Genomic DNA, 163,993 nt, shown 5'->3' on the forward strand with positions numbered 1-163,993 from the left:
GCATCTTCCCAAACGCCGAAAGCTGCCTGCGCCTCGTTAGGGCGCTCGCCGTCGAGACCAACGAAAACTGGATGGAGGCCAACCGATACATCAACATGGACGACCTGCGCGAGCACAAGAAGCTCGCTCTACGCCAAGCCGCATGACCAGCTTCATGATCGCCCATTTTGCAGAACTTGACGCACACAACCGGAACAGGCAAGTGCCGTTCCGATACAATTGCCCAGTACTCGTTTCACAACCCCTACCCCTACTGTTACGCCACGCCCAGTTTATGAGAACGCTTGAGATGATTTCAGGTGAATCCTGAAATCTGAATCCGCCACTAAATCAAAGAGATGGAGCATGATGCCTGGACAGATGGTGCCCCGTTTGTCCGAAAAGCCGCTTTCTCACTTTTTCAGTATCATGCTCTAGGGCAAGACATGCTGGGTCACCCTCCAGTCGGGCAGACCATAGCCGCCCAGCCACGGCCACACTTCCTTCTGGTTGAAGTAGACGACCGAAGTCAGAGCCGGGAACTCCGCGTAGGATTTGCGGGAATCTTCCTGCCATTTCGAGACATAGTCCTGCTTTCCGACATAGCCGAGTTCCGCAACGACGATCGGCTTGTTGAACACCGCAACGCGGTCATAGCCGGGCTTCAGCAGTTCAGCGAAGGTGCGGTCACGACCGGTCTCGTCACCGTCTTTTTTCTGCAGACCGAACACCGACAGGCCGATGACGTCGACATAGTCGTCGCCGGGGTAGTATTTTTCCAAACCCTCTTCGCCTTTGGGCGACCACATGTACTTGGCGGCGGGGGCAGCCTTGCGGCAGATGTCGACTTCGCGCTTGTAAGCGGAGATCCAGTCCTTGGGAGCCCAGTTGGCCCAGGTGAAGCGGCCGTTCTTGTCTTCCATTTCCTGAGCCCAGCGAATGGTCACCGGGCTCTTCATCTGTCCCACCAGGCCGCAGATTGCCTGCATGTTGGCATCATATTTGCCGCTCAAAATGCCGTCGCGCAATTCGGGCGGGGTGATGCGCCAGTCCTTGGACCATGTCCACGGCTCAATCGTGATCAGAAGCGAACGGCCGCGCTGCAGCGCATAAGCGTCGGCAAGCGGCAGCGTCGACAGATCGACGTCTTCCCAGGGCAGGAACAGCTCTTCGATGCTGGCGCTCTTGTCGGTGCTGAAGTCCCCGTAGGGATCATAGGAACCGAACGCCGACGCAGCGCTGCTCGTCTGAACGGGGTCGGTCGCGGTTACGGAGCCGGCCCCTCCTGCAGTAGGGAAGGCGGCGCTTCCGCCCAATACCAGCGCGATTGCAAGTGCCTTTGCCGCGGAGTGTGTCATCATAGATTCTCCCATGGCCTCGACTTCTCGCGGAAGTTAAGGCTTCGCCCGTGCGCATCGATGCCTGATCGATACGGCTACCCAAAAAACCTATCGGCTCCATTGGCGGAATCTGCGGGATTTCGGAGCGATCATTGGCGGTTGTGCGAACCTTCGCACGAAGCCCACCCAAAATTACTTCTCAAGGCGCCAACACAGAAGGAGCCGTCGAGAGAGTTTCGCCGCGATACTCACAAATTCGCGTCAATATTCCGATATATCATCCCTGTCTAATTTAAGAGCCGGGCGGACCAAAGAGTCAAGCGCAATTAATGGTTGCTTAACCATGATGTTCGCAACATGGTTAACGCTGCCTTGGGCGCTTCTTCCTGCGGACAGCCTCGGCCCCTTCGACGGATTCTCCGACGCTGAAACTTTTGCCGGCTGTGATTGCAGTGCTGGTCGGGGGAGGCGTCCACGGAATTACCCTCCCGATTCAAGATGTTAAGTTAACCAATTCGCAAGAAGTATAGTTAACCAACACTTAATTTAGTTGACTCTAAGACACCCAAGTGGATTCTAAGGGCGGGTTTTCAAGGCGCGTCTGCCGTCGTTCGGCTGATGCTCGGGTGGCGGCGGTACGTGTATGAGTGTTTCCGCGGACGTGGGGATCATCAGCGGCAAGACCATGCCGAAACGGGGGCGTGGGGCGGCTCCGGGGAAGGCGGCGGAGAAGCCTCCTTTTCTGGTGCCGGTGCTGTCGGCCACCCAGCGGCGGATCTGGAGGCTGGGACTTGCCTGCTGGTCGGTAACGTTCGGATTTTTCTGGTTCTGGTGGCTGCAGCCCGGGCACATCGAACATGTCATTCCATACATGCTGGCGACATTGACGCTCGTATGGCTGACGTTCATGCCGATGTATTTTCTCTTGAACGTGCATGCGATGAAAAAGCCGTCCAGTCTTCACACGATCCCGGAACGTTCGCGGGTCGCGATGGTGGTGACCAAGGCTCCGTCCGAACCGTTTTCGGTGGTTGCGCGAACGCTCGAAGCGATGCTGGCGCAGGACTGTCCGCATGATACCTGGCTGGCCGACGAGGACCCGTCAGAGGAAACGATTGCCTGGTGCGATGCCCATAACGTCATGATTTCGACGCGGCGCGGGCGGGAAGATTATCACCGCAAGGTGTGGCCCCGCCGGACGCGCTGCAAAGAGGGAAACCTGGCGTTCTTCTACGACCACTATGGTTATGAGCGCTACCACTTCGTCGCTCAGATGGATGCGGACCACGTCCCGACACCAACCTATCTCAGGGAAATCCTGGTCGCCTTTGCCGACCCGGCGGTTGGCTATGTATCGGCGCCGAGCATATGCGACAACAATGCCGCTGAAAGCTGGTCGGCACGCGGCCGACTGTTCCCGGAAGGGATGTTCCACGGACCCTTGCAGTCCGGCCATACGGGCGACGGAACGCCGCTCTGCATCGGCTCGCACTATGCCGTGAGAACCGCAGCGCTCAAGCAGGTCGGCGGCCTTGGCCCGGAACTGGCCGAAGATCACTCGACGTCCATGCTGTTCATTGCGGCTGGTTGGCGCGGTGTGCATGCCATAGACGCTATTGCCCATGGCGATGGCCCGCAGACCTTTGCCGATCTTGTCACGCAGGAGTTCCAGTGGTCGCGGAGCCTGATGACGATCATGCTCGAATACTCGCCGATATACCTTTCCAAGCTATCGCCACGGCTGAAATTCCAGTTCCTGTTTCGCCAGCTCTGGTATCCGCTTTTCGCCGTGTTTTCGCTTGTCATGTACGTCATGCCTATGTACGCGCTTCTGACGGGGAAGAGCTTCGCCAATGTGACGTATGTTGATTTCCTTTTATACTATGCTCCGAACTCTATTTCCCTGATTATGCTGGTGATGTTGCTGAAGGCATTCGACCTGTCGCGCCCGCTCACTGCCAGGACGATCAGTTGGGAGGGAATGTTGTTCTCATTCTTCGCGCGTTGGCCGTGGGTGCTGGCGGGCACGCTGTCGTCGATCCGTGATTATGTGACCAAGTCGTTCGTGGATTTTCGTGTTACCCCCAAGGGCAGTGGCCCGAAAAATCTGCTGCCTGCCCGCGTCATCGTTCCGTATGTGGCACTTGCAATCGGAGCTTCGCTGCCGGTCCTTCTAGTGGACCGCGCGTCGGATGCCACCGGCTTCTACTGGTTCGCTGCCTTCAATGCGTTCGTCTACGGGTTGCTTGTGGTCGTAATCATCACCAGGCACCTGGCGGAGAACAGAATTTCGTTGCGGCGCAATGTTGCGAAACTCGCCTTGCAGGCCTCGCTCGCTGGCATTGCGCTCTTCGTCCCGGGCGCTGCGTTTTATGACCGCGGCCTGGAAGGCATATATGGGCTCCAGCAGGGAGCAGGCGGTGTGCGCATCGTCAGCGTGGCCTACCCGGTTTCCGGAGCCGGGCGTGGTGGGAGCGGAACCCGCACATTCCATCTTGATCCCGCCTGGGATCGGCCAATCGTCAGATAGTCTGGAAGAGCCTGGCGCCCGCCAACTCAGGAATTGCCATGACAAAACACCCAAGGCACGGGCATTTCTCGACCCCAGGGGTGGAAGCGGTGGCTAATTCGAGATCTGTCGGTTCGCCGGGCGAGTGAACCTGGCACTTGGAAAATGGCAGCGGCTTTGAGATTGCAACGTAGCATCAGGCCCTTTGCTCTTTCGGTTGTCATCGCGGTTATGCACGGAACGGTCAGATGGAATTGAAGACACAGCCCGGTTCACAAGGTTCCAAGCGCTTCCTCCGCGCAGGCCTGCTGATCGCTTGCACCGGGTTTTTCTCCTGGGTGCTTCTGGGTGTCTACCGCGGCTTCATCATCGATCCCCAATCGACGCTCCAGGGTCGCTTGGCCTCTATCCCCAGCGGGATAGCGTCAAGCTACCACGATCTGATTTTCATTTCGTCGCTGACCGCAGCAGCCCTGCTCCTGCTTTTCCTGGCAAAGGCCAGCCGCCTCTTCGGCGTCGTCGTGGTCATCACTTTCTATCTCGCCATCCTGATTTCGCTATGTTGGGGGTTTGCCAACATCAATCTCGTCAAAATGCTGAGCGAGCCGTTTACTTTCCAGTGGTTGATCTATGGCGACTTCCTGCAGAATGCCGACGCCAAGAACGCCATAGGTGACGCGCTCAACCCAAGGGATTTCGCATTCTCGTCGTTGTCCATAGTTCTGGCGCTGGTCTTGGGTTATGCGACAGCAGGGCTGTGCGTGCGGCTGGCGGGAACTGCTCGAGCGGTATTGCTGGGGACGCTTTTCCTGTGCGTCGGTGCTGGACTGGTCGGCACCGGGTACCATGTTCGGGCGACGGCCTTGCCAGAGGCAAAGGTTGCCAACCCTATCGTGTACTTTGTTGAATCGGCTCTGTTCAGTCCGACCCCCGTCGTTTTCGCCGTGAATACCGGGGTGGACGTTGACGTCGCCAGCGTTGGGGAACGTCCGGCGGAGACGTCCAGCTTCAAGGTGCAATCACCAAATCCGATAAAGAACGTGCTGGTTTTCATGATGGAATCGGTGCCATCCCGATACGTCGAGACGTTTGGTGGAAAGTATCCTGTTACACCAAACATAAAGAGCTACTCAAGTGACTCGATACGCTTCGACAATATATATGCGCACACTCCCTCTACAAACTATTCGATATTTTCGTTGTTCAGCTCGATGTACAATGACATATCTTACTATGGAATGACCGCGAGCCATCCGGATCTGCCGCTGAGTTCAATATCCAACACTCTGACCGCAAGCGGCTTTCGCACCGGATTTTTCTGGAGTGCGGATTCACGGTTCCAGCGCGTGGATGAGTTTCTGCTCAACAAGGGGCTTGATGTCATTCAGGACTACCGCGGGCAGAAATGCGATATTCCCACATTCAAGCTCAGTTCCAAGGAATGGAAGAATTTCGACTACAACAGCGATCTCTGTACCGCTCAATCCGTCATCAACTGGGTGAATGAGGATGCCGAAAATCCCTTCTTCGCGGTGATGTTTACGGCGATGACCCATTACCCGTATCTCATCGACAGCCCGCTGTTTACGGCGATGAAAGAGACCCCCGACCTCTCTGACGGCTCGAAAGTTCACTATTCCGATGACGAGAAGTTCAACGCCTACCTCAACGCGCTGAAGGTCGGCGACCAGGCGCTGGGACAGATACTCGATTCACTCAAGCAGTCCGGCAAACTCGATTCGACGCTTGTGGTCATACTCGGCGACCACGGTGAAGCGTTTGGAGAGCATGGGAACTACGTTCATGCCAGTGCTCTCTACGAAGAAAATATCCATATCCCGCTTATCATGATCAACAAGCAGCTTTTCCATGATGACGTCGCACATGCTGTCGGTGGGATTATCGACATAGCCCCGACCATCCTGGATATACTCGGCCTTCCGCTTCCAAGATCCTGGCAGGGTCACAGCTTGTTCAGCGAGCAGCGGCCGAACAAGACATTCTTCTTCATTCCCTGGAGCGGTTTCCAATTCGGCTACCGCGAAGATGATCGAAAGGTCATCTTCAACGCGACCACCGGCGGCATCGAGGCGTATGATCTCAAGACGGATCCTGCGGAAAAGGCCAACCTCATCAAGGCCGGCACCGGCGATCGCACCGCCATCCTGCAGCCGATCGCGGGATGGGTACAGTCGCAGAAGCGCCGCGTTGCCGATATGATCGCCGACGCGGCGAAAGATGCGGCACGTTGCCGGATCGCCAGCCTTGAGATCGACGCGGCCGGCACCAGCTTCGAAGGTTCCCCTCGGCTCGACGTGCTCGTCGACGGAAAGCCGGTTGGACAGGCGGACGTCCTGGGGACGGAAAGCACGGCGATCACAGCAGAATCGATCGTCGCGGAGTTGAAGGCAGCGTCCGCTCATACCGTACCATTTCGCTTCAATCTAAGCGCCGTGCCCAATCCGCGGAAAATCGAACTCCGCTATGCCAACGACCTGTGGGCGGGGCAGGGCAAGGCTGGCGATCGCAACCTGTTCGTCAAGAATATCAAGATAGACGGCCGAGTGGTGCCGAAGAGCAAGCTGCATGTCGACAACAAGACTGTAGGGTTCATCGATGACAGCGGGACCAGCATGTTCAACAGCGGCTCGCTGTGGGTCAGCGGTCCATTTGTCGAGGGGTGCATATAGCGGCATAGGCACTCTGGAGCGGGCCGCCGCATCCAGCCACTTCCGGCGATAAGGATCGCCAGCCCTTTTTTTCGGCTGGAGAGAGCCTGGGGCAGTCGGCCCTGCCGGCGCCGGTTGCGGCGCTGAGCGTTTTATACATCGCAACATCCCTGACAGCCCGAGCGCCGCTTCTGTTTGCCGCAGGCGCGAGTGGGTCGCGTATGCCGGTGTGCCGTTTGGCAAGGCTCCGTCTGCCAGCCGATCCGACAATCGAATTTCCTTCAAATTCGAGCGAAGAGTGAAAGGCTGCGTTCATTATGACGTTTGCACGAATTTTAATAAGTCTCTTCTAATATGACGGAACGATGTGAATGGAAAACGACCCCTCACGAGCGATTAGAAAACGACGGATTCGAAGTATATTCTTTGCTTTCAATCACGTTGCATTACAGGGCAGGGAGCAGATGATGAGACAATTTATGGAAAATCTGACCGGCAGAAAATATGCCTATGCTGTTGCTGCAATCGCATTGGCCTCGATGGTGTCAGGCTGCCAGACGACGGACACGACCAAGACCAGCTCAATCAACGGACGGATCGTTGATCAAGGTTTTGGCAAGAAGGTCCAGCACGTCAAGAAGCTCGATCGCGTCGGAAAGAAGGTTCTCTACCGCAAGCCGCTCGCCCAGACGACCATGGTGACGCGTACGAGGGAGGAGGCCTATGCGGCCTTCGTGCGGCCGCAGCGGGTCGGCAGGCCGGCGACGGTGAAGGTTTCCTACAGTCCGGGCAATGGTGGCCCCTTCCTGGGTCATTCGCCTTGGATTTGTGGCCCGAGCGGTTTCGGCCAGCGCGCCAGCTGCCGTTCGCGCTACTAGACCATCGGACCTAAAAGTGGCGGCGCGATTTGACTGAAGAGTCCGCCGCTCTTGTCTTCGCTGGGGGCGCGAGTCGAGGGCGAGAGGTTGCCGCAGACGTTGCGTTTACCTCTTGCCCTCCGACCGCTATTCGGAAGCCGCTGGCAGACGTGGTCAGATCATGATGGCCGGCCCGGGCGGAGCCAGCCGTCATTGTCACCGGGCGCCGGGCGCGGCCGCGCGACATAGGCCGATGCTCCATTCGCTTCGTGATAGACCCGTGCCAGCATTTCAGCCAGCACGCCCGATGTCACCATCTGCACCCCGGCGATGAGCAGGAAGAAGCCGGTGAACAGCATCGGGCGTGTTCCGATGTCTTCCGCGAAAAACAGCTTCAGGCAAAGCAGGTAGGCAAGGATCAGCGAACCCAGCGCGCCAAGCACGATGCCGATGCCGCCGAAGAAGTGCCCAGGTCGTGTGCGATAGCGCATGAAGAAATACATGAACACCAGATCGAGCACGACCCTGAAGGTGCGCGAAATGCCGTATTTGGACTGGCCGTGGATGCGGGCATGGTGCGTCACCACCTCCTGCGCGATGCGTCTGGGGGTCGTCACCGTGGCCAGCCATGCCGGGATGAAGCGGTGCATCTCGCCATAGAGCTTGACGCTGCGGATGACGTTGCCGCGATAGACCTTGAGGCTGCAGCCATAGTCCTTGAGGCGCACCCCGGTGACGCGCGCGATCAGCGCGTTGGCAATGCGCGAGGGCAGCCTGCGCATGAAAAACCCTTCCTGGCGATCCTTGCGCCAGCCGACCACCAGGTCGAGATCCTCGCTCAACAGGCGGTAGACCATACGCGGAATGTCGTAGGGATCATTTTGCAGGTCGCCGTCGATCGTGGCGATGACGTCGCCGCGCGCTGCGTCGATACCAGCCTGCATCGCGGCGGTTTGCTTGTAGTTGCGCACCAGCTCGACCGCATGCACATGCGGGCCGTAATGCGCCGCCAGGCGCCTGATCTCGCTCACCGTCGCGTCGGTACTGCCGTCATCGACCAGCACGACCTCCCACGGCTGGCCGTAGCGTTCCATCGCCTGATGAACCCGTGCCAGCAGCGGTTCGACGTTTTCAGCCTCGTTGTACATGGGCACGACGATGGACAGTGTATGCTCCGGCATCACCGCGCCGTCAGGCAGTCCCGAAGCAGGGATGGGCAATACGCTCATAGGGATGGTTTCCTTGCAGGGCCGACGGCCGGGTTCCCCGGCAGCGTCGATTTCGAGGGAAACAGCCAGGCGATCGCACCCGTGGCGATTGCCGAGCAGAAGATGAACAGATGCAGTGCCAGCGCTGCCTGAAGGCCGCTCTTCATGGCAATGCCGGAGGTGAGCAGCGCCGCCGCTGCACCCGCCTCGTAGGTGCCGAAGCCGGCAACGCCTTGCACCGGCAGTATGGCGGCGCCTTCGGCCCCGACGACGCCTGGAAAGGCGGTCGAAAAGGATGTCCCCAGCAGCATTGCCAGCAACCATCCCTGTACAGTGAGCTTCAGCGACCAATTGGCGATCGTCCACCACCAGCCATAGCGCGATCGGCCGGTCGCCTCGGTGAAGACATCGCGCAGCCTGCCGAGTTTCGCCACGATCTTGCCGCGGCCTGCCCAGTCATGCGGCGCCCGCGCCCAGCGCGGCAGATACCAGGCGGCAGCGACCACCGCCGCCACGCCCGCGATCCTTGTCGCCGGATGCAGGCCCGGCCACACCACCAGGGCCAGCACGCCGACGACGAAGGCATCCTGCAGTCTGAACCACAGAAGCGAGGCGCTGGCGCGCATGATCGGTATGCCGAAGACCTGGCGCAGGAGCAGGGGAAAGGCCGTCTCGCCGCCGCGAAAGGGCACGACGTTGATCATTGCATTGTGGATCAGGATGATCCGCAGGCAGGCACCGAAACGGCCATGCACCTCGTCGCGGAACTCGTCGCAGACGCGCAGCGCGCGCAGCACGTAGGTGACGAACAGCGCAAGCGCCACGGCCGCGAAAGCGCCGGGCGTGATGCTCGCGAAAGCATCGCCCACCATCTTCCAGCGCGAGTCGCTGACGACCCACGCCAGCAGGGCCAGGCTCACGATTATTGAGGCAGCTCGTTTCAACAATTCAACAATTCCTGCGCAGGCTTGCGCTATCGGATTCCGTCGGCCGCGGCGTGCTGTATCTCAAAATCCACAGCATTGGTAGCGGCCCAAGCCTTTCCGATCGATCGCATTGCCTGGCTTGCGAGCGCGCATCCGCGCAACTTCAGGCGGCCGCGGAACCTCCGGCATTGGCCTGCTTTCCAACCCGACTATGGCCTCGGTTTCATCGATGGCTGCTGATTTAGGTCGGCCGGCTGTCCGGATCCATAAGCCCGATGCGCAATCGCGATGTTGCCGTCTTGATGGACAATGCGCGTGTCGCGAATAGTTGTTGCCCGCATGCTTTGCGGCGGTTGACACCGCCTTTCTCACGACTGTTAAATGGTTCGCGTGGCCGTCAAAGTGCTGACGCAGCCGCCTTGGACCGAATAGACATGCGAGTGCCAACTATGCCGACAGCTTTGATCAGATCGCTGCCGCTTGATGTCGGCCGTCGGCATCGCAAGGGGCCTCGGCGGTGTGCAAGTCTCAAGCAACTTGTGCTGCTCCTAGCTCTTTGCGGTCAGGTGGCTGTTTCGGGAGCGGCGCACGCGGCCGCCGCCAACGACAAAAGCACGGCGGAAGCCGGTACCGCCGCTGTTCCGACTGCTTACGAACTACAGCTTCTGTATGCCGGCCGCACATGGATATGGAAGGACGGAGCAGCTTATTTCGCGCGGGACAATCGACACCTCAGGGCCTGGACGTCCGGGCAGGGCACGGCAACCGTCGCGGAGGGCAGATGGCTGGTGACCAAGGACGGCAAGATGTGCATGGAGCTCGCCTGGCGATCGAAGAGCTACACCGGCGAGCCGCACCGCACCTGCTACAGCCATCGCATTCAGGGCCGGAACATCGAGCAACGCAAGGATCCGGACGGGGAATGGTACGGTTTCAAGCGATCTCCCGAGGATCCTTCCGACGAATACAAGAAATTCGAAGCAGGCGACACCAAGGGCGCGCAGTTCGAAGAGACCCGCAAGCTGGTCGATGCCAAGAAGTAGGCCATGCTTCCAGCCACGCTGAGCCAGTGGCCTGGCTGTTCTTGCCGTGCGCCTGTCGCGGAACCCGCGAATCGCCTATGGTTAAGCCTTAAGCGGCTCGGCAGGCGCGGTCGGCGCGCTGATCGCATCTAGTCGCATTCAATTGCATCAGCCAGACGACGAGACGATGGCCTGCCATACGGTTTTGATGAAATTTAATAATTAGTGATATCTAATATAACGTGTGATGTGCGAGTGGTCACTCATGCGGCGTGAAAGCGGCCCAAGTATAGTATGTCGCAACGCGCCCTTGGCTTATACTTGATAGCAAGGGACAGAGGATGAGAAATTCCGCGAGCGTATTTTGCTCAAGCAAAAATGTCGTATCTATTGCCGCGGCCGTAGCGTTGAGCTCTATGGTTGCAGGTTGTCAAGGTATGGACGCAACTGAAACCGGTTCGGTCCTTATCAGGCCCATAGTCCACCCGGTCCGCAGTCAGCCCGCGGTCCAGCCCGTGCAGGCCACATTTCTCGTGCGCTCGCTCCGTGCCGACCATCCGATCCAGATGACAAGCACAATAGCAACTGAAAGTGCCTACGCCTTTGCACCACCGCAACGGATCAAAGCCAGCACGCCGGCGCCGGTGAAAATCTCGTTCAATCCGGGCGATGGCAGCACGTTCTCGGGCGGCTCGCCTTATATCTGCAGCCCTAGCGGATTTGGCCAGCGCGCGAGCTGTCACCCCCGCTATCTCTGACTCGTCGAGCGACGACCGACGCTGCCACCCTGGCTGGCGGCAGTTTCATTGGCTTGGTCTTCAGTCCGAAAAAGGGAGCGGCCGTCCTGACAATGGTGTCGATGTCTGAAAGCTCCGGCACAAAGCCAAGATGTTCGCGTGCGCTTCCCGGATCGGCGTAGAGCTCCGCCGGATCCCCAGGGCGTCGGCTCCTGAGCACTGCCGGAACCGGCCTCGACGTCATTCGGCCGACCGCCTTGACGATCTCCTTGATGGAGATGCCCCGCCCGGTGCCGAGATTGACCGCAAGACTTCGCCCGCCACCCTCGAGATAGATGAGCGCTTTCAGGTGAGCGCGGGCCAGATCGGTGACGTGGATATAATCCCTTACGCAGGTGCCGTCCGACGTGTCGTAGTCGGTGCCGAAAACCTCGATCGCGTCGATGATGCCCGATGCGGCCATGAGCACTCTGGGAACCAGATGGGTTTCCGGCGAATGCCACTCGCCAAGCTCGCCGTCGGGATCGGCGCCACAAGCGTTGAAATAGCGCAGAATCGCAAATTTCATTCCATACGCCGACGCATAGTCGCCGATGATCTGTTCACCCATCAGCTTGGAGCGCCCGTAGGGGCTGATCGGATTTTGCGAGGAGGTCTCGCGAACCGGCAACGCTTCCGGCACGCCGTAGGTCGCACAACTGCTGGAGAAGATGATGTTTTCGATCGAACTCGCGCGTGCGGCATCGAGCACCGCGATGGTGCCTGTCACATTGGTCGAATAATATTCGGCCGGCTCGCGAACGGACTCTCCGACATAGGCCAGCGCCGCAAAATGGATCACGGCCGTCGGCCGGTACGTTTCCATAGCCCGCCGCAGTGCATCCTGATCCCGGATATCGCCGACGACAAGCGGACCCCAGCCGACGGATCTCTCATTGCCGCGGCTCAGATTGTCGAAAACCACCGGCATGTAGCCGGCGGCGGCCAGCTGCTTGCAGGTGTGACTGCCGATGAAACCGGCTCCACCCGTCACCAGGACTGCCGGCCGGCTCATGAAGCGGCAGCTCCTCTGGCGATGTGGCTTCCGTAAAGCAGGGCATCAAAATACTCGACGGTACGCGCGAGCCCCTGGCTCAAGCTGATTTTCGGCTCCCAGCCGAGATTGGCCTTGGCAAAGGAGATGTCCGGCTTGCGCTGCCTGGGATCGTCGACGGGCAGCGGCCGATGCACGATCTTCGATCGGGCGTTGGTGTAATCGACGACCAGCGTCGCCAGTTCCATGATGGTGAATTCGGCAGGGTTGCCGAGATTGACCGGGTGAGCGGGCGCGCTCGGCGCGTTCATCAGTCGGATAAAGCCCTCGATCAGATCGTCGGCATAGCAGAAAGAGCGCGTCTGTTGGCCGCTGCCATAGACGGTCAGGTCCTCGCCGCGCAGCGCCTGGACGATGAAGTTCGAAACCACACGCCCATCGTCGGGCTGCATGCGGCGACCATAGGTGTTGAAAATGCGGGCGACACGGATATCGAGGCCATAGGTTCTCGAATAATCGAAGAACAGGGTTTCGGCCGAGCGCTTGCCTTCATCGTAGCAGGAACGCGGTCCGTGCGTGTTGACGTTGCCGAAGTAGCTCTCGGGCTGTGGATGCACGAAGGGATCGCCATAGACTTCGGATGTAGAGGCCTGGAATATCTTGGCCTTGTTCTGTCGCGCGAGTTCCAGAAGGTTCAGCGATCCAAGCACGCTTGTCTTGAAGGTGTGGATCGGGTCTGCCTGGTAGTGCGGCGGAGAGGCGGGGCAGGCGAGATTGTAGATCTCGTCGCATTGAAGATCCGAAGGCAATGCATCGACGATGTCTTGCTCGATGCAGCTGAAGCGCGGATTATGCAGGAGGGTATTGAGATTGTATCTTTTGCCGGTGTGGAAATTGTCCAGCGCGACAACCTCGTATCCGTCCCGCAAAAGACGTTCGCACAGATGCGATCCTAAAAATCCCGCTCCTCCGGCGACAAGGGCGCGCCGTCGGCTTTGGTTGGCGCCCCTTTGGCTGCCGGATTCCAGTTTCAGAACCTTGACAAGCTTACTCATGCTTTCCTCATACGCACCGCACACGCTACCGCCGGGCCGGGACAAAGCATCGCCCGGCCACGTTACTCAGAACGTGGCAAACCTCCGCATCTGCGGAACGCCATCACTGATGTGCGTCAATTGTTCTTTGGCTTTCGCGAAGCTGGTGCGACTACACAACCTCCGTGCTGCCGCTCAGCATTCTCTGCGCCCCGAAATCGCGATCACACGCTCGGTGTCACCATCGTCGATTGCTCGCCCAAATTGCACATCCCAACGCATCGAAAATATACCTGTGGAAATCATAGTCAACTAAATTAGATATTTCTTAACCATATCTGTTTGCGAATGGTTAATCACGGGCCGGCATCGGCCTCGAAGCTGAACCGGGAGATGTCCAGAGCAGTTCCTCATTTCGAATCAGCGTATTGGGTCGGTCGCTGGCCGTCGGCGCCACACGCTGTTCGTTATGTCGAATCAGCGCTTGGCAGCCAAGATCGCCATGGAGGAGGGGTTGCGCAATTCAGGGCGAGGTCGGGATGGATCCAGCCGAAAGTGGATTTAACGACCCAAGCGACGGGAAAATTTCAGATAGCAACGAGATTGCTGCCCGAAACCGCTCGGAGTGCAAATATAAATTCCAGGGCGCGAATATTTATACCATAGGGCTTGACCTATCGTAGGCACGCCGCAGCTGGCTATAGTTGGAAGAAGGGCAAGGGCTAAAGCTTTGTAAGCAAATTCATTCACAGGGACGAATTTTGACTTTATCCTCTTTTGGTGCCGCTGTTCATGATCTTTGCGCATCAAGGCCTCTGGTTCGCAAGGCGCACCGATGGCCCATTTCGCCGAAAAGCGCATGCGCGTGTTCATTTCATAGTGGAGGAGCGGTCATTTCGGCAACGAATTTTAAGCGCATAGGTAGAACTCCGCATTGGCGCCCGGCCACGCCGCCACCGGGTTGTTGCTTGCGCACGTCTAGCTCGATCGCCTGGGGTGGCGACTCGGCTGGCCATCGCCTTTTGATCGTTGGGGCGCTATTGGCAAGGTCACGATGGAATGTGGTGATGTGAATGCGCTTTCTGTTTGTCCTGATCCTGCTCGTCGGCGCCGGCATTGGTGTCGTCTATCCCTGGGCGATGAGCAATTTCTCCGGCCATCAGATCGGCACCTGGCGGGTCTATGAGCAGGGCCGCTTCAAGCCGCTGACGGTGCCGCTCTCCGGCCGCGACGCGCCGGTGCGGGTGCTGGTCGACCTGACCGCAAGAGCAGAGCGCATCGTCTCGCAGCAGCGCACCGTGCTGACGCTGACCGCTGCAAGCAATGGCCGCACGGTGCTCGCCTCGACGCTGCAGTTCAACCATTCCGACAATCCTCGCCAGGCCAGCCCGCAACTGCCCGACAAGATCTTTCGCGACGAGGCCGGCGTGATCGCGACCGTCAGCCCGGGTCCCTACATCTTCACCGTCGGACCGGGTGATGCCGACGACATACCGATGCGGGCGGTCGATCTCATCCTGCGCTCCGGCGCCGGCGAGATCGACAGCCGTGCACGGCCGGTCGGCTTCGCGCTGATGGCGATCGGCCTGATCGGGTTCTTGCTGACTTTGCGCACTCGTGGCGGCCGGCCGGAAAATCCCAACTCGCAGCCGCCACCGCCGCGCTGGGGCAGGGGCTGATGCATGTCGCCCAAAAGTGTGCAGCGGTTTGGGACAACGACGTGCATAACGGTACAAAACCATGAACTACCGCCACGCCTATCATGCCGGGAATTTCGCTGACGTCGTCAAGCATGTCGTGCTGACACGCTTGCTCGAGTATCTGAAGCAGAAGGACAAGGCGTTTCGGGTCGTCGACACCCATGCCGGTATTGGCCGCTACGACCTGTCGTCCGTCGAAGCGCAGAAGACGGGTGAATGGCAAGGCGGCATCGGCAGGCTGATCGATGCCTCGTTTGCCGCGCCGGTGGCGGTGCTGCTCGCGCCTTATCTGGAGACAATACGGTCGCTCAACCCCGAGGGTGGCATCCAGAAGTACCCGGGCTCGCCGTTGATTGCGCGCCATCTCATGCGCAAGCAGGATCGGCTGACGGCGATCGAGCTGCACCCCAAGGATGCCGCGAGGCTGAGGACGTTCTTTGCCGGCGATTTCCAGGCCCGGATCATCGAGCTCGATGGCTGGCTGGCGCTCGGCGCCCATCTGCCGCCGAAGGAAAAGCGCGGCCTTGTCCTCATCGATCCGCCATTCGAGGAAGCGGGTGAGTTCGAACGCCTTGTCGACGGGCTTATAAGGGCGCACAAGCGGTGGCCCGGCGGCATCTACGCGCTCTGGTATCCGATCAAGGACCGCAAGGCGATCATCGCCTTCCGCAAGGCGCTGAAGCAATCCGGCATTCCGAAGCTGCTCGACATCGAATTCGAGATCAGGCCGGCCTCTTCGGAACCCAGCCTCGACGGCAGCGGTCTGCTGGTGGTCAACCCGCCGTTCACGCTGGAGGGCGAGCTGCGGACGCTGCTGCCGGCCCTGCACAGGCTGCTTGCGGTGGGGCGGCCGGCGCACTGGTCGTTGGAATGGCTGGCCGGCGAGCAGGCTTGAGGCGGGCTCATCGATGACCCAGGGACCGTGCTCTCTTGGGTCTGGATATGAACGTGCCAGAGCCATTCCGGTGCGTGCAAACTCGGCTTTGGTCAAAAAGCGGTTTCAAACTGGGAAACCATTGTCAACGCAACCGCTTGACCGCCGCCGAGCGAATCCGCACAGTGCGCGCAATCGACCTTGAGAGGCTGCCATGACTCGCTTCACCAAATCCGCCCTTGCCGCCCTGATTTCGCTCTGCACCCCGCTTGCCGCGCCTCTCGGTATCACCCAGACCGTGCAGGCCGCCGATCTTACGGTCTATTCCGATGAAGACAGCGGGGTCTGCGGTCAGCCCTGGGTACTGAACAAGATCACCAGCCGCTTTTCCTATCAGGTGCATCACGTGCCGCATCTGCCTGACGTGCAGATCACCGATTTCCGGCGCATCCACCAGCATCGCTATCTGGCGGCCAACGATACCTGGCCGATCGGTCGCCGTTATTGCGGCGCCACCGTCAGTCTGTCCGACGGCCGCGATCGCACCATCTGGTACCTGATCGAGGAAGGCCAGGGCTTTGCCTCGATCGGCGACAATGTCGAATTTTGCGTCTCGGGCTTCGACCGCTGGATGGTCTACAACGGCCGCTGCCGCATTCTGCGCTAAACCCGGTCTCCCCTTCCAATCTCTTTCGCGCCTGTGGCTTGATCGGCTGCAGGCGTTTTTTGTGCCGCGTTGACAGCAGACGCGATCCGTCGCATAGCTATGAGACAGACCTGTCTCACCACTCGGTAAACGCATGACACCATCGCCCGTTTCCGATAAGCGCCAGCACGTCGTTGAAACGGCCTACGTGCTGTTCAAGCGCGCCGGCTTCCATGCGACCGGTATCGACCGGATCATCGCCGAAGCCGATGTGGCCAAGATGACGATGTATCGCCACTTTCCCAGCAAGGACGAACTGATCGTCGAGGTGCTTGGCTATCGCGCTATGCGTTTCGACCGCCAGCTCGACCGGCTCGCCCAAGAGGGCATTCCGCCGGAACAGAAAATCGGAAGAATCTTCGACTGGCATGCACGCTGGTTCCGCAGCCCGGATTTCCATGGCTGTCTGTTCGCACATGCGCTGGCCGAGTTCGGCGATCCCAGGCATCCGGTTTTCAAGGCCGTTGTCAGGCAGAAGAACGGCCTCAAGCGGCGCATGCGGTCTATCCTCGAAGAGGTGATGCCGCGCGGCCGCGCCGAGAGCGTGGCGGCGACGCTGCTTATGCTGATCGAAGGTGCGACCTTGCTGGCGCAGATGGGGCAGGCCGACGCCGCCATTCGCGACGCCCGCAAGGCGGCCATGGGCATCGTCGCTGCTTCGCGCAGGCCGCAATGAGCCCGCTGGTCATCGGGCTCGCATTGTTTGCGGCGATCCTGCACGCAAGCTGGAACGCGTTCCTGCGCACGGGGGCCGACAGGCTGTGGACCGTCACCGTCATGAGCTTTTCAAGCACGGCGCTCGCCATCCCCTTCGCCTTCTTCCACGCCCTTCCGGCCGCGCCGGCCTGGTCCTACATCGTGCTCTCGGCCTGCCTGCAGGTTGGCTACAGTTTGTTTCTGGTGGCCGCCTACAGATATGGCGAACTGGGACAGGTCTATCCGATCGTTCGCGGCAGCGTGCCGCTGCTTGTCACGCTCGGCGGGTTCTTCCTGGCCAACCAGCAGCTCACTCTGCCGCAGACCATTGGTGTCGCGCTGGTTGCGGGCGGCATCATGGGCCTTTCTCTCGGAAGGGGCAGGGCCGCCACGACATCGATATTCTATGCGTTGGCAACGGGAGCTATCATCGCCGCCTATGCGACGGTCGATGCGCTCGGCGTTCGGGCGGCGGGAAACGCCGGCGCCTACACCGCATGGGTCCTGCTGATCTACGGCGCGTTGCTGCCGGCGGCCTTCGTCGCCTGCCGTGGCCGGCTCATTGTCGACCTGCGCGCGTCTGAAACCTGGAAGGCGCTGGGCGGGGGCCTGTTTGCACTTCTGGCCTACGGTGTCGTGGTCGCGGCCTTCGCGCTCGGGCCGGCCGGGCCGATTACCGCGATCCGCGAAACCAGCGTCGTCTTCGCGGCCTTCATCGGACGCCTGTTCCTCGGCGAGGTGCTGACGCCGCGGCGGGTCGGCGCCTGCGCCATCGTCGCGCTCGGCGCCATCTGCCTCGGTTATCAGCCGTGACGGAACTGCGGATCGCGCAGGATTGCCCGGTCACCATGCTATTTCCTGCGCGGCGCCGCCTCGGCCTGATCGAGGATTTTGCGCAGGAATGCGGCGTGGCCGCGGAACGCGCGCCGTCCACTCGTCGTCGCCTTGACGCGCGTCTGCGGCCGGCGGCCGACGAACAGCTTTTCGATGTCGACATAACCCGCCCTGGCCAGCGTATCGAGGTGCGCGCCGAGATTGCCGTCGGTGACGTCCACGATGGCCTTCAGCCCGGTGAAGTCCAGTGTTTGACGCCTTTCCAGCATGCTCAGCGCGGCCATGATCCTGAGCCGAGTGCTCTGGTGGATGATTTCGTCGGCACTCATCGATTGGCTCCGGCGCAGCCAAGCCGGAGGCCACGGACAACCATGCTGCCGCCGTGGCGGACCGTCTTGGCAATCTGGAACGGCGGCAGCGCCGCTTGCTCCTGTGCGATCGACATTGAAGTGCTCCCGCATGCTGTACAGAATACTCTGTCATGTAGAGTTATCTGTCAATTCACGAGCAAGCCGATCTGCGATCGTGCTTGACAAGACGATGCATCGACCGGCTGTCGCATTGCAGTATAGATCGTGCGCCTGCACGAGATGATCGCACCGATGAGGCGGCGGTCATGATATCGGCGACCGACGATCGACATGCAAAGCTGTTCACTGATCTTGGGAGCTTCACGAGAGGAGCGGTCCCGCGGAGTGTGGAGAATGTCGGCGACACATTCTAGCCATTGGTCGAAGATCAGCAGTGAATTTCTGCGACGGTCAGCACGACCATGTGCCGATCGTAACCGAAATTTAAGCTGCGAAAATCAGTCTATTGCTTCGCTGGCTAGCAAGCCGCGAGTCAGATATGCATGAGCGTGCCGGGTCATTACGGCCGTCGGCACAAAGGAAGGGGCATCGCATGGCTAAGCAGTCATCCAAAGCGCCGGCGTCCAAGGCACCGGCAAAGAAAGCACCCGCAAAAGCAGCGACGGCAAAGGTCGCAGCTGCAGTGAAGAAAGCAGCACCCGCTGCCAAGCCGAAGGCCGCGGCGGCCAAGGCAAAAGCAGCACCGGCCAAGAAGCCGGCAGCGAAAGCTGCTGCGAAACCGGCAGTGAAGAAGGCAGCACCTGCCAAGGCAGCGGCAAAGCCGGCTGCGAAGGCGGCACCGGCCAAGAAGCCTGCAGCGAAAGCCGCTGCGAAACCCGCAGCGAAGAAGGCAGCACCTGCCAAAAAACCGGCTGCCAAGGCTGCACCTGCCAAGAAGCCGGCTGCGAAGGCTGCTCCGGCAAAGAAGGCTGCGGCAGCGAAATCTTCAGCACCGGTGAAGAAAGCGGCACCTGCGGCCAAGCCGAAGGCAGCGCCCGCGAAGGCCGGCAAGAAGTAGTCGCGTCTTCCCTCGCCGGGGCGGTGCCGAAACAGTCAAGGGCGGGTGCCTGACAGGCGCCCCGCTCGCTGTTTAGGCAGTCGGAAGGCGAGAACAGAGGCGGACGGAGATATCTTTTCGCAGCTCCCAGGACTTCGCCACAGGGCGAAGTCCGGTGGGGCTTTTTTTGTGTCATTCATGCGGGGGATGAAATATCGGCGCGAGGCTCTTCGGTCTGCCTGTCGGCTGGCTGATCCATGCGATCCCGGCAACTCGGCGACCATGGTGATGAAGCGCCGTTTTCATGGAGCGCTCGCTAAACGGCCCTGGCCGATGCGTCGCTCGCTGGCGGCTGGGTTTTCCGCTTCTGGCCATTGCTCGATCGCGCCTGATCGGTCAACAGTGCCGGCCTGCAAAACAGGAAACCGATCATGCCCAGACTGCTCTATGCGTCGTCTTCTCCCTACAGTTCCAAGGTGCGAATGGCAGCAGCCTATGCCAGCATCGCTGTCGATCTGGTGCCGATCAAGACCGAGGAGAAGCCGGCCGACTTGATGACCGCCAACCCGCTCGGCAAGATCCCGGTTCTGGTGCTCGACGACGGTCGCTCCATCCATGACAGTCGCGCCATCACCCAGCATCTCAACCGTTTGTCGAAGAACGCGCTTTTTCCACGCAATCCCGACAAGCGGCTCGAGGCGGAAGTGCTGGAGGCATTGGCCGACGGCATTTGCGACTGCGCGCTGTCGATGGTCTATGAACGGCGCACGCGGCCCGAGGAGATGGTCTATCAGCCTTGGCTCGATCGCCAGTGGGCGAAGATCACGGCGGCACTCGACCTGCTCAACGCCAACCCGCCGAAGCTGCCGAAGAAGATCACCGCCGGCCAGATGGCGCTGCGCGCCTGCCTTGGCTATCTCTCGCTGCGCTTTGCCGGAAAATGGGAGAAGGGTCGTGCCCGGCTGACACGGTGGGCTGCGCGCTTCGATGAGAAGTTTCCAGAGCTGAGGCCCTGCATTCCCGGTTGATAGCCGATTACCCGGAATTGATTTGCCGGTGATCAGTCGATCACCGGGGAAAATCACTCAGACACAAAAAAGCCGGGCGCGAGGCCCGGCTTTTCGTGTCGTGGCTTGAACGACTTAGAACTTCATACCGACGCCGAAGGTGACGCGGTTGTCGGTGGCCTTGACCTTGCCGATACCGTCGAAGCTCTTGCTGCCGAAGTCGGTGTAACGATACTCGACGCGGCCGAAGACATTGTCGGTCAACTTGATGTCGGTGCCAACACCGGCGGTCCAGCCGAGCATCGTTGCGCGATCGCTGGCCCCAAGGACGGTGTCTTCCACCTTCAGGCTTCTGCCGGCGAGACCGCCGGTGCCATAGAGCAGGATTTCTGGGCTGACCGCGTAGCCGAGACGGGCACGCAGCGAACCTTCAAAGCCGGCCTTGGAGTCGATGCCGTTGTCGTCGCCCTTGACGCCGTTGTAGCCGAGTTCGGCTTCAGCGCCGTAGACGAAGTTCTCCTGCTGCCACTGATAGCCGCCGAAGACACTGCCGACGAAACCCTTGGTATCGGTTTCAACGTCGAAATCCTTTTCCTTGGTCCGGCCGCTGAAGCCATAGCCGACGTTGAGACCGGCGTAGGGGCCGGCCCACGAAGCGACCGGAAGTTCAGCGATCGGCGCAGGTGCCGGCGGCTCTTCCGAAACCACGTCAGCAGCATAGGCAGTTCCGCTGAGGGCGAAGAGGCCGAGCGCAACGGCCAGCGGCCGTGCGAATTTGAGATTGGCTTGCATTGTTCTTTACTCCTTAAGCCACAGGACACAGGCTTGTTTCTCACGATCGCCATCTACCCGTCCGGGGGGTGAAACGGATCTGGCGTTCGTCGGTTCCAAATGTCGTGTCAAAATGCGGCTGAAGCGAACCTGAACTTGGGTCATTCCCCGGCACGAATGAGGCAGAACCTTGACGTTGCATCTTCGCAACAGCGAAATGGCAGGAACCATCCCGTGCTGCGCTGCACACCGCTTGGTGCAAGGACTCCAGCACCCTATATTGCGGTCGGGCGCGCCCGAGTCCAGGGCGGGCCGGGATGTCGAAACGGCCGTTTCGCCACAATGCTGCCCAAGGTGCGAACACCATTTAACGCATGCCGGGCCATATTTCGCCGGCACCGCTTTTTCGGGCCGAAATTGAGGATTGACACCATATGAGCAAAGCCACTGTCACGGCGCTGGTGACGGGCGGGGCCAGGCGGATCGGCAGGGCGATCGTCGAGGATCTCGCCGCGCATGGTTTTGCCGTCGCCATCCATTGCAACCGCTCGCGCACCGAGGCCGATGTGTTGGCTGCCAAAATCATCGCCGGAGGTGGCCGTGCCGCCGTGGTCGCCGCCGATCTGACCGATATGGACGCCGTTGGCGATCTCGTCGGCCAGGCGCAAGCAGCGCTCGGACCGATCCCGCTGCTGGTCAACAATGCGTCTCTGTTCGAGGACGATTCGGTTCTGGATTTCGACTGGCGGGCCTGGGACCGGCACTTTGCCGTCCATGTGAAAGCGCCCGCGCTCCTGGCGCAGAATTTCGCCCGGGCGTTGCCGGCAGGGCAGGAGGGCCTGATCGTCAACATGATCGATCAGCGCGTCTGGCGGCCGACGCCGCGCTACTTCTCCTATGCGCTGTCCAAGTCGACGCTGTGGACGGCCACGCAGATGATGGCGCAAGCGCTCGGCCCCAGCATCCGCGTCAATGCCATCGGCCCGGGGCCGACCCTGAAGAACGCGCGTCAGGATGACAGCGATTTTGCAGCCCAAGTCGATGGCTTGGTCCTGAAGCGCGGCCCGGATTTGCCGGAATTCGGCGCCACGATCCGCTATCTCTGGGAAGCGCGCTCGGTCACCGGCCAGATGATCGCGCTTGATGGCGGCCAGCATCTTGCGTGGCAGACGCCCGATGTGACAGGCATGACGGAATGAGTCCCGTAGACCACAAAAGCAAGCCGCGCGGCGGCGCCGACGATCTGCCCCCCGATATCGACGTCGAGGACGAGGCAGTCGAGGAGATCGTTGAAACCGTCGGTCCCGATGTCGCCTTCACCGCCATCGACTGGACGCCGCATGCCGGCGACGCGGAAGGCATGATCGGCGCCGAGGTGATCCAGACGCTGGTCAAGCGGCTGCCCAACGCGCCCGGCGTCTACCGCATGATGAACGCTGCCGGCGATGTGCTCTATGTCGGCAAGGCGCGCAGCCTGAAGAAGCGCGTCACCAACTACGCGCAAGGCCGCTTCCACACCACCCGCATCGGCCGCATGGTGCGCGAAACGTCGACGATGGAGTTCGTCGTCACCCGCACCGAGATCGAAGCGCTGCTGCTCGAAGCCAACCTTATCAAGCGCTTGCGGCCGCGCTTCAACGTCCTGATGCGCGACGACAAGTCGTTTCCCTATATCCTCTTGACCGGCGACCATGTCTCGCCCGGCATCTACAAGCATCGCGGCGCGCGCTCGCGCAAAGGCGATTATTTCGGGCCCTTCGCCTCGGCCGGTGCCGTTGGCCGCACCATCAACTCCCTGCAGCGCGCCTTCCTGCTCAGGAGTTGCACCAACTCGTTCTACGAGAACCGCACGCGGCCATGCCTGCTTTATCAGATCAAGCGCTGCGCCGGCCCCTGCACCGGCGAGGTCTCGCATCAGGACTATGCGGAACTGGTCGGCGAGGCGAAGGACTTCTTGTCCGGCCGCAGCCAGAAGGTGAAGACGGAAATCTCGGCCGCCATGCAGCAGGCGTCGGAAGCTCTCGATTTCGAGCGCGCCGCGATCTATCGCGATCGACTTGCGGCCCTGTCGCATGTGCAGAGCCATCAGGGCATCAATCCGGCGACCGTCGACGAAGCCGATGTCTTCGCCATCCATCAGGAAGGCGGCCAGGTCTGCATCCAGGTGTTCTTCTTCCGCACCGGCCAGAACTGGGGCAACCGCGCCTATTTCCCCAAGGCCGATCCGGCGTTGGAAGCAGCCGAGGTGTTGGGTTCGTTCCTGGCGCAGTTCTATGACGACAAGCCGACGCCGCGGAACATTCTTCTGTCGCACGGCGTCGAGGATCAGGAACTATTGGCCGAGGCGCTCTCCACCCGCGCCGGCCGCAAGGTCGCGATCTCCGTGCCGCAGCGTGGCGAGAAGAAGGACCTGACCGACAACGCCCTGCAGAATGCCCGCGAGGCGCTCGGACGCCGGCTGGCTGAAACCTCCACCCAGGGACGCCTGCTTGCGGGTTTCGCCGAGACATTCGGCCTGCCGAAGCCGCCGGTGCGCATCGAGGTCTACGACAATTCGCACATCATGGGCACCAATGCCGTTGGCGCCATGGTCGTCGCCGGGCCGGAAGGTTTTGTGAAGAACCAGTACCGGAAATTCAACATCCGCTCGACCGAGATCACGCCTGGTGACGATTTCGGCATGATGCGCGAGGTGATGGAGCGACGGTTTTCGCGGTTGCTCAAGGAGCATGGCGATGTCCCGGCTGGCGATGCAGTTGATGGTTCGGCCGACGATATGGAGGACGATATCTCCGGCAGCTTCCCGGCCTGGCCCGATGTCATCCTGATTGACGGTGGCCAGGGCCAGATGACCGCGGTGCGCAAGATCCTTTCGGATCTCGGCATCGAGGACCGCGTGGTTGCCATCGGCATCGCCAAGGGCCAGGACCGCGACGCCGGCCGCGAACGGTTCTTCGTCAAAGGCAGGGACTCGTTTTCGCTGCCGGTTCGCGATCCCGTGCTCTATTTCGTCCAGCGGCTGCGCGATGAGGTCCATCGTTTCGCGATCGGTTCGCATCGGGCGCGCCGCAAGAAGGAGATGGTCAAGAGCCCGCTCGACGAGATCAGCGGTATCGGTCCAGGCCGCAAACGCGCCTTGTTGTTGGCCTTCGGCACCGCCAAGGCGGTCAGCCGCGCCGCCATCGAGGATTTGAGGAAAGTCGACGGTATTTCCGAGCAGGTGGCGAAACTGGTCTACAATCATTTCCATGAGAGCTGACAGCAAGGATGCTATTTTCGTCTGGTCAATCGATTCTCGCCTGTTGACCCCCTACATTCGCTTCTGATTTGAGTAGGCAGGCAGAAAGAGTTTCCCAGATATGGCCAAGCGCGCGTTCAACCTGCCCAATATGCTCACCTACGCCCGCATCGTCGCGGTGCCGCTGGTGGTGCTATGCTTTTTTCTCGAAGGACATCTGAAGTCGAGCGACTTTGCCCGCTGGTCGGCGCTGATCATCTTCCTGCTCGCCTCGATCACCGATTATCTGGATGGCTATTTGGCGCGCGCCTGGCAGCAGACCTCCAACATCGGCAAGATGCTCGACCCGATCGCCGACAAGCTGCTGGTCGCCACCTGCCTGCTGCTGCTGGCCGCCGACACCGATCGCCATGCGGGCATTGCCGGCTGGTCGTTGTGGGCCGCGATCATCATCCTGTGCCGCGAAATCCTCGTCTCGGGCCTGCGCGAATATTTGGCGGCGCTGAAAGTTTCGGTGCCGGTGACGCAGCTGGCAAAATGGAAGACCGCCATCCAGATGGTCGCCATAGCGTTCCTCTTGGCCGGACCGGCCGGCGACAAGATTTTTCCGCTGACCACCCAGACCGGGCTGGTGCTGCTGTGGATCGCGGCGCTGGTTACGCTCTATACGGGCTACGACTATTTCCGCGCCGGCCTCAAGCACATCATGGACGAGTGAGATGACGACCCGGCTCATTTATTTTGCCTGGGTGCGCGAACGCATCGGCCTGCCTGAGGAGGATGTCGACCTGCCTGCCGGCATCGAGACGGTCGCCGATCTCCTGCGCTGGCTGAAATCGCGCGGCGAGGGCTACGAGCACGCGCTGCGATATCCCGACGTGATCCGCGTCGCCATCAACCAGGAACATGTCGAGCACCGCGAGAAGATCGCGGGCGCCCGCGAAATCGCGCTGTTCCCGCCGATGACCGGGGGCTGACATGAGCGGCGGGGTCTTACCTGTCGTGCGCATTCAGCGCCAGGATTTTGACGTCGCCGCCGAGATCGCCAGACTGACGCAAGGCCGCGCCGATATCGGCGCCGTGGTGACCTTCTCAGGCCTTTGCCGCGACGAGCAGGGCGCGCTCTCAGCGCTCGAGCTCGAACACTATCCCGGCATGGCCGAAGCGGAAATCGCCCGCATCGCTGCTGAAGCGGTCGAGCGTTGGCCATTGCAGGGGCTCACCGCCATCCACCGCCACGGGAAGATCGCGCCCGGCGAGAACATCGTGCTGGTCGTGGCAGCCTCGGCGCATCGCCATGCGGCGTTCGAGGCGGCGAATTTTCTGATGGACTATTTGAAATCGCGCGCGCCCTTCTGGAAGAAGGAGCATCGGGCTGACGGCTCGGAGGGTGGCTGGGTCGAGGCCAAGGAGGCCGATGCAACGGCCGCGCAACGCTGGTCTCAGTCCGAATAAGATCCGCCGCAGCCATGCATTGACCGCAATCCTTTGGCCAATTGGCAGGATTGGTCAGCCTGGGGCATTGGCAGCCCGGGGCATTGGCAGCCAGGGGTGAGGGAGATGGTCATGCTGGACAGGATCGCGGAGTTCTTCATCTTCGGTTTCGTGCCTCTGGTCGTCGGCATATTGGCCGTTCCGGACCAGTCTGTTGCCGCCGAACAGGCCGTGAGGGGCGAGGTCATCTATCGCGAGCGCATTGCCTTGCCGCCCAGTGCCGTGCTGTCCGTACAACTTGCCGATGTGTCGCTGGCCGATGCGCCTGCCACCATCATCGGCGAGCAGAAAGTGCAGCCGGCCGGCCAGGTGCCGATCAGCTTCGAGATCAAATTCGACCCTTCCGTCATCCGGTCGCAGATGACCTACGCGTTGCAAGCCCGCATCACCGTCGATGACAAGCTGCTGTTCATCTCCGATATGCGCCATCAGGTCGATCCGCTGGCCGACGTGCCGCAGACCATCATGCTGAAGATGGTCACCCCGAGCGCCGAGCCCATGGTTTCGGTCTTCGATCAGCTCTGGCTGGTCGACTATGTCGACGGCATCGGCGCCATTGCTGCCCCGCAAGCGACATTCAGGGTCAGCGAGGCCGGCAAGGCGGGCGGCAGCGGCCCCTGCAACACCTATTTCGCCACTGCCAAACTCGATGGCCAAACGATCGTGATCAGAGACATCGGTTCTACCTACAAGGCCTGTGCGCCCGAGGTGATGGCCGAGGAAAAGGCGCTGTTCGATGCGCTGGCCAAGGCGGCGTCATACCGTGTCGATGCCGGCAAGCTCATCATATCGGACAAGGACGGCCGCGAGATCCTGCGCTTTAGCGCGGCGAGCTGACCCCCAACGAAGAAGGCCGGCGAAACGCCGGCCTTCTTTTTACGGGATCCAAGGTCTTGACTATCGGCTCAGCCGACGATCTCGGTGTCCGAGAACCAGTACTTGATCTCTTCTGCCGCGGTCTCCGGTGCGTCGGAGCCGTGCACGGAGTTTTCGCCGATCGACAGCGCATGAACCTTGCGGATGGTGCCTTCGGCGGCGTTGGCCGGGTTCGTGGCGCCCATCACTTCGCGGTTCCTGGCAATGGCGTTCTCGCCTTCCAGCACCTGGACGACCGTCGGTGCCGACGACATGAATTCCACCAATTCGCCGAAGAAAGGGCGGTCCTTGTGGACGGCATAGAAGCCTTCCGCTTCGCGGCGGCTCATCCAGACCCGGCGCGAGGCGATGACGCGCAGGCCTGCCTCTTCCAGCATCCTGGTGATGGCGCCGGTGAGGTTGCGCCGGGTCGCGTCCGGCTTGATCATGGAAAATGTGCGTTCGAGCGCCATGGGTCGTCCTTGTCTGAGAATGGAATTGAGAGTGGCGGGCTCTATACAAGCCGCCCGGCCCATTGCCAAGGGGTGAGGAACGGTCCGCGCGGCGGACGGAAAGCCAACTGCTTGGCTTTCCGAGTGACGAACGGTGAAAGCCCGGTCCGCCTTCGGGCGGATTGAAAGGTCCAGTGGACCTTTCAAAGGGTTTGAACGCCCGAAGGGCAGGGAGCGAGAGCGAAGGGCCGGACGGCTGCGCGTTTCTGCGGCAAGCCGGCCCCGTTCAGACGGCTGCACAGCAACGCTTTGCTTGCTATAGTCGCGTGTCGGCGCCGCGCTGAGGTCGGGCCGTATGGAGACAACATGACCATGACAGACGATCGTCAGGAACGCATTCGCAACCGTGCGCACCAGATCTGGCTGCAGGAGGGCCAGCCGGCTGGCCATCATGAGCGCCATTGGCATCAGGCGGCCACCGATGTCGACCAGGAGGACGCCGCGGGCAAGTCGGCAGCCAAAAAGCCAACCAGGAAGGCAGCTGGCGCAGGCAAGGCAAAGGCAGCCCCCAAGGAAGCAAAGGCTGCCACGAAGGCCGGCAAGCCAAAGAAGGTGGCCAAGTAAGTTACTGCTTTACGGCGTCAAGCCGCGGCGGCGACCTTTCGTCCCAGCCCGTCATGCAGGTCGAGGCAGCGAGCGAACCACTGCGCCACCACGTCGCCGTCGTCGAGCAGTTGGTAGGGAGAGGCTATGCGCGCCCATTGCAAGGCGCCGAAGACGATATAGTCGCCAAACAGCGGCGACGCGCCGCCGATGAATGGCTGATAGCCGAGCATTGAACGCAGCGGCTCCAGCGCGGCGCGGAATGTCGCCAGCCCGGCGTCGCGCGCGGTGACGACGTCCTCCAGCGTCTTGCCAAAGCGTTGCTCGCGGCTCCGGCGGAAATAAGCGGCGTTCTCCTCGTCCTGCATGGTGTGGAGGTCGATGATCGCGGCGGTGGTCACGTAGGGATGGATGGTCAGTTGCGACCAGCGCTCGATGAAACGAGCCATCGCCTTGCCGCCTTCACCGCCAAACAGCGTCGGCCGGTCCGGATAGGCTTCATCGAGATAGAGCGCGATGGCGAAGGAATCCCCGACGACCGTCTCGCCGTCCCGGATCACCGGAACGGTTTTCGAAACGCCGCCCTCGACGGCGGGCACATCGAGAAAGCGCGTCGGCACGGTCGAGATGTCGAGCCCCTTGTGGGCAAGCGCCATCGCCACCTTCCAGCAATGCGGACTGAACGGACGTGTGGTGTCGCGTCCGACGAGGTCATAGAGCAGAATGGTCATTGGCGGCAGGCCCTTCAAGCGTTAGGTAGGCCCCGCATCGACGCGAGCCGAGGGGAAGCCATGAGACAGCATTTCATGATGTTTGCGGCCTACAATCAATGGGCCAATGGCCGCATCTATGAGGCCGCCGCCGAGCTCGATGATGAGGAATTCAACCGCGATGTCGGTGCCTTCTTCGGCTCGATGATGGGCACGCTCAATCACCTTTTGACTGCCGACCGCATCTGGATGAAGCGCTTCACCGGCGAGGGCGACGCGCCGACGACACTGGATGCCATCCTGCATCGGGGGTTGGCCGGCCTGCGGGCGGCGCGTGAAGCCGAGGACAGGAGGATCATCGATTGGGTCGGCGGCCTCAATGACAAGGCGTTGACGGGCCGCTTCACCTATATGACCGTCTCGGATATGCGCACCGTCTCGCAAAGGCTGGCGCCGGCGCTGGACCATGTCTTCAACCACCAGACCCACCATCGCGGCCAGGCGCATACGATCCTGACCATCCTGGGACGGCCAAGCCTGGGGTTGGACCTGATGCTTTTCCAGCGGACCGAGGAGGGCAGGGCTTTCGCCTGATCCGGTGGCGTTTTGCATAGTCAGTCCGAGGTTGAAGAGCCCCGCGCTCATCTCTGCATTTTGTGCTGCAGCATTGTCTTTACATCAGAAATTAACGGGCACACCGGATGCTTGCCCGAGATTCAGGCAGCCGTCGAAGCTTCGCCCCTGATTTCGCTGTCCAGCTGGCACTGCGTCAGAGCCGCTTCCGCCATCACCCACTGCTTGAACAACTGGACCTTGCGTGCGGCAAGGCCTTTCTGCGGAGAGACAAAATACCAGCCAGCCGTGTTCGGATGGTGGACGGCGAAGGGAGCCACCAGCCTTTCGGCGCGGATGTCGCTGGCCATATAGGCACGGTTGGCCACCGCAAATCCCATCCCGGAATTGGCTGCCTCGTAGGACATCATGCACGAGTCGAAATAGATGCTCTTGGTCTCGCTGAGCACGAAGCTGGCGCCGGCGAAACCAAGCCAGGATTGCCAATTCTGGGTGCAGGTGTCGGAATGCAGCAGGGTGAAGTGCTTGAGGTCGTTCGGTGTCACCTTCGACAGCCGCTTGTCGCCGAGGACTTCGTGGAACAGCTTGCGGCTGCACACCGGTGTCAGGTCTTCGCGAAACAGCAGATCGGATTGCAGCCCGTGAAAGTGACCGTCGCCATAACGGATTTCGAGATCGAATTCCGAGGTCGTGAACTCATGCGTCGCGTAGGAGGTCGAGACCCGCATCACGATATCGGGATATTGCTGCTGGAACAGCGGCAGGCGCGGAAACAGCCAGCGTGCGGCAAAGGTCGGCAGCACCGATATTTTTAGCACATGCTCCTGCGATTGCCCGGTCGCTTCCATGCTGGCGGCGACGATTCGCTCCAGCGCCTCGCGAACGCGCGAGACATAGGTCTCGCCCTCCGGCGTCAACGAGACCGCATTGCCGCCGCGCTGGAAAATCTTGAAACGAAGCTGATCCTCCAGGCTTTTCACGCGCTGGCTGACCGCCGAGGCGGTAATGAACTGTTCTTCGCCGGCACGCGTGAAATTACCGTGCCTTGCAGCACTCTCCACGATTTTAAGCGAATTGAGGTTGACCTGACTGAGCAGACGCACGGTTTCGACCTTAAGCTTGGCTTACACTAGCACCAGCATTCCTAATTTTACAGGGGTGGGTGAATTAATCGACTGTTTACCAAGTGTTGCCCCCATCCTGGAGAAGTACAATGAACGCCCATACCATTCCCGAACTGCGTTATGCGATGAGCCGCGAAGCCATTATCGGCCATGAAACCGCCTGGAAAGTGTCGAGTTTCGGTGTCGCGCAATATCTGCACGGCTATGACCCGGCACTGCTTGCCGCGATCGAGGAGGCTGCCCTGAAGCTCAAGGCCAGCCATGCCGTGCACAAGCACCTCGATCTGACCTTCATCACCGGGGCCGACCGTTTCATCCCCGAGATCAAGGAATTGCTGCATGACAAGCTGCGCCTGGAGCGGCTGTCCGACATGATGGGCACCAAGCTGGAGCCCTATCCGCTGTCGATCGTCGGCTCGACGGTCACCTTCATGAATCCCAAGGACGGCGCCGTGGAGTGGCATTGCGATGGCGTTCCGGTCACCGAGCTCATTCCATTGTCGATCAGCAATCCGCTGGTCGGCGGCCACCTCGAAATCTACTGCGACGACTCCGAAACCGGCCGCGCCATTCTCGAAGCCGGCCGCGAGATCCCGCGCAACAGTGTCATGCGCATCGATCACAAGATGAACTACGCGACGCTCGGGCAATTCCTGGGCGTCCTGCATCGCACCGCTCCGATCCGGTTCGGCGAGCGCGTCACGCTGGTGCTCAACCAGCGCTCGGTGGCCAAGCCCTATGTCGACGACAACAGAATGTTCTATCTCGCCGCCGACAATGACCACGACCGTGAGTGGGTCAGCGAACTGGCCGAAGATGTCTGGACCAACCAGTTGCCGGCCTATCGTCGGTTCGAGGCAGAGCATCCCGTGCCCGCGGCCGTCGATGCACCGGTTCCGGGCGGCGCCAGGGAATCATGGTAATGAACCAAGATCCCGAAAAGTCGGAACCGGTTTTCGGACAGGATCATGGTCGAACAGCAAAATAGAATCCCATGCCGATTGTTTCGGCTGGGATCCGGCTCGATATCCGCGTTGGTCTTCGCTGCCGGTGCGGTGGCGTTGTGGTCCACCAATGCGCTGGTCGGCAAATCCCTGCTGGCCAGCCACCCGGTGTCGCAGGTCCAGTTCCTGCAATTTGCAGGCGCTGCACTCGTCTTCGCCGCCATCCGATTGATGAGCCGGGAAAGAGTAGCACCGGTCACGGCCGGGGCGGCGCTCATCTCTGTCGCGGTCGGATTCATCGGTCTGGTCGGCACCATGGTGCTGCAATACATCGCCTTCGCTTCGATGCCGGTCATCGAGGCCAATCTGATGGCCTACACCTGGCCGTTGATGGTCGCGGTGGCAGTCATCGCCTTGGAAAATCCGCGGCATCCGGCCCTGTTGGGTCTCGCCACGGTGGTAGGCTTCATCGGCGTCGCACTGGTGATTTCGGGAGGGCGCAGCCAATCCTGGTTCCAGGGCGATCTGGTCGGCTATCTCGCCGCATTCGGGTCGGCGCTGTGCATGGCCTTCTACTCGATCATGGTGGGACGGGTCGCCACCCCAGCGGATCGCCTGTTGCTGCCATCGTCTTTGATTGGCGTCGCTTTGACGTTTCTGTGGTGCGCTCGCGACGGTTTCACCTGGCCCGTCGGCGCGGACCTGGCTCTCGGCCTTTATCTCGGCGCCGGTCCGATGGGCTTGGGCTACTATTTCTGGTCGCGCGCCTTGAAGCTTGAAGGCAGCGGCAGGGTCGCGGTGGTCGCCTATCTCACGCCGATCGCCTCGACCCTGCTTTTGACCTTGTCCGGCGAGCGGCTGACGGTGACGGCCATTGTCGGAGCTATCCTCGTCATCGGCAGTTGTGTCGCGGTCGGTGTGGAACGTTCGGAGGCCGAAAACCATGTTTGACGAGAATGAGCGTCTGGCTATTCAGGAAGCGAATTGGCTGATCGATGAATTCGGCGCCGAGGCACCGCTTTACGCCGCGATGAGGGCCGAAAAGGCGATAGAACAAAAGGATTTCGCGCGTTGCGCCCGGTGGAAGCGTATTCTGGAGATATTGGACGAAAGTCCTGCCGCTAAGTCTGCTGGTTCCAAGTATTAGATTTTCTAATTTGCACAGCGTCGATTTTGCATGAATGCTATTTTTGCCGATTCTTGATTCTTTTATGAGGCTTGGCGGTCCGTTGGGGGACGCGGTTAAAGAGATACATCGACACAAGTCTTCGCTGGGGTGGATGATTTTGTCGCAAATAAGGTGAAAGAATTGTCAAATATCGATGATAAGACCGTTATCGAGCTGACGGCCGATATTGTCTCGGCCTATGTAGGCAACAATCCGCTTCCGGCTGCCGGCCTGCCCGAGCTGATTGCCAGCGTCAGCGCCTCGGTTCGCAAGCTCGCCGGTGCGGCTGTCGCGGAAGTCCCAAACCTGGTTCCGGCCGTCAATCCGAAGAAGTCGGTGTTTCCCGACTACATCATCTGCCTTGAGGATGGAAAGAAGTTCAAGTCGCTCAAGCGGCACCTGCGGACCGACTACGGCCTGAGCCCGGACGACTACCGGGCCAAATGGAGCTTGCCGCCGGACTATCCGATGGTAGCGCCAAACTATTCGGCGACGCGATCGGCGCTGGCAAAGTCGACGGGACTTGGCCGCAAGCCGGCAGCAGCGCCGGCCGCTGTCGCCAAGGCAACGAAGCGCAAGGCGACTGCCTGAGAGCAGGCAAGTCACTGTTCGGCTGGTTTGACGACGCCCTCGCGGGCGTCGTTTCGAGGCCTTGTGCGGCCAAGTGGCCCGCAAGGCCTTGCGAAGCGTTGATGTCCGGTGCAAAAGCGCGGCCATGCTGATCATCAACGACCTATCGCTCCGCATGGCCGGACGCTTGCTTCTCGACCATGCCTCGCTGACGTTGCCGGCCGGCACCAAGGCCGGGCTTGTCGGCCGCAACGGCACCGGCAAGACGACGCTGTTCAAGGCCATCACCGGCGATTTCCCGTCCGAGACAGGATCGATCAGCCTGCCGAAGAGCACCCGCATCGGCCAGGTGGCGCAGGAAGCGCCGGGCACCGAGGATGCGCTGATCGAGATCGTGCTCAAGGCCGATCTCGAACGCACGGCGCTGCTCGAAGAAGAAAAGACGGCGACCGATCCGCACCGCATCGCCGACATCCATATGCGGCTGGCCGATATCGACGCGCACTCAGCCGAGTCCCGCGCCGCCACCATTCTCGCCGGCCTCGGCTTCGACGACGCTGCGCAGAGGCGTCCGGCCTCGTCCTTCTCCGGCGGCTGGCGCATGCGCGTGGCGCTCGCTGCGGTGCTGTTTGCCGAGCCCGACCTGCTGCTGCTCGACGAGCCGACCAACTATCTCGATCTCGAAGGCACGCTGTGGCTGGAAAACTATGTATCGAAATACCCGCACACGGTGCTCTTGATCTCGCATGATCGCGACCTGCTCAATCGCGCCGTCAACTCGATCGTTCACCTCGACCAGAAAAAGCTGACCTTCTGGCGCGGCGGCTACGATCAGTTCGAGCGTCAATATACAGAGCAGAAGGAATTGCAGGAGAAGGGCCGGGTCAAGCAGGAAGCAGCCCGCAAGCATATGGAATCCTTCGTCGAACGCTTCCGCGCCAAGGCCTCCAAGGCGAGACAGGCACAGTCGCGCATCAAGGCGTTGGAAAAGATGAAGCCGATCGCGGCCCTCGTGAACGATTCGGTGCGGCCGTTCTCCTTCCCCGAGCCAGTGAAGACGGTGGCCTCGCCGATCGTGGCGCTGAACAACGTCAATGTCGGCTACACCGAGGGTCAGCCGATCCTCAAGAAGATGACGCTGCGCATCGACGCCGACGACCGCATCGCGCTGCTCGGCGCCAACGGCAACGGCAAGTCGACCTTCGCCAAATTGCTGTCCGGCCGGCTGAAGCAGGAGAGTGGCACCATGACGGTGGCGCCCGGGTTGAAGGTGGCGATCTTCGCCCAGCATCAGCTCGACGATCTCCGGCCGGACGAAAACGCCTACGAGCATGTCCGCCGGCTGATGCCGGAGGCGCCGGAATCGAAGGTGCGCGGCCGCGTCGCCCAGTTCGGCCTCACCACCGAGAAGATGAACACCGCCGCCAAGGATCTGTCGGGCGGCGAGAAGGCGCGGCTGCTGATGGGGCTGTCGGCCTTCGAGGGCCCAAACCTGTTCATCCTCGACGAACCGACAAACCATCTCGACATCGATAGCCGCGAATCGCTGATCCATGCGCTGAACGAGTTTCCCGGCGCCGTCATCCTGATCTCGCATGATCGCCATTTGCTCGAGGCGACGGCCGACCGGCTGTGGCTGGTCAAGGACGGCGCGGTCAACCCCTATGATGGCGACTTGGAAGACTACAAGACGCTGGTCACCGGCGTCTCCGGCGACCGCCGCGGCAAGCGCGAGGCCGACAAGGCGTCAAAAGCCGACCGCCGCCGCGATGCAGCGGCACGCCGCGCCGCCTTCGAGCCGCTCGCCAAGGAGATCCGCGCCACCGAAGCGCTGATGGACCGCATTCGCAAGCGAATCGACGGCATCGAGGACGAACTGTCCAATCCGGCGGTGTACGAAAAGGATCCCTCGACGGCGACACGGCTGGCCAAGGAGCGCTCGCAACTGGCCCAGACGCTGGCCGGCCACGAGGAAAAGTGGCTGTCCATGTCGGCAGAGTATGAGGAAGGCACGGCGGAGTGAGCAGCCGGCTATGCAAGCGAATTCATCGTGCCAGCCGCACGATGAATTGCCTGTGAACGCCGGGACGGTGTAGAGTAGCGGCGGATCCGGCAGATGGCTGAAAGGCCTGTGGCACAGATGCACTTGCTGCGGCTATCTTGCTCAACCGGACGACGCTGCCCGGCATCTATTGCCGCCTTTGGCGTTTAGAAGCGGACCGCGGATCACAAACTCTTCCGCGACCATGCACGAGTTCCTGCTTTTTTCAGGCGGCTTTCCGCTCGTCTTTCCATGTCTCGTGCCGCTTTCCCCATGCCGACATAGCGGTGACCGCATCGTTCAGACTCATGCCCAGGGTCGTGACCGAGTATTCCACGCGTGGCGGTACCTCGTCATAGGCGCGCCGGCTGACGAGTCCGTCGGCCTCCATCTGTCGCAATTGTTGCGCGAGCATCTTCTCACTGATTCCAGGCAACCGCCGGTGCAGTTCGGCGAAGCGGTGCGGCCGCAGGTGCAATTCCCACAATAGCGAGGTTTTCCACTTTCCGCCGATTGCCTGCATCGCGGCGGCAAAGCCGCAACTGTCGGGCTCCTTGCTCCTCATGTGACAACTCCTGACATGATTCCAATAGCTTACCTCAAGGTGCGTACTTCTCAACACAGCAAGAATATATATCTTTGGATCAGCGCGCCAAACACAAACCAATCCCTCGTCGAGAGGGCTATCGGAGAAGTCACCATGAAATCCAATGTCTGCGTGCTCGGCGCGGGCCGCATGGGCTCGTCCATCGTTCGAACGTTGCTCGACCGAAATTATCCAACATCCGTGTGGAATCGCACTGCGGCCAAGTGCCAGCCCCTGGCTGCTCTTGGCGCGAGGTTGGCCTCTTCAGTAGAGGACGGAATCCGGTCGGCCGATGTCTTGATCATAAACGTTCTGGATTATGCCGCCAGCGATGCACTGCTCAAGCAGGGCAACGTCGCTTCGGCGCTGGCCGGCAAAGCCGTCATACAACTCACCTCCGGCTCAGCGCGTTTGGCGCGGGAGGAGGCGCGCTGGATCGAAGCGCATGGCGCCGGCTATCTGGACGGCGCGATCCTGGCGACTCCGGATTTTATTGGCAAACCGGACACCGCATTGCTGTATTCAGGATCCCACGCCGTCTACGAAGCGAACAAGACCCTGCTTTTTGCCCTTGGTGGCGGCACGAGTTATGTCGGCGAGGTGCCTGGCCAAGCCTCCGCGCTTGACACCGCGCTGCTCACCCAGATGTGGGGCGGGCTGTTCGGCGCGCTCCAGGGCATGGCTGTCGCCGAGGCCGAAGGTCTCGATCTGGATACGTTCAGGAGCCATCTGTCCGCATTCAAGCCGGTTGTCGATGCCGCTTTGTTCGATATGGTTGACCGGACAAAGGCGCGCCTCTTTGCCGGCGACGACGCAACGCTCGCGTCATTGGGCGCCCACTACAGCGCCTTCCGGCATCTTCTCGAAGCATGCCAGGAGCGAGGTCTTGACGCGGCCATGCCGCGCGCAATGGACGGGATTTTTCAGCAGGCGCTTTCGCGCGGGCGCGCGGATGATGATTTTGCATCTCTCTCACCCCTGTTTGGAAATGGCTCGCCCCGTCCGGGCAGGGAGCCCGCGAATGCGTGATGGCAAGACGGAGCGAAGGGCGACCTGCTCGTGTCGCGGCGCGGAACTGGTTCTCGCCGGAGAGCCTCGGCGCGTCTATGCCTGCAGTTGCCTGGAATGCCAGAGATGCACCGGGGCAGCGTTCTCATACCGAGCCATCTATGCCGACTCCGCCATAGTCGCCCAGAAAGGCGAGACGAAATCCTGGCGACGAACCGGTTCGTCGGGGCAATGGCTGGAGCAGACATTTTGCACCACATGCGGATCGATCGTCTTCATGCGTGCAGAAGGCCTGACGGAAGCGCTGTCGGTATCTGTCGGCTGTCTGGAGGACCTGGAATTTCCGGCTCCGGCAATTCTCCATTGGCCCAACAGGAAGCACAAATGGCTCTTTCTGGAAGGCGTGCCCCTGGCGGAAGTCTCCTGAAGCAATGACTGCCCCAGCATTGAGTGACCGATCGGCTTTGCAGTACCCCTGCCTTCTTCCAAAGAGGAGAAGGCAGGGGGCTTGCTCGCCGAGGCAAAACCGTGCGCCGCATCTGGCCCTACACGCGGCGTTCTGAACCCGTTAGTCTTGCAGAATGAACCAGCACGCGCACCTCCGCATCGGCCATTCGGCCTGTCCGCATGATTGCCCCTCGACCTGTGCGCTCGAGGTCGAGCTGCTCGACGGCAATCGCATCGGCCGCGTCCATGGCGCCAAGTCCAACAGCTACACGGCCGGGGTCGTCTGCGCCAAGGTCGCGCGTTATGCCGACCGCGTCCACCACCCCGACCGTTTGCTGAAGCCGCTGATCCGCGCCGGCGCCAAGGGCGACGGCGCCTGGAAGGAAGCAAGCTGGGAGGCGGCGCTCGACCTCGTCGCCGAAAAATTCATCGCGGCCGAGGCGAGATACGGCTCGGAGACGGTCTGGCCCTATTATTATGCCGGCACGATGGGACTGGTGCAGCGTGACGGCATCGACCGGCTGCGCCACGCCAAGAAATATTCGGGCTTCTTTGGTTCGATCTGCACCAATCTCGCCTGGACCGGCTGGATGATGGGCGCCGGCGCCTTGCGCGGGCCGGACCCGCGCGAGATGGCGAAATCCGACTGCGTGGTGATCTGGGGCACCAATGCGGTGGTGACGCAGGTCAACGTCATGACCCACGCCATCAAGGCGCGCAAGGAGCGCGGCGCGAAGATCGTCGTCATCGACGTCTATGAGAATGCGACGATGAAGCAGGCCGATCTCGGCCTGGTGCTGAAGCCGGGCACCGATGGCGCGCTGGCCTGCGCGGTCATGCATGTCCTGTTCAGGGAAGGCATGGCCGATCGCGCCTATCTCTCGAAATACACCGACGACCCGAAGGGGCTGGAAGCGCATCTCGAGACGCGCACGCCGGAATGGGCGGCTGAGATCACCGGCTTGACGGTCGCCGAGATCGAGGCCTTCGCCCGCCTCGTCGGCACGACGAAAAAGACCTATTTCCGCCTCGGCTACGGCTTCGCGCGCCAGCGCAATGGCGCCGTCAACATGCATGCAGCGTCCTGCATCGCGGCTGTCACCGGCAGCTGGCAATATGAGGGCGGCGGCGCCTTCCATTCCAACTCCGGCATCTTCAAGCTCAACCAGGAAGTGCTGGAAGGCACCAGGATGCGCGATCCCTCGATCCGCTATCTCGACCATTCGCGCATCGGCCCCGTGCTGACCGGAGCCAGCGACGCGCTTTATGGCGGCCCGCCCGTGACGGCGATGCTGATCCAGAACACCAACCCGGTAAATGTCGCGCCGGAGCAGCGGCTGGTGAAACAGGGTTTTATGCGCGAGGACCTGTTCTCTTGCGTGCACGAGCAGTTCATGACCGACACGGCCAAGCTTGCCGATGTCGTGCTGCCGGCGACGATGTTCCTCGAGCACGACGACGTCTACAAGGGCGGCGGCAACCAGCACATCACGCTCGGCCCGAAGCTGATCGAGCCGCCGGAGGGGCCGCGCACCAACCATTTCGTCATCGAGCAATTGGCTGATCGCCTCGGCGTCGCCGATCGCCCGGGCTTCGGCCTGACCGAGCAGCAGCATATCGACATCATCCTGGGCAAGCGTGGGCTGGGCAGCTTCGACAGCTTGAAGGAAGACAAGTGGATCGACCTGCAGCCGGATTTCGAGGCAGCACACTTCATCAATGGATTTGGCCACGCGGATGGAAAGTTCCGTTTCCGCGCCGATTGGACGGGACAGGCAGCGCCCAATCGGCCGCCGAAAAGCATGGGCCTGTTCGGCCCGGTGGCGCGGCTGCCGGAGTTTCCTGATCATGTCGATCTGATCGAGGTTGCCGACGAGGCGCACCCGTTCCGGCTGACGACGTCGCCGGCGCGCAATTTTCTCAACTCGACCTTTTCGGAAACGCCGGTGTCGAAGGCCAAGGAGGGCCGCCCGGAACTCCTGCTGCATCCCGACGATGCCGCAGCCCTTGGGCTGGCCGACGGCGATCGCGTCGAGGTCGGCAACACGCGCGGCGAAGTCGTGCTGCACGCGAAACTGTTTGACGGTATCAAGCGCGGCGTGGTGATCGCCGAAGGCATCTGGCCAAACAGCGCCCATGAGCGCGGCGAGGGGATCAATGTGCTGACCGGTGCCGACGCGCCGGCACCCTATGGCGGTGCTGCCTTCCATGACAACAAGGTCTGGCTGCGCGCGGCGGGGTGAGGGCGGCATAGCCGGTCAGGGATTTCCTGGTCGTGCATGTGGCGATGCGGCAACAATAGCAAAAGTATTGGCCGCGCGCCGTGCATAGCTGCGACGTTAATATTGTTGAGATTTCAGCGGGGCTATGTATCGCGGAAGTTAGGAAGGATTCGAAATAATTTCGCTTTGGGATGGATGCACGTGAAGTTCATTTTCAAGAAACATTAGAATATTTTTTATATGGTTGTTGAATGAAATCGAAATTAGTAGGTGGAAAACCGCAAAAAATATGAGGTAGAAAAACATATCGCTCCCATTTTCATTGGTTACTAAGAAATATACCCATCCAAAAAAGGCTAAAATTAAAATAGGGTATGATATCAATGTCCCACTATTCGTAAATGAGCCACGTATAAAATTACCATTTTTGCCTTCAATAAACTGTGCCTTAAATGTTGTTATGTTTCTGTATACTCCAGATTCAATCCAGAATTTCTTGTTAACTTTGTCTAAAAGCACACTGCTTACCAGGTTGCCGTATTTTTCATTCGAATCAGAAATTTTAAAGAATAGATCTTTTTCTAGTGTCTCATATTTAAAGTCCCCAACCATTCTAGGGAGGGCTAAAATTCTTAGGAAATTGCTATACCTGGGAGATTTCATGAAGCGCCGCTTGCTCTCTTTTACCAAATACGAGGTTTCGCATAAACTCCCAATTTAAAGCTACGATTTTGTACCAGAGCTTTGCAACACCCTTTAGCGGGCTTTGCGTCATCTCACCACCATCACCCAATATTCTGGCTCTTCCGGCCGTGGCTGGCGTTTTCCCATTCGACCGTAAATCCGGCTCCAGCTAGGGCCGCCCCCCGCCCCAAACCAGGATCTCTAAAACACGATGGAGCTTGTCGCCGCCAAGCTGACGAAGGAGATTGCCAGCATGATGCTGACGACTGCGCTGGGATAGGCAGACCGCAGATCAAACCGGCAGGATTTCAGCCGCCTTCTTTCGGTCTCGCTGAAGACGGATGTCGTCGGCGATCGCATGAGCCTCGATCGAGATTTCGCGCAGCAATCCGGTGACCGGATTGTGAAACCCAATCGGATAAAGACCGAGGTCCGAAGCCCTCGCATTGACGCCGCTACCGCCTGGCTGGACGCCGGGCTCCAGCAATCTGGCATAGCCCGGCCGGAAACCGGTGGCGAAGATGATCGCATCGAACGCGCCATGCTTGCCATCGACAAAACGGGTGCCTTGTTCGGTGATCTCGGCAATATCGGGTGTGACCTTGATCGCGCCTTCGCGGATCTTGCCGACCGTACCGATATCGATCGTCGGGATGCGCGACGAGAGCGCGATCTGCTGCAGCATTCCTTGCCGCGGCCGCTTCAGCCCATATTTCCCCAGCCTGCCCAACGCCAGATCGAGAATGATGGGGAACAAGGCATCGTTGATGCGTTGCGGCATCAGGCGAGCCGCCATGCCGATCATCTGGATGGGCACGCCGAGCAGCTCGCGCGGCACGATATGGACGCCGCCGCGCACCGAAATCGTCGGTCGCGCACCGCCTTCCACCAGATCGAGCGCAATCTCGGCGCCGGTGTTGCCCATGCCGACGATCAGAACCGACTGGCCGGCAAAAGGCATGGCGTTGAGATAGTCGGCGCTATGCAGCCTTTTGCCCCTGAAGGCATCGGCGCCGGCAAATCCGGGCATCAGCGGCTCCGCGTTGTTGCCCGACGCGATCACCACGTTTGAAGCGTGCAGGGGGGCCGGTTGTCGTGTCCACGAGCCAGCTTCTGCCTCGCCGGCTGATCGCCCGCACCGTTTCTCCAAATCTGGGCCGCAGATCGAAGCGTTGCGCGTAGGCATCGAGATATGAAGCGAACAGATCGCGCGGCACATAGCGCGGATACTCCCTGGGAAAGGGCACGAAGGGCAGCGACGAATAGCGTTTGGTCGTGTGCAAATGGACGCGCTCATAGTGGCGTCGCCACGCGGGTGCGGCCTGCTCCTCTTTTTCGAGCAGGACGAAATCCTGCCCTGCCTGCCGCAGGCACGCGGCAATGGCTAGGCCCGCCGGCCCGGCACCGATAATCGCAACTGGTGTGGTGTCGTCCAAGCGCGCCTCCCCCGACAAATTCGCTTCCGGAGAATGGCAAAAGCATGGCAGCCGGAGCCTGCCATGCCTGCAACGCTCAGCCGGGCAATGGCACCGTCAACCCGACCTTGACCCTGTCCATCGCAACAAAAGTTCGGAACTTGCGGACATTGTTGCTGTCGAAGAACAGTTTTCGCGTCAGCGTTTCATAGGCGGCCATGTCGGCCACGGTGATGACCAGGATGAAATCGGCCTCGCCGGTGACGTAGTAGCATTGCTGAACCTCGGGGGTTGCCGAGAATTGCCGCTTGGCCGCGTCGATCAGTTCGGCGCGTTCGCTCTCGAGTTCCACCTCGACGAAGATGGTGATCGGCTGGCCGACCGCCGCCGGCTCGATCACCGCGACATTGCCGGCGATGACGCCGGTCTGCTCCATGCGCTTGATGCGGCGCTGCACCGCCGGCGCCGACAGGTTCACAGCTTCGCCGATCAGCCGCTGCGGCGTCGTGTTGTCGCGCTGCAGGATGGCAAGGATGGCGAGATCGAAACTGTCGAGCGAGGGCGGGATTGCAGGCAATGAGATATTCCTGACGAAACAAATTTGCATTCGGGAGGCCATATTACAGCGCTCCTTGCGCCGATCCTGCAATATATTTTCGCTGAATGCCAAGGAGGCCGCCAGTGTTCGTGCTCAACCGCAATACTCTGCATCGCCTGCCACTCGATCCGGCCGATGCCGAAACCCTTGGCGTGGCCGGCGCCGACACGATCGAGCGTTTTCTCAGCCATCGCGACAATCACCTGATGACGCCGCTGCATGCGCTGCCGGCGCTCGCCGCCGAATTCGGACTTGGCGCCGTCCACATCAAGGATGAGGGCTTTCGCCTCGGCCTTGGCAGCTTCAAGGCGCTTGGCGGCGCCTATGCCGTCTTCCGGCTGGTGCTGGAGGAGGCAGGCAGCCGGCTTGGTCGCCCCGTCGACGTGGCCGATCTCGATCGCTCTGATGTGCGGGCCGTCGCCGCGGCGATGACATTTGCCTGTGCGACCGACGGCAACCATGGCCGCTCCGTCGCGCAAGGCGCGCAACTCGTCGGCGCGCGGGCGGCGATCTTCGTCCACGCCGGCGTCAGCGAGGAGCGCATAGCGGCAATCGCCCGCTATGGCGCCGAGATGATCCGCGTCGACGGCAACTATGATGATTCGGTCAGGCAAGCCGCTCAGGTTTCGGCCGAGAAGGGCTGGACCGTTGTGTCCGACACCTCGTGGCCCGGTTATGAACGGATTCCTGGCCTGGTCATGCAGGGCTATACGGCGATCGTGCGCGAAGCCTTGCGTCAGCTCTCTCGGACGCCAACCCACGTCTTCGTGCAGGCTGGTGTCGGTGGCATTGCCGCCGCGGTCGCCGGTCATCTCGCCATCGTGCTCGGTGACGCCAAACCGACCTTCATCGTGGTCGAGCCGGCGCGTGCCGCCTGTGTTTTTGCAGCCGCCCAGGCCGGGCGCCCGGTCAAGGTCGCGCATGGCCGGCCGACGGTGATGGCCATGCTCGAATGCTACGAGGCCTCTCCGGTCGCCTGGCGGGTGCTGGCGCGCGCCGCCGATGCCTTCATGACGGTGGATGAGGCCGACGCCGTCGCGGTGATGCGGCGGCTGGCCCGGCCGGACGCCGGGGATCCGGTGATCGTCGCCGGCGAAAGCGGCGGTGTTGGTCTTGCCGGGCTGATCCGGGCGATGGCCGATAACCCGACCGAGCTTGGACTGGACGGCAAATCGCGGGTGCTGGTGATCAACACCGAAGGTGCCACCGACCCGCATCGCTATGCCGAGCTGGTTGGCATGAGCCCGGCCGATGTGCTGGAAGGCAAGATGAAAGCCGAGGCAACGGCATGACCGCGATCGATGCACAGCGCCTGCTTGGCCGTATCCGCGAACTCGGTGCCGTCGGTCGCGACGGCGAGGGCAGGCTGATCCGGCTGGCCGCCTCCGACACCGACAAGCAGGGCCGCGATCTCTTCGTCGGCTGGCTGCGGCAGGTGGGGCTCGATGTCGCCATCGACCGGGTCGGCAATATTTTCGGCATCTGGCAAAGCCCGGACAACAGGGAGCAGGCGCCGCTGCTCATCGGCTCCCACATCGACACTGTCATCGATGCGGGCATCTATGACGGCTGTTATGGCGTGCTTGCCGGGCTGGAGGTGATCGAGACGCTCAAGGCATCAGGCTTTTCGCCGTCGCGTCCGGTCGCGGTCGCCGCTTTCACCAATGAAGAGGGCGTGCGCTACACTCCCGACATGATGGGCTCGCTGGTCCATGCCGGCGGCATCGATGCCGAAACGGTGCTGGCGGCTGTCGGCACCGACGGCAGCGTGCTGGGCCAGGAGCTCGCCCGCATCGGCTATGCCGGCGACCGGGAACCCGGGTTCCTCAAACCGCATGCTTATCTCGAACTGCATATCGAACAGGGGCCGGTGCTGGAGCGTGAAAGCGTGCCGATCGGCGCGGTGGAGAATCTGCAAGGCATCTCCTGGCAGCGTATCACCATAGACGGCGTCGCCAATCATGCCGGCACCACGCCGATGTCGATGCGCAACGATGCCGGCCATGCCGCCGCCCGGACCATCACCTTCCTGCTCGACCGGATCAAAGCCTCGAACGCGCCGACGGTGGCGACCGTGGGTACGATCCGCTTCGAGCCGAATGCCATCAACGTCATTCCCTCACGCGCCGTCTTCACCATCGATCTGCGCGATCCCGACGAACAACGCCTGCAGGCGGAGGAGGCGGCGCTTGCCGCCTATCTCGATCAGCTTGCCACCGAGAACCTGACGGTTTCGGTCGAGCAGCTGGCCCGCTTCGAGCCGGTGATCTTCGACCTTCGCATCGTCGAGCTGATCGAGGCCGCCGCGAAGAACCGTGGCCTCGGCGTCCGGCGCATGACGTCCGGCGCCGGCCACGATGCACAGATGCTGGCGCGCATCGCACCCGCAGCGATGATCTTCGTGCCGAGCACCGGCGGCATCAGCCACAGTCCGCGCGAGCACACCGATGACGCCGAGCTTGTTGCCGGTGCCAACATCCTGCTTGATGTGGCCGCGCAACTTGTGAAGTAACAGGGCGAAAAATGTCTGAACTCGATCGCGACGCGCTGAGGCGCGAGATGATTTTCTGGCGGCGCGATTTGCACGCGCACCCCGAATTCGGCTTCGAGGAGAAGCGCACCGCAGCCTTCGTCGCCGCCAAACTGCGTGAGTTCGGCCTCGACGACGTCAGCGAAGGCGTCGGCGGCACCGGCGTCGTCGGCACGTTGAAGCGCGGCAGCGGCAACCGGGCGATTGCGCTCAGGGCCGACATGGATGCGCTGCGCATATCAGAGCGGTCGGACGCATCCTACCGTTCCTGCAATCCCGGCATCATGCATGCCTGCGGCCATGACGGCCACACCACCATGCTGCTGGGCGCGGCAAAGCTGCTGGCGGAGCAAGGCGGTTTCGACGGCACCGTGCGATTCGTCTTCCAGCCAGCCGAGGAATGGGGCAGGGGCGCGCTCGCCATGCTCGACGATGGGCTGATGCAGCGCTTTCCCTTCGACGAGATCTTCGGCCTGCACAATATGCCCGGCCTGCCGATCGGGCATTTCGAGACCCGTGCCGGCCCCATCATGTCGGCCGAGGATATCTTCGAGATCGTGCTCACAGGGCTCGGCGGCCATGCCGCGCGGCCGCATGCGGGCAACGAGACGCTGGTCGCCGCCTGCGCGCTGGTCACCAATCTGCAGACCATCGTCTCGCGCCGGCTGAGCCCGGCCGACATATCGGTGGTTTCGGTGACCGAGCTGATCACCGACGGCACCCGCAACGCTCTGCCCGGCCTTGCCCGCATCCTCGGCGATGCGCGCAGCTTCCGCCCCGAGGTCAGCGCCGAGATCGAGCGGCAGATGCGCATCATTACGCAGGGCACCGCCGCCGCCTACAATGTCGCGGCCGAGGTCAATTACAGCAGGGAGTTCGTGCCGCTGCGCAACGATGCCGAACTGGTCGATGCGGCATTTGCCGCCGCAAGGCACGTCTTCGAACCCGGCAAGATCGCCGTCGCCCGCGAGCCGATGACCGCCTCCGAGGATTTCGCCCGCTTCCTCGACCATGTGCCGGGTTGCTTCGTCTTCCTCGGCAATGGCGAGGCTTCCGCGCCGTTGCACAATTCCAGCTACGACTTCAACGATGAGGGGCTGTTGTTCGGCACGAATTTCCATGTCGCCGTGGTCAGGCAAAGGCTGGGTGGCGAGGCGGGAAGATGATCGAGTTTTGATCCCCAGGCCGCGCTCGCCGCTAGCCCAAACACCACCGCTATTGCCAACCAGCTCCGGAGTTTATTGAGATTGCCGGGATGATGGTCAACACAAGCTTGTGACGGCCGGCGACCGATAGGGCCGTGCGCATCGGTACGTTTTTAACAAAGATAATCCCCCAATGACGCAGGGGAAAGACTCAGCTAGCCTCACCTGTGCGGCGGACCTAATTATCCGCTTGGCCGGCGCTTCATTCCTCCTCCCAAGCGGCGCCGGCCTTCTTCCCCAAAAGCCTGTCCGGGACGCCACAGCGGCATGCGGCAGGACACGAGCCCCGCAAACGCCAAGTTCCGCCTCCGGTGCCCCGAGAATGCATCGGGAAAGCGCTGGCGAAACCCATAGCCGTCCTCCATCTTCGACTGCGCGCGTGGACGATTGGCAAGGGAACCAAAGGCGGTTTCCCCGGTTGGTTCTGCTCCAAAGGAGTGTTGCACCATGTTCCGTCTGCTCGTCGTCGGCGCCTTCGCCTATGTCACCTATCGTATCGCCAGGAAGATGGTCGAAAACGTGCCCGATACGGTCGACCCGCTGCTGTTGCCGCCGTCGCAATATGACCGCGAGACCTTGCGGCGGCAGTCGGCCGACATGGGTGTCGATCCGCAACGCTAAAGACACGGACGTCACGCTTCGGCCTGTCGAGCACGAGGCCAGCCTGGCATCGACGTTGCGAACAAAGCAGAAACGATGCTTGATGGGCGATGAACCTCGCCACTGCTGATTCGACCTTTCGGGACCCGACCGTCCAGCCGGCCTATCTCGCCCGGCTCAACGATGCCCAGCGCCAGGCAGTCGAGCACGGCGACGGCCAAATAGCCGGTCCGCTGCTGGTCATTGCCGGCGCGGGTTCGGGCAAGACCAACACGCTGGCTCACCGCGTCGCCCATTTGGTCGTCAAGGGGGCCGACCCGCGCCGCATCCTGCTGATGACTTTCTCGCGCCGCGCCGCGTCCGAAATGGCCAGGCGCGTCGAGCGTATCGCCGGCGAAGTGCTCGGCCGCGATGCAGCTGTCCTCACCGATGCGCTGACCTGGGCGGGAACCTTTCACGGCATCGGCGCGCGGCTGCTTCGCGACTATGCGCTGGAGATCGGCCTCGACCCTGCCTTCACCATCCATGATCGCGAGGATTCCGCCGACCTGATGAACCTGGTCCGCCACGAACTCGGCTTCTCGAAGACGGAAGCGCGCTTCCCCACCAAGGGAACCTGCCTTGCCATCTATTCGCGCGCCGTCAACGCACAGGCGCCCCTCAACGAGGTCTTGGGTTCTGCCTTTCCCTGGTGCGCCGGCTGGGCGGAGCAACTGAAAGAACTGTTCGCCGGTTATGTCGAGGCCAAGCAGGCACAGAACGTGCTCGATTACGACGATTTGCTGCTCTACTGGGCGCAGATGGCGGCGGAGCCCGAGATAGCAGCGCATCTGGGCAGGCGTTTCGACCATGTGCTGGTCGATGAATACCAGGACACCAACCGCTTGCAGGCTTCGATCCTGATGGCACTGAAACCCGACGGCGCCGGGCTGACGGTGGTGGGCGACGATGCACAGTCGATCTATTCGTTCCGTGCCGCCGAGGTGCGCAACATCCTCGACTTCCCCAACCAGTTCGCGCAAGCCGCCGACGTCGTGATGCTGGAGCGCAATTACCGCTCCACCGAAACCATCCTGGCGGCCGCCAATGCGGTGATCGGCGAAGCCTCGGAGCGCTTCACCAAAAACCTGTGGTCGGAGCGCAAGTCGACCGACAGGCCAAAACTGGTGAGCGTGCGCGACGAGGTCGAGCAGGCCAATTTCGTCTGCGATACCATCCTGGCCGAGCGCGAGGCCGGCACGGCACTGAAATCGCAGGCGGTGCTGTTTCGCGCCTCGCACCACAGCGGCCCGCTGGAGATCGAGCTGACGCGGCGCAATATTCCCTTCGTCAAGTTCGGCGGGCTGAAATTCCTCGATGCAGCCCATGTCAAGGACGTGCTGGCGGTGCTGCGCTTCGCCGAGAACCCGCGCGACCGCGTCGCCGGCTTCCGCGTGCTGCAGCTGATGCCAGGCATCGGCCCTTCGGCTGCCGCGCAGATCGTCGAGACCATGACGACGGCGCTGGACGAGGCCATGGGGCTGGCCGGCTGGCGTCCGCCGCAACGCGCGGCGGATGACTGGCCGGGCTTTGTCTCGCTCTATTCCGGCCTGCGCGCCGGCGCCAAATGGCCGGCCGACCTCGAACAGGTCAGGCTGTGGTATGAGCCGCATCTGGAGCGCATCCACGAAGATGCGACGACGCGGCGCGCCGATCTCTTGCAACTTGAGCAGATCGGTTCGGGCTATGCTTCGCGCCAACGCTTCCTGACAGAATTGACGCTCGATCCGCCCGACGCCACCAGTGACCAGGCCGGGCCGCCGCATCGCGACGAGGACTATCTGATCCTGTCGACCATCCATTCGGCCAAGGGCCAGGAATGGAAGAACGTCTTCGTGCTCAACACGGTCGACGGCTGTATCCCGGCCGATCTCGGCGTCGGCACCAAGGAAGACATCGAGGAGGAGCGCCGGCTGCTCTACGTGGCGATGACGCGGGCCAAGGACAATCTCAACCTGGTCATGCCGCAACGCTTCTTTCCGCACGGCCAGGCGGCGCGCGGCGACCGCCATCTCTATGCCTCGCGCACCCGCTTCATCCCGGCTTCGATCCTGGCGGCGTTCCAGCAGGTGTCATGGCCGAGCGCACAGGTGGCACAGGGCAGGGCGGCCCGGCCGGAGGTGCGCGTCGACATCGGCGCGCGCATGCGCGGCATGTGGAAATAAATAGCCGCGGGATAGCGCCATGTCGAAACCACCGGTCAGGGTCGCCATCGCGGGTGCGCTGGGCCGCATGGGCCGCGAGATGGCGGCGGCCGTGCAGGACGACGCGCGGCTGGCGCTCGCCGCCCGCTTCCACCGGCCGGGCAGTATCGGCGAAGGGCTGGTGAGCCGCGACGAGGCGCTTGCCGTGGCCGACGTGGTCATCGACTTTACCACGCCGGCTGCCTCGGCTGATCTGGCCAGCATTTGCGCCGAACGCGGCGGGCCGGCCCTGGTCATCGGCTCAACGGGCTTCGATGCTGATGATTCGGCTGCGATCGCCGACGCCGCGAAAACAATTGCCATCGTGCGCTCCGGCAGCTTTTCGCTCGGGCTCAACATGTTGATCGGACTGGTCGAGCAGGCCGCGCGGGCACTTGATCCCGATGACTGGGACGTGGAGATTGTCGAGGCGCATCATCGCCACAAGGTCGATGCGCCATCGGGAACGGCGTTGATGCTGGGGCATGCCGCAGCCGGCGGACGCGGCATTGATCTGGACACGGTCGCAAGGCGTGTACGCGATGGCGTCATCGGCTCGCGGCCGACCGGCGAGATCGGCTTTGCGGTGCTGCGTGGCGGCAGCATCGTCGGCGAACACAGCGTCAGCTTCTGCGCCGAGGGCGAGACCTTGACCTTGTCGCATGCAGCCGGCGACCGCATCATGTTCGCCCGCGGCGCGATCGCCGCCGCACTCTGGGTGGCTGGACGTCCGCCCGGCGAATATGACATGCGCGACGTGCTGGGCATGACCGGCCTGTAGCGGCCGGTTTGTCGTCCCGGTTGGACGTACGCACCCATATCTCGTCCGCCTCCGCACCGTAAAAAAGAATGCTGGAGGAGTCAGGTCTCTTCAAACCGAACCGTTCGGTTCGATTTCTGTTGACGGACTGTATAGCAGATGGTGAACGCTGGCTTGGTTGTCGGCCTCGTATGGTGGGAGAAGAATCTCACTAACGATTTGATTTCGAACAGTAAAATTATGACCGCCGAGGCCCTGTGCCAAATTTCAAGGTCCGAATTCGAGCCGCGGGGGAACATCTTCGTGATTGGAATCCGCGGCAGGGCAAGCCCATCTCGGGGTGGTCCGAGTGACGCGAAATTCCTCCCAAGGGCACGCCACTAGACGGACAGAACAAAGAAATACTGGAGTAAATAAAATGACCAAGATCGCTCTTACCGCCGCCGCCATCCTCGTTGCCACGGGCACTGCTTTTGCCGGCAGCGACAACTATGGCTCGGCCAACGCCAATCAGCCTGCCGTCACTGTCGACCATTCGGTCACCGCTTCGACCTCGAAGGTGACACAGACCGTCCAGGCCCCCGCTTCGCAGGGCGCTGACCGCAATCTCTTCGGCCGCTAATCGCGACTGCCGATATCAACCCAATCTTGAATTCAGGAGTAAATAAAATGACCAAGATCGCTCTTACCGCCGCCGCCATCCTCGTCGCCACGGGCACTGCTTTTGCCGGCAGCGACAACTATGGCTCGGCCAACGCCAATCAGCCTGCCGTCACTGTCGACCATTCAGTCACCGCTTCGGTCTCGAAGTCGACGCAGACCGTCCAGGCCCCCGCTTCGCAGGGCGCTGACCGCAATCTCTTCGGTCGCTAATCGCGACTGCCGCTATCAACCCAATCTTGAATTCAGGAGTAAATAAAATGACCAAGATCGCACTCACCGCCGCCGCCATCCTCGTTGCCACGGGCACCGCTTTTGCCGGCAGCGACAATTACGGCTCTTACAATGCCAACCAGCCGGTTGCGAACCAGTCCGTGTCCAACATCGACACCACGCACACCGGCTCGATCCCGAAGTCCGTGAAGACGCAGGGTGATGCCAATGCCAACGTGCCGGCTCAGTCGGGCCAGGGCATCTGGGGTCGTTGATTTTCTGAAGTCTGCGACCACAAAGAGCGGTGGGCTTTGCCCGCCGCTCTTGTTTTTTATGCATGAGCAGGACTTCGGCCGACGGCGCCAGTGTCGGGCGCCGATCGTAAATCGAACCAATTGGTTCAATTTATGTTGACGAATCGTGAACGGATGGCGAGCGCTGGCTCGACGAACCGCCGCACCATGCGTCAGGTATTCCCCCTTATAAGTGTTTGAGATCAATTGATAAAACAGGGTGAGCTCAACACCTTGGCCCACGTTCGAGGTCCGGATTTCGCGCGTGAGGGAACGTCTTCGTGATTGGAAGCCGGCGCACGAAAAACCCAGATCGAGGCTGTCCGAGCGACGCGAAATTCCTCCCAAGGGCACGCCACTAGACGGACAGGAACAGGAAATACCGGAGTAAATAAAATGACCAGGATCGCTCTTACCGCCGCCGCCATCCTCGTTGCCACTGGCACCGCTTATGCCGGCAGCGACAACTATGGTTCGGACAATGTCAATCAGCCGGCCGTCACCTCGCACGCGCTCAATGTCGACCACAGTTACACGGCTTCGACCCACAGGCTGGTCAAGCACCGCGACCTCACGCTGAGGCCCGATTCTGTCCAGCCGGAATCCGGCCAGGGCAACTGGGGAAACTGACGGCTCAAGCGGGCGTGCGGTGGGCTTTGCCTGCCGCACCTGCCATGGACGCTAGCCAAGGTCCTTCGGCCGCAGGCAATGTGTCAACCGGGCGGGGGACACGACGGACCAATCGCCTTCGAAGACCACCCGGGCCAGGGCTGCCGTCGGGAATTTCTCCTCAAGTCTCTTGAGCGCCTTGGCGTCTGACCCCGGCCCGGCAAGCTGTCTGGCCAAATGTTCCAGGCCCGGATTGTGGCCAATTACCAGCAAGCTGCCGCTTGAAGCGTCGGTTTGACCAATCTGGCTCAGAATGTCCGCCGCTGAAGCATCGTACAGCGCCTTGAATGCGATCCGGGGTGGCACGGGCAGCTCCGCCGCCACAAGCCGCCAGGTGTCGCGGCTGCGCAGTGCCGGCGACACCAGCGCCAGGTCCGGCAGCCAGCCGCGCGCTGCAAGCTCGCGTCCCATCAAGCACGCCGCCTTAACCCCGCGTTCGGCCAAAGGCCGGTCGAAATCATCGAGATCAGGGTCGTCCCAGCTCGATTTGGCGTGACGGAGAAGAAGTAGTTGTCTCATCGATGTTGGTCAGGACCAGCGAGACTGGTCAGACGAGTGCGGGCCTTTTGTTTGATCGCTTCAATGTCGAAGGGATCTAACGGGCCGCTTTCCAATCCTTCCAGCCAAGCTCTGCGCAGCCGGTCCGTTTCGGCCTGGCACCGAGTCTGATTTGGCGGTTCCAGGCTAAGTGCCGTTGTCATTCCCGATCTAGGCTCAAGGCGTAATGCGCGCCAGATGCTCGAGGTCGGTTTCTTCGCGCAGCGGGTCGGGGGCCATCACCACCGAAATGCCGTTGTCGGCATCGTCGGCAAAGTGGGCAAGCACGGTGCGGCCGGCCTCCATGCGCGCCTTGCCCTCGGCGACCAGCCCCAATGCCAGCGGATAAAGCCGGTGCTCGGCCTTCAGCACGCGGGCTGCCAAAGTATCGGCGGTGTCGCCGACCATCACCGGTACGGCTGCCTGCGCGATGATCGGGCCGTCATCCATCTCTGAGGTGACGAAGTGCACGGTGCAGCCATGGATGCGAATGCCGGCGGCCAGTGCGCGCGCATGGGTGTCGAGCCCCTTGAAAGCGGGCAGCAGGGCAGGGTGGATGTTGATCATGCGGCCCTGCCATCTCTGGACGAAGCCGGGGGTGAGGATGCGCATGTAGCCGGCCAGCGCCACGATCTCGGCGTTGAAGGCCGCGAGCGCCGCGTCTATTGCCGCGTCATGCGCCTGCTTGCTGCCATGGTCGGCACGCGAGACGATCTGCGTGGCGATGCCGCGCGCCCTGGCGATGCCGAGCCCGGCGGCATCCGCCTTGTCGGAAATGACACCGACGATCTCGGCCGGGAACGCCGGGTCGCTGGCCGCGGCAATCAGCGCGGTCATGTTGGAGCCGCGTCCCGAGATCAGGACAATTGTGCGTTTCCTCTGCGCGTTCATAGGCCGATCGAGCCCCGATAGATGACGCCGGCATCGCGGCGCGGCACGATGCGGCCGATCGGCGTCACCGTCTCGCCGGCCTCCTGCAGCACGGCGGCGACCTGTGCTGCCTGGCCGGAGGCGACTGCCAGAATCATGCCGATGCCGCAATTGAAGGTGCGCATCATCTCTTCCGGCGCCACGCCGCCGGTCTTGGCCAGCCACGAAAACACGGCAGGAACGTCGATCGCTTCGAGGTCGAGTTCGGCCGAAAAATCCTTGGGCAGCACGCGCGGGATGTTTTCCGGGAAGCCGCCGCCGGTGATGTGGGCGAGCGCCTTGATACCATGCGTGTTGCGGATCGCCTTGAGAATCGACTTGACGTAGATGCGGGTCGGCTCGAGCAGCGCCTCGCCCAGCGTGGCCTCGTCGTTGAACGGCGCCGGATCGCTCCACGACAGACCGCTGACGGCGACGATGCGGCGCACCAGCGAATATCCGTTCGAGTGCAAGCCAGAGGAAGCCAGGCCCAGCAGCACGTCGCCTTCGACAATATCGTCGGTGGGCAGCAATTGGCCGCGTTCGGCGGCGCCCACCGCAAAGCCGGCCAGGTCGTAATCATTGCCGTGATACATGCCGGGCATCTCGGCCGTCTCGCCGCCGATCAGCGCGCAGCCGGCCTGGCGGCAGCCCTCGGCAATGCCGCCGACGATCGCGGCACCCTGGTCGGGATCGAGCTTGCCGGTGGCGAAATAGTCGAGGAAGAACAGCGGTTCGGCACCTTGCACGACGATGTCGTTGACGCACATGGCGACGAGGTCGATGCCGATTGTGTCGTGCTTGCCGGCATCGATGGCGATCTTGAGCTTGGTGCCGACGCCGTCATTGGCCGCCACCAGCACCGGGTCGGTAAAGCCCGCGGCCTTGAGGTCGAACAGGCCTCCGAAACCGCCGATCTCACCATCGGCGCCCGGCCGGCGCGTCGCGCGCACCAGCGGCTTGATCTTCTCGACCATGAGATTGCCGGCATCGATATCGACACCGGCCTCGGCATAGGTGAGCCCGTTCTTGCGCTTGTTCACGTCGCGCTTGCTCATTTCTGGTGCCCGTTCAACAATTTTCCTTGTCGCGGGCTCTTCGCATGAACGGTTTCTGTCCGCAAGGATAACGGCCATCTCGACCTACAAAACCGTGGACAGGGCGCGCGTAGGGGCTCGTGATTGGCGAAAGCCGGGCTGAAAGCCGCTCTCCCGTGCGGGAGATCGGCAGCTTCTCCCTTGTTGCCACCCGCCATCTTCATCATCTATCTCCGACCAAGAGGAGGCGCCAAGCATTTGACCATCCCCAACCTGATCACCATCCTGCGCCTTATCCTGGTGCCGGCGGTGGTGCTGGCGATGCTGCAGGCGCGCTGGGACTGGGCTTTTGCCGGGTTCCTCGTCGCCGGTATTTCCGACGGCGTCGACGGGTTCATCGCCCGCCGTTTCAACCAGCAATCCACCCTCGGCGCCTATCTCGACCCGGTGGCCGACAAGCTGCTGCTGGTTTCGGTGTTCGTTGTCATGAGCTTCATCGGGCAATTGCCCCTGTGGCTTGTCGTCATCATGGTGTCGCGCGACGCGTTGATCGTCTGCGCGGTGGTGTTGTCCGCCGTCATGACCCATCCGGTCGAGATGAAACCGTTGTTCGTGTCGAAGGCCAACACCGCGATCCAGATCGTGCTGGCCGCGCTTGTGCTGGGAGAACTTGCCCTTGCCGTTCATCTCGACCCGCTGAGGTCAGTTCTCATATTGCTGTCCGGGGTCTTGACCGTGGCTTCGGCCGCAGCCTATCTCGTGACTTGGCTGAGGCACATGAGCGGCTATGGCGAAGGCTCCACTCCGGACATCTGAGACAGAAGCGGCAGCGATCGAGGCCGCGGCCGCCGACACCGCCGCGTCCGCGACCTTTCGCCGCCAGATCTTCTTCTGGCTGGCCGGCGCCGCGCTGCTGGCGCTTTTCCTCTATGTTTTCAGCGCCATCCTGCTGCCCTTCGTCGCCGGCATGGTGCTTGCCTATTTCCTCGATCCCGTTGCCGACCGGCTGCAGCGGCTCGGCCTGTCCCGTTTCATGGCGACGGTGGTCATCCTCATCTCCTTCCTCATCGTGCTGGTCCTGGCCTTCGTCATCCTCATTCCGGTTCTGGCCACGCAGATGGCGGATTTCGCCGGCAAATTGCCGGAATATCTGACCCGGCTGCAAAGCCTGATCACCTCGTTCGATCCGAAATGGCTGGAACAGAAGTTCGGCGTCAACGCCAATAGCTTGCGCGACGGGCTGAATTCGCTGCTGACCTCGGGCTTCGGCCTGATCACCACCGTCTTCACCTCGCTGTGGAGTTCCGGCATGGCGCTGGTCTCGGTGGTCAGCCTGTTCGTGGTGACGCCGGTGGTCGCCTTCTACATGCTTCTCGACTGGGACCGCATGGTGGCGGTCATCGACGGTTGGGTGCCGCGCGACAACGTCGCGACCGTGCGCGCCATCGCGCGTGACATCAACACCGCAACCGCCGGCTTCGTGCGCGGCCAAGGCACGCTGTGCCTGGTGCTGGGCGCCATGTATGCCACCGGGCTGACGCTGACCGGGCTGAATTTCGGCATCCTCATCGGCCTGTTCGCCGGGCTGATTTCCTTCATCCCTTATGTCGGCTCGCTGACCGGGCTGGTGCTGGCCGTCGGCGTCGCCTTCGTCCAGTTCTGGCCGGACTGGACGATGATCGTCGCCGCCGCGGTCGTGTTCTTCATCGGTCAGTTCATCGAGGGCAACATCCTGCAGCCGCGGCTGGTCGGCAAAAGCGTCGGCCTGCACCCGGTATGGCTGATGTTTTCGCTTTTTGCCTTCGGTGCGCTGTTCGGCTTCGTCGGCTTGTTGATCGCGGTGCCGGCTTCTGCGGCCGTCGCCGTGCTGGTGCGGTTCGCCATTGCCCGCTATCTCGAATCGCCGCTCTACAAGGGCCGCGGCGCGGCACCTGTGCCGCAGCTTCCAGCCGATCGCGGCGGCGGCCACCGCACGCAACCGCGTCGCTGAAGTGACTGCCCAGCCAACCGACCCGCCACGCCAGTTGCCGCTCGATCTCGGCCATGGCACCGGCTATTCGCGCGACGAACTCGTCGTCTCCGGCACCAACAACCAGGCGGTGGCGCTGGTCGACCGCTGGCCGGACTGGCCATCGCCGGTGGTGGTGCTGGCCGGTCCCGCGGGTTCGGGCAAGACGCATCTGGCCTCGATCTGGCGCGCGCGTGCCGATGCGGTGGCGGTCGACGCCAGGCGCATCGGCGACAGCATTGCCAATCTCGGCGCGCGGCCGACACTGATCGACGATGTCGATACCGGCGCGGTCGATGAACAGGGCCTGTTCCATCTGATCAATGCGGTGCGTGGTGCCGGGTCGACGCTGCTCCTGACGGCGCGCCGCTTCCCGTCCGCCTGGGGCGTCACGCTGCCTGATCTCGCCTCACGGCTGAAAGCGGCGGCGACAGTGGAAATTCATGAGCCCGACGATCTCCTGCTCGCCGGCGTCATCACAAAACTGTTCGCCGACCGTCAGATCGAGGTCGAACCGCATGTCGTGCAGTATCTGGTCCGCCGTATCGAGCGCTCGCTGGCGACAGCGATGCGCGTGGTGGAGCGGCTCGACCGGACCGCGCTCGAACGCAAGACGCCGATCACCAGGGCGCTGGCAGCCGAAACCGTCAACGCCATGGACGAAGGGCAGGGCGAATTCGAGATTTAGCCTGAGAGGCCAGTGTCAGAGCCACATTCTGGCGAAATGACGGACCGCGAGGTAGACGGCAGAGTGAGCGGCGATATAGCCGGCGGCGACCAGCACAAACATTCCGATACTGATACGCCAGGAGCGGGAGACGACAGCGCCTGGGGCCTGCCTCGCCTGTCTGCGGCTTTCACGGTTGTTCCACATCGCCAGCGCGGCGCAGGCAATTGCCCACGTCACCATGAACGGAACGGTGATGCCGGCATAGGCAAAGTAGGCCGGTCCGAAAAGCGACACCCAGGCATCGATTCCAAGCATCTGAACCCCCTGTTGCCGAACCGGCCCGCGGCTGCCGGATGCACGACCGGAGCCGGAGCAAGTGACCATATGGCTGCGCCGGGCATTGGGCTGTGAGGGGATGGTCGGAGTGGAGAGATTCGAACTCCCGACCCTCTGGTCCCAAACCAGATGCGCTACCAGGCTGCGCTACACTCCGAACGGTCTGTTGCCTATTCATTTCGGTGGTGCATGGCAAGTGCAAAAACCCGCGAGAGCAAAAACCTTGCCGCCGTGCGCATTGCGCAGTAATGACGGGCGAAGGGTGGCGATGCCGCCTTGCACAAGAACGAGGTGGCCATGTCCGCGCGCATTTTCAGCCCAGCCAAAACCGCGATGCAGTCCGGCAAGGCCAAGACCGGCCACTGGGTGCTGGAATTCGATCCCGAGACGCGCAAGAAGATCGATCCGCTGATGGGCTATACGACGTCGGCAGACATGAGAAGCCAGATCAGGCTTAGCTTCGACACGCGGGAAGAGGCGGTGGCCTACGCCGAAAAGCAAGGGCTCGCTTTCCGCGTCGAAGAGCCGAAAGAGACCAAGCGCCGCCAGATTTCCTATGCGGAGAATTTCCGCTATGACCGCAGGACGCCCTGGACGCATTGAACGGCGCCCAGCGCCAGAATATCCAGCCGGTCCAAAGGCCGGCCAGCGGTCCCGTAGCTCAGCTGGATAGAGCACCGGCCTTCTAAGCCGATGGTCACAGGTTCGAATCCTGTCGGGATCGCCAGCATTTCCAAGGGTTTTGAGAGTTTGTGGTAGCTCATTTTCAAGACCTTTTACAATCGTTTTACAATTTTTGTTCTCTAGGGGTTCTTCTGCATGCGATCGATAACCGCATCGGAGAGCCCCTGATCGGTAGCCAGATAGTGCTTTTCGAGCACCGATTTGATCTCGGCCATCGAGTGGCCAGATATGCGTGAAATGTCCTCGATCGAGGATCCTTCCCTGGCTCGCTCGCAGATGAACGTGCCGCGCAGATCGTGATAGGTGACGCCCTTGATGTTGATCTCCTCGGAGGCCATCGCCTTGCCCCAGGACGTCTTGAAGCCATCCTTGGTCCATGGCCGGCTGCGAGAATTCAGGCAGACCCGCATCTTGTCCTTATTGGTGACGGCCAGCGGATCCAGCAGAGCCTTGAGCCGAGGGTTGGCCTTGACCTTGAGCTGCTTGCCAGTCTTCGACTGCTTGAACATCAGGTAGATGCCGTCCCACTGCTTCCAGGTCATCGACAGGATGTCACCCTGGCGCTGACCGGTGGCGAGAGCGATCTCGAATGGCAGCAACAGGTGCGCCTCAAGCTTCTCGCGCAGGATGGCTATCTGCTCGGCGGTCCACAGGAAATCCTTTCTGGATCCCTTGTAGAGTCGGGTGATGCCGGTGCAGGGGTTCTTGTCTATCCCGTCATATTCATTCTCGATGGCGTAAGAGAACACCTTCGAGAGGGAGAAAAGCGCCTTGTCGGCCTTTCTTGGATTGGCCCGCATGCGGCGATGCCATTTACGAATGTCGCCCTTGAAGCCCTTCGCTTGCGTGAAGGAGAGGGGCAGCCCCGGCCATTCCTTGAGGATCAGCTTGTGGGCATATTGGTGATCGACACGAGTGCTTTCAGCCAGAGCCAGGAAGTCGGGATTGAGCTCGGCTTCCGGCCCGGTGAAATATTCGATCAGGGTATCCAGGGTCGGAATGACCTTGGAGATCTCGGCCGCCTTGTCCTTGAGACGGGCATGCTCGCGAGCAAACGCCTCGGTGTGCGGCGCCGACTTCATACGGGGGCCGCCACGCCAGGCGTAGTAGTAGATCTCCTTCGATCCATCAGCCAGCGTCATCTTGACCTTGTGGATACCCTTAATCTTCACGATCACGGTTCCTCTCCCTCCAAGCCCTGTATTCATCCAGGTTCTTAAAGGCGGACGGAGAGGGACTCTCGTCAAGAGCCGGTGCGGCGATATCGGCGAGAGATTTGGGGATAAGTCGGTAAACAGCGTTTCCGATCTTGACTTCCACGATAGCTTTTTCGGCATCAGCCGCCCGAATCAGCGACTGAGCTTGGCGTTGGGAAATGGCGAGGGAGCGTGTCACGAACGTTCTTCCAGGTAGGTTGCCCAGGCACGGAGCCAGGTGACTACCTCTTTGGTTGTGTGGTCGGTGAGCATGAGCTCGATGCAAGCCTGGGAAGCTGCCTCGGAGTTGTTCCGGTGCATCTCCTTCGTGGCCTGCAGAGCATGCTCGTTGATGTCGATTTTCGACATTATGCGGCTGCCTTTTCTTGATAATCAGGAAGAGATAATCCCCGATAATAGCCCTCGGCTTGGAGGTGCTGCATGATCCTGCGGACCTGCTTGCGAGCTGAGCGATTGAGGTGTTCGTAGTCCTGGATCTCCTTCTCGGTGGATCCTTCCCAGGGCGACAGCGCCGGCAGCATGTGCTCGAGAGCCTTGCCGAAAGAGCTGTCCTCGGGGACGATCAGCGTACCGGTGTCGACCAGGTGCTGGAGCAGGTAGAAGGCGATGATGCCTATCTTCCTTGGATCGGGATTGTCGTCCTTTACGTAAGGCTCGACCATGTCCATGTGGACCCGCTCAATGCGCCGCAGCAGGGACATCTGCTTCTTCTCCGGGTAAACGCCGGCGATCGCCTCGTTACACGCCTTGATCAGCAGGAGCTTGGTCCGCTGGAAGGTCTTGTGGGATTCGGCGAACTTCTGGTCAGTGGCCAGACGCTCATTGAAGGCGTCCCAGGCGGCTTTATCCTGCACCCTTGGCTCGGCGCAGTTGGCGCCACAGATGAGCACGCTCAGCATGACGTGAACGGGCAGCGAGAGTTCAACTCGCTGGGTATCATTCATATAGGACATGGGGTTTTCCTAGATAATGTGGAATTGCTTATTGCCTATCCGCAACCAGAAAAAAAGCCCACGGTTATTAAAACCGCGGGCCTGTGGATAACTAAAAATACCCCACATTTTATTGTGGGGTATTATCTTAATAATCAGCTGAGCGCATAATTCGCGTTGCGGATGTCGTGCGCCAGGCTGGGATCGAGCTTGTTGACGACGATCTGATGGCCAACCATCTGCGAGACGATGAAGCCGAGCAGATCCGATTCGGCGATCTCGGCCAGCAGATTGTTGTATTGCCAGCGGAGGTCGTTGCCGTAGTTGGCCAGACACCTGAAGCAGTCATGCACCGAGATCAGCTCGAAAGGCTTCTTGGGCAGGCTGCGGATCAGGTTCTCGATATGCGTGTGGCTGACCAGACCGATGTTGTCGATGTCGAGCAGCTGGAGAATACGAGCCGATAGGAAGCCCGAATCCTTGAAGTGGCCCCACAGGGTCTGAACGAGCTTGTCCTGCGGCCTGCGGGTGCTGCGGCCCGCTGCGCCGGCATCCAGCAGCTTTACCAGCTCCTGGATCTTCTCCGGCTTGTAGTTGCAGCGCCATCCCATCTCCCGGACGATCATGCCGTCGACTGAGTGAGTCATGTTGGCGTTCAGCGAGCGGCCGTTCTTGATCGGCATGTTGGCCTTATACGAGATGTCGAACGGCTCGTTGAGGAACTGCACGGTCTCGGTGACCGAGCCCATGACTTTGATGACGACATGGAAGTTGTCCGGCAGCACCCACTCGTTGGTGAGGGCCGTCGGATCCCAGATCGCCAGCATGGTCTCGTTGATGTTCCAGGCGCCAGGAGCACGCTCCTCCATGGTCTCGTAGAAGGTGCTGAGCAGCTCGCCTTCGCCGAAGACCTGTTTCGGCTGTGCCGTGGAACCATAGAAGGCAGTCATGATCGCTTTTTTGGTCAGCTTCCGGTCGATCTTGGCGCTCTCCCCGAGCTTGTCGACCATGTCCTGGTAGACTGAAACATAGGCGTCTTCACGCTTGCCGGTGTCGACGACGTTGCAGATCTCGGCTGCCTTACGATCGCCGGCCAATACCGACAGGATCTGGATCCCGGAGCAGGTGGCATCGAGAGAGATCGGATAGCCGGTTGGCCTGCCAGCAGTGACGGCTTCCCAGGCCAGGATGCCGGCATAGAAGAGGGCCGGTTCGTCGGCCTGGGAGACCAGGGCATGGAGCTGATGCTCGTTCTGGTCGAACCAGCTGATACGATCATCCCAGTCCTGCTTGTCGAAGCCGAAATTGTTGGCGATGTCGATCTTGAGGTATTCCTTCGGAGTGAAAGTCTGGAACATGTGGTAGCGCTCCTGTTGAATGGTTAAGCGATTGATGCGTCGGCGAGCTTCATGAGATTGTGCTTGGCACGCTCTATGTCCCATAGGACTGAGCCACCGTCGGCGATCGACGATGCGAAATACTCCGCACCCGCCTTGTCTATGCCGATGATGAGCACACGGTCGAGCTGACCGATTGCCTTGCTCAACAGCCGGTCGGGGTTGAGATCCAGGGTGGTGATTACGTTTAAATCCACGACATTGTCAGTCATGTAGTTTTCCTTCGTGGGCTTTGGTTCAGTAGACGTAGAGCAGCCCGCGAAACAGTTCGGCCTGTTCGTGTTCCTGGAAGAAGACGAAGCTGTGCCTCAACATGAATGGATACATCATGTTGTGGTCTGGTTCGAAATGATCTTTGAGGATCTCGAGCGTCTTGACTTGATTTTTATTGAATTTGGGTAGGCCAGTTAGCTCGACATACGGGTAGTTGTTCCGAAGATATTGGTTGTCGAGCTTCCCGTTGGGGTTCCTGCCGTACCGCCAGATGTCGATGTCTATGTCGACATAGACCATTATTTGCGTTCTCCGTAGCTTGACGGGACCGAGACGATTGCTGGGCCAGGCAGTATGGCGATAGCCACCCCGCCTATGCCGATCTTGGTGATGCAGGGTCGGAGATCCGTGTGCGCAAGTGGGGGGCCAATGTCATCTCGACCATTTTTCCAGTTTTTCATGGGATTATCTCCAAAATAGAAACAGCCCCGGAATGGGGCTGCTCTAGGGCTTGGCGTAGTCGGTCAGGCTGGGGTCAGCTAACCATAAGGAGGAGGGACTTCGATCCTACTTCGAGGGATCTGAAAGTGCGTGAAGCGGACCATCGTTTCCGTCTCCTGATTATCAACGAGATAATGCTAGGCGATTATCTCTTGATTTGCTAGGGGGTTTTCATGCCCATTTCCACAGAAAATTCTTATAAGTCCGTGGCAGATAGATGTTCCCTTTCCCGCTTTTAAGCGGCTTGCCCTCGGCAACGCTACGAATGCCGAATGGCCGCCCATTAACGTGCCGAGCAGCCTCTTCAATCGAGACGAAAGTCTGATAGAAGGAGCCATCTAGACGATATGCGGTCACGGCCCTTTGATTATCAAATCGTTTGCCGAGTTTAGCCTCGTCTGCCCCCTTTAATTGGTTCTTTTGCCACGTCATTAACTGGATATTGCTAAGAGAATACGGCTTGTTGCAGTCTTTCCGATCAACGCTAGGTTTTTGGTTTTTATCAAACTTGGATTTAACCCAGTTACTCCAAAGTGTTGGGAGCTCAGGTTGAGCATCCAACCATGTGAGAAACTGCTCCAGAGAATAGCTAGGCGCAGGATGTCCTCGTTTGATTGATGACTGAAGTTGGTCGTTGTACAGGTTCCGAAAAACGCGGATTGGATCACTTCTCCGATATTTCGTGCGGAAACATTCACGACAGATTGTATTTCGCCCGTCCCTATTACTTTTTCTTAGATGAAACTCGGTAATAGGGATAGTCCTTTGACAGTCCTTACATTGTTTCATTCGTCTGTGATAATCTCCTGATTGCTAAATTCGATCATAGCCTTCTGCCAAGCATTACCTTGGTAGTTACACACGTATCCCTGACAGTATGTGCGGCCTCTTTTGTCGAATTTATGGGTAAAATAAAATTCTCCTTCTGAGGCTAGACCGAGATGGTCCATGACATCGAAAGCACTGCGATTAAACTTTTCGAATGCCTTCACACGTTTTTGGTAATCCCCCGCCTCTTCGTCTGGTTTTGGCTTATCCAAACTTTTCCATTTGTTTTTAATAGTCTCAACGGCCTGTCGATTCAATTTGAACTTGGTCTGGTTGACCGCGTTCAGGTGGTCCAGGCAGACGTCGAACTCGTGATGGTTGTTGCGCAGGATGACCGAGTCCTTGCTGGTGTAGTAGCCGCTGGACTTGTTGCTGGTGAGTTCCTTGGGCGGTACAACCATAGGTAGGGGATACTGGTAGCGATCCAGATCCTCTTGCACGTCGGCCGAGATGCCGAACTTGATGACGAACTGCCTGGTGAAGGGGTTCCAGTCGACCAGGTCAGCCTCACTGGCTTTGACCAATTCGTCGGCAGTCCGCTGGCAGTCGTCGCCGAAATGCTTGCGCAGGGTGCCGACCAGAATCGGCAGCTCGGCCCGCTTGTGCAAGACCATCTGAACCAGGAGATCGAAGCCGAACTCGACGTTGATCTCGTGGTCGATCATATAGTGCTCGAAATCGAATTCCTTGCACTGGACGAACTCGCCTCGGATCCTGGGAAACAGCTGGTTCTTGTGGAACAGCTTCTCGATCTCGATCTGGAATTCCATCATGCCTTTCGTCTCCTTTTCTGGCTCCAGATCCAAAAGGAACGGGAAGCGTGTGGTAGCAGGTGGAGCATGCAAAAAAGGCCGCTCATTGCTGAGCGACCTTGCTTTTTGAATCACCAATAATGATGTGGTGATTATCTGGATAATCAATCTGATCCAGGGCATCTGCTTAGGCTTTCAGCCCCACCAGGCGGAACACCTTATTGTTGGCATCGTCTTCCGGGATAAAGATCCGGCTGAGTGCGAAGCTTCGGCGAGCAGCTCGTGAATCATCCCATCCCGAGATGAACCAGCCTGGCTGGTAACCGAATGCTGGATTGCGATGAAATTCAACTGAGTCGACCTCGATCGTACGATCTGAAGATTCGCCACGGTGGTTGAGATAGATGAAGGTGATCTTCATGTTCATGGTATCTCCAGCATGTTTTTGATTGTGGTGAGCTTGTCTCGTTTGCCCCGCTCATAAGCCTGCTGGAGAAGCGCTACGAGAGCGTTTCTCTGGTAGGCAGCGTGACCACCCTTTCCGTTGATAAAGCGCTGTTCACCGTAGGGTGAATAGGTGCTGACTGGGCCGACAACGCATTCGTCCCAGTCCGTTGATGTGGATGAGGTTAGGTGCCCTTCACTGCTGCGCTTCCAGTAGCTGATACGGCAGAAACGATGATGATCGTCGCTCATGCGCCACCATGGCCATTTTTGCAGGATCTGCCTGATGGCGTGTCGAACTGGGATTCCCCGCATACAGGGCATTTCGGCCTGCTGCTGGCGTCGATGATGGCTCGCTTGGTGAGCTCGCCCTCGATATGCCGGTCGGTGTTGAGGTTAAAGATCGCCTTCTGCAGGGTCTCGACTGAGATGGCCAGGTTGGGCCACTCGATGCTGATCCGCCCTTCAGCGAGTTCATCGTCGACGGCAATGAATGGCCCGAATTGCTCAGGAAAGGTTTGCTTTCGTTCCTGCATGCTCTCGATGTCGCTGATCAGGCTTTTCATGGCATCCAGCGTGGCCGCTGTGTTTGCCATCATCGCGAGGAAGACTTCCTCATGAGCGACGGTGATCTCGCCGTTGAACTGGATCTTGGCGAACCAGTTTCCGTCCTTGTAGACGCCGTAGAAGCTGGGCTCGCCATCGGCGACGAAGGTGTATTTGGGCATGGTTCAGTCCTTTGAAAGGCCGACGAAGAAGGCGCGATCTTCGATGCGCCGCGGCGTGTTGTTGGCGTAGATGATGGTGTCGCCGTCCAGGAATTCCTGGTGGGCTCTTACGTCCCATCTCTCGTGGATGTAGCCGGGATCCCCGAAGACGCAGCGCCATTTGCGGAGCTGCTCTTCGGTGAAGGCTACGAAGTGAACTATGTTGACCATAGCTCACTCCGCGGATGGCTCTTCGGCTTTTGCGGGTGTGCTGGCATGCATGAAGCCAGCGAACAGGGCGACTGCGATTATCAAGATAATCACACCTGGGATGAAGCCGAACGTCTCGAACATCCAGATCTCGAGGGCCACGATTGCCAGGCATACGCCGGCGAGCAGTATCGTGCCTAGAAAGCCGACTATGAATTTCTCAGTTTTCGGGCTCATGAACGATTGCTCCTACGGCTCTGCCTGAGATCACGATCTCAGCGCACTTGATGCATATGTCGTGTCTAGACCCGCCCATACCGGTGGCGATGCCTCCGCATAGCTGGCAGGTGCCAACAGATGCGTTGACAAACGAACCAGGTTTCAAAGGATAGACTGGCGTCAGAATGTAATATTCAGGCTTCTCCACTGACTAGTTCCTTCTTGAATTGCTCCTCCAGGGCGGCCATTTCGGAGACCAAAGCTTCTTGCTTCTGGATCTCCTGGGGTGTCATTTTTCCGATCTCAATCGGATCCGCATATTTGGGATCCATCAGATCAGGTTTCGGCCAGCCGAGCAGAACGTGCTTCCACTCGGCAACCTCGTATTCCGCCCGATTCAGAAAAGGACCAGAGTATCTGTGAGGTGTGATCTCTCGGCCGCCGCGGTTGACGAACACAAAGTGTTCTTCGCGATTGTCGCTGAGCTTCATGGTCTTGATACCGATAGTGATTGGTTCGCTCATTTTGATTCTCTTGCTTTGGCTCGATCGAGCCTTTCGATTTCAGCAACTATGAGGGCACCTGCCTTGACCAGGTCTCGACGACGGTTGGTAGGCTTCCACCAAGAGCGGTCGAATGGCCAATAGTGGTCGAGCACAGTCCGCAGATAGTCATTCATGCTGTAACCACCGATGGCATTGCGATAATCGGTGGCATTTGCGCCGGCTACGAGCGCATAGATCCCCCCTGCTCGTGCGAGCTGGCCTTCGGTGTATTGATCGTCTTTCTCTACGTTCCAGCCGTAGCCTTCGATCTGGCGCTTCCGCTCGGCCACGATGCTTTCGATAGCGTTCATCATTTCTGGTTCTCCTGGTAGGCCAGCTCGCGCAGGGCACGGACGATGGTGTTGCCGATCTTGGTGCTGCTTGGGTAACAGCGGACCCACGAGCCAGGCATGTTGCAGACCACCTCGTAGTTGGGCTTCATGCCAGTGAGGTAGATGCGCTTCTTGATCTCGCGCTTGTTCATTTGGCTTGCTCGACCAGCTTGGCCAGGCCGTCCATGGCAGGGTTGATCAGCGTGTTGTAGCGTTCGAGCTCATGGGGTTTGAGCCCTCCTCTTGCAGCGTAGGAGGCATAGGTAATTGCTGGGCCGAGGCATTGTTGCTGGATCCATTCGAGCTGAGCTCTGGTTAGATCGGTCATGGTTATTTCCTCGATTTGGCTCGGGCTTTGCCCTGGGCCTTGCGTTGAGCTTTCTTCTTGGGATCGGCATGAGCCTTGATCGGCTTGCCGGTGCTGAATCGACGCCGCGGTGCGATCGAGTATTGATCGAGCGGCTCATAGTTGAGGGGGCCTATTGAAGCGAAGGCAGCCAGGGCTCCAAGCGCTGCAATGCTTCTAAAATTAGAGTCCATGGGTTTTAGGCGCTCCTACGCCGATTTTCTCGAAAATGGGAATTTGGTATTTAGTAGGTCGAAATCGAGTCGGATTTCCATCCTACTTTTTCGACTTTTCCACAGGCATTTTCCTGATTATTTTTAAAGATTATCGATCACGATAATCCATGATAATCCGGCCAAGATGGTTCAGGCCCATGCCTGAGCCCCCGACACGAAGATCGACGCCCCAGAATGTGTCGCCCCAGTGGTTGCCTTCGACCAGCATCACGCCCTTGGTGGCCATGAGCTTGGCCTTCAGATCGGGGTTCTGGTCGTATTTGGCCGCGGTCAGCTCAGCCATGACGGCGAGCTTGATGTCGTTCCAATCCTCGCGGATCGTTACCTTGGACCCGTAGACCTTGGCATAGCTGGCCGATCGCTGGTTCTGGATCAGCTGCCAGTCCTTTGGATCGAGGGATTTGGCGGCCTGGTAGGCATGCTCATTGGATTCCCAGGTCCATCCGCCGATGACTATCGGTGCATGCCAAAAGTTTGACAGCCAGCGATAGTCTCCCTGAAACGCATTGATTTCCTTCATGGTTCTCTCCTGGTCTATCGACGTTCAAAAAGGAGGAGGCGCTCCCGGTCAGATGGGAACGCCTCCTCAAGGTACGAGGTAGTGGGTGCTGCACTCCGTAGCAGCGGCACGCACGGTTTGAGCCTCTGGGGCTGCCATATTTAAGGTCCAATGGGCAGGACCCGCATTCAGCGGATAGATTGATCACGATACCTTACACGTACGGCGGCCCGACTGGAGGAAGAGCCCGTACTTACTTTGTCGGCGTGCGATCGAGATGATTTAGTTGATAATCGGTGCGCCAGGTGTGCCCGAATGAGCGGTCGATATGAGGGCGCTATGTCTTGATCCTATGGATCCCGGTAGACAGGTAGGCGATGCAGTTAAAGCTTCATGCTAGTCCCCTGTGTTGGTGGCTGTTTTTTCCACTTGGGTATCGTGCGGCCGAAGCCGGATTCAGATGCTGTTCAGCGCCTCGTAGCAGTGCCAGGCTGAGGCCATTGCACGCTTGGAGCCGGTGAGTTCGAATGTGCCAAGACCCTGGATGTAGATGTCGCGGGAATTGGCGAGAGCCTTGATGGTCTCCTGGTTGACGTCCATGAACGCCACGCTCTGAGCATCGCCGGCGAAGGCTTCCATGACGCCAGCAGCACCAGTCGAAGCCGTAACGACGGCTTTGTAGGTCTGGCCTGGGTTCACCTGCAGGCCCATGATCATGAAGCTCGTCATGTCCTTGGAGAAGGCGATCATCAGGGTGCGGCCGCTGTGATACTCGACAGTGGCATAGCAGCTGTTGCTGTTCGTGCTGCCGAACACGGACCAGTTGCCAACCTGTTCCCAGGTGGCGACCTTGGCCTGAACAGGGAATGAGAACGAGGTGAGAATGGCCAGCATAGCCAGCGAAAAGGTGAGATACTTCAGCATGTTCTTGGTCCCCTATCAGGAGTGAAATTTGAGAGGGAGAGCCGACGGATTTCTCCTTCGCTCTCCCTCGTTAACCCAGTCCCGATTGAGGGGACATACGGGCTTGGGTCGGTGTTACTCGGCCGCGTCGGCGAGCTCCGGACGCTTCAGGAGCAGCGCCGGATTGAAGGCGAACTCGTTCTGGCCCTGGGCGATCGCAACCGGCTTGTTGACGCGACGGATCTTGACGACGAGGTTCAGCGTCTGCTCTTCGCCGGGTTCCAGCGGCAGCTGCTGAAGCATTTCGAGCAGCTGGTTCTGGGCCGAGATCTTCTTGACGAACTCGACGTTCTGGCCACGGATCTTGGCCGCGTCCATGGTGTCGATGGGCTGGCCGAGAGGCAGCGAGATGAACTCGACGCCTTCGGCAGTGGTAACCTCGTAGCCGACGTTCAGCCAACGATCAGCCTTCGGCTTCTCGTTCGGATCGGTCTGGTTGCCGAAAGGCATCGAGCGGCCGACAGCCTGGGGATTACGGTTGTTGCGGATTTCGTTGAAGTCGATAGCCATGAGTGGTAGCTCCTTGATCTGGCGGTTGATGATGAAAGTCCGAGAACGCGCGAAGCGCGAACCGAAGAAAGCAATGGAAGATCAGCTAGATGAGATCTTCCATGCCCCGTGAGAGGCGATAGTCGTTCTCGACGACACGATAGAACATGCCGTAGAAATCACTGCAGCCGAAGCTGTTTGCCCAGTCACAGAACTCCTGTGCCTTGGCTTGGTGTTCGCTGGCGTTAGGAATACCGCCGAGAATGTGCTTGTCAGCGATATACTCACGATTGAGATTATCGACGGCGATTATCTTCATTTGCAGTCTGCCTTCCGACCGTAGAGGTTGTTGAAGCCACGCTCGATCAGGCCGATTGTACATTGTGCGTAGCCTTTACGAAGCAGGTTGAATGCGATGCACCGTTGGCCTAGCCAGCGCTGCTCGTAGTAGTCAGCGATGTGCTGACAGGGGACCGGTGTGATCTGCTTCATTGGTTCAGCGGATGACGTGGTCATAGATCCACGTCCCGCCAAAGGCGGCGATGAAGGCAAGTGATGCCATCAGAACGATCTCAGCGAGCTCCCAGGACGGATGAGGCCCGAATGGGAGATCCATTGGCTCACTCCATCGTTCGCTACGCTCACTCAGTCGTGGTCCTGCGGACTCATCGTGAGAATCCGCAATGCGGATGTTCCTGCGAGCTCGAGCGACTGCTTCTTCGCATTCGAAGTCGAGATCGAGACTGAAGTCGAGCGGAGCACGATCCTTAAAAGGCATTGGTCATCTCCCAGATGGGAGCGAGCCTGCCGTCATGGCCGATGAACTGGTCATCATCCATGAAGTGGTCGAACTGATCGTCGACAATGGCATGAGAGCCATATGCCTGGTGGTTGAGCTGAGCGATAGGATCGCTCGAATAGACGGTGACGACATAGTCGTGTGGCATCGATTGGGCAACATGGTTGGCCATTGGAAGTCTCCAGCGATGTGAGGATTGATAGGATAATGGAGCATGGTCTGCTCCACATTATCTTGTGGGATTAACAGGATAATTAGATAATACTATCCTGAAAATAGGTAGGACCTGGGCCGTAGCCCAGATCCAGTTAGGCTTTAGGCTCCCTGCGGAGCCAGAAGCTGAGCGTATTCAGCATGATTTTGCTGATACAGTTTTGCGAGTTCAGCATCCTGCTTCAGTTCCCTGACCAGGGTAGCTTCACGCTTGGACTTGGCGAATGCAGCCTCATGGATGAGGTTGTCGTCGTAGTCCTTCATTGCGAACAGATGCGCTTTGCGCTGCTCTTCCTTGGCCTTGGTGATGAAGGCAGTAAGCATGTCGACGCTGTCAGATCCTGCCTCGATGACCTTGGCAATGGACTGAGCTGATGCGTTAACGGTGCCGAGCACCGAGATGATTGAGGACGATGCAGATCCACGAACAGTAGCCATGATGATGTCTCCACGTTGATGAGTGATGATGATGGGATGAACGCCATGAACCCGCGAAGCGGGGGTGTGCAGTGTGATGAGACACAAAGACACCGGGGGGTAGTTTAATCACCGGGCAGGTGTGCCCGTGTGAATAGCACACCAGGACGTAGCTATCAGATTTCCCCTAACCCGATTATATAAATAATATTATCTGCATAATGTGCCAGATAATGAGCGATAATGGAACCAAAGATAATCACGCTTATAATCTGGTAATGGGTTATCAAAAAATATAGCGCAGAAAATCCCTTAATGATTTTCAAATCACTGAGGTAATTATTAACTTTAATATTGATTGAATGGGCTTTAGCCCTAAGCCCGGGTGAATCCCTTGGGATTTACCAATAGCTTCGCCCGTCCGTCGTTTCCTTATCTTCATTCTTCCAAAGGGAAGGGGATAGGGAACTAGACAGGGGGAGGGTGGGTCACACCGAATCGGAATATGCCACTAGGGTAGGAAGATAATCCTAGCTTGTCAAATCGCCAGGATTACCAAGGGTTCTGGGACTGGTTCCCTGGAGAGTTGCCTATCGTGACTATCGCTAGTGAAAGGTGGGCGAGAGCCAGGAGCCCTCGGCGACGTCCACTTCGTACCAGCCAAGCTCGGCCGAGCCGGCGAGCAGGGTGACTGCATCGAAGGGGATCTCGGTCGGGTTGCCATCCTTGTCGAGCATCATGGCGACCGGCAGCACGAGACCGTTGTCCAGGCCGATGGTCATCTCTTCCATTGGTTCCCTGTCCCCGACGATGTCGGCCACCTCTTGATCGGACAGGTCGAGCAGTTTGATCTCGGCCATTACCAGCGGCTCCCAGGGAACACGATCATGTAGGCGAGCAGCCCGAATAGGGCGTATCCGCCATATACCATAAAATCAGCCATTTAAAATCTCCTTGCATTATCTAACTAATGGTGGTCTAAATCCTAACGGGATTATCTTATAAACCCCATTTGATAATGCAAGGAAATAATCATGAATGAAGCATGCAAGCCGAAGGTCGGCCCCAAGGTCCTCGAACTGAAGCGCAAGACCGTCTTCAAGTCAGGCAACCATCTGAACCTACGCAACGTCACCGAATGGGACGCCAAGGGCACCTACGTCCGCCTGAAGTGCGACGAGGGCTACGTCCTGATCCGCGAGAAGAGCGTTGACTACCACATCATCGCCCCCGCCCCTGACGGCATCACGGGCTGAGGCTGAAGTCATGAGCAGCAACAGCGCATACGAAGCCGCCAAGGAAAAGATCAACGAAGCAAGCCGGGCGATCCGCGAGCTGGAGAACAGCCGGGAAAAGAGCCTGGCGCTGACCAAGCTCGACGAGGCCCGGCACTGGGTCGAAGACGATCGTCTCCGGGCGCACTACGCCGCCGGCGGCCACTGATCCCTCAGCCATCCCCTATTCAATCAAGGAACATCTCTATGAATAAGCACGTCACCGAGCAGGAACTGGTTGACAGCGCCAAGGGCGAACGCATCACCCTCGAAGCCCTGAACCAGAATATCGTCGACGAGTTCTACTTCACTGCGGCGCAGGGCATTTTCGGCCAGGGCGTCGACTCGGGCGCCTATCATCCAATCCCGGCCGGCAGCACTGACATGCCCGAGGCATGCAAGCTGCTGACCATTTGTGTCCTGGTTCTCCGGAACGGTTTCACCGTCACCGGTCACAGCGCATGCGCCGACCCGAAGAACTTCAACGAGGAGATCGGCCGCCGCTTGGCACGCACTGACGCTGCCAACAAGATCTGGGCGTTCATGGGTTACGAGCTGAAGAGCCGCATGGCCCGCGACCAGCGCCTGGTTGGGGGATCCCCGGTCGAGGCGGCTGAAGGCTTCACCACCTATATTGGCACCAAGGTTGTTCACGCGATCCCCATGGATCGGATCGGCTACAATGAGTTGCGCGGTTGGGAGATGCCCACCGACGAGAACAACGACGAAGGCTACCTGGTCGAATACGCCGACCGGGTTGAACGCAACCCCGCCGTCCCCGGCATGCAGGGCTATGCCAGCTGGTCCCCCAAGGAAGTGTTCGAGCGAGCCTACCGGCCCGTGCGCGCGGCAGAGGCGCAGCCGGCAGCCGCAAGCGCGGAAGGGACCGGCGAGGCGAGCACCACGATCGACGCAAGTAAGATCATCGCCTCTGGACACACCTCGCTGCTCCCCGACTGGAAGACAGAGACCAAACAGGTCTATGTCCAGGAGTACGACGCCATCTTCAGCGTCCCTGTCAAGGAAGAGACCTGGCTCGATCGTGCCAAGGCTGAGCTCGCCGAGCTGACCGCCCGCTACGAGAAGCTCGAAGTCTTCCTCCGGACCGATGCCTTCTCACGACTGCCGAACGCCGACCGCAAGGACATCTACGTCCAGGTCAACCACATGGAAGGCTACAAGCATGCGCTCGCCAAGCGTGTGGCCCGAGCCAACTCCATTGCGGCCGCAGCTGACGGGCGGGTTCTGCAACAGCAGGCTCAGCAGTTCCAAAACAGGGACGCCGGCTGATCATGAGCGACGTCGCGCAGCACCCGATCCAGGTCAACGCCAAAGGCCGAAGCGGCAAGGCACCCCAAGCCGTAACCCTCAAGGCATACGAGGTTTATCGGCACGTCTATGGCGAGCAGAAGGCCCTGGTTGAGGGCGGCTGCCGCGGCGGTTTTGGTGTCGGGGAGCTGATCGCTTTCCTCTACGCCTCGTCGTTTCCCAAGGCGGAGTGGGCTGCACGAGTGCAGGAAGCATTCCGGGGCTTGGTGATCTGAAACGAAAAGGGCCGAGAGACGCCGGAAAGGAGAACAGCGAAACTCTCGGCCCTTGAACCCTCGCGCGGAAACCCACAAAACGCGGCGAGGGGATTTTAAAAGATAATACTCAAACGATTTTAAAAATGCGATTCGACTAACAATGTGATAATCATTATCATAAAAATAATTTCAGGCAAGAGATAATATGACCAAATCCCTTTTTGACAATCCGCCGCTGCAACAGCCCCAGGTCACAGCCGCCCCCATTGTCCAGCAGCCGCAACCTGCTCCGGCCCCGGCTCCCTCTTCCCTGGTTCCGCTTACGCAGGACGAGGTCAAGCGTGCATTGCCGCAGCATCTCCGGGCATCTGTCACTCAGGGGATCGTCGACACGCTGAACCAGATCTCGACCGATCCGATCGTAGCCGAGAACATCCGCGACAACTTCATCGGCTACTCGGCCATCCTGAAGGAAGGCAAGTTCAAGACCGAGGACTACATCAACGCCGTCGCCTATGTGTCCTACAAGCTGATGGGGCACAGCAACGAGGACGCTTACGCTCGGACGTTCCCGACCCGGTACTCGTTGCTGCTCTCCAAGGGAGCCAGCAAGAAGGACATCTCGGCCTACGTGTCGGCCTTCCACCGCGGCAAGCTGGTGAACCTGGTCATGGAGCAATCCCTGGTTCCGACCTGGGTGCTCAACCAGGACCTGGCCCAGAAGGCGATCAACCAGCTGGCCACGCTCATGGTCAGCGCCAACTCGGAGAAGGTCCAGGCCGACGCTGCCATCGGACTGCTCAACCACCTGAAGAAACCAGAGCCCAAGGGTGACTTCCAGATCAACCTGAATCAGGCCGAGAGTTCGGGCATGAAGGAGATGCGTGACATGCTGGGCAGGCTTGCCTCCCAGCAGCGCGACCTGATCGAGCAAGGCACGATGAAGACCATCGACGTCGCGGCTTCTCGCCTCATCAACAAGGTCGAGGCGACCGATGTCGAATAGGCTGGAGCTCTCCGATCGCGTCATCATCAAGAAGAAGCTCGATGAGTGGTTGGATGAAGTCGACTATGGCCACCTCAACGACGGCTCCTATGTGCCGTCGGAGTTCAGCCTCGTCTTTATGAACTTCATCAAGCTGGTGAATGGCGCCGAGGGCGAGAGCCACAAAACGCCTGCCGTGCATCTGAAGATGCTCGACAAACTGGCCAGCGGAACGGCGAAACAAATCGCCAACCTGTGCTTCCGTGGCGCGGCCAAGACCACGCTGTTCTTCGAATACCTGGCTCCGTTCATCGCTGTGTTCGGCTACCTCCCTGGGTTCGGTGAACTCGACAGCATGATCTACGTGTCCGACTCCATGGACAACGGCGTCAAGTCGGCCAGGAAGAATCTGGAGTTCCGCTACGAAAACAGTGACTTCCTCAAGGAGTGGCTGCCCGAGGCGACTTTCACCGACCAGTATATCGAGTTCACCAACAAGGAAGGCAAACGCTTCGGCATCAAGATGTTTGGTGCCAAGACCGGTATCCGCGGCACCAAGATTTTTGGTAAGCGGCCGAAGCTGGCGGTGCTCGATGACCTGGTGTCCGACGACGATGCCAAGTCGAAAGCCTCGATGCAGTCGATCAAGGACACGGTTCACAAGGGCATCAACTACGCGCTCGATCCAGTCCGCCGGCTGACCATCTTCAACGGCACGCCCTTCAACCTGGAAGACATCCTGATCGAGGCGGTCGAATCCGGAGCCTGGGACGTCAACGTCTGGCCCGTGTGCGAGCGATTCCCTTGCACCAAGGAAGAGTTCGTCGGCGCCTGGGAAGACCGCTTCACCTACGAGTTCATCGTCGAGCAATACGAGAACGCCGTCCTCAACGGCAAGGTCGAAGGCTTCATGCAGGAGCTGATGCTGCGCATCTCCTCCGACGAGGAGCGCCTGGTCCAGGACAAGGAGATCCGGGAATACTCGCGCGTGCAGCTGCTCGATCGACAGAGCCTGTTCAACTTCTATATCACCACCGACTTCGCCACCTCCGACAAGCAGACGGCCGACTTCTCGGTCATCTCGGTGTGGGCGCACAACCACAACGGGGATTGGTTCTGGGTCGACGGCTTCTGCGAACGCACGACCATGGACGTGTCGATCGATGAGCTCTTCAAACTGGTTCAGAAATACAAGCCCCAGTCGGTCGGCGTCGAAGTGTCCGGCCAGCAGAAGGCATTCATCAAATGGCTGCAGGGCGAGATGCTGATCCGGAACATCTGGTTCAGCTTTGCCTCATCCGAGAAGTCCGGTGATCCCGGCATCCGTCCTCTGATCAACAAGCTCGCCAGGTTCAACCTGGTCGTGCCTCTGTTCAAGGCCGGCAAGATGTATTTCCCCACCGAGTGGAAAACTTCGAAAATCCTTGGGCATTTTTATCAGCAAATAAAAATGGCCACCAAAAATGGTTTGAAGGGGAAAGACGACTGCATCGATACGATTTCCATGTTAATGTACATGAACGCATGGAAGCCAAGCGAACAGGCGCCGATGATGGGACACAGCGGCGGACCGTCTTGGGACCACGACGAAGAGCGTGGGGAGGAACCAAGCGCCCTTGCCTCTTACGTCGTCTGATAATATTATCTGATTTTCTTAGGTGATTATTAATGAAAATCGTTGACCTGTTCCGCCGGCTGGCGTTTGGCGAACTCTCGAATCTCGCGATCAACAAGGGCAATGGCGTCCTTGCCGAGGAGAAGCATCCGCAGATGATCCAGTATGCCAACGAGGCATTGCTCAGGATCTTTTCCCGGTTTGTGCTCAAGGAGCGCAGTCTGATCCTCGAACAGACCACGCATGTCATGGATTATCATCTGATCCGTGAATACGCCGTGACTTCGGACAGCGGCAGTGTTCGTCATCGATACATCATCGACACTCCCGAGGAGCCGTTCAAGGAAGACGTGATCCGGATCCTGGCGGTCTACGAAGACGTGACCGGCTGCCAGTTCCCGCTCAACGACATCGACAATCCGCAGTCGCTGTTCACGCCCAAGCCGTCCGTCCTGCAGATCGGGAACCCGAAAGACGGTGTGCGGGTTGCCATTGTCTACCAGGCCCGGCACCCGGTGCTGGACGATCGGGTTGGGCAGATCCTGGATCAGGAAATCGACGTTCCATTTTATTTGGAAAGCGCGCTTCAAAATTACGTCGGTTATAAAACATATTGCCATATGAACGGCCAAGAAAATATTATAAAAGGACAGGAGTACCTGTCGGCCTACGAAGCGATTTGCCTCGACATTGAGCAGCGCGATCTGGCGAACCAATCCGTCCACACATCGCACAACAAGCTCGAACAGCGAGGATTCGTCTAATGGTCTCTCTGCCCTCCTTCACGCCCTGCACCGGCATCGAGCCGTTCCTCGAAGGCAAGCCCAAGGCTTTGCTGACGATGTACCCGGCCGAGGTTACGTTCGGCAACACGGTCCTCAACACCGACTCCAACCAGAGCACCATCCTGCTCAAGAACGATGGCACCGATGACGTCGCCGTCACCGACATCACTGTCGTCGGTGATTTCGAACTGGCCTCGGTCCCGTTCGTCGAAGTCCTCGCCGGCGAGACGCTTGCGCTCCAGGTGAGCTTCCACCCGACCAAGGCAGGCGACCTCACCGGTGGCATCCACATCGGCGCCGAGAGTTCCGAGGGCCACAAGTTCGTCAAGCTCGTGGGCGCTGGTGTTCTGGCTCCTGCTTCGCTCCCGCAGTTCCACCAGCTGATCGGTGTCGAGAACCAGGCCATCGCCGCGGTGAATATCGTTGCCGGCACCTATGCGCTGGTTGCCTCGGGCACGTTCGACGGTGCAAGCATCCAGCTGCAGTGGCGTCCGGACGCTGTCACGCCTTGGACCGATATCGCAGGTGCAGTGGTCTCGTCTGCCAGTGAGTCGGTCTATGGCATTCCGCTGACGTCCGGCCAGGTCCGGGTTCTCATCGCCGGCGGTGGCACGTCCACCTCGCTGGATGCTCAGCTCACCTGGTAATCATCGGTAGTCCTCATGGTTCGCTATTACCCCGCAGACCGGGTCGGCCTCGATTCCAAGGCACCGACCCAGAACCCGATCTTTGAAGGCAACCCGCAGGCTCCGACGCCTACGGCGGGCGACAGCGACCAGTCGGTCGCAACGACCGGGTTCGTTCAGACCTTGATCGACAATGCGGTTGCCACCATTCCGGTGCAGCCGGATCTGTTCAAGCAGAGCTGCTATGTCGCCACGGTCGAGAACATCACGCTCTCCGGTGAGCAGCTCATCGACGGCAAGGTCACTTCGAACAGCCGCGTCCTCGTCAAGGACCAGATCGACGGAACCAAGAACGGACTGTGGCAGTCGGCGGTAGGAGCCTGGTCTCGCGTCTCCGATGCGGACGAGAGCCCCGAAGTCATGTCGGGCATGCTGGTCTTCGTCGAGAACGGCAACCTGAATGGCGGGCTCCTGTTCGTCTGCGCCAACAAGGGCGCCATCACCATCGGGGCGTCGAACCTGGCGTTCGTCAGGGTCATCCCACAGCAGATCCTGTTCACCGGCAAGACGATCGCTGACCCTCTTCACACGCTCACCGGTTCCGACATCAACCGTCGTCTCGACTTCACCTACGAGAGCGAGAAGACGCTCATGGTGATGCCGAACGACATCGCCGAGATCCCGATCGACTCGACCATCAAGCTGCTCAACATGGGCCTAGGCAAGCTGATCATCACGGCCGGCGCCGACGTCATCGTCAAGACCTATCGGGATGCCCTGGTCCTTCGGCAGTATGAGACCGCCACCCTGGAGAAGGTGGGTTACCCGAACACCTGGGTTCTGTCTGGTTCTTATGCCGAGATCACAGGCAATCCGAACGATCCTGCCTACCCGAGCTACCCCGGTGATCCGATCTCTGGGGCAGTCGACGACGAACCGCCGGCCACTCCCACGGGCCTGGTTGTCGACTCCGTGGTCGAGCAGCTGGAGAATGGCCAGCAGCAGGTACGTTTGATCGCATCCTGCGACATCAACATTGCGCCTGACCTGGCGAGCTACACGTTCGAGATCAAGCAGGCTGCCGGCGCCTATGTGGGGTTCCTGACCAACACCAACCGCTACGAGTGGGTGATCAAGCCTGGCGTGTCCTATACGGTCCGGGCAAGGGCCTCCGACAAGAACGGCAACCACAGCGGCTATACCGATCCGATCGAGCATGTCGCCGCCAAGGATACGATCCCGCCAGCAATCCCGACCGATCTGGAGGTCACGGCCGGTCTCAGCTCTCTCTGGGTCAGCTGGAGCAATCCGAATGACAGCGATCTCAGTCACATCGAGGTCTACGAGAACGCGGTCAACGACTCGACCACGGCTACCCTGGTCGACAAGGTGTTTGGCGAGAAGCTGGCCCGCACCGGCCTCGACACAGGCGCCACTCGTTTCTACTGGCTCCAGGCCGTGGACACGTCCGGCAATCTCAGCGGGCTCTCCCCGGTTGTGTCCGGCACCACAGGTGCCGTCCCGGAGGAAGCAAAGTTCGTCTTCGACGGTGTCAACTTCACGCCCAATGACGGCGCCCCTGATCGGCTGACCTGGTCTGCCGGCAACATCTCTTATGGCCAGCCTGGTGGCGAGCCGGTCACCAATGCGATCTCGGCGGGGTTTCTGAATTGGACCGACGGGACGATGTTCATCTACTACGTCAAGGGCGATACGGCGCTGCGGTTCGCCGACACCCTGGTGACTGTGTTCACCGACCACGGCACCGTCATGGCGGTCTACAAGGGCGATGAAAACCTGACGATCACCGAGGGCAACGCCTATGTCAGCGGGTCCAGTGGTCCGATCGATGGCAGCCTGATCATTGCCCAGACGATCGGCGCCAACCAGCTCGTGGCTGATGAAGCAGTCATCACCGGTTCGATCCAGATTGCTGACGCGGTCATCACCGATGCCAAGATCGTAGACCTCGATGCGACCAAGATCACGACCGGCTTCCTCGATGCAGACCGCATCGAAGCCGGCTCCCTCACGGCCGACAAGGTAACGGTTTCTGGATCCACAACCCTGGCCGACTGGCGTAAGGGTGGTGACGAGACGAGGATCGATGGCCAGGAGATCTCGGCCGGAACGGTCTCAGCTGAGAAGCTGGTCATCGGCAATCGCAACGTCAAATGGGAAGGGCTGCAGTTCGAACACAACAGCCCGGCTGCGAACCAGGTTTCCTGGACGGCTGGCAAGATCTCCTACATCGGGGATGATGGGAACATCTTCACCCGTACCGTCACCGCCGGCAATGCGACCTGGTCGACCGGGACGCTCTACCTCTACTGGGTCAAGGACGGCACGACGATCCAGAGCTCGACGTCGATCGTCACAGCGATGGCGCCCAACGCCATTGTGCTGGCCGCCTACAAGGGCGGCACGGACCTAGTGACCGAATACGGCCGGACGATTATCGACGGTTCGGGCATCAAGACCGGAACGGTCGACGCGGCTCAGATAAAGGCCGGCGCAGTCAACGCAGCGCATGTTGCGGCCGGCGTGATCAACGCCAGTCACCTCGTCCTGTCTGATGCTACCAACATGATCCCGGATGCGCAGTTTCAGGCTGCGGCTGCGTGGTCTGGTGCCGGCTGGACCATCGTCCCCTCGCCAGTGGGCAGCACCTTCAGTTCGAAGGGTTACGCTAAATACGCCTATGGCGGGACGCCGTTGACCGCCTACACGGCATCTCTTGAGTCCATCAAGCTTCCGGTCGAGGTTGGCCGTGAGTACCTAGTGCAGGGGCAAGCCTTGTCGGCTTCCCCGAGCGGCAGTGTCATCGTCCGCGCGACCTGGTATGATGCCGCTAACGCGGCATTGTCCATCAACGACATTTCCGCCGCTCTGGTAGCCAACACCTTGCTCAACCTGTCGGGCACCGTCACGGCTCCGGCGAACGCAAGAACTTGTACGGTACGGGCCTACATACTGCGCGATGGCATGACCCAAGATGCCTTCGTCGGCGGGCTGTCTTTCCGGGCTAAGGTAAACGCCAGCTTGATCGTCGATGGTGCCATCACGGCTACGAAAATAGCTGCTGGCTCTGTCACCGCTGACAAGATCACTGTTGGCAACGCCGCCAACATGCTGGAGAACACCGATCACGCCGCTGGCACTACCGGCTGGTCTATGTCCAGCGGTGGCGACCATGATCCGCTTACAATCCGAGCAACCGATATTTACACGCCATACGGCGGGGCGATTCAGCTTCATCAGAATGGGGCCAACCAGACTTACTATGCCGATCTGAACATGGTCGATGTGGCAAACGCCATTAAGTGGCTCTCCTGTTTTCCAGGGCAACGCTTCGAATTGTCTGCCTATGCGGCAGCCCATCGCTGCACGATGCAGATGTATTACCAGTTCCTGGACGGGACCGGCACCCATATCAGTTACGTGGGCACTGGTCAGATGACCGTACTCACAAGCGGTCAATCTAGCCTGGCGGGCTACACCCGTCTGCTGTTGTTCGCCACAGCCCCGGCAAACGCAGCCCGGTTCCGGGTGTTTTTCCGAAAGCAACCCACACAGGTGGGTCAAACTGATAGCTATGGCTGGTGGACGCACATGTTTCTGGGTGAAGCACGGCCCAACCAGACGGAGGCAACTCCGTGGAGTGCCGGCGCTATCACCAAGATCGGTGCCGGCAACATCTCCACGACCTCGCTCTCGGCCCTGAGTGCCAACATGGGCACAGTCACAGCCGGTCTACTTCAGAATGCTGCCGGGACGATGATCATCGATCTCACCAACGGTTTCATCTCGATCAAGGTGCCATGATGCCAACACTTGGAATAGGGCGAATAGGCAGCACTGGTGTTGTCAAAATAATGAAGAACAACACCGACGATCCTCGCACGACACCTAATACAGACACAGGCAAGTTCGCTTTTAACTCTGAGCAGCCTGGTAACAAGGTCGGTTTCATTCTCGACATCATCACAGTCGAGCCCAATTTCGTCGCTTATCCTGACGGGAGCACGACGTTTCCTTCCCCGGACAGGTTCTTCCTGCCCGCTGGAACCAATGAAAACACCTGCGAGAGGATGATTGAAAGTTGGCATAGCGGGGGGGCAAAATTCCAACGCTGGTACTTCTTTCCGTCCTACTTCGCCAATAAATACGGGCTGCCTTACATGCCATTGTGTGAGGGCCGTAGTGTGACGGACTTTGTGAACAAGAACACGTTCATAGGTCCTCGTCTTGACACGACGACAGGCCAGGTTTCTGGTTCAGGACAGATATATTCTAGGAGTGGTGGGGATAACAACACCACCATCAGCAACAGCTGGATGAAGGCATATAATACCGGCTCCAACATCAGTGTTGACAACAGACCCGCGTTCTCAGTGTATGTCACGGATTCCGCCGCAACTGTGCCATGTTCACGGGTTCTGGTTACAGTCTTTGCTCTGCCGGCTATGAGCGATGGCATCCCAGATTATTCCGGTACACCTGTTTCAGGACAAGAAATAGTTAGGATAGACGGGGATTTCAGCGGCATCGGCGATGGGATGGCTCGTATTGCATTGCCTGGATACACCGTGACCAACCCCGATCCGAAGCGCTTTCTTCTGCACGAAGACCGCATCCCTGCCAAAATCCTGGCGGCGGGGGAGATCGCCGTTTCGTCTAAAGGAACGGCTACCATAACGACGCGCTTTCAGCTGCCGTCAACTACTTATATGGACCATATCGTCAGACGCGCTGGCTCGACGGCGACCGAGAAGTTTCAATACTGGAGCCCGCCATACATCGACAGCCTTAATCTAAATCAGCAGATGGGCTTCACCTACGTCGTGTCCGGTAACACGATCACGATCACCAGCACTGCCGACATGGATATCGTTATCCGTTACATGGTTTGCGCCAATGCGGGACAGCTCCCAACCACTGGGGGGAAGAAAATCCTATTGACGGGTACTGATGGTGTGGGGAGTTACATCCAAATTAAACGACCAGGGTCTTCCGACGTGTCCCCGAACTTGGACGACATCATGGTCGACACAAGGTTGACCTACATACCTCTTCTGGCGGAAGGTTTTTTAAACTACAACGCGACTGATATGCCAGACACTATGTCGACGCCCAAATTCAAAGGCGAACGCAAGCGTAGTTTAGTCATCCCGAACCCAAATGGTATGTTGCTTTTCCCTAAGATGGGGGCGATTTACGCCGACACGTCTGTAAACAGTGATTATAACGAACCCCTTGCTGTATGGGGCATGCACGGTGTTGGTATCAACGCCGGTTCTAATTCAGGCAGGGCTCTTGGTTACTCAACGTGGGCCAACATCATCGACGAGACTCATCTCGATCTGTGGTCAGGCGGCAATAATCCGTACACCTTCAACGGCGGTTCATCCAGTTTCGATCATCAGATCGTGGGCGTTCGCTATTATGTTTTCGGTATCCCCACCAGCCTCTGAGAAGAAATTATTATGACCAAAATCAATCTTTTTCCCCTGACCATTTCCCCTAATGAGATCACTTTGCAGAATGACCAGGCTGTAGATCTCCTGCTCAAGGGCAGACTTGTCCAGGTTCCGGCAGGCACTACCGTCTATTTGCCGGATACCGGCACCTATGATTTCCGGGTCGTGGAGAATGACTATTACACGAACGGATCCTTCCAATTTGTGGTCTCCGACCGAGTCCCCGACGACGGCACCGCCGGCAGGGTTGTGGTCGATCGATCAGCCGAGATCTCGTCTCAGCAGGCTACCCTATGCCAGATCATCGACGAGGAGGCCGAAGCTTTCCGCTCCAGATTCATCACCCCCGGTTCAGGACAGTCGATGACCTACGAGGAGAAATACGAGGAAGCGCTCCTGGTTCAGGGGAATCTCGACATCGCTGATGAGCAGGTGCCTCATATCATGGCGGAGATCGGCATCACTGGTTCCGATAAGGCATCGGTCGCGGCCCGGATCATCACCGTCCGGAACCAATGGAGGGGTATCTCGGCCGGCATTGAGAAGCTGCGTCTCGGATCCAAGAGGACAGTCAACGCCAATTTCGATGCGGACTCGCTCCTGGGTCCTCCAATGGTCGACTGGCAGTCGGTCCTCAGCTGATAATAATTTGCCATTATCTTCATAATCAGATAAAAACGACTATACGCATTTTAAGGAAAATAGGTTATGGTCGAGCGGTGGCAGCGAATTTTGCTCCATGCCTGGAGCGCAAGGCTGATTTATCTGGCTTTTGCCTTTCAGGTTCTGGAACAGCTGCTGCCCTTTTTCGATGAGAACTCATTCGGGATTTCTCCCGAAGCATTCCGGCTCATCACCATGTTCATCCTCGTCGGCGCCGTTTGGGCACGGGTTAGACCCCAGCCGTATCTGCATTTGGAAAAAACTCATGGTAATGAAAAACATAAAGGCGAGCAGGCGCGGAAAATACGCCATCGCCGCAGCCTTGCTCAGCGCTGCCGTGACTTTTTGGACCGCATCTTCGGCACCGGAAAAGGTCACAACCGTCACCGTTCATGAGATGATTCAGGCGGGTAAATTCCCGCCTGCTGTCAAGCTCGCAGTCGACACGCTGATCATCCCCTGGGAGGGCCTGGTTCTCTCCTCGCACTGGGATCGCTACGCAAAGATCTGGGACATCTGCCACGGCGAGACCCGGATCAACGGAAAGCCCGTTCAGCCGGGCATGCGCTTCACCAGGGAGCAGTGCTACGACATCCTCCTGGTTCGCGTTTACAACGATTACTACCAGCCCCTCGTTAAGTGCATTGCCGACTTCGACAAGAAGCCGGTGTCCCTGCAGGGGATGCTGATCTCGGGCGCCTACAACTTCGGACCGACGGGCACTCCAAAGAAGCCCGGCGCCTGTTTGTCGACGGCAGCCAAGCTGACCCGTCAAGGCAAGTACCAGGAAGCCTGCATTGCCATGACCGTCTACGTTAAATCCAATGGTCAGTTCGTCCAAGGCTTAGCCAATCGTCGCGGCAATGGCGATGCCCGGCGTATCGGGGAAGCTGAGCTGTGCAGGAGCGGTCTCTGATGGAGATCGCTCTCGCCATCTTCTGGGGACGGGTCTGGCCCGTCCTCAAGATCTCGATCCCGATTCCCCTGTTCCTGGTTCTGATCCTGCTCGCCTGGTGGCAGCTGGACAAGAGTTCCTCGATCAGGGCGGCCGTCGATAAGGCGGTCGACAGCTACACCCACATCACCGAGCTCGCAGCCGCCAATGCACAGATCGAGGAGCTGAAGCGTCAGAAGCTGGCCGGGGATGCTGCACAAGCCTGGCTCCAGATCCAGATCAATGCCCGCAATGTCGCTGATGCAGCGGCCGAGAAATTGAACGAACAGGAAGACGCCAAATATGCGCAAGCTCTCGAAGCTGCTGGTCGCCGTTGCACTCTTGACGATGCCGACATTGACAGCATGCCAGACTAAAGCCCGCCTCAACAAGGCAGGCACGACGATCGGCAGGATCCAGGCCGGGGTCAATCTGGCTCCCTGGCCGGCATGGTGTGAGGAGACGATCGAGCACGCCAAGCTCGACACGGTCACGGACACCAGGATCCTCCTTCGTCGGGAGCGTCGGGTGACAAGCAAACTCAATGCAAAGCTCATCGTCTGTGCTGAGTATTTCAAGAAATATGCAGAGCTCCTGACGGTCAATCAGAACGCAAAGGCGCCTTTGATTATTAAGTAAATATTATTAAGATAATAGCCAGCGGTGCTTTCCAATTTCCGCAATCGCTGGTCGAAAATGATTTGCAATTATCTACATAATCCGGCAACGATTATGTGGATTTGTTTTTAGGAAATTGGAACCATGAACGAAATTGAAATCCGCCGCATCGTCGCGGAGACGGTAGCTGAAACCCTCATCAAGCTAGGCATCGACGCCAAGGAGCCCCTGGAGCTTCAGGCTGACATGCAGCACCTGCGCCGCCAGCGGGGTGCAGTCGAGAAGATCAAGAGTCAGTCCCTGATGGCTGCCGTCGGCGTCATCACCTTGGGCGGGCTCGGCCTGCTCTGGACAGCAATCAAGGGCCACTAATCATGGCCCAGCCGAACAGCAAGTCGCCCGAGATCTATGCACAGATCCGGGCGCTCTCCGAGACCGTGCGCAAGAAAGACGGCACTCCCAACATGTCCGAGATCGGCAGGTTGATGGGCTGCTCTAAGGAGACAGTCGGCCGGGCGCTGAACAAGATCCTCGACTACCACCATCCTGAGATCCTGGAAGCGGCAATGGCCGGCGGGATCGAGGATCCACGGAACCTCTCCCACTTCTGGAAGATCGTCAAAGACGGGGAGGGCAACGGCTACTCGCTGTTCGTGAAGAATCCCCAGTCCGGCAAGGACATGTCGGTCTTCGATCTGATGCGTGAGGCCGTCGCCGAAGCGCCTCGTCCCAAGCTCCTGCTGCCTCCGCGGATCAGCCCGCCCTATGGCGAGCACCTGATGGTGATCGACCTGGCTGACGCCCACTTCCTGAAGCTATGCGTCCAGTCTGAGACCGGCCACGTCTATAATCGTGAGGTCGCTCGGCACCGGGTTATCGAGGGCACCAGGGCTCTCATTCGCATGGCTCAACCCATGGGCGTCGGCAAAATCCTGTTCGTGCTGGGCAACGACATCCTGCACGTCGACAACTCCCGAACGACCACGACAAGCGGCACTTATCAGGACTCTGACGGCACGATCTTCCAGGGCTTCAAGGATGCCGCCTCGGCGCTCGAGATCGCCATTCGGGAAGCTTCCCAGGTGGCAGACGTCGATCTGATCCACTGCATGTCGAACCATGACTGGCTGCTCGGCTGGACGCTCTCCCAGACGGTTGCGGCCCGCCTGCGGGACAATCCCAATGTCAGGGGAACCGAATACAACCTCTCGGAAGCGCACCGCAAATACTACCGGTTCGAGCGCAACCTGTTCGGTGTCACCCACGGTGACGGCGCCAAGGAAGAGAAGCTCTACGGCCTGATGGTCAAGGAAGCCCGGCAGCACATCTCCGAGTGCCTCAACCTCTACTGGCTCCTGCATCACATTCACCACAAGGACCGGAAGACCAGGGGCGAATATCACTTCCTGCGCGAGAAAGATCACAACGGCATGACGGCCCATATCACCGGTCACACCATGACCGAGGGCCACAACCTGAACATCGAATATGTCCGGTCCCCTCGGCGCCGGATGGCTGGCACGATCGCAATGGCTACGTCAACCGCCAGGCAGTTGAGTGCTTCATCCATCACCCCACGCTGGGGCAGCGGGCTCGGTTCACCGAATGGTTCTGATCAACCGGCTGATCATCGCTTTCATCTGGTTCCGCCTACAGCGCTATGATGAGAGAAAATCGGGCGTGACATTTCGAAGAAAATAGCCCAATTATATTTAACCCGATTTTTAAACGATTTTAGACGGATTATTAAATATGGCTGACGAGCCCGAAGACTTCGTTCCACGCATGCAGGAGATGGCTCCGAAGCTGACCGAATGGTCAAACGAGCCAACGATCCGGATTCTGCAATCGGATCTCGAAGCCGCCAAGCCGGCCCACGACACCTTTGTTCAGAAGGTGCAGAAGTGGCGCCGTCTCAACGATGGCGGTGACAAGCCCCCGAAGATCAAGGGCCGCTCCCAGGTTCAGCCGAAGCTGATCCGCCGGCAAGCTGAGTGGCGCTATTCGGCGCTGACCGAGCCGTTCAACTCGTCCGACAAGCTGTTCGACGTCAAGCCGGTCACCTTCGAGGATGGTCCGTCCGCCAACCAGAACGAGCTGCTGCTCAACTGGCAGTTCCGCACCAAGCTCAACCGGGTCAACTTCATAGACGACTACGTCCGGGCCAATGTCGACGAAGGCACGGCGATTGTCCGTGTCGGCTGGTGCCGCAACACGGTCGAGGTTGAGGAAGAGGTCCCGGTCTGGTCCTACATGACCATCACCACTCAGCAGGAAGCTGATCTGCTCCAGCAGGCGATTGCCGCCAAGCAGGATGATCCTCGCTCATTCGATGAGCAGGCGCCTGAAGAAATGAAGGAATCGGTCCGGTTCTACGAGGAGCAGGGTCAGCCGGCCATGGCTCAGAAGACCGGCACCGAGAAGGTCAAGGTCGAAAAGATCATAGAGAACCGGCCCACCTTGGGCATGATCAATCCGGAGAATTTCTACTGGGATCCCTCCTGTGGGGGCGAGTTGGATAAGGCCGGTTTCGTCGTTCTCTCATTCGAGACCTCGCAGGCCGAGCTCAAGAAAGAGCCGAAGCGCTATAAGAACCTGGAATTCGTCAACTGGGAGGCAGCTACGCCCCTGGTCGATTCCGACCATGCCAATCAGTCGATCGACACCAATTTCAATTTCAAGGACACGCTGCGCAAACGCATCGTGGCCTACGAGTATTGGGGCCTCTACGACATCGATGGCACCGGTGAGCTGAAGCCCATTGTCGCCACCTGGATCGGTGACGTGTGCGTTCGGATGGAAGAGAACCCCTTCCCGGACGGCAAGCCTCCGTTCGTCCTGGCTCCCTATATGCCGATCAAGCGGCAGCTCATGGGTGAGCCGGATGCCGAGCTGCTGGAAGACAACCAGAAGATCCTGGGCGCTGTTTCTCGTGGCATGATCGATCTCCTGGGTCGATCGGCCAACGGACAGCAGGGTTTCGCCAAGGGCATGCTCGACGTGCTCAATCGCCGTCGTTTCGAGAACGGCCAGGATTACGAGTTCAACCCTGGCGTCAATCCGGCAGGCGGCGGCCATATCGAGCACAAATACCCGGAGATCCCTCAGTCAGCTCTGGCCATGCTGCAGATGCAGAACCAGGAAGCCGAAGCACTCACGGGTGTGAAGGCGTTCTCGGGCGGCCTCTCCGGCAACGCCTATGGTGACGTCGCAGCCGGTGTCCGGGGTATTCTCGATGCTGCGGCAAAGCGTGAGATGTCGATCCTCCGGCGCCTGGCTGCCGGCCTTGTCCTGGTCGGCAAGAAGGTCATCGCCATGAACGCGGTGTTCCTGTCCGACGAGGAGATTGTCCGGGTCACCAACGAGAAGCCCGTGGGTATCGGCTACAACGGCGGGCCTCCGCTCGATGACAAGAAAGACTTCGTCTCGATCAAGCGTGATGAGCTGCACAGCCAAGCTGGGGAGTTCGACCTCAAGGTCGATATCTCCACGGCCGAGATCGACAACAACCAGGCTCAGGACCTGGCGTTCATGTTGCAGACCATGGGCAACAACATGGATTTCAACGTCACCAAGATGATCCTGGTGAAGATCGCCAAGCTCAAGCGCATGCCCGACCTGGCCAAACAGATCGAGCGGTTCGAGCCTAAGCCCGATCCCAAGCAGCAGCAGCTGCTCGATCTGCAGATCCAGAAAGAGCAGATGGAGATCCAGAAGCTCCAGTCGGAGATCCAGCTCAACCAGGCCAAGGCCCAGGCGGAAGCGATCAAAGCAGAGCAGGGCGCACTCGACACCGTCGAACAGGAGTCCGGAACCAAGCACGCTCGCGAGATGGAAAAGCAGCGTGGACAGGCCGAGGGCAACCAGGACCTGGAGGTGACCAAGGCGCTCCTGAAGTCGAAGAAGCCGGAAGAGTCGGATCCGGACGTCGAGGCGGCAGTAGGCTGGAACACCATCAGCAAGACCAAGAGCGATCCTCTTCGTTCTGGTTCGAACCTGGCAGGGGCACCGATTATCTAGATAATCACAAGATAATAGAGAATTTGGTTACTTTTAAAATGCGGGGCCTTGACCCCGCATTATTTTTTCCGATAAACATATAATCGTTAAAATCCAGCCACACAAAATAAGGAACGATTATGTCGGATATCAAAGCCCTCGAGCAGCAGATTGTTGCCGCCAAGGCCGTCCAGGAACAAAGGGACCGTATGGTCCGTCTTGCCAACAACTCGGATTTCCGGGCTCTCATCATCGAGGGTTTCTGTAAGGACGAATGCGCCCGCTATACGCATGTGTCGACCGAGCCCGGCCTCAGCAAGGACGATCGGGCTGATGCTCTCGCCGCGGCACAGTCCGCCGGCCACCTCAAGCGCTGGATCAACGCCATCATCATGATGGGCAACCGTGCCGCCGAAGACATCTCGCAAATGGATGAGGCGCTCGCTGAGCTGCGCGCCGAAGCGTCGGAGGGCTAAGTAGATGACCGCCGAGGCTCAGAAGGATTATCTCGGGATGTCCGACGAGGACTTCCTGAAAGCTCCAATGCCCGTCGCTGCTGCCGAACCGGCAGCCGAAGCACGGACTGAGACCCCGGCTGCTGAGACTGTTGAGAACCAGGAGGAGACTCCTGGTTCCGACGTTCAGGCGGCTGCGGAGACTGTGGAGACCGACGAAAACAAGGAAAAGGACGAAGCCACCGATGCGCCTGAAGTTGATGCCGACGGCAACCCAGTTGCAAAATCCGGCGACGAGGCTCCTGTTCCTGGTTCCGCTGCAGCTGCTGGTGACGCACAGGATCCCAAGGTCAAGGTAGACGACGCCGGCAAGCCAAAGGCCGCTGCCGCCGACGACAAGGACAAGAAGGCCGAGCCGAAAGCCGAAGAAAAGGCGGTCGACTATGAGTCGTTCTACAAGCAGATCCTGACGCCGTTCAAAGCGAACGGCCGGACCATCGAACTGAAGACACCCGAAGAGGCAATTCGCCTCATGCAGATGGGCGCCGGCTACGGCCGCAAGATCCAGGACATGCAGCCGCATCTCAAAGTGCTGCGCATGCTGGAGAAGAACGATCTGCTCGACGAGGGCAAGCTTTCGTTCCTGATTGACATTAACTCCAAAAATCCGGATGCGATTAAGAAGATAATCAAGGAAGCGGGCATTGACCCCCTTGACTTGAATATCAATGATAATGCATCTTATATTCCACAAAATCACTCTGTCAGTGATGACGAGATGCGGTTCCAGGACGCGCTTGGGGAGATTCAGTCTCACCCCACCGGCCAGGATACCCTTCGCGAGATCAACCAGAAGTGGGACCAGGAGAGTAAGACCCTCCTGTGGAAAGAGCCGCAGCTGCTCAGTGTCATCCAATCTCAGCGCGATGCTGGTGTCTACGACCAGATCACCGCCGAGATCGACCGCCAGAAGCTCCTTGGCCAAATCCCGAATTCAACGCCGTTCCTCCAAGCCTACAAGCTCGCCGGGGATCACTTGACAGCCAGCAACGGCTTCAAGGCTCCGCAGATCCAGACCCAGCCTGGGGTGACCCAGCAGCCACAAGTGATCGCGACCCGGACTGCAGCCCCCAAGGCTCAGGTAGCGAACGGTGACAAGGCAGCCGCAGCATCGATCACCAAGACGACGCCGCGGAAAGCCGCCACCGCCGTCAACCCGCTCGAAATGGCGGATGACGAGTTTCTAAAGCAGTTCAACGGCCGGCTCTAAGCAAGACTTTTCTGGGTCGGACGTGTTTTTTCGAAATGGATTTTTGAAATGTTGAATTACAACGCTCCCACCCAGACCGCGTCGGGTACGGCGTCCGGCATCGAAGGCGCCGGCTCCAGCCAGATGAATACCTTCTTCTGGCTGAAGAAGGCTTTGATCGAGGCTCGCAAAGAGCAGTATTTCATGCCGCTGGCTTCGACGGTCAACATGCCGAAGAACTACGGCAAGACCATCAAGGTCTACGAATACGTCCCGCTGCTCGACGATCGCAACGTCAACGACCAGGGCATCAACGCTGCCGGCGTCACCATCGCCAACGGCAACCTCTACGGTTCGTCCAAGGACATCGGCTCGATCTCTTCGAAGCTGCCTGTGCTCGGCGAGAACGGCGGCCGTGTGAACCGTGTCGGCTTCACCCGTCTGCAGCGTGAAGGCTCCATCGCCAAGTTCGGCTTCTTCACCGAGTTCACCCAGGAATCCCTGGACTTCGACTCGGATGACGGCCTGAAGGACCACCTGAGCCGCGAGCTCATGAACGGTGCCGTTCAGCTGACCGAAGCCGTGCTCCAGAAGGATCTTCTGGCTGCTGCTGGTGTCATCGTCTACGCCGGCGCTGCGACCTCGAACGCCACTGTCACCGGTGAAGGCGCCACGCCTTCGGTGGTCGAGTATGCGGACCTGATGCGTCTGGACCAGATCCTGACGGACAACCGCACGCCGAAGCAGACCAAGGTCATCACCGGCTCGCGCCTGGTCGATACCAAGACCCTGCCGTCGGCTCGCGTCATGTTCGTTGGCTCGGAATTGGTTCCCCTGCTCAAGGGCATGAAGGACCAGTTCAACGAGAAGGCGTTCATCGCGGTCCAGCACTACGGCGATGCAGGCACGATCCTGAACGGCGAGATCGGCACCATCGATGCATTCCGCATCGTCCAGGTTCCGGAAATGCTGCACTGGGCGGATGCTGGTGCGGCTGAAGTTGCCAACCCCGGCTACCGTGCCACGGGCGGTAACTACGACGTCTTCCCGATGCTCTGCGTCGGCGACGACTCGTTCACCACGATCGGTTTCCAGACCGATGGCAAGACCGTGAAGTTCTCGGTCCTGACCAAGATGCCTGGCGCCGAAACCGCCGACCGGAACGACCCGTATGGTGAGACCGGCTTCAGCTCGATCAAGTGGTACTACGGTGTCCTGGTCAAGCGTCCGGAGCGCATCGGTCTCATCAAGACGGTTGCCCCGATCTAATCGGGAAAGCCTCTGAACCAACCCACGTCATGGGATGTGGAAGTTGTTTTCAAGCACCCGCCAACCCAGGGGGGAGAGATTAGCTTCTCTCCCCCATTTTTGTAAATGAAATCAAAGCCTGAACCAGAAAGAAAGCAAATCCCAATGACCGATCCCAAGTCTTCCGACAATCTCTTCGCCGGCGTGCTGAAGACAGCCACCACTGAAACCGCCGCTGCTCCGGCAACTCCTGCTGCAACTCCGGCCCCGGCTCCCGAAGCTGAAGTGGAGGAGCCTGCTGCTCCCCAGATCTCCCAGCTCGACATGCTCAAGTCCCGTGCCCGCCTGATGGGCGTCACCTTCTCGAACAACATCAGCGTCGAGGCGCTGAAGAAGAAGATCGATTCCAAGCTCGCCGGCGAAGCCGAGAGCCAGGAAGAGACCAAGGACGAAGAGCCGGCAGTGGAAACCAAGGCTGCGCCGACCACGGCACCGGTGAAGTCGCTGCGGGCCATCCAGCTGGAAGAGCAGATGAAGCTCGTCCGTCTGCGCATCACCAATCTGGATCCCAAGAAGAAGGATCTTCCTGGCGAGATCCTCACCGTCGCCAACCGCTTCATCGGCACGGTGCGCAAGTACGTCCCCTACGGCGAGGTGACCGAGAACGGTTGGCACGTTCCTCAGTGCATCTACCAGATGCTCAAGGATCGCGAGTTCCTGAACATCCGCGTCCGCAAGGGCAGCAAGGGTCAGGAGATCATCGAGACCACCTGGGCTCGTGAGTTCGCTCTCGAGGTCCTCGAGCCGCTGACCCAGGTCGAGCTGGCCCGTCTCGCCGCGGCTCAGGCAGCCGGCAACAACATCGATTAACCAGATAATATTATCTGGATAATCAACGGTATTAACGGAGAGATTCTATGCCTGCCATTCCTTCAGGAGCTGGTGACCTAGCCAATACCCTGCTGCCGTCTCTGACCGCCGGCAAGGATTTCTCCGTTCCCACCATCAACATCAACAGCGACATCTTCAACCAGCCGGGCAATGCCGGTGCTCTCGCTGAACAGGTCGAGAAGATCTCCATCGAGGACCTGACCACCGGCGCTGTCGGTGGCTCGGGTTCTTTCGACAAGCTGATGGTGAGCTTGGTCAATCACCTGAAAGTCGAATTCGAAGCCAACCGCATCTCCGGCGCCGAGTACACGAAAGCCTATATCGGCGTCGTCGGTGCTGCTCTGTCGTCGGCAACCCAGTTCCTCCTGTCCAAGGACCAATCGTTCTGGTCTGCTCTCCTGGTTCAACAGCAGGCTCGCACCGCGGAAGTTCAGATCGCCAATGCCCGTGTGCTGCTCGAGACGGCCAAGATCCAGCTGAGCCAGGCGCAATACGAGGCGGCAATCGCCGAAGCCAACTACGCCCTTACCAAGCTGAAGCTGTCGACCGAGGATGCGATGTATGCCGGCCAGGTGGCCCAGACTGCCTTGACCACTCAGCAGACCGAACACGCTGTGGCCGAGACGGCGCAAACTGTCGCCCAGACCGTCGGTATCTCCTACACGAACACAGACATCCTGCCGGTCCAGAAGGCGCAGGCCGAAGCTTCGACCGAGATGACGATCGCTCAGACGGTCGGCGTGACCTACACCAATGCGAACATCCTGACCGGCCAGAAGGTCGGCCTCGACTTCACCAACGCCAACATCCTGCCCAAGCAGGCTACGTTGCTGGGTGAGCAGATCGAGGTCCAGCGTGCGCAAACTCTCAACGAGCGCACTGACCTGGCGACGATCACCGGCCTGATCGGCAAGCAGAAGGATCTCTACTCGCAGCAGATCACGTCCTATCAGCGTGATGCTGAAACCAAGGCGGTCAAGATCTTCACCGACTCCTGGATCACCCAGAAGACGATCGACGAGGGCCTGACGCCGCCGGATCAGTTCACCAACACGAACATCAACGAGATGCTCCTGGCTCTGCGAGCCAACCTCATGATGGGTTCGTAATGGGGCTCTTCAGCTCCAAGACAGTCATCAGCGTCACCTCCGTCGTATACAACATGGCGGGGGAGGAGAAGAATCGTCCCAACTATCTGAAGAGCCTGGTCGTTCGAAACGTCCTGTCGGGAACCAAGGAGTCGTTGGGAACGACTCTCACGAATGGCTACCTCAACGGTCCTGCGCTCAAATACCGGAGCTTCTTCAGCTGGACCCAGAGGCCAGGCAACTACGATCAGATCGGAACTCCCTCGGGTGAGATCGTCGCTGGCGCCGAGCTCAGCGGCTCCCAGGTCGAGCCGCACATTGCACGGGATCCTGGTGAGGAGATCTGGGTCCAGAAAGCAGAGATCAACTCTGCCGACATTTCCTTCTGGGCAGACCAGTGGATCCTGGCGAACCGTCCGGCCGACATCGATACGGCCTACACGACCGACTATGACGAAACGACTTTCGAGATCGTCATCCAGTTCCCGGATGCCTCGACGGTCAGCTTCGTGCCGGCCAACTTCGACACCACGGCAACCTACATCTTTGCTTATTACAACGTCACGACTGACGCTGGAACCGGGGTCGATTACGGCCCGATGAAGGTGTTCATCTACCGTCTTGGTTCAGGGAATCCGGCACTCGATGCGTTGATCAATGGGGCGAATTACAACGAGTTCTACCCGTTCATCCCGGTCCGCTATAACAACAAGTTCCTGTCGTCGACCTACCTGCCAGCTGCCTATGCGCAGACCGAGAAGGCGTATTCAAAGATCACCGGCGGATCCAAGATCGCCGATCTCATCGCCCAGCTCGAGGACAATGAAAGTCTCGACGACATCGACAACGCCTACATCGTGTTCGGCGCGTCACTCAACACGCGCGACAAGGCGTGCGTTCGATACATCTACCGATTCTTCAACAAGCTCCGGGCGTCCCAGATCGGCGGCCCAACGGCCTATGCCGACTGGAAGAACGGGACGAACGTCGAGCGGTCCATCGCCGACTTGTGGAACCGCTGGCGCACCAATGACGGAGCCAAGGTGAATGAACCTACTCGGCCGAGCTTTGGAGCCCTGCCGGCCAATCAGATCCGGATCACTGGTTCCGGCTCCACCGACGTCAAATACGATGTGCGTCTCTCCTGGACCTTCGTCAATGAAGGATCAGGCACTGGCAGGGGCAAGCCAGGCGCAACTCCTGGCGATACCTGGATCCAGTATATCGGTGATGAATCCGTTCAGCGGACCTTCTTCAACACGGCCCAGGTGAAGCTGAGCGGTGACAAATTCACGATCGAGAAGTTCCGGATCTACTGGCAGAGGACCGAGAGCACCTACACCTATCTCGACGTCTACGGTGCCGTTCACAAGAACTACGTCTACGGGGGCAAGGCGGTCACCATCAAGGCCAAGGACGCCCTGAAAGACGACGACGAGTCGGGCTTCATCATTCCCCTGCATGACGAGACCTGGAAAGAGACATCGATCGTCGATGCGTCCCAGATGGCCACGACGTGCATGTACATCGTGTTCAACTGCTATGTGGTGAAAAAGCAGAAGTGGTATCAGTCCGGGATCTTCAAGATCCTGTTCGCGATCGTCATTGCCATCGTCAGCGTGGTTTTCACCGGCGGTGCGGGACTAGGTCTTTTGGGAACTCACCTTGGTGTTGGCATGGCGCTGGGCTTCTCCGGCCTGACGGCCGCTATTGTCGGCTCCATCGTCAATGCGCTGGCGGCCATCATCCTGTCGACTCTCGTCGAGAAGTTAGCGACCAGCATAGGCCCGATCGGTCAGCTCCTCGGTTCCATCTTCATGTTCTTCGTCGGCAACATTGCCAGCGCCTTCCAGAGCGGGTCGTTCAACTTCGCCTCGTTCTTCAAGATCGACAACCTCATCGCCCTGACCAACTCAGTCGGCGGCGGTGTCGCCAACATGATGCACGCCCAGACGGCAGAGATCGGTCAGGAGATGGTCGATTTTGCAGAAAAAGCCGCTGAAGAAACTAAGAAAATACAGCAAGCATTTTTCGATGAATTCGGTTATGGTGCTGGGGTGATCGACCCATTCATGTTCGTGGATGGACCCAAGCCGGTCGCCGAGAGCTCCGACACCTTCCTCACCCGGACCCTGATGACCGGAAGTGAACTTGCGGAAATGTCCAGGGAACTCCTTTACGGCTTCTCCGATTATTCCTTAAAATTGCCCGACGCATTTACTTAATAATAGGTTTGAAAATGGCAAGTTATTCAGACAGCATCTTTGGGTACGGGACCCAGACTCCCTACCTGACCGGTGGAAGCAATGGCGGTGTTGGCGCATCCGACGCTGTGGGTTCCTATTTGCAGGCCCAGCCGACGAGTGGGATCTCAGGCACTGGTTCGACCACGGATCTTTCGAGCATCCTCGGACTTGGTGCTAATCCGAATAGTATTTACCCGAATGCACCAACGGCAACCCAGTCGAAAGGTTTCCTCGGCGGCATGGGTGGGCTGGACGGCCTCAATATGGCGCTCGGTGGTCTGAAGACCATTGGGTCCCTGTGGCAAGCCTGGGAAGCCAACAAGCTGGCCAAGCAGCAGTTCAGCATGCAGAAGAACGTTGCCCAGACCAACCTGACGAACCAGATCTCGAGCTACAACACCGCGCTCGAAGACAAGATCAATTCTCGCTACGTCACCGAAGGCAAGTCCGGCGATCAGGCAGCAGCCTACATCGCTTCGCACAAGCTGGCTGACGCCAGGATCTAAGGGATACGAACATGGCACCTCTGACTTGGCGAGAAGTATCGGCGCCGAATTTCTCCGGCGTCTCGGAATCCCAGCGCCTGGCCGCCACGCTTTTGAACAACGGTTTCGACAGCCTTACCGGTGCAATCTCCGGCTATAAGCAGTCCCAGAAGGACGCTGACACCGGCAAGTTCCTTGCTGGCATTGCGCAGTATACGACCCCGGATCAGCTCGATGCTGCTCTCAAGTCGGGCACCGCATTCGCCGGCGTCGATCCGTCGAGGATCACTCCGGATGCGATTCGATTTGCTACCCAACAGCAGGGCACGCTTCTGAACAACCAGAACCAGCAGATGGCAAATCAGCAGACGCAGTTCGTCAACGATCGGACCCGTGCGTTTGAAGCTGCCCGTCCGGCAGCTGATGCGGCTATCAACGACATCCGTGCAGCCTACGCTCTGGGTACTCCGGAAGGCAGGGCACAGGGCGATGCGCTGATGAAGCAGCACACCTCGTCTCTTGCCGCGGCGGGATATCGTCCCGAGCAGATCTCCGGACTGGTTGACACCAATGCGGCCACAGCTGCTTCGGGCCTGGCTCTCAACGACGCCATGACCAAGTCCAAGGATGCCGCCACGGAGCGGGATCAAACCCTGGCGGCCAAGGATCTTTTGGCTGCCGTGTTGCCACAGTCGACGAATGCGGCCGATGCGCAGCAGAGGATCCAGTCGATGGATATCCGCCCGGAAGTGATGTCGAGAACGCTGGGTCTCCTGAAGGACCAGGGCGAAGCTCTCTTCCAGACAGTCGATCCGCAGCGGGCAATCCTGGATCAGACGGTTCGGGAAGCTCAGGCGTCCGGTAATCCGATCGAGAGCGTGACCAACAAGATCATCGGCGTCGAAAGCAGCGGTCGAGCCGATGCTCAGAACCCGAACTCGTCGGCCGGCGGTCTCGGCCAGTTTACCGATCGGACCTGGCTTAACACGGTCAAGCGGTATCGTCCGGACGTTGCCGGCACCATGACCGATGACCAGATCCTGGCCATGAAGAAGAACACGACTCCGGAAGGCAAAGCTTTCCAGAAGGATATGACGTCGGCCCTGACCACGGAGAATGCAGGTTTCCTGCAGTCTCGTGGACTCCCGGTGACGGAAGGCAACATCTACCTGGCCCACTTCGCCGGGCAGGGTGGTGCTGAGAAGCTCCTGAAGGCAGATCCGAATGCTTCGGTAGAGTCGATCCTCGATGCAAAAGCCATCGAAGCGAACCCGTTCCTCAAGGGAATGACGGCCGCTGATGTTCAGAACTGGGCTGCCGGCAAGATGGGTGGCAAGGGTGATCGAGTCGCTGCATCTTCCGATGCTCCGGCTTCGGCCGGTCAGCAGGCCACGGATGCGATCTCCAAGGCTCTCAGTGTCACTGCCCAGAATGCATCGGCGGCCGACAACCAGTCGCTGATCGATGCGGGCACGATGTTGCAGAACGACGCCCAGCGGATCGCCGAGGACTCGAAAGCAGACGCCGGCTTCGACCAGATGCTGCCGGTGCTGACGGATCTCATGGATGGATCCAAGAAGACCTCGACGATCGAGGAAGTCGCTGCTCAGCTCAACAAGGACAGCCCCGATATCCCACTCGATACGCTGACCACTGCCGTCAATGACGTCATGAAGCGCACGGGTGTTTCGGCGGATGTGGCTGCAGCTGCAATCAAACAGGGTGGTATCTACGAGAACAACTACTTCACCGATCTGGACTTCAGCGGCAATGCCCGTGCTGTCGACGTCAACAAGGCCGTGGAGAACGTCGGCAAGTTCTTCGATCCGAAGACCGGCAAGCCGCTCAAGGGAACCCAGCAGCAGCTGGAAGTCCTGCGGGCAAAGCGCAGCAGCGAAGCCATGCTCCAGAACCTGGCGGGCCAGGTCGAGGCGGCCAAGACGGAATACTTCCAGGCCAAAAGCCGCAAGGGTGCCAACTCGGAAGCAGCCCTCCTGCGCTACCAGGCTCTGCTCGGTCAGCTGAACAAGACGGTGAAGGACTACCAGGGCAGCAAGATCCTGACGGCCAACACGAATGCGTTGACCGGGAGATAATATTTTCTCTGGCATTAATTCTGATTTTCAATAATATGGGGACCAATTCGGTCCCCATATTTTTTAAGAAAATCCGAGAGAGATTATGGCCAATATCCTCGACCTCCCGTCGCTCATTGCTTCCTACCTGGATCCAGCAGCTGAGCCGGCGGTCTCTCCGGTCGATACAGGTGTGGCCACGACTGCAAAGACCGATCGGATCCCTGGTGCGGATCCTCTGGTTCAGACCACGGACAAGACCGATCGCCTGCCGACCGAAGCTGACAAGCTGATGTTTGACGCTCGCCAGATCAAGAGCGCCCTGAGCAATCCGGATGCGGCCGCACTTTACACGCTGTCCCGTGAACGGGGCAACGGACTGACGGCAGGCAACCAGATCGCCAACGATTACGACAAGCTGCAACCGAACGAATTCATCGCCAAGTATGGCGACAAGCAATACCAGGACATGGTCGCTCTGGGTGTCGGCGGCAACGAGGTTCGTCGTCTCGCCAATGCAAAGCGCACTGCTCCCCAGCACCTGGCCGATGTCGGCCGGGATGTCATTGCGGGTGTTGCCCAGACTGGCTTGGGACTTGCTCAGATGGGTGCTCAGGCTATTCCCGGTGAGGCGGGGGACTATGTTTCGGCCAAGATCGCCGAAGCCTCCTCGTCGGCTCAGGAGAGCATGAACGAAGTCCAGACGCCTGAATACCAGCAGAGGCTGTTCGTCAATTCGCTGCGCCGTGAGCTCGATGCTCAGGATGCGAAAGCCGCCTCAGATCGTGATCCGAGCACCGGCTTCGTCAAGACCCTGCGCGATATCGGCCGTGAAGCGTTCATGGCCAACAACCGAACCTGGGAAGATCCCTTTGCTCTGGAGTCGGGTATCGCTCAGGGCGTTGGTTCGCTGATCACCGGTGGGCCGACAGCCAAGGTTCTCGAGCGGGCCTCCGCGGCAGCAGGCCGGCTGATTGCTCCTGAAGTCGCGGCAGTCGGCGGTGTCGTTGCCAGGGCCGGACAGGAAGCAGTCGAACAGGTTTCCTTCCCTCTGGCAGTCGGCGCCATGGAAGGCGGTTCCAATGCGAACCAGGCGATCGAGGCTGTTCTGGGTCAAGACGATCTCGCAGCCCAGCCTGAATATCAGCGCCTGGTCGCTTCCGGCATGTCGCCGGATGCAGCTCGCTTGAAGTTGGCGGCCAATGCGGGCTCGATTGCAGCCGCCGTCTCTGCGCCTCTGGCAGCAGTTACCGGCAAGCTCGTGGAGCCGATCGAGCGGGCTCCCTTTGCTCATGGTTCCGTTGGCGGCCTGCTTACGGATGCCGGCAAGGAGTTCGTCGAGGAATCGGTGCAGTCGGGTGTTGGCCAGTTCGCCAGCAATCTGGGAGAGAAGGTCTCCGGCGCCAACCCGAACCAGGTCCTGTCGCAGGGTGTCGGTGATGCTGCCTTCGAAGGTGGTATCGCTGGTGCTGGTACGCCTGTGGCCACCAAAGGTCCGGGCCTCGTCCTGAGCAAGACGGCCCAGGCTGCCGGCGCTGCGCTGATGTACCCGATCAACAAGGTGCTCGATGCCGGCGATCAGCGGATCGCTGCCAATGAAGCCCAGTCGAGTGTCTCTTCCGAGAACCTGGCTCCTGCCATGCAGGCTGCAGCCGAACAGGCTCCCCAGGTCGCTGAAGGTCTCCAGACCCTGGCTCAGGAAACTGGAGCCAACCAGGAAGACACGGACGCTCTGATTGAACGGGTTGTTCAGGCTTCGCAGCTCACCCAGGAGGAGATGCAGGGCGTTCCCCTGTCTCTGGTCCAGGACCTGGTCGACTTCGGCAAAGCGAACAATCTGCCGGAGAACAAGTTCACGGCTCTCCACTTCATGGCCGAGGTTGCCGCCAACGACGAGAACACGGACGAGGAGCGGATTGCCGCCGGCACGTATGTCGCTCGCAACATCGAGGACAACAAGAAGCTCTTCCAGGAAGATCTGCCGACGCTGCTCCAGGATCTGCCTCACGATCGCGAGGAATACCAGCAGCTCAACGGCTATGCCTCGATCGTCAATGCGATCCAGCAGAACCCGGAGATCCAGAATGCTCTCTCCTGGGTCCAGGAAAAGATGCGTATGCCGGAACAGGATATGTCCGGTGTCGATTTCAACACGCCCAAGGGCCAGCAGATCGTCGAACAGGCGGTCAACGTCGCTGCCGTGGCGCCGCATGCTGTCGACTTCAATACCGTCAACACGATCCTGAGCCAGGCCGATAGCGGGCTGATCAGCCTGTCGGGCGATAGGTTGCGGGCTCTTCGCAGTGCGTCCGCTCTCCAGAACGCCGGCCGTCTCCGTGCAGCCCTGAACAGGGTTCCGGAAGCTGGTCTCATCGAGCAGGAAGCCGGCTCCCTTCAGCAGGAGATCGAAGCAACTCCCGATCCTGATCAGGCGCTGAAGTTCGTCTCCCAGCAGATCAAGGAGACCGGTGGCCGCAAAGCTGATCACCTGTCGCTGTCGCAGCACATCGCCGGCATTTCTCAGGCGGTGACCCAGGGAGATCTGAAGACGGCACGGACCAAGGCCCAGCGGCTCTATGGTTTCGCCCAGTCCCGCATCAACAAGTTGGGTGCGGTGAACCAGTCGATCGCCAATGGCGACGGCAAGGATGTCTCCTACCAGAACTGGTCCGGAACGGAATTCTACACCGACAAGAAGGGTGTGGGCGTCAAGGCTGGATCCTCCGGCGGCCAGAGCTTCGCTCGCTCGGTCTATGCCGATGCCCGTGCTGTCGCCCAGCTGTCCAATGACATTGCCGGGATCTACCCGGCATTCGGTCTGGCAGAGCTGTCGGTTCCCGACCTGGCTCCCGTCGCCAATACCGATGTGGATAAGAATAGGGGAAGCTCGACAACCGCAGCTCCTCAAACGTCTCAGGCTACCACGACCAAGACATCTGAAAAGAAGCAGGTGGAGCTTCCCCTTCCGCCAACCCAGCCCGCCAGGGATTTCGGGGGCGAAACCTCGGCGGTCGAGGCTGACGTCCCGGAATCTACCGGCAAGGCTGAGAAGCCGTCAAGCGAACAGGACGATATTCCTGTCGCTGAAATTTCGAATGATGTGCCGGCTCCTGCCCAGACTGAGCAGGTTGCCAGAACCGAAGAAAGCGTTGCCACTCAGGACAGCACTCCTGAGCAGGCTCCTCCGGCCATTGTCGACAACGGCAAGATCGACCTTGAGACCAAGGCCCCGAACCAGGAAGAGACCAAGTCGGTCGAACCGACATTGGCTGATCGTTTCCCGCACCTGGTTCAGTCGGCCGGCAAGAACATGTTCCACCAGGCTTTCCGTCTTCCCAAGACGGTGAAGTCCCGTCTGCTCGGTCTCCAGGATCCACTGCGAGCAATCTGGAAGATGCTCGGCTCGGAGCAGGAGCTGAAGGCGTTCATCGGCAAGGACATCGACGCCTATGATCTCGTTGAGAGTGACGCGGAGAATTTCCGCAAGCTTCTGAAGCTGGGCAATGCTGCGCTCAACATCATGACGGACTCGCTGGCGTCCAAGCTCGACAAAAAGACGCTGGCCAAGATCAAGGACGGCACACTCTCGATCCGATCCAGGGATCTGCGTATCCTCAATCTCCTGGAGCTCGATGGGAACGACAATTTCCAGTACAATCAGGAGCTTATCCAGTCGGCCATGATTGCCGGCCTGGATTGGGCTCTCAACATCGCAGAGCGTTCCGCTCCTCTCAAGGCTGATGAAGTCGCTTCCATCCTGGGTATCGACGTGGGTGAGGCAGCTCGCTACCTCGACGAGTTCAACCGTGGTTTGTCGCTGACCACGGCCAAGCGTTCGCTGGCTGAGCGGATCGAGAAGTTCTGGGGCGTACAGGCCAACCGTGATGCCCGCAAGGCGTTCACCGTCGGTATCCCGGAAGCAGTCGCGGCCGAGATGCTCGAAGCCTTCCATGAGATCGGCCTCATCGAGCTCGGCGTTGCCAAGTTCCCGGAGATCGGTCCCGACAAGAACTTCAACCGGGTCTGGCTCGACACCCGCAATCCGAAGCTCCAGGAGTTCATCAACAATTTCGACAAGACGTCGACGTTCTTCACGGACCTGGCTCTGACCGATCGTGAAGGTGAGGGCGCTTCGATCGGTTCACCGATTACGGACGTTGCCCAGACCCAGCATCGCAATCCGATGGTGCGGCTGACGAAGCAGAACAAGAGGGCGCTGGCCAATGCACAGCAGGCGCCGTATCGGCCGAACACGATCGTCCACGACTTCTTCCAGGCTCTGGGCGAGGATCGTTACGTCTCGATGCTGGTCGGTCATCCCTACAAGTCGGGCGATCTCGACAAGACCCACAAGCAGATGGGCCTGAACAAGGGTCACTGGAAATCGCTCCAGGGCCAGATGCGCAGCTACGTTTCCTCCTACAGGAACGTCACCAGGCAGATGGCCAAGGTCAAGGCATATGCCGACAAGCAGGGCATCCCTCTCGAGGAAGCGGCGATCTACTACGGCCATGACATCAACAAGCTCGGCCGCCCGCAGATGCGTGGCCTGAGCAATCCCCAGACCGACAAGGGCGCTCGTGAAGTGTTCATGTCCACTGGATCGACCTTGGATCTGGCTGGCAACACCGATGACATGGACTTCTTCCTGCAGACGGTTGGCCAGGGCATCGGCCTGAAGACCGAACAGGACACCCGTTCGACGATCGTCGCCAAGGTTCTGGAGAAGGTCTTCACCGAGGGCGGTTCGTTCTATCCCCTGGTTCAGGAACTGAAAGCCTGGGTCGTTGCTCGGGAAGCCGGTGAGGATACCTCGATCCCCGCTTCGGTCGACGCACAGATGCAAAAGCTGGGGCTCTCCCAGCACGGCATCCATTCGCTGATCTCGGTTGCCCGGTATCTGCACGCCGAGGAAACGAACCAGGATCTGAGCAAGTTCCAGACGTCCAACTACCTGGAAGCCGACGGCAAGACCAACGGCCCGATCAATGCGCTGATGCTCTTCACCAGCGGGTTGTTCACCTCTGGCTGGCTCAAGGCAGTCGGCAAGGGCGGCGCTTTCGTTGGTCGGCTCGGTCAGACGTTAAACAGCTGGGGCGACAGGGTCGACCTCTACAAGGATGGCGCCAACGTCACCCAGGTCAAGCTCGAAGAGCTCGGCCAGGATATCCGATCCAATGGTTCGCCGGAAGCAGTTGAGCATTTCCGGACGTTCCTCCGGCTCTTCAAAGGCTTGAACGCCAATGTGAAGGTCAACGCCAGCGGCGAAGTCACCATCGAGCGCAACCTCACCAAGAACCCGCTAACCATCACCATCTATGGTTCGGGTCCCCGTGGCATTGCCGGCAATATCGCCGGTGAGCTGGTGACCGAGTTCTACAAGAAACTGTCGGATGCGATGGACGGGGGCGAACAGCCGGCGGCCGAGCTCCTTCAGGATCTCAGCACACTCACCTCGCAGTCGATCCGCAAGAGCAGGAAGACCCAGAAGTTCTTCATCGCAGGCAATGTCGAGCAGGTTGGCGGTGACGCCGGCACGTTCGAGTTCAGCCCGGAGCAGTTCAACACGCTGCGGGACAATGTCCACGCCATGCTGGTCACGCCGATGGTCTCGGCGATCAATGAGCAGGTGACCCAGCATGTCGCTCCGGTGAAGGAGGCCCTCCTCCAGGCAACGCAGCTGCAGTCGATCATCCTGAAGAACCTGTTCGTCACGGAAGTGGCCAAGCGGATCGCCCAGATGAAGGCTGATCCGGACAAGTATGACTACCGTGACGGCGAGTTTCTCTCCCAGGGAGAGCTCGATAATATCACGGATAATCTCAAGCGATTTTCTCCGATAATCGACACGGGCACCCAGTCCTACATGCTCTCCGGTGGAGAGACCGGGGATCTGTTCGACACGACCACGGTCGATGTCGACGGCAAGGCGATCAAGGTCTCGGCTCCGGAAGACTACGCCCGCACGCTCAAGAGCAGGCTCTCGACGCCGGCCTTCGTCACCGGTCCCACGACTGTTGGTGTCGGCGGCGTTCCCACCCTCACCATTGGCTCGGGCGATGCCCAGATGATGATGAACTTCCTGTCGGAGAACCAGGATGCGGCCAAGCGGGTTCTGCATGTCTTCGACGGTCTGAACGTTCCGGCCGACCAGATCGAGAATTACTCGAACCTGATCAACCAGGCGGTCTTCCAGACCTGGACCGGCAACACCAACCCGGTGCGTGCGGTCTATGACAGCTTCAAGGCTTTCATGGATGCCAAGCCGATCGAGTCCCTGTTCACTGGTTCGGACAACCAGCAGCAGCTCGCTGCCCTGAACGAGATGACCGCGGTGGATCTGGTCCGCTCGAAGTTCAAGGACGAAGAGCGCATCGATGTGGCAGGCGCCCAGGAGCTCATGAACCGGGTGCTCAACAAGCTGAGCAACCTGGCCGACGATACGGACATCCGCCGCCAGGTGCTTTCCGAGATGCCGTTCTCCATCGACCAGATGGCCGGCGGCGAAACGCCTTATCAGAACCAGGGCAAGATCCAGGTCCCGGCGAACGCCAGCGACGAGCAGATCCTCGACGTCATGAACAAGCGCTACCGGGAAATCCAGGCAGAGAAGACTGCCAGGGCAAAGCGTCAGCCTGTCATCGAGAGCCAGGCCGCCAACAACTCCGGCGCCACTGAGCTTCGGATCTCGGACATTGCTGGTCTGCCGGCGGTCAAGGGGATCTCCGACGTCCAGAAAGAGATGCTGGATGCGTCGATCGAGAGCCTCAAGGACAGCGGCTACAAGATCGTCTACGGCAATGCCGACCAGCTCGATGCCTGGGAACGGGAGTACAACGCCGATCTCTTTGTTCCTGGTTCGAACAACCAGGACTTCGGCCGCACCTATGTCGCCAAGAAGCTGATCGTGATCCGCAACATGACCGCTGAAACAGTGGTGCATGAGCTGATCCACGCCTCGACCATCGAGAAGATGACCAATCCCTCGTCGAGGGAAGAGCGTGAGGCCGTCACCAGGATCATGGGGCTGATGGGTGAGTGGGTCGACACTGTCGACACGGATATCGATCTCGATCCGACTGCCGCCATGGCTTATGACGTGGTCACCGGCCTCATCGACAGGAACCGGACGGTTCCGGCCATGAATGAGTTCTTGGCCTATGTCCTGGCGAACCAGGAGCTGACGAAGCAGGCTGCCAATGTCAAAATCACCAACCCGGTTCTCCGGATTATCGGCGATGCTCTGAATGCGCTCAAGGCGCTGATCTTCGGCAAGACCAAGGTGACCACGCCGGCGGAAGATCTCCTGTCGAACCTGCGCTTCAACGCCCGCATCCTCATGGGTCCACAGACCCAGGTGGAGGGATTGAAGCAGGATTTCGCCGACACGGTGCTGCACCAGTCGGCTACCTTTGGTTCGGACGATCGCCTGAGCGGGCTCCGTGAGGCGTTCAACCAGAAGATCGTCTCCTGGATCAATGACGCCGAGATTGGTCAGCGCAATGCGGCAACCCGTAAGGCTGCTCGTGATCTGCGCCAGGATGATGCCGATGACGCCAAGCAGTCGGCGCATGACGTTGCATCCGAGTTCGCTCTGCACTTCCCAGACCTGGGAAACATGCAGGCGTTCTCGACCTTCCAGATGATCCAGCAGGCGCTGATGACGGAAGCCCGTCTCAACACCAACTCTCTGGCTCGCACGGAAGAGCTCTACCGGCACGTCATCGACAAGCTGGTTGTGGAAGACTTCATGGCCGATCCAGACCTGAACGATCCGAACGATCGTCTCCAGGCCCAGGACAAGCTCAATTCGCTGAACGGCACGTTCATCAAGCGAACCGACAAGTTCGGCCGCTCCTCGCTGATGTCTTCGTTCCTGTCCCTGGCTCTCACCAGCGACGAGTTCCGCAAGATCCTCTCTGAGATGGATGTCCCCGCCTCGGACAAGAACGCGGACGGCACGATGGATGCTCGCCTGGAGAACTGGGCCAATGCCGGCATCGACCGCATGTCGCTGTATCTCGCCGGCGAGAAGGGCACCAACGTTCGTGATGCTCTCGACAGCCTGACGGCCGCGATGATCGAGAATGTCGGCGACCAGCGCAGCTACATCGAGCAGCAGTCGGAGGGTCGCTTCGACAAGATCGAGCGGGCCGTTGCTGACAAGATCCAGGATGTCAGCGACAAGGTCGTGAAGAAAGCAACTGACCTGAAGGCGGCCAGCAAGAGCAAAGCTGTTCGGGCTGCAGCCAATGTCGCTATCGTCGCGGCGACGATCGTCAACGAGTCGAGCGCAACCGAAGCTGCCCTGGGTGCAACCGCCGCCCTCAACAAGCATGGCGGCTTCCGTGAGATCCGGGCTCTGCTCAACGAGGTGAACGGCCGGACCCGTGAGAACGGTCCGATCTACGACATGATCGCCAAGGTCCGTGCCTGGGTGCAGCAGACCCGTCAGCAGTATCGTGACGAGCTGCCGATCAAGCTGGCCAAGGCTTTCACCCGGCCGGTGAGCCAGGATCAATGGACGGCGATGTTCAAGGCCCTGGGCAAGACGGATATCGCTTCCCTGGTTCAGTATCACGGCATTCCGACTGCCCTCGAACTGGCGACCAAGCCGCAGCGTCTGGCCTATGAGATCCAGCAGCTGGAGCGCTCGATCAAGGCTCTCGATGCCAACCGCTTCGACAAGCTCAAGGCAAAGTCCCAGCAGCTCGGTCATTTCCTGATGACTGGCGAGCATGGTCCGAAACTTCTGCGCAATGCAGAAGCGATTGCCCGTCTGCTCTGTGAGCGGGGCCAACAGATCATGGCGCCGTCGGCTCAACTGGTTGACAGCATCGATCGCCTGGTCAGCCTCTACGCGCTCCAGGAGCTGGACGAGAAGACCATCGACGCAATGACGAACCTGGTCGACGGCGAGATGAACGGCCTCGACTTCGTGACCAACTACCTGGTTGGTCAGCGTAAGGAGGAGATGCTCAAGGCCGGGAACACGAGTGAGGGTTTGCTCAACCACTACAAGGGCCACATCCCGTCCGAAGCTCAGCAGGGCGGTTCCCTGATCATCGCTTCCGACAGCGAACATGGGCGCCTGGTCAGCCGGGGCTACAAGCAGATCGCCGCCTACACTGGTTCCTCGGCCGACAGGTCGCTGGGAAGGCGGTCCTATTATTTCGCACCGGTGTCGGGAACGGCGATCTTCAACCAGGGTGTCCTGCAGACTGTCCACCAGACAGTTTCGGGTGTGGATCCGGAGACGGGCTACACGACTGGCGAGCTCATGGCCGGACGCATCGACGATGCCCAGACCGTGCAGCTGATCAATCGCCAGCTCTCCAACCAGGTCGAAACAGCTGAGAACCTGCTGCCGGTCTACGATGGCACCGGAAAGGTGATCGCATTCGAGCGTGCAGCCAATCCTGCAATGCTTCAGAAGCTGAACCGCTCAACGGACCTGGCCAAGATGATCGGCGTCTGGCGGGGCCGCCAGGTCGAAGAGCTGCTGGCTCAGGAGAGCAACAAGCAGCTGGTCGACAATCTGCATGCCATCTGGGAGTCCGACAGCAAGGCTGGCAGGGCGAACGAATACGTCAACATCGCCAAGCTGGGCTCGAGCCAGAAGGACGATCCCATCCTGGCCGAGGCAGCTCGGCTCATTCCGGACGGAACCAGGGATTACATCAAGCAGGTGTTTGGTCGTGACGAGTTCTGGGTCCGTCGTGACATGCTGCTCGACACATTCGGCGCCCGCCAGGCTTCGATCGGAGATCTCTTTGGTGGCAAGACGCGGTGGAACCCGTCGGTCTCTGGTCGCTTCGAGAAGCTCGCCATGGGGGCATTTGGCAACAAGGCGTATCCGACGTTCGTCTCGATCGAGAAGAACATCCAGGAATTCGTCTCGACGGCCAAGACCCGGATCGTGGTGAAGTCGGTGATCGTGCCGGCGGCAAACGCCGTCTCGAATATGTTCCAGCTGATCGGCCGCGGCGTTCCGATCCGTCATGTCATCCATGGCTTCGGAGCCAAGACGACAGAGATCAACGCTTACATCAAGAGCCGGGCTCGTGAGGTCGACCTGGAGGCGGATCTGCGAGCAGCCGAGGGCAAGAACAACCTGGTCGAGATCCGCAAGATCTCGAACAAGATCCAGTCGCTGAAAGACGGCTACAAGCGCATGTCGATCTGGCCTCTGATCGAAGCCGGCGAGTTCTCGGCGATCTCGAATGGCAATGTCACGGCCGAAGACCTGGCGCTTGCCGATGGCAGGTGGTCGGACTGGATCGAGCAGAAGGCTCGGGAACTGCCGGCCGGCTTCAACACCGTGGCACGATATGCGCTGGTGACCAAAGACACGGCACTGTTCCAGGGCCTGGCTCGATCAGTCCAGTATGGTGACTTCGTAGCCAAGGCGATCCTCTATGACGACATGATCGGCCGCCAGAAGCTTTCGAAGAAGGATGCCCTGGTCCGGGTGGGTGAGCCGTTCGTCAACTACGATCGTCTCTCGGGCCGCACCATGCAGTATCTGGATAGCATCGGGTTGATGTGGTTCTACAAGTACAAGATCCGCATCATGAAGGAAGCGGCCTACCTGCTTCGCCACAACCCGCTGCGCTCGCTGCTGATGACCGTGGCGCCGGCACTGCCCCTGATCGGGGACATCGGTTCGCCGGTCTCGGACAACGTGCTGGCGATTGCCAGTGACGGCAAACTCGGCTGGTCGATCGGGCCAAACATGGGCCTGCACAGCTTCGGGCTTAACCCCTGGATCAATCTTGCAAGGTAATGGCATCTACTTTACTGGTTCGAAAAACGAACAACGAACCAGGGGATGGCCGTAATGAAGTGGATAACGCGGCTGATCGCGGGATGTGTCGCGATCATTGTGCTGCAGGTCACATTCGCTTTCATTGAGGGATCCAAGGGACAGCTTCCGGATCCCCAACATTTTGATCGCATAATCTCGCTTATTTACTTATTAATCCTGCTGCTAATTTTATACATAATCGGCTGGATTATACGCGAAATCAGAGAGCGCTGATTATGCAGGACGGCTCAAAGCCTTCCTACGCACTTTAATACGGTATGCTGGTTTGTGGGGGAGTGCTCTATCTCTAGGAGCCTCCTTCACGACTTGCGGCCCGTCGACGCTTTGGTATATGTCGAATGCGATTTCGGATTGAAGGTTGAGTTTCACCTTCATAAGGAGGTCATACTTGAATAGACATAGTTCCTGATTCATGATCATTCTCCGCAGGAGGGGCGTTCTTTGAAAAAATTTATCGTTGTGGGGATTGTATTTCTGGCGGGATGCCAAAGTGACCCAATGCCGAATTTTAGAGACGGCTACTATTACATGGCGGGTGATTTGAACTGCGCCTACATGCGCACTGTCGCCCCAGGCCAAGCTGAATGCTTCAATAAAGATAAGCAATCTACCGGCTTGCGGCGTGCTATGTCCCCCCAAGAGTTGGTGGCCTGGAACCAGATCCAAGCTCAGAACCGGGCTGTCGCGGGGGACTATACACCCCCACCAATGCAACCCGCGCAATATCCAACAATGCAGACGCCCCAGGTGACGCCTCTTGGCCGTCCTGGCGGGAGCCAGACGAGATGCATCGGGGTAGGGATCTACGCCAACTGCCGGACTTACTAGTCAGCAGCGCCATGGGCGACTAGCAGCCGGACGATATCCGCTGCTTTCCCGGTCACCGGGCGACGTTTGCCATTCGGCAGGACAAGGTAGATTTTCTGCCAATTATCGAATGAGACGAACACACGGCCGTCCACCATCTCGATACGTTGTTCAGGCATCAGCGCCCTCTCCAACAATGAACGATAATGGAACCTTATCGTTCGTTTTAGTCTATCGACAACCGGTGCGGTTTGGGCCTTTTTCAAACGGTTAAAGCGCCGTCAGTGATCACTCCAGGATGGCATATCGTAGGCGTCGTAGCTCCCAACGCCATAGCCGTTTTCATCGTTCCCGAATTCGTAGTAGTGGGCATCCTCATCAGGTTGGCATTCCTTCCGGTCGGCATCGAGCCAGCGGAGGATCGGCAGTTGCAGACCGTTGTCGAACACGACATAGCTCTTTGGCACACAGATGCTGGCCACTCCGATTCTGATATCCTTCATGGCGCCGATTCGGCAACTGTTGGCGCTCACTCGGATCCCCTGATGAAGATGACGGCCGACTCGATTAGATCTGGTTTTGCGACCAGATCCACACGGAGGAGGAGATGGAAATCGTCGTAGCTGTCCTGCCACATCTCAGCATCGAGCGTGCCGTCCGCGGCGAACCACCAGGAGCGATGATCCTTGAGCCAGACACCGACATGGACGAAAGCCTTTTGCCGCGCTTCGTCGACCGACTCGGCCATGACAATGATGTCGCCGCACGAATATTCCTTCAGGCAGCCGGCGGCCGCCCAGTGATACAGGTTCATCCTGGTTCCTCTGAATTCGATGGGTGCCTGGTCTCTCAACCAGGCTGGGCCAGATGCTTGCCTTTAGCGCCGTCCTCATACCCAGGTTGAGATAGCCGACGTGTAGAACGCCCTTGTGTCTCGTGCCGGGTTCTGTTGGACCTCGGAGCCCTTACGGGCGAATTCAGCGGCAGAGTTTTTGTACAGACGTGCAGCCGATTGGTCTGTCGCACTTGCCCGAAGGGGGGCCGCTAGATGACGCGGAAGTTTTGGCGGTAAACGATGGTGAGACCATCTCCCGCTCGGGTGCTTTCTTCACCCGCCACCTTTACCAGCTTTCAGCGCCTGCCCAGGTGGCTTGGAGTCGCTCTCTCTAAGGCCCCCGACGGGGGGACCTATTGTCTCGTGCGTCTTCCTTGAAGATTGCGTATGCGATGACTGCTACCACGACGAAGATAATCGCGAAAGTCATTATGGGGATTATCCAAAAGATTATAAAGATAATCCCCAAAGTGACCAGCGCCGCCAGGAGAAGCGCTTTGAAGAGCGCCATGAGCTTACTGGGTCGGCTTCGTCAGGTTGGCGAACAGCGACTTGGCTGCCACTGCCGGATCAACGGCCGGCTTAGGAGTAGCCGGTGCTGCGGATGACGTCAGATCCGGGAAGATCTTCATCGCCACCGGTGCCGGCACTTCGTTGGGCTGGGTGGTCTCGGGTTCGTCGACGTCGAACGGAGGCTTGGTGTCGACGACAGCTGCCGTCTGCTCGCTGACAGTCCCAAGGGACTCAGCGGTCTCGACCACCTCTTCCGTGGTCTCCTCGGTGCTGTCGGCCGCCTGTGAGGCTGCAGGAGCCTCTGCAGCAACTGCTGGCTTCTTGGTCCGGGTTCCCTTCGGCTTGGCCGTGTCGGTGCCCTTGGTTCCGCCACCGGTGCCGCTGCTGGGTTCGTCACCAGCCTTGAGAACGTCGATCACGGCAATGTGGCCATTGTCGTCGGTCTCTTCGATCCGGATATGGATCTTCTGGTCTTCACGGATGGTGATCTGGCTGAGAATCGTTTCGCGCAAAGCGCTCTCGATCTCGGAATTGGTCAGGATGATCTGCATGTCTGGTTATACCTCGTTGAAAAGTCGGAGTAGATTCTGGAACATGGGCGTTCGAACGCCCGAGTGGATGGAGGCAACAGCGTCGGCGATATGCTCCGATTTATCACCGGGTTTTCCACCCTTTCCAGGCGGAAGGATTATCTCAGGATAATAAACGATCAATTGATCGATCATCTCCCTTTTAGTGGCAGTTCGTTTTCCGGTAAATACCTTCTTATTTTCGGTGGCTGTCACCTCGATAAGCGGGATCCCCATGGCTCGGATCATGCCCAAGATCCCCATCTGGACACCATACGCAGCCATAGTTCGGGCTGACTGGCTTCCAACGGGGCATTCGACGAAGATGATCTTGGCCTTCTTGACGGCCAGGAACACAGGCGTTGACAGCTGCTCGGCCAGCCATAGATCGTTGGAGTTCACTCTGACCTGTTTACCCTCCAGATCCTTCGGCTCGATGATCGAACCAATGGGGGTGGAGAGCACACCGGCCGTGAGGTCAAGATTGCCCTCGGCAAGACCCCAGTGCCGAAGACTGGGATCCATGCCGAGGACGGGGATGAGCATCTCAGATCGCTCCTAGACGCTCTTAGCCGAACAGCGAGTTGGTCTTGGCGCCGCTCGACTCGCCTGCCTTGGGGGGCATGCCGGGACGTCCGGTACGACCAGCCTGGCCGCCGGCACCGTCCTTGATCGTGCGACGGTCCTGGGTGCGGCCCTTGTTGGCTTCGACCCAGGCGCCGTAGAAAGCAGCAGTGGTGACGCCACGCTTGGCTTCGACGACGGTGAGGTTCGACGGGACATGGAAGACCTTGTCGACCGAGTTCTCCTCACGGCTGTCGGCCGTGTCCTGGTAGTTGTTGTTGGCGTCCTTCACCTGCTTGTTGACGACCTTCTTGATGATACCAAGCGTGACCTTCTTGCCGAGGGTCTCGATCAGCATCGGAACCGCCTTTGGCACTTCCTTCTTCTGGTCCGGGTCATAGACGTTGAGGACCTTCTCCTCGGCCAGCTGCTGGGCCAGGCCCTTGCCGGTGACCATCTGGCAGATGTCGTCGACGGCGGTGAAGCCCGGCAGATAGTGCTTCTTGCCTTCCTTGGTGTAGAAGTTCTCGTCGTTCTTGTTGGTGACCCAGAAGGTCTCGCGATATTCGGAGCCGCCCTCGTCGGGAGCGAACATGATCGTCACGCTGCGGGACTTCGAGTTGGCCGACTGGCCGGCGTACATGGCCTTGATCGTGCCGGTGTAAGGGGCCGATTCGAGCACACGGAAGCCGCCGAGACGGTCCTGGGCTTCTTCCACGCCGTCGGTGGTCAGGTTTCCAAAGAGATTGGACATTCGATATTTCCTTTTGGTGGTAGTGAAGGTGGAGGGTGGTTTCTCGCCGGGGTCAGCCGGCGTAGAACTTGGTCAGGTGGTCCAGGAGGAGCTGGCAGTCGTTGTCGATGAAGGTCTGTTCCTTGGTGAACATCCCCATCGGCGACCGGATGCGTTCGCCAACTGTTTCCTTGGTGATCCGGGTCTGGAAGACGTGCTTGAATCCCAGGTCCCGATCCTCGTCGGTGATGGTGAGCAGATCGGACTGGTACTTCTCCAGTTCGAGCAGTGTGATCTTCTTGGTCGACACAACAGTCGAGAAATAGGCTTCGATGCCGTTGTTCTTGAGAGCGCCCTTGATGGGCACCTCGGTCTTCATCTCGTGCTTCACCGTGTCGAGTTTATCGAGCAGGTGGGCAGTGAAGATCGTCGGCTTGCCCCAACGGACAACACGATCCTGCATCAGCTCCTTGAAGAACTGGGCAAAGTTGCCCCATGCCTTCTGGGTGTCGTTGGAACCGAGCACGTAGACGGACTCGTACATTTCCATCAGGAACGTGATCGAGTCGGTGATGATGCCGTCCAGCTTGTCCTTGTTCTCGATCGCCTGGTCGAAGAACCCGAGCACCTCATAAGGATCAGAGATGCGTTTGTTCAGGAACTTGTTCTGGAATGGCAGGCGCTTGCCGGCCTCGGTGTTGTTGTAGAGCCAGCGTTCCTGGTTCCGGATGTTGCGCAGACTGGCGCTTTTACCGGTGCCGGAGAAACCCGACACCAACACCAGCTGGTCATTTGTTTCAGACATTATTACCTCGATTTAGTTTTGGATTATTAGAGATAATCGAACCAGAGAAAGGAGCCCCGATTTCTCAGGGCTTCTGGTATCGTTTGGCGACCGTCACCATGATGGTGCTGTCGATCTCCTGCTCGGTCATGCTGTCCGACAGTTTCTTGTTGAACGCATGCACCTGGTCTTTAACCGCGGTGAGCTCCCAACCGGAGTCGACCAGGCACAGGGCGTACTTGATCATCTGGTTGTTGCGGTTGCCGGAGGCGATGCGGCCGGCGAACCAGCGTTCCAGGTTGTCGAGTGATCCGAGTTCCTGGTTCGACTTCTTGTAGAGCTCATTGCGGCTGGTCTTCGGGATGAACTTCAGCACATCGAGCGTTTCGCCTTCCAGATTGTAATGGAAGGCGCCGCCGGCAAAGCTTTCCCACTTCTTGGCCCGCTGATTGGCGGACTCGTCGGTGGCAAAGGGCAGCCAGTCCATGATGTTGTTCATGAACTCTTTGTATTCATCCTGATCGAGATCCAGCCGATAGTTGATCGGCAGCATCAGCCGGAAGCGGTTCTCTTCATCCGAGTGCCGCTTCGTCGTGTAGGTCAGGAACTTGTATTCCTTCATCAGCTCGTGAGCCTGATGCAGGGAAGCCCCGCCGTCCACGTCGATGACAATCATGTTGAAGCCGGCGATCACGTTCTCCTCGGCCCGGTGGCCGCTCTTGAAGTGATGGTTGGCCCAGTGATAGTCGGCCGTCTGGGTGAGCAGGTGCAGCTTGTCGAACGGCACCAGCTCGGGAAGGTAGTTGTAGGCCCAATGGTTCGAGTAGGAGACGACGATCCTTTCGAGATCCGTCGCTTCAAGGGTCTCGCCCTTGAAGAACTCGATGCCGTCCCTGAACGACTTCTTGACGATGACGTTGTTCACGTAACCCCAGGAGGTTGCGAGCATCATCATGTCGTTGCGGGGACTCGAAGATTTCGGGTAGAACGGCATCTTCTCGTGGATGTCGGCATGAGTGACCTCATGACCGACGCTGGCAACGAATTTCGCCAGCTTCACATAGTTCTTCTCGCGGGTCAGGATCTTCTGGAAAGCCTGGCCGGACTCCTCGACCAGCTTGATGGCTGCCAGCAGGTGTTCCAGCATCACTTCCGTCGATCCATCGACGAAGGCATAGGCGCCGGCAAGCTTGAGGGCTTTCGAATAGCGGTGTGAGATTTCCGCCTTCTGGATCTCCTCGTGCTCCGGCATGTCTTCCGCCAGCCGCTCGCAGGTGAGCTTGTAGTCGAGCAAGGTGATCGACACGCTTTCGGAGACTTCCATCTTCCAGTCGTACAGCGACGGGTCGGCGAGCGTGTAGAAGTGGTGCTGCCACTTGGTCACGGCCTGGTCCGTCGATTTCTGGGTCAGCTTGGCGTACACCTCGGCCGCCGTCAGCTCCTTCATGATCTTGGCTCGATGACCGTAGCCAAAGATGCAGCGACGGGCATAACCAGTTTCGAGGAACGAGTAGAACTGGTCTTCCGTGGCCCCACCGTCGAACAGCTTGGACGGTGTACCGAACAGCAGCATGTTGGCCGGCGTCTTGCCGTCGAGTTCCTCGACCCGCTGGTTGTCGCTGCTGTTTTTGATCAGCTTCTGCTTGACGATGCCCTGGTCATAGAGTTCCAGGAACAGGGTCAGCAGATCGACCGAGCCAACCAGGTTGGAGCCGATCTCGTCGATCTGCAGGTTGATGGACCCGCAGGCCGACCGGAGAAGCTTCTGCCGGGTCTGCTTGACGCCTTCAGGGGAGCCAGAGTCGAACGTGAACAGGAACGCCCCGCACTGTTTGAACTCCTTGGCCGTCTTGTCGTATTCCTCCTGCTGGTCGGTGCCGTTGCGGGCGGCACGATTGTTGGCGATCGTCCAGAGCTGCTGCTCGGCGAGCACCGGAAAGGTCTCTTCCATGAACCGGGACTTGAAGCCCTTCAGGAATTCGTCCTCGACGACGTGGACCGAGTGCCCCTTGCCGAAGCCGGAGGTGGCTAGAGCCAGGGCATAGATGTTCACCGGGATCTCGCCACGGTCCTTGGTGATGACGGTTGCCCGCATCATCGAAGCCATCTTGCCCAGGAAGTAGGCTACCTCGGCCTGGAAGAATCCCCGGTCCAGGTTCTGGGTCTTGGTGCAGAGCACGTCGACGATCTCCTGGACCGCCGGGTGATGGTCAATAGTGGAAAGATCAGGGAGCGACAAAGTACAAGTCCTTTTGTTTGCAGACGTTGAAAGCCGGGCAGTAACCGCAAGCTTTCACCTCTCCGGGGAAAGCCACGACAACGCCCTTGCCGCCTTTCGACGCCATGTAATTGTGTGCTTCAGCCTTATCGCCCTCGAAGTTCCGGGTGGCACGGCCACTGGTCTTGTTGGGATCGGAGTAATATTTGTAGACCGTCTCGCCTTTCCACAGCTCCTTGTCGGTGCAGTGGGGGATCTGCTCATCCGGCAGATTGCCGTAGCGGATCAGTTCCCGGACTTTGCCGCGGATGTATTCCTCGGTATCCTCGATCGATGGCATCTCGACCGGGTGTTCCTGGGTCTTGGTTTGCGGATAATTCGGATCGCCCTTGGCTCTCGCTTTCTGCCAATCCGTGAAAACGAACTGGATGAAAACATGCTCGTCCTTGACCAGGTCCGGATTGAGCCAACGATAGATGCCGCCCTGATAGGCGTAATCATTGTCCTTCCGGCCGAGCAGGTAGGAGTAGACCGACGTGGTCTTGGTATCGAAGAGACGGCCGTCGATCACCTGGTCGAACTTGCCGCCGATCTTGTAGGTGACACCGTCAACCGTGATCTCGCGGAATGCACGGCGCTCGATCCAGATCGGGATGATGTTCGGGTTGGCGGCGATCTCTTCCTCGGTCGGGTTGATCGCGATGTTGCTCCAGACGTGCTCGGGGTAGCCGAGCTTCTGCATGGCCCGTTGGCCATTCTCACGCCAGGCTTTCTCCTGGGAATCGTGGATCGCCGCTCCCATGCGGGAAGCGAGCAGATCCGAGAGATCCATCTCCCTGTCTTCCTGGATCACCCGGCGGGAAAGAACCAACTGGCGGGTGCTCTTGAGCAGGCTTGTGGCCGATATGTAATTCGGCTCGTTGATGTAGTCGTATTCGTCGTTGAGCAGCCAGACTGCCAACGGCAAGCTAATGCCATGATTGTTCGTCAGTCGCATCTTGTCCTCGTAGGGGATTATCTCGGGATTTTGGGCGCATTTCGCCGAGGGGATTAAAGAATATCCCCTTCGGCATTATTTGCAATGATTATCTGAAAATCAGAGACCCTTTATGAAGGCGTCCGTTTTCAACCGCTCACGGTCGACCTGGCATTGTTTCAACCGGGCCATCCACTCCTCGCCGGCATAAAGCAGATCCGCTTCAACCTGCGACTTAGGACGGTTGTCGATCAGCGTCCCATGAGCCGCGGAATCTATAATGATCCCGCAGCAGGCCCTGACGGCGCCGAGGTTCTTGACCAGGGTATCCCTGGTGAGTTCCTCGCCAACCTTGTAGAGCTGGAGGTGCCGGAAGGCAGCCTCGATGTAGGTCATGGCTTCGACCGGGTTTGTCCGCCAGTTGAGCGGACCGTACTTGAACATCCCATCGACAAACGCCTCCAGCTCTGCCAGCTGCGCTGACATCGGAATGTAAGCCAGGGGCGGCTTCTTATCCCCGTAGATCTGCTTGGGGTTGGTTGGAGGAGTGACCGGGGCGTTCATGTCAGTTCGCCGCGGCTTCCGCAAAGCCTTCGTGGAACTGCGCCTGGCTCTGCAAGCCGAGAGGGCTGATGCCGAGTAGGAACACGTCCGAAAGCGTATGGCCTTTCAGCTGCTCGAAGGTTGGAGCGAACCGCTGCATGGCAGCTTCCTGGGCCTTGGCCAGGTCCTTGCGGGCGACAACGCCGGCCTTGGTGTTGAGCAGCACGTTCATGCCGAAGCGGTGCTGCTGGTTTGTTTCATCGACCGTGACGATCTGCGCGGCGATGAGCCAGAAATGGGACTTGAGGGACATATTGGGATTATCTCCGGATATTTTGAACATAATGAACCTAGACCGGCTTTATAATAAAAGCCAGACCAAATCGGCAGCGGTGGGGGTGTTGGGGTCGAGGTCCGTTCGAGAGAGTCGTTTGTTGGATCGACTCATAAACCTTGGCGGTTTTTATGAAAGACGGTTATCCCGATTTTCAGCCACATTTTAATGTGGGTATTATCTTTATAATGGAGCCGGGAAGTTTCCCTCCCGGCCCCAAAGCCTTATGCGGCAAGCTTTTCAGCCTGCTTTTCATTCAGCTTGGTGATGTGCTTTTCGAAGGTGGCGTAGATCTCCGACGGTGTCGCATCGTTGGGGATAACCACCTCCTGGCTCCAGTCCGGGTAGAAGATACCGAACTCACCGCCCAGCTTGACGTCGTCATGCCAGATGTCGGGATGATTCTGCCACTTGCATGCCTCGACGACGTTGTCGTTGGCGTACTTGACGGCGTCGATGTTGTCCCGAACCAAGAAATACTGGGCGTCATGGATCTGGGCACACGGCTTGATGTCGTGTCGGAAGGCGCTCTTGCGCGCCTTGCCCATGAACTCGGAGCCGGCTCGGGAGTTGAGCAGGCACCAGGACTGTCCCATGGCATTGCCAGCTGTACGGCCCTCTGCTTCGGCCTGGAAGGGCGTCTTGGAGGTCCCACGAACGACCTGGTGCAGCAGAGGTGTCCTCAACCGCAGACCGAACGCTACGATGACGTAGCCGTCCTTGGTGGCCTGGTCCAGCTTCGCTGCTTTCCACAGGTCGGAGACCTTGTAGAGCTCGTGATACTGGGCTTCGACCTTCTTGGCCTTGGCTTCGGACATACCTGCCTGGGCCATGATCGCCATGTAGGTGCCGTCGTAGGTGAGGGCGAAGGTCGGAACCTTGCTGTCCTGCCGAAAGTGACCATACTTTTTGTAATTGGCATGGGCCTTGTCGGCGATCGAGTTGACGCTCTGAACGTCATCTGGATCGATCTCAGGCATCTCGTCGCCCCAGTAGGCAACTGCCCGCATGGCGTGGCCGTCATAGCCGTCGGTGTAGACCTTGAGCTTGTTCGGATCCTTCGTGGTGAGTGCCGAGATCCGGTCCTCAAGGGACGAGAAATCGATGCCGCAGAAGAACCAGCCTGGTGGGGCTTTGAAGCAGCTCTTGATGAGTTTGGCGTATTTCGAGTTGGCCGGCAGGTTCTGGAGATTGGGCTTGCTCGATGAGAGCCGGCCCGAGACCGTACCGCCAAGGTTGAAATAGCCGAACAGGTAATACCAGCCGTCGTTGCCCATCTGGGCCTGCTCCATCGCTGGGATGAAGCTGGTCAGGATCTTGGAGACGGCGTTGTAGTCGATCAGCGCCTCGAGGAAAGCGAGGACGTTGGGATCTTTGGTGTGGTTCTTGAGGGATGCAAGTGTGTCCCCGTCCGTAGACGGCTGCTTGTTCTTGGTCTGAGAGATGACCGGCAAGCCGAGTTGTTCGTACAGGAAGTGCTGGAGCTGTGGATCCGAATCCGGGTTGAACACCACCTTGTCGCACTCAGGGTCGCTGAGCGAGATCCTCTTGGTTTTGAGCTTCTCGTTCCGCTTGCGGACGTGCTCTTCCTTGAGGTGATATTCGAGTGCTCCCAGCAGCGGATTGCTCCGCATCCTGGCGACGGCCGAATCGTTGTCGGCCTGAAGGAGCCCCTTGACTACTCGGACACGTTCCATGTCGAGGGGCATGCCGGTCAGTTGCATCTGGACAATGTCCACGATCGCCGGCTTGAAGATGGTCTCGTAGATGTCGAGCTGTTGATCAGCGATCATCTTTGGCTGGTTCTTCTCATGAACGAACCAGGTGCCAAGAGCGTCGACCAGGTTGTACTGGAGAAGCTGTGGCAGGGGTATTTTCGCGATGTCCTTGATGTCTTCCTGGGCGTAGTCGCCAGCGTACTCCTGGGCCTGGTCCTTGAGGCTTAGCCGGTTGCCGGCGCAGCTGTTGGTTGCCAGGTAGGAGATGAGCTTGGTGTCATCCCAGTTGCGGAGCATGATCTCCAGCCCATTGAGGAGCCCCTCGTTGTCGAGCAGGTGATCCATGAACAGCTGATAGACCAGGACGTAAACGTCAAAGGCGATGTTGTGATAGACCGCCTTGCGCAGATATTTGCGGAAGAAGTTCGCCAGCAGTGCCCTGAGAGGCTCGTTGCGGACCTTGCGGCCGAACGGTGCCTCGGTGGCGCCAGGAATGGGCTCGTAGTCGACGGCGAAGGCAATGCCCTCGGTCTTCGACCAGGCGAACGAGATCGTGCCGATACCACAATCGTAGTGCTTCAGGGAGAAGCCCTCGATGTCGATCGCGAGATCCTTGTCCATCTCCAGGAGCCGGTCGAGCCAATCGCCTATCTCCTCGATGGTCTGGGGATAGGCGGCGAACTTGATGATGTCGACGCCTGGATCCCGATAGGTGCCGTTCCGATAGCTCTTCAGCGCATTGATGCCCTGGGCGATCTTTGGCGGGACCTTGATCGGGTCGAAGAAGACCGTGCGATAGTTGGGCACATAGGTGACCTTCCAGTCGCCGTACTCGGTGTCGAGCACGTAGCCCAGCGCCTTGTCGACGGTGGACTTCTTGGTCAGCGTCTTGAAATATTCGCCGTCGGCAACCAGCAGGTAACCGACGTTGAGATCGTCCAGGACGGGCTTGAGTTCCTCGGTGATGTACGCCTTCATTTCGGCCGCCGGCGTCTTCTTCTTGCCGGGCGCCTGATGCAAGTCGATCACGATCACCTCGTTCTCGCTGAGACCGTAGGGACGGATGTAGTGCTTGAGGATTTCTTCCTTGTGAATGTCGTTGACGAGAATGCAAATTCGATAGGTGGCCCGTTCCTCGGAGCCAAAGGTCAGATACCGCATCGTTTCTCTATTCCTGAATCGACCGGCCACGAGGGGCAGGCAGCCCGTCCGGACAGGCTTTGTCCTAACCGCATACGGCTCAAGCTCGCCTGCCGCGGGAAGTAGCCTGACCCTCGAAACCGGTCGATTATCCTTGGGGATTATCTTAATAAAGCAGCCGAGACGCGACGTAAAACTCTATTTTTTCACGAAGCTGCATATACTGTGTATATGATCTCGGATTATCTGCCAAGGTGAACGCCTCTTCCCTGGTTCGATCCAGGTGCCTGCATTCGGGGATGAGGTCCTTGACGCAATTGGGCAGCGCATCGCGCATATCCTGGAACGTCCGGCAGTCCCGGAGCACCAGGGTGAACGCCTGGCGGATCCGGTCTTTCTCGTAGTCCATGGCCTTTCGCTCGGCGACGATGGCATCCATCTCGCCGGCCAGGCTCCGGTGTATGGGCATGTATTTGCCCTGCTTACGCATTCCCCCGGAGAGCTCGGAATAGATCACGCCCATGTGCCGGAAGCCGTCCGTCGAGCCGCCGAGAGCAATGTTCCGGGGGATCATCTTCAGCGCACGACGGGTGAGCTGCTCTTCCTCCCGCTCGAACAGAAGGTTCAAGATGGTCATGACGGTGTTGAACAGACGGTCATTCGCGGCCATGGGGTGATCCTTTCCTTATGAGAGGTCGAGACCCCCGTACTTTTGAGCCAGGTCCCCAAATAAGATGACCCTGTTGCGAGCCCGAGAGAAAGCAACATAGAGCATTCTTGCCACCTGGCTCGGAACGTTGCAGGTGCTGATGTTACCCAGGTCCACGAAGACTGTCTCATAGGTGCTACCCTGAGACTTGTGGACGGTAGCGGAATCATGCTGGCGCAAATCGGCGAAGTTGTTCTTCAGGAACGTCTTCTTCATCCAGTTCTTGGACCGGTTATAGTATTTGACCAGCTCGTTGAAGTGCTCCCGGTCCGTTGGAAACTGCACCGAACGGATCACGTCACCAAACTGGTTCTGTAGATCCAGAACATCAACATCAAGCCATACGCTATGCTCGTCGTCGATCATCACCTTGGTGGGACCGTGGTTCCGAAGAACTTCGAGCTCTGCCTCGACGGAGATATTTCCCTGCTTGGTGTGAAGCACGGTGTTGTTGACCAGGAGTTCACCGGCCTGGAATGAGGCAGGCAACTGTCGGTAGGTCCGGATGTAGTCGTTGTACTCGATCACCCGCCTGTTGGTGAATGCCAGGATTCGAGCTTCGTGTGTCTGCTGAGCAAACACCCGATTGATCTCGGACTGCATCTGGGGACCATTGAGCAGATCGATGACGCCGGGTACAGGCTTGATTGGCTTGAAAACGCCAGTGGCTACTGTGTCCCTGAGCTGCTGGCAGATAGCCATCAGAGCCGGCTGTCCAGCGTTCCTCACTGGTTCGAGTAGCTCGATCATCGGGGCGCCATGCTTGTAGACCGGAGACAAATCCTCATGCACTGGGGCCAGCTGATTGTGATCCCCGACATAGACCAGCTTGCAGTCCATAGTCCCCTCGTGGAACATTTTCCACTGCTGGGTATCGATCATGGAAGCCTCATCGATGAAGATGATCTGCTTCTGATGGACTCGCCATTTGGCGGTCTGTTTGAGGACGGCCTGGCCCGTTTTGAAGTCGTCGTAAACGACCAGATTAAAATGGTTGCAGGCTGTCGAGGTCGGGCGCTTGGTGCTCTTGGACAGAACCTCGGCGGCCTTGTTGGTGGTCGCCGTCATCACGACTTCGGTGTATTCCGGTTTGACGCCCAGGAGCTTGCACATCTCCAGGTAGCGCGGCATCGTGTTATCGATGATGTAGTTCATCAGATAGGTCTTCCCGACGCCGGCGGGACCGGAGATGATGAACTCCTTGTCCGGGCTGAACAGGAACTCGAGGAATTTCTCCGCAGCCTTCATCTGGCCTGCGTTGAGGTTGTAAAGACTGCTGGGTGGGATCGCGAGGGTCATTGAAATCTCATGCTGAAATTGAGCCAGGCAAAGAAAACCCCGGTCAACATCCCTGCTGCCGGGGCTTCTCTATACGCCTAGAAGGCGGGGTCGCTATTCGATCTACCTGATCAGGAAGGGCTTTCGATCCTTGCCCTTGATCCAGGCGGGCTCCTTGCCTCGGCCGGTCCAGATGGCTCCGGAAACCGGATCCTTGTACTTCGGCGTGGCCTTGACGCCCTTGCGCTTGATCTTCAGGCCACCAAGTTTCTCGACCAGCTCATCGATGGGGATCTTGTAGGTGTTTACCACCTGAACGATCTGCTCGATGACCGACTGCTTCTCGGCTTCCCGCTTCTCCTGGATCTTGCGATCGATCTCCTGCTGCTGACGCTGAAGGTCTTCGATCGACAAATCATTCAGATCGTCCGGGCCGGAATGGGAACCGGGATCTTCGTCCCGTGTCACCACTTCCTCCAATTCCTGGGTCGGTGCTTCGACCGTCACGGCGGCTTCCTCGGGAAGCTCAAAGCTCTCGTCGATCGGATCGCCAATCGGTGGGGTAGCCACTGTTTCGGGCTCTACGATGGCCCTGTTGCCCGCATGGTCTTCGACCGCATCCTTGATCTTCTTGCGCTCGTGATCCTTCAGCAGGAATGTCGGGATCTCGGTATCATCGAAGACCAATCGCGGAGTGAGCGCGGCGGGCGCCTCACTTGCATGATCACTCATTGTTAACTCCTGTTGTTTCTCTGCCGGGATTACCCCTATCACTATTCGGCAGAATCATTCATATGTGGTTTCGAGAACGTTGGGTATTTTCATTATTTTGTCAACTTAGAATCTCGAAAATAGGAAGATAATCCCTTAATAATCCCTTAATCGTGGACCGGCGCCGCCCGGCCCATGAACTCCTTGATCAGGAGGGATCTCACAAAGTCTTTGATCGAATGGCCAGGACCGAGTTGGTCCATCAACCACTCCTGCTGCTGCGAGGGCAACGTCCGAAAGACGTCATCCATGAAAGCTCGCCGAGTGTCGGCCGGTTGAATGCCCAGAGCACCAAGTCGGTATTTGACCGTCGTGTGATGCACGCCGAGCCGTTCCCCGATGCCGCAGAGCGACATTCCGATGCTGTTGAGCCTCACGATTTCTGCGTCGTCTGCTTTTCTTTTGTAACCGGAAGCCATTTTAAGTTTCTCATTTCCTTGATTATGTCTGGGTATTATCCAGATAATAACTCAAGAAAACAAGAATGCCACTCCTTAAGAGACAAATCCCCCGTCCACCGGTTTGGCCTAAACCATGTGGACGAGGGATCCAATTCCTCCTCGAAGAGGGTAGCTCGATGAGTTGTGCCGTGTCGTAGTGGGTTTCAACGATACGCCGCAAAACACCTTAAGTTTGAAGGACTTATGGGTGCCTCGCTCTGACTGGCTCACCAGAACTGGAGAGATTAAGCTCCATTTCCGGTTCGTTTACAATCCCTTTATCCACAAAATCCCACAATTTCTTGTGGGATTCCGTTATTAAGGTTGACAGAAACAGCGAATCATTTTCTCCAGATTTTCTTCAAGAGAATCAACGATTTTCAAAGGCACTCGTTGGGCAACATCTTGCGATACTGGCGGAAGCCGACGAAGTTCCCGTGCTGGTCACTACGAGTCCAAGGAGAGCCGTACGCACCCATTTCCCAGCTATCAGCCTGGGCGACGTGCTCCGCCGGCGAAGCATGCAGAGGTGCAGCTCCGACTAGCTTGTCATGCAGCTCGATCGCCTTCTCCAAGGTCATGTCGAAACCGTCGACCGTCTTGTAGGAGGTCGATGCGCAGCGGGACACTGACAGCTTGATCGCATCTTCCAATGCGTCAGGCATTATCCTGCTTGTGACGAGTTCGGTAGCATCCTCCCCAGTCACGAACGGTAGATGCCATGATCCTGGTTCCAGGGTCTGGATGTTGTCTTCCCGATCGAGCTCCTTGCCGATCTCCTGAGCCAGGATCTGGATATGCGGCTCGGCATCCTTGTGCTCACGGAGTGCACGGAAGTTCGACCATTCGGTTGCCGAGACCAGCACGGTGATGTGCGCAAAGGGCTCCAGCAGCCGATTGACGATCTGCTTGTGGGCGCTAAGGCTGTTGATGGCTTTCGCCCTTCCGACGGCATCTTCCATGGCTGATAACCAAATGTATTCGGCCGTCTCTCTGTCGCTTCCGGTCAGCTCCTCGTTGGCCTGCATCCCCTTCTGGTTCTTGCCCCAGTGCAGCGGCACATAGGGATCATCCATCACGTCCTGGATCAGCTTGGCAACGGGGATCGCCCTGGAGCTGGCAGCATTACGGCTGAGCTGACGATGGGTCATCAGCTCAGCATGGATCGGACGGGGATACCGCAGCAGCAAGGTCGAGAGGATCTTGTCAGGTCTCTGAGCGTGCCTACTGCGTAGGATGGTCTTGGCCGAGATGGTTGTCATTCTTCAGTTCCTTCAGGATTTCATGATGCTTGTCGCACACCTTCTTCTTGTGCAGGCGTTTGGCAATATCGGCGGACCACGGGCAGTCTTCGCACTGCTTAAAGCGAGACTGCTTGACCCTTCTGATCGTAGCCGCCGTCGTGGCAATGAGTGCCATTTCTGCGGCTATTAGCTGAATCGTCTGGGACATTTTGGGTAGTTCCTTCGGGGGGGCGGGGGGTTTTGGGGGATGCTGGCCATAAACCCCGAAATCCTCTGATTTTCAATCACCCGAATATTACACTTTGTTACTAAATCCGGAGTTATCCACAGTTGATAAATTAGCAATCTCTAATGGTGGTTTTCAGCTGTTAATCATCTCCAAAATCGGATATATATTTTAGCTGATTTATGGAGATAATCGCATGGGTAATACGTCCTACCGCCTCGGCGCTACCGAAAAGCTGCCGATCACCAATGCCGCTGCGGCTTCGCAGGTCCATGGGGACTCGGAAGTGAATACGACTAACGGGGACCATGTGGTTCGGATCCAGGCGGATGTGGACTGTTTCGTGTTGGTCGGAAAGACGCCTGTTGCCTCAGTCTCGAATGGCTTTCCGGTGGCTGCCGGCGCCTACGAATACATCGATGTACCAGACGGCCATAAACTGTCGGCGATCACGGCTAGCGGTGCCGGCAACCTCTACATCACGGATGTGAGCAAGATCTGATGCTGGGGCGTCCTGGCCGACTTTCTGGAGCCCGTATACGGCGCGGTATCAAGGTGCCATCGCTCTACCTGGGGCAGGTGGCGACCCGCTGCCGTATCCCTACGAATTTGTCGACAACCAACAAGCAAGCCAATGCGCGCACCATGCATATTGCGCGCGACGACATAACGTCGCTCAAGATCGAGCTTCCTGCTTGGTTCTGGTATCGCACGAGCACCAAGCTCGAGACGAGCGTCACCGGGAGCATCACCTATAAGGCTTCGATCGAATATCCGGCCGGCACTTTCACACAGGTCTTGTTCGCCAGCGCCACCTCCGGAATAGCCACTGGCGCGGTCCCGCTGCTCTCGGACTGGGTGAACGTCAACATTCCCAAGGGCGCGAAATTCTGGGTCCGCAGCTTCGCGGTTGCTACCCACTCCATCGTGTTCGCCGACGCCACCGCGGGCTCCAACTTCTGGGTCTGCGACTTCGCCAATGGGGAAGCCTACGAGTATGCGGCTTCGGGCATCACTGATAAGACCATGGGTGGGACTCTTGTCCCGAACAAGACCACGAACGATGCCCCGATCTGTCACCCGACCGCGATCATCGGCATGACGCGCAATGCCTCCGTTCTGTTGATTGGCGACAGCCGTGTTGCCGGTTTCGGGGATCTCTTCAACGCTGTCGGTGATACCGGGGAGCTTGCCCGGTCCATCGGCCCGTCTCTGGCTTACATCAACGCCGGCTCGGCCGGAGATACACTCTCCGAGTTCATTGCCTCGCATACGCGCAGGGCAGCGCTGCAAAGTTATTGCTCGCATGTTGTGGTGCAGACAGCCATCAACGCGCTGCGCTCTGGCACTGGCCAGAACAAGACCGCCGCTACGGTGCTGGGCGAGCAGCAGACCATTCTCGGCTATTTCCCGACCAAGCGCTGCTACACGTCCACGTCCTCGCCGGCCTCGACCAGCAGCAATAGCTGGATCAACGACGCCGGCCAGACCGTCAACACGAACCTTGCGCAGATCAACGCCTACAACGACGCTATCCGCGCCGGAGTCGCCAACTCGCTGGGGTTCTTTGAAATCGCCGATCAGGTCTCCACCGCACGTAACAGCGGCAAGTGGAAGTTTGACGGTACGGCCGGCAAGTGGACCGCTGACGGTCTCCATGCAAGCGCTTACGGCTACCAGGCTATCCAGGATAGTGGCGTGGTGGATCCAACCCGCTTCTCGCGGGCAGGACTATAAGATCCGATCTCCTGACCATCCACGCCCCGATTCAGGTGCGTGATCGAGCCAACATGCGTTGCCGTTAAGTGGATGGTCAGGGTTTGGGGGCGAGGTCAGGCACCTGAATTAGAAGTCGCCGATGCCGGTGTCTGGCTCGTTGTTGTCGATGACAAACTTCGACCCGCAGCAATAAGCGGCGAACACCATCTTCTGGTAGTCGGGTAGGTAGCCCATGCGGACGGTGGTCTTGGCGTCCTTCCTGTCGATCGACAGAGAATAAATTTCACCTGTCGACGTCACGCCCATCTGGAGGGCGCACTCGTATTTTTGCACGTTCTCCTCTGGATCAAGAGCGATATGCATGTAGTCGGTGGCGTACTCGCTCTCCTCGATCAGGCAGGTGGCATAGGTGCCGTAGCGATCGGCGACTTCGATGCCGCTCATCATTGCCTTGACGACGTCGGTGAGCTTCAGCTTCTTGGGAGCCAGGCAAAGGATGTCATTCATCTCCTGGGCGAGCTTCTCGGTCACCAGCGGCTGCAGGACCTCGTCCATCTTGGATCGCAGCACGGCCATGACCATGTTGCCATAGGCCGGCACGTCGAGCCGCTCGCCGATGTCGAGGGCATTGGCAACGACCTTGTGAATCTGCTTGCCGACATCACCATAGCTCTCCATCGAGCGCTTGACGGCATCTGCCACGGTCTCGGCGATCTTCTTCTCGACCAGTGCCTGGATCGCCGGCTCGCTGGTCTGCTTGTGGACCTCGGCGACGATGAAGTCGTTGAGGTTGGCTGCGGGGTTGTCCATGTCAGTTTCTTTCTGTTTCGCAGGTCGCCAGCGACATGCAGGCGGGTTTGTCGAAGCCGATGCCGCGGATCAGGTGGAAGCCCGAATCCTGCAGCTTGATGACGCGGCCATAGCGGTCATAGGGGCCGTCGATGATGACGTGCTGGCCAGGCAGGGCGGCGGTGCGCAGCTGATAGAGGTTGCCGCTCATCACCGTGCCCTCATGGGCAGATGCCGGAACGACTTGATCCAGCCTTCACCGGGAAAATGATCCTCGTGCTGGTATGGATAGAAATTGCCGTGGATGTTGTCCTTGACCTGGGCAATCGCATGGGCTGCGGTACAGGGCTTGTCGAACCGGACCCGAATGACGAACTCATGTATTTTCTTCTTCGCCATCGTCGTCTTCCTCTTCAGCCTTGTCGGCGCAGCTTGGGCAGAGACCGTCATAACCGTCGCCTACGGTGCCGTAGGTCTCGGAGCCGGGGTGATCACCACATTCGGTGCAGATGTCGGCCTCGTCATTGCTGACCCATTGCCAGGCCAGGACGTAGGCGCCGTCGTCCTCGGAGATGGAGACCATGGCGGTCTCGTCTCCCTGACGGTCGATTTCCAGGTTTCCTTCGTCTTCGTAATTCTCGAAGGCAATCTCGTTGAAATGCTTGTGCAGCGGAGAGCGGGAATCCTTTTCCCATTCGACCAGTTTGTCGATCAGGTTGGTGAAAGCGGGATGGTTGCCGCCTTGCTTGAGCGTGACCTTGATCAGCTCAAGCTCTTGGGGATCCAGGTTGATCCACATTAGATGAGCCTCCAGATGACGATGCCCCAGGCGATGATCGCCAGGGCAAGGATGGCCCATGGAGCGACCTTGTCGAACCAGGCAAAAGGAACCGGGATCGGGTCCTCGGCGAAGCCCGGCTTATAGTTGGGGCGGTGACTAGGCACGTTTTCTCTCCTCAATTGGTTCGAGAGCCAGTCGGTAGCCAAGCCTTCGGCAGATGGCCTCGACGGTCATCACTCCTGGCTCGACCTTGCCCTGGCTCCATTCGCTCACTCGTGATTGGGTGCTGTTCAGGCATTCCGCGATGGCGTTCTGGGTGACGCCTTGCAGGTGCATCTCCATGAACACCTGCTTCAGAACCGGGGATGCTGTTCGGATCTGAGGCTTACGCATCAACTCGCCTCTGTGTGCTCGACAAGCAGTACGCTGGCCTCTTCCAGCATGACCTTGGCGGCCCAGAATTCGTCCGCTGGCATGCTGGTCTTGCCTGGGCCGTAAAAGACACTGGTGATGCCGGCCTGGATGAGAGTTCGGGAGCACGCACTGCAGGGCATATGCGTGACATAGACCGTGCATCCCTTGGTTCGGATGCCTTCCCGCGCCGCGAAGGCGATCAGGTTGGCTTCGGCGTGTGAGGCGAAGAGATACTTCGCCGGCCGCTGTCGGCGCTCGGTGCTGTCCCAGACGCCGCGGGGAGGGCCATTGAAGCCGGTGAGACGGACTTCGCCATCAGGTCCGATTAGAACAGCGCCAACCTGGGTCGAATCTTTCGACTTGGTGGCGGCATGTTTGGCAAAGCCATAGAAATAGTCCTTCCAGTCCATCTGGAGGTCTCCTTGTTTTCGATGAAAAGGTCAGGGCCTTCCACCCTGTCGCCGGGTTTGCCGACACCGCTATGAATAGTGCTCCAGGTAACCGATCGCCTTTCGTAGACGATCAATGTCGTCGTTGAGGGCTCCGATACCAGTGTTGCAGGAGTGACAAAGAATGCCTCGGATCTTCCCTGTGGTGTGACAGTGATCAACTGACCATCTATCCCACCGGCCACCCGGAGTATCCGTCTCGCAAATGGCACAAAGACCATTTTGAGAAGCCACCATTTCATCAAACTTTTCTAGGGTGATGCCGTAGCGTTGTTTGATGACCTCTCGGCGCTGTCTTTCGGGATCTTCGCGGTATTTAAGCCGCTTGTTCTCCCGATATTCAGCAACCTTGTGGGGATTTTTGGCGAGGTATCTTGCACTCTTATTCATAACGATTTTAACCACTCAGTCGTCTAGCGATTAAGGCGATTGGGTACGCCACCCTCACGGGCAAGGTGCCACCGGACTATTGGACCGTCGTCTTGACCATCAAGGGATTCGGGCGACGATCCTCATTCTCGTAGGTGGACGAGCTGTCCTTCGTTCACCTTGGCCGACTTGTTGTTCAAGGCCACCCAGATAACAGGGACCTTGGCATTGATCGGCAGCGGCTCCATCACGTCGCAGCAGAGATCCGAGAACACGACGACGGCTGTCGGCTTGTTGTCGATGATCCACTGCCGAACGGGAGAGAGCGATGTGCCGCCTCGGCCGATGACATGCGTCTCTTCGAATGGATCCTCTTTCAGGAAGACCTCTTCCTTCTGGATGATCGTGTCGAATTGCAGCATCGTCATTTTCTCAGGCTCGAAGTGCTCCTTGACGTATTTGAACTCCGAGTGGAAACGGATGATGTCGCCATCGGAGATCGAGCCGGAGACGTCCAGGAAATAGGCGATGTGGTCGAGACCACCATTCTCCTCCTGGAGCGAGGGCAGATAGACCTCCTGATAGCGCCTGTTCGGACGTGCCCAGGAATAGTCCTGCTTGGCCAGCTCGTTGAAGAAGTGGAACAGGATCGTTTCCCACGGCAGCTTGGGCTGCAGGAACCGCTTCAACGTGAGCTCGACGTCACCCGGCATCAGTTCGCCGGCCAACGTCGCCTGGTGGCTGGCCGCCACGACTTTGTTGACGATCGAATGGGCCAAGGCACCATTGATGTCAGTCTCGTCTGGTTCCACCAGGTCGGATTCATCGGCCCGGTTGGTCAGCGGATTGACCAGCCACGGGGCCGGAATGCCGCTCGGAAGAACTATTCCCGGAACGGCTGGTCCCATTGCCTGTATCAGGGCTTCGCGCTTCTGGTAGAGGTCATCGTAGATGTCCTCGGTGACCCAGTTTTCGTAGTCGAAGTTGAACCAGGGCTTGAAGCCCTTGAAGCTGTAGCCTTCCCGGATCAGCTCGTTGTTGATCCGGATGTCGGCCGCATAGTTCCAGAGCTTTGGCTCCCTCATGCCGCGACGAAGCATGTCGAGGTGAGCCGGGTGTTTCAGCTCATGAACCAGGATGGTGATCCGGGTCTCCGGTGGCAGAGCCAGGAAGAAATGGGGATTCCACCAAAGGTTGATGCCGTCCGTGCATGCCGTCTCGATGTCGTTGACCCAGGAAAAGTTCATCGAGCACATGATGGAGCCCAGGAAAGCTGCGCTCTTCCCCAGGAACACCTTCGTTTTGGTTCGATCGAATTCTCGATCGAGCATCTGATAGTCGAGCTCAGGCCGGTCTTCCATCACCGGAGATCCTTTAAGAGGAGCTCGAAGACGTGCGTTTCGTTGTAACGCCCGGCTTCCGTCATTGAGATGGTTTTCACCTCGAACTCGGTGAGGAGACCCTTTACGGCCTGCTCCACAGACCGAGACTTGCCCGCTCCAGGAAGAGCCTCAACGTGGATGGTCATGCGGATCTTGCCGCCGGTTTCAGGCTGCGATTGCTGCGACGTCGTCATGGAGATACCTCGAGAGTTCGACCATGGCCTTGCGGAAAGCCTGGTGCTTTTTCAGTTCTGGCTTCTGGATGATCAGGCCGCGGTAGAAGAGCACCCGATATTCCGAGGGCAGCCGGTTCATGTATTCGGCGATCGGGTTGAAGTCGTCGTCGTTGGCATGCTCGATCAGGTGAGTGACCGTGGCATACCGGGTTGCCGAGTCGGCCGGCAGCTGGGCACCAAGCGGATCCGAGAGGATGACGCCGATCTTGGGCAGGTCGTTGAAGACCTTGGTGAAGGTGATGAACTCGACGGCCGTGCCGGATGTGATGGTGCCGGCATAGAGAGCAGCGTCTTCCTCCCGCACTTCCTCGCCCCGGATGAGATCGTTCATGAACTCCCAGGTGCGGGGCGAGCAGAAGGTCTCGTCATTGTGATCGGGGCGGAAGTCGTGCAGGGCCGACTTTTTGTAGTTGAGGAAGGCGATGATCCGGCCGTCCCAGCCATATTTGAAGGCCACGTCTTCCATGAACTCGTCATGGTCGAGGACCATCTTGAGATGGACCAGGCGGCTCTGCATGGCCGTGCCGATCGGATTGACGATCGCCCTGTCGGTCGACAGGTTGCCGGCGCAGACGATGACAACGCGAGGATGCAGCTTCTTGAGGCCGACCATACGGTCGAGAACCAGTTTGTAGGCCGCTGCCTGGACTGCCTTGGAGGCCGAGTTGAATTCGTCCAGGAAGAGCAGCCAACCCTGCTTGCCTTCCGGCAGCGGGGTGTCTTCGGTCGGGAAGGTGTCGAACGGCGCGAATTTGGCGATGCCGTTCTCGAAATGGGGCAGGCCGGACAGATCTTCCGGCGCCGAAGTCGACAGGCGATGGTCGATCAGAGCCAGGCCATATTCATCGGCGACCGAGGCGACGATCGCACTCTTGCCCATGGCCGGCGAGGACTTGATGAAGGGCACCCGACGGGCCTTCATGCAGCGAATGATGAATCTGCGGATATTCCGCGGTGTGCAGGTATAGGCGCTCAAGCCAGACATTTCAGACTAGTTCCCTGTCTTCGGCCAGCCATTGCGGCATGGTCACGGTGATGATCGGTAGGCCAGCTTCCTTGCGGCCGGTGTCGTAGATTTCGATCTCCCGCTTGGGCAGGAAGATCGGTTCGTTCTTGAGATCGTCGCCGTCCCTGGCGAAGGCGAGGGACTTGGCGCCAGGCTTCGGCATGAAGCGCAGCAGCAGTTGAACGTCAGCGAGTTCCTTGCTCATCAGATCGCCCTCAACTTGCGGCGACGGCTCTGGGACTGCTCGGCCGGCTCGGGGATGATCTCCCTCGGACCGAACGGCGTCTTGACGAAGGGAAACCCCTCGATCGCCTTCCAACGGATTCCGGGGACGGTGGTGAGATCGTCGGCCAGCAGACGGCCAAAGCCGGTCTTCAGGCTTGCGAACAGCTCTTCGCCTCGGCGATAGAGATCGGCTTCCTGGTAGACACCGCGGTTGGTCAGGAGGACGTGGCCGCCCTCGATGCGCGAAAACATGGTCATGGTAGCTTTCCCTGGTTCGTAGTGATGGGTCGGATGCAGAGTTCGAGACCCAGAACAGCGAGCGCAGCCTCCATATTCGGAACGCTCGCGGATGCCTTCCCGGTCTTCCAACCGTAGAAGGTGTTGACATGGCAGCCGCTCTTCTTGGCGACTGTCGCTTGGGGGACTCCGGCGTCTTCCAGAGCGGAGAAAAAAGCTCGGGTGACGGCCGACGCTGTGCGCGGCTGTGACGATTGGTCAGACATGATTTTGGGGCTGGTTTTGTTTTACAAAAGGGCGGGATTACACTGTAGACCGGTAGGTCTCTTTTACAGGCAGATATCGCCCAAACCCGCGGAATTCCGGGGTTTGCCTATGGCCTTCTAAGCCGATGGTCACAGGTTCGAATCCTGTCGGGATCGCCAAAGCCTTTCGGGTCCATTCCGGACACATAGGTCGCGGTTATACCAGAGACATGGGCTTTCAGAGAGCGTCACCAGGCCTCGTGCGCTCAAACCGCCGCCGCCAGAAGCAGCGTTACCCCCAGGACCGTCGACGCATAGATCGTGGCTAGAAGCACGATCGGGCGAGGATATTCGGCGGGTGTCGCGAGGCCGGCAAAGTGGGGATTTCGAAATGTTTCGGTGCCGGGCGACGGGCCGTCGGCGGCAGCGGGAGTGTTGTCATTGCAAGCGAGTAGAGAAAGACGCTGGGCAATATCGGCGGCGATCAGAGGATCGTCCGCCACCAATTTCGACCAGTCCGAAACAATGCCGATTTCACCTTTGAACATCGCGCGCCTCCCGTTTGGGATCTAACAGCGATATCTAAATTATGTTCCGCCGATAGTTTGACGAGGCGGACCGCTCTTGGTCCTTGCAACCTTCTGATCGATGAAAACCACGCCCGCTGCCTCCAACCCTCGACGGATGGCAGCCAGCTTGGCCGAACTCGGAATCCTTCGTCCGCTCTCGAAACTGCCAATCGTTCCTTCGCTAAGGCCGCACTTCGCGGCGAGTCGCACCTGCGACCATTTCAGCATCGCTCGTGCGGCTCTGCACTGCTGGGACGTAAGGGGCTGGATCCCTGAGACGGTGGAGCTTCCCTTGTTCACATCCTCAGATCCCTTCGCTTCGGCGGGAGGTAGCTTTGCACCAGGTGCACCTTGTCCAGATCCACCGTGACCATTGTCCCGAACGACACCGTGACCTTGTCGCCATCGATCCGCGTAACGTCGCCGGATAATTCCATCGGCTGGCCCTTGGCCAGCCTGACCGAATGCGAAAAATCGTAACCAGGGATCGACACGCTGACGCGGTCTTCCGTGACGCGCTTCAGCACCGTCGCCATGACCGCCACTTCGTCGCCCACCTTTATTGCCATGCTTCTGATTCTGGGGCGGCATCCGGCTGGCGTCAAGGATTAGCTATGTCTGATATAGCAAGTTACGGAATTACCTCATTCCATCCAGGACGCCACGACAGCGGTAAATACCGCAAGCTGTTCAGCACTGTCATGGTGATGAGGGATTTAGCGTGGCCGGGCAGTCGGCTGGGGCCAGCGTATTATTTCGTTACTCTGCCTTTTCGGAACCTTCCCGCGCACGGCGCGTTCGGCCCGCTGTATTCGCGGACCCTCATATAAAAGTGGACAGGCGGGAGGCAAACAAGGGTGGGGAGGAGTGTTGCCATGTCGAAGCGAGAAATAGGCATATCTTCGGCTCTGGATCGGCGCATCGCCGATCTCAAGGCCAGGATGCAGGACGCCCGGATCACGGAATATGAAATGAAGACCTTTCAGAAAGTGGCTTCAGCCATGGGAGGCGACGGAGGCTCCCTACGCCTCGATGCCGACGACCTGATCGCGGCATCCTTTGTCGTCGATGCGCTGAATGAGCCGACGCTCAACTGACGACGAGCGGTCTGGCTTCGCGCGCCGTTTCGCCCTTGCTCGGCCGGCAATTGGCCCACGCCTTCAAGCTCTGAAACAGGATGGCTGCTTTCCAGCGGCCGTCTTGTGGCGTCTGTCGCAAGTCATCGACAGGGCCGGCGGGTTGGTTCCGCCGCCCGATATCGAATTGGAGGGAAAGTCTTATCAATTTGTTGGGGTTGGTGCGTCATAGTAGCGACGGCTAACGGAGTTGAACGCGATGAAGCTCGATCTGTCGCCGACGAGCTGGGGCAGGGTGATCGCTGTCACGGCAGTCGGTACGGCATTCTTCATTGCCGTGGCGTTCTTCGTCGATTCCTTCAATTTTCCCTATCTTTCGCCCGAGGCCGTGTGGCGGGCGCAGATGACCGACCTGATGCTGCCTTTGGTGCTGGGCGGCTCCTTTTTGTTTTTCCTGATGTGGAAGATTCGCCAGCTGGCCATCGCGCAGCGCGACCTCAGCGTCATTGCCGCGACCGACAGCCTGACGGCGGTGCTGAACCGTGGCGCCTTCTCGATGCTGGTCGAAGCCTATCTCGAGCAGACCCGAAAGCAGGAACAGACCCGTTCGGGCGCGCTACTGATCATCGACGCCGACCACTTCAAGTCGATCAATGACCGCCTGGGTCATGATTGCGGCGATCAGGCGCTCAAACTGATAGCGCAGGCGATCAAAGGGCAACTTCGTGGGGGCGATATCGTCGGCCGCATCGGCGGCGAAGAATTCGGCGTGTTTTTGCCCGGCGTGGATCCCTCGCAATCCTGGGTGGTTGCCGAAAGCATCCGCCGGCGTATCAGGGAGATGGAATTCTCACCCGGCGGCAGGCCTTGTCCGCTTTCCGTCAGCATCGGCGGCACAAGCTTCACCGGCCCGATCACCTATGAGGAAATCTTCTCCGCTGCCGACAAAAGGCTTTACACGGCCAAGTCGAACGGACGCGATCAAGTCAGCTTCGATCCGGCCGGAACGTCTCCGGCGCCTGCGCCCGGGGTCGCCACCGTGCATTGATGGCATAAACTTGCGGACGGCTGATCGGGAAGCTCTCGAAATCGACGCAGGCCGCTTTCTCTACGCTTCAATGCTTACAGTCATATGCCGGGATTCCCATCTTTATGGATAGCATGCCGGCTCGATAGGCCATGGACTGCAACCGCTTACCGGTATACTCCCCCCGCGTTGGCGATGTTTCGTTGTCGGCAGAAACGGTTCTCACTCCTGAGTTTCCAAGGGTTACGGCCGACGTGCGATCATGATTTTTGACGCCGGCGAACAATGCCGGAAACGGTCAGGTAAGCACAGCTATTATGATCCATTTGTTCAACGGCTTTCAGGATCCCTTCGGTGGCAGTGACCTCAAGACTTTGGAACTCTATCGGCTGTTGAGCGCCGATTCGGAGGTGCGCCTTTGGGCTGCGTCATCGCGGGCTTCAGGTGAATTAATGCGGCAATTCCCGATACGTCGTATTTCCCCGCTTACGCGAAAAGTTCCGGATGGCGGCACTTACGTTTTTCTCGGAGCGCATTGGCGCAACAAGGTGTGGCCTTACCTGATCCCGCGGCCGCGCCGGCTGATTTACGACTTCAACACCCTTCATCCGAAGGTTCTCAACCTCACCACGCGCATGCCTCGGAGCTTGGGATGGCCCGCCGCCGAGATAGTGCTTGTTTCCGACTTTCAGAAGCGATTGCTCCAAATCGACGGCACGGTGCACCCCTCTCCGATCGAGATCGAACGTTTTTCACCACGGCGTCTGGATTCGGATCGCCCGTTCATCGTCGGACGCTTGAGCCGCGATGGGCCGGGCAAACATCATCCCGATGACATACCCCTTTACGAGACATTGCTGGCCGAAGGTACAGCCTTGCGGATTCAGGGAGGGACAGGGCTCAAGGGCAGCCTCATGCCGCATCCGCAACTCGAGCTGTTGCCACCCGGCCAATTTTCCGCCGAAGAGTTTCTGCAGACGCTCGACGTGTTTTATTATCGCACCGGTTGGCATGTGGAAACCTTCGGTCGCGTCGTGTTCGAGGCGATGGCCTGCGGGTTGCCCGTGGTCTGCCATTCATATGGAGGCTATTCCGACCATATCAGGCATGGCGAAAACGGCTTCTTGTTCGAAACGACGCAGCAGGCGGCGCGGATCCTGGCCGATCTCAAAGCCGATCCGGCGCTGCGGGCGGCAGTGGGCCTCAAGGCCCGGCAGACCGTCGAGCAGCTGTTTTCGCCGCAGGCACTGCGACAAAGGCTGGATTTCTATCTGCGTTAGCGGCACGTCATCCCTTGGGCGGTGCTTGACGCAACAACATGCCTGGCTGTCTGTCATCGATCTCGACATCGCGCTAAAGCAGGCACGCAAATCAGACCATTGGGGCTGACAGGCAGCGGCACGCTACAGGGCAGGACTTCTTATCGATGACATTGATGGGCGCGGCGGCACTGCTGATCCTGATCTTGACTTACGCCGGTGTCGCCATCGGCCGCATCCCCGGCCTGCGGCTCGACCGGGCAGGGATCGCGCTGCTCGGCGGGGCCGCGATGATCGCCATCGGCGCGCTCAGCATGGAGGATGCCTACCGGGCGATCAATTTCGACACCATCACGCTTCTGCTCGGCATGATGATCGTGGTGGCGCATCTGAAAGTGTCGGGCGCCTTTCGCGGCCTTGGCGCCATCGCCATCGAGCACGCGCACGCGCCCTTCATGCTTTTGGTGATGGTGACGCTGCTGACCGGCGTGTTGTCCGCCTTCCTGGTCAACGACGCCATCTGCCTCGTCATGGCGCCGATCGTCGTCCACGTCACCCGTGTGATCAAGCGCAACCCGATCCCTTATCTGATCGCCACCGCCACCGCGTCGAATTGCGGCAGCGTCGCCACCATCACCGGCAATCCGCAAAACATGGTCATCGGTGCGCTGTCGGGCATTTCCTATCCGGCCTTTTCGGCAGCGCTGGCTCCGGTCGCCCTTTTCGGCCTCGTCGCGGCCGTTGTCATCATCCGCATCGTCTACCGGGCCGAATTTGCCCGCACGGTCCAACTGACGCCCGAAGTCTCGCGTGGCCGCATGCACAAGGGGCAGGTGCTGAAGGCGGTGGTGGTCTGCATCGGACTGGCAATCGCCTTCTTCGCCGGCGTGCCTGTCGCGAAGGCCGCACTCATCGGCGGCGCCATCCTCTTGCTCACCCGCGCCATCAAGCCGGAACGCATCTACCGCGAGATCGATGGTCCGCTGCTGTTCATGTTCGCCGGCCTGTTCGTTGTGGTCGCCGGCGCCGAAAAGACGCTTCTTTCGCCCGACATGATCGCTTCGGCCAAGAACCTCGGGCTGGGCGACGTCTGGCGCCTGTCCGGTTTCACCGCGGTGCTTTCCAACATCATGAGCAATGTCCCGGCCGTGCTGGCGCTTCGGCCCTTCATACCGGGCCTCGAAAACCCCGAGCGCGCCTGGCTGGTCGTCGCCATGAGCTCGACACTGGCCGGCAATTTCACGCTGCTGGGTTCGGTCGCCAATCTGATCGTCGCCGAACAGGCACGCGCCGCCGGCACGACGCTGTCGTTCGGCGCTTTTTTCAAGGTCGGCTTGCCGTTGACGCTGATAACGCTGGCCGCCGGCACCGCATGGCTGGCTTTCGGGTTCTAGACCGGGCTGCCTGAAATTCGCGCCCGCACCAGCGTCGCCGCGGCGCGGCCGGCGGCCTCGATGTAATCGGGGTTGCGGTGGATCAGCATGATCGAAAAGCAGCCGTCGATCAAAAGCACGATCTCGCGTGCCAAGGCGGGCGGCTCGCCGACGCCATGGTCCGACAAGGCGCCGGCCAGCCATGTTTCGAAATTCAGCTTGTGCCGCGCGCCGACCTTGACCGCCGGATGTCCGGGCATCGAGGCGAGTTCGGCGGCCGTGCGCAGGAAGCCGCATCCTTTCCATTTCGGGTGACGAGCGGACCTCGCCAGATTGGTGAAGATCGCCTCGACCTTGCGATCCGCGCCGCCTTCGGCAGCATCGAACCAGCCAGCCATCCGCTTCAGATTGGGTTGGTCGCGGCCATCGAGATAGGCGGCGATGAGGTCGTCCTTGCTCTTGAAATGGTAGTAGAGCGTGCGCTTGGTGAGACCCGCTTCCTCTGCGACGGCATCGACGCTGACGCGACCGATTCCTTCGGCATAGAAGAGCCTGGTCGCGGCATCGACAATGCGTTTGCGGGTAGGACTTTGCGTGTCAGGCATGAGCTTAGGTATACCGACTAGTGAATATACACAAGCGGAAAGAGGCATAGTCTTCCGGTCATCAGCATGATGAAGAAGGAAGAGCCAATGACCGATCTTGTCCTTAGCGAAACCCGGGATGGGATTGCCATCCTCACCCTCAACCGGCCGGAGAAGCTCAACGCGCTGAACTATGCCCTGATCGATCGCCTGCTTGCGATCCTCGACGACATTGAAGTCGATGACAGCGTCCGCGCAATCATTCTGACCGGAGCAGGGGAGCGGGCGTTTTCGGCCGGCGGCGACATTCATGAGTTCTCGGCAAGCGTGGCGGTCGGCGTCGATGTCGCGATGCGGGACTTCGTCATGCGCGGGCAACGGCTGACGGCGAGGCTGGAAGCGTTTCGCAAACCCGTCATCGCTGCCGTCAACGGCATTGCCTTTGGTGGCGGTTGCGAAATCACCGAGGCGGTGCCGCTGGCCATCGCCAGCGACCGCGCTTTGTTCGCCAAGCCGGAAATCAGCCTTGCAATGCCGCCGACCTTTGGCGGAACCCAACGCCTGCCCAGGCTCGCCGGGCGCAAGCGGGCGCTCGAACTGCTGTTGACCGGCGACTGGTTTGCGCCGCCGCGGGCGCTTGAGCTGGGTCTCGTCAACGAGGTTGTGCCGCATGCCGAGTTGATGCCGGCCGCGATCGGCCTGGCCAGGCGTATCCTGCGGCACTCCGATCTGGCGATCGCCAGCATCCTCACGGCAGTGACGCGCGGCCTCAACCAGAGCATCGCCGAAGGCTTGGCTGTCGAGGCCGAGCAGTTCGCCCGCATGGCCCCGACCGCTGATCTGCGCGAAGGGCTGGATGCCTGGATCGCACGCCGCGAGCCGGGCTATGACGACTCGTGGACGCACATCACCCGGCCGGATGAAGCCAGGCGAGCGTCGCTGGAGCAGGACCGGCTTGCGGAACAGGACCAAGGCGCTGTCGTCGCCGGCACATGGCCTTCGATGTCTGGATGGAAGCGACCCTCAAAATAGGGGCGGGGAGGGTAGACCTAGTTTTTCTAAGCCTAGGCGCTAGAACTACTCGCTTGCGCCATGCCGACCGACGGCTCCACCTTAGGCTCCATTCACAGCCGTATTGTCCGCCGGTTGGCAAAGGAGGCATCGATGGTCGCTCTCGCTCGCAGGCCCTGGGTTCCATCGCATTGCGACGAGTTTGCCCAGCAGTTGGCGCAGAAGACGAGCGCTCAGAAGACCGATGCCGTCATGGCGGCAGTCAAAAGGGGCATCGAGCTGAACCGTTCGATCCACGAGGCCGACTGCATCAACCTCAACCCGGCGACCAATGTGATGAACCCGAAGGCCGAAGCCGCACTCGCTTCCGGCCTGGGGTCGCGCCCGTCGCTTGGCTACCCCGGCGACAAATATGAGATGGGATTGGAGGGTGTCGAGCAGATCGAGGTGATCGCGGCCGAGCTGGCAGCCGACGTTTTCGGCGCCAGCTATGCCGAGATCCGGGTACCTTCCGGCGCGATCGCCAATCTCTATGCGTTCATGGTTGCAGCCAGGCCGGGCGACAGCGTCATTGTCCCGTCGCCGGCGATCGGAGGCCATGTAACCCATCATATGGCCGGCTGCGCCGGGCTCTACGGGCTCGATATCCACACCGCTCCAGTCGATGCCGACAGCTACACCGTTGACGTCGGCAAATTGCGCGACCTGGCCAGATCAATAAGGCCGAAGATGATAACGATCGGCAGCAGCCTCAACCTGCTGCCCCATCCCATTCGTGAGATACGGGAGATCGCCGACGAGGTCGGTGCGCTTGTTCTCTTCGATGCGGCCCATCTGTGCGGCATGATTGCCGGAGACGCGTGGCAACAGCCCTTGCAGGAAGGGGCTCATCTGATGACGATGAGCACCTACAAAAGTCTCGGCGGTCCGGCGTCCGGGCTGATCGTCACCAACGATGCGGTCGTTGCCGAAAAGCTCGACAGGATCGCATTTCCAGGCATGACCGCCAACTTCGATGCCGCCAAGTCGGCTGCCTTGGCGATCACACTTCTAGACTGGAAAGACCACGGCAAGGCCTACGCCGCGACGATGGCGCGGACCGCAAAGGCGTTGGCCGAAAGCCTTGCCGATCGCGGCCTGCCGGTTTTTTCGACCGGCAAGGGCTACACGACATCGCATCAGTTCGCCATCGAGGCAGCCGAGTTTGGCGGCGGCCAGGCGGCGGCAAGGAAATTGCGGCTGGCCAACATCCTGACCTGCGGCATCGGCTTGCCCATAGACGCTGTCGACGGCGACATGAACGGGTTGCGCCTGGGTACGCCCGAGATCGTCCGCTGGGGCATGACCGAAGACGACATGCCGGCACTCGCGGCTCTCATCGCCAGAGGACTGCGCGGCAATGACGCCAGCGAACAAGTCGCGGCAGATGTCACGGCATTCCGGCGCCGGTTCAACAAGCTTCACTTTGTGAACTGACGCCTGAAGCGGCGGGAAAAGCCCGCCTTTCTCTAAAAAACAGGGGAATAAAATGCGCATGATCGTGCAGATGATGACTGCTGCCCTTATGACTGCGGCTGTTGGTGCGGCCAGGGCTGATATTGTGTTCGGCGTCGCCGGCCCGATGTCGGGGCCGAACGCCGCCTATGGAGAACAGTACCGCGTCGGTGTCGAGATCGCCGTTGAACGCATCAACGCCAATGGCGGCGTTCTTGGACAAAAGCTTGCCGTGTCGATCGGTGACGATGTCTCCGACCCGAAGCAGGGCGTTTCGGTCGCCAACAAATTCGTCGCTGATGGCGTTCACTACGTTGTCGGGCACTATAATTCCGGCGTCACCATTCCCGCTTCCGAGGTCTATGCCGAGAATGGCGTTCTGTTCGTGACGCCGACTGCCACCAACCCGATGGTGACGGAGCGCGGCCTGTGGAATGCCTTCAGGGCGTGCGGGCGCGATGATCAGCAAGGCTCCATCGCCGCCAAATTCGTTCTCGACCGTTTCAAGGACAAGAAGATAGCGATTGTCGACGACAAGTCGACGGCGGGCAAAGGCCTCGCCGACGAAATGGCCAAGGCCTATAACGCCGGCGGCGGCAAGGAGGTTCTCCATGAGGAGGTCAACCCGGGCGAGAAGGACTACAGCCCTCTCGTCACAAGGATCAAGCAATCGGGCGCCGACCTCGTCTACTATGGCGGTCAGCACACGGAGGCTGGACTGATTGTGCGCCAGATGCACGATCAGGGCGTCACCGCGATCCTGATGGGCGGTGACGGCATCTCCAACAGCGAATTCGGCGCCATCGGCGGTGATGGTGCTGTTGGAACCCTGATGACGTCGTTCCCCGACCCGGCAACGTTTGCAGAAGCCAAGGATGCCGTCGCCGATCTGAGGGCCAAAAACGTGCCCACCGAAGCAGTGACCCTTTACGCCTACGCGGCAACGCAGATTCTTGCCGAGGCTATCGCCAAAGCCAAGGCCGACGATCCAAAGGCCGTTTCCGATTATCTTCATTCCGGCGCCGGTATCTCGACGGTGCTCGGTTCGATCTCCTATGACGACAAGGGGGATATCAAGCAGCCCGGGTTCGTCGTATTTGAGTGGCAGAAGGTCGACGGCAAGCTGACCCCGGTCGCCCTCAAGTAGAAACACCGCGCCGGCGGCCGGTCACCGGCCGCCGACGCCATCCGGAGACGTCGGACGATGGCCGTAAATCCGCCGCGACCTCGAATGCCGCCTCTCAACACCTTGCGCGCCTTTGAAGCTGCCGCTCGCCAGGAGAGCTTTGCCAAGGCCGCCGATGAACTTGGCGTTACCCCGGCGGCCGTATCGCATCAGGTCAAGGCGCTGGAGGCGTGGCTGGGCTCGTCGCTGTTCGTGCGCCATGCCCAGGGGCTGCATCTGACCGAGGCTGGGCGCGCGGCGCTGCCGGCCTTCTCCACGGCGTTCGACTCCATGGGCCTTGCCGTCCAGGAACTGCGCATCTGGGCGCCAAGGCCGCAGGTGAGCATTGCCGCGCTGCCGTCGATTGCCCAGCTGTGGCTGGCTCCGTGTCTGCCGGCGCTTCGCGCTGCGCTTCCCGCCCTTCGCCCGTCCATCCATGCGCTGGAGGAGCCGCCGGATTTCAGGCGTGAACCCTTTGACCTCGCAATCTTCTTGACCAGGCACGCACCAGGGGGCAGCCGCGCGTTCAAGCTCTGCGACGACGTGATCTTTCCGGTCTGCGCGCCGGCGCTCGCCAGGCAGCTGAAAACGCCGGCTGATCTGTCATCGCAGCTTCTGCTTTGGGACACGACCTGGACCGGCGACTGGAGCCTGTGGTTCGAGGCTGCCGGGCTGAAAGGTCCGTCGATCGAGTCCGGTTCCGAATTCTCGCTCTACAGCATGGCGCTGCAGGCGGCCGTCGACGGCGCCGGCGTTCTGATGGGGCATGAGGCTCTGGTCGCGCGCGCTATCGCCGCCGGTTCGCTCGTGGCGCCGTTCCCGCAGCGCGTTCCGACCGGCCTCAGCCTCTCTATCCTGGCGCCGGACCGCCCGCCCGCCCAGGCAGCGCAGATGATCGAGTGGCTGCTTGCACAGGGCTGAGCGATCCGGGACTGACGCTTGGAACAACCGGCGGCAAAGCGATCGCTTCGCCGCCGGTTCCAAACCATCATGGCGTCACGTCGAGACGGCCTTTCATGTTGGGGTGAAAGCGGCAGAAATAGTCGACCGGTCCCGCGGCCTTCAATGTCAGGCTTGCGGATTTCTTCGGCGGGATCATCACCTCCCAGCCGCCTTTCACGGTGGCCGTGTGGGCGAACACATCCTTGTTCACCCACTCGATCGTGTCGCCGACCTTGGCCTCGACGGTGGCTGGCGAGAACACCAGCCTGTCGATGATGACCTGGATGGTTTCTGCTCGCGCCGGAACGGTACCGACGGCCAGCGCCAACGCAATCCACAGATGGCGTTTCTGCATGCTCCGGGTCCTTACTTGAGCATGCCGGCGACGTGCTCGGCGTGCTGCTCATGGCCCTGGAAAATCTTCAGGCCGGTTTCCAGCAGGCTCTTCAGTTCGGCATTCTGCGCCGACGGGATCAAAAGGGTTTCGAGCGCGCCGTTGACCTGCTTGTGGTAGGCGACCTCATTGTCGACATAGGCCTTGTCGAAGGCAGCGCCGTCGAGTTTGGCGAGCTTGGCCCGCTCCTCCGCCGCAGCTTTGGTCAGCGCCTGGCTGGTGGCGTTGTCTTCCGGCGTGACCTTGAGCTTCTTCACCAGGTCGAGCGCCTGAACATTTACAGCCTCGTGATCCCGGACCATGTCCTTGGCGAAATCGACAACCTCCTTGTTCTTCGATTTCTCGATCGCCAGCTTGGCCGCTTCGACGTCGATGACCCCGGCCGTGTAGGCGATGTGGGCGATCTGCGGATCGGTTGGCTTGTCGGCGGCTTGTGCGAATGGGGCAGTGCCAAGCAGCAACAGGGCGGCGAGCGCGGCAGTGTGTCGGATAGACATGGCATCTCCTTCGTCCGGACGCTGAAATCGCGCCGGACTGTGTTTTTCGGTTGACGTTCATTGGATGCTGGTCAGCGGCAAACGTTCCCGCTGAAATGAACTGAAATCCGGTGAGGGTCAGCTTTCCAGCCCGAGCCGCCGCATCACGGCGCTGGTCAGTCGTTCGCAACGCCGGCCGGCGAAGGGGAAGGCATCGAGCAGCACCGGTCCGATCTGGTCGTCCAGCGCCTTGCGCACGAGGGCGCGCGCGCGGTGCAGCCTCGTCTTGACGGTTTGCGGCCGCACGCCGAGGAGATCGGCGGTCTCCTCGATGCTCAGCCCCTCGATCACCCGCGCCACGAACACCGTCCGGTAGACGTCGGGAAGGCTGTCGGTGGCCTGTTCGACCAGTTGGAGGATCTGCCTTTGCGCCATCGTCCGTTCCGGATCGTCGCTGGGGTTGAGAGGGAACCGGATGATCTCGGCTTGCGGATTTTCCGGCAGTGCCACCGTTCTGCGCCTTTTGCGCAGGCGGCCAAGCGCCTCGTTGATGACGATGCGCGACAGCCATGTGGCGAGCGAGGAGTCGCCGCGAAACGCATCGAGATGGGCGAAAGCCTTGACGTAGGCCTCCTGCACGATGTCCTCGGCCTCGCTGTCATTGCGCACGACGCCGCGCGCGATCCGGTAGAGCCGCTGATTGTGTGTCTTGATGATGGTGCGGAAGGCATCGCCGTCGCGCGCCAAGGCGCGGCGCACAAGCTGCATCTCGCCTGGCACAGCGGAAGGCACGGCCGTCAAGACAGCAGGCATGGCCAGTTTCCTCAACCCAATCTCCGGACCGAACCTCGATTGAGAGATTGGACGCTGTCGCCGGCAAAAGGTTCCCGAAGGCTTTTCGCGGGGCCCGGCGGCGGTACCCTACCGCGCGAGTGAAGGCTTGTCAGGCAGCCTGCAGGCGCGCCGTGGCCGCCAACAGATCGGTCTGGGTGATCAGCCCGAGAATCCGCTTGTCGTCGTCGACGATGATGACCGCATGGCTGCGGCCGTCGGTGAGCACCGGCAGCAGACTCATGGCGGCAAAACCTGCGGCGGCTGTTGCCGCGGGCGATATGACGGATCCGACCGTCCCGGAGGCCTGGGTGAGTTCGCGCAACCCCACGGTGCCTGCCAGCCTGGCCTCCGCATTGACGACCGGCAGGGTCCGGATGTTGTGGTCAAGCAGCAATTGGCGCGCCGCCTCGGTCGAGGTGTGAGTATCGACCGAGATCACATCGCGCGACATGATGTCCGCGCACAGAAGGGTCTTGTGCGCGCGCACCATCGCCTGCAATTCGACCTGCCGCAGCAGCCGGTCGAGATCGTTGCGATCGATATCGAACGTCTCGTCAAGTGCGCCAAGCGCGGCATCGATGTCTTCGGACCGGAAGCCCACGCGCAGCTGCGCCGGCGGATCGCCGGTGCCGTGGCTGTTCGCCGGCGCTGCAGCCGGCACATGCGGATAATTGCGCCGGGCCAGCCTGTGGAAGCCGTAGCCGAGCGCCACCAGCAGGATCGAGTTCAGCGCCACCGGCACGAATGGAAACAGGAAGCCAGCGCTGATGACGGCAGGCCCTCCCAGCACCGCGGTCAGCGCGGCCGCTCCGCCCGGCGGATGCAGGCAGCGCGTGAACGACATGGCAGCGATGGCCAGTGCCACCGCGATGCCGCTGGCAAGGGCGGTTTCGTGGATGAAATGCGCCACGATCACGCCGACAAGTGCCGATATCGTGTTGCCGCCGATGATCGACCATGGCTGTGCCAGCGGACTGGCGGGCACGGCGAACAGGAGCACCGCCGACGCCCCCATCGGCGCCACCAGCAGTGGCACATGCGGACCATTGCCGAGCACAAGGCTGGCGATCACGCCGGTGAGTGCAATGCCGATCGTTGCGCCGATACAGGCGACGAGACGCTCGCGCAGCGTCGCGCCGGCAAGAATGGGAACAAAAAGGCGGAAAGCCATGGGGTCGAAAACTCTGCCGGTATTCCAGGGGAAGTCGGAAATGTGCTGATCGCACCGCAATGACGCGGCATCGTTGAATTTGAAAGCCAAACTGATCCGCGAAATCGCAATTTTAGGGAATAGAATTCCGCTAGTGCATGTCGCCCAAAAGTGACCTCGGTTTTGGGAGAACAACATGCACAAAAACAAAACCTGAAGCGGGTCGCCTGAAAATCTTCAGGCGCGACACGCTTTAGGCCGCTGCTGCGGCGGTCAGGCCGCGCGAAATATCGGCCTTCAGGTCGTCGACATCCTCGAGGCCGATCTGCAGGCGGATCAACGGACCCTCATAGGGGGCTTTTGCAACGACACGGTCGCCAAGCCAGACCGGCACGGCAAGGCTCTCATAGCCGCCCCAGGAATAGCCGAGGCCGAAGATCCGCAGCGCGTCGAGGAAGGCGTGCTGCTGCTTCTGGCCGCCACCGGCAAGAACGATGGAAAAGATGCCGCTCGAGCCGGAAAAGTCGCGCTTCCACAGAGCGTGATCCGGATGGCTGGGCAGGGCCGGGTGGAGCACGCGCGCCACGCCCTTCTGGCCCTCGAGCCAGGAGGCGATGGCAAGCGTACTGCGCTGATGGTGTTCGAGGCGCACGCCCATGCTGCGCAGGCCACGCAGCACCTGGTAGACGTCGTCGGGCCCGGCGCAACAGCCAAGCGTGCAGAAGCTTTCGTAGAGGTGCGTCCAGCAACTCTCATTGGCCGACACCGTGCCAAGCAGCACGTCGGAATGGCCGGCCGGGTATTTGGTCGCGGCATGGATAGATATGTCGACACCGTGGTCGAGCGGGCGGAAATAGAGTGGCGTCGCCCAGGTGTTGTCCATCATGACGATGGCGCCCGCGGCGTGCGCCGCCTTGACGATGGCCGGGATGTCCTGCACCTCGAACGTGTTGGAGGCCGGCGATTCCGTGAACACCACCTTGGTGTTGGGCTTGATCAACGCCGCGATGCCGGCGCCGACATCGGGGGCGTAATACTCGACCTCGACGCCCAGCCGCTTCAGCATCGTGTCGGCGAAATTGCGGGTCGGATGATAGACGGTATCGACGATCAGCAGATGGTCGCCGGCCGAGACGAAGGCGAGCAGCGGCACCGTCACCGCCGCAAGGCCCGACGGCACCAGGATCGTGCCTGCCGAGCCTTCCAGCGCGTCTATGGCATGGGCAAGCGCATCGGTCGTCGGTGTGCCGCGCGTGCCGTAAGTGTATTTCTGGGCTCGCGCCGCCATCGAAGCCGCGTCGCGGAAAAGCACTGTCGAAGCATGCACCACCGGCGGATTGACGAAGCCGAAATAGTCGTGCGGATTGTTGCCCGAATGGGCAAGCCGCGTGTTGATGCCCATCCCGCCGTGCTCGCTGCCGTCTTTCGCCATTCTGCGTCGCCTTGTTTGATAAGCCGCTAGCCATAGTGCGGCGCTATGGACCGTGCAACAGCCACCGCCCGCCAGGAGGCGGACTTCGAATATGCCAATTCGTCGCGGCAAAAACAGCGATGCGGGGACGGAGTATTAAACGAAAAAACCGCTGTGCGGCGGGTTATCGGCGCAAATCAGCACCATGGACGAATATGTACCATAGCTGAGGGCAGGGAGTCAAGAAAAAATTCCTATCAAGAAAAGCGACAGGCACAAAAGCTACCGGCACAAAAAGCTGCTGCCGCCGCCGAACTGGTTGTCGTCAGGTCTTTTGTTGACCTGCGTTCGGAGCCCTTGTCCCCGCCGATCGGTCTATTGTGGGCGGCGGTGAATGGTATATGATCGTCGGCTAATATTAATCGCCGGATTGCTTCGATCAGATGCTGCCGGATGGTTGCTGCCGGTTGACTTCTGGTCCTCCACGATCCGGATCGCGCTCACGAAGCGTGAGCGCGGCAAGGGAGGAATGCCATGCCGGACGTCAAATGGGCCATGAAGGCGAGCGAATTCATCAACTGCAACTGCGCCTATGGCTGCCCGTGCCAGTTCAACGCCATGCCGACATACGGATTCTGCCAGGCGGTCGCCGGCATGGAAATCGAGAGCGGCCATCACGGCGACACCAAGCTCGACGGGTTGCGGTTCGTCGGGATTTTCAGCTGGCCCGGCGCCATACACCAGGGCGGGGGCGAAGCCGCGGTGGTCATCGACGAGAGGGCGACGGAAGCCCAACGTGGCGCGCTGCTTCGCATATTGGGCGGTCTGGACACCGAGCCAGGTGCAACGATATTCCAGGTCTTTTCGACCACGCTGGAGAAATTCCACGATCCGATCTTCGCGCCGATCGAATTCAAGATCGACGTCGACGCGCGAACCAGTCGGCTGCATGTCGAGGGTATAACCGACGGTCGCGGCGAGCCGATCCGGAATCCGGTCACCGGCGCCGCGCACCAGGCGCGCATCGACTTGCCGCACGGCTTCGAATACGCGATCGCCGAGGTCGGGCGCGGCTGGACCAAGGCGACGGGGCCGATCAAGTTCGAACTGGCCGATACGCACAGCCATTTCGCCAATCTGCATCTCACGCAGAGCGGCATCGTGCATTGACCTGATCCAATGGACGATACGGCCCTCGAGGCGGTGCTGAGGCGCGATCGCGCGGTCGTGACGGCCGCGCTCGTCGTGATCGCCGTGCTCGCCTGGGCCTATGTGCTGTGGCTCGCCGCCACCATGGTCTTGCCCGGCTCCCCTTTGCCGGATGGCGAAGGCGGCGACATGGCCGGCATGGATATGGGCGGCATGGATATGGGCGCCGCCATGGCGCCCGGCTTCCGGGCCTGGGCGATGGGCGATTTCGCTTTCACCTTCACGATGTGGGCAGTGATGATGGTTGGCATGATGACGCCTTCGGTCGCGCCGATGTTGCTGCTCTATGCCGGTGTCGGCCGCAAGGCGCGGGCGGATGGCCGGCCCATCGCTTCGACGGGATGGTTTTTTGCCGGCTATCTCGCCGTCTGGGTCGTCTTCAGCCTCCTGGCGACCGGTGCGCAATGGCTTCTCGCCCGTCTAGCCTTGCTCGATCCCTCAATGGCGACCGTCAGCGCGATCCTCGGCGGCCTCGTCCTGATCGCCGCCGGTCTCTATCAATGGACGCCGATGAAGGGCGTCTGCCTGCGCCAATGTCAGGCACCGATCGCGTTCCTGGCCAGCCATGGCGGATTCCGTTCCGCTCCGCTCGGCGCGCTTCGGCTCGGCATGGATCACGGCGCTTATTGCCTGGGGTGTTGCTGGGCGCTGATGGCTCTGTTATTCGTCGGTGGCGTCATGAACGTGCTGTGGATCGCCGGCATCGCCATCCTTGTTCTGCTGGAGAAGACGGTGCCGACCGGCCAGCTGATTCCGCGCGTTTTAGGCGCGTTGATGGCCGCCATCGGGACCTGGATCGTCTTTCAAGCCTTTTGAGAGCAGTCTTCGTCGGCGGTCTGTATTGGTATGCAGCCGTCAGTAAATCGTCAGATGACAATCTTGGAACCTGGTAGTTCGTCGCACGGGGAGGTCAACAACGACGAGGTATTGCCCGGGATGGATTTCGCTGCCGCGGCCCGTATTGGCCCGGCGTTGGCGTTGCATGAGATTTGCCGCCTTTATTAGCCCTGCTGGCTAAATCGCGGGCGTGTTTGTCTGTAAATCGGGCATTTGCGGCAATCGATTTTCAAACTCTTTGGGTTTCGGTCATTTCCCTTGACCTCACAGGAATTATCGCCTTCGATGACATTTGTGAACGGGAGGCGGCGCGTCGGTTACGATGCGGGGTTCCGGGATGGGCCGGGATGGGAGCCGCGTTCACACGGGAGAAAAAATCAGGATTTACTCCTGAAAAACAGAGAAAAGGGTCTGTGGGTCATGAAACATATTGCTATCGGCATTCTAGGCGCCGCCACGCTTGGATTGATGGCGTCCGCCGCGTCGGCGGCCACGCTCGACACCGTCAAGGCGAAGGGCTTCATCCAGTGCGGCGTCTCCACCGGCCTGGCCGGCTTTTCGGCGCCGGACGACAAGGGTGACTGGCAAGGCGTCGATGCGGATTTCTGCCGCGCTGTCGCGGCCGCCGTCTTTGGTGACGGCTCCAAGGTCAAGTTCACGCCGCTCAGCGCCAAGGAGCGGTTCACCGCGCTGCAGTCGGGCGAGATCGACATCCTCTCGCGCAACACCACCTGGACCATCAACCGCGATACGGCGCTTGGCCTGAATTTCATCGGCGTCACCTACTATGACGGCCAGGGTTTCATGATCAACGCCAAGAAGCTGCCGGGCGTCAATTCGGCATTGCAGCTTTCGGGCGCCGCCGTCTGCGTGCAGAGCGGCACCACCACCGAGCTGAACCTCGCCGACTACTTCAAGGCCAACAAGATGGAGTACAATCCCGTCGTCTTCGAAAAGCTGGAAGAGGTCAACGCCGCCTATGATGCCGGCCGCTGCGACGTCTACACCACCGATCAGTCGGGCCTCTATGGCATCCGCCTGACGCTGGGAGCGCCGGCCGACCATGTCGTGCTGCCCGAGATCATCTCCAAGGAGCCGCTCGGACCGGCCGTTCGCCAGGGTGACGACCAGTGGTACCACATCGTCAAGTGGACCTATTTCGCGCTGCTGCAGGCTGAAGAGCTCGGCATCACCAAGGCCAATGTCGATGAGATGAAGAACTCGGCCAGCCCCGAGATCAAGCGCGTGCTCGGCCAGGAAGCCGATACCAAGATCGGTACCGATCTCGGCGTCTCCAATGACTGGGTGGTCAACATCGTCAAGGCCGTCGGCAATTATGGCGAAATGTTCGAGCGCAATGTCGGCTCGGGCAGCCCGCTGAAGATCGCGCGCGGCATCAACGCGCTGTGGACCAAGGGCGGCCTGCAATACGCGCCGCCGATCCGCTGATCGAAATGTGATCCGGGAGGCAGATCATCTGCCTCCCGGTTTCTCTTTCCAGGGGACGGTCGAATGGCATCGCAGGACGTACTTCGCGAGGAGCCCAGCCGCGGTTCCTTCATCAACGATCCGAAAATCCGGGGCATATTCTTCCAGGTGCTGGTCGTCGTGCTGCTGGTGGCGGGCGTCTGGTGGATTGCCCACAACGTCATCGACAACCTGACGCGGCTGCGCATCGCTTCAGGCTTCGGCTTCCTCAAGGGCCGCGCCGGCTTCGACATCAGCGAGAGCGCGATCGCCTATTCGTCGGATTCGACCTATGGCCGCGCGATTCTGGTCGGCCTCATCAACACCTTGATCGTCGCCATCGTCGGCATCATCACCGCAACGATCATCGGCTTCGTCATCGGCATCGGCCGGCTCTCGCAGAACTGGCTGATCAGGAAGATCTGCACCGTCTATGTCGAGGTCTTCCGCAACATCCCGCCGCTGCTGGTCATCTTCTTCTGGTATTCCGGCGTGCTGGCCGTTCTGCCGGCGCCGCGCGACAGCATCGGTTTGCCGTTCGGCTCCTTCCTCAATCAGCGCGGTTTCTATTTTCCACGCGCCGTGTGGGGCGACGGCTCATGGCTGATCTTCGTCGCCCTGCTCGTCGGCATCGCCATGGCGTGGTTCGTCGCGCGCAGGGCGCGGCAACGGCAGATGGCGACCGGCCAGCAATTTCCGGTGTTTTGGACGTCCGCGGCGCTGATCGTCGGGCTGCCGCTGCTCGCCTATGCGCTGAGCGGCTTTCCCCTGAGCTTCGACTACCCGAAGCAGTCGACTTTCAACCTGACCGGCGGCTTCCAGGTCCGGCCGGAGTTCCTGTCGCTTTACCTGGCGCTGTCCTGCTATACCGCCGCCTTCATCGCCGAGATCGTGCGCGCCGGCATCAGGGGTGTCAGCGCGGGCCAGACGGAAGCTGCCGGTGCGTTGGGGTTGCGGTCCGGATCGATCCTGCGGCTGGTCGTCGTGCCGCAGGCCATGCGCATCGTCATTCCGCCGCTGACCAGCCAGTATCTCAACCTGACCAAGAACTCGTCGCTGGCTATCGCCATAGGCTATCCGGACCTGACGGCGACCGCCGGGACGGTGCTGAACCAGACCGGCCAGGCCGTCGAAGGCGTGGTGATCATGATGGTGATCTATCTGGCCATCAGCCTCCTGACCTCGCTTGTGATGAACTGGTTCAACGCCAAGATGGCGCTGGTGGAGAGGTGAGGTAAGGACATGCAAGAACATGATATGTCCTGGGTGCGAACCGAAATGGTGCTGGCGCAGCCGGCGCCCGCCAGCGTCACCGGCCTCGGCGCATGGGTGCGCAAGAACCTGATCGCTTCTGCCGGCGACACCATTTTGACCATCGTCGGCATCGTCCTGGTGGCGATGATCCTGCCGCAAATCATCAATTGGGCGTTCATCAACGCCGTGTGGACGGGACCGGACCGGACCGTATGCGCCACGGTGGCGCAAGGCGGCATCCAGCCGGATGGCTGGACCGGCGCCTGCTGGGCTTTCGTCAACGCCAAGTTCGGCCAGTTCATGCTCGGCCGCTATCCCATCGAGGAGCGCTGGCGGCCGATCCTGGTCGCCATCCTGTTCGTGGCGCTGCTGGTGCCGATGCTGATCCCGAAGGTACCGCGCAAAGGGCTGAATGCGGTTCTGCTGTTTTTCGTGCTGCCGATCGTCGCCTTCGTCCTGCTGGTCGGCGGCATGTTCGGCCTGCCGCATGTCGAGACCTCGCTTTGGGGCGGGCTCTTGGTGACGCTCAGCCTGTCCTTCGTCGGCATTGCCGTGTCGCTGCCGCTCGGCATCGTGCTGGCGCTCGGCCGCCGTTCCAAGATGCCGATCATCAAGACGCTGTGCGTCGTCTTTATCGAGACGGTGCGCGGCATCCCGCTGATCACCGTGCTGTTCTTTGCCAGCGTCATGCTGCCGCTGTTCCTGCCGGAGGGTGTCTCGTTCGACAAGTTCCTGCGCGCGCTGATCGGTGTGTCGCTGTTTGCCGCGGCCTATATGGCCGAAGTGGTGCGCGGCGGCCTGCAGGCGATTCCCAAGGGCCAGTATGAAGGTGCCGATTCGCTCGGTCTCGGCTATTGGCAGAAAATGTATTTCATCGTCATGCCGCAGGCGCTGAAACTGGTCATCCCGGGCATCGTCAACACCTTCATCGGCATGTTCAAGGACACCAGCCTGGTCATCATCATCTCGATGTTCGACCTGCTCGGCATCGTCAAACAGAATTTTTCCGATGCAAACTGGGCAACCGCGCAGACGGCGAGGTCCGGCCTGATCTTCGCGGCCTTCGTCTTCTGGCTGTTCTGCTTCGGCATGTCGCGCTATTCAATGTACACCGAACGCCGGCTCGACACCGGCCACAAACGCTAAACAAAAGAACAAGGGGATCCCACTGCCATGGCCACCGAAAATGCCGTCAGCGCCGAAGAGATCAAGGTCAACGCCGCAAAGATGCAGATTTCCACCACCGATGTCGCCATCGACATCATCGCCATGCACAAATGGTATGGCGAGTTCCATGTGCTGAAGGACATCAACCTGAAAGTGATGCGCGGCGAGCGCATCGTCATCTGCGGCCCCTCCGGCTCCGGCAAATCGACGATGATCCGCTGCATCAATCGCCTGGAGGAGCACCAGAAGGGCAAGATCATCGTCGACGGCAAGGAATTGACCAACGATCTCAAGAAGATCGACGAGGTGCGCCGCGAGGTCGGCATGGTGTTCCAGCACTTCAACCTGTTCCCGCATCTGACCATCCTGGAGAACTGCACGCTGGCGCCGATCTGGGTGCGCAAGACGCCGAAGAAGCAGGCCGAGGAAATCGCCATGCATTTCCTCAAGCGCGTCAAGATCCCGGAACAGGCCAACAAATATCCCGGCCAGCTTTCCGGCGGCCAGCAGCAGCGCGTGGCGATCGCCCGCTCGCTGTGCATGAACCCGCGCATCATGCTGTTCGACGAGCCGACCTCGGCGCTCGATCCGGAGATGATCAAGGAAGTGCTGGAGACCATGGTTGGCCTTGCCGAAGAAGGCATGACCATGCTGTGCGTCACCCACGAGATGGGCTTCGCCCGCAAGGTCGCCAACCGGGTGATCTTCATGGACCAGGGCCAGATCGTCGAGCAGAACACGCCGGCCGAGTTCTTCGACCACCCGCGCCACGAGCGCACGAAGCTGTTCCTGTCGCAGATCCTGCACTAGGCCTCGACGGCCACGAAGAGCCCGGCTGAAACACTGCCGGGCTCTTTTGCGTATGGGATAACAGGCGGGCGTTCGTGTCGCGCCGAGCGCGTTTGCAGGGCCGCCTTGCATGAAAAGACTGGGACGTTTTCTAGGTCTTCTGTTGGTTGTCGTCGTACTCGCCGTGGCGACGGGCACCTTCGTGCCGCGGCCGCTGTGGCCGGCGGCCGCCGCCATGCCCGCCGCGACGCGCCACATCCTGGTGCTGAACAATCCGATCCACACCGATATCGCCATCCCGGTCGACGACGCCGTGCGCCGACGTTTCCACTTCCTGGTCGACGCCGGCATACCGGCCGACAGGCCGGAGGTCCGCTACATCGTCTTCGGCTGGGGCGGCCGCGCCTTCTACCTGGAGACGCCGACATGGTCCGAGCTGAAGGCGGTGCCGGTGATGAAGGCACTGACCCTCGACGCGTCGGTCATGCATGTCGACGTCGCCGGTGACATCGTCGAACCGCGCCCTGATATCGCGGGGTTCGACATCACTGAGGATCGGTTCACGGCGTTGCTCGATTTCATCGATGCGAGTTTCCAGCGGGGACCGGAAGGCCCGATCCTCGTTCCGGACGCAGCCTATTCGAGGTTCGACGGCTTCTACGAAGCCAATGGCCATTTCAACGCACTGGTCGGCTGCAACACCTGGACGGCGGCGGCCTTGCGCATCGCCGGCCTGCGCACCGGCTGGTGGAACCCGCTGCCTGTATCGCTCGGGCTGTCGATGAGCTTGTATAATTAGCGTGAGCATTCCGCGAATTGGCGTCGCGTTCCTTCACACCCCCCTCTGTCCTGCCGGACAGTCCGGCAGGACAGAGGGGGTGCTGTCCCACCAACCGATTGTGCTTGTACGCTCAGCGTCGAATGATCTTCTGAGCTTGCCACCCATAGAGCCAGTCCAGATCCGCCGCGAGTTTTTCCGACGAGCGCACCTTCAGGAACACATTGCGCGCAATCGCCACTGGACCCACGGCATGCCAGGCCAGCCGGTTGACAGCGCCGCGTCGGGCGACCTGCGCGACACGCGGCCGCCGTGACTGCTCCCAGACGGCAAGCGCGGCCAGAGGATCGGGGGGGAAGTCGGCAATGATATCGGCAAGCGTCGCCGCATCCTCGATCGCCATCGCCGCACCTTGCGCCGCGAACGGGGTCATTGCATGCGCGGCGTCGCCGATCAGCGCAATGCCGTTCGGTATTGTCCAGGGCTGTTGCGGGTCGACCGTGTGGATCGGCCACGCCGTCCACGGGCCGGCCTGCTCGACCAGACGGGCAAGTTCTGCCGCGGTGCCGCGCAGGGCGCTGCTCAGGATCCCGGCGTCGGCGTTGCCGGACCAGCCCTCGGCAATGCGGTCGCCCTTGGTGAAGGCCGCGAGATTGAAGGCCGCACCCTTGCTGACGGGATAGGCGACCATATGGAAGCCGGGATGCAGGAAGGTGGTGACGCAGTCCTTGGCGCCGATGGCTGCAAAGGTTTGCCCGGCGGCGCTGTCGGCCGCGACGGTGGCGCGCCAGGCCAGTTCGCCGGAGAAATGGTTTCTTCGCGAAGCCGACCCCTTGGCCGAATCGACAAGTGCGCGCACCGACGACCAGACGCCATCGGCCCCAACCAGCAGGAAGCCCTCCGCCTCGACGGTTTTGCCACCGATCTCGGCCGTCGCGGTGATGCCGTGCGGGCCGGTGTCAACGCCGCCCATGCGGGCGCCGGTGGTGAGATGGATATCCGGTATCTCGGCAGCGCGCGCGGTCAGTGCGCGCTGCAGATCGGCCCTGTGCGCGACGAGATAAGGTGCCTGCCAGCGCGTTTCGGCGGCTTGCCCCAGCGGCACGCGCGCCAGTTCGCGCAAGGTCGCGGCCTCCTTCAGCACCACGGCTTCCGGCCGCACCGCCGCCGGCAGCAGCCGGTCGAGTACGCCAAGCTGGCGAAGGATGCGGGTCGCGTTGGGAGAAAGCTGAATGCCGGCGCCTGCCGCTTCCAGGCGCTGCGCCTGTTCGAACACCCGTACCGAGTAGCCGCGTTCGGCGAACGCCAGCGCTGCGGTCAATCCGGCGACACCCGCCCCGGCGATGACAATTTGCCGGGAGCGCGTGTCGTTCATCGGGCTGGTCGCGAAAGACTCAGGCGGCCTGTTCTATGTAGATGCAGCCGGCCGGCAGCGTTTCGGTTGCCTTCAGCTTCGGCGAATAGCGGTAGAGCGTCGAGCAATAGGGACAGACTTTTTCGTTGTCGTCGCCCATGTCCAGAAACACATGCGGGTGGTCGAAAGGCGGATTGGCGCCCGTGCACATGAATTCCTTCACGCCGATGTCGATTGCCTGATAGCCCGCATCGTTCTGAAAATGGGGAATGGAACCGCCTGCCATCGTCGTCTCCTTAACGCAGTCTCGTCTGCATCTGGATCATATCAGGCCTCTTTGCAAGTTCGATGAAATCAAACTGTCGCAAAAGCCTGTCAGAGGATAAGTTAAGCCGGTTAACGCATGGCCCCGAAGACCGACACCGGTTTTCGGCAAGGACCATGCGTCGCCTTGGAGTGGTAGAGCGTCCTTTGCGCGTCCTGAATGACGCGCGGCGCTTTAGCTGGCTGACGGTGTGGAAGAGCGGGAATCATGAACGAACTGAAGCCGGTGCAGAACGAATTCGTGGATGTCGAGGTGGCTCGTCCGGAGGGCGGCAACCCGGACCGGTTTGTCAACCGCGAGTTCTCCTGGCTGCAGTTCAACCGGCGCGTTCTCGAGGAGTCGCTGAACCTCAATCATCCGCTGCTGGAGCGCGTCCGCTTCCTGTCGATCTCGGCCGCCAATCTCGACGAGTTCTTCATGGTGCGCGTCGCCGGCCTCGCCGGCCAGGTGCGCGAGGGCATCACGCTGAAGAGCCCTGACGGCCGCACCCCCGAACAGCAGCTCGAACAGCTGCTGCGTGAGGTCGAGCGGCTGCAGGAAGACCAGCAGAAGAGCCTTTCGGCGCTCACCGTGCTGCTCAACAAGGAAGGCATCGAGAGCATCACCCGCGATGCGCTGACCAAGGACGAGAAAATCTGGCTGGAAGACCATTTCCAGGGGCAGGTGTTCCCGGTGCTGACCCCGCTGTCGATCGACCCGGCGCATCCGTTCCCGTTCATTCCCAATCTCGGCTTCTCGATGGCGCTGCAATTGCGCCATCGCAAGAACGGCGAAGAGATGAGCGCGCTGCTGCGCCTGCCGGTAGCGCTGAAGCGCTTCATCCGTCTGCCGGACCGCAAGCATCACGTCCGCTTCATCCCGCTGGAAGAGGCGGTCGGCCTCTATATCGGCAAGCTCTTCCCCGGCTATGAGGTCAAGGGCTCCGGCACGTTCCGCATCATTCGCGACAGCGATATCGAGGTCGAGGAGGAGTCCGAGGATTTGGTTCGCCTATTCGAAACGGCGCTGAAGCGGCGGCGGCGGGGTTCGGTGATCCGCATCGAATTCGACAGGCTGATGCCTGATGAATTGCGCGACTTCGTCGCCGGCGAGCTTGGCGTGTCGTCCAGCCGCATCAGCGTCTTGACCGGTCCGTTGGCGCTCAGCCAGATTTCCGAGATCGTCGCCGTTCCCCGCGACGACCTGAAATTCACGCCCTACAATCCGCGTTTTCCCGAGCGCATCCGCGAGCATGGCGGCGATTGTTTTGCCGCCATCCGCGAGAAGGACATCGTCGTCCATCACCCCTACGAATCGTTTGACGTCGTGGTGCAGTTCCTGCGCCAGGCGATGGCCGATCCGGAAGTGGTGGCGATCAAGCAGACGCTTTACCGCACCTCCAACGACAGCCCGATCGTGCGTGCGCTGGTCGACGCGGCCGAGGCCGGCAAGTCGGTCACCGCGCTGGTCGAGCTCAAGGCGCGCTTCGACGAAGAAGCCAACATCCGCTGGGCGCGCGATCTGGAGCGTGCCGGCGTGCAGGTCGTGTTCGGCTTTCTCGAGCTGAAAACCCATTCGAAAATGTCGCTGGTGGTGCGGCGCGAGGACGGCAAGCTGCGCAACTACGTGCACCTCGGCACCGGCAACTACCATCCGGTCACGGCGCGCATCTACACCGACCTGTCCTTCTTCACCACCGATCCGACGATCGCCCGCGATGTCGCCCAGCTCTTCAATTTCATCACCGGCTATGCCGAGCCGACGGACGAAATGCGGTTGGCGATCTCGCCGTTCACGCTGAGAAGCCGCATCCTGAAGCACATTGCCGACGAGATTGCCTACGCGGTGCAGGGGAAACCGGCGCGCATCTGGATGAAGATGAACGCACTCGTCGATCCGATCATTATCGACGCGCTCTACGATGCCAGCCGCGCCGGCGTCGAGGTCGACCTGGTCGTGCGCGGCATCTGCTGCCTGAGGCCGCAGGTTCCGGGCCTGTCGGAAAACATCCGCGTAAAATCGATCGTCGGCCGTTTTCTCGAGCACAGCCGCATCTATTGCTTCGGCAACGGTCATGGCCTGCCATCGGACGAGGCGATCGTCTACATCTCCTCGGCCGATCTGATGCCGCGCAATCTCGACCGCCGCGTCGAAACCATGGTGCCGATCACCAATCCAACTGTGCACGAACAGATCCTTGGCCAGATCATGCTGGGCAACATCATGGACAATCAGCAAAGTTTCGACGTATTGGCTGATGGAACCTCCCGGCGCGTCGTGCTGGAGGAGGGCGAGGAACCGTTCAACGCGCAGGAATATTTCATGACCAATCCGAGCCTGTCGGGACGGGGTGACGCGCTGAAGTCGCATGCGCCCAAGCGCATCGCGCAGTTCAAGCGCCGCAAGAAGAACGCAGCAGCGTCCGGCTGATGCTGTCTGATTCCCAGGGCCGGCTGCAGGACCGCCGACCGCTGTCCATCATCGACATCGGATCGAACTCGATCCGCCTCGTCGTCTATGAGGGGCTGGCGCGTTCGCCGACCATGCTGTTCAACGAAAAGATGCTGGCCGGTCTCGGCCGCGGCATCGTGTCGACCGGCAAGCTCGACCCCGAGGCGGTGACGCGCTCGATGGAGGAGTTCCGCCGCTTTCGCGCGCTCTCCGACCAGGCCGGCGCCGAGCATATGTATGTGCTGGCCACCGCCGCCGCCCGTGAGGCTATCAACGGTCCCGATTTCATTCACCGCGCCGAGGACGTGCTGAAGACCGAGATTCGTGTCATCAGCGGCCGTCAGGAAGCCTATTATTCCGCGCTCGGCGTCATTTCCGGCTTCCACCCGGCCAATGGCATCGCCGGCGATCTGGGCGGCGGCAGCCTCGAGCTGGTAGACGTCAGCGGCGAAGCGATCGGTGACGGCATCACGCTGCCGCTGGGCGGCCTGCGCCTGCAGGACATGGCGAAGAACTCGCTGGCTCAGGCGGCGAAGATCGCGCGTGACGAACTGGCGAAGGCCAAGCTGTTGAAAGGCGGGCAGGGCAGGCCCTTCTACGCCGTCGGCGGCACCTGGCGAAATCTTGCCCGGCTGCACATGGAAATGACCAACTATCCGCTTGGTGTCATGCACCATTACGAGATCTCGGCCGAAAGCGCGGCGAATTTCCTCAAGCAGGTGGCCAAGGCCGAGATCGAGAAGGTCAAGGGCATCGAAGGCGTTTCCAAGAACCGCCGTTCGCTGCTGCCTTATGGCGCCGTCGTGCTGCAGGAGATCATGGCGGCGATGCAGCCGTCGAAGATCATCGTTTCGGCTCTGGGTGTACGCGAAGGCTTTCTCTATTCGCTGCTCGATGAGGCGGAGCAGAAGGCCGATCCGCTGATTTCGGCCTCGGAGGAACTCGCCCGCCTGCGCTCACGCTCCGTCGCCCATGCGCATGAACTCGTCGACTGGACCGCCAAAACCTTTGCCGCTTTCGGCATCGAGGAGACCGAAGACGAGGCGCGCTACCGCCACGCGGCCGCATTGCTGGCCGATATCGGTTGGCGCGCGCATCCCGAATATCGCGGCAAGCAATCGCTCAACATCATTGCGCACGCCTCCTTCTTCGGCGTCGACCATCCCGGCCGTGCTTTCCTGGCCATGGCCAACGCCTATCGTCACGACGGCATCTTCAACGAAGCCATCGCCCCCGAGATCAAGGCGCTGGCGCCGCCGCGTTATCTGGAGCGGGCCCGCGTGCTCGCCGCGATGATGCGCGTCGTCTACCTGCTGACGGCGTCGATGCCCGGCATCATGCCCAGGCTGAAATGGGAACAGCGCGCCAACGGCGTGCTGGCGCTGGTCTTGCCGGCATCGCTGGCCGATCTCTATGGCGAGCGGCCGGCCGGGCGCCTGGCACAGCTGGCCAGGATCACCAACCGCCGGCTGGTGCTGGCTGTCGAGGGCGGGCCCAGCATGTCGGTGAAGTAGAGTCGGAGCAGAGCGGATTAGAACCTGCTCGGTCGAGTTTCTTCACACCCCTCTCTGTCCTGCCGGACATCTCCCCCGCAAGGGGGGAGATTGGCTGCTTCGTCGTCGGTGCTTTTTTCTTGCAACATTGAAGATTGGCGAAAGCCTGGATGACATCCGATCTCCCTCGTTGCGGGGGAGATGTCCGGCAGGACAGAGGGGGGGTGCTGTCCCGTCGACGTTTCCAACCCAGTCCGTCAGGCCAAACCGCGCCCGTCGACCGACCACGCTCCCGCACCGGCCATCGCCAGCGCAACGAACCCGCCTGCTATCGTAATGTCCTTCATCAGCATCTGCTGGTGCAGGAAGGCGAGCATCGCGTCGCCGCCGCCCTGGCCGTAATGGCCGATGAAACCGGCGGCAATGCAGAAGGCGGCGAGCAGCAGCGCTGCGATCCGGGTCTGGAAACCGACCAGGATGAGCAGCCCGGCGATCAGTTCGAATACTCCCGTGCCCCAGGCGGCAAGCGTCGGCAGCGGCAGGCCGAGGCCGGCGAAATAGCCTGTCGTGCCGGCAATATCGCTCAAAGCTTGGAAACCGGAGGGCACGAACAGGGCGGCGAGCAGCAGCCGGGAGAGCAGGAGCAGCGCGTTGCGGGGCATGTTCACCTCCGTTATCGGCCGCCGGCCGGCCTCGTCCGATGCCCCGATCCTAGAGCAATTCCAGGAAAAGTGTGAAACGGTTTTCCGCCCGGAATTGTGTCAAATCAAAGAGTTAGAGCGGTTGGCCGTTTCCGTGAAACGGTGAACTGCTCTAGCAGAAAACTCCGGCCGACAGATCGGCGGGCATGTACCAACAACGAAAAAGCGGCGCGGAAAATTCCGCGCCGCTCTTTCGTTCGGCTATTGCCAGTTTTTGGCTCAGCCGCGCTTGGCGTCGATCGAATAGGCACCGGCGCCCGAGGAAGCCAGCACGAGGAAGCCGCCAGCGATGGCGAGGTTCTTGAGAAACTGGATCATCTGCATCTGGTCAGCCCAACCGGTGTGGGCGACCAAGCCGGTAGCGACCGTGAAGATCGCCAGCACCCAGGCGACAATCCGGGTCTTGAAGCCGACGAGGATGGCGAGGCCGCCGAGAAGCTCGATCAGGCCGACGACAATGGCCGTTACGGTCGGCAAGGGCAGGCCGAGGCTGCCGAAATAGCCGGCCGTGCCGGTGATGGCGGTCAGCTTGCCGAAGCCTGAAAGCAGGAAGATGACGGCAAGCAGGACGCGGCCGAGGAGAATGGTGGTCGAGGCATTGGATGCGCCGGAACCGGCGACTGAAGTGTTGATGGACATGGTGGCTCTCCGGAAGGGGTTGATACCGGTGAGATAGAGCAAGCCGACTGTTCACCAAAGCCACCAGGTTGGCGACACATTGTTCACAGTACTTACATTTCCGTGATCGGGCGGCCTGCGAAAAATTCGCTTCAGGTCAGGTCGTGACGGGAGTAAATTCTCCCGTCGCCAAATACCGGGCTTTTGGTTGACGCAATTCCGGACGGAAAACCGCAAGACATTTTTCCTGGAATTGTTTACCCCGGATGCGTCATGTCCTCCGGCCGCACCAGCCGGTCGTAATCGGCTTCGCTGACCAGTCCGGTGGCGAGCGCTTCCTCGCGCAGCGTGGTGCCCTTCTTGTGCGCGGTCTTGGCGATCTTGGCGGCATTGTCGTAGCCGATGGTCGGCGCCAGTGCCGTCACCAGCATCAGCGAGCGGTCGAGTGCCGCCTTGATGTTGTCTTCGCGCGCCTCGATGCCGACGACGCAATTGTCGGTGAAGGAGACCGAGGCGTCGGCGAGCAACTGCACCGACTGCAGGAAGTTGTAGGCCATCAGCGGGTTGTAGACGTTGAGCTCGAAATGGCCTTGGCTGCCGGCGAAGGTGAGCGCCGCATTGTTGCCGAACACCTGCACGCAGACCTGCGTCAGCGCCTCGCACTGGGTCGGGTTGACCTTGCCCGGCATGATCGACGAGCCCGGCTCGTTTTCGGGCAGCGACAGTTCGCCGAGGCCCGAACGCGGGCCGGAGCCGAGGAAGCGGATGTCGTTGGCGATCTTGAAGAGTGCTGCGGCAGCCGCATTGATGGCGCCGTGCGAAAACACCATGGAATCATGGGCCGCCAGCGCCTCGAACTTGTTCGGTGCGGTAACGAAGGCGATGCCGGTGATGGTGGCGATGCGATCCGCCACCCTTTCGGCGAAGCCGACCGGCGCGTTGAGGCCGGTGCCGACGGCGGTGCCGCCTTGCGCCAGTTCCTGCAGGCCTGGCAATGTCAGCTCGATGCGCTTGATCGACGAGGCAACCTGCGCGGCATAGCCCGAAAATTCCTGGCCAAGCGTGAGGGGGGTGGCATCCTGCGTGTGCGTGCGGCCGATCTTGATGATGTGATTGAACTCTCTGCTCTTGGCGGCGAGCGCCTTGTGCAGGTGCTTCAGCGCCGGCAACAGATCGTGCACGATGCGTTCGGCGCAGGCGATGTGCATGGCCGTCGGATAGGTGTCGTTCGACGACTGGCTCATATTGACGTGGTCGTTGGGATGCACCGGCTTCTTGGAGCCCATGACGCCGCCCAGCATCTCGATCGCCCGGTTGGAGATCACCTCATTGGCGTTCATGTTGGACTGCGTGCCCGAGCCGGTCTGCCAGACCACGAGCGGGAAATGGTCGTCGAGCTTGCCGTCGATGACCTCTTGTGCCGCCTCGACAATCGTCTTGCCGATCGCCGGGTCGAGCCGCTGAAGGTCCATATTGGCTTCGGCCGCGGCCCGCTTGACGATGCCCAGCGCGCGCACGATCGATGCCGGCTGCTTTTCCCAGCCGATCTTGAAATTGCCAAGGGAACGCTGTGCCTGCGCGCCCCAATAGCGGTCGGCGGCGACTTCGATCGGGCCGAACGTGTCGGTTTCGGTTCTGGTCTTTGCAGCGGTCACGGGTCTCTCCTTGTCGAAGTCGGCAACGGCGTATCGCGTTGCACAAACGGCTTCAAGCGGAGATTGCGGACGGCGAGGATGCAAATCGGTTGAAGGTGCGGCGCTTCTCGCCTTCTCCCCTTGCGGGCCCGTTGCGTTATTAAGTTATAGGGGCAAGGAGGGAGGGTCGGGCCAATGTGGGGTGCCTTGCGGCTCGGGTTTGAGGCCGGATTGGCTGGGGTTTGACGGGTTCGGCGGATTTCGGGCGCAATGCG

174 protein-coding genes, 2 tRNA genes and 1 pseudogene are annotated in these 163,993 nt (G+C 59.8%); 89 read left to right on the forward strand and 88 right to left on the reverse strand.

Annotated elements, in window-relative coordinates:
- The coding region (locus NKJ04_RS17040) for a transposase (RefSeq protein WP_352676944.1) at window positions 1-146 on the forward strand (146 nt) is incomplete at its 5' end.
- 267 nt (window positions 147-413) lie between these two features.
- Here the strand turns inward: NKJ04_RS17040 and NKJ04_RS17045 are convergent.
- A complete protein-coding gene (locus tag NKJ04_RS17045; protein ID WP_128305696.1) occupies window positions 414-1,337 on the reverse strand; it encodes a glycoside hydrolase family 26 protein in 924 nt (307 codons plus the stop codon).
- A gap of 625 nt (window positions 1,338-1,962) precedes the next feature.
- Here NKJ04_RS17045 and NKJ04_RS17050 point away from each other — a divergent pair.
- The 3 genes from NKJ04_RS17050 (at window position 1,963) to NKJ04_RS17060 (ending at window position 7,375) form a co-directional block, all read left to right on the forward strand.
- On the forward strand, window positions 1,963-3,849 hold the full coding sequence (locus NKJ04_RS17050) for a glycosyltransferase family 2 protein (RefSeq protein ID WP_352676621.1): 1,887 nt from the start codon (window positions 1,963-1,965) through the stop codon (window positions 3,847-3,849).
- A 227-nt stretch (window positions 3,850-4,076) separates the two neighbouring features.
- A complete protein-coding gene (locus NKJ04_RS17055) occupies window positions 4,077-6,518 on the forward strand; it encodes a sulfatase-like hydrolase/transferase (RefSeq protein ID WP_352676623.1) in 2,442 nt (813 codons plus the stop codon).
- Window positions 6,519-6,868: 350 nt separating this feature from the next.
- A complete protein-coding gene (locus NKJ04_RS17060) occupies window positions 6,869-7,375 on the forward strand; it encodes a hypothetical protein (protein ID WP_352676626.1) in 507 nt (168 codons plus the stop codon).
- Window positions 7,376-7,533: 158 nt separating this feature from the next.
- Here NKJ04_RS17060 and NKJ04_RS17065 read toward each other — a convergent pair whose 3' ends face one another.
- Entirely contained in the window at window positions 7,534-8,535 is a 1,002-nt protein-coding gene (locus NKJ04_RS17065) for a glycosyltransferase family 2 protein (protein ID WP_352676946.1), read from the reverse strand.
- Between the two features lie 44 nt (window positions 8,536-8,579).
- Window positions 8,580-9,509: a lysylphosphatidylglycerol synthase domain-containing protein gene (locus NKJ04_RS17070; RefSeq protein ID WP_502897937.1), complete on the reverse strand. Its 930-nt coding sequence runs from the start codon at window positions 9,507-9,509 to the stop codon at window positions 8,580-8,582.
- Between the two features lie 545 nt (window positions 9,510-10,054).
- Between NKJ04_RS17070 and NKJ04_RS17075 the strand changes: the two genes are divergently transcribed.
- Entirely contained in the window at window positions 10,055-10,531 is a 477-nt protein-coding gene (locus NKJ04_RS17075) for a DUF995 domain-containing protein (protein ID WP_352442186.1), read from the forward strand.
- A 690-nt stretch (window positions 10,532-11,221) separates the two neighbouring features.
- On the opposite strand, the gene galE is transcribed toward NKJ04_RS17075, so the two are convergent.
- A complete protein-coding gene (gene galE, locus NKJ04_RS17080) occupies window positions 11,222-12,301 on the reverse strand; it encodes a UDP-glucose 4-epimerase GalE (RefSeq protein WP_352442187.1) in 1,080 nt (359 codons plus the stop codon).
- Window positions 12,298-13,335: a UDP-glucuronic acid decarboxylase family protein gene (locus NKJ04_RS17085; RefSeq protein WP_352676629.1), complete on the reverse strand. Its 1,038-nt coding sequence runs from the start codon at window positions 13,333-13,335 to the stop codon at window positions 12,298-12,300. Before NKJ04_RS17085 ends, galE begins: the two co-directional genes overlap by 4 nt.
- A 1,052-nt stretch (window positions 13,336-14,387) precedes the next feature.
- Between NKJ04_RS17085 and NKJ04_RS17090 the strand changes: the two genes are divergently transcribed.
- The 5 genes from NKJ04_RS17090 to NKJ04_RS17110 all read left to right on the forward strand — a co-directional run bounded on the left by NKJ04_RS17090 (window position 14,388) and on the right by NKJ04_RS17110 (window position 18,103).
- Entirely contained in the window at window positions 14,388-14,993 is a 606-nt protein-coding gene (locus NKJ04_RS17090) for a hypothetical protein (RefSeq protein WP_352442189.1), read from the forward strand.
- Between the two features lie 61 nt (window positions 14,994-15,054).
- Window positions 15,055-15,909: a 23S rRNA (adenine(2030)-N(6))-methyltransferase RlmJ gene (locus tag NKJ04_RS17095; protein WP_128305672.1), complete on the forward strand. Its 855-nt coding sequence runs from the start codon at window positions 15,055-15,057 to the stop codon at window positions 15,907-15,909.
- 193 nt (window positions 15,910-16,102) lie between these two features.
- Window positions 16,103-16,555 carry a hypothetical protein gene (locus NKJ04_RS17100; RefSeq protein ID WP_352676631.1) on the forward strand — a complete coding sequence of 151 codons (453 nt, stop codon included), beginning with the start codon at window positions 16,103-16,105 and terminating at the stop codon, window positions 16,553-16,555.
- 133 nt (window positions 16,556-16,688) lie between these two features.
- A complete protein-coding gene (locus NKJ04_RS17105; protein WP_352550511.1) occupies window positions 16,689-17,270 on the forward strand; it encodes a TetR/AcrR family transcriptional regulator in 582 nt (193 codons plus the stop codon).
- Window positions 17,267-18,103 carry an EamA family transporter gene (locus tag NKJ04_RS17110; protein ID WP_352550509.1) on the forward strand — a complete coding sequence of 279 codons (837 nt, stop codon included), beginning with the start codon at window positions 17,267-17,269 and terminating at the stop codon, window positions 18,101-18,103. The genes NKJ04_RS17105 and NKJ04_RS17110 overlap by 4 nt, the downstream gene beginning before the upstream one ends.
- A 38-nt stretch (window positions 18,104-18,141) precedes the next feature.
- On the opposite strand, the gene NKJ04_RS17115 is transcribed toward NKJ04_RS17110, so the two are convergent.
- Window positions 18,142-18,453 (reverse strand): transcriptional regulator, encoded by a 312-nt coding sequence (locus NKJ04_RS17115; protein WP_352550507.1) that lies wholly within the window; start codon window positions 18,451-18,453, stop codon window positions 18,142-18,144.
- A 574-nt stretch (window positions 18,454-19,027) separates the two neighbouring features.
- Between NKJ04_RS17115 and NKJ04_RS17120 the strand changes: the two genes are divergently transcribed.
- Both NKJ04_RS17120 and NKJ04_RS17125 read left to right on the forward strand, forming a co-directional pair.
- Window positions 19,028-19,492 carry a hypothetical protein gene (locus NKJ04_RS17120; RefSeq protein ID WP_024504297.1) on the forward strand — a complete coding sequence of 155 codons (465 nt, stop codon included), beginning with the start codon at window positions 19,028-19,030 and terminating at the stop codon, window positions 19,490-19,492.
- A gap of 410 nt (window positions 19,493-19,902) precedes the next feature.
- On the forward strand, window positions 19,903-20,499 hold the full coding sequence (locus tag NKJ04_RS17125) for a glutathione S-transferase family protein (protein ID WP_352676635.1): 597 nt from the start codon (window positions 19,903-19,905) through the stop codon (window positions 20,497-20,499).
- Between the two features lie 114 nt (window positions 20,500-20,613).
- Here the strand turns inward: NKJ04_RS17125 and NKJ04_RS17130 are convergent, their stop codons facing one another.
- Window positions 20,614-21,270, reverse strand: coding sequence for an outer membrane protein (locus NKJ04_RS17130; RefSeq protein ID WP_023812630.1), 657 nt, complete (start codon window positions 21,268-21,270; stop codon window positions 20,614-20,616).
- A 413-nt stretch (window positions 21,271-21,683) separates the two neighbouring features.
- Here NKJ04_RS17130 and NKJ04_RS17135 point away from each other — a divergent pair, with 413 nt between their 5' ends.
- The 6 genes from NKJ04_RS17135 to NKJ04_RS17160 all read left to right on the forward strand — a co-directional run bounded on the left by NKJ04_RS17135 (window position 21,684) and on the right by NKJ04_RS17160 (window position 26,818).
- Window positions 21,684-22,448 carry an SDR family oxidoreductase gene (locus tag NKJ04_RS17135; RefSeq protein ID WP_352676638.1) on the forward strand — a complete coding sequence of 255 codons (765 nt, stop codon included), beginning with the start codon at window positions 21,684-21,686 and terminating at the stop codon, window positions 22,446-22,448.
- Window positions 22,445-24,508: an excinuclease ABC subunit UvrC gene (gene uvrC / locus NKJ04_RS17140; protein WP_352676640.1), complete on the forward strand. Its 2,064-nt coding sequence runs from the start codon at window positions 22,445-22,447 to the stop codon at window positions 24,506-24,508. Before NKJ04_RS17135 ends, uvrC begins: the two co-directional genes overlap by 4 nt.
- A 100-nt stretch (window positions 24,509-24,608) precedes the next feature.
- The gene (gene pgsA, locus NKJ04_RS17145) at window positions 24,609-25,205 is read left to right on the forward strand and encodes a CDP-diacylglycerol--glycerol-3-phosphate 3-phosphatidyltransferase (RefSeq protein WP_023673449.1); all 597 of its coding nucleotides are present in this window, start codon (window positions 24,609-24,611) and stop codon (window positions 25,203-25,205) included.
- Window position 25,206: 1 nt separating this feature from the next.
- On the forward strand, window positions 25,207-25,464 hold the full coding sequence (moaD, locus tag NKJ04_RS17150) for a molybdopterin converting factor subunit 1 (protein ID WP_023812627.1): 258 nt from the start codon (window positions 25,207-25,209) through the stop codon (window positions 25,462-25,464).
- A 1-nt stretch (window position 25,465) separates the two neighbouring features.
- Window positions 25,466-25,942, forward strand: a complete 477-nt coding sequence (locus NKJ04_RS17155; protein ID WP_023812626.1) for a molybdenum cofactor biosynthesis protein MoaE — start codon at window positions 25,466-25,468, stop codon at window positions 25,940-25,942.
- Window positions 25,943-26,053: 111 nt separating this feature from the next.
- Entirely contained in the window at window positions 26,054-26,818 is a 765-nt protein-coding gene (locus NKJ04_RS17160; protein WP_023812625.1) for a YbaY family lipoprotein, read from the forward strand.
- A 68-nt stretch (window positions 26,819-26,886) separates the two neighbouring features.
- On the opposite strand, the gene ndk is transcribed toward NKJ04_RS17160, so the two are convergent.
- Window positions 26,887-27,309, reverse strand: a complete 423-nt coding sequence (ndk, locus tag NKJ04_RS17165) for a nucleoside-diphosphate kinase (RefSeq protein ID WP_013532476.1) — start codon at window positions 27,307-27,309, stop codon at window positions 26,887-26,889.
- Window positions 27,310-27,654: 345 nt separating this feature from the next.
- Here ndk and NKJ04_RS17170 point away from each other — a divergent pair, with 345 nt between their 5' ends.
- Window positions 27,655-27,912 (forward strand): DUF2934 domain-containing protein, encoded by a 258-nt coding sequence (locus tag NKJ04_RS17170; RefSeq protein ID WP_352555310.1) that lies wholly within the window; start codon window positions 27,655-27,657, stop codon window positions 27,910-27,912.
- 17 nt (window positions 27,913-27,929) lie between these two features.
- Here NKJ04_RS17170 and NKJ04_RS17175 read toward each other — a convergent pair whose 3' ends face one another.
- Window positions 27,930-28,622, reverse strand: coding sequence for a glutathione S-transferase family protein (locus NKJ04_RS17175; protein ID WP_352555311.1), 693 nt, complete (start codon window positions 28,620-28,622; stop codon window positions 27,930-27,932).
- A 60-nt stretch (window positions 28,623-28,682) separates the two neighbouring features.
- On the opposite strand from NKJ04_RS17175, the gene NKJ04_RS17180 reads away from it, so the two are divergent.
- Window positions 28,683-29,195 carry a DinB family protein gene (locus NKJ04_RS17180; RefSeq protein ID WP_352555312.1) on the forward strand — a complete coding sequence of 171 codons (513 nt, stop codon included), beginning with the start codon at window positions 28,683-28,685 and terminating at the stop codon, window positions 29,193-29,195.
- A gap of 122 nt (window positions 29,196-29,317) precedes the next feature.
- Here NKJ04_RS17180 and NKJ04_RS17185 read toward each other — a convergent pair whose 3' ends face one another.
- Window positions 29,318-30,277 (reverse strand): LysR substrate-binding domain-containing protein, encoded by a 960-nt coding sequence (locus NKJ04_RS17185; protein ID WP_352676647.1) that lies wholly within the window; start codon window positions 30,275-30,277, stop codon window positions 29,318-29,320.
- A 110-nt stretch (window positions 30,278-30,387) separates the two neighbouring features.
- Here NKJ04_RS17185 and NKJ04_RS17190 point away from each other — a divergent pair, with 110 nt between their 5' ends.
- The 5 genes from NKJ04_RS17190 (at window position 30,388) to NKJ04_RS17210 (ending at window position 35,003) form a co-directional block, all read left to right on the forward strand.
- Window positions 30,388-31,221 carry a hypothetical protein gene (locus NKJ04_RS17190; protein WP_023812619.1) on the forward strand — a complete coding sequence of 278 codons (834 nt, stop codon included), beginning with the start codon at window positions 30,388-30,390 and terminating at the stop codon, window positions 31,219-31,221.
- 45 nt (window positions 31,222-31,266) lie between these two features.
- On the forward strand, window positions 31,267-32,193 hold the full coding sequence (locus NKJ04_RS17195) for a DMT family transporter (protein ID WP_352676650.1): 927 nt from the start codon (window positions 31,267-31,269) through the stop codon (window positions 32,191-32,193).
- A complete protein-coding gene (locus NKJ04_RS17200; protein ID WP_127289182.1) occupies window positions 32,186-32,389 on the forward strand; it encodes a hypothetical protein in 204 nt (67 codons plus the stop codon). Before NKJ04_RS17195 ends, NKJ04_RS17200 begins: the two co-directional genes overlap by 8 nt.
- A gap of 162 nt (window positions 32,390-32,551) precedes the next feature.
- Complete coding sequence (locus NKJ04_RS17205) at window positions 32,552-33,001, forward strand: Ros/MucR family transcriptional regulator (protein ID WP_127289180.1); 450 nt, start codon at window positions 32,552-32,554, stop codon at window positions 32,999-33,001.
- 124 nt (window positions 33,002-33,125) lie between these two features.
- On the forward strand, window positions 33,126-35,003 hold the full coding sequence (locus tag NKJ04_RS17210; RefSeq protein WP_027162727.1) for an ABC-F family ATP-binding cassette domain-containing protein: 1,878 nt from the start codon (window positions 33,126-33,128) through the stop codon (window positions 35,001-35,003).
- 244 nt (window positions 35,004-35,247) lie between these two features.
- On the opposite strand, the gene NKJ04_RS17215 is transcribed toward NKJ04_RS17210, so the two are convergent.
- Window positions 35,248-35,586, reverse strand: coding sequence for a winged helix-turn-helix transcriptional regulator (locus NKJ04_RS17215; RefSeq protein ID WP_023812614.1), 339 nt, complete (start codon window positions 35,584-35,586; stop codon window positions 35,248-35,250).
- Between the two features lie 135 nt (window positions 35,587-35,721).
- Here NKJ04_RS17215 and NKJ04_RS17220 point away from each other — a divergent pair, with 135 nt between their 5' ends.
- From NKJ04_RS17220 to NKJ04_RS17230, 3 genes are all read left to right on the forward strand, one after another.
- Complete coding sequence (locus NKJ04_RS17220) at window positions 35,722-36,636, forward strand: NAD(P)-dependent oxidoreductase (protein ID WP_352676655.1); 915 nt, start codon at window positions 35,722-35,724, stop codon at window positions 36,634-36,636.
- Complete coding sequence (locus NKJ04_RS17225; protein WP_352676657.1) at window positions 36,629-37,042, forward strand: GFA family protein; 414 nt, start codon at window positions 36,629-36,631, stop codon at window positions 37,040-37,042. The genes NKJ04_RS17220 and NKJ04_RS17225 overlap by 8 nt, the downstream gene beginning before the upstream one ends.
- A gap of 154 nt (window positions 37,043-37,196) precedes the next feature.
- On the forward strand, window positions 37,197-39,305 hold the full coding sequence (locus NKJ04_RS17230) for a molybdopterin-containing oxidoreductase family protein (RefSeq protein WP_352676660.1): 2,109 nt from the start codon (window positions 37,197-37,199) through the stop codon (window positions 39,303-39,305).
- A 138-nt stretch (window positions 39,306-39,443) separates the two neighbouring features.
- On the opposite strand, the gene NKJ04_RS17235 is transcribed toward NKJ04_RS17230, so the two are convergent.
- The 4 genes from NKJ04_RS17235 to NKJ04_RS17250 all read right to left on the reverse strand — a co-directional run bounded on the left by NKJ04_RS17235 (window position 39,444) and on the right by NKJ04_RS17250 (window position 41,960).
- Window positions 39,444-39,947 (reverse strand): hypothetical protein, encoded by a 504-nt coding sequence (locus NKJ04_RS17235; RefSeq protein WP_352676662.1) that lies wholly within the window; start codon window positions 39,945-39,947, stop codon window positions 39,444-39,446.
- 313 nt (window positions 39,948-40,260) lie between these two features.
- Window positions 40,261-40,998 (reverse strand): NAD(P)/FAD-dependent oxidoreductase, encoded by a 738-nt coding sequence (locus NKJ04_RS17240; RefSeq protein ID WP_352676665.1) that lies wholly within the window; start codon window positions 40,996-40,998, stop codon window positions 40,261-40,263.
- The gene (locus tag NKJ04_RS17245) at window positions 40,949-41,404 is read right to left on the reverse strand and encodes an FAD-dependent oxidoreductase (protein WP_352676668.1); all 456 of its coding nucleotides are present in this window, start codon (window positions 41,402-41,404) and stop codon (window positions 40,949-40,951) included. Before NKJ04_RS17245 ends, NKJ04_RS17240 begins: the two co-directional genes overlap by 50 nt.
- Window positions 41,405-41,480: 76 nt before the next feature.
- Window positions 41,481-41,960, reverse strand: a complete 480-nt coding sequence (locus NKJ04_RS17250; RefSeq protein ID WP_352676671.1) for an Lrp/AsnC family transcriptional regulator — start codon at window positions 41,958-41,960, stop codon at window positions 41,481-41,483.
- Window positions 41,961-42,064: 104 nt separating this feature from the next.
- Here NKJ04_RS17250 and NKJ04_RS17255 point away from each other — a divergent pair, with 104 nt between their 5' ends.
- The 10 genes and pseudogenes from NKJ04_RS17255 (at window position 42,065) to NKJ04_RS17300 (ending at window position 51,094) form a co-directional block, all read left to right on the forward strand.
- A complete protein-coding gene (locus NKJ04_RS17255; protein WP_352676674.1) occupies window positions 42,065-43,273 on the forward strand; it encodes a diaminopropionate ammonia-lyase in 1,209 nt (402 codons plus the stop codon).
- Window positions 43,270-44,493 (forward strand): Zn-dependent hydrolase, encoded by a 1,224-nt coding sequence (locus NKJ04_RS17260; RefSeq protein WP_352629625.1) that lies wholly within the window; start codon window positions 43,270-43,272, stop codon window positions 44,491-44,493. Before NKJ04_RS17255 ends, NKJ04_RS17260 begins: the two co-directional genes overlap by 4 nt.
- 11 nt (window positions 44,494-44,504) lie before the next feature.
- Complete coding sequence (locus NKJ04_RS17265; protein ID WP_352676677.1) at window positions 44,505-45,677, forward strand: M20 aminoacylase family protein; 1,173 nt, start codon at window positions 44,505-44,507, stop codon at window positions 45,675-45,677.
- Between the two features lie 486 nt (window positions 45,678-46,163).
- A complete protein-coding gene (locus NKJ04_RS17270; protein ID WP_023812604.1) occupies window positions 46,164-46,337 on the forward strand; it encodes a hypothetical protein in 174 nt (57 codons plus the stop codon).
- Window positions 46,338-46,426: 89 nt separating this feature from the next.
- Window positions 46,427-48,404, forward strand: a pseudogene (locus tag NKJ04_RS17275) (ATP-dependent helicase); the annotation flags it as partial.
- Between the two features lie 135 nt (window positions 48,405-48,539).
- A complete protein-coding gene (gene dapB / locus NKJ04_RS17280) occupies window positions 48,540-49,319 on the forward strand; it encodes a 4-hydroxy-tetrahydrodipicolinate reductase (protein WP_352676683.1) in 780 nt (259 codons plus the stop codon).
- Between the two features lie 397 nt (window positions 49,320-49,716).
- Complete coding sequence (locus tag NKJ04_RS17285) at window positions 49,717-49,920, forward strand: DUF680 domain-containing protein (protein ID WP_352611869.1); 204 nt, start codon at window positions 49,717-49,719, stop codon at window positions 49,918-49,920.
- Between the two features lie 47 nt (window positions 49,921-49,967).
- Window positions 49,968-50,171 carry a DUF680 domain-containing protein gene (locus tag NKJ04_RS17290; protein WP_128305364.1) on the forward strand — a complete coding sequence of 68 codons (204 nt, stop codon included), beginning with the start codon at window positions 49,968-49,970 and terminating at the stop codon, window positions 50,169-50,171.
- Window positions 50,172-50,218: 47 nt separating this feature from the next.
- Entirely contained in the window at window positions 50,219-50,446 is a 228-nt protein-coding gene (locus tag NKJ04_RS17295; RefSeq protein ID WP_023812599.1) for a DUF680 domain-containing protein, read from the forward strand.
- A 414-nt stretch (window positions 50,447-50,860) separates the two neighbouring features.
- Entirely contained in the window at window positions 50,861-51,094 is a 234-nt protein-coding gene (locus NKJ04_RS17300; RefSeq protein WP_352676687.1) for a DUF680 domain-containing protein, read from the forward strand.
- Window positions 51,095-51,145: 51 nt separating this feature from the next.
- Here NKJ04_RS17300 and NKJ04_RS17305 read toward each other — a convergent pair whose 3' ends face one another.
- The 3 genes from NKJ04_RS17305 to purM all read right to left on the reverse strand — a co-directional run bounded on the left by NKJ04_RS17305 (window position 51,146) and on the right by purM (window position 53,637).
- A complete protein-coding gene (locus NKJ04_RS17305; RefSeq protein ID WP_352676690.1) occupies window positions 51,146-51,652 on the reverse strand; it encodes a SixA phosphatase family protein in 507 nt (168 codons plus the stop codon).
- A gap of 195 nt (window positions 51,653-51,847) precedes the next feature.
- Complete coding sequence (gene purN / locus NKJ04_RS17310; protein WP_352676693.1) at window positions 51,848-52,561, reverse strand: phosphoribosylglycinamide formyltransferase; 714 nt, start codon at window positions 52,559-52,561, stop codon at window positions 51,848-51,850.
- Entirely contained in the window at window positions 52,558-53,637 is a 1,080-nt protein-coding gene (gene purM, locus NKJ04_RS17315; RefSeq protein WP_352676696.1) for a phosphoribosylformylglycinamidine cyclo-ligase, read from the reverse strand. Before purM ends, purN begins: the two co-directional genes overlap by 4 nt.
- 237 nt (window positions 53,638-53,874) lie before the next feature.
- Between purM and NKJ04_RS17320 the strand changes: the two genes are divergently transcribed.
- From NKJ04_RS17320 to hdaA, 3 genes are read left to right on the forward strand one after another with little or no spacing between them, the layout of a single operon-like run.
- Complete coding sequence (locus NKJ04_RS17320; protein ID WP_023812594.1) at window positions 53,875-54,432, forward strand: CDP-alcohol phosphatidyltransferase family protein; 558 nt, start codon at window positions 53,875-53,877, stop codon at window positions 54,430-54,432.
- Window positions 54,404-55,606 (forward strand): AI-2E family transporter, encoded by a 1,203-nt coding sequence (locus NKJ04_RS17325; RefSeq protein ID WP_352676700.1) that lies wholly within the window; start codon window positions 54,404-54,406, stop codon window positions 55,604-55,606. The genes NKJ04_RS17320 and NKJ04_RS17325 overlap by 29 nt, the downstream gene beginning before the upstream one ends.
- A 1-nt stretch (window position 55,607) precedes the next feature.
- Window positions 55,608-56,312 (forward strand): DnaA regulatory inactivator HdaA, encoded by a 705-nt coding sequence (gene hdaA / locus NKJ04_RS17330; RefSeq protein ID WP_352676703.1) that lies wholly within the window; start codon window positions 55,608-55,610, stop codon window positions 56,310-56,312.
- Between the two features lie 15 nt (window positions 56,313-56,327).
- On the opposite strand, the gene NKJ04_RS17335 is transcribed toward hdaA, so the two are convergent.
- Both NKJ04_RS17335 and NKJ04_RS17340 read right to left on the reverse strand, forming a co-directional pair.
- On the reverse strand, window positions 56,328-56,609 hold the full coding sequence (locus tag NKJ04_RS17335; RefSeq protein WP_023812591.1) for a hypothetical protein: 282 nt from the start codon (window positions 56,607-56,609) through the stop codon (window positions 56,328-56,330).
- 101 nt (window positions 56,610-56,710) lie between these two features.
- A tRNA-Pro gene (locus tag NKJ04_RS17340) sits at window positions 56,711-56,787 on the reverse strand.
- A gap of 140 nt (window positions 56,788-56,927) precedes the next feature.
- Here NKJ04_RS17340 and NKJ04_RS17345 point away from each other — a divergent pair.
- Both NKJ04_RS17345 and NKJ04_RS17350 read left to right on the forward strand, forming a co-directional pair.
- Window positions 56,928-57,233: an ETC complex I subunit gene (locus tag NKJ04_RS17345; RefSeq protein WP_023812590.1), complete on the forward strand. Its 306-nt coding sequence runs from the start codon at window positions 56,928-56,930 to the stop codon at window positions 57,231-57,233.
- Between the two features lie 47 nt (window positions 57,234-57,280).
- Window positions 57,281-57,357: transfer RNA gene (locus tag NKJ04_RS17350), tRNA-Arg, on the forward strand.
- A gap of 76 nt (window positions 57,358-57,433) precedes the next feature.
- Here NKJ04_RS17350 and NKJ04_RS17355 read toward each other — a convergent pair.
- The 23 genes from NKJ04_RS17355 to NKJ04_RS17465 form a co-directional block, all read right to left on the reverse strand.
- Window positions 57,434-58,492: a tyrosine-type recombinase/integrase gene (locus NKJ04_RS17355; RefSeq protein ID WP_352676707.1), complete on the reverse strand. Its 1,059-nt coding sequence runs from the start codon at window positions 58,490-58,492 to the stop codon at window positions 57,434-57,436.
- Window positions 58,493-58,705: 213 nt separating this feature from the next.
- The gene (locus NKJ04_RS17360; RefSeq protein ID WP_352676710.1) at window positions 58,706-58,879 is read right to left on the reverse strand and encodes a hypothetical protein; all 174 of its coding nucleotides are present in this window, start codon (window positions 58,877-58,879) and stop codon (window positions 58,706-58,708) included.
- On the reverse strand, window positions 58,879-59,484 hold the full coding sequence (locus NKJ04_RS17365) for a hypothetical protein (RefSeq protein WP_352676713.1): 606 nt from the start codon (window positions 59,482-59,484) through the stop codon (window positions 58,879-58,881). The genes NKJ04_RS17360 and NKJ04_RS17365 overlap by 1 nt, the downstream gene beginning before the upstream one ends.
- A 134-nt stretch (window positions 59,485-59,618) precedes the next feature.
- Entirely contained in the window at window positions 59,619-60,821 is a 1,203-nt protein-coding gene (locus NKJ04_RS17370) for a DNA-directed RNA polymerase (protein WP_352676716.1), read from the reverse strand.
- A gap of 23 nt (window positions 60,822-60,844) precedes the next feature.
- Complete coding sequence (locus tag NKJ04_RS17375; protein WP_352676719.1) at window positions 60,845-61,072, reverse strand: hypothetical protein; 228 nt, start codon at window positions 61,070-61,072, stop codon at window positions 60,845-60,847.
- A gap of 25 nt (window positions 61,073-61,097) precedes the next feature.
- Window positions 61,098-61,373 carry a hypothetical protein gene (locus NKJ04_RS17380; RefSeq protein WP_352676722.1) on the reverse strand — a complete coding sequence of 92 codons (276 nt, stop codon included), beginning with the start codon at window positions 61,371-61,373 and terminating at the stop codon, window positions 61,098-61,100.
- A gap of 986 nt (window positions 61,374-62,359) precedes the next feature.
- Window positions 62,360-63,175 (reverse strand): hypothetical protein, encoded by an 816-nt coding sequence (locus NKJ04_RS17385; protein ID WP_352676725.1) that lies wholly within the window; start codon window positions 63,173-63,175, stop codon window positions 62,360-62,362.
- Window positions 63,176-63,341: 166 nt separating this feature from the next.
- Window positions 63,342-63,581, reverse strand: a complete 240-nt coding sequence (locus NKJ04_RS17390; RefSeq protein WP_352676729.1) for a hypothetical protein — start codon at window positions 63,579-63,581, stop codon at window positions 63,342-63,344.
- Entirely contained in the window at window positions 63,578-63,850 is a 273-nt protein-coding gene (locus NKJ04_RS17395; protein ID WP_352676732.1) for a hypothetical protein, read from the reverse strand. Before NKJ04_RS17395 ends, NKJ04_RS17390 begins: the two co-directional genes overlap by 4 nt.
- Window positions 63,847-64,326, reverse strand: a complete 480-nt coding sequence (locus tag NKJ04_RS17400) for a hypothetical protein (RefSeq protein ID WP_352676735.1) — start codon at window positions 64,324-64,326, stop codon at window positions 63,847-63,849. Before NKJ04_RS17400 ends, NKJ04_RS17395 begins: the two co-directional genes overlap by 4 nt.
- Before the next feature lie 3 nt (window positions 64,327-64,329).
- Window positions 64,330-64,536, reverse strand: a complete 207-nt coding sequence (locus tag NKJ04_RS17405) for a hypothetical protein (protein ID WP_352676738.1) — start codon at window positions 64,534-64,536, stop codon at window positions 64,330-64,332.
- 3 nt (window positions 64,537-64,539) lie between these two features.
- Complete coding sequence (locus NKJ04_RS17410; protein WP_352676739.1) at window positions 64,540-64,752, reverse strand: hypothetical protein; 213 nt, start codon at window positions 64,750-64,752, stop codon at window positions 64,540-64,542.
- A gap of 176 nt (window positions 64,753-64,928) precedes the next feature.
- Window positions 64,929-65,258 carry a hypothetical protein gene (locus tag NKJ04_RS17415; protein ID WP_352676741.1) on the reverse strand — a complete coding sequence of 110 codons (330 nt, stop codon included), beginning with the start codon at window positions 65,256-65,258 and terminating at the stop codon, window positions 64,929-64,931.
- A complete protein-coding gene (locus NKJ04_RS17420; RefSeq protein WP_352676742.1) occupies window positions 65,255-65,593 on the reverse strand; it encodes a hypothetical protein in 339 nt (112 codons plus the stop codon). The genes NKJ04_RS17415 and NKJ04_RS17420 overlap by 4 nt, the downstream gene beginning before the upstream one ends.
- Window positions 65,590-65,763, reverse strand: coding sequence for a hypothetical protein (locus tag NKJ04_RS17425; protein ID WP_352676744.1), 174 nt, complete (start codon window positions 65,761-65,763; stop codon window positions 65,590-65,592). Before NKJ04_RS17425 ends, NKJ04_RS17420 begins: the two co-directional genes overlap by 4 nt.
- Window positions 65,760-65,939 (reverse strand): hypothetical protein, encoded by a 180-nt coding sequence (locus NKJ04_RS17430; RefSeq protein ID WP_352676746.1) that lies wholly within the window; start codon window positions 65,937-65,939, stop codon window positions 65,760-65,762. Before NKJ04_RS17430 ends, NKJ04_RS17425 begins: the two co-directional genes overlap by 4 nt.
- Before the next feature lie 342 nt (window positions 65,940-66,281).
- Window positions 66,282-66,713 carry an NADAR family protein gene (locus NKJ04_RS17435; RefSeq protein WP_352676749.1) on the reverse strand — a complete coding sequence of 144 codons (432 nt, stop codon included), beginning with the start codon at window positions 66,711-66,713 and terminating at the stop codon, window positions 66,282-66,284.
- Between the two features lie 435 nt (window positions 66,714-67,148).
- Entirely contained in the window at window positions 67,149-67,616 is a 468-nt protein-coding gene (locus NKJ04_RS17440; RefSeq protein WP_352676751.1) for a hypothetical protein, read from the reverse strand.
- Window positions 67,617-67,730: 114 nt separating this feature from the next.
- Complete coding sequence (locus NKJ04_RS17445; RefSeq protein WP_352676753.1) at window positions 67,731-68,165, reverse strand: hypothetical protein; 435 nt, start codon at window positions 68,163-68,165, stop codon at window positions 67,731-67,733.
- A gap of 85 nt (window positions 68,166-68,250) precedes the next feature.
- The gene (locus NKJ04_RS17450) at window positions 68,251-68,463 is read right to left on the reverse strand and encodes a hypothetical protein (RefSeq protein WP_352676755.1); all 213 of its coding nucleotides are present in this window, start codon (window positions 68,461-68,463) and stop codon (window positions 68,251-68,253) included.
- A gap of 448 nt (window positions 68,464-68,911) precedes the next feature.
- Window positions 68,912-69,115, reverse strand: coding sequence for a hypothetical protein (locus NKJ04_RS17455; protein WP_352676758.1), 204 nt, complete (start codon window positions 69,113-69,115; stop codon window positions 68,912-68,914).
- Window positions 69,116-69,258: 143 nt separating this feature from the next.
- Window positions 69,259-69,594, reverse strand: a complete 336-nt coding sequence (locus tag NKJ04_RS17460; protein ID WP_352676761.1) for a hypothetical protein — start codon at window positions 69,592-69,594, stop codon at window positions 69,259-69,261.
- A gap of 584 nt (window positions 69,595-70,178) precedes the next feature.
- Window positions 70,179-70,433 (reverse strand): hypothetical protein, encoded by a 255-nt coding sequence (locus NKJ04_RS17465; protein WP_352676763.1) that lies wholly within the window; start codon window positions 70,431-70,433, stop codon window positions 70,179-70,181.
- A 174-nt stretch (window positions 70,434-70,607) separates the two neighbouring features.
- On the opposite strand from NKJ04_RS17465, the gene NKJ04_RS17470 reads away from it, so the two are divergent.
- The 27 genes from NKJ04_RS17470 (at window position 70,608) to NKJ04_RS17600 (ending at window position 108,601) form a co-directional block, all read left to right on the forward strand.
- On the forward strand, window positions 70,608-70,829 hold the full coding sequence (locus NKJ04_RS17470) for a hypothetical protein (protein WP_352676766.1): 222 nt from the start codon (window positions 70,608-70,610) through the stop codon (window positions 70,827-70,829).
- 10 nt (window positions 70,830-70,839) lie between these two features.
- A complete protein-coding gene (locus NKJ04_RS17475) occupies window positions 70,840-71,016 on the forward strand; it encodes an Acb2/Tad1 domain-containing protein (protein WP_352676769.1) in 177 nt (58 codons plus the stop codon).
- A 38-nt stretch (window positions 71,017-71,054) separates the two neighbouring features.
- Complete coding sequence (locus tag NKJ04_RS17480) at window positions 71,055-72,137, forward strand: Gp49 family protein (RefSeq protein ID WP_352676772.1); 1,083 nt, start codon at window positions 71,055-71,057, stop codon at window positions 72,135-72,137.
- A gap of 2 nt (window positions 72,138-72,139) precedes the next feature.
- Entirely contained in the window at window positions 72,140-72,391 is a 252-nt protein-coding gene (locus tag NKJ04_RS17485; protein ID WP_352676774.1) for a hypothetical protein, read from the forward strand.
- 187 nt (window positions 72,392-72,578) lie between these two features.
- Entirely contained in the window at window positions 72,579-73,379 is an 801-nt protein-coding gene (locus NKJ04_RS17490; RefSeq protein WP_352676776.1) for a hypothetical protein, read from the forward strand.
- Complete coding sequence (locus NKJ04_RS17495) at window positions 73,369-74,994, forward strand: phage terminase large subunit family protein (protein ID WP_352676778.1); 1,626 nt, start codon at window positions 73,369-73,371, stop codon at window positions 74,992-74,994. Before NKJ04_RS17490 ends, NKJ04_RS17495 begins: the two co-directional genes overlap by 11 nt.
- 32 nt (window positions 74,995-75,026) lie before the next feature.
- Window positions 75,027-75,737, forward strand: coding sequence for a hypothetical protein (locus NKJ04_RS17500; RefSeq protein WP_352676781.1), 711 nt, complete (start codon window positions 75,027-75,029; stop codon window positions 75,735-75,737).
- Complete coding sequence (locus NKJ04_RS17505; RefSeq protein ID WP_352676784.1) at window positions 75,737-76,405, forward strand: hypothetical protein; 669 nt, start codon at window positions 75,737-75,739, stop codon at window positions 76,403-76,405. The genes NKJ04_RS17500 and NKJ04_RS17505 overlap by 1 nt, the downstream gene beginning before the upstream one ends.
- A 15-nt stretch (window positions 76,406-76,420) precedes the next feature.
- Window positions 76,421-80,209, forward strand: coding sequence for a phage tail protein (locus NKJ04_RS17510; protein WP_352676787.1), 3,789 nt, complete (start codon window positions 76,421-76,423; stop codon window positions 80,207-80,209).
- A 50-nt stretch (window positions 80,210-80,259) separates the two neighbouring features.
- Window positions 80,260-81,858, forward strand: coding sequence for a hypothetical protein (locus tag NKJ04_RS17515; protein WP_352676790.1), 1,599 nt, complete (start codon window positions 80,260-80,262; stop codon window positions 81,856-81,858).
- 12 nt (window positions 81,859-81,870) lie between these two features.
- Window positions 81,871-82,506 carry a hypothetical protein gene (locus tag NKJ04_RS17520; RefSeq protein ID WP_352676792.1) on the forward strand — a complete coding sequence of 212 codons (636 nt, stop codon included), beginning with the start codon at window positions 81,871-81,873 and terminating at the stop codon, window positions 82,504-82,506.
- Window positions 82,507-82,572: 66 nt separating this feature from the next.
- Window positions 82,573-82,923 (forward strand): DUF7940 domain-containing protein, encoded by a 351-nt coding sequence (locus NKJ04_RS17525; RefSeq protein ID WP_352676795.1) that lies wholly within the window; start codon window positions 82,573-82,575, stop codon window positions 82,921-82,923.
- 1 nt (window position 82,924) lies between these two features.
- A complete protein-coding gene (locus NKJ04_RS17530; protein WP_352676948.1) occupies window positions 82,925-83,443 on the forward strand; it encodes a glycoside hydrolase family protein in 519 nt (172 codons plus the stop codon).
- A complete protein-coding gene (locus NKJ04_RS17535) occupies window positions 83,443-83,838 on the forward strand; it encodes a hypothetical protein (protein WP_352676798.1) in 396 nt (131 codons plus the stop codon). The genes NKJ04_RS17530 and NKJ04_RS17535 overlap by 1 nt, the downstream gene beginning before the upstream one ends.
- Complete coding sequence (locus tag NKJ04_RS17540) at window positions 83,810-84,100, forward strand: hypothetical protein (RefSeq protein ID WP_352676801.1); 291 nt, start codon at window positions 83,810-83,812, stop codon at window positions 84,098-84,100. Before NKJ04_RS17535 ends, NKJ04_RS17540 begins: the two co-directional genes overlap by 29 nt.
- 123 nt (window positions 84,101-84,223) lie before the next feature.
- Window positions 84,224-84,451: a hypothetical protein gene (locus tag NKJ04_RS17545; protein WP_352676804.1), complete on the forward strand. Its 228-nt coding sequence runs from the start codon at window positions 84,224-84,226 to the stop codon at window positions 84,449-84,451.
- A gap of 2 nt (window positions 84,452-84,453) precedes the next feature.
- Window positions 84,454-85,743, forward strand: a complete 1,290-nt coding sequence (locus tag NKJ04_RS17550) for a hypothetical protein (RefSeq protein WP_352676807.1) — start codon at window positions 84,454-84,456, stop codon at window positions 85,741-85,743.
- An 88-nt stretch (window positions 85,744-85,831) separates the two neighbouring features.
- Entirely contained in the window at window positions 85,832-88,099 is a 2,268-nt protein-coding gene (locus NKJ04_RS17555) for a portal protein (protein WP_352676810.1), read from the forward strand.
- A 119-nt stretch (window positions 88,100-88,218) separates the two neighbouring features.
- On the forward strand, window positions 88,219-88,554 hold the full coding sequence (locus NKJ04_RS17560; protein WP_352676813.1) for a hypothetical protein: 336 nt from the start codon (window positions 88,219-88,221) through the stop codon (window positions 88,552-88,554).
- A 4-nt stretch (window positions 88,555-88,558) separates the two neighbouring features.
- Window positions 88,559-89,803: a hypothetical protein gene (locus NKJ04_RS17565; RefSeq protein ID WP_352676816.1), complete on the forward strand. Its 1,245-nt coding sequence runs from the start codon at window positions 88,559-88,561 to the stop codon at window positions 89,801-89,803.
- A gap of 48 nt (window positions 89,804-89,851) precedes the next feature.
- Window positions 89,852-91,051, forward strand: a complete 1,200-nt coding sequence (locus NKJ04_RS17570; RefSeq protein ID WP_352676819.1) for a N4-gp56 family major capsid protein — start codon at window positions 89,852-89,854, stop codon at window positions 91,049-91,051.
- 144 nt (window positions 91,052-91,195) lie between these two features.
- On the forward strand, window positions 91,196-91,900 hold the full coding sequence (locus NKJ04_RS17575; RefSeq protein WP_352676822.1) for a hypothetical protein: 705 nt from the start codon (window positions 91,196-91,198) through the stop codon (window positions 91,898-91,900).
- 47 nt (window positions 91,901-91,947) lie between these two features.
- On the forward strand, window positions 91,948-93,030 hold the full coding sequence (locus tag NKJ04_RS17580; protein ID WP_352676825.1) for a hypothetical protein: 1,083 nt from the start codon (window positions 91,948-91,950) through the stop codon (window positions 93,028-93,030).
- Window positions 93,030-95,234: a hypothetical protein gene (locus NKJ04_RS17585; protein WP_352676828.1), complete on the forward strand. Its 2,205-nt coding sequence runs from the start codon at window positions 93,030-93,032 to the stop codon at window positions 95,232-95,234. Before NKJ04_RS17580 ends, NKJ04_RS17585 begins: the two co-directional genes overlap by 1 nt.
- A 14-nt stretch (window positions 95,235-95,248) precedes the next feature.
- Window positions 95,249-95,761, forward strand: coding sequence for a hypothetical protein (locus tag NKJ04_RS17590; protein ID WP_352676831.1), 513 nt, complete (start codon window positions 95,249-95,251; stop codon window positions 95,759-95,761).
- An 11-nt stretch (window positions 95,762-95,772) separates the two neighbouring features.
- Window positions 95,773-97,836: a hypothetical protein gene (locus NKJ04_RS17595; RefSeq protein ID WP_352676834.1), complete on the forward strand. Its 2,064-nt coding sequence runs from the start codon at window positions 95,773-95,775 to the stop codon at window positions 97,834-97,836.
- 172 nt (window positions 97,837-98,008) lie between these two features.
- Window positions 98,009-108,601, forward strand: a complete 10,593-nt coding sequence (locus tag NKJ04_RS17600; protein ID WP_352676837.1) for a hypothetical protein — start codon at window positions 98,009-98,011, stop codon at window positions 108,599-108,601.
- An 866-nt stretch (window positions 108,602-109,467) separates the two neighbouring features.
- Here the strand turns inward: NKJ04_RS17600 and NKJ04_RS17605 are convergent.
- From NKJ04_RS17605 to NKJ04_RS17690, 18 genes are all read right to left on the reverse strand, one after another.
- Window positions 109,468-109,629, reverse strand: a complete 162-nt coding sequence (locus NKJ04_RS17605; protein ID WP_352676840.1) for a hypothetical protein — start codon at window positions 109,627-109,629, stop codon at window positions 109,468-109,470.
- 102 nt (window positions 109,630-109,731) lie between these two features.
- The gene (locus NKJ04_RS17610; RefSeq protein ID WP_352676843.1) at window positions 109,732-109,983 is read right to left on the reverse strand and encodes a hypothetical protein; all 252 of its coding nucleotides are present in this window, start codon (window positions 109,981-109,983) and stop codon (window positions 109,732-109,734) included.
- Window positions 109,980-110,264, reverse strand: coding sequence for a hypothetical protein (locus NKJ04_RS17615; RefSeq protein ID WP_352676846.1), 285 nt, complete (start codon window positions 110,262-110,264; stop codon window positions 109,980-109,982). The genes NKJ04_RS17610 and NKJ04_RS17615 overlap by 4 nt, the downstream gene beginning before the upstream one ends.
- 536 nt (window positions 110,265-110,800) lie before the next feature.
- Window positions 110,801-111,349 carry a hypothetical protein gene (locus NKJ04_RS17620; RefSeq protein WP_352676849.1) on the reverse strand — a complete coding sequence of 183 codons (549 nt, stop codon included), beginning with the start codon at window positions 111,347-111,349 and terminating at the stop codon, window positions 110,801-110,803.
- Between the two features lie 6 nt (window positions 111,350-111,355).
- A complete protein-coding gene (locus NKJ04_RS17625; protein WP_352676852.1) occupies window positions 111,356-111,913 on the reverse strand; it encodes a hypothetical protein in 558 nt (185 codons plus the stop codon).
- 22 nt (window positions 111,914-111,935) lie between these two features.
- Window positions 111,936-112,685, reverse strand: a complete 750-nt coding sequence (locus NKJ04_RS17630) for a hypothetical protein (RefSeq protein ID WP_352676855.1) — start codon at window positions 112,683-112,685, stop codon at window positions 111,936-111,938.
- Between the two features lie 52 nt (window positions 112,686-112,737).
- Window positions 112,738-113,469: an AAA family ATPase gene (locus NKJ04_RS17635; RefSeq protein ID WP_352676858.1), complete on the reverse strand. Its 732-nt coding sequence runs from the start codon at window positions 113,467-113,469 to the stop codon at window positions 112,738-112,740.
- A gap of 64 nt (window positions 113,470-113,533) precedes the next feature.
- The gene (locus NKJ04_RS17640; protein WP_352676860.1) at window positions 113,534-115,687 is read right to left on the reverse strand and encodes a primase C-terminal domain-containing protein; all 2,154 of its coding nucleotides are present in this window, start codon (window positions 115,685-115,687) and stop codon (window positions 113,534-113,536) included.
- Window positions 115,674-116,663 carry a hypothetical protein gene (locus NKJ04_RS17645; RefSeq protein WP_352676863.1) on the reverse strand — a complete coding sequence of 330 codons (990 nt, stop codon included), beginning with the start codon at window positions 116,661-116,663 and terminating at the stop codon, window positions 115,674-115,676. Before NKJ04_RS17645 ends, NKJ04_RS17640 begins: the two co-directional genes overlap by 14 nt.
- Window positions 116,664-116,762: 99 nt before the next feature.
- Window positions 116,763-117,206 (reverse strand): dATP/dGTP diphosphohydrolase domain-containing protein, encoded by a 444-nt coding sequence (locus NKJ04_RS17650; protein WP_352676865.1) that lies wholly within the window; start codon window positions 117,204-117,206, stop codon window positions 116,763-116,765.
- Window position 117,207: 1 nt separating this feature from the next.
- Complete coding sequence (locus tag NKJ04_RS17655) at window positions 117,208-117,498, reverse strand: hypothetical protein (RefSeq protein ID WP_352676867.1); 291 nt, start codon at window positions 117,496-117,498, stop codon at window positions 117,208-117,210.
- Between the two features lie 245 nt (window positions 117,499-117,743).
- Window positions 117,744-120,398 (reverse strand): DNA polymerase, encoded by a 2,655-nt coding sequence (locus tag NKJ04_RS17660; RefSeq protein ID WP_352676869.1) that lies wholly within the window; start codon window positions 120,396-120,398, stop codon window positions 117,744-117,746.
- Window positions 120,399-120,543: 145 nt separating this feature from the next.
- Entirely contained in the window at window positions 120,544-121,047 is a 504-nt protein-coding gene (locus NKJ04_RS17665; protein ID WP_352676871.1) for a hypothetical protein, read from the reverse strand.
- Window positions 121,048-121,062: 15 nt separating this feature from the next.
- Window positions 121,063-122,385: an ATP-dependent DNA helicase gene (locus NKJ04_RS17670; RefSeq protein ID WP_352676873.1), complete on the reverse strand. Its 1,323-nt coding sequence runs from the start codon at window positions 122,383-122,385 to the stop codon at window positions 121,063-121,065.
- A 102-nt stretch (window positions 122,386-122,487) separates the two neighbouring features.
- A complete protein-coding gene (locus NKJ04_RS17675; protein WP_352676875.1) occupies window positions 122,488-123,096 on the reverse strand; it encodes an H-NS histone family protein in 609 nt (202 codons plus the stop codon).
- Between the two features lie 146 nt (window positions 123,097-123,242).
- Entirely contained in the window at window positions 123,243-123,554 is a 312-nt protein-coding gene (locus tag NKJ04_RS17680) for a hypothetical protein (RefSeq protein ID WP_352676877.1), read from the reverse strand.
- Between the two features lie 401 nt (window positions 123,555-123,955).
- Window positions 123,956-124,837, reverse strand: a complete 882-nt coding sequence (locus NKJ04_RS17685) for an FAD-dependent thymidylate synthase (RefSeq protein ID WP_352676879.1) — start codon at window positions 124,835-124,837, stop codon at window positions 123,956-123,958.
- A complete protein-coding gene (locus tag NKJ04_RS17690; protein WP_352676881.1) occupies window positions 124,800-125,027 on the reverse strand; it encodes a hypothetical protein in 228 nt (75 codons plus the stop codon). The genes NKJ04_RS17685 and NKJ04_RS17690 overlap by 38 nt, the downstream gene beginning before the upstream one ends.
- A 214-nt stretch (window positions 125,028-125,241) precedes the next feature.
- On the opposite strand from NKJ04_RS17690, the gene NKJ04_RS17695 reads away from it, so the two are divergent.
- Both NKJ04_RS17695 and NKJ04_RS17700 read left to right on the forward strand, forming a co-directional pair.
- A complete protein-coding gene (locus tag NKJ04_RS17695) occupies window positions 125,242-125,547 on the forward strand; it encodes a hypothetical protein (protein ID WP_352676883.1) in 306 nt (101 codons plus the stop codon).
- A gap of 53 nt (window positions 125,548-125,600) precedes the next feature.
- On the forward strand, window positions 125,601-126,782 hold the full coding sequence (locus tag NKJ04_RS17700) for an SGNH/GDSL hydrolase family protein (RefSeq protein WP_352676885.1): 1,182 nt from the start codon (window positions 125,601-125,603) through the stop codon (window positions 126,780-126,782).
- A gap of 108 nt (window positions 126,783-126,890) precedes the next feature.
- On the opposite strand, the gene NKJ04_RS17705 is transcribed toward NKJ04_RS17700, so the two are convergent.
- The 16 genes from NKJ04_RS17705 to NKJ04_RS17780 all read right to left on the reverse strand — a co-directional run bounded on the left by NKJ04_RS17705 (window position 126,891) and on the right by NKJ04_RS17780 (window position 134,035).
- Window positions 126,891-127,574, reverse strand: coding sequence for a hypothetical protein (locus NKJ04_RS17705; RefSeq protein ID WP_352676887.1), 684 nt, complete (start codon window positions 127,572-127,574; stop codon window positions 126,891-126,893).
- Window position 127,575: 1 nt separating this feature from the next.
- The gene (locus NKJ04_RS17710) at window positions 127,576-127,764 is read right to left on the reverse strand and encodes a hypothetical protein (RefSeq protein ID WP_352676889.1); all 189 of its coding nucleotides are present in this window, start codon (window positions 127,762-127,764) and stop codon (window positions 127,576-127,578) included.
- Window positions 127,764-127,952: a hypothetical protein gene (locus NKJ04_RS17715; RefSeq protein WP_352676890.1), complete on the reverse strand. Its 189-nt coding sequence runs from the start codon at window positions 127,950-127,952 to the stop codon at window positions 127,764-127,766. Before NKJ04_RS17715 ends, NKJ04_RS17710 begins: the two co-directional genes overlap by 1 nt.
- Window positions 127,930-128,352, reverse strand: coding sequence for a hypothetical protein (locus NKJ04_RS17720; protein WP_352676892.1), 423 nt, complete (start codon window positions 128,350-128,352; stop codon window positions 127,930-127,932). Before NKJ04_RS17720 ends, NKJ04_RS17715 begins: the two co-directional genes overlap by 23 nt.
- Complete coding sequence (locus NKJ04_RS17725; protein WP_352676894.1) at window positions 128,352-128,498, reverse strand: hypothetical protein; 147 nt, start codon at window positions 128,496-128,498, stop codon at window positions 128,352-128,354. Before NKJ04_RS17725 ends, NKJ04_RS17720 begins: the two co-directional genes overlap by 1 nt.
- Complete coding sequence (locus NKJ04_RS17730; protein WP_352676896.1) at window positions 128,491-128,727, reverse strand: helix-turn-helix domain-containing protein; 237 nt, start codon at window positions 128,725-128,727, stop codon at window positions 128,491-128,493. Before NKJ04_RS17730 ends, NKJ04_RS17725 begins: the two co-directional genes overlap by 8 nt.
- Window positions 128,727-129,158: a deoxycytidylate deaminase gene (locus NKJ04_RS17735; RefSeq protein WP_352676898.1), complete on the reverse strand. Its 432-nt coding sequence runs from the start codon at window positions 129,156-129,158 to the stop codon at window positions 128,727-128,729. Before NKJ04_RS17735 ends, NKJ04_RS17730 begins: the two co-directional genes overlap by 1 nt.
- Window positions 129,159-129,227: 69 nt before the next feature.
- Window positions 129,228-129,602 (reverse strand): endonuclease VII domain-containing protein, encoded by a 375-nt coding sequence (locus NKJ04_RS17740; protein ID WP_352676900.1) that lies wholly within the window; start codon window positions 129,600-129,602, stop codon window positions 129,228-129,230.
- Between the two features lie 107 nt (window positions 129,603-129,709).
- Window positions 129,710-130,927 carry a vWA domain-containing protein gene (locus tag NKJ04_RS17745; protein ID WP_352676902.1) on the reverse strand — a complete coding sequence of 406 codons (1,218 nt, stop codon included), beginning with the start codon at window positions 130,925-130,927 and terminating at the stop codon, window positions 129,710-129,712.
- Window positions 130,927-131,142 (reverse strand): hypothetical protein, encoded by a 216-nt coding sequence (locus NKJ04_RS17750; RefSeq protein ID WP_352676903.1) that lies wholly within the window; start codon window positions 131,140-131,142, stop codon window positions 130,927-130,929. Before NKJ04_RS17750 ends, NKJ04_RS17745 begins: the two co-directional genes overlap by 1 nt.
- Window positions 131,114-132,091 carry a hypothetical protein gene (locus tag NKJ04_RS17755; RefSeq protein WP_352676905.1) on the reverse strand — a complete coding sequence of 326 codons (978 nt, stop codon included), beginning with the start codon at window positions 132,089-132,091 and terminating at the stop codon, window positions 131,114-131,116. The genes NKJ04_RS17750 and NKJ04_RS17755 overlap by 29 nt, the downstream gene beginning before the upstream one ends.
- A gap of 79 nt (window positions 132,092-132,170) precedes the next feature.
- Complete coding sequence (locus tag NKJ04_RS17760) at window positions 132,171-132,395, reverse strand: hypothetical protein (RefSeq protein ID WP_352676906.1); 225 nt, start codon at window positions 132,393-132,395, stop codon at window positions 132,171-132,173.
- Window positions 132,395-132,673 (reverse strand): hypothetical protein, encoded by a 279-nt coding sequence (locus tag NKJ04_RS17765; protein ID WP_352676908.1) that lies wholly within the window; start codon window positions 132,671-132,673, stop codon window positions 132,395-132,397. Before NKJ04_RS17765 ends, NKJ04_RS17760 begins: the two co-directional genes overlap by 1 nt.
- Before the next feature lie 490 nt (window positions 132,674-133,163).
- Complete coding sequence (locus tag NKJ04_RS17770) at window positions 133,164-133,445, reverse strand: hypothetical protein (RefSeq protein ID WP_023812589.1); 282 nt, start codon at window positions 133,443-133,445, stop codon at window positions 133,164-133,166.
- A 39-nt stretch (window positions 133,446-133,484) separates the two neighbouring features.
- Window positions 133,485-133,766, reverse strand: coding sequence for a helix-turn-helix domain-containing protein (locus tag NKJ04_RS17775; RefSeq protein WP_352676910.1), 282 nt, complete (start codon window positions 133,764-133,766; stop codon window positions 133,485-133,487).
- A complete protein-coding gene (locus NKJ04_RS17780; RefSeq protein WP_352676912.1) occupies window positions 133,763-134,035 on the reverse strand; it encodes a hypothetical protein in 273 nt (90 codons plus the stop codon). Before NKJ04_RS17780 ends, NKJ04_RS17775 begins: the two co-directional genes overlap by 4 nt.
- Before the next feature lie 306 nt (window positions 134,036-134,341).
- On the opposite strand from NKJ04_RS17780, the gene NKJ04_RS17785 reads away from it, so the two are divergent.
- The 4 genes from NKJ04_RS17785 to NKJ04_RS17800 all read left to right on the forward strand — a co-directional run bounded on the left by NKJ04_RS17785 (window position 134,342) and on the right by NKJ04_RS17800 (window position 138,222).
- Window positions 134,342-134,563, forward strand: a complete 222-nt coding sequence (locus tag NKJ04_RS17785) for a hypothetical protein (protein WP_352676914.1) — start codon at window positions 134,342-134,344, stop codon at window positions 134,561-134,563.
- A 238-nt stretch (window positions 134,564-134,801) separates the two neighbouring features.
- On the forward strand, window positions 134,802-135,590 hold the full coding sequence (locus NKJ04_RS17790) for a GGDEF domain-containing protein (protein ID WP_023814104.1): 789 nt from the start codon (window positions 134,802-134,804) through the stop codon (window positions 135,588-135,590).
- A 296-nt stretch (window positions 135,591-135,886) separates the two neighbouring features.
- Entirely contained in the window at window positions 135,887-136,849 is a 963-nt protein-coding gene (locus NKJ04_RS17795) for a glycosyltransferase family 4 protein (RefSeq protein ID WP_352442202.1), read from the forward strand.
- A gap of 146 nt (window positions 136,850-136,995) precedes the next feature.
- Complete coding sequence (locus NKJ04_RS17800) at window positions 136,996-138,222, forward strand: anion transporter (protein ID WP_352676916.1); 1,227 nt, start codon at window positions 136,996-136,998, stop codon at window positions 138,220-138,222.
- Here NKJ04_RS17800 and NKJ04_RS17805 read toward each other — a convergent pair.
- Window positions 138,219-138,806, reverse strand: coding sequence for a TetR/AcrR family transcriptional regulator (locus NKJ04_RS17805; protein ID WP_352442204.1), 588 nt, complete (start codon window positions 138,804-138,806; stop codon window positions 138,219-138,221). The genes NKJ04_RS17800 and NKJ04_RS17805 overlap by 4 nt on opposite strands.
- 87 nt (window positions 138,807-138,893) lie before the next feature.
- On the opposite strand from NKJ04_RS17805, the gene NKJ04_RS17810 reads away from it, so the two are divergent.
- The 4 genes from NKJ04_RS17810 to NKJ04_RS17825 all read left to right on the forward strand — a co-directional run bounded on the left by NKJ04_RS17810 (window position 138,894) and on the right by NKJ04_RS17825 (window position 143,376).
- Window positions 138,894-139,817: a crotonase/enoyl-CoA hydratase family protein gene (locus tag NKJ04_RS17810; protein ID WP_352442205.1), complete on the forward strand. Its 924-nt coding sequence runs from the start codon at window positions 138,894-138,896 to the stop codon at window positions 139,815-139,817.
- Between the two features lie 132 nt (window positions 139,818-139,949).
- Complete coding sequence (gene glyA, locus NKJ04_RS17815) at window positions 139,950-141,272, forward strand: serine hydroxymethyltransferase (protein WP_352676918.1); 1,323 nt, start codon at window positions 139,950-139,952, stop codon at window positions 141,270-141,272.
- 58 nt (window positions 141,273-141,330) lie between these two features.
- Complete coding sequence (locus NKJ04_RS17820; RefSeq protein ID WP_352676950.1) at window positions 141,331-142,437, forward strand: branched-chain amino acid ABC transporter substrate-binding protein; 1,107 nt, start codon at window positions 141,331-141,333, stop codon at window positions 142,435-142,437.
- 84 nt (window positions 142,438-142,521) lie between these two features.
- Window positions 142,522-143,376 (forward strand): LysR substrate-binding domain-containing protein, encoded by an 855-nt coding sequence (locus NKJ04_RS17825; protein ID WP_352442912.1) that lies wholly within the window; start codon window positions 142,522-142,524, stop codon window positions 143,374-143,376.
- A gap of 67 nt (window positions 143,377-143,443) precedes the next feature.
- Here the strand turns inward: NKJ04_RS17825 and NKJ04_RS17830 are convergent, their stop codons facing one another.
- The 5 genes from NKJ04_RS17830 to NKJ04_RS17850 all read right to left on the reverse strand — a co-directional run bounded on the left by NKJ04_RS17830 (window position 143,444) and on the right by NKJ04_RS17850 (window position 147,683).
- Window positions 143,444-143,752: a cupredoxin domain-containing protein gene (locus NKJ04_RS17830; protein WP_352676920.1), complete on the reverse strand. Its 309-nt coding sequence runs from the start codon at window positions 143,750-143,752 to the stop codon at window positions 143,444-143,446.
- An 11-nt stretch (window positions 143,753-143,763) separates the two neighbouring features.
- The gene (locus tag NKJ04_RS17835; RefSeq protein WP_023814113.1) at window positions 143,764-144,288 is read right to left on the reverse strand and encodes a DUF4142 domain-containing protein; all 525 of its coding nucleotides are present in this window, start codon (window positions 144,286-144,288) and stop codon (window positions 143,764-143,766) included.
- Between the two features lie 117 nt (window positions 144,289-144,405).
- A complete protein-coding gene (locus tag NKJ04_RS17840; protein ID WP_127289128.1) occupies window positions 144,406-145,080 on the reverse strand; it encodes an RNA polymerase sigma factor in 675 nt (224 codons plus the stop codon).
- Between the two features lie 130 nt (window positions 145,081-145,210).
- Entirely contained in the window at window positions 145,211-146,272 is a 1,062-nt protein-coding gene (locus NKJ04_RS17845; RefSeq protein WP_352676923.1) for an HPP family protein, read from the reverse strand.
- 232 nt (window positions 146,273-146,504) lie between these two features.
- The gene (locus NKJ04_RS17850) at window positions 146,505-147,683 is read right to left on the reverse strand and encodes a cystathionine beta-lyase (RefSeq protein WP_352676925.1); all 1,179 of its coding nucleotides are present in this window, start codon (window positions 147,681-147,683) and stop codon (window positions 146,505-146,507) included.
- 513 nt (window positions 147,684-148,196) lie between these two features.
- Here NKJ04_RS17850 and NKJ04_RS17855 point away from each other — a divergent pair.
- The 7 genes from NKJ04_RS17855 to NKJ04_RS17885 all read left to right on the forward strand — a co-directional run bounded on the left by NKJ04_RS17855 (window position 148,197) and on the right by NKJ04_RS17885 (window position 155,184).
- Window positions 148,197-148,832, forward strand: coding sequence for a DUF1326 domain-containing protein (locus NKJ04_RS17855; protein WP_352442917.1), 636 nt, complete (start codon window positions 148,197-148,199; stop codon window positions 148,830-148,832).
- Between the two features lie 9 nt (window positions 148,833-148,841).
- Complete coding sequence (locus NKJ04_RS17860; protein WP_352676927.1) at window positions 148,842-149,687, forward strand: DUF2182 domain-containing protein; 846 nt, start codon at window positions 148,842-148,844, stop codon at window positions 149,685-149,687.
- Window positions 149,688-150,128: 441 nt separating this feature from the next.
- Window positions 150,129-151,157 (forward strand): amino acid ABC transporter substrate-binding protein, encoded by a 1,029-nt coding sequence (locus tag NKJ04_RS17865; RefSeq protein ID WP_352676929.1) that lies wholly within the window; start codon window positions 150,129-150,131, stop codon window positions 151,155-151,157.
- 63 nt (window positions 151,158-151,220) lie between these two features.
- Window positions 151,221-152,408 carry an amino acid ABC transporter permease gene (locus NKJ04_RS17870; RefSeq protein ID WP_352442919.1) on the forward strand — a complete coding sequence of 396 codons (1,188 nt, stop codon included), beginning with the start codon at window positions 151,221-151,223 and terminating at the stop codon, window positions 152,406-152,408.
- Between the two features lie 9 nt (window positions 152,409-152,417).
- Window positions 152,418-153,575 (forward strand): amino acid ABC transporter permease, encoded by a 1,158-nt coding sequence (locus NKJ04_RS17875; protein WP_352676931.1) that lies wholly within the window; start codon window positions 152,418-152,420, stop codon window positions 153,573-153,575.
- An 81-nt stretch (window positions 153,576-153,656) separates the two neighbouring features.
- A complete protein-coding gene (locus NKJ04_RS17880; RefSeq protein ID WP_031213892.1) occupies window positions 153,657-154,406 on the forward strand; it encodes an amino acid ABC transporter ATP-binding protein in 750 nt (249 codons plus the stop codon).
- A gap of 109 nt (window positions 154,407-154,515) precedes the next feature.
- On the forward strand, window positions 154,516-155,184 hold the full coding sequence (locus tag NKJ04_RS17885) for a TIGR02117 family protein (RefSeq protein ID WP_352676933.1): 669 nt from the start codon (window positions 154,516-154,518) through the stop codon (window positions 155,182-155,184).
- 112 nt (window positions 155,185-155,296) lie between these two features.
- On the opposite strand, the gene NKJ04_RS17890 is transcribed toward NKJ04_RS17885, so the two are convergent.
- Both NKJ04_RS17890 and NKJ04_RS17895 read right to left on the reverse strand, forming a co-directional pair.
- Window positions 155,297-156,538 carry an FAD-dependent monooxygenase gene (locus tag NKJ04_RS17890; protein WP_352676935.1) on the reverse strand — a complete coding sequence of 414 codons (1,242 nt, stop codon included), beginning with the start codon at window positions 156,536-156,538 and terminating at the stop codon, window positions 155,297-155,299.
- A gap of 19 nt (window positions 156,539-156,557) precedes the next feature.
- Window positions 156,558-156,803, reverse strand: a complete 246-nt coding sequence (locus tag NKJ04_RS17895; protein WP_027037845.1) for a zinc-finger domain-containing protein — start codon at window positions 156,801-156,803, stop codon at window positions 156,558-156,560.
- 246 nt (window positions 156,804-157,049) lie between these two features.
- On the opposite strand from NKJ04_RS17895, the gene NKJ04_RS17900 reads away from it, so the two are divergent.
- Complete coding sequence (locus NKJ04_RS17900) at window positions 157,050-159,251, forward strand: RNA degradosome polyphosphate kinase (protein ID WP_128305382.1); 2,202 nt, start codon at window positions 157,050-157,052, stop codon at window positions 159,249-159,251.
- Complete coding sequence (ppx, locus tag NKJ04_RS17905) at window positions 159,251-160,786, forward strand: exopolyphosphatase (RefSeq protein ID WP_352676938.1); 1,536 nt, start codon at window positions 159,251-159,253, stop codon at window positions 160,784-160,786. Before NKJ04_RS17900 ends, ppx begins: the two co-directional genes overlap by 1 nt.
- A gap of 236 nt (window positions 160,787-161,022) precedes the next feature.
- Here ppx and NKJ04_RS17910 read toward each other — a convergent pair whose 3' ends face one another.
- The 3 genes from NKJ04_RS17910 to fumC form a co-directional block, all read right to left on the reverse strand.
- Window positions 161,023-161,427 carry a DoxX family protein gene (locus tag NKJ04_RS17910; RefSeq protein ID WP_352676940.1) on the reverse strand — a complete coding sequence of 135 codons (405 nt, stop codon included), beginning with the start codon at window positions 161,425-161,427 and terminating at the stop codon, window positions 161,023-161,025.
- A gap of 258 nt (window positions 161,428-161,685) precedes the next feature.
- Complete coding sequence (locus NKJ04_RS17915) at window positions 161,686-162,105, reverse strand: DoxX family protein (RefSeq protein ID WP_127289105.1); 420 nt, start codon at window positions 162,103-162,105, stop codon at window positions 161,686-161,688.
- Window positions 162,106-162,341: 236 nt separating this feature from the next.
- Window positions 162,342-163,739, reverse strand: coding sequence for a class II fumarate hydratase (fumC, locus tag NKJ04_RS17920; protein WP_352676942.1), 1,398 nt, complete (start codon window positions 163,737-163,739; stop codon window positions 162,342-162,344).
- Window positions 163,740-163,993: the final 254 nt, after the last annotated feature.

It is taken from the genome of Mesorhizobium sp. M0618 (genome assembly GCF_040320765.1).
GTDB lineage: Bacteria > Pseudomonadota > Alphaproteobacteria > Rhizobiales > Rhizobiaceae > Mesorhizobium.

Bases quoted from the DNA above. Each gene is read 5' to 3' on its own strand.
- NKJ04_RS17135 (WP_352676638.1), top strand. From the start codon at position 21,684: ATGAGCAAAGCCACTGTCACGGCGCTGGTGACGGGCGGGGCCAGGCGG.
- NKJ04_RS17285 (WP_352611869.1), top strand. From the start codon at position 49,717: ATGACCAAGATCGCTCTTACCGCCGCCGCCATCCTCGTTGCCACGGGC.
- NKJ04_RS17105 (WP_352550511.1), top strand. From the start codon at position 16,689: ATGACACCATCGCCCGTTTCCGATAAGCGCCAGCACGTCGTTGAAACG.
- NKJ04_RS17805 (WP_352442204.1), bottom strand. From the start codon at position 138,806: ATGCCTGACACGCAAAGTCCTACCCGCAAACGCATTGTCGATGCCGCG.
- NKJ04_RS17580 (WP_352676825.1), top strand. From the start codon at position 91,948: ATGCCTGCCATTCCTTCAGGAGCTGGTGACCTAGCCAATACCCTGCTG.
- moaD (WP_023812627.1), top strand. From the start codon at position 25,207: ATGACGACCCGGCTCATTTATTTTGCCTGGGTGCGCGAACGCATCGGC.
- NKJ04_RS17710 (WP_352676889.1), bottom strand. From the start codon at position 127,764: ATGAGCGGCAACCTCTATCAGCTGCGCACCGCCGCCCTGCCTGGCCAG.
- NKJ04_RS17460 (WP_352676761.1), bottom strand. From the start codon at position 69,594: ATGGCTACTGTTCGTGGATCTGCATCGTCCTCAATCATCTCGGTGCTC.
- NKJ04_RS17440 (WP_352676751.1), bottom strand. From the start codon at position 67,616: ATGCTGAAGTATCTCACCTTTTCGCTGGCTATGCTGGCCATTCTCACC.
- NKJ04_RS17405 (WP_352676738.1), bottom strand. From the start codon at position 64,536: ATGGTCAACATAGTTCACTTCGTAGCCTTCACCGAAGAGCAGCTCCGC.
- NKJ04_RS17785 (WP_352676914.1), top strand. From the start codon at position 134,342: ATGTCGAAGCGAGAAATAGGCATATCTTCGGCTCTGGATCGGCGCATC.
- NKJ04_RS17510 (WP_352676787.1), top strand. From the start codon at position 76,421: ATGGTTCGCTATTACCCCGCAGACCGGGTCGGCCTCGATTCCAAGGCA.
- NKJ04_RS17770 (WP_023812589.1), bottom strand. From the start codon at position 133,445: ATGTTCAAAGGTGAAATCGGCATTGTTTCGGACTGGTCGAAATTGGTG.
- NKJ04_RS17860 (WP_352676927.1), top strand. From the start codon at position 148,842: ATGGACGATACGGCCCTCGAGGCGGTGCTGAGGCGCGATCGCGCGGTC.
- NKJ04_RS17425 (WP_352676744.1), bottom strand. From the start codon at position 65,763: ATGAACAAGCGCGAGATCAAGAAGCGCATCTACCTCACTGGCATGAAG.
- NKJ04_RS17750 (WP_352676903.1), bottom strand. From the start codon at position 131,142: ATGACGACGTCGCAGCAATCGCAGCCTGAAACCGGCGGCAAGATCCGC.
- NKJ04_RS17840 (WP_127289128.1), bottom strand. From the start codon at position 145,080: ATGCCTGCTGTCTTGACGGCCGTGCCTTCCGCTGTGCCAGGCGAGATG.
- NKJ04_RS17360 (WP_352676710.1), bottom strand. From the start codon at position 58,879: ATGTCGAAAATCGACATCAACGAGCATGCTCTGCAGGCCACGAAGGAG.
- NKJ04_RS17810 (WP_352442205.1), top strand. From the start codon at position 138,894: ATGACCGATCTTGTCCTTAGCGAAACCCGGGATGGGATTGCCATCCTC.
- NKJ04_RS17635 (WP_352676858.1), bottom strand. From the start codon at position 113,469: ATGTCTGAAACAAATGACCAGCTGGTGTTGGTGTCGGGTTTCTCCGGC.
- NKJ04_RS17480 (WP_352676772.1), top strand. From the start codon at position 71,055: ATGAATAAGCACGTCACCGAGCAGGAACTGGTTGACAGCGCCAAGGGC.
- ppx (WP_352676938.1), top strand. From the start codon at position 159,251: ATGCTGTCTGATTCCCAGGGCCGGCTGCAGGACCGCCGACCGCTGTCC.
- NKJ04_RS17365 (WP_352676713.1), bottom strand. From the start codon at position 59,484: ATGTCCTATATGAATGATACCCAGCGAGTTGAACTCTCGCTGCCCGTT.
- NKJ04_RS17665 (WP_352676871.1), bottom strand. From the start codon at position 121,047: ATGGCCGCGAATGACCGTCTGTTCAACACCGTCATGACCATCTTGAAC.
- NKJ04_RS17675 (WP_352676875.1), bottom strand. From the start codon at position 123,096: ATGAGTGATCATGCAAGTGAGGCGCCCGCCGCGCTCACTCCGCGATTG.
- purM (WP_352676696.1), bottom strand. From the start codon at position 53,637: ATGAGCAAGCGCGACGTGAACAAGCGCAAGAACGGGCTCACCTATGCC.
- NKJ04_RS17430 (WP_352676746.1), bottom strand. From the start codon at position 65,939: ATGACCGATCTAACCAGAGCTCAGCTCGAATGGATCCAGCAACAATGC.
- NKJ04_RS17605 (WP_352676840.1), bottom strand. From the start codon at position 109,629: ATGCCTGAACAACGTATCGAGATGGTGGACGGCCGTGTGTTCGTCTCA.
- NKJ04_RS17525 (WP_352676795.1), top strand. From the start codon at position 82,573: ATGGTCGAGCGGTGGCAGCGAATTTTGCTCCATGCCTGGAGCGCAAGG.
- NKJ04_RS17200 (WP_127289182.1), top strand. From the start codon at position 32,186: ATGTTTGACGAGAATGAGCGTCTGGCTATTCAGGAAGCGAATTGGCTG.
- NKJ04_RS17215 (WP_023812614.1), bottom strand. From the start codon at position 35,586: ATGAGGAGCAAGGAGCCCGACAGTTGCGGCTTTGCCGCCGCGATGCAG.
- NKJ04_RS17865 (WP_352676929.1), top strand. From the start codon at position 150,129: ATGAAACATATTGCTATCGGCATTCTAGGCGCCGCCACGCTTGGATTG.
- NKJ04_RS17535 (WP_352676798.1), top strand. From the start codon at position 83,443: ATGGAGATCGCTCTCGCCATCTTCTGGGGACGGGTCTGGCCCGTCCTC.
- NKJ04_RS17885 (WP_352676933.1), top strand. From the start codon at position 154,516: ATGAAAAGACTGGGACGTTTTCTAGGTCTTCTGTTGGTTGTCGTCGTA.
- NKJ04_RS17345 (WP_023812590.1), top strand. From the start codon at position 56,928: ATGTCCGCGCGCATTTTCAGCCCAGCCAAAACCGCGATGCAGTCCGGC.
- NKJ04_RS17410 (WP_352676739.1), bottom strand. From the start codon at position 64,752: ATGAGCCCGAAAACTGAGAAATTCATAGTCGGCTTTCTAGGCACGATA.
- NKJ04_RS17625 (WP_352676852.1), bottom strand. From the start codon at position 111,913: ATGCTCATCCCCGTCCTCGGCATGGATCCCAGTCTTCGGCACTGGGGT.
- NKJ04_RS17190 (WP_023812619.1), top strand. From the start codon at position 30,388: ATGAACGCCCATACCATTCCCGAACTGCGTTATGCGATGAGCCGCGAA.
- NKJ04_RS17800 (WP_352676916.1), top strand. From the start codon at position 136,996: ATGACATTGATGGGCGCGGCGGCACTGCTGATCCTGATCTTGACTTAC.
- NKJ04_RS17540 (WP_352676801.1), top strand. From the start codon at position 83,810: ATGCCGACATTGACAGCATGCCAGACTAAAGCCCGCCTCAACAAGGCA.
- NKJ04_RS17790 (WP_023814104.1), top strand. From the start codon at position 134,802: ATGAAGCTCGATCTGTCGCCGACGAGCTGGGGCAGGGTGATCGCTGTC.
- NKJ04_RS17095 (WP_128305672.1), top strand. From the start codon at position 15,055: ATGAACTACCGCCACGCCTATCATGCCGGGAATTTCGCTGACGTCGTC.
- NKJ04_RS17455 (WP_352676758.1), bottom strand. From the start codon at position 69,115: ATGGCCAACCATGTTGCCCAATCGATGCCACACGACTATGTCGTCACC.
- NKJ04_RS17845 (WP_352676923.1), bottom strand. From the start codon at position 146,272: ATGGCTTTCCGCCTTTTTGTTCCCATTCTTGCCGGCGCGACGCTGCGC.
- NKJ04_RS17690 (WP_352676881.1), bottom strand. From the start codon at position 125,027: ATGTCCCAGACGATTCAGCTAATAGCCGCAGAAATGGCACTCATTGCC.
- NKJ04_RS17210 (WP_027162727.1), top strand. From the start codon at position 33,126: ATGCTGATCATCAACGACCTATCGCTCCGCATGGCCGGACGCTTGCTT.
- NKJ04_RS17155 (WP_023812626.1), top strand. From the start codon at position 25,466: ATGAGCGGCGGGGTCTTACCTGTCGTGCGCATTCAGCGCCAGGATTTT.
- NKJ04_RS17240 (WP_352676665.1), bottom strand. From the start codon at position 40,998: ATGCCCGGATTTGCCGGCGCCGATGCCTTCAGGGGCAAAAGGCTGCAT.
- NKJ04_RS17915 (WP_127289105.1), bottom strand. From the start codon at position 162,105: ATGTCCATCAACACTTCAGTCGCCGGTTCCGGCGCATCCAATGCCTCG.
- galE (WP_352442187.1), bottom strand. From the start codon at position 12,301: ATGAGCCGGCCGGCAGTCCTGGTGACGGGTGGAGCCGGTTTCATCGGC.
- NKJ04_RS17380 (WP_352676722.1), bottom strand. From the start codon at position 61,373: ATGGTCTATGTCGACATAGACATCGACATCTGGCGGTACGGCAGGAAC.
- NKJ04_RS17180 (WP_352555312.1), top strand. From the start codon at position 28,683: ATGAGACAGCATTTCATGATGTTTGCGGCCTACAATCAATGGGCCAAT.
- NKJ04_RS17705 (WP_352676887.1), bottom strand. From the start codon at position 127,574: ATGGACAACCCCGCAGCCAACCTCAACGACTTCATCGTCGCCGAGGTC.
- NKJ04_RS17670 (WP_352676873.1), bottom strand. From the start codon at position 122,385: ATGACCCTCGCGATCCCACCCAGCAGTCTTTACAACCTCAACGCAGGC.
- NKJ04_RS17375 (WP_352676719.1), bottom strand. From the start codon at position 61,072: ATGACTGACAATGTCGTGGATTTAAACGTAATCACCACCCTGGATCTC.
- NKJ04_RS17825 (WP_352442912.1), top strand. From the start codon at position 142,522: ATGCCGCCTCTCAACACCTTGCGCGCCTTTGAAGCTGCCGCTCGCCAG.
- NKJ04_RS17170 (WP_352555310.1), top strand. From the start codon at position 27,655: ATGACCATGACAGACGATCGTCAGGAACGCATTCGCAACCGTGCGCAC.
- NKJ04_RS17085 (WP_352676629.1), bottom strand. From the start codon at position 13,335: ATGAGTAAGCTTGTCAAGGTTCTGAAACTGGAATCCGGCAGCCAAAGG.
- NKJ04_RS17225 (WP_352676657.1), top strand. From the start codon at position 36,629: ATGCGTGATGGCAAGACGGAGCGAAGGGCGACCTGCTCGTGTCGCGGC.
- NKJ04_RS17390 (WP_352676729.1), bottom strand. From the start codon at position 63,581: ATGAACATGAAGATCACCTTCATCTATCTCAACCACCGTGGCGAATCT.
- NKJ04_RS17295 (WP_023812599.1), top strand. From the start codon at position 50,219: ATGACCAAGATCGCACTCACCGCCGCCGCCATCCTCGTTGCCACGGGC.
- NKJ04_RS17850 (WP_352676925.1), bottom strand. From the start codon at position 147,683: ATGGCGAAAGACGGCAGCGAGCACGGCGGGATGGGCATCAACACGCGG.
- NKJ04_RS17335 (WP_023812591.1), bottom strand. From the start codon at position 56,609: ATGCTTGGAATCGATGCCTGGGTGTCGCTTTTCGGACCGGCCTACTTT.
- NKJ04_RS17735 (WP_352676898.1), bottom strand. From the start codon at position 129,158: ATGGACTGGAAGGACTATTTCTATGGCTTTGCCAAACATGCCGCCACC.
- NKJ04_RS17495 (WP_352676778.1), top strand. From the start codon at position 73,369: ATGTCGAATAGGCTGGAGCTCTCCGATCGCGTCATCATCAAGAAGAAG.
- NKJ04_RS17385 (WP_352676725.1), bottom strand. From the start codon at position 63,175: ATGATGGAATTCCAGATCGAGATCGAGAAGCTGTTCCACAAGAACCAG.
- NKJ04_RS17100 (WP_352676631.1), top strand. From the start codon at position 16,103: ATGACTCGCTTCACCAAATCCGCCCTTGCCGCCCTGATTTCGCTCTGC.
- NKJ04_RS17445 (WP_352676753.1), bottom strand. From the start codon at position 68,165: ATGGCTATCGACTTCAACGAAATCCGCAACAACCGTAATCCCCAGGCT.
- NKJ04_RS17110 (WP_352550509.1), top strand. From the start codon at position 17,267: ATGAGCCCGCTGGTCATCGGGCTCGCATTGTTTGCGGCGATCCTGCAC.
- NKJ04_RS17855 (WP_352442917.1), top strand. From the start codon at position 148,197: ATGCCGGACGTCAAATGGGCCATGAAGGCGAGCGAATTCATCAACTGC.
- dapB (WP_352676683.1), top strand. From the start codon at position 48,540: ATGTCGAAACCACCGGTCAGGGTCGCCATCGCGGGTGCGCTGGGCCGC.
- NKJ04_RS17400 (WP_352676735.1), bottom strand. From the start codon at position 64,326: ATGCCCAAATACACCTTCGTCGCCGATGGCGAGCCCAGCTTCTACGGC.
- NKJ04_RS17650 (WP_352676865.1), bottom strand. From the start codon at position 117,206: ATGAACGCCCCGGTCACTCCTCCAACCAACCCCAAGCAGATCTACGGG.
- NKJ04_RS17055 (WP_352676623.1), top strand. From the start codon at position 4,077: ATGGAATTGAAGACACAGCCCGGTTCACAAGGTTCCAAGCGCTTCCTC.
- NKJ04_RS17065 (WP_352676946.1), bottom strand. From the start codon at position 8,535: ATGCCGGAGCATACACTGTCCATCGTCGTGCCCATGTACAACGAGGCT.
- NKJ04_RS17870 (WP_352442919.1), top strand. From the start codon at position 151,221: ATGGCATCGCAGGACGTACTTCGCGAGGAGCCCAGCCGCGGTTCCTTC.
- NKJ04_RS17450 (WP_352676755.1), bottom strand. From the start codon at position 68,463: ATGAAGATAATCGCCGTCGATAATCTCAATCGTGAGTATATCGCTGAC.
- NKJ04_RS17875 (WP_352676931.1), top strand. From the start codon at position 152,418: ATGCAAGAACATGATATGTCCTGGGTGCGAACCGAAATGGTGCTGGCG.
- NKJ04_RS17795 (WP_352442202.1), top strand. From the start codon at position 135,887: ATGATCCATTTGTTCAACGGCTTTCAGGATCCCTTCGGTGGCAGTGAC.
- NKJ04_RS17560 (WP_352676813.1), top strand. From the start codon at position 88,219: ATGTCGGATATCAAAGCCCTCGAGCAGCAGATTGTTGCCGCCAAGGCC.
- NKJ04_RS17830 (WP_352676920.1), bottom strand. From the start codon at position 143,752: ATGCAGAAACGCCATCTGTGGATTGCGTTGGCGCTGGCCGTCGGTACC.
- NKJ04_RS17160 (WP_023812625.1), top strand. From the start codon at position 26,054: ATGCTGGACAGGATCGCGGAGTTCTTCATCTTCGGTTTCGTGCCTCTG.
- NKJ04_RS17595 (WP_352676834.1), top strand. From the start codon at position 95,773: ATGGCACCTCTGACTTGGCGAGAAGTATCGGCGCCGAATTTCTCCGGC.
- NKJ04_RS17465 (WP_352676763.1), bottom strand. From the start codon at position 70,433: ATGGCCGAGATCAAACTGCTCGACCTGTCCGATCAAGAGGTGGCCGAC.
- NKJ04_RS17175 (WP_352555311.1), bottom strand. From the start codon at position 28,622: ATGACCATTCTGCTCTATGACCTCGTCGGACGCGACACCACACGTCCG.
- NKJ04_RS17745 (WP_352676902.1), bottom strand. From the start codon at position 130,927: ATGGAAGACCGGCCTGAGCTCGACTATCAGATGCTCGATCGAGAATTC.
- NKJ04_RS17680 (WP_352676877.1), bottom strand. From the start codon at position 123,554: ATGGCTTCCGGTTACAAAAGAAAAGCAGACGACGCAGAAATCGTGAGG.
- NKJ04_RS17780 (WP_352676912.1), bottom strand. From the start codon at position 134,035: ATGGCAATAAAGGTGGGCGACGAAGTGGCGGTCATGGCGACGGTGCTG.
- NKJ04_RS17555 (WP_352676810.1), top strand. From the start codon at position 85,832: ATGGCTGACGAGCCCGAAGACTTCGTTCCACGCATGCAGGAGATGGCT.
- NKJ04_RS17045 (WP_128305696.1), bottom strand. From the start codon at position 1,337: ATGACACACTCCGCGGCAAAGGCACTTGCAATCGCGCTGGTATTGGGC.
- NKJ04_RS17660 (WP_352676869.1), bottom strand. From the start codon at position 120,398: ATGCGGTATCTGACCTTTGGCTCCGAGGAACGGGCCACCTATCGAATT.
- NKJ04_RS17270 (WP_023812604.1), top strand. From the start codon at position 46,164: ATGTTCCGTCTGCTCGTCGTCGGCGCCTTCGCCTATGTCACCTATCGT.
- NKJ04_RS17570 (WP_352676819.1), top strand. From the start codon at position 89,852: ATGTTGAATTACAACGCTCCCACCCAGACCGCGTCGGGTACGGCGTCC.
- NKJ04_RS17260 (WP_352629625.1), top strand. From the start codon at position 43,270: ATGACCGCGATCGATGCACAGCGCCTGCTTGGCCGTATCCGCGAACTC.
- NKJ04_RS17590 (WP_352676831.1), top strand. From the start codon at position 95,249: ATGGCAAGTTATTCAGACAGCATCTTTGGGTACGGGACCCAGACTCCC.
- NKJ04_RS17305 (WP_352676690.1), bottom strand. From the start codon at position 51,652: ATGAGACAACTACTTCTTCTCCGTCACGCCAAATCGAGCTGGGACGAC.
- NKJ04_RS17630 (WP_352676855.1), bottom strand. From the start codon at position 112,685: ATGTCCAATCTCTTTGGAAACCTGACCACCGACGGCGTGGAAGAAGCC.
- NKJ04_RS17475 (WP_352676769.1), top strand. From the start codon at position 70,840: ATGAGCAGCAACAGCGCATACGAAGCCGCCAAGGAAAAGATCAACGAA.
- glyA (WP_352676918.1), top strand. From the start codon at position 139,950: ATGGTCGCTCTCGCTCGCAGGCCCTGGGTTCCATCGCATTGCGACGAG.
- NKJ04_RS17685 (WP_352676879.1), bottom strand. From the start codon at position 124,837: ATGACAACCATCTCGGCCAAGACCATCCTACGCAGTAGGCACGCTCAG.
- NKJ04_RS17880 (WP_031213892.1), top strand. From the start codon at position 153,657: ATGCAGATTTCCACCACCGATGTCGCCATCGACATCATCGCCATGCAC.
- NKJ04_RS17620 (WP_352676849.1), bottom strand. From the start codon at position 111,349: ATGCAGATCATCCTGACCAATTCCGAGATCGAGAGCGCTTTGCGCGAA.
- NKJ04_RS17820 (WP_352676950.1), top strand. From the start codon at position 141,331: ATGATCGTGCAGATGATGACTGCTGCCCTTATGACTGCGGCTGTTGGT.
- NKJ04_RS17760 (WP_352676906.1), bottom strand. From the start codon at position 132,395: ATGAGCAAGGAACTCGCTGACGTTCAACTGCTGCTGCGCTTCATGCCG.
- NKJ04_RS17575 (WP_352676822.1), top strand. From the start codon at position 91,196: ATGACCGATCCCAAGTCTTCCGACAATCTCTTCGCCGGCGTGCTGAAG.
- NKJ04_RS17765 (WP_352676908.1), bottom strand. From the start codon at position 132,673: ATGACCATGTTTTCGCGCATCGAGGGCGGCCACGTCCTCCTGACCAAC.
- NKJ04_RS17645 (WP_352676863.1), bottom strand. From the start codon at position 116,663: ATGCGACTGACGAACAATCATGGCATTAGCTTGCCGTTGGCAGTCTGG.
- NKJ04_RS17695 (WP_352676883.1), top strand. From the start codon at position 125,242: ATGGGTAATACGTCCTACCGCCTCGGCGCTACCGAAAAGCTGCCGATC.
- NKJ04_RS17545 (WP_352676804.1), top strand. From the start codon at position 84,224: ATGAACGAAATTGAAATCCGCCGCATCGTCGCGGAGACGGTAGCTGAA.
- NKJ04_RS17125 (WP_352676635.1), top strand. From the start codon at position 19,903: ATGCCCAGACTGCTCTATGCGTCGTCTTCTCCCTACAGTTCCAAGGTG.
- NKJ04_RS17895 (WP_027037845.1), bottom strand. From the start codon at position 156,803: ATGGCAGGCGGTTCCATTCCCCATTTTCAGAACGATGCGGGCTATCAG.
- NKJ04_RS17115 (WP_352550507.1), bottom strand. From the start codon at position 18,453: ATGAGTGCCGACGAAATCATCCACCAGAGCACTCGGCTCAGGATCATG.
- uvrC (WP_352676640.1), top strand. From the start codon at position 22,445: ATGAGTCCCGTAGACCACAAAAGCAAGCCGCGCGGCGGCGCCGACGAT.
- NKJ04_RS17370 (WP_352676716.1), bottom strand. From the start codon at position 60,821: ATGTTCCAGACTTTCACTCCGAAGGAATACCTCAAGATCGACATCGCC.
- NKJ04_RS17910 (WP_352676940.1), bottom strand. From the start codon at position 161,427: ATGCCCCGCAACGCGCTGCTCCTGCTCTCCCGGCTGCTGCTCGCCGCC.
- NKJ04_RS17655 (WP_352676867.1), bottom strand. From the start codon at position 117,498: ATGTCCCTCAAGTCCCATTTCTGGCTCATCGCCGCGCAGATCGTCACG.
- NKJ04_RS17300 (WP_352676687.1), top strand. From the start codon at position 50,861: ATGACCAGGATCGCTCTTACCGCCGCCGCCATCCTCGTTGCCACTGGC.
- NKJ04_RS17325 (WP_352676700.1), top strand. From the start codon at position 54,404: ATGGCGAAGGCTCCACTCCGGACATCTGAGACAGAAGCGGCAGCGATC.
- NKJ04_RS17235 (WP_352676662.1), bottom strand. From the start codon at position 39,947: ATGAAATCTCCCAGGTATAGCAATTTCCTAAGAATTTTAGCCCTCCCT.
- NKJ04_RS17715 (WP_352676890.1), bottom strand. From the start codon at position 127,952: ATGGCGAAGAAGAAAATACATGAGTTCGTCATTCGGGTCCGGTTCGAC.
- NKJ04_RS17585 (WP_352676828.1), top strand. From the start codon at position 93,030: ATGGGGCTCTTCAGCTCCAAGACAGTCATCAGCGTCACCTCCGTCGTA.
- NKJ04_RS17520 (WP_352676792.1), top strand. From the start codon at position 81,871: ATGACCAAAATCAATCTTTTTCCCCTGACCATTTCCCCTAATGAGATC.
- NKJ04_RS17500 (WP_352676781.1), top strand. From the start codon at position 75,027: ATGAAAATCGTTGACCTGTTCCGCCGGCTGGCGTTTGGCGAACTCTCG.
- ndk (WP_013532476.1), bottom strand. From the start codon at position 27,309: ATGGCGCTCGAACGCACATTTTCCATGATCAAGCCGGACGCGACCCGG.
- NKJ04_RS17730 (WP_352676896.1), bottom strand. From the start codon at position 128,727: ATGCGTAAGCCTCAGATCCGAACAGCATCCCCGGTTCTGAAGCAGGTG.
- NKJ04_RS17720 (WP_352676892.1), bottom strand. From the start codon at position 128,352: ATGTGGATCAACCTGGATCCCCAAGAGCTTGAGCTGATCAAGGTCACG.
- NKJ04_RS17550 (WP_352676807.1), top strand. From the start codon at position 84,454: ATGGCCCAGCCGAACAGCAAGTCGCCCGAGATCTATGCACAGATCCGG.
- NKJ04_RS17060 (WP_352676626.1), top strand. From the start codon at position 6,869: ATGGAAAACGACCCCTCACGAGCGATTAGAAAACGACGGATTCGAAGT.
- NKJ04_RS17195 (WP_352676650.1), top strand. From the start codon at position 31,267: ATGGTCGAACAGCAAAATAGAATCCCATGCCGATTGTTTCGGCTGGGA.
- NKJ04_RS17435 (WP_352676749.1), bottom strand. From the start codon at position 66,713: ATGAAGGAAATCAATGCGTTTCAGGGAGACTATCGCTGGCTGTCAAAC.
- NKJ04_RS17220 (WP_352676655.1), top strand. From the start codon at position 35,722: ATGAAATCCAATGTCTGCGTGCTCGGCGCGGGCCGCATGGGCTCGTCC.
- NKJ04_RS17420 (WP_352676742.1), bottom strand. From the start codon at position 65,593: ATGATGAACGCTATCGAAAGCATCGTGGCCGAGCGGAAGCGCCAGATC.
- NKJ04_RS17290 (WP_128305364.1), top strand. From the start codon at position 49,968: ATGACCAAGATCGCTCTTACCGCCGCCGCCATCCTCGTCGCCACGGGC.
- NKJ04_RS17415 (WP_352676741.1), bottom strand. From the start codon at position 65,258: ATGAGCGAACCAATCACTATCGGTATCAAGACCATGAAGCTCAGCGAC.
- NKJ04_RS17120 (WP_024504297.1), top strand. From the start codon at position 19,028: ATGGCTAAGCAGTCATCCAAAGCGCCGGCGTCCAAGGCACCGGCAAAG.
- pgsA (WP_023673449.1), top strand. From the start codon at position 24,609: ATGGCCAAGCGCGCGTTCAACCTGCCCAATATGCTCACCTACGCCCGC.
- NKJ04_RS17835 (WP_023814113.1), bottom strand. From the start codon at position 144,288: ATGTCTATCCGACACACTGCCGCGCTCGCCGCCCTGTTGCTGCTTGGC.
- NKJ04_RS17530 (WP_352676948.1), top strand. From the start codon at position 82,925: ATGATTCAGGCGGGTAAATTCCCGCCTGCTGTCAAGCTCGCAGTCGAC.
- NKJ04_RS17490 (WP_352676776.1), top strand. From the start codon at position 72,579: ATGACCAAATCCCTTTTTGACAATCCGCCGCTGCAACAGCCCCAGGTC.
- purN (WP_352676693.1), bottom strand. From the start codon at position 52,561: ATGAACGCGCAGAGGAAACGCACAATTGTCCTGATCTCGGGACGCGGC.
- NKJ04_RS17485 (WP_352676774.1), top strand. From the start codon at position 72,140: ATGAGCGACGTCGCGCAGCACCCGATCCAGGTCAACGCCAAAGGCCGA.
- NKJ04_RS17470 (WP_352676766.1), top strand. From the start codon at position 70,608: ATGAATGAAGCATGCAAGCCGAAGGTCGGCCCCAAGGTCCTCGAACTG.
- NKJ04_RS17615 (WP_352676846.1), bottom strand. From the start codon at position 110,264: ATGAACCTGTATCACTGGGCGGCCGCCGGCTGCCTGAAGGAATATTCG.
- NKJ04_RS17130 (WP_023812630.1), bottom strand. From the start codon at position 21,270: ATGCAAGCCAATCTCAAATTCGCACGGCCGCTGGCCGTTGCGCTCGGC.
- NKJ04_RS17515 (WP_352676790.1), top strand. From the start codon at position 80,260: ATGAAGAACAACACCGACGATCCTCGCACGACACCTAATACAGACACA.
- NKJ04_RS17395 (WP_352676732.1), bottom strand. From the start codon at position 63,850: ATGAGCGACGATCATCATCGTTTCTGCCGTATCAGCTACTGGAAGCGC.
- NKJ04_RS17265 (WP_352676677.1), top strand. From the start codon at position 44,505: ATGTCTGAACTCGATCGCGACGCGCTGAGGCGCGAGATGATTTTCTGG.
- NKJ04_RS17900 (WP_128305382.1), top strand. From the start codon at position 157,050: ATGAACGAACTGAAGCCGGTGCAGAACGAATTCGTGGATGTCGAGGTG.
- NKJ04_RS17890 (WP_352676935.1), bottom strand. From the start codon at position 156,538: ATGAACGACACGCGCTCCCGGCAAATTGTCATCGCCGGGGCGGGTGTC.
- NKJ04_RS17050 (WP_352676621.1), top strand. From the start codon at position 1,963: ATGAGTGTTTCCGCGGACGTGGGGATCATCAGCGGCAAGACCATGCCG.
- NKJ04_RS17565 (WP_352676816.1), top strand. From the start codon at position 88,559: ATGACCGCCGAGGCTCAGAAGGATTATCTCGGGATGTCCGACGAGGAC.
- NKJ04_RS17505 (WP_352676784.1), top strand. From the start codon at position 75,737: ATGGTCTCTCTGCCCTCCTTCACGCCCTGCACCGGCATCGAGCCGTTC.
- NKJ04_RS17090 (WP_352442189.1), top strand. From the start codon at position 14,388: ATGCGCTTTCTGTTTGTCCTGATCCTGCTCGTCGGCGCCGGCATTGGT.
- NKJ04_RS17230 (WP_352676660.1), top strand. From the start codon at position 37,197: ATGAACCAGCACGCGCACCTCCGCATCGGCCATTCGGCCTGTCCGCAT.